The sequence below is a fragment of the Aliishimia ponticola genome (assembly GCF_004803475.1).
GTDB lineage: Bacteria > Pseudomonadota > Alphaproteobacteria > Rhodobacterales > Rhodobacteraceae > Aliishimia > Aliishimia ponticola.
The window spans coordinates 112907-315147 of sequence record NZ_SRKY01000005.1 but is presented as its reverse complement, the minus strand read 5'-3'; the positions used below and the strand labels follow the sequence as shown (position 1 = coordinate 315147).

At 60.5% G+C, this 202241-nt stretch carries 180 protein-coding genes, 2 tRNA genes, 1 pseudogene and 1 riboswitch (1 of these 184 cut by a window edge); of the genes and pseudogenes, 77 read left to right on the top strand and 106 right to left on the bottom strand.

The features are described 5' to 3' along the window. Positions 1 to 592 precede the first annotated feature (592 nt). The 3 genes from E4Z66_RS18085 to msrP all read right to left on the bottom strand — a co-directional run bounded on the left by E4Z66_RS18085 (position 593) and on the right by msrP (position 2877). A complete protein-coding gene (locus E4Z66_RS18085) occupies positions 593 to 1300 on the bottom strand; it encodes a class I SAM-dependent methyltransferase (protein ID WP_136464456.1) in 708 nt (235 codons plus the stop codon). A gap of 63 nt (positions 1301 to 1363) precedes the next feature. Next, positions 1364 to 1978, bottom strand: coding sequence for a protein-methionine-sulfoxide reductase heme-binding subunit MsrQ (gene msrQ, locus E4Z66_RS18080; protein WP_136464455.1), 615 nt, complete (start codon positions 1976 to 1978; stop codon positions 1364 to 1366). After that, a complete protein-coding gene (gene msrP / locus E4Z66_RS18075; RefSeq protein ID WP_136464454.1) occupies positions 1978 to 2877 on the bottom strand; it encodes a protein-methionine-sulfoxide reductase catalytic subunit MsrP in 900 nt (299 codons plus the stop codon). Before msrP ends, msrQ begins: the two co-directional genes overlap by 1 nt. 213 nt (positions 2878 to 3090) lie before the next feature. Between msrP and E4Z66_RS18070 the strand changes: the two genes are divergently transcribed. Then, positions 3091 to 5064: a sensor histidine kinase gene (locus tag E4Z66_RS18070; RefSeq protein ID WP_136464482.1), complete on the top strand. Its 1974-nt coding sequence runs from the start codon at positions 3091 to 3093 to the stop codon at positions 5062 to 5064. Between the two features lie 7 nt (positions 5065 to 5071). Here E4Z66_RS18070 and E4Z66_RS18065 read toward each other — a convergent pair whose 3' ends face one another. The 21 genes from E4Z66_RS18065 to E4Z66_RS17970 form a co-directional block, all read right to left on the bottom strand. Then, positions 5072 to 5950: a transglutaminase domain-containing protein gene (locus E4Z66_RS18065; RefSeq protein ID WP_136464453.1), complete on the bottom strand. Its 879-nt coding sequence runs from the start codon at positions 5948 to 5950 to the stop codon at positions 5072 to 5074. A 4-nt stretch (positions 5951 to 5954) separates the two neighbouring features. Then, positions 5955 to 8348, bottom strand: a complete 2394-nt coding sequence (locus E4Z66_RS18060; protein WP_136464452.1) for a circularly permuted type 2 ATP-grasp protein — start codon at positions 8346 to 8348, stop codon at positions 5955 to 5957. Continuing rightward, on the bottom strand, positions 8349 to 11702 hold the full coding sequence (locus E4Z66_RS18055; protein ID WP_136464451.1) for a transglutaminase family protein: 3354 nt from the start codon (positions 11700 to 11702) through the stop codon (positions 8349 to 8351). A gap of 265 nt (positions 11703 to 11967) precedes the next feature. Next, the gene (locus E4Z66_RS18050) at positions 11968 to 12915 is read right to left on the bottom strand and encodes an ABC transporter substrate-binding protein (protein ID WP_136464450.1); all 948 of its coding nucleotides are present in this window, start codon (positions 12913 to 12915) and stop codon (positions 11968 to 11970) included. Between the two features lie 32 nt (positions 12916 to 12947). After that, positions 12948 to 13946 carry an ABC transporter permease gene (locus E4Z66_RS18045; protein ID WP_136464449.1) on the bottom strand — a complete coding sequence of 333 codons (999 nt, stop codon included), beginning with the start codon at positions 13944 to 13946 and terminating at the stop codon, positions 12948 to 12950. 9 nt (positions 13947 to 13955) lie between these two features. Next, positions 13956 to 15479 (bottom strand): sugar ABC transporter ATP-binding protein, encoded by a 1524-nt coding sequence (locus tag E4Z66_RS18040; RefSeq protein ID WP_136464448.1) that lies wholly within the window; start codon positions 15477 to 15479, stop codon positions 13956 to 13958. Continuing rightward, the gene (locus tag E4Z66_RS18035) at positions 15476 to 16612 is read right to left on the bottom strand and encodes a Gfo/Idh/MocA family protein (RefSeq protein ID WP_211097188.1); all 1137 of its coding nucleotides are present in this window, start codon (positions 16610 to 16612) and stop codon (positions 15476 to 15478) included. The genes E4Z66_RS18040 and E4Z66_RS18035 overlap by 4 nt, the downstream gene beginning before the upstream one ends. Further along, positions 16612 to 17667, bottom strand: a complete 1056-nt coding sequence (locus tag E4Z66_RS18030) for a sugar phosphate isomerase/epimerase family protein (RefSeq protein WP_136464447.1) — start codon at positions 17665 to 17667, stop codon at positions 16612 to 16614. The genes E4Z66_RS18035 and E4Z66_RS18030 overlap by 1 nt, the downstream gene beginning before the upstream one ends. Before the next feature lie 19 nt (positions 17668 to 17686). Next, the gene (xylA, locus tag E4Z66_RS18025; protein ID WP_136464446.1) at positions 17687 to 18982 is read right to left on the bottom strand and encodes a xylose isomerase; all 1296 of its coding nucleotides are present in this window, start codon (positions 18980 to 18982) and stop codon (positions 17687 to 17689) included. Beyond that, on the bottom strand, positions 18975 to 20057 hold the full coding sequence (locus tag E4Z66_RS18020) for a LacI family DNA-binding transcriptional regulator (RefSeq protein ID WP_136464445.1): 1083 nt from the start codon (positions 20055 to 20057) through the stop codon (positions 18975 to 18977). The genes xylA and E4Z66_RS18020 overlap by 8 nt, the downstream gene beginning before the upstream one ends. 191 nt (positions 20058 to 20248) lie before the next feature. Further along, positions 20249 to 20770, bottom strand: a complete 522-nt coding sequence (locus E4Z66_RS18015; RefSeq protein ID WP_136464444.1) for a DUF2478 domain-containing protein — start codon at positions 20768 to 20770, stop codon at positions 20249 to 20251. Positions 20771 to 20803: 33 nt separating this feature from the next. Then, positions 20804 to 22180: a sigma-54-dependent transcriptional regulator gene (locus tag E4Z66_RS18010; RefSeq protein ID WP_136464443.1), complete on the bottom strand. Its 1377-nt coding sequence runs from the start codon at positions 22178 to 22180 to the stop codon at positions 20804 to 20806. Between the two features lie 6 nt (positions 22181 to 22186). Then, on the bottom strand, positions 22187 to 22312 hold the full coding sequence (locus E4Z66_RS19945) for a hypothetical protein (protein ID WP_281276237.1): 126 nt from the start codon (positions 22310 to 22312) through the stop codon (positions 22187 to 22189). Positions 22313 to 22319: 7 nt separating this feature from the next. Then, on the bottom strand, positions 22320 to 23648 hold the full coding sequence (locus E4Z66_RS18005) for a c-type cytochrome (protein WP_136464442.1): 1329 nt from the start codon (positions 23646 to 23648) through the stop codon (positions 22320 to 22322). A 59-nt stretch (positions 23649 to 23707) separates the two neighbouring features. Next, positions 23708 to 24907 carry a formate dehydrogenase subunit gamma gene (locus E4Z66_RS18000; RefSeq protein ID WP_136464441.1) on the bottom strand — a complete coding sequence of 400 codons (1200 nt, stop codon included), beginning with the start codon at positions 24905 to 24907 and terminating at the stop codon, positions 23708 to 23710. Positions 24908 to 25065: 158 nt separating this feature from the next. Beyond that, complete coding sequence (fdh3B, locus tag E4Z66_RS17995) at positions 25066 to 25659, bottom strand: formate dehydrogenase FDH3 subunit beta (protein WP_136464440.1); 594 nt, start codon at positions 25657 to 25659, stop codon at positions 25066 to 25068. Positions 25660 to 25673: 14 nt separating this feature from the next. After that, positions 25674 to 28697: a formate dehydrogenase subunit alpha gene (locus E4Z66_RS17990; protein WP_136464439.1), complete on the bottom strand. Its 3024-nt coding sequence runs from the start codon at positions 28695 to 28697 to the stop codon at positions 25674 to 25676. A gap of 118 nt (positions 28698 to 28815) precedes the next feature. Continuing rightward, a complete protein-coding gene (locus tag E4Z66_RS17985; RefSeq protein ID WP_136464438.1) occupies positions 28816 to 29001 on the bottom strand; it encodes a twin-arginine translocation signal domain-containing protein in 186 nt (61 codons plus the stop codon). A gap of 82 nt (positions 29002 to 29083) precedes the next feature. Further along, entirely contained in the window at positions 29084 to 29698 is a 615-nt protein-coding gene (locus E4Z66_RS17980) for a TorD/DmsD family molecular chaperone (protein ID WP_246036074.1), read from the bottom strand. Positions 29699 to 29702: 4 nt separating this feature from the next. After that, positions 29703 to 30347, bottom strand: a complete 645-nt coding sequence (locus E4Z66_RS17975; protein WP_136464436.1) for a DUF3306 domain-containing protein — start codon at positions 30345 to 30347, stop codon at positions 29703 to 29705. After that, on the bottom strand, positions 30344 to 30907 hold the full coding sequence (locus E4Z66_RS17970) for a DUF3305 domain-containing protein (RefSeq protein WP_136464435.1): 564 nt from the start codon (positions 30905 to 30907) through the stop codon (positions 30344 to 30346). The genes E4Z66_RS17975 and E4Z66_RS17970 overlap by 4 nt, the downstream gene beginning before the upstream one ends. Before the next feature lie 345 nt (positions 30908 to 31252). On the opposite strand from E4Z66_RS17970, the gene E4Z66_RS17965 reads away from it, so the two are divergent. After that, a complete protein-coding gene (locus E4Z66_RS17965; protein ID WP_136464434.1) occupies positions 31253 to 33202 on the top strand; it encodes a 4Fe-4S binding protein in 1950 nt (649 codons plus the stop codon). Here the strand turns inward: E4Z66_RS17965 and E4Z66_RS17960 are convergent. Further along, entirely contained in the window at positions 33196 to 33939 is a 744-nt protein-coding gene (locus E4Z66_RS17960) for a cytochrome c (RefSeq protein ID WP_136464433.1), read from the bottom strand. The two genes, E4Z66_RS17965 and E4Z66_RS17960, sit on opposite strands and share 7 nt — an antisense overlap. A 61-nt stretch (positions 33940 to 34000) precedes the next feature. Here E4Z66_RS17960 and E4Z66_RS17955 point away from each other — a divergent pair, with 61 nt between their 5' ends. From E4Z66_RS17955 to E4Z66_RS17940, 4 genes are read left to right on the top strand one after another with little or no spacing between them, the layout of a single operon-like run. Further along, a complete protein-coding gene (locus E4Z66_RS17955; RefSeq protein WP_136464432.1) occupies positions 34001 to 34192 on the top strand; it encodes a DUF6494 family protein in 192 nt (63 codons plus the stop codon). 5 nt (positions 34193 to 34197) lie between these two features. After that, positions 34198 to 35268, top strand: coding sequence for an Mrp/NBP35 family ATP-binding protein (locus E4Z66_RS17950; RefSeq protein ID WP_136464431.1), 1071 nt, complete (start codon positions 34198 to 34200; stop codon positions 35266 to 35268). Further along, complete coding sequence (locus E4Z66_RS17945) at positions 35268 to 35972, top strand: biotin/lipoate--protein ligase family protein (protein WP_136464430.1); 705 nt, start codon at positions 35268 to 35270, stop codon at positions 35970 to 35972. Before E4Z66_RS17950 ends, E4Z66_RS17945 begins: the two co-directional genes overlap by 1 nt. Beyond that, complete coding sequence (locus E4Z66_RS17940) at positions 35969 to 36448, top strand: DUF6505 family protein (protein ID WP_136464429.1); 480 nt, start codon at positions 35969 to 35971, stop codon at positions 36446 to 36448. The genes E4Z66_RS17945 and E4Z66_RS17940 overlap by 4 nt, the downstream gene beginning before the upstream one ends. Positions 36449 to 36471: 23 nt before the next feature. Here the strand turns inward: E4Z66_RS17940 and E4Z66_RS17935 are convergent, their stop codons facing one another. From E4Z66_RS17935 to clpB, 4 genes are all read right to left on the bottom strand, one after another. After that, positions 36472 to 37284 (bottom strand): ABC transporter substrate-binding protein, encoded by an 813-nt coding sequence (locus E4Z66_RS17935; protein ID WP_136464428.1) that lies wholly within the window; start codon positions 37282 to 37284, stop codon positions 36472 to 36474. Then, complete coding sequence (locus E4Z66_RS17930; protein ID WP_136464427.1) at positions 37278 to 37994, bottom strand: energy-coupling factor ABC transporter ATP-binding protein; 717 nt, start codon at positions 37992 to 37994, stop codon at positions 37278 to 37280. Before E4Z66_RS17930 ends, E4Z66_RS17935 begins: the two co-directional genes overlap by 7 nt. Next, a complete protein-coding gene (locus tag E4Z66_RS17925) occupies positions 37991 to 38695 on the bottom strand; it encodes an ABC transporter permease (protein WP_136464426.1) in 705 nt (234 codons plus the stop codon). Before E4Z66_RS17925 ends, E4Z66_RS17930 begins: the two co-directional genes overlap by 4 nt. 317 nt (positions 38696 to 39012) lie before the next feature. Continuing rightward, positions 39013 to 41628 (bottom strand): ATP-dependent chaperone ClpB, encoded by a 2616-nt coding sequence (gene clpB / locus E4Z66_RS17920; protein ID WP_136464425.1) that lies wholly within the window; start codon positions 41626 to 41628, stop codon positions 39013 to 39015. A gap of 261 nt (positions 41629 to 41889) precedes the next feature. Here clpB and E4Z66_RS17915 point away from each other — a divergent pair, with 261 nt between their 5' ends. Then, complete coding sequence (locus E4Z66_RS17915) at positions 41890 to 42222, top strand: hypothetical protein (protein WP_136464424.1); 333 nt, start codon at positions 41890 to 41892, stop codon at positions 42220 to 42222. Positions 42223 to 42297: 75 nt separating this feature from the next. Further along, a complete protein-coding gene (pyrF, locus tag E4Z66_RS17910; protein WP_136464423.1) occupies positions 42298 to 42987 on the top strand; it encodes an orotidine-5'-phosphate decarboxylase in 690 nt (229 codons plus the stop codon). Positions 42988 to 43146: 159 nt separating this feature from the next. On the opposite strand, the gene E4Z66_RS17905 is transcribed toward pyrF, so the two are convergent. Further along, on the bottom strand, positions 43147 to 43605 hold the full coding sequence (locus tag E4Z66_RS17905) for an NUDIX hydrolase (protein WP_246036073.1): 459 nt from the start codon (positions 43603 to 43605) through the stop codon (positions 43147 to 43149). Positions 43606 to 43726: 121 nt separating this feature from the next. Here E4Z66_RS17905 and E4Z66_RS17900 point away from each other — a divergent pair, with 121 nt between their 5' ends. Then, complete coding sequence (locus E4Z66_RS17900; RefSeq protein WP_136464422.1) at positions 43727 to 44551, top strand: aldo/keto reductase; 825 nt, start codon at positions 43727 to 43729, stop codon at positions 44549 to 44551. A 104-nt stretch (positions 44552 to 44655) separates the two neighbouring features. Further along, a complete protein-coding gene (locus E4Z66_RS17895) occupies positions 44656 to 45909 on the top strand; it encodes a DNA polymerase IV (RefSeq protein ID WP_136464421.1) in 1254 nt (417 codons plus the stop codon). Here the strand turns inward: E4Z66_RS17895 and E4Z66_RS17890 are convergent. After that, positions 45906 to 46481, bottom strand: coding sequence for a TetR/AcrR family transcriptional regulator (locus tag E4Z66_RS17890; RefSeq protein WP_136464420.1), 576 nt, complete (start codon positions 46479 to 46481; stop codon positions 45906 to 45908). The two genes, E4Z66_RS17895 and E4Z66_RS17890, sit on opposite strands and share 4 nt — an antisense overlap. A 104-nt stretch (positions 46482 to 46585) precedes the next feature. Here E4Z66_RS17890 and E4Z66_RS17885 point away from each other — a divergent pair, with 104 nt between their 5' ends. After that, on the top strand, positions 46586 to 47155 hold the full coding sequence (locus E4Z66_RS17885; protein ID WP_136464419.1) for a carboxymuconolactone decarboxylase family protein: 570 nt from the start codon (positions 46586 to 46588) through the stop codon (positions 47153 to 47155). A 72-nt stretch (positions 47156 to 47227) separates the two neighbouring features. Here the strand turns inward: E4Z66_RS17885 and E4Z66_RS17880 are convergent, their stop codons facing one another. Then, positions 47228 to 50128 carry an error-prone DNA polymerase gene (locus E4Z66_RS17880; RefSeq protein WP_136464478.1) on the bottom strand — a complete coding sequence of 967 codons (2901 nt, stop codon included), beginning with the start codon at positions 50126 to 50128 and terminating at the stop codon, positions 47228 to 47230. Between the two features lie 229 nt (positions 50129 to 50357). Here E4Z66_RS17880 and E4Z66_RS17875 point away from each other — a divergent pair, with 229 nt between their 5' ends. After that, on the top strand, positions 50358 to 50540 hold the full coding sequence (locus tag E4Z66_RS17875) for a zinc-finger domain-containing protein (RefSeq protein WP_136464418.1): 183 nt from the start codon (positions 50358 to 50360) through the stop codon (positions 50538 to 50540). Positions 50541 to 50709: 169 nt separating this feature from the next. Continuing rightward, on the top strand, positions 50710 to 53508 hold the full coding sequence (gene polA, locus E4Z66_RS17870) for a DNA polymerase I (RefSeq protein WP_136464417.1): 2799 nt from the start codon (positions 50710 to 50712) through the stop codon (positions 53506 to 53508). Between the two features lie 18 nt (positions 53509 to 53526). On the opposite strand, the gene E4Z66_RS17865 is transcribed toward polA, so the two are convergent. After that, positions 53527 to 54294 carry a hydroxypyruvate isomerase family protein gene (locus E4Z66_RS17865; RefSeq protein WP_136464416.1) on the bottom strand — a complete coding sequence of 256 codons (768 nt, stop codon included), beginning with the start codon at positions 54292 to 54294 and terminating at the stop codon, positions 53527 to 53529. A 198-nt stretch (positions 54295 to 54492) separates the two neighbouring features. After that, the gene (locus E4Z66_RS17860; RefSeq protein WP_136464415.1) at positions 54493 to 55068 is read right to left on the bottom strand and encodes a DUF1285 domain-containing protein; all 576 of its coding nucleotides are present in this window, start codon (positions 55066 to 55068) and stop codon (positions 54493 to 54495) included. Positions 55069 to 55136: 68 nt separating this feature from the next. Here E4Z66_RS17860 and E4Z66_RS17855 point away from each other — a divergent pair, with 68 nt between their 5' ends. The 5 genes from E4Z66_RS17855 to E4Z66_RS17835 all read left to right on the top strand — a co-directional run bounded on the left by E4Z66_RS17855 (position 55137) and on the right by E4Z66_RS17835 (position 64308). Further along, the gene (locus tag E4Z66_RS17855; RefSeq protein ID WP_136464414.1) at positions 55137 to 56144 is read left to right on the top strand and encodes an AAA family ATPase; all 1008 of its coding nucleotides are present in this window, start codon (positions 55137 to 55139) and stop codon (positions 56142 to 56144) included. Next, positions 56141 to 57013, top strand: a complete 873-nt coding sequence (locus E4Z66_RS17850) for a DUF58 domain-containing protein (RefSeq protein WP_136464413.1) — start codon at positions 56141 to 56143, stop codon at positions 57011 to 57013. The genes E4Z66_RS17855 and E4Z66_RS17850 overlap by 4 nt, the downstream gene beginning before the upstream one ends. After that, positions 57010 to 59772, top strand: a complete 2763-nt coding sequence (locus tag E4Z66_RS17845) for a DUF4159 domain-containing protein (RefSeq protein ID WP_136464412.1) — start codon at positions 57010 to 57012, stop codon at positions 59770 to 59772. The genes E4Z66_RS17850 and E4Z66_RS17845 overlap by 4 nt, the downstream gene beginning before the upstream one ends. Continuing rightward, complete coding sequence (locus E4Z66_RS17840; protein ID WP_136464411.1) at positions 59769 to 61808, top strand: hypothetical protein; 2040 nt, start codon at positions 59769 to 59771, stop codon at positions 61806 to 61808. Before E4Z66_RS17845 ends, E4Z66_RS17840 begins: the two co-directional genes overlap by 4 nt. Positions 61809 to 61911: 103 nt before the next feature. Beyond that, on the top strand, positions 61912 to 64308 hold the full coding sequence (locus E4Z66_RS17835; RefSeq protein WP_136464410.1) for a response regulator: 2397 nt from the start codon (positions 61912 to 61914) through the stop codon (positions 64306 to 64308). On the opposite strand, the gene yaaA is transcribed toward E4Z66_RS17835, so the two are convergent. The 3 genes from yaaA to E4Z66_RS17820 all read right to left on the bottom strand — a co-directional run bounded on the left by yaaA (position 64309) and on the right by E4Z66_RS17820 (position 67520). Beyond that, the gene (gene yaaA, locus E4Z66_RS17830; protein ID WP_136464409.1) at positions 64309 to 65079 is read right to left on the bottom strand and encodes a peroxide stress protein YaaA; all 771 of its coding nucleotides are present in this window, start codon (positions 65077 to 65079) and stop codon (positions 64309 to 64311) included. A 32-nt stretch (positions 65080 to 65111) separates the two neighbouring features. Beyond that, positions 65112 to 67148, bottom strand: a complete 2037-nt coding sequence (recQ, locus tag E4Z66_RS17825; RefSeq protein ID WP_136464408.1) for a DNA helicase RecQ — start codon at positions 67146 to 67148, stop codon at positions 65112 to 65114. Positions 67149 to 67223: 75 nt separating this feature from the next. Continuing rightward, a complete protein-coding gene (locus E4Z66_RS17820) occupies positions 67224 to 67520 on the bottom strand; it encodes a YggT family protein (RefSeq protein ID WP_136464407.1) in 297 nt (98 codons plus the stop codon). 137 nt (positions 67521 to 67657) lie between these two features. Between E4Z66_RS17820 and E4Z66_RS17815 the strand changes: the two genes are divergently transcribed. The 6 genes from E4Z66_RS17815 to E4Z66_RS17790 all read left to right on the top strand — a co-directional run bounded on the left by E4Z66_RS17815 (position 67658) and on the right by E4Z66_RS17790 (position 73839). Beyond that, a complete protein-coding gene (locus E4Z66_RS17815; protein ID WP_136464406.1) occupies positions 67658 to 68995 on the top strand; it encodes an MFS transporter in 1338 nt (445 codons plus the stop codon). Continuing rightward, the gene (mepA, locus tag E4Z66_RS17810) at positions 68992 to 69921 is read left to right on the top strand and encodes a penicillin-insensitive murein endopeptidase (protein WP_136464405.1); all 930 of its coding nucleotides are present in this window, start codon (positions 68992 to 68994) and stop codon (positions 69919 to 69921) included. Before E4Z66_RS17815 ends, mepA begins: the two co-directional genes overlap by 4 nt. Continuing rightward, on the top strand, positions 69894 to 70757 hold the full coding sequence (locus tag E4Z66_RS17805; protein WP_136464404.1) for an esterase-like activity of phytase family protein: 864 nt from the start codon (positions 69894 to 69896) through the stop codon (positions 70755 to 70757). The genes mepA and E4Z66_RS17805 overlap by 28 nt, the downstream gene beginning before the upstream one ends. 91 nt (positions 70758 to 70848) lie before the next feature. Next, a complete protein-coding gene (locus E4Z66_RS17800) occupies positions 70849 to 71475 on the top strand; it encodes a queuosine precursor transporter (RefSeq protein ID WP_136464403.1) in 627 nt (208 codons plus the stop codon). A 292-nt stretch (positions 71476 to 71767) separates the two neighbouring features. Further along, positions 71768 to 72190 carry an alternative ribosome rescue aminoacyl-tRNA hydrolase ArfB gene (gene arfB / locus E4Z66_RS17795; protein WP_136464402.1) on the top strand — a complete coding sequence of 141 codons (423 nt, stop codon included), beginning with the start codon at positions 71768 to 71770 and terminating at the stop codon, positions 72188 to 72190. A 287-nt stretch (positions 72191 to 72477) separates the two neighbouring features. Continuing rightward, positions 72478 to 73839, top strand: a complete 1362-nt coding sequence (locus E4Z66_RS17790) for an SIR2 family NAD-dependent protein deacylase (RefSeq protein ID WP_246036072.1) — start codon at positions 72478 to 72480, stop codon at positions 73837 to 73839. A gap of 76 nt (positions 73840 to 73915) precedes the next feature. On the opposite strand, the gene E4Z66_RS17785 is transcribed toward E4Z66_RS17790, so the two are convergent. Both E4Z66_RS17785 and pncB read right to left on the bottom strand, forming a co-directional pair. Next, positions 73916 to 74122: a hypothetical protein gene (locus E4Z66_RS17785; RefSeq protein WP_168797830.1), complete on the bottom strand. Its 207-nt coding sequence runs from the start codon at positions 74120 to 74122 to the stop codon at positions 73916 to 73918. A 205-nt stretch (positions 74123 to 74327) separates the two neighbouring features. Next, complete coding sequence (gene pncB / locus E4Z66_RS17780; protein ID WP_136464400.1) at positions 74328 to 75620, bottom strand: nicotinate phosphoribosyltransferase; 1293 nt, start codon at positions 75618 to 75620, stop codon at positions 74328 to 74330. A gap of 165 nt (positions 75621 to 75785) precedes the next feature. Here pncB and E4Z66_RS17775 point away from each other — a divergent pair, with 165 nt between their 5' ends. Beyond that, the gene (locus E4Z66_RS17775) at positions 75786 to 76439 is read left to right on the top strand and encodes a MarC family protein (RefSeq protein ID WP_136464399.1); all 654 of its coding nucleotides are present in this window, start codon (positions 75786 to 75788) and stop codon (positions 76437 to 76439) included. Between the two features lie 58 nt (positions 76440 to 76497). Here the strand turns inward: E4Z66_RS17775 and pncA are convergent, their stop codons facing one another. Both pncA and E4Z66_RS17765 read right to left on the bottom strand, forming a co-directional pair. Next, positions 76498 to 77097 carry a bifunctional nicotinamidase/pyrazinamidase gene (gene pncA, locus E4Z66_RS17770; protein ID WP_136464398.1) on the bottom strand — a complete coding sequence of 200 codons (600 nt, stop codon included), beginning with the start codon at positions 77095 to 77097 and terminating at the stop codon, positions 76498 to 76500. A gap of 78 nt (positions 77098 to 77175) precedes the next feature. Next, complete coding sequence (locus E4Z66_RS17765) at positions 77176 to 78003, bottom strand: alpha/beta fold hydrolase (RefSeq protein ID WP_136464397.1); 828 nt, start codon at positions 78001 to 78003, stop codon at positions 77176 to 77178. 99 nt (positions 78004 to 78102) lie between these two features. On the opposite strand from E4Z66_RS17765, the gene trhO reads away from it, so the two are divergent. Continuing rightward, entirely contained in the window at positions 78103 to 78999 is an 897-nt protein-coding gene (gene trhO, locus E4Z66_RS17760) for an oxygen-dependent tRNA uridine(34) hydroxylase TrhO (protein WP_136464396.1), read from the top strand. Here the strand turns inward: trhO and E4Z66_RS17755 are convergent. Continuing rightward, entirely contained in the window at positions 78996 to 80228 is a 1233-nt protein-coding gene (locus tag E4Z66_RS17755; RefSeq protein ID WP_246036071.1) for an MFS transporter, read from the bottom strand. The two genes, trhO and E4Z66_RS17755, sit on opposite strands and share 4 nt — an antisense overlap. Positions 80229 to 80330: 102 nt before the next feature. Here E4Z66_RS17755 and E4Z66_RS17750 point away from each other — a divergent pair, with 102 nt between their 5' ends. The 5 genes from E4Z66_RS17750 to E4Z66_RS17730 all read left to right on the top strand — a co-directional run bounded on the left by E4Z66_RS17750 (position 80331) and on the right by E4Z66_RS17730 (position 86177). Beyond that, positions 80331 to 81170 (top strand): flagellar motor protein MotB, encoded by an 840-nt coding sequence (locus E4Z66_RS17750; protein ID WP_136464395.1) that lies wholly within the window; start codon positions 80331 to 80333, stop codon positions 81168 to 81170. 105 nt (positions 81171 to 81275) lie between these two features. Beyond that, positions 81276 to 82586 (top strand): flagellar hook protein FlgE, encoded by a 1311-nt coding sequence (locus E4Z66_RS17745; protein ID WP_136464394.1) that lies wholly within the window; start codon positions 81276 to 81278, stop codon positions 82584 to 82586. A 29-nt stretch (positions 82587 to 82615) separates the two neighbouring features. Further along, complete coding sequence (gene flgK / locus E4Z66_RS17740) at positions 82616 to 84073, top strand: flagellar hook-associated protein FlgK (protein ID WP_136464393.1); 1458 nt, start codon at positions 82616 to 82618, stop codon at positions 84071 to 84073. Further along, entirely contained in the window at positions 84073 to 85080 is a 1008-nt protein-coding gene (locus E4Z66_RS17735; protein ID WP_136464392.1) for a flagellin, read from the top strand. The genes flgK and E4Z66_RS17735 overlap by 1 nt, the downstream gene beginning before the upstream one ends. Positions 85081 to 85109: 29 nt before the next feature. Then, complete coding sequence (locus tag E4Z66_RS17730) at positions 85110 to 86177, top strand: flagellar basal body P-ring protein FlgI (RefSeq protein ID WP_425456163.1); 1068 nt, start codon at positions 85110 to 85112, stop codon at positions 86175 to 86177. Positions 86178 to 86458: 281 nt separating this feature from the next. Here E4Z66_RS17730 and fliP read toward each other — a convergent pair whose 3' ends face one another. The 4 genes from fliP to fliF are packed head-to-tail and all read right to left on the bottom strand — an operon-like array spanning position 86459 to position 89688. Then, entirely contained in the window at positions 86459 to 87187 is a 729-nt protein-coding gene (gene fliP, locus E4Z66_RS17725; RefSeq protein ID WP_136464475.1) for a flagellar type III secretion system pore protein FliP, read from the bottom strand. Between the two features lie 2 nt (positions 87188 to 87189). After that, positions 87190 to 87474, bottom strand: coding sequence for a FliM/FliN family flagellar motor switch protein (locus E4Z66_RS17720; RefSeq protein WP_136464390.1), 285 nt, complete (start codon positions 87472 to 87474; stop codon positions 87190 to 87192). Beyond that, complete coding sequence (locus E4Z66_RS17715; RefSeq protein ID WP_211097187.1) at positions 87467 to 88069, bottom strand: FliH/SctL family protein; 603 nt, start codon at positions 88067 to 88069, stop codon at positions 87467 to 87469. The genes E4Z66_RS17720 and E4Z66_RS17715 overlap by 8 nt, the downstream gene beginning before the upstream one ends. Continuing rightward, on the bottom strand, positions 88066 to 89688 hold the full coding sequence (gene fliF / locus E4Z66_RS17710; RefSeq protein WP_136464388.1) for a flagellar basal-body MS-ring/collar protein FliF: 1623 nt from the start codon (positions 89686 to 89688) through the stop codon (positions 88066 to 88068). Before fliF ends, E4Z66_RS17715 begins: the two co-directional genes overlap by 4 nt. A 123-nt stretch (positions 89689 to 89811) precedes the next feature. Here fliF and E4Z66_RS17705 point away from each other — a divergent pair, with 123 nt between their 5' ends. The 9 genes from E4Z66_RS17705 (at position 89812) to E4Z66_RS17665 (ending at position 99261) form a co-directional block, all read left to right on the top strand. Next, positions 89812 to 90300: a flagellar basal body-associated FliL family protein gene (locus tag E4Z66_RS17705; protein ID WP_136464387.1), complete on the top strand. Its 489-nt coding sequence runs from the start codon at positions 89812 to 89814 to the stop codon at positions 90298 to 90300. Between the two features lie 11 nt (positions 90301 to 90311). Then, positions 90312 to 90704, top strand: coding sequence for a DUF6468 domain-containing protein (locus tag E4Z66_RS17700; protein WP_136464386.1), 393 nt, complete (start codon positions 90312 to 90314; stop codon positions 90702 to 90704). Continuing rightward, positions 90701 to 91309: a MotE family protein gene (locus E4Z66_RS17695; RefSeq protein ID WP_136464385.1), complete on the top strand. Its 609-nt coding sequence runs from the start codon at positions 90701 to 90703 to the stop codon at positions 91307 to 91309. The genes E4Z66_RS17700 and E4Z66_RS17695 overlap by 4 nt, the downstream gene beginning before the upstream one ends. 73 nt (positions 91310 to 91382) lie before the next feature. Next, entirely contained in the window at positions 91383 to 92252 is an 870-nt protein-coding gene (motA, locus tag E4Z66_RS17690) for a flagellar motor stator protein MotA (protein WP_136464384.1), read from the top strand. Continuing rightward, positions 92249 to 94672: a tetratricopeptide repeat protein gene (locus E4Z66_RS17685; protein WP_136464383.1), complete on the top strand. Its 2424-nt coding sequence runs from the start codon at positions 92249 to 92251 to the stop codon at positions 94670 to 94672. Before motA ends, E4Z66_RS17685 begins: the two co-directional genes overlap by 4 nt. 294 nt (positions 94673 to 94966) lie before the next feature. Next, the gene (gene flhA, locus E4Z66_RS17680) at positions 94967 to 96988 is read left to right on the top strand and encodes a flagellar biosynthesis protein FlhA (protein ID WP_246036078.1); all 2022 of its coding nucleotides are present in this window, start codon (positions 94967 to 94969) and stop codon (positions 96986 to 96988) included. After that, positions 96988 to 97749 carry a flagellar biosynthetic protein FliR gene (locus tag E4Z66_RS17675; protein WP_136464381.1) on the top strand — a complete coding sequence of 254 codons (762 nt, stop codon included), beginning with the start codon at positions 96988 to 96990 and terminating at the stop codon, positions 97747 to 97749. The genes flhA and E4Z66_RS17675 overlap by 1 nt, the downstream gene beginning before the upstream one ends. Position 97750: 1 nt before the next feature. Then, positions 97751 to 98839: an EscU/YscU/HrcU family type III secretion system export apparatus switch protein gene (locus tag E4Z66_RS17670; RefSeq protein WP_136464380.1), complete on the top strand. Its 1089-nt coding sequence runs from the start codon at positions 97751 to 97753 to the stop codon at positions 98837 to 98839. Then, a complete protein-coding gene (locus E4Z66_RS17665; protein ID WP_136464379.1) occupies positions 98839 to 99261 on the top strand; it encodes a hypothetical protein in 423 nt (140 codons plus the stop codon). The genes E4Z66_RS17670 and E4Z66_RS17665 overlap by 1 nt, the downstream gene beginning before the upstream one ends. Before the next feature lie 27 nt (positions 99262 to 99288). On the opposite strand, the gene nqrF is transcribed toward E4Z66_RS17665, so the two are convergent. From nqrF to E4Z66_RS17635, 6 genes are read right to left on the bottom strand one after another with little or no spacing between them, the layout of a single operon-like run. Beyond that, the gene (nqrF, locus tag E4Z66_RS17660) at positions 99289 to 100512 is read right to left on the bottom strand and encodes an NADH:ubiquinone reductase (Na(+)-transporting) subunit F (protein ID WP_136464378.1); all 1224 of its coding nucleotides are present in this window, start codon (positions 100510 to 100512) and stop codon (positions 99289 to 99291) included. A 12-nt stretch (positions 100513 to 100524) separates the two neighbouring features. Continuing rightward, entirely contained in the window at positions 100525 to 101133 is a 609-nt protein-coding gene (nqrE, locus tag E4Z66_RS17655; RefSeq protein WP_136464377.1) for an NADH:ubiquinone reductase (Na(+)-transporting) subunit E, read from the bottom strand. Beyond that, on the bottom strand, positions 101133 to 101786 hold the full coding sequence (locus E4Z66_RS17650; protein WP_136464376.1) for an NADH:ubiquinone reductase (Na(+)-transporting) subunit D: 654 nt from the start codon (positions 101784 to 101786) through the stop codon (positions 101133 to 101135). Before E4Z66_RS17650 ends, nqrE begins: the two co-directional genes overlap by 1 nt. Next, on the bottom strand, positions 101786 to 102601 hold the full coding sequence (locus E4Z66_RS17645) for a Na(+)-translocating NADH-quinone reductase subunit C (RefSeq protein ID WP_136464375.1): 816 nt from the start codon (positions 102599 to 102601) through the stop codon (positions 101786 to 101788). Before E4Z66_RS17645 ends, E4Z66_RS17650 begins: the two co-directional genes overlap by 1 nt. Next, positions 102594 to 103793 (bottom strand): NADH:ubiquinone reductase (Na(+)-transporting) subunit B, encoded by a 1200-nt coding sequence (locus E4Z66_RS17640; RefSeq protein ID WP_136464374.1) that lies wholly within the window; start codon positions 103791 to 103793, stop codon positions 102594 to 102596. The genes E4Z66_RS17645 and E4Z66_RS17640 overlap by 8 nt, the downstream gene beginning before the upstream one ends. Before the next feature lie 3 nt (positions 103794 to 103796). Then, positions 103797 to 105140 (bottom strand): Na(+)-translocating NADH-quinone reductase subunit A, encoded by a 1344-nt coding sequence (locus E4Z66_RS17635; RefSeq protein ID WP_136464373.1) that lies wholly within the window; start codon positions 105138 to 105140, stop codon positions 103797 to 103799. A 205-nt stretch (positions 105141 to 105345) separates the two neighbouring features. Between E4Z66_RS17635 and E4Z66_RS17630 the strand changes: the two genes are divergently transcribed. Further along, positions 105346 to 106338 (top strand): FAD:protein FMN transferase, encoded by a 993-nt coding sequence (locus tag E4Z66_RS17630; protein WP_342773464.1) that lies wholly within the window; start codon positions 105346 to 105348, stop codon positions 106336 to 106338. 23 nt (positions 106339 to 106361) lie between these two features. Next, positions 106362 to 106607, top strand: a complete 246-nt coding sequence (nqrM, locus tag E4Z66_RS17625; RefSeq protein WP_136464371.1) for a (Na+)-NQR maturation NqrM — start codon at positions 106362 to 106364, stop codon at positions 106605 to 106607. Here the strand turns inward: nqrM and E4Z66_RS17620 are convergent. The 3 genes from E4Z66_RS17620 to uxuA form a co-directional block, all read right to left on the bottom strand. Beyond that, positions 106604 to 106789 carry a hypothetical protein gene (locus E4Z66_RS17620; RefSeq protein WP_136464370.1) on the bottom strand — a complete coding sequence of 62 codons (186 nt, stop codon included), beginning with the start codon at positions 106787 to 106789 and terminating at the stop codon, positions 106604 to 106606. The genes nqrM and E4Z66_RS17620 overlap by 4 nt on opposite strands. Before the next feature lie 71 nt (positions 106790 to 106860). Continuing rightward, on the bottom strand, positions 106861 to 108336 hold the full coding sequence (locus E4Z66_RS17615; RefSeq protein ID WP_136464369.1) for a mannitol dehydrogenase family protein: 1476 nt from the start codon (positions 108334 to 108336) through the stop codon (positions 106861 to 106863). After that, positions 108333 to 109550, bottom strand: coding sequence for a mannonate dehydratase (uxuA, locus tag E4Z66_RS17610; protein WP_136464368.1), 1218 nt, complete (start codon positions 109548 to 109550; stop codon positions 108333 to 108335). Before uxuA ends, E4Z66_RS17615 begins: the two co-directional genes overlap by 4 nt. A gap of 166 nt (positions 109551 to 109716) precedes the next feature. Between uxuA and uxaC the strand changes: the two genes are divergently transcribed. Beyond that, positions 109717 to 111123 carry a glucuronate isomerase gene (gene uxaC / locus E4Z66_RS17605; protein WP_136464367.1) on the top strand — a complete coding sequence of 469 codons (1407 nt, stop codon included), beginning with the start codon at positions 109717 to 109719 and terminating at the stop codon, positions 111121 to 111123. A 25-nt stretch (positions 111124 to 111148) separates the two neighbouring features. On the opposite strand, the gene E4Z66_RS17600 is transcribed toward uxaC, so the two are convergent. The 7 genes from E4Z66_RS17600 to E4Z66_RS17570 all read right to left on the bottom strand — a co-directional run bounded on the left by E4Z66_RS17600 (position 111149) and on the right by E4Z66_RS17570 (position 119144). Continuing rightward, complete coding sequence (locus E4Z66_RS17600; RefSeq protein WP_246036070.1) at positions 111149 to 112813, bottom strand: amidase; 1665 nt, start codon at positions 112811 to 112813, stop codon at positions 111149 to 111151. A gap of 9 nt (positions 112814 to 112822) precedes the next feature. After that, positions 112823 to 113836: an ABC transporter ATP-binding protein gene (locus tag E4Z66_RS17595; protein ID WP_136464366.1), complete on the bottom strand. Its 1014-nt coding sequence runs from the start codon at positions 113834 to 113836 to the stop codon at positions 112823 to 112825. Continuing rightward, on the bottom strand, positions 113833 to 114873 hold the full coding sequence (locus E4Z66_RS17590) for an ABC transporter ATP-binding protein (RefSeq protein ID WP_136464365.1): 1041 nt from the start codon (positions 114871 to 114873) through the stop codon (positions 113833 to 113835). The genes E4Z66_RS17595 and E4Z66_RS17590 overlap by 4 nt, the downstream gene beginning before the upstream one ends. A gap of 2 nt (positions 114874 to 114875) precedes the next feature. Then, a complete protein-coding gene (locus E4Z66_RS17585; RefSeq protein WP_211097186.1) occupies positions 114876 to 115781 on the bottom strand; it encodes an ABC transporter permease in 906 nt (301 codons plus the stop codon). An 11-nt stretch (positions 115782 to 115792) separates the two neighbouring features. Beyond that, on the bottom strand, positions 115793 to 116740 hold the full coding sequence (locus E4Z66_RS17580; protein WP_136464364.1) for an ABC transporter permease: 948 nt from the start codon (positions 116738 to 116740) through the stop codon (positions 115793 to 115795). Positions 116741 to 116826: 86 nt separating this feature from the next. Further along, a complete protein-coding gene (locus E4Z66_RS17575; RefSeq protein ID WP_136464363.1) occupies positions 116827 to 118398 on the bottom strand; it encodes an ABC transporter substrate-binding protein in 1572 nt (523 codons plus the stop codon). A gap of 506 nt (positions 118399 to 118904) precedes the next feature. Then, a complete protein-coding gene (locus tag E4Z66_RS17570) occupies positions 118905 to 119144 on the bottom strand; it encodes a DUF6356 family protein (protein ID WP_136464362.1) in 240 nt (79 codons plus the stop codon). 113 nt (positions 119145 to 119257) lie between these two features. On the opposite strand from E4Z66_RS17570, the gene E4Z66_RS17565 reads away from it, so the two are divergent. After that, positions 119258 to 119719 (top strand): Lrp/AsnC family transcriptional regulator, encoded by a 462-nt coding sequence (locus tag E4Z66_RS17565; RefSeq protein ID WP_136464361.1) that lies wholly within the window; start codon positions 119258 to 119260, stop codon positions 119717 to 119719. A gap of 59 nt (positions 119720 to 119778) precedes the next feature. On the opposite strand, the gene E4Z66_RS17560 is transcribed toward E4Z66_RS17565, so the two are convergent. Further along, positions 119779 to 119854, bottom strand: a tRNA-Lys gene (locus E4Z66_RS17560). Positions 119855 to 119961: 107 nt separating this feature from the next. On the opposite strand from E4Z66_RS17560, the gene dapF reads away from it, so the two are divergent. Together dapF and mtaB are read left to right on the top strand one after the other, a co-directional pair. Next, positions 119962 to 120786, top strand: a complete 825-nt coding sequence (gene dapF, locus E4Z66_RS17555) for a diaminopimelate epimerase (protein WP_246036069.1) — start codon at positions 119962 to 119964, stop codon at positions 120784 to 120786. Further along, on the top strand, positions 120783 to 122033 hold the full coding sequence (gene mtaB, locus E4Z66_RS17550; protein WP_136464471.1) for a tRNA (N(6)-L-threonylcarbamoyladenosine(37)-C(2))-methylthiotransferase MtaB: 1251 nt from the start codon (positions 120783 to 120785) through the stop codon (positions 122031 to 122033). Before dapF ends, mtaB begins: the two co-directional genes overlap by 4 nt. A gap of 194 nt (positions 122034 to 122227) precedes the next feature. Here mtaB and E4Z66_RS17545 read toward each other — a convergent pair whose 3' ends face one another. The 8 genes from E4Z66_RS17545 to thiB all read right to left on the bottom strand — a co-directional run bounded on the left by E4Z66_RS17545 (position 122228) and on the right by thiB (position 129564). Next, entirely contained in the window at positions 122228 to 123037 is an 810-nt protein-coding gene (locus tag E4Z66_RS17545; RefSeq protein ID WP_136464469.1) for a cytochrome c1, read from the bottom strand. A gap of 16 nt (positions 123038 to 123053) precedes the next feature. Further along, the gene (gene petB, locus E4Z66_RS17540) at positions 123054 to 124391 is read right to left on the bottom strand and encodes a cytochrome b (RefSeq protein ID WP_136464360.1); all 1338 of its coding nucleotides are present in this window, start codon (positions 124389 to 124391) and stop codon (positions 123054 to 123056) included. 15 nt (positions 124392 to 124406) lie between these two features. Beyond that, positions 124407 to 124967: a ubiquinol-cytochrome c reductase iron-sulfur subunit gene (petA, locus tag E4Z66_RS17535; RefSeq protein WP_136464359.1), complete on the bottom strand. Its 561-nt coding sequence runs from the start codon at positions 124965 to 124967 to the stop codon at positions 124407 to 124409. Between the two features lie 159 nt (positions 124968 to 125126). Then, positions 125127 to 125741, bottom strand: coding sequence for a glutathione S-transferase (locus tag E4Z66_RS17530; RefSeq protein WP_136464358.1), 615 nt, complete (start codon positions 125739 to 125741; stop codon positions 125127 to 125129). 24 nt (positions 125742 to 125765) lie between these two features. Beyond that, positions 125766 to 126377 carry an FMN-binding negative transcriptional regulator gene (locus E4Z66_RS17525; RefSeq protein ID WP_136464357.1) on the bottom strand — a complete coding sequence of 204 codons (612 nt, stop codon included), beginning with the start codon at positions 126375 to 126377 and terminating at the stop codon, positions 125766 to 125768. A 25-nt stretch (positions 126378 to 126402) separates the two neighbouring features. Next, positions 126403 to 127092: a thiamine ABC transporter ATP-binding protein gene (locus tag E4Z66_RS17520; protein ID WP_136464356.1), complete on the bottom strand. Its 690-nt coding sequence runs from the start codon at positions 127090 to 127092 to the stop codon at positions 126403 to 126405. Beyond that, positions 127085 to 128614 carry a thiamine/thiamine pyrophosphate ABC transporter permease ThiP gene (locus tag E4Z66_RS17515; RefSeq protein ID WP_136464355.1) on the bottom strand — a complete coding sequence of 510 codons (1530 nt, stop codon included), beginning with the start codon at positions 128612 to 128614 and terminating at the stop codon, positions 127085 to 127087. Before E4Z66_RS17515 ends, E4Z66_RS17520 begins: the two co-directional genes overlap by 8 nt. Beyond that, entirely contained in the window at positions 128590 to 129564 is a 975-nt protein-coding gene (thiB, locus tag E4Z66_RS17510) for a thiamine ABC transporter substrate binding subunit (RefSeq protein ID WP_136464354.1), read from the bottom strand. Before thiB ends, E4Z66_RS17515 begins: the two co-directional genes overlap by 25 nt. A gap of 39 nt (positions 129565 to 129603) precedes the next feature. Continuing rightward, positions 129604 to 129703, bottom strand: a riboswitch (TPP riboswitch). Between the two features lie 113 nt (positions 129704 to 129816). Here thiB and E4Z66_RS17505 point away from each other — a divergent pair. From E4Z66_RS17505 to E4Z66_RS17495, 3 genes are all read left to right on the top strand, one after another. Continuing rightward, complete coding sequence (locus E4Z66_RS17505) at positions 129817 to 130497, top strand: NYN domain-containing protein (RefSeq protein ID WP_136464353.1); 681 nt, start codon at positions 129817 to 129819, stop codon at positions 130495 to 130497. 85 nt (positions 130498 to 130582) lie between these two features. Further along, positions 130583 to 131698, top strand: a complete 1116-nt coding sequence (gene aroC / locus E4Z66_RS17500) for a chorismate synthase (protein WP_136464352.1) — start codon at positions 130583 to 130585, stop codon at positions 131696 to 131698. A gap of 303 nt (positions 131699 to 132001) precedes the next feature. Then, on the top strand, positions 132002 to 132943 hold the full coding sequence (locus tag E4Z66_RS17495; protein ID WP_136464351.1) for a DMT family transporter: 942 nt from the start codon (positions 132002 to 132004) through the stop codon (positions 132941 to 132943). 14 nt (positions 132944 to 132957) lie between these two features. Here the strand turns inward: E4Z66_RS17495 and E4Z66_RS17490 are convergent, their stop codons facing one another. After that, entirely contained in the window at positions 132958 to 134067 is a 1110-nt protein-coding gene (locus E4Z66_RS17490; protein ID WP_136464350.1) for a calcium-binding protein, read from the bottom strand. 208 nt (positions 134068 to 134275) lie between these two features. Further along, positions 134276 to 135145, bottom strand: coding sequence for a branched-chain amino acid aminotransferase (locus E4Z66_RS17485; protein WP_136464349.1), 870 nt, complete (start codon positions 135143 to 135145; stop codon positions 134276 to 134278). Between the two features lie 163 nt (positions 135146 to 135308). Between E4Z66_RS17485 and E4Z66_RS17480 the strand changes: the two genes are divergently transcribed. The 6 genes from E4Z66_RS17480 to dxs are packed head-to-tail and all read left to right on the top strand — an operon-like array spanning position 135309 to position 140521. Then, entirely contained in the window at positions 135309 to 135821 is a 513-nt protein-coding gene (locus tag E4Z66_RS17480) for a MarR family winged helix-turn-helix transcriptional regulator (protein WP_136464348.1), read from the top strand. Then, positions 135818 to 136519: a response regulator gene (locus E4Z66_RS17475; protein WP_136464347.1), complete on the top strand. Its 702-nt coding sequence runs from the start codon at positions 135818 to 135820 to the stop codon at positions 136517 to 136519. The genes E4Z66_RS17480 and E4Z66_RS17475 overlap by 4 nt, the downstream gene beginning before the upstream one ends. 44 nt (positions 136520 to 136563) lie before the next feature. Continuing rightward, positions 136564 to 137487: a histone deacetylase family protein gene (locus E4Z66_RS17470; RefSeq protein WP_136464346.1), complete on the top strand. Its 924-nt coding sequence runs from the start codon at positions 136564 to 136566 to the stop codon at positions 137485 to 137487. Next, positions 137484 to 137726, top strand: coding sequence for an exodeoxyribonuclease VII small subunit (locus E4Z66_RS17465; RefSeq protein WP_136464345.1), 243 nt, complete (start codon positions 137484 to 137486; stop codon positions 137724 to 137726). Before E4Z66_RS17470 ends, E4Z66_RS17465 begins: the two co-directional genes overlap by 4 nt. Further along, on the top strand, positions 137727 to 138593 hold the full coding sequence (locus E4Z66_RS17460; RefSeq protein ID WP_136464344.1) for a polyprenyl synthetase family protein: 867 nt from the start codon (positions 137727 to 137729) through the stop codon (positions 138591 to 138593). A gap of 11 nt (positions 138594 to 138604) precedes the next feature. Continuing rightward, positions 138605 to 140521, top strand: a complete 1917-nt coding sequence (dxs, locus tag E4Z66_RS17455) for a 1-deoxy-D-xylulose-5-phosphate synthase (protein WP_136464343.1) — start codon at positions 138605 to 138607, stop codon at positions 140519 to 140521. Positions 140522 to 140529: 8 nt separating this feature from the next. On the opposite strand, the gene E4Z66_RS17450 is transcribed toward dxs, so the two are convergent. Then, the gene (locus E4Z66_RS17450; protein WP_136464342.1) at positions 140530 to 141114 is read right to left on the bottom strand and encodes an exopolysaccharide biosynthesis protein; all 585 of its coding nucleotides are present in this window, start codon (positions 141112 to 141114) and stop codon (positions 140530 to 140532) included. Further along, the gene (locus E4Z66_RS17445; protein ID WP_136464341.1) at positions 141107 to 141961 is read right to left on the bottom strand and encodes an SDR family oxidoreductase; all 855 of its coding nucleotides are present in this window, start codon (positions 141959 to 141961) and stop codon (positions 141107 to 141109) included. Before E4Z66_RS17445 ends, E4Z66_RS17450 begins: the two co-directional genes overlap by 8 nt. A gap of 75 nt (positions 141962 to 142036) precedes the next feature. Here E4Z66_RS17445 and E4Z66_RS17440 point away from each other — a divergent pair, with 75 nt between their 5' ends. Next, entirely contained in the window at positions 142037 to 142663 is a 627-nt protein-coding gene (locus E4Z66_RS17440) for a class I SAM-dependent DNA methyltransferase (RefSeq protein ID WP_136464340.1), read from the top strand. A gap of 1 nt (position 142664) precedes the next feature. Here the strand turns inward: E4Z66_RS17440 and E4Z66_RS17435 are convergent, their stop codons facing one another. The 5 genes from E4Z66_RS17435 to E4Z66_RS17415 form a co-directional block, all read right to left on the bottom strand. Then, complete coding sequence (locus E4Z66_RS17435) at positions 142665 to 143444, bottom strand: carnitinyl-CoA dehydratase (protein WP_136464339.1); 780 nt, start codon at positions 143442 to 143444, stop codon at positions 142665 to 142667. Between the two features lie 3 nt (positions 143445 to 143447). Continuing rightward, the gene (locus tag E4Z66_RS17430; RefSeq protein ID WP_246036067.1) at positions 143448 to 145469 is read right to left on the bottom strand and encodes an acetate--CoA ligase family protein; all 2022 of its coding nucleotides are present in this window, start codon (positions 145467 to 145469) and stop codon (positions 143448 to 143450) included. Continuing rightward, the gene (locus E4Z66_RS17425; RefSeq protein WP_136464338.1) at positions 145466 to 146629 is read right to left on the bottom strand and encodes an acyl-CoA dehydrogenase family protein; all 1164 of its coding nucleotides are present in this window, start codon (positions 146627 to 146629) and stop codon (positions 145466 to 145468) included. The genes E4Z66_RS17430 and E4Z66_RS17425 overlap by 4 nt, the downstream gene beginning before the upstream one ends. Before the next feature lie 168 nt (positions 146630 to 146797). Continuing rightward, a complete protein-coding gene (locus E4Z66_RS17420) occupies positions 146798 to 147553 on the bottom strand; it encodes a class II aldolase and adducin N-terminal domain-containing protein (RefSeq protein WP_136464337.1) in 756 nt (251 codons plus the stop codon). 78 nt (positions 147554 to 147631) lie between these two features. Then, positions 147632 to 148087, bottom strand: coding sequence for a VOC family protein (locus E4Z66_RS17415; protein ID WP_136464336.1), 456 nt, complete (start codon positions 148085 to 148087; stop codon positions 147632 to 147634). 221 nt (positions 148088 to 148308) lie between these two features. On the opposite strand from E4Z66_RS17415, the gene ade reads away from it, so the two are divergent. From ade to E4Z66_RS17390, 5 genes are all read left to right on the top strand, one after another. After that, the gene (ade, locus tag E4Z66_RS17410; protein ID WP_136464335.1) at positions 148309 to 150105 is read left to right on the top strand and encodes an adenine deaminase; all 1797 of its coding nucleotides are present in this window, start codon (positions 148309 to 148311) and stop codon (positions 150103 to 150105) included. Then, entirely contained in the window at positions 150102 to 151556 is a 1455-nt protein-coding gene (locus E4Z66_RS17405) for an AMP nucleosidase (protein ID WP_136464334.1), read from the top strand. The genes ade and E4Z66_RS17405 overlap by 4 nt, the downstream gene beginning before the upstream one ends. Before the next feature lie 191 nt (positions 151557 to 151747). After that, positions 151748 to 152035 carry an HU family DNA-binding protein gene (locus E4Z66_RS17400; protein WP_136464333.1) on the top strand — a complete coding sequence of 96 codons (288 nt, stop codon included), beginning with the start codon at positions 151748 to 151750 and terminating at the stop codon, positions 152033 to 152035. 63 nt (positions 152036 to 152098) lie between these two features. Continuing rightward, on the top strand, positions 152099 to 152977 hold the full coding sequence (locus tag E4Z66_RS17395) for a DMT family transporter (protein WP_136464332.1): 879 nt from the start codon (positions 152099 to 152101) through the stop codon (positions 152975 to 152977). Positions 152978 to 153029: 52 nt separating this feature from the next. Next, a complete protein-coding gene (locus E4Z66_RS17390) occupies positions 153030 to 153434 on the top strand; it encodes a thioredoxin family protein (protein ID WP_136464331.1) in 405 nt (134 codons plus the stop codon). A 5-nt stretch (positions 153435 to 153439) separates the two neighbouring features. Here the strand turns inward: E4Z66_RS17390 and E4Z66_RS17385 are convergent, their stop codons facing one another. After that, entirely contained in the window at positions 153440 to 153964 is a 525-nt protein-coding gene (locus tag E4Z66_RS17385) for a glutathione peroxidase (protein WP_136464330.1), read from the bottom strand. Between the two features lie 107 nt (positions 153965 to 154071). On the opposite strand from E4Z66_RS17385, the gene msrB reads away from it, so the two are divergent. Both msrB and msrA read left to right on the top strand, forming a co-directional pair. Further along, entirely contained in the window at positions 154072 to 154515 is a 444-nt protein-coding gene (gene msrB / locus E4Z66_RS17380) for a peptide-methionine (R)-S-oxide reductase MsrB (protein ID WP_136464329.1), read from the top strand. Next, on the top strand, positions 154512 to 155015 hold the full coding sequence (msrA, locus tag E4Z66_RS17375) for a peptide-methionine (S)-S-oxide reductase MsrA (protein WP_136464328.1): 504 nt from the start codon (positions 154512 to 154514) through the stop codon (positions 155013 to 155015). Before msrB ends, msrA begins: the two co-directional genes overlap by 4 nt. Before the next feature lie 3 nt (positions 155016 to 155018). Here the strand turns inward: msrA and E4Z66_RS17370 are convergent, their stop codons facing one another. The 8 genes from E4Z66_RS17370 to E4Z66_RS17335 form a co-directional block, all read right to left on the bottom strand. Then, positions 155019 to 157025 carry a hydantoinase/oxoprolinase N-terminal domain-containing protein gene (locus E4Z66_RS17370; protein ID WP_136464327.1) on the bottom strand — a complete coding sequence of 669 codons (2007 nt, stop codon included), beginning with the start codon at positions 157023 to 157025 and terminating at the stop codon, positions 155019 to 155021. Between the two features lie 25 nt (positions 157026 to 157050). Further along, positions 157051 to 158106, bottom strand: a complete 1056-nt coding sequence (gene queG / locus E4Z66_RS17365; RefSeq protein ID WP_136464326.1) for a tRNA epoxyqueuosine(34) reductase QueG — start codon at positions 158104 to 158106, stop codon at positions 157051 to 157053. A 65-nt stretch (positions 158107 to 158171) separates the two neighbouring features. Next, positions 158172 to 158837, bottom strand: a complete 666-nt coding sequence (gene fzlA / locus E4Z66_RS17360; RefSeq protein ID WP_136464325.1) for an FtsZ-binding protein FzlA — start codon at positions 158835 to 158837, stop codon at positions 158172 to 158174. A gap of 125 nt (positions 158838 to 158962) precedes the next feature. Further along, positions 158963 to 159688, bottom strand: coding sequence for a monofunctional biosynthetic peptidoglycan transglycosylase (mtgA, locus tag E4Z66_RS17355; protein ID WP_211097185.1), 726 nt, complete (start codon positions 159686 to 159688; stop codon positions 158963 to 158965). Positions 159689 to 159777: 89 nt separating this feature from the next. Beyond that, a complete protein-coding gene (gene gltB / locus E4Z66_RS17350; RefSeq protein ID WP_136464323.1) occupies positions 159778 to 164316 on the bottom strand; it encodes a glutamate synthase large subunit in 4539 nt (1512 codons plus the stop codon). 10 nt (positions 164317 to 164326) lie between these two features. Further along, a complete protein-coding gene (locus tag E4Z66_RS17345) occupies positions 164327 to 164743 on the bottom strand; it encodes a GFA family protein (protein WP_136464322.1) in 417 nt (138 codons plus the stop codon). Further along, on the bottom strand, positions 164743 to 165513 hold the full coding sequence (locus E4Z66_RS17340) for a hypothetical protein (RefSeq protein WP_136464321.1): 771 nt from the start codon (positions 165511 to 165513) through the stop codon (positions 164743 to 164745). Before E4Z66_RS17340 ends, E4Z66_RS17345 begins: the two co-directional genes overlap by 1 nt. Positions 165514 to 165564: 51 nt before the next feature. After that, complete coding sequence (locus E4Z66_RS17335; RefSeq protein WP_136464320.1) at positions 165565 to 167004, bottom strand: NAD(P)-dependent oxidoreductase; 1440 nt, start codon at positions 167002 to 167004, stop codon at positions 165565 to 165567. 212 nt (positions 167005 to 167216) lie between these two features. Between E4Z66_RS17335 and E4Z66_RS17330 the strand changes: the two genes are divergently transcribed. Then, positions 167217 to 168020: an undecaprenyl-diphosphate phosphatase gene (locus E4Z66_RS17330; RefSeq protein WP_136464319.1), complete on the top strand. Its 804-nt coding sequence runs from the start codon at positions 167217 to 167219 to the stop codon at positions 168018 to 168020. Here E4Z66_RS17330 and E4Z66_RS17325 read toward each other — a convergent pair. After that, positions 168017 to 168997, bottom strand: coding sequence for a complex I NDUFA9 subunit family protein (locus E4Z66_RS17325; protein ID WP_136464318.1), 981 nt, complete (start codon positions 168995 to 168997; stop codon positions 168017 to 168019). The genes E4Z66_RS17330 and E4Z66_RS17325 overlap by 4 nt on opposite strands. Before the next feature lie 128 nt (positions 168998 to 169125). Between E4Z66_RS17325 and E4Z66_RS17320 the strand changes: the two genes are divergently transcribed. Continuing rightward, a tRNA-Leu gene (locus tag E4Z66_RS17320) sits at positions 169126 to 169212 on the top strand. A 482-nt stretch (positions 169213 to 169694) separates the two neighbouring features. Here E4Z66_RS17320 and E4Z66_RS17315 read toward each other — a convergent pair. From E4Z66_RS17315 to ltnD, 9 genes and pseudogenes are all read right to left on the bottom strand, one after another. Beyond that, entirely contained in the window at positions 169695 to 169928 is a 234-nt protein-coding gene (locus E4Z66_RS17315; protein ID WP_136464317.1) for a hypothetical protein, read from the bottom strand. Next, positions 169909 to 172191 (bottom strand): molybdopterin-containing oxidoreductase family protein, encoded by a 2283-nt coding sequence (locus E4Z66_RS17310; protein ID WP_136464316.1) that lies wholly within the window; start codon positions 172189 to 172191, stop codon positions 169909 to 169911. The genes E4Z66_RS17315 and E4Z66_RS17310 overlap by 20 nt, the downstream gene beginning before the upstream one ends. Before the next feature lie 103 nt (positions 172192 to 172294). Continuing rightward, on the bottom strand, positions 172295 to 172936 hold the full coding sequence (locus E4Z66_RS17305; protein ID WP_168797828.1) for a TetR/AcrR family transcriptional regulator: 642 nt from the start codon (positions 172934 to 172936) through the stop codon (positions 172295 to 172297). Between the two features lie 189 nt (positions 172937 to 173125). Next, positions 173126 to 173257: pseudogene (locus E4Z66_RS20025) on the bottom strand (IS5/IS1182 family transposase); the annotation flags it as partial. A gap of 226 nt (positions 173258 to 173483) precedes the next feature. Beyond that, positions 173484 to 174491, bottom strand: coding sequence for a class 1 fructose-bisphosphatase (locus E4Z66_RS17300; protein WP_136464314.1), 1008 nt, complete (start codon positions 174489 to 174491; stop codon positions 173484 to 173486). A gap of 27 nt (positions 174492 to 174518) precedes the next feature. Beyond that, positions 174519 to 175292 carry a hydroxypyruvate isomerase family protein gene (locus E4Z66_RS17295; protein ID WP_136464313.1) on the bottom strand — a complete coding sequence of 258 codons (774 nt, stop codon included), beginning with the start codon at positions 175290 to 175292 and terminating at the stop codon, positions 174519 to 174521. Beyond that, positions 175289 to 175939, bottom strand: a complete 651-nt coding sequence (gene otnC, locus E4Z66_RS17290) for a 3-oxo-tetronate 4-phosphate decarboxylase (protein WP_136464312.1) — start codon at positions 175937 to 175939, stop codon at positions 175289 to 175291. Before otnC ends, E4Z66_RS17295 begins: the two co-directional genes overlap by 4 nt. Next, the gene (otnK, locus tag E4Z66_RS17285; protein WP_136464311.1) at positions 175936 to 177204 is read right to left on the bottom strand and encodes a 3-oxo-tetronate kinase; all 1269 of its coding nucleotides are present in this window, start codon (positions 177202 to 177204) and stop codon (positions 175936 to 175938) included. Before otnK ends, otnC begins: the two co-directional genes overlap by 4 nt. Then, a complete protein-coding gene (ltnD, locus tag E4Z66_RS17280) occupies positions 177201 to 178109 on the bottom strand; it encodes an L-threonate dehydrogenase (protein WP_136464310.1) in 909 nt (302 codons plus the stop codon). The genes otnK and ltnD overlap by 4 nt, the downstream gene beginning before the upstream one ends. 285 nt (positions 178110 to 178394) lie before the next feature. Between ltnD and E4Z66_RS17275 the strand changes: the two genes are divergently transcribed. Further along, positions 178395 to 178628: a hypothetical protein gene (locus E4Z66_RS17275; protein ID WP_136464309.1), complete on the top strand. Its 234-nt coding sequence runs from the start codon at positions 178395 to 178397 to the stop codon at positions 178626 to 178628. Positions 178629 to 178677: 49 nt separating this feature from the next. On the opposite strand, the gene E4Z66_RS17270 is transcribed toward E4Z66_RS17275, so the two are convergent. The 7 genes from E4Z66_RS17270 to E4Z66_RS17240 form a co-directional block, all read right to left on the bottom strand. Beyond that, positions 178678 to 179259: a hypothetical protein gene (locus E4Z66_RS17270; RefSeq protein WP_136464308.1), complete on the bottom strand. Its 582-nt coding sequence runs from the start codon at positions 179257 to 179259 to the stop codon at positions 178678 to 178680. 75 nt (positions 179260 to 179334) lie between these two features. Then, positions 179335 to 179883 carry an RHS repeat-associated core domain-containing protein gene (locus E4Z66_RS20020; RefSeq protein WP_425456162.1) on the bottom strand — a complete coding sequence of 183 codons (549 nt, stop codon included), beginning with the start codon at positions 179881 to 179883 and terminating at the stop codon, positions 179335 to 179337. A 784-nt stretch (positions 179884 to 180667) separates the two neighbouring features. Next, a complete protein-coding gene (locus E4Z66_RS19975; RefSeq protein ID WP_136464307.1) occupies positions 180668 to 181330 on the bottom strand; it encodes an RHS repeat-associated core domain-containing protein in 663 nt (220 codons plus the stop codon). Further along, positions 181314 to 184889 carry a transporter substrate-binding domain-containing protein gene (locus E4Z66_RS17255; RefSeq protein WP_136464306.1) on the bottom strand — a complete coding sequence of 1192 codons (3576 nt, stop codon included), beginning with the start codon at positions 184887 to 184889 and terminating at the stop codon, positions 181314 to 181316. The genes E4Z66_RS19975 and E4Z66_RS17255 overlap by 17 nt, the downstream gene beginning before the upstream one ends. A gap of 424 nt (positions 184890 to 185313) precedes the next feature. Further along, on the bottom strand, positions 185314 to 186858 hold the full coding sequence (locus E4Z66_RS17250) for a peptidoglycan-binding domain-containing protein (RefSeq protein ID WP_136464305.1): 1545 nt from the start codon (positions 186856 to 186858) through the stop codon (positions 185314 to 185316). Further along, a complete protein-coding gene (locus tag E4Z66_RS17245; RefSeq protein ID WP_136464304.1) occupies positions 186843 to 188669 on the bottom strand; it encodes a S1 family peptidase in 1827 nt (608 codons plus the stop codon). Before E4Z66_RS17245 ends, E4Z66_RS17250 begins: the two co-directional genes overlap by 16 nt. A gap of 2 nt (positions 188670 to 188671) precedes the next feature. After that, positions 188672 to 190153, bottom strand: coding sequence for an esterase/lipase family protein (locus tag E4Z66_RS17240; RefSeq protein ID WP_168797827.1), 1482 nt, complete (start codon positions 190151 to 190153; stop codon positions 188672 to 188674). A gap of 604 nt (positions 190154 to 190757) precedes the next feature. On the opposite strand from E4Z66_RS17240, the gene E4Z66_RS17235 reads away from it, so the two are divergent. From E4Z66_RS17235 to E4Z66_RS17185, 11 genes are all read left to right on the top strand, one after another. Then, on the top strand, positions 190758 to 193595 hold the full coding sequence (locus E4Z66_RS17235) for a calcium-binding protein (protein ID WP_136464302.1): 2838 nt from the start codon (positions 190758 to 190760) through the stop codon (positions 193593 to 193595). 181 nt (positions 193596 to 193776) lie between these two features. Beyond that, complete coding sequence (gene pcaF / locus E4Z66_RS17230; protein ID WP_136464301.1) at positions 193777 to 194979, top strand: 3-oxoadipyl-CoA thiolase; 1203 nt, start codon at positions 193777 to 193779, stop codon at positions 194977 to 194979. A 3-nt stretch (positions 194980 to 194982) separates the two neighbouring features. Beyond that, positions 194983 to 195960 carry a 1,2-phenylacetyl-CoA epoxidase subunit PaaA gene (gene paaA, locus E4Z66_RS17225; protein ID WP_136464300.1) on the top strand — a complete coding sequence of 326 codons (978 nt, stop codon included), beginning with the start codon at positions 194983 to 194985 and terminating at the stop codon, positions 195958 to 195960. A 24-nt stretch (positions 195961 to 195984) separates the two neighbouring features. Next, positions 195985 to 196269 carry a 1,2-phenylacetyl-CoA epoxidase subunit PaaB gene (gene paaB / locus E4Z66_RS17220; protein WP_136464299.1) on the top strand — a complete coding sequence of 95 codons (285 nt, stop codon included), beginning with the start codon at positions 195985 to 195987 and terminating at the stop codon, positions 196267 to 196269. Continuing rightward, positions 196269 to 197015 carry a 1,2-phenylacetyl-CoA epoxidase subunit PaaC gene (paaC, locus tag E4Z66_RS17215; RefSeq protein ID WP_136464298.1) on the top strand — a complete coding sequence of 249 codons (747 nt, stop codon included), beginning with the start codon at positions 196269 to 196271 and terminating at the stop codon, positions 197013 to 197015. The genes paaB and paaC overlap by 1 nt, the downstream gene beginning before the upstream one ends. Before the next feature lie 14 nt (positions 197016 to 197029). After that, positions 197030 to 197476 (top strand): 1,2-phenylacetyl-CoA epoxidase subunit PaaD, encoded by a 447-nt coding sequence (gene paaD, locus E4Z66_RS17210; protein ID WP_136464466.1) that lies wholly within the window; start codon positions 197030 to 197032, stop codon positions 197474 to 197476. A gap of 1 nt (position 197477) precedes the next feature. Beyond that, complete coding sequence (locus E4Z66_RS17205; protein ID WP_136464297.1) at positions 197478 to 198542, top strand: 2Fe-2S iron-sulfur cluster-binding protein; 1065 nt, start codon at positions 197478 to 197480, stop codon at positions 198540 to 198542. 25 nt (positions 198543 to 198567) lie between these two features. Continuing rightward, the gene (paaZ, locus tag E4Z66_RS17200) at positions 198568 to 200607 is read left to right on the top strand and encodes a phenylacetic acid degradation bifunctional protein PaaZ (RefSeq protein ID WP_136464296.1); all 2040 of its coding nucleotides are present in this window, start codon (positions 198568 to 198570) and stop codon (positions 200605 to 200607) included. A 52-nt stretch (positions 200608 to 200659) separates the two neighbouring features. Beyond that, entirely contained in the window at positions 200660 to 201376 is a 717-nt protein-coding gene (locus tag E4Z66_RS17195; protein WP_168797826.1) for a PaaX family transcriptional regulator C-terminal domain-containing protein, read from the top strand. Between the two features lie 72 nt (positions 201377 to 201448). Then, positions 201449 to 202063, top strand: coding sequence for a ribonuclease D (locus E4Z66_RS17190; protein ID WP_136464294.1), 615 nt, complete (start codon positions 201449 to 201451; stop codon positions 202061 to 202063). Then, a protein-coding gene (locus tag E4Z66_RS17185; RefSeq protein ID WP_136464293.1) for a KpsF/GutQ family sugar-phosphate isomerase crosses the window boundary here: on the top strand, positions 202060 to 202241 show its 5' end (the start). Its footprint extends 769 nt past the window's final position; 182 of the gene's 951 nt are visible here — the first part of the coding sequence; its start codon is at positions 202060 to 202062; the stop codon falls past the right edge of the window. Before E4Z66_RS17190 ends, E4Z66_RS17185 begins: the two co-directional genes overlap by 4 nt.

The following is a 202241-nucleotide window of genomic DNA, read 5'->3' as shown; positions in this document are numbered from 1 at the left end:
TCGGGCCGAAACCCTAAGAGCGCGATATGCAGTTGTTTGTTCATCGAAATGAACCAAACCGCCCACATATCTCTTCAGATACCATCAATTTCAAATAGCGTAGAGCCAAATAAAGACTGGATGCGCCCTTTACTCTCTGGCGCGCCCCGCCTCAATTGCCTCTGATATCGTTCCGCCTCGTCTGCACCGGCTTGCGCCGCCGCCCCGTCTGGCGTCCCGTCGTGCGCCTCAGCGCCGCCGGTGAAGGGGCTTTTACGGATACCCACCAAAACCCGCAACCCCTTTTTTCATCCAAGAGCGCATTTTTTCGAAAAAATCGCAAAATCATTTAATATCAGTATGTTACGAAGGCGATTTTCGTGAGACCCCAGAAACGCCGTGAACTTACCCCAAGGAAGCTTGGGCCATTTTCAGGGGCTAGAAGACCGCCGTTCGAGTTACCTACAGACTTATCCCCAGAAGAGCGTGGATTTGGCCCTGAATCAGCCCCGACTCGACGTGAATCGGGCCGGAAAAAATCGCGTAGCCAGCTGCGAAGCGCCCGACTCGTCGAATCCTGGCGCGAGTCACGCGGGAAGTGGTGCCGCCTAGCCTAGCACATCACCAAGGCGACCTGTTGGTGCGTGCGATTGTAGGTAAGATAGCGATAGCGCTTGCCCGTCTCGGCGATGAACTCCTGAAACGCGCGGAACTCACCGTCTTCCCAGCCAGTGTAGTTGAAGTATTCATCGAACACGATGACCGCGCCCGGCATTAGCCTGTCCGCCAAGAGGGTCAGAACCGTGCGCGCCGAAGAATACAAATCACTATCTATGTGCAGATAGGCAACCGGCTGACCGGCGGGCACCTGTGTCAGAAACTGGGGAAGCGTGTCGGCAAACCAACCGGTGTGGAGCGTGACCGCCTTGGACACACTGGGCGGTGTCTGCCGTGCAAAGGCGGCAGTGTCGTAGCCATCGCGCCAGGGTTCGGGCAGACCTTCGAAGGAATCGAACCCGTTTACGGTCCAATCGCGCTGCGCTGCGATATAGTTCGCCGTCGTCCCACTATATACGCCGAATTCCAGACACAGTCCGTCCTGGAGAGATACTTCCGCAATCGCCCGATCATGTACCGCGCGCCATGTGTCCACCGATTGAACCTGCGCCATATTCTCACGCACATATGTCGCGGTGCTTTGGGTGGCCTGCGCCTGCAGGGTCAGCCCGACGTCGGAAACGGCGCTTTGGTAATCAGTCAGAAACCGGGCCCGCCGCCGGGCGCTGCGCCACCGACGCAGTCTTTGCAGGATAGAGGCCATCGCACTTACTCATTCGCTTTACCGCAAATGCAGCGTTCCACCGCAATGGGAAAAGAGCAAGCGTCACGGCACCGCCTTGGACACCCGCCGCGACTGTTTGGGAAGGAACCGCAATCCGATCAGCAGCCCGATCACGGCCAGGTAGATCAGCGGTTCAAACTGGAACCCTTTTCGCACCATTACGAAATGAACTCCGGCCAGCAGCACGGCGGCATAGGTCAGACGGTGCAGCTTGACCCATCGTGGACCAAGCTTGCGAACACTCAGATTGTTCGATGTCACCGCCAGCGGGATCATCAACACGAACCCCGCCATGCCGATGGTGATATAGGGCCGTTTCAGGATGTCCGCCCAAATCTGGCTGAGGATCTGCACATCCAGCACCAGCCAGACCAACAGGTGCAGCGCGACATATGTAAAGGCCAGCAAGCCAAGCGCCCGACGAAACCGCAGCAGATTGATTCCGAAAAACCGTCGCAGTGGCGTGATACACAGCCCAAGGATCAACAGCTTCAGCGCGATCTCACCCAGCTCATGCTCCAACGCCTCGATCGGCTCACGCCCCAGACCGCCTGTCGCCGCAAGATACAGCAGCGCCGGAACCGGCAGCAACGCGACCAGCCAAACGGCCCAGACAGGGATATGCCGCATCCATCCGTTCAGCTTGGCCGCAAGCATCAGTAGTTCTCGCGCAGGTCCATCCCGGCATAGAGAGAGGCGACCTCTTCCTCATACCCGTTGAACATGAGCGTCGGCTGCTTGCGCGCGAACAACCCGCCGCCGATGACCCGCTCGCTCGCCTGACTCCAACGGGGGTGGTCAACCTGCGGGTTCACGTTCGAATAAAACCCATACTCGCTTCCCAGCGCGGTATTCCACGCGGTCGGCGGTTGCGTATCAGTCAGCGTGATCCGCACCACGGATTTGATCGACTTGAACCCGTATTTCCACGGCACCACCAGTCGCAGCGGCGCACCATTCTGATTGGGAATGTCCTTGCCGTAGATGCCTGTCGCCATGATCGTCAGCGGGTGCATCGCCTCGTCCAGCCGCAGCCCTTCGACATAGGGCCACTTGAGAACCGGGAAGCGCTGGCCGGGCATTTCTTCGGGACGGTAGAGCGTTTCGAAGGCGACGTATTTCGCGCCGCTTTGCACGCCCGCCATGGCGAGCAGGTCCGCTAGTTCAAAGCCGTTCCACGGAATGACCATCGACCACGCTTCGACACAGCGGAAACGGTAGATCCGTTCCTCGACGGTCATCGCGTTCATGATGTCTTCGAAAGCGTACTCGCCCGGCTTGTCCACCAAGCCGTCGATGCGCACCGTCCAAGGATCGGTCGTCAGCGTGTGCGCATTGCGCGCGGGATCGTCCTTGCCCGTGCCGAATTCATAGAAATTGTTGTATTGCGTGATGTCTTCCCAAGGGTTTGGCTCTAGGGTTTCGCTGCGCGCTGTCCCGGCAAGCCCCATCAGACCCAGACCAATCCCCGCCCCGATAAAGCGCCGCCGGTCGAGATACGCAGCCTCCGGCGTGATGTCCCGTTCGGTCAATGTGTTCTTCCAGCGGTTGGCCATGAAGGTCTCCTTAAGCGTCCGTGATAGGTATATGTCCTGTTTTGATGCTCCGGCAAACGGCCCTCACGCAGAGTTTTGTATCCGTAACATGGCGGTGACCCTGCCTTGGCTATGGTATAGACGTTCTTGAAGGCACCGATCCGCCCGTGGAACGCCCCGGCGGACAACATGGGGGTCGGGCGCTTTCAACGGGTCTGTTTCGGGGGGCAGGTTTTGACGTCGGTTCGTCTTCGGCTTTTGGTGCTGGCGCTGGCCCCCGTGGTGGTTTTGCTACCGCTTGCCCTGTTGATCGCCATCACAAGATGGAGCGCGGATTACGACGAACTTCTGATCTCCAAGGTGGAAAGCGATCTGCGCATCGCCGAACAATATCTGGCGCGGCTGATGGTCGAAACCAGCGACGACTTGCTCGCGGTCGCCGGCTCTGTCGATTTTGCGCTGGCGCTCACCGCCGGTAATGGCGAAGGTCGCGCGTTCTTTGATGCGAAACGCGACGAACTGGGGCTGGATTTTCTGTACTATCTATCCGCCGATGACGCACGCGCCGCAGCCGAACGCTGGCCCGTGATCGCGACCGCGCTGACAGGGCAGTCGGACACGCAGATCGACGTCTTCTCGGCAAAGGACTTGGAGACACTGTCACCCGAGCTCGCCGCCCGCGCCAAGATCCCCCTGATAGAGACACAAGCCGCCGTACCCACAGGCCGCGCCGTCGAGGATCGCGGCATGGTGCTGCACGCGACGAACCCCGTCCGCATCGCCGGGCGTACCGGCGTTCTGGTCGGGGGCGTCCTGCTGAACCGCAACCTGCAATTCATCGATACGATCAACGCATTAGTCTATCTGAACGCGGTCACGGGCGGCGAATTGCAGGGCACCGCGACGCTGTTTCTGGACGATGTGCGCGTTTCGACGAATGTGCGCCTGTTCGAAGAAGTACGCGCCCTTGGCACGCGGGTATCGGCGGTGGTGCGCGGCGCCGTTCTGGACGACGGGAAAACGTGGCTGAACCGCGCATTCGTGGTGAATGACTGGTATATCTCCGGCTATCTTCCCCTCACCGACAGTTTCGGCAAGCGTGTCGGGATGCTGTATGTCGGGTTTCTCGAAGCGCCCTTCGCCGCCGACAAACAGGCGGCGATCTGGTCCGTCGGCGCGGCGCTGGCCGGGGTCCTGGTGCTGACCGTACCCGCTTTTCTATGGCTGGCGCGGGGCGTTTTCACCCCGCTTGAGCGGATGACCGACACGATGCGCAAAGTCGGCCGGGGCGATTTGTCCGCGCGCAATGGCCAAGTGGCCCGGCGCGACGAAATCGGGCAAGTGTCGTCGCATCTCGACGATCTTCTGGATCAGGTGCAAGAGCGGGACGAACGCTTGCGATCCTATGCCGAAGACCTAAACGTCCTTGTCGATCAGCGCACGGCGGAACTGCGCACCGCGAACGAGAAGTTGGAAGAGACCTATCGCCAACTGGTGATGAGCGAAAAGCTCGCCGCGATTGGCGAGATCACCGCCGGTGTCGCGCATGAGATCAACAACCCCGTGGCGGTAATACAGGGCAATATGGACGTGGTGCGCGCCACGCTGGGCGATGATGCCAATCTGGTTGAAACGGAACTCACCTTGGTGGACCGCCAGATCGCACGGATTCAAGCCATTGTCGGCAAGCTACTGAAATTCGCGCGCCCCGGAGATTTCGCGGAATATACCAGCGCGGTATCGCTTGCCGGGGTGGTCGAAGACTGTCTCGTACTGGTGGATCACGTGCTGAGCAAAGGCCATATCGACGTCAAATGCACGCTCGGGGACGCGCCTTTTGTGCAGGCCGATCCGGGCGAGTTGCAACAGGTTGTCGTGAACCTTGTGATGAACGCCGCGCAGGCGATGGGGCATGATGGCACGCTCGAATTGCGGCTGGAGGCGCAGGAAAGGAACGGACAGGCCGGTGTCCGCCTGACCGTTGCGGATACCGGGCCGGGAATCCCCGAGGATAAGATCGGGTCGGTGTTCGATCCGTTCTTCACGACTAAACAGGCCGAAGGCACTGGGCTGGGCCTGTCGATCAGTCAGGCCTTGGTTCAGCGCGCCGGGGGGCTGATCACCGTGCGCAACCGCGACGAGGGCGGGGCCGCCTTCGACATCTGGCTTCCCGCAGCAGACGAGGCGGAGCATGACAGCGCGCTTTAACCGGCTTCTAGTCCACCGGCAAAACGTCAACGTAGTGTTTGGTATCGTGCCCACCTGAAGAGCGCATGACCCCCCGCACAGGCGACACGTCTGAGTAGTCCCGACCATAGGCCACGATGATATGGTCATCTTCGACCATGATCGCATTGGTCGGGTCATACTCGATCCAGCCCATATCCGTGCCGCACCACGCGCGCACCCAGGCATGCATGGCATCAGCCCCTTCCATGCGTTTTTGCCCCGGCGGCGGCACCGTGCGCAGAAACCCGGACACATAGCCCGCGGGAATGCCAATGCCCCGCAGGCAGGCGATCATGATATGGCTGAAGTCCTGGCACACCCCGTGACGATGGGCGAAGGCTTCGGCGGCAGGCGTGTCCACATCCGTGGCTGCCGCATCGAAATCAAGGTAATCATGCAACGCGCGACCAATGGCCTGCACCGCGCTGAGCGTGCTCATTCCTTCGATGATCTGCTGACGCGCGAATTCCGTCATCTCTGCCGCTGGCGCCACGCGCGGCGACCGGCCAAGGAAGTGGTGCGGCGCATCGGGCGCAAGGCTTTGAATGGCGTCGATATCCGAGCCGAGCGTGGCGAGGCCGGCGGAAATATCCATCCCAAGAGGAGAGGACCGCCGATTGACCTTGGTCTTGAGCGACATGGTGATCGCGTCAATCGCTTCCAGATGGGACACCCATGTGGCGATGTTACCGAAGAAATCCGGCCCGTCCCAACGCTCCTGCGGCATCGGGTCCACGGTCAGCAGGCTTGCAGTCACGTCTTGCACGCCGGGGACATGCAGCGGCAACAGATGCAGCAGATTGCGCGCATGATCGGACGCACCGTCATAGCTGTATTCGATCGTCAACGTGATGTCGTACTGCACGGCGCTACCTCAGATAGATCGACCACAGGACATCCGAGGCGCGGGACAGCTCCATGCGCAAGGCTCCAAGGTCATCGGCAGTCAGATACTCCGCATCCGCAACAGCGAACTTGGCTTGCAGCGGCAGGATGATCCGTTCCAATTCGGACGGGCGCCCATCGGTGCCTTTGGGCAAAAAGCGCGCCAGTTCGAGTATCTGGTCCAGTTGAAACAGCGCAGAGCGTGGATTGAACGGATCGCAGATCAACAGATCGCGCACGCTTTGCGGCGATGGCGATCCCCGGAACCGGCGGCGATGGGTCATCGCGTTGTCGCCCAGTTCAATCGCGATTTCGCAGCAGCCTTGCGGCGCGCCGGGATCGGCGAACACGATGGTGCTCATCGCGATACTGTCGCAGCGTTCCAGCGCCCGCCCAAGCGCAAGAAAGCGCCACCCGGCGGAACGGTACATGTTCTCCTGCACCAGACCAGAGAACCCGGTGACCTTGCGCAGCAGGATGCTCATCGCACGGGCGCAATCGTCTCCCGGCGCGGCAGAGCGTTCCAGCCGTTCAATGGATTTTCCGATATCTTGCAGCGCTTCCCACCCGTCCGGGGAAAAGCGGTCGCGCACTTTGCTGGCGCAGTTATGGGCGGAAGACAGCAGGCTCATCAGCGCCGACGGGATCGTCGCGTCCATGGCAATGCCGACATTGCCCATGAACCCGCCAAGGGTGAACAGGCGCGGGTCTTCCGGGTCGCCGGTTTCTGCCAGACGCAGGTGGTAGGCCCGGATCATGCGCAGCGCCGCGTCGATACGTTCGACGTACCGCCCCAGCCAGAACAGGTTCTCTGCGGCGCGGCTGGGCAGGGCTTCGGGCTCGATCCGCGCAGCACTGCTTTCGACAACAGGCTGACTTGCGGGCACTGGCGCGTCGCTGACGACCCAGACATCGGCCACCGAACCGCCATGCTGCATGGCCATGGCCGTGGCCGCGTCCGACAAACCAAACCGGGCATAGCCGCCGGGCATGAAGTTCCAGCCATTCGGCGTGCGCGCCGCGGTGACGCGCACCGTCATCGGGCGCGGCATCAGCTTGCCATCCACATAGGCGGGCGCCGTCGATACGGTCACAAGCTCCTGCCCGACCAGGCCTTTACCCTCGGCATCGATCCACGCCTCCAACTTGTCGGGGCCCGCATCCCGCATCGCCTCGCTTTGTGCCGTGGTGGCCCCGACATCGAAGGGCAGATCAAGATCCCGCGCGCCTCCGATCATCATCCGGTCCAGATTGGTTTTGACGTAATCGCGCGCCGAAGACTGGCCACACCACCACGTTGCAATATTGGGCATCTGCAACGGCGCGCCCGTCAGTTCCTTGCTGATACGCGGCAGGAACGCCATCATCGCCCGCATTTCAAGAATGCCCGAGCCGAGCGCATTGATCATATCGATCGATTCCTGGCGCAGGGCGTTGACCAGCCCCGGCGTGCCAAGCTGCGAATCCTCGCGCAATTCCAGCGGATCGAGATAGTCGGAATCGACCCGCCTCCAGATCGCGCCCAAGGGCTCTGGCCCTTCGACGGTACGCACCATGACCTCGCCATCGCGCACCAGCATGTCCTCGCCCTCCAGCAAGAGCAGGCCGAGATACCGCGCAATATAGGTGTGTTCGAAATAGCCCGCATTGTTCGGACCCGGCGTCAGGATCGCGGCGCGGCGTCCCTGTTTGCCCGGCAGCTGGTCCATCGCGTCGCGGAACGACCGGAAGAAGCCGGAAAGCCGATGCACATTGCTGCGCGGATAGAGATCGTTGAAGATCCGCGTGGTGGCAATCCGGTTCTCAAGCGCGAACCCGGCCCCGGACGGCGCTTGCGTTCGGTCGCCCAATACGAACCACGTCCCATCGGGGTTTCGACTGATCTCGAACGAGACCTGATGCAGAAAGTGCCCCGACGCGGGTTTGACCCCGACAAGCGGGCGCAGCCACTCAGGCGAATGGGCGATCAGTTCGGCAGGCAGGTGCCCGTCGGAAATCAGCCGAGCCGGACCGTAAAGATCGGCCATGACCATCTCCAGCAGGTCGGCGCGCTGGGTCAGGCCGGCGCAAATGGCAGCCCACTCATCTTCATGGATGATCACCGGAACCGGGCTAAGCGGCCATTCACGCTCTGGCGCGGGGATGGTCGAATACTGCCGGAAATAGACGCCCGCATCGCGCAGGTATTTCGGACCACGGGCAAAATGCTCTTCGATCACGTCCGGGGTGCGACATGACAGATGTTCGATCAGCAGGTTCCACACCGGACGGATCGCGCCATTCGTGTCGAAAAGCTCGTCAGCCACGCCGGGCTTGGGCCGGTACTCTGCCAGAATGTCAGGCAGCGCTACCGGAGGGGGCGCGACGTGGCCAGTCATTTAGGTCAGGCCCGGAGAGCGTCTAAGGTCGAGTGTCATCGGGAACTCCGGATGCGGATGCTCCGGCGCGGGCCGGTAGTCGCCCGAACTATGTCCGAAGGGTTCGAACCGCGCAAGCCGCCGCGCTTCGGCCTCGTTTCCGTTGACCGGGAAGGTATCGTAATTCCGCCCGCCCGGATGGGCCACATGATAGGTGCATCCGCCAATCGCACGACCGGTCCAGCTGTCATAGATGTCGAAGGTCAAAGGCGCATTGACCGGCAGCACCGGATGCAGCGCCTCGGGCGGTTGCCACGCCTTGAACCGGACGCCGCCCACGGCCTCACCGGAGGTTTCGGCACGGGTCAGCGGCACGGGCCGCCGATTGCACATCACCTGATACCGGTCGGGGTACAGCGTCGTCAGCTTGACCTGCAACCGCTCCACCGAACTGTCGGTATAACGCACAGTGCCGCCAATTGCGCCCGTTTCGCCCAGCACATGCCAGGGTTCCAACGCCTGTTTCAGTTCCAGCTTGGTGTTCTCGACCTCGACCTCGCCGCAGAACGGGAAGCGGAACTCGGCCTGCGCCTCGTACCAGACCGGATCGAAATCATAGCCGTGCCGGCTGAGATCGGCGAGCAGGTCCAGGAAATCCTGCCACAGGAAATGCGGCAGCATGAACCGGTCATGCAGCACCGTGCCCCACCGGATCGGCGTCCCGTAGATGGGGGCGTTCCAGCAGCGGGCGATGATCGCCCGGATCAGCAACTGCTGGGCAAGGTTCATGCGCGGATGGGGCGGCATCTCGAAGCCGCGGAACTCCACCAGCCCCAACCGCCCGGTTGGACCATCGGGAGAGTAGAGCTTGTCGATGCAGATTTCGGCGCGGTGCGTGTTGCCGGTAACATCCGTCAGCATATTGCGCAGCAGCCGGTCGGTCAGCCAAGGCATCGGGGCCGGACCCTGACCCGGTGCCGGGAACTGGGCCAAAGCCATCTCAAGCTCGTAGAGCGTGTCATGCCGGGCTTCGTCGATCCGCGGGGCCTGACTGGTCGGACCGATGAAAAGCCCCGAAAAGAGATAGGACAAGGACGGGTGCCGCTGCCACATGAGGATCAACGATTTCAGCACATCCGGGCGGCGCAGGAACGGGCTGTCATTGGGCGTCTCGCCGCCCACGACCACGTGATTGCCCCCACCTGTGCCCGTGTGACGGCCATCGATCATGAATTTATCCGCACCCAGCCGACATTCACGCGCCTCGGCATAGATCGCTTCCGTCGTGGCGACGCAGTCATCCCAGCTATGGGCCGGGTGAATGTTCACCTCGATCACGCCGGGATCGGGCGCAACACGGATCACGTTGAGCCGGGGATCATGCGGCGGGGCATACCCTTCGATGTGGATCGGCAGCTTCATTTCCTTTGCCGCCTCCTCTGCCACCGCAAGCAGGTCGAGATAGGCTTCGACATCCTCGACCGGGGGCATGAAGACGCATAGGCGCCCATCGCGCGGCTCGACCGAGATCGCCGTGCGCACCGCGCCGCCGATGGCCGTGTCCTGTTCCACGATGGTCTGACGCGGACCTTCAGCGGCAGGTGCAGAGACCGGCTGCGTATGGCCCTTGGTAGGTTTCGGCAACGCCTCGCCCGCTTCCTCATGGTAATCAGGCAAGGGACCGCGCGGCACGGTCGGATCGGTGACATTGGTGTAGGGAAATTGCGAGGCGGACAGATGCGGCAGCGTGCCCAGAGGCAAACGATAGCCCAGCGCACTGTCGCCCGGGACAAGGAACACCTTTCCGCGCCGCAGCTTCCAGCGTTCGGACAGCCAGCGCGGCCCGGTCGCCTTTGATTGCCAGCGCTGCACCGGCAGGACGTACCCGGCAGGTTCCGTCAGGCCGCGCTCGAACACCTTGGCGATGCGGGCGCGTTCCTCCGGGTCTTTCAACTTGGAATTTTCCGGCGTCACGTTTTCCGGCAGATTGCCTTCCTTGATGATCCACTCGGCCGGGTCCTCATAGGCGGGCACGACGAAATCGGTTTCCAATCCCAGCTTTTCGGCCATCACCGTCAGAAACTTGGCAGAGCTTTCCGCATCCGCGCCCGTTTCGGCATCCTCGGTCGCCACAAGGTCTTCATCGGCCCAGACCGGCTTGCCATCGCGGCGCCAATACAGCGAGAATGTCCAGCGTGGCAGGGTTTCCCCCGGATACCACTTGCCCTGCCCGTAATGCAGGAACCCACCCGGCGCGAACTTGTCACGCAGACGGCGGATCAGCTTGTCCGCAAGGCCACGCTTCGTCGGGCCGACGGCGGCGGTGTTCCATTCATCGCTTTCGAAATCGTCGATGGACACGAAGGTCGGCTCGCCGCCCATCGTCAGACGCACATCGCCTGCCTCCAGATCGGCATCGACCTTGCGCCCCAGCGTATTCAGCCGTTCCCACGCATCGTCGGAGAACGGCTTGGTGATGCGCGGGTGTTCCGAAACGCGCTGCACGGTCATGTCGAAGTCGAAATTCACCTCGGGCGCGCCGTTGCTGGTAAAGCCCCCGGCAATCGGCGCGGCATTGCGGTAATGCGGCGTGGCGGCCAGCGGAATGTGGCTTTCCCCTGTCAGCAGACCGCTTGTCGGGTCCAGGCCGACCCAGCCGGCACCGGGAATGTAAACCTCGACCCAGGCATGAAGATCGGTGAAATCGACCTCAGTTCCCGATGGACCATCCAGCGATTTCACATCCGGTTTAAGCTGGATCAGATACCCTGACACAAAGCGCGCGGCGAACCCCAGATGCCGCAGGGTCTGCACCAGAAGCCAGCTGGAATCCCGGCAAGACCCGCGCTTGACCTGCAGCGTCTCCTCGGGCGTCTGCACGCCCGGCTCCATCCGGATGGTATAGTCGATCTCCTCGGACACACGCTGGTTGAGCGCGACAAGGAAGTCGACCGTTCCGGGAATGTCGAACTTGATGGACCCAAGGAATTGCGCAAGCAGCGGGCCCTCTGGCTCGGGCGTGCGATAGATCACAAGGTCTTCCTTGAGGTCTTCGGGATACTCGAACGGCCAGTCTTTCGCGGTTTCATCGACGAAGAAGTCGAACGGATTATAGACCGTCATATCGGCGACCAGGTCGACCTCGATCTTGAATTCGCGCACGGGCTCCGGAAAAACGAAGCGGCTCAGCCAGTTACCGTAAGGGTCTTGCTGGTGGTTCACGAAATGCCCACCGGGGCTGACCTTCAGCGAATGCGACAGAACGCGCGTGCGGCTGTGCGGCGCTGGACGGAGGCGGATGATCTGCGGCGATAGCGTGACCAACCGGTCATAGGTGTAGTGAGTCAGGTGATGAATACTTGCATGAATAGCCATTTTGGCCGCCACCCCGGGATATTGCGTTCAACCCTTTATGGAAGAACTTCCCCGGATCGGCCAGAAACCATTCACCGGCGCTGGGAAAAGCATCGCGTGACGCAGGTTTTGCCCAACAATCCGTCATGCCATGCAGTCGCTTGGGCTGAGTGCGCACGCCGTTCATGCAAAACGCCGCGCTTCGATGGGCCCGATTGACAAAGACCCCCGAAGGCGCGGCGCGAGACGCCACCGACGCGAAAGCCGGTGACGCTCTGGCCCGAAATCAGAACGGGCTGTCAGGGTAGTAGAAGTCCATGGCGTTCTCCGGCGTGACCAGCACAGAGCCGATGACGAAGGTGCCAGAGACCGGCGCGTTGGAGGTCAGGCCAACCGCCGTCAGTTCGATCGCCGTGGCAATCATCGAGGGCGGGTAGGTCACATTCGCCGGGATCATTTCATCGCCGTCGGCGGTGCGCTTGATCATCTCTTTCATACCCGCGCCGCCCAGAACGAACTGGACATCGTCCCGCCCTGCGGCCTCGATCGCGGCCAGAACGCCAATCGCCATGTCATCGTCCGAGGCCCAGACCGCGTCGATCTTGTCGTATTTCGACAGGAAGTCCTGCATCACGTTGAAGCTGTCATCGCGGTTCCAGTTCCCGTGCTGCATGTCGAGAACATTGATACCCGATCCCTTGATCGCTTCGGAAAAGGCATCGACGCGTTCATTGTCGATGGTGGTCGGGATGCCGCGGAACACGACGATGTCGCCGCCATCTTGCATCTTGGACACCATGTATTCGCCCGACACCCGGCCAAAGCCAGAATTGTCGCCCGCGACATACAGGTCTTCGATACCCGGCACCGACAGCCCCCGGTCAACCACTGTGACCCATGCGCCGCTTTCGGACACGGCCTGCACCGGCGGCGTCAGCGGATCGGATTCGAAGGGCAGCACGACCAGCGCGCTGATGTTGCGCGTCGCCATCATGTCTTCGATATCGTTGACCTGCTTGCCGGGGTCCGACGCGGTGGCCAGCACGAAATCAAGCTGCGGATACACCTCTTCAAGGCGTTCGACCGTCTGCTGCGCATGGAAGTTCATGCCCCCAGCCCAGCCATGGGTGGCCGCCGGGATCGAGACACCAATGACTTTGACGTCCTCGGCAAGGGCGGCTGTGCTGACAGCGGCTGCCATTATGCCCGCCAGTATGGTCCTTGTATGTTTCATTTCTTTTCCTCCCATTGAAATGGATGTGCGGCCTAACTTGCCGACTTTCCTTCGCGCTGCAGAATCACAGCGAGAATGATGATCACGCCCTGAATCGCACCGTTGAGATAGGGCGAAACAAAGTCCGTGAGATTGAGAATGTTGCCGATCAGGGTCAGGATCAGCACGCCGATGACGGTGCCCCAAACACGGCCAAAGCCCCCTTTGAGCGCGGTGCCGCCAATGATCACGGCAGCGATGGCTTCAAGCTCCCACAGCACACCGGTCGAGGACGAGGCCGATCCAAGGCGCGGCACGTACATGATGGTTGCAATGCCGACCAACACGCCCAGCGCCGCATAAGAGATCAGCCGCGTGCGCTTGACGCTGACATTGGAATAGCGCGCGACCTCTTCGTTCGACCCGGTGGCCGCGCAGTGACGCCCATAGACAGAGCGCGACATCACGATCTCACCGATGATCACGACAAGCGCGAACACGATGATCGGCCAGCTGATACCGAGAATACCGTCGAAATAGACCGGGCGGTAAAACGTACGCAGCGAGAAATCGAGCGACAAGGTGCCGCCATCGGCAAGCCATGTCACAAGCGACCGGTAGATGCCCATCGACCCCAATGTGACGATAAAGGCTTCGATCCCCAGCGCCGTGATCAGATATCCGTTCAACAGCCCCGCAAGCAGCCCCGCGACAAGTGCCACCGCCATGCCCAGCAGGATGATTGGCACCCCGACGCCCATGGTCGGCAAAGCCGCGTTCATCACCAGGATCATCAGCCCCGCAATGAAGGCCGCCATCGATCCCACGGACAGATCCAGCCCCCCGGCGGTGATTACGAATGTCATGCCCACGGCGATGATGCCGATAAAGGCGGACCGGGCCAGAACGTTCGTGATGTTGCCCGCGCTTAGAAAATTCGGGTTCAGCAGCGCGCCGATAAGGATCAGCACCACCAGTGCAAGGATCGGGCCGAGCACCGACATCGACGGCATTCGCCGGGTCTTGGAAGAAGGTTGCGTGGCGTCGGTCATCAAATTTCCTCAGGCAAGTTCAGTGTTGGGGGCAGATTGCGGATCAAGCCCCATGGACAGCCGGACAATGGTGTCTTCGTCGATCGCCGCGCCGGAAACCGTGCCGCTTACACGGCCCAGCCGCATGACCATGACCCTGTCCGACAGGCCAATCAGTTCCGGCATCTCTGACGAGATCACGACAATCGCGTGCCCCTCGGCGGCAAGCCGGCGCAGGCACGCGTAAATCTGTTGCTTGGTGCCGATATCGATGCCGCGTGTCGGCTCGTCGATGATAAGCACTCGCGGCTCCGACAGCATGACCTTGGCCAGCAGCAGCTTTTGCTGATTGCCGCCGGACAGGTTGCCCACGGCGATGGCCCGGTCCCCTGCGCGAATGTCGAAGTCGATGATCGCCTTACTCAGCGCGGCGTCTTCGCTTTTCGTATCGACGAAGAACCGCCCGAACTTGTGCAAGGTCTGCAATGTCAGGTTTTCGCGCATCCCGCGTTCCAGCAACAGGCCACGCAGTTTGCGATCCTCGGTCAGATAGCACAGCCCAGCGGCCTGTGCCGCGCCGGGGCTGCGAAAGTTCTGCGGCTGCCCGAACAGCGTGACCGATTTCGCCGTTGCCGGGCGCAGCGCGACGAGTCCTTCCATCGCCTCGGTCCGGCCCGCGCCGATCAGCCCGCCGATACCAAGAATTTCACCCTGTCGCAGCTCGAACGATATGTCCTGCGCATAGCCCGGCACTGTCAGTTCCTCGACCGACAGAACCACCGGCGCCTCTACCGCAACGCCTGACTTCGGCGGATAAAGGTCAGAGACCGGTCGCCCCACCATCGCCGTGGCCATCGCGTCTTCGCTGATGTCCTGGCTGGGCCCCGAATGCACGACGGCACCATCGCGCATGACGGTAACGTGGTCGGAAATCTCGGCCACCTCATCCAGCTTGTGCGACGTGAACAGAACCGCTGTACCCGCCGCACGCAAGGCACGGACCTGATTGAAAAGGATGTCGGTCTCGCGGGTTGTCAGCACAGCGGTCGGCTCATCCATGACCAAAACCTGCGCGTCACGCGACAACGCCTTGGCGATCTCAACCATCTGCTTGTCCGAATTGGACAAACGCGACACCGGCGTATCGGGGTCCACATCGCAGCTGACGCGGGCCAGATGCGCAATCGCCTGACGCCGCATCTCTGCCTTGTCGAGCAACAGACCCCGCCGCAATTCGCGCCCAAGAAAGATGTTCTGCTCGACCGTCAACTGTTCGGCGAGGTTGAACTCCTGATGGATCATCACGATCCCCGCCATCTCGCCGTCATGGAGGCTGGCGAAGTGGACCTTTGCGCCGTCGAGTTCGATCCGCCCACTGCTGGGCGGCTGATAGCCGGCAAGGATTTTCATCGTCGTCGATTTGCCCGCGCCGTTCTCGCCGATCAACGCATGGACCTGCCCCGCAAACAGGGACAGGCTCACGTCGTGCAGGACTTCCGTCGGGCCGAAGCTCTTGCTGACCCCGTGCAAGGCGAGTTTGGCGGGCACGCTCACAGGGGCGTCCACGCGGCGTTATTGTCAGACGAGGTGACGCAGGCATTGATAAACCGCATCCCGTCCATGCCTGCGGCAACCCCCGGCAAGACGCCCATGGCCTCTTCACGTGTGGCCCCGCCCTGAACCGCGCGGATCGCATCGGCGGCTTCATTATACAGCGTGGCAAACCCCTCAAGATATCCTTCGGGATGGCCCGCCGGAATGCGGCTGACCGCCTGCCCGATCGCCGACGCACCGGGACCATTTCGGGTCAGCAGGCGCTTCGGCTCACCATGCGGGGTGAACCAGAGGTAATTGGGGTCTTCCTGACACCACTCAAGCCCGCCTTTTTCACCGTAGACCCGCAATTTCAGGCCGTTTTCATTGCCCGGAGCGACCTGGCTGGACCAAATCATCCCCCGCGCACCACCCGCAAACCGCAGCAGGATATGCGCGTTGTCATCAAGGCTGCGCCCCGCACCAAAACTTTGCAGATCGGCAGCCAGACTATCCACCGACAAACCGGTGACGAAACAGGCAAGGTTATGGGCGTGGGTGCCGATATCGCCAACCGATCCGCCCGCGCCGGACCGCGCCGGGTCCGTGCGCCACTCTGCCTGTTTCACGCCTTCGCTTTCCATCGGTGAGGTCAGCCAGTCCTGCGGATATTCCGCCTGCACGATCCGGATATCGCCCAGATCGCCCGCTGCGACCATCTCGCGGGCCTGCCGGATCATTGGATAGCCGGTATAGTTATGCGTCAGCATGAACAGCGCCGCGCTGTCGGTGACAGCCTGTTCCAGCTTGGCCGCATCTTCCATGGTCGAGGTCAGCGGCTTGTCGCAGATCACGTGGATGCCTTGGCGCAAGAACGCCATCGACGCCGCCGCATGGACGTGGTTGGGGGTGACGATGCTCACCGCCTCAATTCCGTCTTCGCGGGCGGCTTCGGCTGCGGCCATCTCGTCAAAACTGCCGTAAGAGCGCGGGATACCAAGCGCCTCGGCGCTTGCCGCCGATTTCTCCGGGGTGGAGGACAACGCCCCCGCCACCAATTGGAAACGGTCGTCGATGCGCGACGCGATCCGGTGAACCCCACCGATGAAGGCGTCATTGCCGCCGCCCACCATGCCCAGTCTGATACGCGCCATCACGAAATCCCCAGCATCTTGCGATTGGCGGCGTCGTCGGTGCCGCCATCGGCGAAATCGTCGAACGCCTTGTCCGTGACGCGGATGATGTGATCCTTGACGAATTGGGCGCCTTCACGCGCGCCGTCTTCGGGGTGTTTCAGGCAGCATTCCCATTCCACTACGGCCCAGCCATCGAAATCATTGGCCGCCATCTTCGAGAAAACCGCCCCGAAATCGACCTGCCCATCGCCAAGAGAGCGGAAACGCCCTGCCCGGTCGACCCAGCTTTGATAGCCCGAATAAACACCCTGCCGCCCGGTTGGATTGAACTCGGCATCTTTGACGTGGAACATCTTAATGCGGTCTTTGTAGATGTCGATATTATCAATGTAATCAAGACATTGAAGAACATAGTGGCTCGGGTCGTACAGCATGTTGCACCGGCTGTGATTGTCGACCCGTTCGAGGAACATCTCGAACGTCACACCATCATGCAGATCTTCGCCCGGATGGATTTCATAGCAAATATTGACGTCGTTCTCTTCCGCATGATCCAGTATCGGACGCCAGCGCGCGGCGAGCTCGTCAAATGCAGCCTCGATGAGACCGGCGGGGCGCTGCGGCCAAGGATAGACATAGGGCCACGCCAGCGCGCCGGAAAAGCTGACATGGTTCTTGATGCCCATATTGGCCGACGCGGTGATTGCCTTCATCACCTGATCGACCGCCCATTCCTGACGGGCCTTGGGATTGCCATGCACCGATGGATCGGCAAAGCCGTCAAAGCCCGCGTCATAGGCCGGATGCACCGCGACCAACTGGCCTTGCAAGTGGGTGGACAGCTCTGTCACCTCGACGCCGTTCTGGGCGGCCTGCCCCTTGAACTCATCGCAGTAATCCTTGCTCTCCGCCGCTTTGGCGAGGTCGAACAAACGGCCATCCCAGCTTGGCACCTGCACCCCCTTGTAACCGCAATCGGCGGCCCATTTGGTGATGCTGTCCCACGAGTTGAACGGTGCCTCGTCACCTGCGAATTGCGCCAGAAACAGCGCCGGTCCCTTGATGGTCTTCATGTTATCCTCCCTGCCGCGTTCAGACGAAGCGGTTCACGATATTTTCCAGAATTTCCTGCCGGCCAGAGCGCGGCTGCGGATCGAGTCCCTCCGCCTCGACCCGTGCGGCCGCCCCGGCGAGATCGCCCGTTAGCATTGCCTGCGCTTCGGCGCTGTCCCAACCGGCATAGCGTTCGGCGCGCATCGCCTCCAACGTGCCGTCCTCCAGCATCGCCGCTGCCGCTTTCAACCCGCGCGCACAGACGTCCATGGCGCCCGCATGTCCCGCGATCAGGTCCACCGGATCCAAGGATTGCCGCCGCAATTTTGCGTCGAAATTGGTTCCGCCAGTGGTAAACCCGCCCGCCTTGAGCACCTCGTAATAGGTCAGTGCGACCTCTGGGACATTGTTGGGGAACTGGTCCGTATCCCAACCGGACTGATAGTCGTTCCGGTTCATGTCGATCGATCCGAAGATGCCCAGCGATGCCGCCAGCGCCAGCTCATGTTCAAAGGAGTGCCCAGCCAAAATCGCGTGGCCTTGTTCGATATTCATCTGAACCTCACCTTCGAGGCCGAATTCCTTGAGGAACCCGTACACCGTCGCGACGTCGAAATCGTATTGATGCTTGGACGGTTCCTGCGGCTTGGGTTCGACCAGAATAGCGCCCTTGAACCCGATCTTGTGCTTGTACTCGACCACCATCTGCAAGAACCGCCCGGCCTGCTGGCGTTCGCGCTTTAGATCGGTGTTCAAAAGCGTCTCGTAGCCTTCGCGCCCACCCCAAAGCACGTAGTTCTGCCCGCCCATTTTCTGCGTCGCGTCGAGGCAAGATTTCACCGTCGCTGCCGACCACGCGAAAATATCCGGATCGGGGTTCGTTGCAGCGCCGGCCATGAACCGGCGATGGCTGAACAGGTTCGCCGTGCCCCATAGCAGCTTGGTCTTGGACCCTTCCATCTTGCCGATGATATAGTCCACGATCTCTTCGAAATTACGGCGGCTCTCGGCAAAGCTCGCGCCTTCGGGCCGGATATCCGCATCGTGCCAGCAAAAGAACGGCACGTTCAGAATGTCGAACATTTCAAACGCCACATCCGCCTTGAGCCGGGCCAAATCCATGGTGTCCCCAAACCACGGGCGCTCGAATGTCTGGCCCCCGAACGGATCCCCGCCGGGCCACGCAAAGGAATGCCACCAGGCCGCCGCGAAGCGAAGGTGATCCTCCATCCGCTTCCCCAGAACCACCTCATCGGCGTCGTAGTGGCGAAAGGCCAACTCGCTGGATGCCGGATCGAATTGCAGGGGCGCGATGCCTTTGAAGAAGTCAGTCATGGAGGGGAGCTTTTCCTGTGTGGATATCTGTATGGGCGGGGTCGGTATGGGCCGGAAGATTGTCAGGCACGTAGATCATGGGAACGAGCTCTGGCATCGGCGGCTTACTGCGTCCGTCGATAAGCGCGCGCAGGATCGTCACGGCGCGTGCGGCCTCGATATCGGGGCGCTGGTCGATGATGAAATGGATCAAACCGGACTCAAGCGCCGCCCGCGAATGCGCAACCAATTCATGAACAACACAAAGCGGCGCCGGATCGGGCGCGATGGCTTCCAATGCGCGGACCAGACCCTGATTGCCCGCGCCAACGTTATAGACCGCGGTGATTTGGTCATTGGCCTTGAACCGTTCGACCATCCCGTCAAACACGGCGGCTTCGTCATCCTTTGCGAGGATCGGATCAAGGATTGTCAGATGTGGGAAGTCCGCCTTGATCACATCCCGGAACCCGTTCAGCCGTTGAATGTGGTCCTCTGCGTCGAGCGATCCCGCGAGGGTCAGCACTGCCCCGGCCCGCCCGGAATGGGCCATGCCAAGCAGCCGTGCCGCCGTGCGCCCGGCCGCCAGGTTGTTGATCCCCACATAAGCGTCGCGTTCATCCGCGCGCAGGTCCGACACCAGGCTCACCACCGAAACGCCCTTGTCGCGCAGGTCAGCAAGCGGCTGTTGAAGCGATGCGCCGCTCAGCCCCACAATCGCAATCCCGTCGAGGCCCGGCACCTCAATATCCGCGAGCGCGGCGCGCAGGCCTTGATGCGAAAAGGCCGCGATATCGACGATCTGAATATCGACGCGTTCCGCACTGAGATGCGCCGCCAGATTGCTGAGCGCCGCGCGCATCTTGGCAAAGAACGCATTCGGGCCGGATGGCAGAAGAAACGCCAGACGATAAACCCGGCCCCGCGACAAGTTTGCCGCTGCAATGTCACGGACATAACCCAACGCTTCCATCGCCGCCTGCACTTTGCGGATCGACTTGTCAGCGACATTGCCGCGCGAATTTACCACGCGATCAGCGGTCGCGTAACTGACGCCCGCCGCTTTGGCGACGTCACTTAACGTCGGATTTCTCATTCTTCCTCCCCAGGAGCTGATTCTTCGGCTCCGTTGGGTCAACCGTAATTCGTGAAAATGATAGACGTCAATCAAAAATGATAGACGCCTATCAAAAACGTTCACCGACAACGGCAAACGCCGTCAGAAAACCGCGGCCTTACGAAAGAATATACTTTATATTTAGGTATTTGCCGGATTTACGGACGCGTCTATGCCGCTTGGGATCGGCTTTCGATCTGCGCCGTCATCCAATCGACAAGCGTCTCAAGGTCCGGCGGCAATGGCACGCTGGCGTCGCCGACAAACTCTTCGAACGCCTCATCATTCAGACGGTTCAGCCCCACAAGCACCGGGATATCCATGGCCATCGCTTCGGCGATCACGTTTCTAAACCCGCGCCCGCTGGCTTCGTGTTTGCCGAACTTGTTGACGATCAGGCAATCGACACCATCCTGCAAAGAGGCAGAGACTTTGGCGACGGCAGTTTCCAGCGCTTCGGGATCAAGACGGCACCCGCGCGCGTGTTTGCCAAGGCTTTGTGAAATCCGCACAGTTGGACCATCGGGCAGAATGCGCACATCCATGTCGCAAGGACCGTCGCACGGCATTTCAGAGTTGATCTGAACTGTGCCCGCTGCGCGAAACCCTTTGTCGGCCAAGCGCTGCGCCAGAGAGAACAGCAGCAGGTCGGTATCCCCGCGCCCCGGAGCTTTGGTACAAGCGATCTGCATTTCGAACCCTCCTTCAGTGCCCTGCCCCGTGGGTCAGCTATCCTCGGCCCATGTGGCGAGTTTTCGGTCGATCGTCTTGCGCGACACACCCAGACGCCGCGAGGCTTCGGCGCGATTACCGTCGCACAGATCAAGAATGTGCAGAATGTGTCGCTGTGCCACAAGGTCGAGGTTTTCAATCGCCTGTTCGCCGCTGACCTGCCCGCGACCTGCGAACTCTTCGGGGAAGCTGCCAAGGATCACCGACCGTTCGATCAGGTTCTTCAACTCGCGCACATTGCCCGGCCAATGATAGCGCCGCATCTTGAGCAGCGTTTCTTCGTTCAGATCCAGCGCGGGCATTCCGAGAGATCGGGAAAACTGCGCCATGAAAAACGAGGCCAGTTCGACGATATCCTCGGACCTGTCCTCCAACGACGGCATCCGCACGGTGACCACGTTGATGCGGTGATAGAGGTCTGCGCGCATACGCCCTTCGGCCAGCGCACTATCCAGATCGGCATTGGTGGCAAAAAGGAACCGGATGTTCAGCGGCACTTCGCGTTCAGCGCCAACGGGCCGCAATTTCTTGTCTTCGAGCACACGCAGCAGGGCGGCCTGAACCTGATCGGGCATCATGGCCACTTCGTCCAGAAACAACGTGCCCCCGTCGGCCAGCATCAGCAGACCGGGTTTCAGCTGCCGGTCCTCATCTATGGTTCCGAAAAGTTCCGGTGCGATATTGTCTGGTGCAATAGTTGCGCAATTGACGGCAACGAACGGCGCTTCGGCCCGGTCCGACGTCTTATGCAGGTGCCGCGCCGCCAATTCCTTGCCCGTACCGCTGGCCCCGGTAAACAGCACCGGCGTCGGCATCGGGGCCAGCCTGCCAAGGATTTCGCGCACATGTTCCAGCGCCGCCGAATGCCCAAGCAGGGGGCCATGCGCGCGGTCTGCGCCAAGCTCACGCCGCAGCAGCGTATTGTCCCGGCGAAGGAATTTGCGGTCCAGCGTCCGCTCCACCGCGCCAATGATCTGGTTTGCCCGGAACGGCTTGAGGACAAAATCGCTGACCCCTGCCCGCAGGGCCGTGATCGCCGTTTCCAAATCGGCATAGGCCGTGATCAAAATCACGTCCGCAAAGAATCCCTTGTGCCGCTGCTCGGTGATCCATTCCAACCCGGTTTGCCGCGGCATGATATTGTCGAGGATGACCAGATCGAAGAACGCCTCGTCCAGTTTGCGCGTCGCTTCAGCGGGGGAGGCCGCGACCTCAACACGCTTTACACGTGGCCCAATCGTCTTGGCCAGAAAGTTGCGCATCCCCGGCTCGTCATCGACAATCAAGACCGACGCACCAGCGAGCTTGGTACCCTCTTGCCCGGCGGGAAGTTGCGACGACGGTGTATTTGGCACTGGGAGCGCGGCCATGCTCCGTCAGTCCAGTCGGACGTTCTGACTGGAATAGACGTCCTGCGAAGAGAACCCCGCACGTTCCAGCACCAACCACGCACCGACCGAGATAACGACAATGGCGGCGAACCCGGCTAACATTGCTTTCATTTGGAACTCACTCCTGCCTTGTGGCCTGTTTCAGAAAAGCGATCAGATCTGCCCGGTCCTGCGCCTTGGCAATCACCTGCATCGGCATCTTCGAACCCGGAATATAATGGTCCGGGCCAGTGTCGAACAGGGCGTCTATTGTCTCATCCGTCCAGATGATCGACGACCCGTCCAACGTATCGGAATAGCGGTACCCCGCAAGCGTCCCGGCGCGGCGTCCGAATACGCCATGAAGCGACGGACCGGCCTTGCGCGACGGGCCAGGTTGGAGCGCGTGACAGATCGAGCATTTGCGCATGAACTGGCGTTCCCCATTGGGCATGGTCGCCGCGTCCCGCAGAAACGAGCGTTGCCCGTCAATTGCCGGATCGAACTGATCCAGAAACGCCACCGGCCACGAATAGACAGCGTCGTCGAGGCCACCGGCGTGAAGTACCGTGCCATCGTTCGAAAACGCCAGCGCCCAGACGGGCCCGTTGCGCGTGGCGCGAAAATCATGCGTGATCCGCCACTCATGCGCGTCCAGCATCATGATATAGCCATGTCCATCGCCCACCGCGATCTGCCCCGTTTCGGGATGATGCGCCATCGCCAGAATCGGTCGGCGGTCCAGTGTGAAATCCGCGATCTCGCGCCCATCAAGATCGATGACCCGTGTGCCGCCATCCACGGCGCCATAGGCAAGCCATTCGTCGCCCACGACCAGACGGTTCACGCCGAAGCCATGCTTCACCAAGGGCAATTGCGTGTCGGCCTCAAGATCATACCGCCATACGACCCCTTGCGAGGTTGCCGCAAAAAGCGTGCCACCTCCCTTTTCGAAAGCGACCGCGTTCACACCGGCACCGGGGGCCGGCAGCGCGCGAAAATCACCTGCGCTTGACCAAAGCCGGATCGACCCGTCCCAGCTTCCTGTCGCGATCCGGGCACCATCGTCCGAAACCGTGATTGACGTGATCTTGCCGTCGTGCCGGCCAAGTTCCCGCGCGGATGCCCCCCACTGCCGCAGCGCGAAATCATCACCGCCCGTGTAAAGAATCCCACCCGGTCCAAAGGCGATTGCCGTCACCGCCGCCGCATGTCCTTCGAGCCATGTGGGCGTCCGGCCCTGCCACAGGCCAACGGAATTGTCGAAACTGGCGGTCGCCACTTGCCCCTGCGGCGACACCGCAATGCCCATGATCGGTCCCCCATGGCCTTTGAGCGTGGTAAACTCCTGCGCGGCGACCGGCGAGACGATCAGCGCGGCCAAAACCACAGCGCCCCACCAACGCCGGAGGAACGCGCCGCCATTGCTGCCCGCAGCGCGGGTGCTGGTCCATCGCGTCCGTGCCATGTCCTTCCGCAGCACCGGGGGAGTGGCCGGGGGCATCTTTGGCGCGCGGTCGGTCAAGCCTACTCCGCCGGAGTCGCCTTGCCGGAAGTGTCCGCGCGGCCTTCTTCCTTCAACTCCTCGAACCAGATGGAGTGGTGCTGATGCGCCCAGGCTTCGTCGACCTCGCCCGTACCCATCGCGTCGAAGGCCCCCTCCATCCCGACGGTGCCGATATAAATGTGGCCGATGATGATCGCCATCAGGACGAACGCGACAATGGCGTGCCACGCTTGCGCGAACTGCATTTCCTCTTGCGGCGACAGGGATGTCGGGAAGGGCGCCATGCCGATCCATTCATTGACACCCCATCCGTTGAGAATGCCGAAGGTCTTGGCAAAGAGCGGCAACTCAAACGGGAAGAGCAGCGAAATCCCGGAGACGCTGATCGAAGCGCCCAGCAGGATGACCGACCAGAAGATAACCTTTTGCCCTGCGTTGAACTTCTTGGCGGGGGGGTGATTGTTTCCGACGATGCCGCCGGCTTGCGCGATCCATTTCAGGTCGGTCCTGTCGGGAAGATTGTGAATAACCCAGAAGACAAAGACCATGACCAGCGCGATCATGAAGGCCCACGAGACGTTGTTGTGAATGAACTTCGACCCCGCCAACAGGCTGGCATTGAAGCCCGGCCCGAAATGCGGCGCGATGAAGAAGCGGCCCATCAGCACGAACAGCCCGGTGAAGGCGAGCAGCAGGAAAGACCCCGCCAGCAGCCAATGGGCAAAGCGTTCTATGAACTGAAAGCGTGTGACGGTGTGGCCTGACTTGGGCCCGTCGATCGGAACACGGCCCCGCATCGTATAGAATAGGATCAACGCGATCATCGTGCCAAGCAGCAAATACGCGCCATAAGTGATCAGCGGACCGCGGCGGAATTCATACCATGCCATGCCGCCGGACTGGACGAGCACTTTGGCAACGTCTCCACCAGCAGAAACGGAAATATCAGCTTCGTTGTAGCGCAGCGCGCGCCACAATTCGGGGTCAGACGCGCCACCAAGCGTGCCCAATTGCTGCGCAATTCCGGCAGCACTGTCCGGGTCGCCGATATTGTCGCGCCGGAAGCTGTCGTCGATACTCTCGCCCCGCTGGCGTGCGAGGATGTCCTCAAGCGTTTGCGCGCCGCCGGTTGCGGACCGGTCCGGTGCAGGCGGGGCCTCTTGCGCGGTGGCGGTGACCGCCAGAAAAATTGCGACGAACAGGGAGAGAAGGGCTCGCATGGCTATCCTCAGTCTCAATTGATGCGGCCATTTTCCGACACGGAAAATGACACGGAAACTCTGAAAGTTTCCGGCCCGGAATTTTCCAATGAAAATTCCGCCACCGGAGGTGCGGGCGCGCGGAAAAGTTCCGCGCGCCCGGCTATCAGTCACGGCAATCAGCCACCTTTCTGATCATAGGCCGTGCCCCAGCCCCATGCGCCCGAGCCGAAGCCACGGGCAACAACGCGCTCACGGTAGATGGCCGACACCACGTCGCCATCCCCCGCCAGCAGGGCTTTGGTGGAACACATCTCGGCGCAGATGGGCAGCTTGCCCTCGGCGATCCGGTTGCGGCCGTATTTGGCGAACTCGGCGGTGGAGTGGTTCTCCTCCGGTCCGCCAGCGCAGAAGGTGCATTTGTCCATCTTGCCGCGCGATCCGAAATTGCCCGCTTGCGGGAACTGCGGCGCGCCGAAGGGGCATGCATAGAAGCAGTATCCGCAACCGATGCACAGATCCTTGGAGTGCAGCACCACGCCTTCTTCGTTCTGATAGAAGCAGTCGACCGGACACACCGCCATACAGGGCGCGTCCGAACAGTGCATACACGCGACAGAGATCGAGCGTTCGCCGGGGTCGCCGTCTTGGATCGTTACCACCCTACGGCGGTTGATCCCCCACGGAACCTCGTGCTCGTTCTTGCACGCAGTGACACAGGCATTGCACTCGATGCAGCGCTCGGCGTCACAGAGAAATTTTGCTCTAGCCATTCTCTTACTCCTCCTTACGCGGCCCAGATCTTGCAGAGAGTCGCTTTGGTCTCCTGCATCTGCGTTACCGAGTCATAGCCATAGGTTTGGGCGGTGTTGGTCGATTCACCCAGCACATAGGGGTCGGCCCCATCCGGGTATTTGGACCGTAGATCCTCACCCTGATAGTGGCCACCGAAGTGGAAGGGCATGAAGGCCACGCCCTCGCCCACCCGGTTGGTGACCATGGCCATAACCTTGACCTTGCCCCCTTCCGGCCCTTCGACCCAGACTTGCGCGCCGTCCCGCACACCAAGGTTATTGGCGTCACGCGGGTTCATTTCGACGAACATGTCCTGCTGCAATTCTGCAAGCCACGGGTTCGATCGGGTTTCGTCGCCGCCACCCTCGTATTCCACAAGACGACCAGAGGTCAGGATAATCGGGTAATCCTTGCTGAAGTCGTTCTTCTGGATCGAGGCATACATCGTCGGCAGACGATAGAACTTCCGGTCGTCATAGGTCGGATAGTCCTCAACCAGATCACGGCGGTTGGTATAGAGCGGCTCGCGGTGCAGCGGCACCGGATCCGGGAAGGTCCATACCACGGCCCGTGCCTTGGCATTGCCAAAGGGCGCACATTCATGCGCAATCGCAACCCGCTGGATACCGCCTGACAGGTCGGTCTTCCAGTTGACGCCAGAGGCCTTCGCATTGAAGTCGGACGGGAATGGCGACATGGACTGTTCGCCCACCTCCTCATCGGCGCCCTGCGCTCCGTTGCTGGACGACAGACCCTGATGGGTGCCTTCTTCCGAGATATCGATCCCCGCGACCATGGCGATGGAACGACGCTCTTCATCCGTCAGTTCGCCATCCCAGCCAAGATCGACCAGCATCTGATAGGTGAACTCGGGATATCCGTCCTGAATATCCGAGCCCGCCGAATAGACGCCTTCCGCCAGCAGGTTGTCGCCATTCCGTTCAACGCCGAAGCGCGCCCGGAAAGGCAGCCCGCCTTCAGAGACCGGTTTCGACAGGTCATACAGGTTCGGCGTACCGGGATGGTTCATCTCCGGCGTTCCCCAGCAGGGCCAGGGCAGACCGTAGTAATCGCCATCCGCCGGGCCGCCCACTGCCTGAAGCGTCGTGCGGTCGAAGGTGTGCTGGTTTGCCATGTGCAGCTTGATCCGCTCCGGGCTTTGCCCGGTATAGCCGACAGTCCACATGCCGCGATTGAACTCGCGCGTCGTGTCCTCGATGTTTGGCGTGATGCCATCATCTTCCAGCTTGATGTTGCGGAACAAACGGTCGTGGAAACCGAACTTCTGTGCGAAAAGGCCGATGATCTCGTGATCGGGCTTCGACTCGAACAGCGGATCGACCACTTGTTCGCGCCACTGCAGCGACCGGTTCGACGCGGTGACAGAGCCATGCGTTTCGAACTGCGTACAGGCCGGCAGCAGATAAACCCCATCGGTGCGATCATGCAGCACGGCGGAAACGGTCGGATAGGGATCGATCACGACAAGCATGTCGAGCTTTTCCATCGCCGTTTTCATTTCCGTCATCCGGGTTTGCGAGTTCGGCGCGTGCCCCCACAAGACCATCGCCCGAACATTGTTCGGCTGGTCGATGTTGTCGGCATCTTCAAGGATACCATCGATCCAGCGCGACACCGGAATACCGGTGAGGTTCTGAAGGGACTTTTCCTTGCCATCCGCGCCGGTGGTGCTGGCAAACTGGCTTTTCAACCAATCGGCATCTTCACCCCAGACACGGCTCCAATGCGCCCATGCCCCTGCGGACAGGCCGTAATAGCCCGGCAGCGTGTGGCTGAGAACGCCAAGGTCGGTTGCACCTTGCACGTTGTCGTGGCCGCGGAAAATGTTGGTGCCGCCGCCTTCGGTGCCCATGTTGCCCAGCGCAAGCTGAAGCACGCAATAGGCACGCGTGTTGTTGTTGCCATTGGTGTGCTGCGTGCCACCCATGCACCAGATCAAGGTGCCCGGACGGTTGTTCGCCATGGTCCGCGCAACGCGCTTGAGCTGGCTACCGGGCGTGCCGGTGACGCGCTCTACCTCTTCGGGGGTCCATTTGGCGACTTCCTCGCGAATCTGGTCCATCCCCCAAACACGGGTGCGGATGAACTCTTTGTCCTCCCAACCGTTTTCGAAGATGTGCCACAAAATACCCCAGATCAGCGCCACATCGGTGCCGGGGCGGAAGCGGACATATTCATCCGCGTGGGCCGCCGTGCGGGTAAAGCGCGGGTCACACACGATCAGCGGCGCGTTGTTCTGCTCTTTCGCGCGCAAAACGTGCAACAGCGAGACAGGGTGCGCCTCTGCCGGGTTGCCGCCGATGATGAAGATCGCCTTCGACTTGTGAATGTCGTTGTAGCTGTTGGTCATGGCGCCGTAGCCCCATGTATTCGCAACGCCCGCAACCGTGGTCGAATGGCAAATCCGCGCCTGGTGATCCACGTTGTTCGTGCCCCAATAGGCGGCGAACTTGCGGAACAGATAGGCTTGTTCGTTGTTATGCTTGGCCGAACCAAGCCAATAGACGCTGTCAGGGCCGCTTTCGTCGCGGATCGACATCATGCCATTGCCGACTTCGTCGATGGCTTGTTCCCAGCTGATGCGCTTCCACTCACCACCCTCTTTCTTCATCGGGTATTTCAGGCGACGTTCACCATGAGCGTGCTCGCGCACCGATGCGCCTTTCGCGCAGTGGGAACCAAGGTTGAACGGGCTGTCCCAGCCCGGCTCTTGCCCGGTCCAGACACCGTCCTGCACTTCTGCGATGACGGTACACCCGACAGAACAGTGCGTGCATACGGATTTCTTCAACTCGACAGCACCTGTCGCCGCCGCTGTGGCCGCGTTTGCAGGGGCCACCGTGCCACCGGTTCCGGCAATTGCCGCCAGACCGCCGATGGCCAGACCCGATCCGCGCAGGAACGCGCGTCGGTCAACCGAGGTGTTTGCCGCCTCGGACAGGATCGAAGTCCGCTGGGGGCGTCGCGCAACCCCGTTGGTCTTTTTCCTAAGCATGTTTTTCCCTCCTTGCTCGCACGAGCGGCACCGCCCTTGCTAGCTTGGCTATATTCATGATCCTTGACTGTCGGGCGTCACGCAACCAGTCGCCAAGGCTCGCAATGACATGTCCGGCTTAGAACCGGGCGCTGTCGTAATAGGCCCGCGTGTGCAGCGTATCTTGCATCTTGTCGCGGGACAGGTCCGGCTCTGCCGCTTCGGCTTCGCGCGCCCCTGAGGCCACGGCCACAGCCGCTACAGGGGCAGCGGTCCCGGCCAGTTTCAGAAAATCACGGCGGCTTGTGTCATCAGATTTCGACATGAAGCGCCTCCTTCTTTCCTTCGTTATGCGCCGGTCGCCCGCCGCGTGGATGACTGCACCGCAAGGGCGCAGCCGGTGAATGTCACTCTGCGCCCAAACGGAACGCCTCGGCCTCGATCTCCATGAAGATGCGACCAACGGCACCGACCGGCGCGTAAAAGACAGAGTTCTTCGCCGCTTCCAGATCGGTAAAGAAATGCCCCGCCCAAGGACCGATATGCCGGTTGAAGAACGTCTTTTGACGGGCCAGATCCGCCGGCGCACCAAAGCGGCCGACGATCAAAGCGCCCATCATTTCCATCAGGCTGGCGATGTTGTCTTCCGGCTCGAACACGTTTTCAGCCCGCGCCAATCCTTCGGCCCCCATGTCCCGACGCAAACTGGCCAACGGTTTTTCGTTCAGAAACCCGGTCAGGTAATAACTGGCATAGGGCAGCAATTCACCGCGCCCAAGACCGATGAACAGCTTGTTGTATTCACTTTCCACACTGCGCGGCTTGGACAGTTGCGCCACTTTCGCCAAGGCCGAAATCGCCTCGCCCATGGGGCTGTCATCACCGCTCAGCCCGCGTGTCTGGTCCAGCACCATGTCATCGGGGGGCCGCGACAGGATCAAACCCAGAAAGTTGTAAAGGTCGGCGCGCAGCCGATCCTCTTCACTCACGGCTGGGGCAGTCATGGTGGCGTCTTCGTTCATACGCTCAAACCTCGAATTCGAATGTCATGCGGCGACGGGGCGCCGGTTGGTCTGCGGGGACATCGGACATGTCTGCGAAAACCGGCGCAGGGGCCGGGCTGGACCGCGCGACGTCACCCTCCGCGTCTTGTGCTGGATCAACCTGGGCCAGCGCATCCTCGGGACGCTCTTCGGTTACGTCCTCTTCACCTTCGACCAGGGCAAGGTCGGACTCGGGCTCTGCCGCAGATTCAACCGGGGCAGGCTCCGCCGCCGCTTCCAGCTGGGCCTGCACATGAGCCATCATCCCCTTGCCCACCTGATAGGCCGTTTGCAAATTCTCGACCACGGTGGCGCTGTCGGTGAAATCCTCGCCATAATCCACCAGACCGTCCAGATTGGCCAAGGTGGGATTGAGCCGCCACAAGCGCCGCAGTGCACGGGTCTTGAGCCGTTGCGGAAGCTCCTTGGTCAAAAACTCGCGCACGGCATCCGGGGATTCAAGCAATTCCGGCTCGGGCAGATCATGCTCGGCCAGCAGAACCTCATCGCTGCGCGCATCCAGATCCGCCTCTTCCTCGGCACGCAATTCTGCCGCGAGGGCTTCGACCTCCGCCTGCTCTTCGGCAGACACCGCCTGACGGCGCCGAGTCCAGAAATCGCGGCTCAATGGACACGTCTCCTTAGTTGCGCGGGAGAGGCATAGATATCCGCAGCCTTGCCAATCCGCGGATCACCGACGCCATCCTGCACCAGATCCACGCGCTTCTTGTCACGCTTGCGCTTAACAAAAGCTTCCTCTTGGTAAAATTCCGCTACGAAATCCTCGATCAAGCCGCGAAGCTGCGCCGGCATGGGCACCTTTTCGACGATTTCCTCGCCGCTATCGGTGTAGTCCTGCGCCTCATAGGGCGACGCCGTGACCAGCACGATTTCCAGCGGATGTTCCCCTCCGCTTTCGCGCATCACCACATAGACACTGGGCACCTTCGAGCCGAGCCCGTGCTGATACGCCTCCGCCTCCGCGCCATGAAGTTCAAGCTGTACGGTATCCGCGTGGTACTCCACCGCGTCGCCTTCGCGGCGCAATTCGCGCCATTGCGCCGGGGCGGCACCGGGAAGAACCGCACTGGCGGACCAACTCCACTTTCGCCAACGCGTCACGCCGGGCACACGTCGCAACACGACGCCTACCGGAACAGCACGATACGCCTTCGGATTGTGGATCATCCAGAAACCTTTCTCCCTTGAATACAATAGTATGCGAGAACGCGCCGACGAGAACTCTTTTCTGTGTAGAATGCGCGGAAACCGTACAACGGCGGTCAATTTGGCCGAACCAATCGACTCCCCGACACGCTGCTGGACGAATTGTCCAACCCTACAAAAACACTCGGAATCCCTGCCGCGCCGCAGCAAGCGAATCACTCGGCACTCAACCGGCTGCACCGGGTCAGCCGCAGCCACGCACCGCGCCACAAAAGCGATTGCCGCCCCGTCGCCTTTGTGGCTAGCTAGCCCCCGCGCAACCGGTCAGAGACGTCCGGAAACGCCCGCGGAGAGGACAGGAAATCCATGACCAAGACGTTGATAACATGCACTTGTTTAGGCACGCAGACGATCGACACCGAAAGCTTGGCCCACACCACCGGATTGGACGTCCCGCCCCCCTGCGAGGCACTATGTACCCGCCAGATCGACGTCGCGGCCAAGGCCGTTGCAGCCGGTGACACAATTTTCTGCTGCACACAGGAAGCGCGGGTTTTCGAAGATCTGGCAGGCGATCTGGGCCATCCCGCACCGCCACTGCTTGACCTGCGCGATCGGGCCGGTTGGACGCAGGACCAACGCCCGACACTACCCAAAATGTCCGCCCTCGTGGCCGAGGCGCAATTGCCCGCAGAGCCCGGCAAAAGCATCGACGTCCTCTCCGAAGGGCTGTGTCTGATCCTTGGCCCCGCCGACGTGGCCTTGGCTGCGGCTGAGGATCTCAAGGATTATCTGGGCGTTACCGTCCTGCTGTCCGATGCCGCCGATGTGCCAGACACGCGCGCATTCGACGTGGTTCTGGGCAAACTCCGCCGCGCACAGGGCGCGTTCGGCGGTTTCAGCGTGGTTATCGACGCCTTGCAGACCGTCCAACCCGGCGGGCGCGGCGCGCTGACCTTCACGGACCCGCGCGATGGCGGCAAATCCGAATGCGACATCATCCTTGACCTGAGGGGGGAGCAACCGCTCTTTCCTGCGCCGGAAAAGCGCGAAGGCTATCTGCGCGCCGATCCCAGCCACGCGCCTTCTGTCGCCAGGGCGGTCCGCGAGGCGTCGCATATGGTCGGCACCTTCGAAAAGCCGCTTTATGTCCGGGTAGAGCCGACGCTATGCGCCCATTCCCGCGCGGAACAAACCGGCTGTACCCGCTGTCTCGACCTGTGTCCGACTGGGGCGATCGTGCCGAACGGCGACGTTGTCCAGATCGATCCGATGATCTGCGCCGGGTGCGGTGCCTGTTCGGCGGCCTGTCCTTCGGGCGCGGTCAGTTACGACGCGCCGCCGGTCGGCCTGACCTTCCGCCGGGTGCAGACCCTTGCCAAGGCCTATCTCGACGCGGGCGGCACCGCGCCGCGCCTTCTGGTCCATGACAGTTTCGGGGCAGAAATGATCCGCCTTGCAGCCCGCTATGGCAGCGGCCTGCCCGCCGATGTGATCCCGTTGGAAATCGCCGCTCTGGGTGCGTTCGGCCATGCCGAGATCGTCGCCGCACTTGCCGCAGGGTTCGCCGATGTCACGCTTGTGCCCGGCCCTTCCACCGACCGGGCCGCGGTGCAGGCACAGATCGCCCTTGCCCAAGCCATTGGCGGCGAAGGCAGGGTCAGCTTTGCCGACCTGACTGACCCGGACCTCCTGTCGCAATCCCTGTTCGATGCCGCGCCCCCGGCCCCGGTTTCGACCCCCGTGCGCCCGATGGGCACCCGTCGCCAGATCACCCGGCAAGCCGCCCGCGCGCTCCATCCGGATACCGACACCCTGCCGCTGCCCGAGGGCGCGCCCTATGGCGCGGTTCTGGTAGACACCGACGCCTGCACCTTATGCCTGTCCTGCGTTTCGCTTTGCCCGGCCGGTGCGCTTGGTGACAATCCTGACAAGCCGCAGCTGCGTTTTCAGGAAGACGCCTGCCTGCAATGCGGTCTATGCGCGTCGGTCTGCCCGGAGGATGCGATCACCTATGCGCCCCGCCTGGACCTGACCGAAGCTGCGCTGCGCCAAGAGGTTCTGAACGAGGAAGAGCCCTTTGCCTGTGTCGAATGCGGCGCGCTTTTCGGCTCTAAATCGGCGATTGACCGCATTACAGAGAAACTAACCGGCCATTCCATGTTCTCGGACCCGGCCCGCCTTCGGATGATCCAGATGTGCGATGATTGCCGTGTGAATGCGCAATTTCATTCGGACGACAATCCATTCGCCGGGAAAGAACGCCCGCGGCCCCGCACGACCGACGACTACTTCTCGGATCGCAAGGATCACTGATGTTCGAGGGGTTTACCCAAATCGGCAGCGGGCATGGTGGCGACATAGGCCAGCAGGGCGTCCAACTCATCCAACGTCAGTTCGATCGGCGCAATGGGCGACGGGCGCTCGACCGGGAACGGCTCCGTCACGTCGGTGATCTGGGTGAAAGCCCCGTGCGGCTTCAGCACAAAGAAGGCGGCGAACCGCTCCTCCCAGTCGGGCATGGCGCGCAGCACCCCAAAACTGGGCGTAGAGCCTATTCCCCAGCCGCGCGTCGCCTCATCAATCGCATGACAGCGGGTGCATTTGAGGTGGCTGACACGGTGCCCCAGCGCCGCATCGCCATCGACCGTGGCGGCCTCTTCCCGCACGGCGACTTGTTGCGGCGGAGCAAAGAGCGCGGCTCCGCCCGGCGCGAACCCCTGGACGGTGCGCTGCCCGATCTCGGACCGCAGCCAGCGCGCGAATTTATCCGCGCCGACATGGTCCCCGGCCCGCACCTCCAGATGCCAGACCTGCCCCGCGCCTTCGAACACAGGCGTGCCAAGATCCCCGATCGACAGATGCGCATCATCCGGTTGCGCCACCGCGACGACCCTCACACGGGTCTTGAGGGTAAAGCGCGGCAGGATATGTTTAAGCAAGCCAGTTTCGACCAGCACCTGAGGCGCGAACAGCCGGACCTGTGCGGCGTCCTGCGCCAAAAGCGATGCGGGCAGCAGCAGAAAACAAAGGCACAAAGCACGCAGTGTCATGGAGCAAAGCCTAGGCCGCGCCCCGTCCCTGCGTCAATCATGGCAAAGAAAGGCGACCAGAATGAGCGATGATTTCAACATGTCGATGCGCAAGTTTCTCAAGCAGGTGGGCGTGACGTCTCAGCAAGCGATTGAGGACGCCATGCGCGGTGCGGACACCGCCGGCAAATCCTATGCCGTGCGCGCAGTGATCACGATTGAAGAACTGGACATGACCCACGAGGTCACCGGCACCATTCAAGGGCAGGACTGACCACATTGGCCCTTGATAGAGACACAGTTCTAAGCACGCTGAAACAGATCAGCGATCCGGTGGCCGGGGGCGATATCGTCGCCTCCGGCGTTGTCCGGGCGCTGAATGTCGAAGATGACGGCGGCGTGCGCTTCGTGATGGAAATCCCGCCCAGTCAGGCAGAGGCATATACCCGCGTTAAAGACGCCGCCGAAGCAGCGCTCAAGGCGCTCCCCGGTGTCGGGGCGGTCAACATCGTGATGACCGGCCATAGCGAAAAAGCGCCGCCGCCCGATCTGAAACCTTCCCGTCCCGCGCAACCGCAAGGCCCGCAGAAGATTCCCGGCGTTGACCGGATCATCGCCATCGCCAGTGGCAAGGGCGGCGTCGGCAAATCGACCGTGTCCGCCAACCTGGCCTGCGCGCTGGCCCAACAAGGCCGCCGCGTCGGGCTGCTTGATGCGGATGTCTATGGCCCGTCGCAGCCACGCATGTTGGGTGTCTCCGGTCGCCCCGCCAGCCCGGACGGCAAGATCATCCTGCCGATGCGCAATCATGGCGTCACGATGATGTCGATCGGGCTGATGACGAATGAAGATCAAGCCGTCGTCTGGCGTGGTCCGATGTTGATGGGTGCGTTGCAACAAATGATGATGCAGGTGCAATGGGGTGCGCTCGACGTGCTGCTTGTGGACCTGCCGCCCGGCACCGGTGACGTGCAGATGACGCTGGCCCAGAAGGCAGAGGTCGACGGCGCGATTATCGTCTCTACACCGCAGGATGTGGCCCTGTTGGATGCGCGCAAGGGCATCGACATGTTCAATCAGCTCAAGGTGCCGATCCTTGGCATGATCGAGAACATGAGCACGCATATCTGCTCCAATTGCGGGCATGAGGAGCATGTGTTCGGCCATGGCGGAGTCGCGGCAGAGGCGGCGAAACTGGGCGTGCCCTTGCTGGCGGAAGTGCCGCTGCACCTGGAAATTCGAAAGGCGGCGGATGGCGGCGCACCGATCACGGTCAGCCAGCCCGACAGCCCCCAAGCCAAGGCGTTTCAGGATATCGCCGCCGCGCTCGTGGCGAAAGGTGCCGCCTGATGGGCGCGCCGTTGACCTTTCCGCCACTCATGTGGGGCGAGGACGCGGGCGAAGACGCCATGGGCCACGCCGCCCGCCGGGCTGCGCTTGGCTGTGATGCCGGACTGGTGTCTTACGTTCTGGGCGCCTCTCAGATCGAAGCAGCGCTGGTCTTTGCGCCCGAGGTGCCGTTGCGCAAGGCGATGGCCATGTTGCCGCTATGCGGGGTCGGATTTCAAAACGCGCTTGGTGCGCTGGCCCCGCCAGAGGTCGCTGTCCATCTGGAATGGGCCGGAGGTATCCGCATCAACGGGGCATCCTGCGGTCGGTTCCACGTGCTGAGCGCATCGGACACGCCGGATGACGTGCCCGACTGGCTGACGGTCGGCTTTACGCTGCCTTTGCTGCCAAGCAGTGATTCACCCGGCGATACCCCTGACGAAACCGCCCTGTATGCGGAAGGCTGTGCCGAGGTCGATCCGCCCCTGCTGATCGAAGCATGGGCCCGCCACACGCTGAACTGGATCACCCGCTGGGAACAGGACGGCCCCGCGCCGCTGCATGCAGAATGGCGCGGTTTGCTACATGGTGTGGGCGAAATTGCAACTTGGGACGGCGAAACCGGCACGTTTCTGGGCGCGGACGAAGATTTCGGGATGCTCCTGCGGGATGCAGACACCACGCGCCTGATCCCGCTGACAGAATTGCTAAGGAGACAGCCATGAAACTGGCACGCGCGATCCATTTCGATGAAAGCGACATGCGGGTCTTCGCCAATCCTGCGCGAACTGGCGAATGGTGCGTTTCTGGCGGGTTCGAGTTTTCGAACTGGACCGAGGGCGATCTGACCGGCAAGGCCCGGCAAGCGTTTTCAAACGGATGGTTCGGGCTGGAAACCGGTGGTCGCGTGACCTTCGTTGCGGTCACCATGATCGAAGACGCAGAGGTAGAGACCTTGGCCGCGCTGCTGGCAGAGCACTTTGTCACCTATTACGGCGCGCCATCGCGCGAGGCCGCCCTGCCCGTCGCCACTGAAGAAATCGCGCAAATGGCCGAACTTTGCGAAGATCACGCGCCAAACACGCTGCTGACTGTCGCCCGCGAATTGACCGAGGCAGGCGTGCGCGAAGCCTTTAGGGTGATCCAGCCACAAGAAGCCGGGCTGGATCAATTCGCAATTCATGGGGCGCTGGATGAGTGATCCAGCGCTGGCCTATACAGGCCCTAACCGGCCGGTTTTGCGTTGAACACGAAAAGCGTTTCGCCGCCGATCGTATAGCTGTTGATTAACTCCGCCGCCCGAGGACTTGTCAGCCAAGCCTCAAGCTTCGCGACCAAATCCGATTTGACATGGCTGTGCAGCTCCGGGTTCACCGGCAAATATGCGTATTGGTTGAACAACACCGGGTCGCCCGAAAAGAGCAGGGCCAGCCCCCCTTTGTTGCCGAAGTTCAGCCAGCTAGCCCGGTCCGCAAGAATATAGGCATCCATCCCCGACGCAGTGTTCAGCGCCGCGCCCATGCCCGCACCAACCGCGCGGTACCAGTCGCCGAACGCGCCCGCGTCCAACCCGGCCTCGCGCCACAGCGACAGCTCTTTCTTGTGGGTGCCGCTATCATCGCCCCGACTGACAAAGGCCGCCTGCGCCTCGGCAATCGCTTGCAATGCGCCGGTGGCAGTCTGCGCCGAGGCAATCGCTGCCGGGTCGGCAGACGGGCCGATAAAGACGAAATCGTTATACATGATCTCGCGCCGATGCGTGCCATAGCCTTCGGAGACGAACGCCTCTTCCGCTGCGCGCGAATGCACAAGAACCGCATCAACATCCCCGGCCCGGCCTAGCTTCAGCGCCTGTCCCGTGCCGACGACCAGCAATTGAACCTCCAGGTCCAGGTCTTTCTCGATCTCGGGCAGCAGGATGTCTGCCAAACCCGAATTGTGGAACGATGTGGTGACGGCCATTTTCATCACATCGGCAGCCTGCGCCATTCCACCCCATACCGCGAGGCTCGCGGCCAGCATGATTTTCCTTAGCATTCGACAATGTCTCCTTTCAAAAAAGCGGCGGCTTCCTGTGTCTTGGGGCGCGCGAAGAAATCCGTCGCGGTGCCCTCTTCATGCACCTGCCCGCCCAGCAGGAACACGACCCGATCCGCCAGCCGTCGCGCCTGTCCCATGTCATGCGTGGCAAGGATCAGCGCGGTTCCGGCGGACTTCGCGGATTGCAAAATGTCTTCGATCTCGCGCGTGGCACGCCCATCAAGCGACGCGCTGGGTTCATCCAGAAACAGCAGGTCAGGCTTGCATATCAGGGCACGGCCCAGCGACACTTTCTGCCGCTCTCCGCCCGACAAAACACGCGCAGGCCGGTCCAGCATCTGCGACACCCCGATCCGCTCCGCCATTTTGGCGGCCTCCGTCTGAGCCGACTTTCGCGGCACGCCGCGCAGCAAAAGCGGATAAGCCAGATTGTCGAGGACCGACCGGCGCAGCATCACCGGATGCTGAAACACGAAGGCCTGCCTGCGCTGCGCCTCTGCCTTTGGGCAGGACCACGTGATCTGTCCCTTGTTCAATCGCGCGATTCCATGCAGCAGCCGCAGCAAGGTGGTCTTGCCAGACCCGTTCGGCCCCAGAACCACGCAGGCACCCTGCCCGCTCAGATCAAGGTTCACGGGCCCGACAAGCCGCTTGCCTTGGCGCGATGCGACGGCGTCCCGAACGGTCAGCGGAAACAGGTCGCTCACCACGCGCCCTCCCGTTCTGTGCGGCCCAACCAGTGAATGACGAGGTTCACCGCGATGGCCAGCGCAATCAGGACAAAGCCCAGCGCCAGTGCGAGCGCGAATTCGCCTTTGCCAGTCTCAAGCGCGATGGCCGTGGTCAGCACGCGCGTGTAATTGTCGATATTCCCGCCCACGACCATGATCGCACCGACCTCGCCAATGCCACGGCCAAAACCCGCCAGCGCCGCCGTCAGCAACGCCCGCCGCGAATCCCACAGCAAGGTCGCGATTTTCTGCCGCTGGGTGACGTTCAACGAAATGAGCAGGTCGTGATATTCCTGCCAAAGATCCCGAAGCGACTGGTGCGCGATGGAGGCGACAAGCGGCACGATAATGATCATCTGCGCGACGATCATCGCCGTCGGCGTAAACAGCAGCCCCAATGCCCCAAGCGGACCAGATCGGGACAGCAGCACATAGACGATCAGCCCGACAACAACGGGCGGCAACCCCATCAAGGCGTTCAGCGTGGCAATCACCGCGCGGCGCCAGCGGAACCGGCGGACTGCAAGCAAAGCAGCAAGAGGCAGCGCGATCAGGCAGGCCAGAACCAGTGCGGACACCGTGATCCGCAAAGACCGAAAGGCGATTTCGACAAGCTCGGCATCCGCGCTGAGCACCAGCCAGAAAGCCTGACTCAAGCCTTGCCACAGATCGCCCATCCGCCGAATGCCTCCCTCTCTCGAATGGGAAACTGTCAGCTTGCTAAGTGGGAGACCAGCCCCATTCATGCCTCAAAGCGCAATCTGTCCAACTTGTCGCGGCACACCGGCATCGCGGCAGGGCGTTCTGGTCAGATTGTCCACTTGACCCGCGAACAGGTGAAAGGACCGAACAGCCCCATCATTCGGATTGGCATCGGCGGTGCGGGCTTTGAGGGAATACAGGCCCTAAACGAAGAAACTCCGGGCCATCAGGCCCGGAGTTCGGTGTTACGACCATATCGGGTGCCGTCCGGGCCAAGGCCCAGACCACCGTATTAATGCACGACCGCGTCGTCCGGCTTGGGCCGGTTGGACGGCGCCACACGGTCACCGATCAGCAGGCCATCTGCGCCCGCTGTCACACTGACCGAATCGCCATCCTTCAGGTCGCCCGCCAGCAGCATTTCCGCCAACGGATCCTGAAGCGCGCGCTGAATCACCCGCTTGAGAGGACGCGCCCCGAAGACCGGGTCATAGCCCTCATCCGCCAGCCATTGCCGCGCGGCCTCGTCCAGTTCCAGTTCGATCTGCCGCCCGGCAAGCCGTTTGAGCAGACGCGCCATCTGGATATCGACGATCCCGTCCATGTCTTCGCGGCCAAGCCGATCGAAGATCACAGTCTCATCAAGACGGTTCAGGAACTCGGGCCGGAAATGCGCCCGCACCGCATCCATCACGTCGCGTTTGGCCTGCGCACTGTCCGCGCCTTCGGGCAACTGGCTAAGCGCCTGAGACCCAAGGTTCGACGTCAGGATGATCAGCGTCTGCTTGAAGTCGACCGTGCGGCCCTGACCATCTGTCAGGACACCATCGTCAAGAACCTGCAACAGCACGTTGAACACATCCGGGTGCGCTTTTTCGACTTCGTCGAACAGCACGACCTGATAAGGCCTGCGCCGAACGGCTTCGGTCAACACACCGCCTTCGTCATAGCCGACATAGCCCGGAGGCGCGCCGATCAGACGGGCGACCGCGTGTTTTTCCATGAACTCGGACATGTCGATGCGAACCATCGCGTTGTCGTCGTCAAACAGGAACTCCGCCACCGCCTTGGTCAGCTCGGTCTTACCGACACCGGTCGGCCCAAGGAACAGGAACGACCCAAGCGGGCGGTTCTCGTCATTCAGGCCAGCACGGGCACGGCGCACCGCATTGGCGACCGCACGCACGGCCGTGTCCTGACCGATGACCCGCTTGTGCAGACCATCTTCCATGCGCAGCAGCTTCTCACGCTCACCTTCCAGCATCTTCGTTGTCGGAATGCCGGTCCAACGCTCGACCACAGCGGCGATCTGTTCGGGGCGCACGGCCTCGGCCACCATCGCTTCGCTTTCCTGACCTTCGGCCTCGGCGAGTTTCTTTTCAAGCTGCGGGATCACCCCATAGCTCAACTCCCCCGCTTTGCCGAGGTTGCCTTCGCGCTTGGCGATCTCAAGTTCCGCCCGGGCGTGGTCCAACTGCTCCTTGATGTCGCGCGCCGATGCCAGCTTGTCCCGTTCGGACTGCCACTGGGCCGTCATCTGCGCCGACTGATCCTGAAGGTCGGCCAGCTCTTTTTCGAGCTTGGCCAAGCGTTCCTGCGAGGCCGCGTCGTCTTCGAGCTTCAGCGCCTCGACTTCGATCTGCATTTGCAGGATCTGCCGGTCCAATGCGTCCAGTTCTTCGGGCTTGCTGTCCACTTCCATGCGCAAACGGCTTGCCGCTTCGTCAACAAGGTCGATCGCCTTATCCGGCAGGAACCTGTCGGTGATATAGCGATGCGACAGCGTCGCCGCCGCAACCAACGCGGAGTCGCTGACACGCACACCGTGGTGCAGTTCATACTTCTCCTTGATGCCACGAAGGATGGAGATCGTATCCTCTACCGTCGGCTCTTGCACCATCACCGGCTGGAAACGACGGGCCAGCGCCGCGTCCTTCTCAACATATTTGCGGTATTCGTCGAGCGTGGTTGCGCCAACGCAGTGCAGTTCACCCCGCGCAAGCGCCGGCTTGATCAGGTTGGCCGCGTCCATCGCGCCATCCGTTTTGCCTGCGCCAACAAGCGTGTGCATCTCGTCGATGAAAAGAATGATTTCGCCCGCCGCATGGGTGACTTCGTTCAGAACCGCTTTCAGGCGCTCCTCGAATTCACCACGATATTTCGCGCCAGCAATCAGCGCGCCCATATCCAGCGCCAGCAACTTTTTGTTCCGCAGGCTTTCAGGCACGTCGCCATTGACGATCCGCAATGCCAAACCTTCGGCGATAGCGGTCTTACCGACACCGGGTTCACCGATCAGCACCGGGTTGTTTTTCGTCCGACGGCTCAGCACCTGCATCGCGCGGCGAATTTCGTCATCCCGCCCGATAATCGGATCGATCTTGCCTTCGCGGGCACGCTCGGTCAGGTCCTGTGCGTATTTCTTGAGCGCGTCATAGCCTTCTTCGGCACTCGCACTGTCCGCCGTGCGGCCCTTACGAATGTCATTGATGGCAGTGTTCAGCCCCTGCGCGGTGACGTTCCCAGCCTCCAGCGCGGTTTTCGCACCGGATTTCACCATGGCCAAAGCCATCAGGATACGTTCCACTGGAACGAAGCTGTCCCCGGCCTTGTTGGCAATTGTCTCTGCCTCAGTCAGGACCTTCGCGGTCGACTGATCCAGATAGGTCTGCGCCGCATCGCCCGTCACCTTCGGCAGTTTGGCCAGCGCTTGCTCTAGCGCCGTCGTAACACGGGACGCATCCCCGCCAGAGCGGTTGATGAGGTTCGATGCGAGTCCCTGCTCGTCATCCAGCAATGCTTTCAGAATGTGCTCGGGCACCAGCCGTTGGTGGTTTTCCCGCGTGGCGATCGTTTGCGCAGCTTGCACGAATCCGCGCGACCGCTCCGTGAACTTCGACAAGTCCATGGCTCTCTCCTTTTTCAAAGCGCCTCCCTTCCGTCCCGCCCACATTCGCAGCGCAGAACCCTTTCGAGGCCTCGATGACGAAATGGTGATCGGACGTCCTGCGTTCAAGATAGAGCCGGGCTTTTTCAGCGCTTTGACCCGCGTCAATTCGCAGGTTCGTTGACTCAATTGTGAAGCGATCTGGGCTGTTTTCCCCCTCGTAAGGGAACCTTTCGCCCCCATGTTGGTTAACAAAGCATAACAACATGAAGGGAAACCGACATGACTGAGCAGTACAAAACCGAATGTTCGAACGTGATCTACAACGCGGCAGAGCAAGCTTTCGAGGCGCGCGTCACCGTTCACGACGACACCCCGGTCACCTATGCCTGCGCGATTGATGCGCCGATCACGATGGATTTCGAAGATGCCGCCGATGGTCTGGTCACTCAAGCCTTGCGCCGCCACGGTGCTGACCGCGGGCTTTGTTCGTCGCGGGCATCTGATCCCCAAACCTTGCCAGAACAGACACCTGACGCGGATAATGTCAGGCCGCTCTTGCGCCGTGGTCTTCCGCTGGGCCAATACGGTTTCTTCCGGGGCCGCGCAGCATAACGCACAGCCGCCGGGCATAGACAGCCTGATCCGCTTTTCGTAGAGACACCCCAATCACACAGGATTGGGGACACTATGTCAGACGACAGATTGATCGTGGCACTGGACGTGCCGAATGCCGTGGCCGGGCTGGACTTGGCCGAACGCATCGGCGACGCGGTGTCCTTCTATAAGATCGGTCTGGGCATGCTGACCGGCGGTGGCCTCGCCCTTGCCAATGAACTCAAGCAAGAGCACGGCAAGCGCATCTTTCTGGACATGAAGCTGTTCGATATCGGCAACACGGTCGAAAACGCCGTGCGCGGTCTTGCGCAGTTCGATCTCGACTTTCTGACGGTGCATGGCGATCCGCATGTGGTTTCGGCTGCCAAGCAAGGGTCGGCGGGGAAAGACCTGAAGATCCTCGCTGTGACCATTCTCACCTCGCTAGACCGGAGCGATCTTGACGCCGGGCTGATCAAACCGGGAGAGGTTCAGGATCTGGTCGTGGAACGCGCGGGCCGTGCGTTCGACGCGGGCGCTGATGGCGTCATCGCCTCGCCGCTGGAAGCGGCCTTGATCCGCGCCCTGCCCGAATCCAAGGGTCGCCTGATCGTCACGCCCGGTGTGCGCCCTATGGGGTCCGCCAGCGGCGATCAGAAGCGTATCCAGACACCAAAGGACGCAATCGCGTCCGGTTCCGACCATATCGTCGTCGGACGGCCTATTTATCAGGCACCTGATCCGCGCCAAGCTGCCCTAGATGTAGTGGCTGAACTGGGCTGACCTCGCTAAACCTGTGTGAATTTGGGCACAGGCGTCGGGGAATACCCAAAGTCTGGTATTCCATACTTTGCAGGCTGATCAACCACAAGTAGCGTAGATTGCATCAGGTGATACTCCCCGACGGACCGGTTCTTCCTGAGGTTCGTCACCTCCCCCCGCTCAAGACGGCGGGGGGCCTTTCCGAAAAAGAGGGTCCGGCGGCACGCCGCGCAAGTAATCCGCAAGCCGGTTTTTGAACTGCGGCACCACCTTGTCATGCGACATGAAGTGGTCCACGCCGAACAAATCCCATCCCTGCCCTTCATCGCCGAACCGCACCGCGCCGCGCGTCTGTTCGGGCAGCGCCCCGACAAAGAACCAGACCGCCCGTCCAATCGAATTGGTGCTGGCCCGCGCCCAGTGAAAGGCGTTTGGCGCAAGCGTCAGGCCAAATTCCTCCTGCGTTTCACGTTGCGCGGTTTCAAGCGGCGTTTCCGCGCCTTCGCGCCCGCCGCCGGGCAGATCCCAATACCCGGGCCACAGCAGACCGGGTTTGTCATCGCGCTGCAAAACCAGAAGATGCGCGCCGATGAACAGCGCCACCTTCGCCCCCATGAAATCGCTGTAATGGCTGGCCACCGATGCCTCCTGCTGTGTTCGGCCCCCTTTGGGCGACCGAAAAGCGTGAAAAATTCTGTTTGGAACGTCGCAGCGGCACGCCGCGTTGTCTATGTTGAACATCCAACACAAGGACGCAGACATGACTATCAGAAATATCGGCCCCGCCGGCATCCCGAATCTAGGCCTTGGCACCTTCAAAATGTCCCCGGGCGAGGCCCGTGATATCGTGGCCGCCGCGCTGGCCGAGGGGTATCGACATATCGACACCGCCCGCGCCTATGACAACGAAGCCGACGTCGGCGAGGGGATGCGCAACAGCGATGTTCCGCGCGATCAGGTATTCCTGACCACGAAAATTCTGCCCAAGGATTTCGCTGCGGGCGATTTCAGGGCTGCGGCCGAGCAGTCATTGAAGGTTCTTGGCACCGATTACATCGATCTTTTGCTGTTGCACTGGCCTTCGCGCGAGGTGCCATTGGCCGAAACCCTGCCGGTTCTCGATGCGCTGATCGAAGAGGGCAAAGTGCGCTTCGGCGGGGTCTCGAACTTCACCATTGCGCAGACGCAGGAGGCCGAAAGCATCCTGAACGCGCCGGTGGCCGCCAACCAGGTGGAATTGCACCCCTATATCGACCAGTCGAAACTTCTGACCTATCTGGCCTCGCGCAACATACCGGTGGAGGCATATTGCCCGCTCGCACAAGGTAACGTAATGGATGACCCCGTCCTGCATGAGATCGCCGAGGCGCATGGCACCAACGCGGCGGCGATATCCGTGGCCTGGCTGCTGCAAATCCCCAATGGCATTGCGATCCCCAAGACGGCGACCAAAAACAGGTTGGCCGGGAACCTTGCAGCGGCAGAAATAGCTTTGACGCCGGAGGAGGTCGCGCGCATCGATGCGCTTGTCCGTCCCGATGGGCGGATGGTGTCGCCCGATAGCCTGGCACCCGACTGGGACTGACGCGGGCTTGATATGATACGTTGGCGCGTGCGGTGCGATTGCGTGCCGCGCGCGTCCGCTACACCGCCCCCTCCCGCTCCCCTTGGTTTGTGTTACTCTGCCTCATGCCTGCCCTTTGCCGTGACTGCACAACAGCTTTCGATGCCGGTTCGCGCTGCCCGAACTGCGGATCACCGCGCGTTATTTCGCATCCGGAACTGTTCTCGCTGTCCATCGCCCATATGGATTGCGACGCCTTCTATGCGTCGGTGGAAAAGCGCGACAATCCAGAGCTGGAGGACAAGCCCGTCATCATTGGCGGCGGCAGGCGGGGTGTGGTGTCGACGGCCTGTTACATCGCGCGGATTCGCGGAGTCCGGTCGGCGATGCCGACCTATCAGGCTCTCAAATTGTGTCCCGATGCGGTCTTCGTGAAACCGAGGATGGAGGCATATGCCAAGGCGTCCCGCCAGATTCGCGCGATGATGGAGGATCTGACCCCCGCGATCCAACCGCTGTCACTGGACGAGGCGTTTCTTGACCTATCCGGGACAGAACGCCTGCACGGTGCCCCGCCCGCGGTCATGCTGGGACGTCTGGTACGGCGGATGAAGACCGAACTGGGGCTGACCGGGTCCATCGGCCTCAGCCATAACAAGTTTCTGGCCAAGGTCGCCTCCGATCTGGAAAAGCCGCGCGGCTTTTCTGTCATAGGCAAGGCCGAGACCGCCGATTTCCTGCGCGACAAGCCAGTTCGCTTGATCTGGGGTGTTGGCCATGCCGGGCAAGAGGCGCTTGAAAAGGCGGGTATTCGCACATTTTCGGACCTCTTGCGCTGGGATCAGGCCGATTTGACCGCGCGGTTCGGGTCGATGGGAACCCGGCTTTGGCATCTTGCACGGGGTGAGGATCGCCGCCCGGTTTCCGCCCATGAGCCGATCAAGTCGATCTCGAATGAGACGACCTTCAACGAAGATACCGCCAATCCCGACGTATTGGACGGGCACCTGTGGCGCATGGCGGAGAAGGTCGCCGACCGGGCCAAGGCCAAGGATCTTGCCGGGCGGGTCGTGACGCTGAAACTGAAGCGCGCGAACCATAGCCAATTGTCACGGCAGACCGGCCTGCGCGAGCCGACGCAAACTGCCGACACGGTTTACCGCACCGCGCGCGCCTTGTTCGATCAGGTCAGCGGCGAAGGCCCGTTCCGCCTTTTGGGCTGCGGCCTGTCGCATCTGGTCCCGGCACATCAAGCCGGGTCCGCTGGCGATCTGCTAGACCCCGGCGCCGAACAACGCGAACGGGCAGAGCGCGCGACCGACAAGATCCGCGAACGCTTCGGCGCTGATGCCATTTTGAAAGGTCGCGCGCTGCGTTAGCCGAGCCGAGACAGGCTTTCCGCGATTTCATCCGCGATGGCACTGGCGTCGATATCCCCCCGTTCGGCCGAGATTCGCAGCCCCATCAAGTCAGACTGATATCGCCGCGCGAGGATCGCGGGATCATGGTCCGAACTGATTTCACCCAATTGCTGAGCTTGTCGGAACAAATCCGCAAATCGGTCCTCCATCGCGCGCAGATGCTGGTTCGCCTGATCCGCCAACGGATGGCCGCGCGTTTGAAGCTCCAGCACCGTCTTTGCCAGCATACAGGCTTTCGCAGGCGCATCGGCGCTGCCAATCACCAGCTGGGGAAACTGCTGTAACGCCGTCAGTGGCCCCGAATCCTCTGCCAAGTTGCGCAAACGCTCGCGCCCGTCCTTCGCATAGCGATCCATGGCAAGCCCGAACAGCGCATCCTTGGACCCGAACGCCGCGTAGAAGCTGCCCGGATTCATTTTCAGCACCCGCTCAAGGTCTTTCAGGGACGTGCCAGCCCAACCGCGCTGCCAGAACAGGTCACGGGCGCGGCCGATCAGGTCGTCGCGGTTGAATTCAGGTTTGCGCGGCATGGATCACCAATTCTTGAACGATCGCTCAAATATATACTTGAACGATCGCTCAAGAAAGAGCATTTGTGTCGCATCACAGTTTTCTGTCTCGAAAGGACAATCCCATGACCGACTTCCCGTCCCACGATCTCGATTCCGCACCCGAAGCGTCCAAGCCGCTGCTGGAAAACTCGCAAAAGGCGTTCGGCCGCTTGCCGGGTCTGCACAAGGTGCTGGCGGAAAGCCCCCAGGCATTTGAAGGCTACCAAATCCTGCACAAGCTGTTCACCGAATCCGATTTCGACGCGGATGAACTGACCGTGGTCTGGCAGACGATCAACGTCGAGCACGAGTGCCACTACTGCGTTCCGGCGCATACGGGGATCGCGAAGATGATGAAGGTATCCGACGAGATCAGCGAAGCCCTTCGCAACGAAACGCCGCTGCCGAACGCGAAACTGGAAGCGCTGCGGACATTCACCCTGCAAATGGTGCGTGAGCGCGGCAATGTGAGCGAAGCGCAGATGCAGACGTTCTTTGATGCAGGCTACGATCACCGCGCCGTTCTGAACATCATCCTGGGCATCGCCCAAAAGACCATGTCGAACTACACCAACCACGTGGCTCAAACGCCCGTGGACCAAGTGTTCGAAGGGCTCAAGTGGAAGCGCGCTGGCAAGCCGCTGGCCGCCTGATCCGGATCGCCTGAAACTGGCGATGTGACACAACTTGTGCGGCGCGCTGGCGGGTCCGGCGCGCCGCCGCATTCAGGTCTTGGACGGTGGGACAGACGTGACCTCCTCCGCCCCTGGCGTCAGAAGATGGCGCAGCAAGGCCACGGGATGCGCCTTGAGCGTGAGCCGGGTCGCGACGTAATCCTCCACCACCTGTTCGCCCAATGTCATTTCCGGCAAGAGCGCGGCAGGCTCATCCACGATTTCCCCATCCAGATCCCCGGCAAACAGCGGCAATTCCGCACCGGGCGCGAAGCTTTTCGCTTCCCACAGCGCCTCGCGTCGGGACAGCCTCAAAGAAGCGAAGGCATCCGCCTCTGCCAGCCGTTCGATCAGGCCCGGCGCCAGCCCGGCCCGCCGCCACACATCCCGCACCGACTGATAACCATTGCCGCGCGCCTGCGTCAGCCATGTGGCATCCTCTTCGGGCAGGCCCTTGATTTGCCGGAACCCCAGACGCAGGGCCAACCCGCCCTCTCCGTCCGGTTCCATCACATTGTCCCAGAAGCTGGAATTGACGCAGATCGGGCGCACTTCGACCCCGTGTTCACGCGCATCCCGCACGATCTGGGCCGGGGCATAGAACCCCATCGGCTGCGAATTGAGCAGCGCACAGGCAAAGATGCCGGGATGATGGCACTTGATCCACGCGCTGGCATAGACAAGCAGCGCGAAACTGGCCGCGTGGCTTTCGGGGAACCCATAGCTTCCGAAACCTTCGATCTGGGAGAAACAGCGCGCCGCGAAATCCTCGTCATAACCGTTCTTCTTCATCCCGCGCATGAAGAGGCCGCGAAATTCGCTGACATTCCCGTGCTTCTTGAAGGTCGCCAGCGACCGCCGCAGACGGTCGGCCTGATCCGGCGTAAAGCCCGCCCCCACGATGGCAATCTGCATCGCCTGTTCCTGAAACAGCGGCACACCCAGCGTCTTGGACAGTACCGCGCCCAGCGCGTCGGACGGGAAGCTGACCTCCTCCTCTCCGTTTCGGCGACGAATATAGGGGTGTACCATGTCCCCCTGAATCGGCCCCGGCCGGATAATCGCCACCTCGATCACCAGATCGTAGAAACAGCGCGGCCTCATCCGAGGCAGGAAGTTCATCTGTGCCCGGCTTTCCACCTGAAACACGCCGATACTGTCGGCCCGGCACAGCATGTCATACACCGCCGGGTTCTCGGGCGGCAGCGTGGCAAGATCGTAGTCCAGCCGGTGATGCTGTTTCATCAACTCGAACGACTTTCGGATACAGGTCAGCATCCCAAGACTGAGCACATCAACCTTCAGAATGCCCAGCGTTTCGATATCATCCTTGTCCCAGCAGATGACGGTGCGGTCCTCCATCGTCGCGTTTTCGATGGGCACCAGTTCATCAAGCCGCCCCTCGGTCATGATGAACCCACCGACATGCTGGCTGAGATGGCGTGGAAATCCGTTGATCTCATAGACCAGTTCCATGGTCTGGCGCAGGCGCGGGTCGTTATAGTCGAGCCCGATCTCGGCCATCCGCTCTGCCTCCAGCCCCTTGGTCGAGAAGAACCCCCAAAGCTGAGAGGAGAGCGCGCTGATCGTGTCTTCGGTCAGCCCCATGGCACGGCCCACTTCGCGGATCGCCCGCTTGCCACGGTAGTGGATGACAGTGGCGCACAGTCCCGCCCGGTGACGGCCATACCGCGCATAGATGTGTTGAATCACCTCTTCACGCCGCTCATGTTCGAAATCCACGTCGATATCGGGCGGCTCGTCCCGCGCCTCGGACACGAAACGCTCGAACACCATCGTGCCGATCTCGGGCGAGACAGACGTCACGCCAAGACAATAGCAGACCACCGAATTGGCCGCGGATCCACGCCCTTGGCACAAGATTCCGCGTGACCGGGCAAAGGCGACCACATCCCGCACCGTCAGGAAATAGGGTTCGTATTTCAGCTTGCCGATCAGGTCGAGCTCGTGGCGCAGCAGCTTGCGCACCCGGTCAGGCGCCCCGGCAGGGTAGCGCCAGTTCAGCCCCTCCTCCGCCAGCCGCGCCAACCGCTCTGCCGGGCTTTCACCATCGGCGACCTCGCTCGGATATTCATAGCGCAGCACATCAAGGGAGAATTCCAGCCGCCCCGCAAGGTCAATTGCCCGGTCCACCGCTGCTGCATGCGGACCAAGCAAGCGACGCAACTCTGCCTCTGAACGCAGGCGCTGCTCGCCATTGGACATGGCCGCGCGCCCCAGATCATCCACCCGGCAGCCGGTGCGAATGGCAGTCAGCACATCGGCAAGGCGGCGGCGACGCCCGTGATGCATTCGCGGCGCGGCAGAGGCGATGGTGCCCAGCCCCTCATTCGCGGCCGCTTCCGACAGACGGTCGAGTCGCTGCGCATCGCGCCCGTCATAGCGCGGGAACAGCAGCAGGTGCCGCCGCGCCCCGGCCTCGCGCAGTTCCCATGCGGCCTTCTGCCAGCCCCGTCCCGGCCAGATCAGCAACTCCAGCCCCTCGGACAGTTCCACAAGGTCGGACAGATACAGTTCGCACGATCCTTTTTCCGCCCGCAATCGCCCGCGAGAGATCAACCGGCACAGCCGCGCCCAGCCCGGGCGATCCACCGGCAACGCGGTGATCGGAGGCGCATCCCGGCAGCAGATACGCGCCCCGGGAATCAAGCGCGGCGCATTGTAAACCGGGAATCCGCCGGGCGCCGGGATATGATCGGGGCGCGGCGGACCAATCGGGCCATGGGCCACGTCCCAATCGCGCCGCTGCTTGACCAAACGCGCGATATTGCGCGCCTCTGTATGGGCCCGAACGATCCCCGCCACGGAATTGTCATCGGCAATGACAACACCCGACAGACCCAGCGCCGCAGCCCGGCGCAGGTATTCTTCGGGATGCGTGGCCCCGGTCAGGAACGTGAAGTTCGATTGAGCAGACAGTTCAGCGAACATATCCACTTTATATTCACGTTTTGTTCTCATATGGAGTCTTTTCGCAAGACACGGGTCCGTCGCATCCAGCTCGGCCCTGGCAAAGGGCCCCCTGATGCCGCACGCCATCGCACTGCCCACCGACATCGCCCGCACCGGCCCATACAGGATCGGCCGCGACACCTGATCTCTTGCCGCAACCCCTCGCATGACGCATAAGAGCCCCATGTGAAGCGAAGGGACTCCCGCCATGACCATGAAGGCACCGGAAACCAAAATCGTCGACACCTACCGCGTCTCATGCGACGGCGGAGAAGGCGCTCTGGGCCATCCGCGCGTCTGGCTGCATATCCCCGCCGACACCGGTTGGGTCGAATGCCCCTATTGCGATTGCAAATACGTCCACAAAGACCACCAAGACGAAGCCGCCTGATCGGCAGAGTCTGACCGCCACGGATCAGCGGGGGCTCGGGGGCCTCCCCGAAGCCTGCGTGGCTTGAACGCAGATTCATCACATGCGGCACCGCCGTGCCGCCTGATCGCGTCTGGCACCTCGGCATGGCGCGTGGCATGAAGGGCGCAAGCAACCGGGGGAACATGACATGGCATTCGGCAAGGGCCACCACCTGCACCTGATCGACGGATCGGCATTCATCTTCCGCGCCTATCACGCGCTGCCGCCGCTCACGCGGAAATCAGACGGCCTGCCCATTGGCGCGGTCGCCGGTTTCTGCAACATGCTGCACCGCTATGTCGAAGGGAACACGGGCCCCGACGCGCCCACCCATGTGGCGGTGATCTTCGACAAGGGCAGCCACACCTTCCGCAACGAGATTTACGATCAGTACAAAGCCAACCGCGAGGCCATGCCCGAGGATCTGCGCCCGCAGATTCCCCTGACCCGCACCGCGACCGAAGCCTTCAACATCGCCTGCAAGGAAAAGGAAGGCTTTGAAGCGGATGACATCATCGCGACCCTTGCCTGTCAGGCCCGCGACGCGGGTGGGCGCGTCACGATCATCAGCTCCGACAAGGACTTGATGCAGCTTGTGGGCGATGGTGTCGAAATGCTGGACGCGATGAAAAACCGTCGCATCGACCGCGACGGCGTGATCGAAAAATTCGGCGTCGGACCAGAGCGCGTGGTCGATGTGCAGGCTCTTGCGGGCGACAGTGTGGACAACGTGCCCGGTGCGCCCGGCATCGGCATCAAGACCGCTGCGCTACTGATCAATGAGTATGGATCGCTCGAAGAGCTTCTGGACCGCGCCGAAGAGATCAAGCAGCCCAAGCGCCGCCAGACGCTGATCGACATGCGCGATCAGATCGAAATGTCCAAGCGGCTGGTGCAGCTTGACTGTGAGACGCCGCTGGAATTCAACCTCGACGATCTGGAAGTACGCGACGCCGATCCCGACGTGCTGATGCCTTTCCTCGCTGAAATGGAATTCCGCACGCTGACCAAACGGATCGCGGACCAGCTTGGGGTCGAACCGCCAGCCATTCCCGATGCGCCGACCAAGGCCGCCGAAAGCGCCGCCGCGCCGGAAATGCCACCGCTGGACGCGTCGAACTACACCACGGTGCGCGATGCCGAAACGCTCAAATCCTGGGTCGAAAAGGCGCAGGCCCGCGGTTATGTCGCGGTCGATACCGAAACGACCGGTCTGAACGAAATGACCGCCGATCTGGTGGGCGTTTGCCTGTGCGTCGATCCGGGAAAGGCCTGTTACGTCCCGCTCGCACATAAGGCCTCTGCCGGGGATGATCTTTTCGCATCCGACGATCTGGCAGAGGGGCAGATGCCGTTCAACGACGCTCTGGCCATCCTTCAGCCGATGCTGGAAGACCCGAGCATCCTGAAAATCGGCCAGAACATGAAGTACGACGCCAAGATTCTGGCCCGCCTTGGCATTACGGTTGCGCCGTTCGATGACACCATGCTCATGTCCTATGCCATGCATGGCGGAGAGCACGGGCACGGCATGGACACCCTGTCCGAGCGTTATCTCAACCACACGCCGATCCCGATCAAGACCCTGCTGGGCACCGGCAAAAGCCAGATCACCTTCGACAAGGTGCCAATCGACGACGCCGCCAAATACGCGGCCGAGGATGCCGACGTAACCATGCGCCTTTGGACATTGTTCAAACCGCAGCTGCATCAGGCCCAGGTCACACGCGTCTACGAGACGCTGGAACGTCCGATGGTCAAAGTCCTTGCCGATATGGAAATGTCCGGCGTGAAGGTGGACCGGGACGTGCTGTCGCGCATGTCCAATGCCTTCGCTCAGAAAATGGCGGGGCTTGAGGCCGAAATCCATGAACTGGCGGGAGAGACCTTCAATGTCGGCTCGCCCAAGCAGCTTGGCGAAATCCTCTTCGACAAAATGGGCCTCGAAGGTGGGAAGCGCGGCAAGACCGGGGCCTATGCCACGGGCGCGGACGTGCTGGAAGACCTTGCCACCGAACATGAACTGCCCGCGCGGGTGCTGGACTGGCGGCAACTGTCCAAGTTGAAATCGACCTATACCGACGCCCTGCAAGAACATATCCATTCGGAAACCGGCCGCGTTCACACGTCTTACGTGATCACGGGCGCGTCCACGGGGCGGCTCGCCTCGACCGACCCGAACCTGCAGAACATCCCGATCCGGACAGAGGAAGGCCGCCGTATCCGCGAGGCCTTTGTCGCCGAAACCGGCAAGACGCTTGTGTCTCTCGACTATTCCCAGATCGAACTGCGCATTCTTGCCCATATCGCGGATATCCCCGCGCTCAAGCAGGCGTTCCGCGACGGGCTGGACATTCACGCGATGACCGCGTCCGAGATGTTCGACGTGCCGCTTGACGAGATGACGCCCGATATCCGCCGTCAGGCCAAGGCGATCAATTTCGGGGTGATCTATGGCATTTCCGGCTTCGGACTGGCGCGCAATCTGCGTATCCCCCGGGCCGAGGCGCAGGGATTCATCGACCGCTATTTCGAGCGTTTCCCCGGCATCAAGGATTACATGAACGACACCAAGGCCTTCGCCAAGGAACATGGCTACGTCCAAACCCTGTTCGGGCGGAAAATCCACACGCCCGAGATCAACGCCAAAGGCCCCCGCGCCGGGTTCGCCCAGCGCGCCGCGATCAACGCGCCGATTCAAGGCACCGCCGCAGATATCATCCGCCGCGCGATGATCCGCATGCCCGCCGCCATCGAAGGCCAGCCCGCGACGATGCTGCTACAGGTGCATGACGAACTGCTCTTCGAGGTGGAAAACGGGGCCGAAGACGCTTTGATCGACACGGCCCGCGACGTGATGGAAGGGGCCGCCGATCCGGTGGTAAAGCTGGACGTCACCCTCACCGTCGATGCAGGCAAGGGCCAAAACTGGGCGGAGGCGCATTAAAGCGCCCCACCCGCCGCGTCAGGACACCCGCAACTTCTTGAACCAGCCAAGGCTGTCTTCGGTCTGCCGACTCCCCGGCTTATATTCCGCGCTGATCCAGCCGTCATAACCGGTTTCGCGCATCGCGTTGAAAAAGGCGCTGAAATTGATCTGCCCATCGCCCGGCGCGACGCGGCCCGGGGCATCGCCCAACTGCACATGCGCCGCGCGCAGACCATAGCGCTTCCAGATATCGACCGCATCGCCGTGGATGACCTGCGCGTGATAGGTATCGTATTGCAGGCGCACATTGGGTTTCTTCACCGCGTCCAGCACCTTTGCCGCCAACGGGTAGCTGTTCAGAAAATACCCCGGCATATCCTTGCCGTTGAGCGGTTCAATCGTCAGCGTCACCCCCTTGGGCGCTTGGCGCGACGCCCATTTGAGATTGGCGACCATGGTATCGAAAGCGTCCTCGCCTTCGGCCTCTCCCGCCATGACATGTATCAGCCCCGCGCCAAGTGCCTCGGCATAGCGGAACACGCGCTTCATATCGTATCGAAAGCGATCCGTACCATCGGGCCGCGCCGCAAAGCCGCGCAATCCGCCCGTGTAGTTCGGCGGGGGCGCATTGATCAGCACCATCCGCATCGTACTGCGGCGCATGGCAGACAGGATTTCGGGCGCGGCCATATCATACGGGAACAACACTTCGACCGCATCGAAACCAGCGGCCGCAGCCGCATCGAAACGGTCCAGAAATGGCAATTCAGGCCATAACAGACTCAGGTTTGCCGCAAATTTCACGTAGGCGTCCCCCTTGGAGTAATCGCTAAATCAAAATGTCCCGCGCCAAGAATACACTCAATGCGCGTGACACCAACCTGTTATTGAACCGCCAAATGCAAACGCAACGACGATTGGCCGCTGTCACATCGCGCAGACGCCACGGTCAAGGGGGGGGTAAAGAAGCGGTCGCCAATGCCTCGGCGTGACCGATTGCACCTATTCCAATTCGTCCGCAGGCATGAAGGCGAAAAAGACGCCACCGGACCAGACGCCGAACTGGCCTTCGTGAACCTCGCCAATCTCGGCCAGACGGTAAAAGCTTTTCCGGTCGATCAACGCTTCCAGACCCGAGCGCACATGAACGTAAGGCGCAGGTTCGCCGGTTTCCGCGTCCCGCTCCATCCGGATTGGATCATCGGCAGAAGCCTGGACCGTTTCGCCCATATTCGTCTCGAAGGTCAGAACCTGCGCTGGCCCGCTACCGCTGCACTCGAAATCAACGGCGACAAAAGGCGCGTCATCCACGGTGATCCCGACCTTCTCCGCCGGGGTGACAAGAAAGTATTTACCATCCTCCAACAGCAGAATCGTGGAAAACAGCCGCGCGAGTTCGAATCTCTCAATTGGCGAGCCTTCGTAAAACCACGTGCCATCTCGGGCGATCCGCATGTCGATATCGCCGCAAAACGGCGGCGACCACAGGTGCACCGGCGGCAAACCCCGCGATTTGGCCTCAAGAACAGACTGTTCGAGCCCTTTTGGGGTCGGTGTCACGGATTTTTGTGAACTCATGTCGTTACACCTTCTTTAACCACGCTATAGTCCTATGTGCAGGATATAAGCAGCGTGAAGGGGAAGTCATGAGCGACGCGGAAAACCTTGTGGCCGATATCGAACTACTGGGCGACAAACTGGGTCAGGCGAAAGCGTCGATCACAAAGCGGTTCATTGGTCAGGAACGCGTTGTCGAACTGACCCTTACCGCGCTTCTTTGTGGCGGCCACGGGCTGCTGATCGGACTTCCCGGACTGGGCAAAACACGGCTCGTCGAAACGCTGTCGACCGTGATGGGCCTGGACGGAAACCGCATCCAGTTCACACCGGACCTGATGCCTGCGGATATTCTTGGGTCGGAGGTTCTGGAAACCAGTGCCGATGGCAATCGCGGCTTCAAGTTCATTCCCGGCCCGATCTTTTGCCAACTTCTGATGGCGGATGAGATCAACCGCGCCTCGCCCCGGACCCAATCGGCATTGCTTCAGGCGATGCAGGAAAAATCTGTGACCGTCGCAGGGGAAACCCGACCGCTTGGCACACCGTTCCATGTGCTGGCGACGCAGAACCCGATTGAACAGGAAGGCACCTATCCGCTGCCCGAAGCGCAGCTTGACCGGTTCCTTGTACAAATCGACGTGCCCTATCCCGACCGCAGCACAGAACGCGATATTCTGCTGGCGACCACCGGTGTCAGCGAAGAAAAAGCCACGGCGGTCTTCACCGCGGCCGAGGTGCTGGCAGCGCAGACCTTGCTGCGACGGATGCCAGTGGGCGAAAGCGTTGTGGAACTGATCCTCGATCTTGTCCGCGCGTTCCGGCCCAATGACCCGTCGGCCAGCGACAAGGTGCGCGACACCGTTGCCTGGGGGCCCGGCCCGCGTGCGGCGCAGGCCTTTATGATGGCGGTGCGCGCCAAGGCCCTTATTGATGGCCGGCTTGCCCCATCGGCGGAGGACGTGATCGACATGGCCCGCCCGGTACTGAGCCACCGGATGGCGCTTGGATTCGCGGCGCGGGCGCGGGGTGACAGCCTGTCCGACCTGATCCTTGAGACCGCAGAAAGCCTGTCCCGCCACGAGGCCGCCGCGTGAACGATCCGGCCCACCTGCGCGTCAGCGCCGAAGCAGAGGCGGCACAGTTCCCGCCCCTGCTGGCACGGGCCGAACACCTTGCCGGGTCCGTCCTTCTTGGCGAACATGGCAGGCGCCGGGCGGGCTTGGGCGACAATTTCTGGCAATACCGGCCCGCACAGCTTGGCGACAGCCGCCGCATGATCGACCATCGCCGCTCTGCGCGCGGAGACATCGAATATGTCCGCGAACGCGAATGGCAGATCGCGCAATCGGTGATGATCTGGATCGACCGTGGCGCGTCGATGCAATTTCACAGCGACGACAATCTGCCCACCAAGGGCAACCGCGCCCGGCTTTTGGGCCTCGCACTCTCCATTCTGCTGGTGCGCGGCGGGGAACGGGTCGGCTTGACCGGCACCACCCTGCCCCCACGGCGCGGCAATCAACAGATCTTGCGCCTGGCCGAGTATCTCGCGACTCACGACGAGGCGGATTACGCCCCGCCAGAGCACCGCGCTATGATCCCCAGCGCGCGGGCTGTCTTTATCTCTGATTTCCTTGGCCCGCTGGATGAAGTACGCCTTGCCCTGTCCAAAGCTGCCGATCGCGGCGTGCGCGGCTGCATGTATCAGGTTCTTGATCCGACCGAAGAAGCGTTTCCTTTCAAAGGGCGCACCATTTTTGAAAGCATGGGCGGCACGCTTAGCCACGAAACGCTGAAAGCTGGCGACCTGCGGGACCGTTATCTGGAACGTCTCGCCGCGCGCAAAGCCGAACTGACGGAACTATGCGCCTTGGCAGGATGGCAATTTTCGACGCATCACACTGATCATTCAGCGCAGGCCGGACTCTTGTGGCTTTATCGCGCGATGGGAGTATCCGCATGATGGGGCTTGGCAGTATCGGCTTTACCGCCCCGTGGCTGCTTCTGGCGCTGATCGCGCTTCCGATCCTGTGGCTTATCCTGCGCGCCGTGCCCCCGGCCCCGATCCGGCGGCGTTTTCCCGGTGTGGCGCTGCTGCTGGGGCTGGGCGATGATGATACCGTCACGGACCGAACCCCGTGGTGGCTGCTGTTGCTGCGGCTGCTGGCCGTTGCTGCGCTGATCGTCGGGCTGGCAGGGCCGGTCCTGAATTCCCAAGAACGGATGACGCGCAGCGATACACCGATCCTTGTCATCGTAGACGGCAGTTGGGCAGGCGCGCCCGGTTGGCAGCGGGCCCGCGCTGCAATTCTGGGGCGTCTTGACGTGGCCGTGCAGTTGCGCCGCCCCGTGGGCTTGCTGAACCTTTCCGACCCGGCCCCCGTGACCTTCCAACCCGCGCAGCGCGTCGCTGAACGGCTCGCCGCGATGGAACCGAACCCATGGCAGCCCGGCCCGACCATGCTGAATGCCGCGCGGGATCAGCTGCAAGGCCTTCCCGAATTCGACACCGTCTGGCTTAGCGATGGATTGGACTATGCCGGGCGCGGCGAATTGCTCGCACTGGCGCAAGAGCGCGGCACCATCCAAGTGCTGCAAGGCGATACCGCCGTAGTGGGCCTGCGCCCCGCCACTTATGAAGAGGGCGAAGTACGTCTTAGCGCGATCCGCTCGGACGGGGCGGGTGCGACGACGATGAACATCCTTGCGCAGGGCCGCGATCCCGCTGGCAACCCCGCTGTACTAGAGCGCGGAGAGATCACCTTTGGCGCGGGCGACCGCGTCGCATCGCTTTCCCTGACCCTGCCGGACGAGATCCGCGACCGGGTCACGCATTTTTCTGTAGACGGCACGCAAAGCACCGGTGCCACGACGCTTGTCGCGGACTCCCTGCGCCGGGTGGAGGTCGCGTTGATCGCCTCGCAAGGGGACCGCGAGGCGCTGCAACTTCTATCGCCCCTGCACTATGTGGGGGAGGCCCTGTCCGGCAAGGTTGACCTGCTGGATCTGTCCTTGAACGAGGCCCTGCCGGCCAATCCCGATGCGGTGCTGCTTGCGGATGTGGCGATCCTTGCCCCGCAAGAACAGGAGGCGCTGCAGGCATGGGTCGAAGACGGCGGCATGCTGATCCGCTTTGCTGGGCCGCGTGTCGCAGCCAGCGATATCAGCCGCGATACCGAAGACCCCCTTATGCCGGTGCGCCTGCGTCTGGGCGGGCGGTCTGTCGGCGGTGCTATGAGCTGGGGCGAACCCAAAGGCCTTGCCGATTTTGCCGAAGATTCCCCCTTCGTCGGGCTGGACGTGCCCGCAGATGTTACCGTCACAGCGCAGGTCCTGGCGCAGCCCGGTCCCGAACTGTCCGACCGCGTGATCGCACAACTGACCGATGGCACCCCGGTCGTGACCCGCAAACCCGTCGGTCTGGGACAAGTCGTTCTGTTCCACGTGACGGCAAATGCCGAATGGTCGAACCTGCCGCTCTCGGTCCTTTTCATCGATATGCTGGAGCGTTTGATGGGCGTGTCCGATGACAATGCCACCGTGACCGCCACCAGCGGCGACACGTGGCAAGCTGTCCGCGTTCTGGACGGGACGGGCAGTTTCGCGAAAGCCGACGCATTGGCCGGGGTCAGCGATGCAACCATGAGCGCAGGCGAATTCGGCCCCGCCTTTCCCCCCGGCGTCTACCAGCGGGATCGGCAGACCGTGTCGCGCAATGCGCTGGAAAAAGACGACACGCTGGAACCCGCGACATGGCCCGCAACTGTCGCTGTCACGGGGCTGGACGGTCCGGTGCAGCGCCCGCTGGGCGGCCCACTTCTGGCGGCGGCACTGGTCTTGCTGATGGCTGATATTCTCGCATCGCTCGCCCTTTCGGGGCGTTTGACCGGCGCGCGCGCGGCCGCCGGGCTGATCGCTTTGGCGCTGATGCTTCCGCCACTTCCGGCGCAGGCCCAGGACGCGGAGGAGGAATTCGCCCTTAACGCCACATCGGATGTGGTGTTGGCTCATGTCATGACCGGCAATGACACGGTGGACGACATCGCCCAAGCCGGACTGCGCGGACTGTCGGACGCGCTGTTCTTCCGCACGTCGGTCGAACCGGCAGAGCCGATTGGGGTGAACCTCGAAACCGACGAGCTTGCGTTCTTCCCGATGCTCTACTGGCCGATCACGCCGGAACAGCCGCGCCCGTCCGCCGAAGCATATGCCAAACTGAACGAATACCTCAGGTCGGGTGGTTTGATCCTGTTCGACACCCGCGACGCAGATATCACCAGCCTGTCGGCAAGCAGCCCCAACGCGCGCAAGCTGCAACAACTGGCCGCGCCGCTGGATGTGCCCCGACTGGAAAAAGTGCCCAATGACCACGTTCTGACACGCACATTCTACCTGCTTCAGGATTTCCCCGGCCGCCACACGGGCCGGGATGTCTGGGTCGAAGCCGCCCCGCCGGATGTCGAAGCGATCGAAGGCATGCCCTTCCGCAACCTGAACGACAATGTCACGCCCGTGGTTATCGGCAGCAATGATTGGGCCGCCGCATGGGCTGTGAATCAGTCCGGCGCCGCGCTGCTGCCTATCGGGCGCGGCTTTTCCGGCGAACGGCAGCGCGAACTGGCCTACCGCTTTGGGATCAACCTTGTGATGCATGTGCTGACCGGTAACTACAAATCCGATCAGGTCCACGTGCCAGCACTTCTCGACAGGCTCGGCCAATGATCGGAACGGTTCTCTTCTCGCCCCTGCTGCCATGGCCCGTGATTGCGGTTCTGGCCGTGCTGACCCTTGGCTTCGTCGTATTTGCCTTCTGGCGCGGTCTCACCGGATGGGCGCTGCGCGGTATGGCGGGCGTCGTCGTACTGGCCGCGCTTTGCGGCCCGCTTTACCAGCAAGAGGACCGCGCCCCACTGTCCGATATCGTGCTGGTGGTGGAGGACCGGTCCGCCAGTCAAAAGCTTGGCGCACGCGATGCCCAGACCAGTGCCGCGATTGACAATCTGACCAGCACCCTTGCCGCGCGTGAGAATACCGAAATGCGCCTGCTGACCGTCAATGACGGCCCCGACGACGGGGGCACGCTGCTGATGGACACGATTGTCGAGGCGCTGGCGGATGAGCCACTGTCCCGCATCGCCGGGGTGATCGCGGTTTCGGACGGGCGCATTCACGATGCAACTCGCGCGCCGAACCTGCCCGCCCCGCTTCACCTTTTGCAAACCGGCGAAGCGACCGACTGGGATCGCCGCCTTGTGGTGACCGGCGCGCCAGCTTTTGCCATCATCGGCGAACCCGTCACGCTGAAGCTCAAGATCGAAGATCAGGGCGCCGCGCCGGATGCGACCTTGGCGCGGCTGCAAATCTCTGTCGATGGTGCGCCCCCGCAGACCTTTCAGATGCCGATTGGCCAGGAGTTCAACCTGCCTGTGACGCTTCCGCATGGGGGCCGAAACGTCATCGAATTCACCGTCCCGGAAGAAGCGGGCGAATTGACCGCGCGCAACAACACGGCGCTGATCCAGATCAACGGTGTGCGCGACCGTCTGCGCGTGTTGCTGGTGTCGGGCGAGCCTCATGCGGGCGGGCGTACATGGCGTAACCTTCTGAAATCAGATAGTTCTGTCGACCTCGTCCACTTCACCATCCTGCGCCCCCCGGAAAAACAGGATGGCGTGCCCGTGGGCGAACTCAGCCTCATCGCCTTTCCCACCCGCGAACTTTTTCTGGAGAAGATCGACGATTTCGACCTGATTATCTTTGACCGTTACAAGCGGCGCGGAATCTTGCCCGCGATCTATCTTGAGAACGTCGCCAATTACATCGCCAAGGGCGGCGCGGTTCTGGTGGCTGCCGGGCCGGATTTCGCGGGCGCATCCAGCCTGTTCCGCTCCCCGCTTGGGCGCGTACTTCCGGCGGAACCCACCGCGCGCGTTATCGAAGAGCCGTTCCTGCCAACCGTGACGGAACTGGGCGAACGCCATCCGGTCACCGAAAACCTCCCCGGTCGCGGGGATTGGGGGCGGTGGCTGCGTCAGATCGATCTTACCACACGGTCCGGCCACACGGTGATGTCCGGCGATGGCGACCGCCCACTTCTGGTTCTGGATCGGGTCGAAGAGGGGCGCGTGGCGCTTCTGGCATCGGATCATGCGTGGCTTTGGTCGCGCGGGCATGAAGGCGGCGGCCCGCAACTCGAACTGCTACGGCGGCTGGCGCATTGGATGATGGGCGAACCCGAGCTGGAGGAAGAGGCGCTCACCGCGAATGCCACCGGGCAAAGCATGCGTATCACGCGGCGCACGATGTCGGACGATATCGGCACAGTCACCGTGACAGCGCCCGATGGCACCCGGACCGAGGTCGAGATGACGCAAACCCGGCCCGGTCTTTATGAAGGCAATTTCGACGGGCCTGAAATCGGCCTTTACCGGCTTGAAGACGGCGAACTGGAAAGCGTGATCGGCCTTGGTCCCGCAGCCCCGCGCGAGTTTGTCGAAACGATTGCCACGGCGGATGTGATGCAGCCCGCGGTGGATGTGCTGCGCGGTGGCGCGTTGCGGCTCGAAGAGGGGATGCCCCGCTTGCGCGAGGTGCGCATGGGCCGCCCGGCTGCCGGGCGCGGCTGGATCGGGATTACTCCGCGCAATGCCTATCAGACGCTGGACGTGCGCCAGATGTTCCTGCTGCCCCCGTGGCTGGTCTTGCTGTTGTCCGCGGGGTTCATCACCGCCGGATGGCTGCGCGAAGGCCGACGCTGACAGCCGCCTGTTCGCGGGGCAAGTTTTCCCGATCCATTGCCCGCGATTAAGGTGATTTTCACCCTGATCATGGAAAACCACCCCAAGTAATTCGGGGCGATGAATGAGTCTGGCTGAAAAACTCGCTCAGGAACGGCGCGGTCGCCTGGCGGCGGAACGCCTGTTGGAACTGAAACAGGCGGAACTTTATGCCGCGAACCGAAAGCTCGGTTTGCATGCGCGCGCCTTGTCGGAAGAAATCGTCGAAACCCGCGCGAAGGTCGAAACCGTGACCAGCGAATATCAGCGGGTCAAATCGGATCTTTCCGTCGCGCACCAGAAGGTCGAAATCGCCGAACGGCGTCTGTGGCTGTCGATCCAGACGATTCAGGACGGGTTCGCCTTCTTCGACACGGATGACAAGCTGATCGCCGCCAATGACAGTTATCTCGTGGTGTTCGAAGGGTTGGAAGAGGTCAAGCCCGGCATCGCCTATGCCCGCATCCTGCAACTTCTGACCGAAGAAGGCATCGTCGATACCGGCGATTTGTCTGCCGCGGATTGGCGCGCGGATATGCTGCGCCGACGCCAGCACTCAGAGCCGAGCCCGGTTGTCATCCGCCTGTGGAACGGCACCTATATCAAGGTGGTCGACCACCGCGGGGTGGGCGGTGATGTGGTATCGCTGGGCCTGAACATCACGGCGACTGTACGGTATGAACGGGAACTGGAAGAAGCCCGCGAACGGGCAGAGGCTGCCGCGCGCGCCAAGTCTTCCTTCCTGGCAAATATGAGCCACGAGATTCGCACCCCCATGAACGGCGTGGTTGGCATGGCGGAACTCCTTGCCGAATCCGATCTGACGGAAGAACAACGGCTTTATGCCGATACGATCCGCAATTCCGGAGAGGCGCTGCTGGTCATCATCAATGACGTACTCGATTATTCCAAGATCGAGGCCCAGAAGATGGTGCTGCATAACGGACCGTTCGACCTTGAAAAAGCGATCCACGAAGTTCTGATGCTGGTGCAGCCCGCCGCGCGTGAAAAGAACGTCGCGCTGTTGTTGGACTACGACCTGTTCTTGCCGCATCTTTTTATCGGCGATGCTGGCCGCATTCGGCAAATCCTGACGAACCTGATTGGCAATGCGGTGAAATTCACCCCCGAGGGCCACGTGCTTGTGCGCGTCACCGGTGCACCGGACCCGAATAGCGACAGGACGAACGTCCATATCGCGGTTGAGGATACGGGCATTGGTATCTCCGAAGAAAAGCAGGCGCATGTCTTTGGTGAATTCACGCAGGTCGAGGATGAGCGGAACAGGAAGTTCGAGGGGACCGGGCTTGGCCTCGCGATTTCCAAACGGCTGGTACACCTGATGGGCGGTGAGATGTGGGTGACAAGCGAACTTGGGATCGGCTCTTGTTTCGGTTTCAAGCTGCCGCTGGACTTGCAAGCAGACAGATCGCCGCCGCATATGCGCCTGCCCGAGAATATCCAGCGCGTTCTGATCATCGACGACAATTCGACAAACCGTGACATTTTGCGCCGGCAATTGACGTCCATGTCGGCGACCGTGATGGATGTGGAAAGCGCCATACAAGCGCTGGATTTGATGAGCGAAGGCTTTGATTTGGTGCTGGTCGATCACCAAATGCCGGGGATGGACGGGCCGACTTTCATCAAGGAAATTCGGGCGCGCGGCGACACGACCCCGGTGATCATTCTGACGTCGAATCCCGGCGGCCTCACCGATCCGAGTATCGAGGCTGAGGTTTCCGCGATCATCCCGCGTCCGCTGCCCCGGCAACGGCTGTTTTCGATCCTCCGCGATCTGGGGGTTGAATTCACGAACCCGGACGAACCGCAGCAGGACAGCGATTTCCCCATGCCGGTATTCCGGCACCGTGAAGCCCCCACCTCAGATAAAGCGCCGGCCTTGCCCGCCGCGCCTGAACCCCAGGTCGAAGCCACGCCCCCAGTCACGGAAACGAAGGTCGTCGCCGCGCCCGCCCCCCCGCCGGAGCCGCAGCCGATAACAGCCGCCACGCCGTCGCCTTTGGACGCGGCCGCGGCGCCCGAAACTCCGGCATCATCGGCGCCGACAACGCGCCGCATGCGGGTGCTCGCGGCCGAGGACAACAAGACCAATCAGTTGGTTTTCCGCAAGATGATCAAGGCACTCGATATCGAAGTAGAGATCGCGAATAACGGTCGTGAGGCGGTCGAAAAGTTCCGCAGCTTTGCCCCGGACATGATCTTTATGGATATTTCGATGCCGGAAATGGACGGGAAGGAAGCGACGCAGGAAATCCGGCGGATCGAACAGGAAACCGGCGGGCGTGTTCCCATCGTTGCGCTGACCGCCCATGCGATGGATGGCGACGGGATGGGCATCCTCGAAGCCGGTCTGGACCATTATATGACCAAACCGCTGCGCAAACCTGCGATCCATGAGATGATCAATATGTGCCGCCCACAAGACACGCTTGATCCTTTCGCCAGCGCCGCGGCCTGATCACTCAGGATAGGGGCGCATGAACACAGGTTTATCGGCTTCGGACATCGCGGGCTGATAAGCGTAACCGCCCAGATCGAAATCCAAAATCCCCGATGGATCGGTGATCCGCCGCTGGATGATATACCGCGCCATCGCACCGCGTGCCTTCTTGGCGAAGAAGCTGACGATCTTGGGGCCGGTCCCCTTGTCTTCCATGAAGACCGGCGTGACGACGCGCAATTTAAGCGCGTCCAGATCGACGGCACCGAAATATTCCTGACTCGCGCAGTTGATCAGTGTGTCCGCGCCCAACACATCGGCCTGCGCGTTCAGCGCCTTGGACAATTGGTCGCGCCAATACGCATACAGAGTTCCACCGCGCCGGGTTTTCAGCTTGCTCCCCATTTCCAGACGGTAGGGCTGCATCGCATCCAGCGGCCGCAGCACCCCGTAAAGCCCGGAGAGGATACGCAGATGGTCCTGCGCCCAAGCCATTTCGTCGGCATCCAAAGTCGCCGCCTCCAGCCCCTGATAGGTGTCGCCCGCAAAGGCAAGCGCCGCCGGACGGGTCTGGTTCGCTTCGGGCGCATCGGCAAAGTTCTGGAACCGGTCGCGGTTAAGCCGTGCAAGATCGTCCGACAACCCCATCAGCGATTTGAGGTCTTTCAACGTCAGATTCCGCGCTGTCTTGTTCAACCGGATCGCGTCCTGCTGAAAGTCGGGGGACGTCATGTCCACATCCCGCTCTGACCAGTCCAGACGTTTTGCAGGCGATATCACCACGAGCATGGCTGCTTTCCCTTCTACATTCGGGGGAGGACTTAGCTTGCGTGTCGCAGAACGTCCAGAAACGCAGCGCCGAACCGTTCCATACGCCGGTCGCCCAAAACCTGCTCTACCGCGCGCTCATCCGGGCGATGCAGCTTCGCGACCTTCGACAGTTGCGATGCAGAACAACTCAGCGGCTTTTCCGTACCGTCCGAGCCGCGCGACAGTTCCGTCTGCACCTTGAGCAGCGCATCATACACTGCGCCCGCATCCTGCCCCGCCAATTTCATGCGAGAGGGATGAACCCGCGCTTCCGCCCCGGTGATGACCTCAAGAAACGCGGCGCCATAGGTCTGCAGCTTCTTGGTGCCGATACCGTTGATTTGGCTCAACTGGTCCAACGTTTCTGGACGCCGTTCTGCCATTTCAATCAATGTCTTATCGTTGAACACCATATAGGCGGGCATCTTGGCGGCTTCCGACAGCGCCCGCCGTTTGGCCTTGAGCGCAGAAAGCAATGGCGCGTCTTCTTCGGACACCAGCGTTTTGATCGCGGGTCGACGACTGGCCGCGCGGATCGTGTCGCGGCGCAGGGAAATCTGGGCTTCGTCCCGCAGGATCGGCAGTGCCGTATCCGTCATACGCAGCGCCCCGTGACGCTCCGGGTCCGGACGGATCAGATCGTGCCCCATCATCTGGCGAAACACGGCCTGCCATTGACGGCGGTCGTATTCCTTGCCGACACCAAAGGTCTGAAGCTGATCGTGACGGCGCGCGATGACTTTCTCCGTTTCGGTGCCAAGCAAAATGTCGATCAAATGCCCCGCGCCAAAGGATTCCCCGGTACGCAAGATCGCGGAGAGCGCCTTGCGCACCGCCGTTGTCCCGTCGAACACATCTGGCGGCTGATCGCACAGATCGCAGCGACCGCATTTTTCAGGCGTTTCACCGAAGTAACCCAAAAGAGTCTTACGGCGACATTCCAGCGCCTCTGCCAGGCCCAAAAGCGCATTGAGCCGGGCATGATCCGCGCTGCGCCGTTCTGGCGGGGCAAGGCTTTCGTCGATTTGCGACCGGCGCAATCGGATGTCTTCGGGACCGAACAGGGTCAGCGTCTCGGCAGGCGCGCCGTCCCGCCCGGCCCGGCCGATTTCCTGATAATAGGCCTCGATCGATTTTGGCAGATCCGCATGGGCGACCCAGCGGATGTCCGGCTTGTCGACGCCCATGCCAAACGCGACCGTGGCAACGACGATCAAGCCATCCTCGCGCTGAAATTTCTGTTCCGCCTCGCGCCGATCATCGGCATCCATGCCGCCATGATAGTGAATCGCGCTATGGCCATCGTCGCGCAACGCCTTGGCCAGCGTTTCGGTTTTCGCGCGCGTGCCGCAATAGACGATGCCGGATTGGCCTTTGCGCGCAGCGGCGAAGCCAAGGATTTGCTGGCGTGGCTGGTTCTTCGCCCCAAAGGCAAGATGCAGGTTGGGACGATCAAAGCCGCGAAGAAAGCTGCGCGGCTCCGCCCCATCGAAGAGCTTTTGAACAATTTCCGCACGGGTTTCCGCGTCGGCGGTGGCAGTGAACGCCGCAAGGGGCACATCCAAAGCGCGCCGAAGTTCCCCGATCCGAAGGTAATCTGGACGGAAATCATGGCCCCATTGGCTGACGCAATGCGCCTCGTCCACCGCGATGAGGCTGACGCCCACACGGCGCAACATCCCAATGGCAGATCCCGCGCCAAGACGTTCCGGCGCGATATACAGCAGCTTGAGCCGCCGTTCCTCAAGCGCCTGCCACACTTGATCGGTTTCCTCCGGCGTATTGCCAGAGGTCAGTGCACCGGCCTCCACGCCCAGCGCCTGAAGCGCGCGCACCTGGTCGCGCATCAACGCAATCAGCGGCGAGATCACCACCGTGACTCCGTCACGCATCAACGCAGGCAATTGGAAACACAGGGATTTTCCGCCACCAGTCGGCATGATGGCCAGCACGTTCTGCCCATCATTCACGGCATCGACGATTTCCCCCTGACCGGGACGGAATGCGTCGAATCCGAATACATCCTTGAGAAGCGCTTGCGCTGTCATGGGCCCTGTTGTGCGGCGTGTTGTGATCTGCTCGTTGAGCGTCACATTCCCATACTAACAGGCCGTGAACAAGCGTCAGAAACTGGGGCCGAGCCCGAAAATCTGCGGCAGGATATAGGCGCGCAGGGCAATCACCGCGATCAGGGCCACCAAAGGCGCAAGGTCCAGCGGGCGCGTGTCCGGCAAAATCCGGCGGATCGGCGCATAGATCGGTTCCAGCAAGCGGTTCAGGCCCATCCAGATCTGACCGACAACCGGCTGATGCAGGTTGAGCACCTGAAAATTGATCAGCCAACTCATGATCAGGTGAGCGATCATGATGAAATAGACGACCCCAAGTATCAGATCCAGCGTCCCATAGATCGCGTACATGCAAAACTCCACTTACGATTGCGCCAAAGACCTATGCCCGTTGGGGTCTTTACGCAAGGTTTAGACGGACAAAGCTTCGCTTGCCACGCCGCTGCGGACAGGGTTGTATCACTGGAAACAACGGGTGGGCAGGACTTATGGCGGAACCGTCGCTGAGAAAGCGGATTTGGGGCTGGTTTTTCTTTGATTGGGCAAGTCAGCCCTACAACACCCTGCTGATCACTTTCATCTTCGCGCCCTATGTCAAAGACCTGATGGGCGACGGGGCCAAGGCGCAGACCGCCTGGGGGTTCGGGATTGGTGCAGCCGGTTTGGCGATCGCGCTGATGGCCCCCATACTTGGGGCCATTTCCGACACCGCCGGCAATCGGATGCGGTTCATCTGGTTGTTTTCAGGGATGTATGTCGTAGGCAGCTTCGGCCTGTGGTGGGCCGCGCCGGACAATTTCAACCTGTATCTGACATTGCTTCTGTTTGCCGTCGGCATGATCGGCATGGAATTCGCCACGATCTTCACCAACTCGATGCTGCCCGATCTTGGCCCGCGCGAAGAAATCGGCCGCATTTCCGGGAATGGCTGGGCTTTTGGCTATCTTGGCGGCCTCGTTGCCTTGGTGCTGATGCTGACGCTTTTTGCCGAAGGCGCCGATACCGGGACGACGTTGATCGGCATTTCCCCCCTGTTTGGGCTTGATCCCGACGCACGGGAGGGCACGCGCTTTGTCGGGCCATTGGTGGCGATCTGGTATGCCGTGTTCATGATCCCGTTCTTCCTGTGGGTGCGCGATCCGAAACCCGCCAAACCGCCCAAAGGCGCCGTCAAAGAGGCACTTTCCGGCCTCTGGGGCACCATCCGCAACCTGCCGAACACGCCGTCCTGCTTTGCATATCTCGCGTCGTCCATGTTCTACCGGGACGCCCTGAACGGCATGTATACTTTCGGCGGCATCTATGCGGCGGGTGTCTTGGGGTGGTCCGTGGTCGATGTCGGTGTCTTCGGGATCATCGCCATTATCTCGGGGGCGATTTTCGCATGGCTCGGCGGCATGGCCGATATGCGGTTCGGTCCGAAGCCGGTCATCAAGGTGTCGATCTATACGTTGCTGTTCGTCGCGATATCGGTCGTTTTCGTGTCGCGGGACGCGGTCTATGGGATCGCGGTTCCCCCCGGCAGCAACGCGCCCGATATCACCTTCTTTATCCTTGGCGCTTTGATCGGCGCAGCGGGTGGGACGCTCCAGTCAGCGTCGCGCGGCATGATGGTGCGCCAGGCCGACCCACAACGCATGGCAGAGGCCTTTGGCCTTTATGCGCTGGCAGGCAAAGCCACGTCCTTCCTTGCCCCGTTCCTGATCGGCATCGCCACGGCAATCAGCGGTTCCCAGCAAATTGGCGTCAGCCCCCTGATCTTTCTTTTCCTTATCGGGATCGTGCTGCTAGGTTTCGTGAAAACCGAGGGAGACTCGCGCGAATGAACCGGATAACCCGCACGATAGCTGCCATATTCTGCCTTGTGATCGCCGCCTGCGTCGGAGCCGATACCAATATCGACGGCACCCCAGTCGAAACGCCGCAAGCGCCGAAAAGCTATAAGTCCACCAGCGGGCCCGCCAAATTCGCCTTTGGCGCGGTGACCGGTGGATCGACGCAGCCAGCGGCCCCATTCGGCGGATATGCCAAGGGCTGCCTGTCGGGTGGCGTGGCCCTGCCAGAGACCGGGCCGACATGGCAAGCGATGCGCCTGTCGCGCAACCGCAACTGGGGCCATCCGGAGCTGGTCGATTTCGTGCAGGATTTGTCCCGTTCGGCGGCAAAACAGCCGGGCTGGAATGGCCTGTATGTCGGAGACATGAGCCAGCCGCGTGGCGGTCCGATGCTGACGGGACACCGCAGCCACCAAATCGGGCTGGATGTCGATGTCTGGATGTTGCCGGGCACAAATCTGAACCTCAGCGCCGAACAGCGCGAAGCGATCTCCTCCATCTCTCTGCGACGCGCAAGCGGTGCCTATGTCAACGACAAGTGGACGCGCCAGCATCATGAAATCATCAAGGCCGCGGCAAAGGACAAACGCACCGCCCGCATTTTCGTATTCCCCGGCGCCAAGGTCCAGATGTGCAAGGACGAGAAAGGCGACAGAAGCTGGCTGCGCAAAGTGCGCCCATGGTGGGGCCACCATTATCATTTCCACGTTCGCCTGAACTGCCCGCGCGGCGCACGCGGATGCGTGGATCAGAACCCGCCGCCCGCCGGAGATGGCTGCGAGGATGCACAGCAATGGGTGAACAACATCTTGAACCCGCCCCCGCCGCCGAAGACCCCCGCGCCGGTGCGCAAACGCCGCGAAGTCGTGCTCGCTGACCTGCCGAAACAATGCTCCGCCGTCTTACAGTCGCGCTAAGCGTTGCCGCCAGCCTTTGCCTTGCCGAAAACGATGCGCTGACACTGTCCTCGCGCATCGTCTTTGACACACCCATCGAAGAATTCGGTGGTCTGTCGGGCCTGAACATCGGCGCGTCCGGGACGCGGGCCGAAGTGCTCAACGACCGCAACCGCATCTTCAATGTGGCGATGCAGCGCGATGCGGAGGGGACGCTGGAAAAGGTCTTCGTGCTCTCCTCCAAGTATCTCTATCTCTATGAGCCGGAGAACGGCCCCGATACCGAAGGTCTTGCCAAAGCGCCGGACGGGGGCAGCTATGTCTCTGTCGAGGGCCCGACGCCCGCCGTGCTGCACTACCGCAAGGGTCACAGTTGGCCAGAGCATCTGCCGCCGATCCCGCGGCTTGGCATCAAGAACAACAATCGGGGTCTCGAAGCGCTCGCCATCGACCCGAAAGGGCGACTTGTGACCCTGCCGGAAGCCACGCCGCGCGGACGCGACGCATTCCCGATCTACAGGCTGGAAAACGACGCGTGGCATGAACGCGCCGCCTTGCCAGCCGAGGGTGCCTTCCAGGTGGTGGGCGCGGATTTCGGCCCCGATGGACATCTTTATATTCTTGAGCGCGCAGTCTCTTTGCTTGGCTTCCGCAGTCGCATCCGCCGCCTCGCCGCGCCGATCGAAACGGCCCGGCCCGAAACACTGCTGGAAACCGCGCTGAACGCATATGACAACCTTGAGGGCATCGCGCTTTGGCGCGACGCGCAGGGGCAAACGCGCGTCCTGATGGTGTCAGACAACAACTTCCTGAGTGTGCAGCGCACCGAGTTCGTCGAATTCATCCTGACGGAGTGACTTGCGCGAACCGCGAAGCCCCTATATGGCAAGGCGCCCGCGACGCGCGCGGGACAAGTCTCCGACTACCTTGCCAAAACGGACCAGATACATGACCCGATCCCACCTTCCCGGCATTCTTGCCATGGCCGCCATTGTCGTGGCCTCCAACATCCTCGTGCAATTCCTGTTCGGCCAATGGCTGACATGGGGTGCCTTCACCTACCCGCTGGCCTTCCTCGTCACCGATGTGATGAACCGCGTCTATGGCGCAGGGCCGGCGCGCAAAGTCGTCTTCGCGGGCTTCGTCGTCGGCGTCGCCTGCTCGCTCATCGGCACCCAGATCATGGGCGAATTCGGCCCTCTCGTCACCCTGCGCATCGCCATCGGCTCCGGCCTCGCCTTCCTGACGGCGCAATTGCTGGACGTTGGCATCTTTTCTGCCCTGCGCGGCGGGAAATGGTGGCGTGCGCCGCTGGCCTCGACCCTGATCGGCAGCACCGTCGACACCGCGCTGTTCTTCTTCATCGCGTTTTCGCAGACACTGATATGGATCGAACCGGGCAATGACGTGTCCTGGGCCAATGAAACCCTGCCGCTTCTGGGCGCAGGGCCGGCTGCCCCGCTTTGGATGTCACTGGCCGTTGCGGATTGGATGGTAAAGCTGTCCCTCGCGCTGATTGCCCTAATTCCGTTCAAAATGATCACGACCCGGCTGACGACGGCGAAATTAACTTGATTTTCACCACAGCCATGCGACTCTGAAGCTGCGTTTTGTAACAGCTGAAAGGAGGTGATCCAGTGTCGAGAAAGATGTTGGAGAGAGGTGTCGGAACAGCGTGTGAGGTGCGCCTTTAGGGCAATCCCGAGCAGGTAGCTCACGCGTTGGCACGGCCTAACCGGCCTCGCCTCCGAAGCTTTCGAAAGGGCCGCTCCCACATCGGGACGGCCCTTTTTACGTGCCGGGCGTTCGAGTGTGTGGGGCTTTCATCTTGCCGCGCGCGGGCTAGGATACGGGGCAAGGGGGCACCATGGGTTTGCGGGTCAACGACCAGATCGAGATCGAGGATTGGGAACTGACGGAGCAATTCGTGCGGTCCTCCGGTCCGGGCGGGCAGAACGTCAACAAGGTCTCCACCGCGGTCGAACTGCGCTTCGAAGCGGAGCGGAGCCCGAACCTGCCCAGCCCGGTCAAAAACCGGCTGAGACGTCTGGCCGGACGGCGCTGGACTGCGGAAGGGGCCTTGGTGATCTTTGTCCAGGATACCCGAAGCCAAGCCCGCAACCGCGAAATCGCGCGGGAAAGGCTGGCCGAACTGGTGCGCAAAGCCACCGAACGCCCCAAAAAGCGCATCCCCACACGGCCAACGCTAGGGTCGAAGAAACGACGGCTGGAAGCCAAGAAGGCCAGAGGCGAGGTGAAAGCGCTGCGCGGTAAAGTGGATAGGGATTAGGAAGCTACTCCACCGTTGGGCCGTAGTGGATGGGATGGGCGGAGAGCGGTCATTCGCTGCGCCAAGCATAAGTGTCCGTAACACGTAGAGAGCAACCTCAGCACTGCCATTGCCGCTAGGGGTGACGATCTCCCACAGCCTTGCTCTGTGTTTGACAATATAGGGACGTGCTGAAAAAGTCAGATTTGGCGCTGACCAAGTTGCCTCTGCAATGATATTTATCGCTCATTAAACCACAGATATCCTATGCCCATCTGCATCACCTCAAAAAATTGAAGGGCCGAAGTTTGACTGAAGCAAAACCCGCTGCTGTGCCGAGCTACTCTCAGCGCATGGATGCAAAAATTAGAGACGTTCTTCTTGAGTTTGAGTGCCAGCCGATACTGTTTATGGGGAGCGGGATTCCCAAGCGCTACTTTGAGGCACCAAGCTGGCTGGAACTTCTGAAGATAGTTCTGGATGGAATGCCAGTACATCACGGAAAATTCGAATACTACTATCAAAAACACTCTGGCGATCCGATCGCAATAGGATCAGAGTTGTCGGACTTGGTTTTCGAGTGGGCGTGGGGCGCAGGTAAAGCCTCATTTCCAGAGGCACTCTTTGAAGCCGGCATGAGCAAGGACTGTTTTCTGAAAAGCTTGGTTTGCGAGCACCTTTCGAAAGTAACTCCCGGGAATCGGGAAGACTTCAGCACACTTCCAAAAGAGGTGGCTGCGCTGTCAGATATCAGGCCACATGCGATCATCACAACAAATTACGATCACTCTCTTGAAGTGATCTTTGAGGGATACGTCCCAGTGACTGGGCAGACAATAATCCGCTATAACACCAATAGCTTCGGTGAAATATTTCACATCCACGGTGATGTCAGCGAGCCATCCTCTATTGTTTTAACGCGTGAGGATTATGAAGAATGGAAAGACAAGAAAAAGTACATCTCCGCTAAGCTTCTGACCTACTTCGCGGAGCACCCCGTTTTCATTTTCGGTTATGGGCTTGGGGATCCAAACGTCAAAGAAATATTGCGAGACATTGGTGAACTCGTCGCCGACGATACTGGCCTTATCGACAACGTATATCAAGTCATCTGGGTGAAAGATCTTCCCAAGAACCCTCCTGAACAGGCGGTCTTTTCGGTCGATGGCAGGGAGTTTCGCATTAACGCGGTCTACGCGCAAAACTTCCAGTGGGTCTTCGAGGCGCTGAAGAGTCAATCAGCTTTGACATCTGTAAACCCAAAGCTAGTTCGCGCATTGGCCGCAAGAACAATGAAGCTTATTCGTCATGATATTCCAACTGGCAGTGTCGAAGTGGATTACGATGTGCTTGAGAGGGTTGCGGATCAGGATTCCGAGCTTCCTAAACTTCTTGGAATCGCGATAACTAATAATCCAAACCATACGCATCCGCTCACAATCACTCAAGTAGCCAAGCGGCTTGGATTTAATCACTGGTCTGGAGCGAATAAGCTTGTCAACCGGGTCAAGGATGAGACGGGGGTAGACCTTCGGTCATCTGATAACTCATATCATTGCCAAATCAAAACCGGACCCGGGAAGAACAGCAAAGTCCGGAAATGGTCTCTGAAAAGCGTAGATTTACTTCAAAAAGTCAAGTCAGATGAAGAATACGCAATAGAGCTGTGATTGGCGGATTGTGCATTTAAACTACCCCACGCCACCTCGGAGATGAACCGTGCCACAGCAGCATACAAAGAAGGAGTTAGATTTGGCGCCGGCCGTCCACTTCATCGGGGTTGAATGAAATCAACGGGCCATCACTTGCCTCGCCACCGTTGAACTGCGCGCATGACGTCTGGTCCGGCGCTCCATCCCCAGGCGGCACCGACTGCGGTGAAAACCAATACTCCAGCGATCGCTCCGAATACTCCGCCAACGATACCGGTGCCAGCACCAGCAAAGAAGCCAATCACGCCTCCTGTAAGGCTGCCAAATACTCTGCTTTTCATCTTGTGCTTCCGTTTGTGCTCCCGTTTGTTTGTGGCAGCGTTAGCGTAGATGTCCGCTATCGGAAAGCTGCATTGCGGCATTACCGTTCTAACCAAAGGTCCGCAATGGGCCATTCTCACCAAACCGCCCGCCCACCTGACGCGGATCGTCGGTCTAAACCTCGGTTAGACCACAACCTCCATCTCTTCCTGCTCTCCCACCCCGAACACGCGCTTATACCGCGCAACCTCGTCCTCTGGGCCCATAGCTTTCCGGGGATTATCGCTCAGCTTCACGGTCGGGCGTCCGTTTGCGGCCACCGCTTTGCACACCAGTGAGAACGGCGCGAGCGCGTCGTCTTCGGTCAGCCCCCGGAAGTCATTGGTCAGCATCGTGCCCCAGCCGAAGGACACCCGCACGCGGCCGGTGAACTGGGCGTGAAGTTCGCGGATCTTGTCCACGTCCAACCCGTCCGAGAAGATGATCAGCTTCTTCTTTGGATCCTCGCCCCGGTCCTGCCACCACCGGATTGCGATCTCTGCCGCTGTGGCCGGGTCGCCGGAATCGATCCGGATGCCCGTCCAGCCCGCCAGCCAATCGGGCGCGCGTTTCAGGAAGCCTTCGGTTCCGTAAGTGTCAGGCAGGATGATGCGCAGGTTGCCGGAGTGTTCCTCGTGCCAGTCGGACAGCACATCATAGGGCGCGCGCGCGAGGGCGTCGTCATCTTCCGCAAGCGCCGCATAGACCATGGGCAATTCGTGCGCGTTGGTGCCGATCGCCTCAAGGTCGCGGTTCTTGGCGATCAGGCAGTTGGACGTGCCCACAAAGGCCTCCCCCAGCCCTTCATACATCGCCTGCACGCACCAGTCCTGCCACAGGAAGCCATGTCGCCGCCGCGTGCCGAAATCCGCAACGCGCAGCCCCGGCAGCCCCCGCAGCGCTTCGACCTTTTCCCAGATCCGGGTCATGGCGCGGGCATAGAGCACTTGCAGTTCGAACCGGCCCATATCGTGCAGCACGGCGCGCCCCCGCAGTTCCATAAGCACGGCAAGGGCGGGAATTTCCCACAGCATGACCTCGGGCCAGCTGCCCTCGAAGGTCAGCTCGTATTGGTCACCCACCCGTTCAAGGTGGTAGGGCGGCAGGCGGAGTTGTTCGAACCAGTCCATGAAAGCAGGCGTGAACATTTGGCGTTTGCCATAGAACGTGTTGCCGCGCATCCACGTGGATTCGCCCCGGCTGAGCGACAGGGACCGGATATGATCCAGCTGCTCGCGCAATTCACCTTCGTCGATGAGTTTCGCCAGCGGAACATGCTTGGCCCGGTTGATGAGCGAGAACGTGACATGCGTATCCGGCTTGTTGCGAAAGACGGACTGGCACATCAGCAGCTTGTAGAAGTCGGTATCGATCAGGGACCGGACCACGGGGTCGATCTTCCATTTGTGATTCCAGACACGGGTGGCGATATCGACCATAAGCGTTCTCCTTCGTGGCTCACTTAGACCGCATTGCAGCGGGCAAGCGCAAGGGGCCGCATTTGGTGCGATTTGGGGCCCTTTACGGGGCGTGGCGCTTAAATTTGCGTGATTTTCAAGGAAACCCCGTTGACCGAACGGCCCGGACGCCATAGCGCCGGGGGCATGCTGGATTGGACAACACTTCTCAAGGAATTCGTGACTCTGTTCGTGGTCATCGACCCGATCGGATCGCTCCCCGTATTTCTGTATGCGACGGCGCATGTGCCGAAGAAACTGCACAAGCGGTTTGCCATTCGTGCGGTGCTGATCGCGGCGTTCGTGCTGTTGCTGTTTCTCGTCGGCGGCCAGGTTCTGCTGGAAAGCCTTGGGTTGCGGCTTGGCTCGTTCCAAGTGGCCGGCGGGCTGATCCTGTTCCTTTTCGCGCTGACCATGATCTTCGGGCAAAGCAAGGCCGCGCAAGAGATCAGCGAAGCAGAGAGCGACCATCTTGCCGGTGCCGTGTTCCCGCTGGCGATGCCGTCGATTGCGTCGCCCGGCGCGATGCTGGCGATCGTGATCCTGACGGAAAATGACAGCAATCCGATTGAAGAACAGGTGATCACCGCCGGTCTGCTATTGATCGTGCTGGCGATGACACTGGCGCTTCTGCTGATGGCCGGGCGGCTTCAGCGGGCTATTGGCACCACAGGATCAAGCGTCGTCAGCCGCGTGATGGGCCTTATCCTCGCCACCGTCGCCGTGGATGCAACCCTGGGCGGGTTGGAGACGTTGGGCCTTCTGAACCTTGCCGGAGAAGGACCGCTGTCGCTGGAGTAAGACGGGGCGGTGGTGGAAGCGGCCCGCCGCGAAGGTGCCGCCGATGAAGACGCTGCGCCTAACCGTCCAACACCACCCCGGCGTCGCGCATGCCTGTCTGAGCGGCGGACAGTGACCCGTCGATATCGATCGCTCGGCACAGGTCCTCGCGGACGGTCACTTTGAAACCCAGCTTCGCGGCGTCCACGGCGGAATAGTTGACGCAGAAATCGGTCGCCAGCCCCACCAGCGTCAAATCCGTCAACCCGCGCGTCTGAAGGTATCCCGTCAGGCCAGTGGGCGTTGTGTGGTCATTCTCGAAGAATGCGGAATAGCTGTCGATTGCCGGGTTATAGCCCTTGCGGATAATCAAATCGGCGCGGTCAGTGGCAAGGTCCGGGTGGAATTGCGCCCCGGTTGACCCCTGAATGCAGTGGTCGGGCCACAGCACCTGCGGGCCGTATGGCATGTCGATCATGCTCATCGGGGCTGCTCCATCATGCGACGAGGCAAAGGACGAGTGCCCCGCGGGATGCCAATCCTGCGTCAGGATCACGGCCGGAAACTCTGCCATCAGCGCATTGATGCCCGGTACGATCTGGTCGCCTTCGGACACGGCCAGCGCCCCGCCGGGACAGAAGTCGTTTTGTACATCGATCACGATAAGGGCACGGGTCATGGCGGTCTCCGACTGGTCATTTCGCCGGAGACTAGGACGGATCTGCGCGACTGGAAAGGTCCGCGCGGCACAGATGACCTATTGGCGGCCCGCGCCTTCCACTTGGGCGAAAAACCGGGCGAGACGCGGCCACACGCTGCGTTCTGCGGCGCGCGACTTGAACAGGCGCGCATGGGTGAAGTCTTCGCCATCGCTGACCGCATCGCACAGGTGAAACTGCGCCGACGGACCAAAGGCCTGCGCCAAGGTCCGGCATCCGTCGGGACGGGCGATGGTGTGATCGGCAGCCCCGGCAAGGGCAAGGACGGGCAGGTCCAGCATTGCCAGCCCCGGAAAGATATCCGCACCTGTCCGGTCGGTAATCCGCCTTGCCCGGTTGAAGGCAAGCCAATGGGACAGCAGCGCACTGCTTTCGTTGCAGGGGCCAAGCCCCAGACGCCGCGCGGGCCAATACCCGAAAATCCGCCCCCAAAGCGCCCAAAACCTGACGCCCCAATAGTCCACCCGCCGTGCGTCCGTCAGATGCGTAGCTTGCGTCGCAATCAGGCTGAGACTGGCGATGGAAGGGCGCAGAGTCGCCTCCATGCTGGCGAAGGTCAGCGCCAGCCCGCCTCCGGAATGGGCAACAAGATGCAGTGGCCCGATCTGGCGCAGGTGGCGCAACGCGCTTGCGATCTCTCCCTCCGCAAGGTCGTGGAAATCGAAACGTCCCGGCTGCCCGCCCCGTCCGCGCCATTCGGCCACGTAAACGGGATGTCCCCGACCGGCGAGATAGCTGGCGAGCGGCGCACAGGTCGCAGCGTTGGAGAACGTGCCATGGGTCAGCAGGACCGGCAGGCCGACGCCATCGCTTGCCAGCCGCAGCAACCGCCCCGGCCCGGTGTAATCGGTGATCTCCTCCATCATCGCGTAGGACGGTGTCCCGGCGCGCTGCACCCGGTCAAGCGTGACGGTGCGACACGAAACCCGCTTGCGCAGAACGCTCAGCGAAATTATCTGGCCTCAATGTTCACAATCGCCGCGCTATATCACTTCACCCGGTTCGACGATCCGGCTGCCATCAAACCCGCCTTGGCCACGCTGTGCGAGGCTGAAGGGGTCAAGGGCACGCTGCTGCTTGCGCAGGAGGGGATCAATGGCACCATTGCGGGGCCGCGTGCGGGGATCGATGCGGTGCTTGCGCATATCCGGTCCCTGCCCGGTTGTGCGGACCTGGAGTGGAAGGAAAGCACCGCCTCTGACGCGCCGTTCCGCAAGATGAAAGTCCGCCTCAAGCGCGAGATCGTGACCATGGGCCAGCCCGATGTCGATCCCCGCGCTCGGGTCGGACATTACGTGGACCCTGCCGAGTGGAACGCGCTGATCCGCGACCCCGAAGTCGCCGTTATCGATACGCGCAACGATTACGAGGTCGCTATCGGCACATTTGAAGGTGCCATCGACCCGAAAACCGAAAGCTTTGGGGCGTTCCCCGCGTGGTGGGAGGCGAACAAGGCCCGCTTCCACAACAAGAAGATCGCCATGTTCTGTACCGGGGGCATTCGCTGCGAGAAGTCGACCAACTACCTGCTTGGTCAGGGGGTGGAGGACGTCTACCACCTGAAGGGCGGCATCCTGAAATATCTTGAGGATGTGCCCGCAGAGGACAGCACGTGGCAAGGCGAGTGTTTTGTTTTCGACGGGCGCGTCAGTGTCGGCCACGGTCTGGAAGAAGGGCCCCACCTTCTGTGCCATGCGTGCCGCCGTCCGATCCTTCCCGAAGATCAGAAGCGCGCTGAATACGAGCATGGCGTAAGCTGCCACCACTGCATTGATGAGACGTCAGAGGACGACAAGCGCCGCTTTCGTGAACGTCAAAAGCAGATCGAACTGGCCAAGGCCCGCGGGACGGAACATCTTTAAGCCAGTTGCGCCGCCCGAGGCCGCGTGCGCGCCAAAAGCCACAACATGATCGCGATGTTCAGCGCATTCCATGCGATGCCATTGAGAAATGCCGCTTGATACGAGCCGGTCACGTCGAAAATCCAGCCCGACAGCCAACCGCCCAGCGCCATGCCCAGAATGGTCATCATGATGACAAAGCCGACACGCGCGCCTGCTTCCCGCGCGGGCATGTATTCCCGCACCACCAGCGCATAGGACGGTACGATGCCCCCCTGGCTCAGACCAAACACGGCAGAGACGACGTAAAGCGGCACCAGCCCATCATAGGGCAGGTAGAGGAATAGCGCGATGCATTGCAGGACGGACCCGATCAGCAAGGTTCGGACACCGCCGAGCCGATCCGCGACCAACCCGGAAATGATCCGCGACACCACACCGCCGAGCAGCATGATCGCCAGCATTTTCTGACCGGCCGCCGGCCCATAACCAAGCCCCACGCAATAGGCGACGATATGCACCTGCGGCATCGACATGGCGACACAGCACCCGATCCCGGCCAGCCCAAGCAAAAGCGCCAGCATTCGGGGTGTCAGCCCAGTGGTTGCCGCACGCGCTGTCGCGGCGGCTTCGGCGGTCTGATGGGCATTTTCAGGCAATCGGCGCCGAAGGGTCATGGCCAGCGGGATCATCGCCAGTGTGACAAGCGCCATCCACAGGTACACAGCGCGCCAGCCGCCTGTCTCTAGCACGCCGGACATCGCGGTCGGCCAGAACGCGCCGGAAAGGTAATTGCCCGACGCCACAAGCGCCACCGCGATGCCTCTTTGCCGGTAGAACCAATGGGATATATCCGCGATCAAGGGGCCAAAGCCCACCGCTGTTCCCAGCCCAAGCACCAGATGCATGGCCGAAAGCAGCGCAACACTTTGCGCAAACGCGGACAGGACATAGCCTGCGGCGATGACCACCGCCGCGATCTGGATCGACTGGGCAGCCCCCAGACGGTCGACCATGCGCCCGACAAGCAGATTTCCGGCGGCAAATCCGATCATCGTCAAGGTATAAGGCATCGACGCTGCCGCCCGGCTTGCGTCAAAATCGGCCTCGATATCGGGCAGCAGGGCGACGATCATCCAGATCCCGGTATTGGCGATCAGCGCCACGAGCAGCGTCAGGCCGAGCCTGCCCCATGAATAACGGCTGTCGAGTATTTGCTGCGAGCGATCCATGGCACCAATAGCCGCCATGCAGCGGGTCAGGACAACCCTAATACAGACATTTCAAACCATTAAACTCCGAGTAACACCTGTCGCGTATACCCGTCCTCGGGTGAAACATAGGTGGTGGATATGAGCGCGGACAGCAATCTCGCGCCCATTATCATCAAGAAAGTCAAAAAAGGTGGCGGTGACGGGCACCACGGTGGTGCTTGGAAGGTGGCGTATGCCGACTTCGTGACCGCGATGATGGCTTTCTTTTTGTTGATGTGGCTATTGAACGCAACGACGGAAAAACAACGCAAGGGGATCGCGGATTACTTCTCGCCGACGATCGCGATTGCGCGAGTCTCGGGTGGTGGGAATGGCGCCTTGAACGGCGACAGCGTCATGGCCGAAGCGACCTTGTCCAAGAACGGGCGCGGTGCGACGACCCTGAACCCGACAGAGGCGCAGAAAGCCCGCGGGCTTGATGGCCAATCCGGCCGGTCCGAGGCCGAGGACGAAGCCTTCAAGGAGCTGGAAGAACAGCTCATGGGCCATGGCGGGGAATCTCTGGTCGCGGAAAACGCGCTGAAGCACATCATCACGCGCGTTACCGATGAAGGCCTTGTCATCGAACTGTTTTCTCTCAACGGTCGCCCACTGTTTCAGGAAGGCACCGACGCGCCGACGCAGCTTCTGGTCGATCTGGCCCGTCTGGTGCATGGCGTGTCCAAAGCGGTCACGAACGAAGTCGCGGTCGAAGGGCACGTGGCCTCCGAACCGATTGTGAAAGCGCATAGCGAAGTTTGGAAAAAGTCCGCAGCCCGGGCCGATATCATGCGCGAATTGCTGGTCGATAGCGGCATGCGACCGGACCGCTTGCGCCGTGTGACGGGTCACGCCGACCGAGAACCATCGGTGCCTGACCTGATGGCAACGCGGAACGACCGGTTGGAAATCATCTTGCTTCGCGATGTCGGCGGATGAACCGCCGCGGCATTTGCAGACGATTTTATCTGTTAGCGCTGTATTAAGCCGGGCCGCCTATCTGTTGCATCGACTAGGGACGATGCAGCAGAAAGGTGTATCCAGATGACGATTTCTTCTTCCCTCAATGCGGGCGTTATGGCGTTGTCGGCGAATGCGACGAAACTCGCAACGATTTCCGACAACATCGCGAACGCATCCACATACGGGTACAAACGGGTGGAGGCTGAGTTTTCCTCCATGGTAATCGACTCCACCGGGGGCTCTTACTCCGCCGGTGGTGTTCGTGCGACGTCCCACCGCCTCGTCGATGAACGTGGCGCGTTGGTGTCCACCAGCAACGGCACGGATTTGTCGGTGCGCGGGCAAGGCATGCTGCCTGTCGCGCAACTCTCTGAAATCGAGACGGATAATGGCGATCCGCAAATGTACCTGACGACGACCGGGTCTTTCCGGCAGAACCAGGACGGCTACCTGACAACCGAAACCGGTTTGGTTCTCATGGGTTGGCCGGCCGATGCGGATGGCACGGTGCCCAACTTCCCACGGGATTCTTCCGACGGTCTGGAACCGATCCAGATCAACGTGAACCAGTTCACCAGCGATCCCACCACCAGCATCGATCTTGGCGTCAACCTGCCCGCGACATCGACGGAGGTGGATGCCGATATCGAAACCGAAGTTCTGTCGATCGAATATTACGACAACCTTGGCACTTCCGAGAGCCTCAACATCACCTTCACGCCGACCGTGCCCGTTTCCCCGGCGACGGATGCATCGAATGAATGGACCATGGTGCTGACCGATTCCGCTTCTGGCGGTGCGACGATTGGCGAATACACCCTGACCTTCAGCGATGGCTCCACCGATGGCGGCACGCTCGCCTCCGTCGCAACCATTTCGGGCGGGACGTATGACGCAGCTGAAGGAACCATCATCGTCAATGTTGATGGTGGCCCGATCGAAATCGACATCGGCACCATTGGTGACGCGGATGGCCTGTCGCAACTTTCCGATAACTTCGCGCCGGTTTTCATCAACAAGGACGGCACGCCAGTCGGCAACCTTGTTGATATCGAAGTCGATGCGAACGGAACGCTATCCGCCTATTTCGACACCGGGATTACACGAACCATCTATCAAATCCCGCTGGCTGACTTGCCGAACCCGAACGGGATGACCGCGTTGGACTTCCAGACATATCTGCCTTCGGTGGAAAGCGGCAGCTTCTTCCTCTGGGATGCAGGTGACGGGCCGACAGGCGATATCGTCGCCTTCTCTCGCGAGGAAAGCACCACTGACGTCGCCAACGAATTGACCGACATGATCCAGACCCAGCGTGCGTACTCCTCGAACGCGAAGGTCATCCAGACGGTCGACGAGATGTTGCAGGAAACGACGAACATCAAACGCTAACTCTAGCCGCCGACACAGGATAACCTGACATGACACTTTCCTCTGCTTTGAATAACGCGCTGTCCGGGCTGAATGTGGCCAGCCGCGCGACCGATGTAATCGCATCGAACATCTCCAACGCGACGACGCCGGGTTACGCCCGGCGCACGCTGGAAGTGTCAGCCACATCCGGGAACCTGGTCGGCGGCGCAACAGTTACAGGCGTCATTCGCCACAGCGATCCGGCGCTTTTGGCATCACGGCGAGAGGCGGAGGCGGACCTTGGTTACGCCACCGCCATCAACAGCTTCATGACCAACCTCGAATCCGCGCTCGGTACGGCGGACGACCCCGGCGCTATCACGAATTTGATCGCTGACCTCGACGCGCGCCTGCTTGAAGCATCCAGCCGACCCGATGCTACCGAACGGCACGCGGCTGTCGTCAATGCCGCGAACAGCCTGATCACGGCAATCAACACGACCAGCGACGAAATCTCCCAGATGCGCTCCGAAGCGGATGCCAGCATCGACGCACAAGTCACGCGTTTGAACGCGGCGCTGCAAGAGGTCGAAGAGCTTAACGGCAAGATTGCAGGCCTGAATATCAGCAATGAGGACGACAGTTCTCTGATCGACCTGCGGCAACAAGTCATCGACGAGATCAACGAGATCGTGCCCGTGACCGAAGCCCAGCGCGATTATGGCGGCGTGGCACTCTACACCGATGCCGGACTGATCCTCATCGACGGTGCCGCGCGCGAAATCTCCTTTGATTCCGTCAACCTTGTAACGCCCGAAATGACCTTGGAAGACGGCAATCTTTCTGGTCTGACGATGGGCGATCTGACCCTTCGCACCGGCTCTGCCAATTCAAGCGTTCCGGGTGGGACGCTCGCCGCGCAGTTCGAAATTCGCGACGAATTGGGAACCAGCGCACATGAACAATTGGACGCCTTTGCGCGCGACCTGATCGAACGGTTCCAGGACCCGGCTGTCGATCCCACGCTCGCGGCGGGGGATCCCGGCCTTTTCACGGATGGCGGATTTGCATTCGACCCAGCAGATGAGGTCGGTATCGCTTCGCGCATCTCTCTGAACGCGGCGGTCGATCCAGCGCAAGGCGGCGAAAGCTGGCGCCTTCGGGACGGGCTGAATGCAGTCACATCCGGACCGGTTGGCCAAGCCTCGCTGCTGAACACATTGCGTGCCACGCTTTCCGTTGAAAATACGCCCGCTTCCGGCAGCTTTGGCACCGGCGCGTTTTCACTGCCGGAACTGGCGAGCAGCTTGCTGAGTCAAGTTGGCGTTGACCGCCTGTCGTCAGAGCAAAGCCTGAGCTTCGCGTCAGCCACGTATTTCGAAATGTCGCAGGCCGAGAACGCCGCTGGTGTCGATACCGACCAAGAGCTTCAGCAACTGATGCTGATGGAACAAGCCTACTCCGCCAATGCTCGGATGCTGCAGGTGGTTTCTGAGATGATGGATACCTTGATGGAGATTGGATAATGCCAGTAAATTCCTACGGCGACCTCGCACGCGCCTATGCATTGCGAAATCAAAGCACTCTCCTGAAAACGGAGATCGAAAAGCTGAATCTGGAGCTTTCGTCGGGACAAACAGCGGATATTGCGGATCATTTGGGCGGAAGCTATTCACGCCTTACGAGCATCGAACGGGATATGCGTGTTCTCGAAGGGTTCGACGTATCCATCAGCGAGGCGGAACAATACGCCGATCTTGCGCAGGCACAGCTTGAGCAGATCAGCGACGTCTCCGCCACATTCGCTCGCAGTGTGATAGCAGGTGACTCCAGCAACTCGGTCTCCTCGACCGAGGCGCTGGCCAATGAAGCGCGCGTACAATTTTCGACGGTCGTCTCACTTCTTAACTCCGAAGCGGCGGGGCGTAGCCTTTTCGCCGGCGATATGACCGATCAAAACCCGTTGGTAAGCGCGTCCGATATCCTGACGGAGATCGAAGCCGTCGTCGCCGGCGCGACATCCGCCACCGACGTGGAAACCGCGCTGGATACCTGGTTCGCCGACCCGCTGGGGTTTGACGCATTCGCCTATACGGGCAGCGATACCGCGCTCGCGCCTTTCCAGATGTCGGAGTCCGCAGAAGTCAGCGTCGACATCCGTGCAAACGACGACGTTTTCAAGAACACTCTGAAGTCATTGGCGATGGCTGCAATGGCAACCTCAAGCGGGGTCACCCTTTCCGGCACTGACAAGAGCGCTCTTTTCCGTGCGTCCGGAGAAAACCTTCTGACGGCTGAAACCAACATCGTGTCGCGACAGGCAAGTGTTGGCTTGCTTCAAGAGCAGGTCGCAGGCTGGAAAGTTCGGAACCAGACCGAGATGTCGGGACTGGAATACGCCAAGTCAGCGCTTCTGTCGATCGATCCCTACGAAGCGGCAACCGAACTTGAAGCCGCGCAGTTCCAACTCGAAAGCCTCTACACGGTGACCGTGCGGTTGTCACAACTCTCATTGGTGAATTTCCTGAGATGACCTTTTTTCGAATCCTCATCGCGGTCCTGATGATCGCCACCCAAGCCACCGCCGGACCAGTCCGTATCAAGGATCTGGTGAATTTCGACGGCGTCCGCGGGAATGACCTTGTCGGCTACGGACTTGTCGTGGGCCTGAACGGAACCGGCGACGGTCTGCGGAACTCTCCGTTCACCGAAGACATCATGTCGAACATCCTCGAACGGTTGGGCGTGAATGTCACGGGCGAGCAATTCCGCCCCAAGAACGTGGCTGCGGTACTCGTCACTGCGACGCTGCCGCCGTTTTCACGGACTGGCAGCCAGATCGACGTGACGGTGTCTGCCATCGGCGACGCAAGCAGCCTGCTCGGCGGCACTCTTATCATGACACCCTTGAACGCAGCGGACGGAGAGATCTATGCGGTGGCGCAGGGCACGATCATTGCTGGCGGCGCGGTGGCGGAAGGCGACGGCGCCGAAGTTACGCAGGGTGTGCCCACGTCTGGCGTCATCCCATCGGGTGCGCGGATTGAGCGTGAGGTAGACTTCGACCTCGACTCGCTTGGTGACATGCGCCTTGCCTTACGTGAAGCAGACTTCACGACGGCCGCACGGATCGAACGCGCCATCAACGCGGAATTTGGCCGGTCGGTCGCATTAATGTTGGACGGCGGCACGATCCGACTAGATGTGTCTGCCACTCGCGCCCGTTCCGTGGCCCATGCACTGGGGCGAATTGAAAACATCGAAGTAGAACCGGAGCTGCCAGCCAGGGTGATCGTGGATCAACGGTCTGGAACAATCGTCATGGGCGAGGATGTCCGTATTTCGCGCGTCGCCGTATCGCAAGGCAACCTGACGCTACGGATCGCCGAGCGTCCTGTGGCCGTCCAGCCGAACCCGTTTGCGGAGGGGGAGACTGTTGTCCTGCCGCGCACAGAAGCGGAAATCGAGGAAGAACCGGGCATCGGCCTCGCCGAAGTGCCGGAAGGAACCTCGCTGTCCCAAGTGATTGCCGGGCTGAATGCCTTGGGTATCGCGCCTCGCGACATGATCGACATCCTGAAAAGCATCAAGGCGGCTGGCGCGCTCCACGCGGAATTCATCGTCCGCTGAGCGCGCCAACGCGCGACTTTTGATAACGCCCTCGTGCTTCGCACGGGGGCGTTGTCTTGTATGCAGAGCAGCATGTGTTTGTGATGCGCGGGTCCCATAGCCCCCTGACCAACATTTGTGGGTAGCTTGCTATTGGCGTTGGTCCAAACCGTAAAGCGGTCATTGACCTAGCATCGTCCAAGGCCAGCGAGGTGCACGCCACTAAGTGTGGCTGCATTCTGCGTTACGCTCGTGGCAACACACCCTCGAGCGTGCTGCCACGAGCGACCAACCACTCTTTGTCAGGGGAAATAGCTTCGAACGAGGCTTCCTGCGATCAAGCTCCAGCCATCGGCAACAACGAAGAAAGCTAGCTTGAAGGGCAATGAGACGATTGCCGGGGGCACCATCATCATGCCCATGGACATCAGCACTGCGGCGACCACGAGATCGATGATGAGGAAGGGCATGAACACAAGGAACCCAACCTGAAACGCGCGCGAGATCTCGGAGAGAAGGAAGCTCGGTATCAAGACCGACAGCGGCGCATCTGCGGTCGGCGCAAGGCCGACAGTTCCCGGCCTCAAATCAGCCATGGCCGTGAAAGTATCAGCGTCCAAACGATTAACCATAAATCCGCGAAACGGCTCCAACGTGCGGGAAAACGCGGTTTCGATATCGATCTCTTCACGCGTCAACGGTCCAATGCCCGCGTCCCAAGCGGCCATGAAAACAGGCTCCATGATGAAATACGTCATGAAAAGCGCGAGGCTGACGATCAACATGTTTGGCGGGGATTGCTGCAACCCGATTGCCTGGCGAAGGATCGACAACACTGTGATGAGAAACGGAAAGCAGGTGACCATGATCGCGATCCCCGGTGCCAGGCTCAGCACCGTGATCAAGGCGAACAATTGAATTGTCCGCGCAGAAAGAGATTCCCCATCCCCTATTGAGATGGAGATATCTTGCGCGGATGCGACCTCAGGCAGGAACATAACCGCACCTGCGAGAAGCAGTCGTAGCAGCATGTTCAACTCAGCCCACTTTTCAGATCGATGATCTCGGTCAAGCGGACGCTCAGTTCGCCACTACCTTCTTCGCCGGTCTCCTCGAGCGTTCCACGGGCGATAAGTCGATCGCCGACAAAAAGCTCCACCGGATCGTCAACTTTGCGATCCAGCTCGAGCACAGCGTTTTGACCCAGCTTCACCAAGTCGCGGATCATCGGCTTCGCTCTGCCGACGGAGACAGTGACTTCAATCGGAACGGAGGTGAAGGGGTTCGATGTTTCTGCCGATGCCGGTGTCTCAGACATGACTGTTTCCTTCTTCAACTGACTTGTGGAATGCGTCGATTGCGGCGGAAATCTCTGATATCATCGCCGGCAAATCGATCTGCTTTTCAATGCGGCCGAGTTTCAGCTCAGCTTGGCCCGGGGACAGCTGAGGATTTCCGTGCACTTCGATTTGATCTGACCCTTCGCTTTCTAGACGCGAAGTGACAGAGGCGACCTCGCTCGGCGCAACCGTGATCGACACGTCTTGATCTGTGGCCTGGCGCACTGCGTTCGTCAGCACGGACACGACATGATCCACCAAAACGCGGTTCGCTACCTCCGGAAGGACTTTCGCGGCAATCTCTTTGAAGAGGCTCTCCGAAGCCTGCATAAAAGACAGCAACACGTCTTCTCGCGTCACGCTCAACGCGGCCAAATTCTGCTTCAGCGCATCGGACACGTACTTGCCGCTTTGCACCTGTGCCGTAACCGCATCATCCCAACCCGCGCCATATCCCTCTTCAAAAGCTTTGAGCTTCAGGTCTTCGACATCTTCGACTTCGAGCGGTTTGACCTCGACCTCCGGAATGGGATCGCGGCCAAATTCTTCGAATAATTGAGCTACCGCCATCACGCGACCTCTTCCTTATCTTCCAACCAGTTACGCAGAATTTCGACAGTCTCGGTTTGCCGTTCTTCGATCATGTTCCGAAGGCGATCTGCAGGGTTCCCGCTGGCATCACCGCCCATCATCGGAAGTTCGGGCAAGGTTCCTGCGCCGCCACCGAAATCCAGAGGCGGGAGACTGCCGGCGGGTTCATCGATTTGTCCGTCAAGACTGGGCAGGTTAAGGCCTTCATCCGAGCCACCCGCCTCTGCCGGAAGCGCCAGAGTTTCGCTGGTTTCCGCTTGAGCCCCGCCCGAAAGCAGCGGCCGCACCACGAACAATCCAAGGATAAGCGTGACCAGGGCCAGCACTGCCATCTGGATCACGGACATCAGATCAAGCGCCACGCCATCGAACAGTGAACTCGTCGCCTCTGTCCCCATGGGCGCCACGGCGAGCAGCCCCATCGATTTGATCGTAATGACATCGCCCCGCGTTTCATCGAAACCAACGGCCGATTCGACGAGCTCCCGCAACGCCGCCATTTCCTCTTCACTGCGGGGTTCGTTTTCAATTTCCCCGGCAGCGTTTTCGACCTGCGTGCCATTCACCAGGACCGCCACGGTCAGGCGTTTGATCGCCCCCGGCGCACGGACGATTTCGCGTTCTGTTTCAGATACTTCATAGTTCACCCGCTCTCGTGTTTGGCTATTCTGAGAGCTAGAACCGTCACCACCAGCAGCATCACCGTCGGGCAGATTCGACGCGACGGTCACCTGCCCCTGAGCGGCTTGCGAGGATGCGTTGCTGACCTCTTCCGTATCCGTGCTGATCGCGACGCGACCCTCCGGATCAAAGCGGCGTTCGCGAATTTCTTCGCTTTCGGTCACTGTGTCGACACTCACCTCGACGATGGCATTTCCCGGCCCAACGCGCGCTTCCAGAAGGCGTTCCACCTTTTGCTTCAAGCGGTCGGAGCGATCCTCTGCCGTGTCTCCTGGTGCGTCCTCTTCGGTGTTGCCAAAAAGCGCGCCATTCGCACCGATCACCGCAACATCCTCTGGCGACAAACCGGCGACAGCGGAAGCCACCAGAAACTTCAAGGACTTCGCTTGAGCGGCGCTAAGCTCCCCGCCGACGGGGTTCACCGCGACCGAAGCCGTTGGTGTCACGCCCCGCTGGAACGGGTTCGACCCGCCATTGGCGATATGGACACGCGCGGACGAAATATGCGGCGCCGCAACGATCGTACGCGCAAGCTCGCCCTCCTTGGCACGCCAATAAGCCGCATCGAACATCTGAGAGGTCGTGCCGAACCCATTGAGACTGTCGAGCAGTTCATAGCCCCCCGAGCTATTCGCTGGCAGCCCCTCACTCGCAAGTGTCATGCGCAGTTCGTCACGCTGCCGCGTCTCGACGAAAATCGATCCCCCGCGGATGTCGTAGTTCATGCCACGCGCTTCGAGAGACCGAACGACTTCTCCGGCAGCCGACGGCTCCAGACCGGCGTAAAGCAGACTCATCGTTGGCGCCGACACGATCCGCGTCATTGCGAGAATCGCGAAGAAAATACCCAAAGTGGCCCCGACCGTGATCACCCTACGCCCTGGCGAGAGCCCCATCCATACATTCAACAGCTGCTGCACTAGTGCCTCCGTCTGCTCGGGCCTTCTGCCCTGCTTCTGCAACCGTGATAGACTGATCTCGCTTAACAATCGGTTAGTGCCTACAGGTTAATGATGGTCCCGCCAGAAATAGGTGGAAGACCCATGTCCGAAGCAGTTGCCGAAGAAGAAGATATCCCGACGAAATCCTCGAAAATGCCTTTGATCATAGGGCTTTTGCTTGCCATCATTGGTGGCGGCGGCGGCTTCTATGCCACGTGGTCCGGGATGATTCTCGGTCCGGCGGAACACGTTGAACACGCGGAGGAGATCGAAGAGGTCGAAGGGCTTCCGCCGATCGACTTCGTTGAAATCGAACCGCTGACCATTGCGCTATCCAGCGGCCCGCAACGCAGCCATCTGCGCTTCCGCGCGCATCTCGAGGTGCCGACCGCTTACAAGGAAGACGTGCAGCTATTACTGCCGCGCGTCGTCGATGTGCTGAACAGCTACCTACGTGCGCTCAAGGTCTCCGATATTGAAGACCCTTCTGCGCTGGCGCGTCTGAGGGCGCAAATGTTGAGACGTGTTCAGATCGTGACCGGTCAGGGCCGGGTCAAAGACCTTCTCATCATGGAATTCATCGTAAACTGACAGGACCGGACATGAGCTTGATTGCAGATATCCTCCTCGCAGCGGGTGCCTTGGGTGCCGCTTTCTATTGTTATGTTCTTGGCCGCAGGCTGAGAAAGTTCAACGACCTTGAAAATGGAATGGGCGGCGCGGTCGCAGTTCTATCGGCGCAGGTCGACGACCTGGAAAAAAGCCTTGCAGCCGCCCAAGCTACCGCTGCTGGCTCCACCTCGGAATTGGAAGCACTGACGCATCGGGCCGAAGACGTGCGCCGACAACTCGAACTGCAAATCGCAGCGCTTCACGACGTGGTGCCTGAGCCAACGCCACAGCCAGCAGCGTCAGACATAACGCACACCGCTCCGCCGCCAGAAACGAATGAACCCATGTTCGTTCGGCATCGGGCAGCCGGGAGAACCCAATGATGAAGCTGTTCAAACGTAAAAAGACCAGCGGACGGAGCCGGGGCACCGTCGGGATTTTGGCCGGCTTGCTTGTCGCATCTGCCGTGATCCGCATTGCCTCTGATGTTGGTCCCGTAATGGCAGCGGCAGCGCAGAAAACGGAGGCCGTGGAAGAGCCTGTGAAACCGGCACCTGCCAAGTCAGAAGAGCCGTCGCACGAGGAATTAAGTGCGATGCTGCGCGCATTCGAGGCCCGGGAAAAACGTATCAAACAGCAAGAGCTACAGATCGAAAAACGAATGAATGCGTTGGCAGTCGCGGACCGCAAGATTGAGGATCGTCTCGCCGAATTGAAAGCCGCTGAAGCGGAACTGCGGGCCACGCTGGCATTGGCAAGTACCGCCGCCGAAGATGATTTGGCACGGTTGACAGCGGTATACGAAAACATGAAGCCGAAGACCGCAGCCGCCTTATTTCAAGAGATGGCTCCCGAGTTCGCCGCCGGCTTCCTTGGCCGGATGCGCCCGGATTCGGCGGCAGCTGTAATGGCGGGTATGCCGCCCGAGGCCGCTTATCGGGTCAGTGCGATCTTGGCGGGCAGGAACGCGAACGTTCCGAAGAACTGATTTTGGTCGATTGAGAAGTCTTTCTTAAGCCGAATCTGAAACAAGCTTCTTAGTAACCTCGCAGGGGCGTCTCATGATCGGAATCGTTGGTATTATCGTAATTTTTGCCATGGTGTTCGGCGGCTATCTCGCCGCCGGTGGCAAGATGGGCATCATCATCAAAGCCTTGCCGTTTGAGTTCATGATGATTGGTGGCGCCGCAGTCGGGGCGTTCTTGATCAGTAACGACATGTCCGGTGTCAAACACACGCTGAAAGACGTCGGCAAGGTATTCAAAGGCCCAAAGTGGAAACACGATGATTTTAAGGATTTGCTGTGCCTGCTCTTCGAACTGATCCGGCTTGCGCGTCAAAACCCAGTCGGAATTGAAGAACACATCGAGGCACCGGAGGAGTCCTCCATTTTCTCGAAATACACCAAGATTCTTGGCGACAAAGAGGCGATCGCGCTGATCTGCGATACCATGCGATCCGCATCAATGAACTACGACGACCCGCATCAGGTTGAGGAAGTTCTTGAAAAACGCATGGAGGCGAACCTGCATCACGCCATGCATTCAAGCCACGCGCTTCAGACAATGGCGGATGGTCTCCCGGCATTGGGCATTGTTGCCGCCGTTCTGGGCGTGATCAAGACAATGGCCTCCATTGACCAGCCGCCCGAAGTACTCGGCAAACTTATCGGCGGCGCGCTTGTCGGAACGTTCCTGGGTGTGTTCCTGGCTTATGGTCTCGTCGGTCCTTTCGCGGCGAAAGTCAAAACCGTGACAGAAGAAGAAGCCCACTTCTATCAATTGATCAGAGAGGTCTTGGTCGCGAATCTCCATAACCACGCCACGAATATCTGCATTGAGGTCGGCCGCCAAAACACGCCGTCCCATTGCCGCCCGTCCTTTTCTGAACTCGAAGAAAGCCTCAAGGCGGTCAAGCAGGCAGCAGCATGATCCGTCACGTCGCACTCTTGTTGGCTCTCCTGTCAGGTCCTGTTTTTGCAGAAACTGTGTATGTGCGCGCAGGCGACCACGTTGGGTTCACAAGGATCGTGTTGAACGCGGTGCCAAGTTCCAACTTCGACTACGCGCGAACGGGCGGTGGCGCGTCAATCCGGTTTCCGGGTTTTGATGTCGATTATAGAGTGGAAACCGTCTTTGAAAAAATCACGCGGGAACGCTTGAGCGATGTTCGCTCTGAAGCCGACGCGCTGCTACTGGAAATTGCCTGCCAGTGTGACACTCGGATTAGCTATCAAGAACCCAATCTTGTCATTCTGGAGATCTTCGAAAGCGATCAAGTCGAGAATGCTACGTCTGATGCCGGACCTGCGTCCCAAGTAAATTTGGGTTTCCCGGAAGCTGTCTTGGATAGATCCTCAAGACAGACTGGGGGGTTGAATCGTTTTCCTCCAGAGCCTGTCGTTGTGCCAATAGAGCTACCTCAGAGGACAGCGGCAGCACCCGCCACGCCGACTAATGACAATGAGCTTGGCAATCCGGCGGATCAGGCATCCAAGCAGGAAGATCCTGTCGAACTTCCAATTCTTGTCGGTAGACCCGATCGAGGCCAGACTCTTCCCCCATCCTTTTTACCGTTAGACAATCAAGGCGGCGCGGAAACGAGAACACTCGACGCCGCTGTGTTGCCCGAAAGCCTAAACGACCTTCAGCAGCAACTTGCTGAACAAATCGGTCTGGCGGCAACCCAAGGTGTACTCAACCCAAAGGCGGCGAACCCACCGAACGGAAGAAGGGTCTCATCCAGGATTGACCCGAGAGACGGATCGAGTAATGCAAATGGGTCACGGATCGAACCGTTGCTCAACCGCGAAAACCGTCAAGGCGATAATCTATCGTCGACCAGTAGCGTGATACGTTCCAATATATCGATCCAAGGTGAACGATTGACGTCTGAGGGCCTTAGTTGCTTGGATGAGGAACTATTCAACGTTTCAACGTGGGGCGAACCAGGTGCCTTTGATGAGGCGATAAGTTCATATCGCGAGCAGCTCTACGGAGAGTTCGATGCGCTCAATAAGGATGCGCAACAGGCCCTTGCGAAAAGTTACGCATATTACGGATTTGGTGCTGAGGCGCTCCAAACATTGAGTCTGGATGATGGTTGGGGCGAAGAAGAAGCGGCAATCTATGCGGTCGCTACCATTCTGGAAACTGGTGCGGTGCAGGATGTAGCTGACCTCGCTCGGTTTGCAGAATGCGATGATCCCAGCGCTATCTGGTCGATCTTGGCCATGTCTGCGCCGACATCGTCCGACTCCGTCAATGCAAAAGCCGCGCTTAGAGCGTTGAACGAACTACCAATGCATCTGCGCGCAATCGTTGCACCCGAACTAAGCAATCGCTTCCGCGCCTTGGGTGATGTCCGTTCCGCATCCTTGGCGATGCGGACCCTTTCCAGAGCAAAAGATGAACCCTCCGCCGCTGCTCAATTGGAAGCGGCTGAGGTAAGGTTGGAAAAAGGCGACGAAGCCGGCGCGGACGATCAACTGGAAACCGTAGCAGCAAGCGGCACGCTTGAAGCGCCGTTGGCATTGATCCGTCTGATCGAACTGAAAGCCGCGAACCGGGAAAGGGTGTCGCATGACATGGCCGTCCTGGCGTCGGCTTATGCGCAAGAGTTCCGAGATTCGGAAATCGCCGATGACCTGAACAAGGCGCATATCATTGCGCTATCACGGTCCGGCGACTTCTTGGAGGCGTTTCAAGCACTTGAGGAAAGTGCCAAAAGCGTTTCGACGCCTGAACTCATCGCGCAACTCTACAGAACTCTTCAGGAGGACGCGCCCGATGTGACTTTCCTGCAAAAAGCGCTTGGGCTGCCGGAACCCCATAAGGGCCAGATACCAGCGCGAACGAAACTATCGATGTCAGAACGGCTTTTGACGTTAGGCTTTAGCGATGAGGCCGATAGCTTGATCGCCGAGGTCGACCCGTCGATTGCGCCACGCCAACAGCAACTCTTGCGCGGGCAGATACATCTGGCAAAGGGGTTCTATCGGCAAGCTTTGGCGGCGGCGGAAACGTTCTCCGGACCGGAATTCGACCAACTCAAAGCCGACGCCCTATATGCATCCGGCGCGTTCGAAGAGGCCGCTGACCTATACGCCGCTTTGGGCGACGATGCTGCCGCGGAAGAAGCTGAAGGTCGAATCCAATCTGAACTCCAAGAAGCTCTATCAGATCCGTTGACGACTAGCGCCCAATCAGGTGGCGAGAACACTCCGACAGCCGCGGACGATCGTGGACCGCTGTCTCAAGCCGAGTCGTTGATCTCCGGTTCGGAGGATCTGGCAAACGAGCTGAACCAACTTCTTACCGCGCCCGAACTTCAGGTGGATGCAGGCCTTTAGCGCTTACCAATGGTAAAGGAAGATCACTTAGGCTGCTGCTTAGTCGACTGACAGGAGTCTCGACATGCAGAACGCATGCACCACAAATAAAACAATTCTTTCACCGAAACGGCATGACCTTTTCGGCGCGGCTTCCAACATGGGAATCGCGCGCGAAGCTTTCCTTCCTCGTAAACACATCGGTTTGATCTCAGCGCCGCTGCGCTGCAATCACCGTAAGTAAGGATACGAGTAGTGAAGAATTTTTCTCTGAGTTCCCTCTACAATCCCACCGTCCTGCTGGCTTTCGCTCTGATGGCGATCATCGTGATGATGATCCTGCCAGTTCCAGCGTTCTTGCTGGATATCGGATTGGCGACCTCGTTCTCGCTGGCGATCCTGATTTTCACCGTCACGTTGTTCATCGAACGGCCTTTGGACTTTTCCGCATTCCCCACGATCCTACTGGGATCCTTGATGCTGCGATTGTCACTGAACGTATCATCGACAAAGCTGATTATCGGCCAAGGCCACACCGGAACCGGCGCGGCGGGTGACGTCATCGAGGGTTTCGCACAGTTCGTTATGGGCGGAAGCGTCTTTTTAGGGCTCGTGGTCTTCTGCGTTCTGCTTATCGTGAACTTCATGGTGATCACGAAAGGCGCCGCGCGGATGGCGGAAGTGGGCGCGCGGTTCGCATTGGACGGTATGCCCGGCAAACAGCTGGCCATCGACAGCGACGTCGCCGCAGGATCAATCGATCATGAGCAGGCCAAGGCGAGACGCGAACGGGAACAACAGGAAACGACGTTTTTCGGCTCGCTCGACGGTGCGTCGAAATTCGTCAAAGGCGATGCCGTCGCCGGACTGTTGATCACATTGCTGAATCTCGTCGCCGGATTGATCATGGGCACCGTCGTGCATGGCATGCAATTCGGTCAAGCCTTCGAAACATACGCGATCCTTACAGTTGGTGATGGCTTGGTCTCCCAAATCCCCGCGGTGATCATTTCGATCGCATCGGCGCTCTTGCTCGCGCGCGGTGGCACGACCGGGGCAACAGACCTCGCAGTGTTTCACCAATTGGGAAAACACCCTGCTGCGCTGTTCTCGGTCGCCGCTCTTCTCTTCCTGTTCGCGCTCGTCCCCGGCCTCCCATTTGTGCCCTTTGTTGCGGGTAGCATTGGGCTTGCCGCACTGGGATATTGGAAATCCAAACAAATAGAAGCGCGGCCTGAAGAAGAAAAAGCAGAGCCTAAAGACATCATCCCGGCCGAGCGCCCCATCGGCGATTTGCTGGAACTTGATGACATCCACGTGGAATTCGCGCCCGACTTGGTGAACATGGTGCTTGATCCGGGCACCGGCCTTGACGCGCGGATCGTGAATATGCGGCGGCACGTGGCCACCGCGTTTGGCGTCATTCTGCCTGAGATTCGGCTTTCGGATCATGCTGGCTTGCCCTTCGGAACTTACGTCGTTCGTGTTCAGGGCGTGGAACAGGCGCGGGGACATCTGGAAACCGACAAGGTCATGGCCCTGCTCCCGGAAGGCGCGGACAAGGGCGTGCCGAATGTCACGCCAGAACCCGTTTACGGCGCCCCCGCCAAATGGATTTCACAAGATGATCGGGAACGCGCTGCTCTTGAAGGGATGACACTGGTCACACCGACTGAAATCCTTGCAACGCATCTGTTGGAGGTGATCAAACGTAATCTGTCCCGACTGCTGACGCTGAAATCTCTGCGCCGGATTTTGAACGAACTGTCGCGGATCTCTGATCCGGTCCGGGCGGATGCCAACAAAAAGCTGTTGGATGATCTGATCCCCGAAAAAGTTCCGATGGATATCCTGCACGCGGTCCTACGACTTTTGCTGGATGAACAAGTGTCCATTCGCAACTTGCCGCTGATCCTTGAGGCAATTGCCGAAGCGCGCATGTTCCATGCCTCTCCCGAAGCGATCTGCGAACATGTGCGTCACCGCCTTGGCTTCCAACTGATCGCGGAGTTACGCCGTGACGACGGGACCGTTCCATTGGTGCAACTGGCCCCCGAGTGGGAGGATACGTTCGCCAACTATCAACTCGGCGATGGCAAAACCAACGGCGACATTGCGCTGCCGCCCGACCTGTTCAACTCGCTGGCCGATGGCGTGGCCGACAAAATTCGCACGGCGAATGAACGCGGTCTGTTCCCGGCCCTCGTCACAAGCACGCAGCGTCGCAGGTTCCTCAAAACGCTCGTCAAAGCAAAGGGTATTTCTGCGCCCGTCCTGTCGTTCGAAGAGATCGGCACGGATGCGCGCCCGTCGCTTGTTGGCGTGGTGCCCGCCTGATGGAGGTCATCACCGCCCTGATACCTTTGCTCGAAGGGCAAGCGACCACCGCGTTTGCGGTGTTCCTGAGGATGTCGGCGTTCTTCTCGTTGATGCCCGGCTTCGGAGAGAGGTCCGTACCGACGCGCGTCAAACTGATCCTGTCCTTCGCAATGACCATGGTGGTCCTGCCTTCCGTCACGCGGATCGACCCGTCGGATCAGACCACGCTCCTGATCCTGTCTGAGATTACAACCGGGCTTATTTTCGGGCTGGCACTGCGGTTGTTCGTACTGGCCTTGCAAACTGCGGGCGCGATTGCCGCGCAGGCCACGTCCTTGTCGCAACTTCTTGGCGGGAACGGCTCCGATCCGATGCCGGCAATCGGGCATATCCTTGTCGTCGCGGGGCTGGCATTGGCGGTGATGACTGGCCTGCACATCAAGGCCGCGCAATTTTTCATCGTCAGCTACGAATTGGTCCCGGTGGGCACCTTCCCCAACCCCACGCTATTCAGTGAGTGGGGCATTCAGCGGGCGGCCTACGCGTTCACCCTCGCCTTCTCTCTTGCCGCGCCGTTTGTGTTGCTGTCGGTTGTCTATAACCTCGCCATCGGGGCGATAAACCGCGCGATGCCGCAGCTTATGGTGGCGTTTGTCGGCGCCCCTCTCATCACGGCGGGTGGCTTGGTCATGCTTATGCTTGCCGCCCCACTGATGCTCACCGCATGGATCGAAGCGATGGACAGGTTCCTCGCCGCTCCCTTGTCGGGAGCGCCATAAAATGGCCGGGCAGGACGACGATTCAGACAAGCCATTCGAACCGACGGCGCGCAAGCTTCAGGAGGCGCGCAAGAAAGGCGACGTTGCGAAATCTCAGGACCTGAACACGACGGCGTCTTACATCGGCCTTTTCCTCGCGCTGTCGATCGGGGGATCCGGCATCATGATGCACGATGCCACCGGGTTGATGGTCCTTCTCGATCAAGGCGCGCAACTGGCTCCGCTGTTTTTCGACGGACGTGCGGCAGCGCCTATCGGGCAGATGGTGCAGGGCATGACCGGTTTCCTTACGATGTTGCTGCTTATTCCCGCCGCGGCGGTACTGCTGAGCATGGTCGCACAGCGGAGCATCACCTTTGCCCCGTCAAAACTGGCCCCGAAACTGAACCGGATCTCTCCGATCAGTATCGCCAAACAGAAATTCGGCATCACAGGGTTGTTCGAGTTCTTCAAAAGCTTCCTGAAACTGACGATTTTCAGTGTCTGCCTTGGCATTTTCATCAATGCGGAACTGCCGCGCATCGTGCTGACGCCGCGCCTCGAAGCGGCACAGTCGATGACCTACCTTGCGGATATATTCATCCAGTTTCTCAGCATCGTCATCGTCGTTTCGGCTGTCATCGGCGCCGTCGATTACCTGTTTCAGTACAACGACCATCGGCGCAAACTGATGATGAGCCGCAAGGAAATCATGGACGAGATGAAGGACAGTGAAGGCGATCCTCATCTCAAGCAGGAACGGCGTCAGCGGGGCCGAGACCGGGCCTTGAACCAAACGTTGAAAAATGTGGAAACCGCCGATGTGGTCATCACCAACCCGACGCATTACGCAGTCGCGCTGCATTGGTCGCGGTTGCCGGGCGAAGCGCCGAAATGCGTTGCGAAAGGAACCGACGAAACCGCGCGCGCAATCCGTGAACGTGCGATGGAACATGCGGTTCCAATCCATGAAGACCCGCCAACAGCGCGCGCGCTCCATGCCACGGTCGATATTGATCAGGAAATTCCACGGGAATTGTATCAAGCAGTTGCCGCCGCGATCCGCTTCTCCGAATCCATGCGCAATCGCGCCCAGACCCGGCCTTACTGATGTCAGATGAACTTAGAACCTTGCTTCAACTGGAAAAAATCCGAAGCACGAAATCGCAAAAGGCGCTGATGGATCTTCAGGTGGAAGAGAACCGCCTGCGCGGCCAGATCGAAACGCTGAAAGAGCACCGGCGACAAAGCCACACGACTGACACCGCGTTGATGCCGATGCGCGCAATTGGCGCTTTGGTCCAATGGCAGGCGTGGATCGACCGCACGCAGGGAGAGCTTAATATCGACCTAGCCAAAGTGATGGCCCGCAAGGCGCCCGTCCTGCGCAAGGTGCGCATCGATTCCGGCCGGCGGGACGTGGTCGCCTCGCTCGCGGATCGGTCAGATATGGAAGCGCGGGAAGAGGCCCGATCACAGCAGTTGCAAACTGTTCTGGATCAAGCTGCGGTCCGGGCGGCACTTACGAAGTAACGGTGCGCCGCCCGGAAAGATCATTGGTTATCCGCCGAAGTCATCCAGCATGATATCGTCACGGTCCACACCAAGCTCAAGCAGCATGTTGATGACCGATTGGTTCATGATTGGCGGACCACACATGTAGTATTCGCAATCTTCGGGCGCCGGATGGTTTTTGAGGTATTCTTCGTACAGAACATTGTGAATGAAGCCGGTATACCCCGTCCATTCATCCTCCGGCAGCGCGTCCGACAGGGCGACGTGCCAGGTGAAGTTCTCGAACTCCTCGTCAAGCTGGTCGAAATCCTCGACGAAGAACATCTCTTTCTTCGAACGCGCACCGTACCAGAAGGTGATCTTACGATTGCGGTTCTTGAGGCGCTTGAGCTGGTCAAAGATGTGGCTCCGCATCGGGGCCATACCCGCACCGCCACCGATGAAGATCATCTCTTTTTCGGTCTCGCGCGCAAAGAACTCGCCGAACGGACCAGAGATCGTCACCTTGTCGCCCGGCTTCAGGTTGAAGATGTAGGACGACATTTGGCCCGGCGGTATGCCTTCCGTGCCCGGCGGCGGTGATGCCACGCGGACGTTCAGCATGATCACGCCCTTCTCATCCGGATAGTTGGCCATGGAGTAGGCGCGTTCAATCGGCTCGGACACCTCGGAATGGTATTGCCACAAATTAAACTTGTCCCAATCCTCGTGGTATTCCTTGCCTATGTCGAAGTCCTTGTAATCCAGCGAATGCGCCGGGGCTTCGATCTGGATGTAACCACCCGCGCGGAAGTTCACGTCCTCGCCCTCGGGCAATTCCAGCACAAGGTTCTTGATGAATGTCGCCACGTTGTCGTTGGAACGGACGGTGCATTCCCATTTCTTGACGCCGAACACCTCTTCGGGGACTTCGACTTCCATGTCCTGCTTGACGGCGACCTGACACGACAGGCGATCGCCACAGGCTGCTTCACGCTTGGTGATGTGGCTTTCTTCGGTCGGCAGGATCGATCCGCCGCCAGAGTGGATCCGGACGCGGCACTGCGCGCAGGTTCCGCCACCGCCACAGGCCGACGGCACGAACAGTTTCTGTTCCGCCAGCGTCTGCAGCAGCTTGCCCCCCGCCGGAACAGAGATCGTCTTTTCGCCGTTGATGGTGATGTTGACATTGCCGGTCGACACCAGACGCGAGCGCGCCGCAAGGATCACACCGACAAGCGCCAGCACGATCAGGGTGAACAGCAAGATGCCAAGTGCGAAAGTTGTCATCGTCGCGCCCCCTTACAGTTTCACGCCGGAGAACGACATGAAGGCCATCGCCATCAAGCCCGCCGTAATGAAGGTGATGCCAAGCCCCTGCAGCCCATCCGGGATGTCGGAATATTTCAGCTTCTCGCGCACACCCGCCATCGCCGTGATCGCCAGCGCCCAGCCAAAGCCGGAGGACACGCCATAGGTCACGGATTCCGCAAGGTCATAGCCCCGTTCCACCATGAAGAGCGAGCCACCAAGGATCGCGCAGTTCACGGTGATCAGCGGCAGGAACACGCCCAGCGCGTTGTAGAGCGGCGGGAAATACTTATCGAGAACCATCTCGAGGATCTGCACCAGCGCGGCGATCACCCCGATATAGGAGATCAGGCCAAGGAAGGTCAGGTCCACATCCGGGAACCCGGCCCAAGCCAGCGCCCCGGGCGCAAGCAGATAGGTCAGGATCAGGTTGTTCGCCGGCACGGTGATCGACTGGACCACCATGACCGAAATACCAAGGCCGATAGCCGTGGAAATCTTCTTGGACACGGCGATGAAGGTACACATGCCAAGGAAGAAGGACAGGGCCAGGTTCTCGACGAAGATCGCCTTGACCGCGAGGGAAATCAACTCTTCCATCAGTGCGCCTCAACCGCTTGGATCTTGTATTCACGCTCTTCGACCTGGGCCGGTTTCCACGTGCGGAACGCCCAGATGATCAGGCCGATGATGAAGAACGCCGACGGCGGCAGCAGCAGCAGGCCGTTGGGCACGTACCAGCCACCGTTGTTCACCGTCTCAAGGATCGTGATGCCGAACAGGCTGCCAGCGCCGAACAATTCGCGGATGACACCGACCATCATCAGGATCAGGCCGTAGCCAAGCCCGTTGCCGACACCGTCGATAAAGCTGTCCAGCGGCGGGTTCTTCATCGCGAAGGCTTCTGCCCGGCCCATCACGATACAGTTCGTGATGATCAGACCAACAAAGACCGACAGCGTTTTGGAAATCTCGAAGGCGAAGGCCTTGAGAAGCTGATCGACAAGAATCACGAGCGACGCGATCACGACCATCTGCACGATGATCCGGATCGACCCCGGTATCTGGTTGCGGATCATCGAGATGAACATCGACGAGAACCCGGTGACCAGCGTCACCGCGATCGACATGACGAACGCGACCTGCAAGGAGGACGTCACCGCCAACGCCGAACAGATGCCCAGCACCTGAAGCGTGATCGGGTTGTTGTCGACGAGCGGATCGATCAACATTTCTCTGCGTTTATGGGCCATCAGATGTTCCCCGCTTTGAGGTTCTCAAGGAAAGGTTCGTATCCCGCTTCGCCCATCCAGAACGTGACAAGGTTATCGACACCGACGGAGGTCAGGGTCGCCCCGGCCAGCGCGTCGATATGGTATTCCTCGCCCGCGGGAGGCGCGGTCTTGGACACGCTGATTTGCAGCGTGCCGTCGTCATCCCTTAGTTTCTTGCCGTTCCACTGCGCCTTCCAGCGCGGGTTGTCTACCTCGGCCCCAAGGCCGGGCGTTTCGGCATGTTCATAGAACTGGAGGCCGTAAATCTCGTTCCCGTTCTCTTCCAGCGCGATAAAGCCGTACAGCGTGGACCAAAGCCCGTAGCCGTGGATCGGCAGGATCACCTTGTCGATCTCACCCGCTGCGTCGCGCAGCAGATAGACCGTGACATATTCCGCTTTGCGGCCAATGCCCGCCGGGTCGTTCACCAGCGCGACCGACAGCGACGGATCATCCGCAGCGGCACGGTCATCAAACGAAGCCGGATCGAACTGATCCGCGAAGGTGCCTGTCTCAAGCTCCAGCACATGCGGTTCAAACGCCGCGAAGGATTCGATCACGTCGGCGTCCGGGTCGTAGATACCGGCGACCTGCAGAATGTTGATCTGCTTGTCCTTGAGCGCATTGACCGCCTGCAACGGGCGCAACGCCACGGCGGCAGCCGACACGATCATGGATGCAACAAGGCAGACCGCGACCGCGATGAAGATCGTCTTTGGCACCGAGTCGGGCGAAAGAGCGAGGAACCGGCGCAATGCGCCTTTGGGTTGGGATTTATTCTGATCGTCAGGCATTGCGCTTTGCCCTGCGTTTGATGTTGGCCTGAACGACGAAGTGGTCGATCAACGGCGCGAAGACGTTACCGAAGAGAATGGCGAGCATCATGCCCTCGGGGAAGGCCGGGTTGATCACCCGGATCATCACCACCATGAACCCGATGAGCGCACCATAGATATAGCGGCCCATATTGGTGTGCGCGCCCGAAACAGGCTCTGTCACCATGAAGACCAGCCCGAACGCATAGCCACCCACGACAAGGTGCCAATACCACGGCATCGCGAACATCGGGTTACTGTCGGACCCGATCCAGTTCAGCAGCAGCGAGAACCCGATCATCCCCGCCAGACAGCCGACCACCATGCGATAGTTGGCAATCTTCGTGGCCAGCAGGAAGACGAGGCCGATCAGGCAGGCAAGTGTCGATGTTTCACCAAGCGAGCCGGGGATAAAGCCAAGGAAGCTGTCCCACCATGTCATGCCGCGCGCGGCGAGTTCCTGAAACCCGTCAGAGGCAGAAACCGCCAGGGCCGTCGCGCCGGTATACCCGTCCACGGGCACCCAGACGGAATCACCCGACATCTGCGCCGGATAGGCAAAGTACAGGAACGCGCGGCCCGTCAGCGCCGGGTTGAGGAAGTTCTTGCCGGTACCGCCAAAGACTTCCTTGCCGATCACCACCCCAAAGATGATGCCCAGCGCAACCTGCCAAAGCGGCGTCGTCGCCGGAACGATCAGCGCATAAAGCATGGACGACACAAGGAAGCCTTCGTTCACCTCGTGCTTGCGCACCGTGGCGAAAATCACCTCGAAAATGCCGCCGGCGACCAGCGTCGTGATGTAGACCGGAAGGAAATACAGCAGACCATGCGCCATATTCGCCAGCGGGTTCGCGGGGTTGAAACCGATGCCCAGCCCCGAAATGATCGCCGCACGCCAGCCAGTTGCCTCATATTCCGCAAGGGCCAGGTTGGTCTGATACCCGGTGTTGTACAGCGCCATCAGGATACATGGGATCGTCGCGATCACCACATAGGTCATGATCCGCTTCATATCGATGTAAGACCGCGCATGGGGCGCAACGGTCGTGACGGTTTTCGGCGTATAAAGGAAGCTTTCCACCATCTCGTAGATGGGGAAGTACCGCTCCCACTTGCCGCCCTTTTCGAAATGCGGCTCGATCCGATCGAAGAAGTTACGCAGACCCAAGGTTCACCCCTCTTTCTCGATCTTGGTCAGGTTATCGCGCAGTGCGATCCCGTATTCATATTTTGCAGGGCAGGCAAACCCGACGAGGCCAAGGTCTTCCTCGTCCAGTTCCAGCGCCCCAAGCGCTTGCGCCTGATCCGTGTCCATAACCAGCAATGCGCGCAGCAATTGCGTCGGCAGGAAGTCCTGCGGCATCAGCTTTTCGAACGTGCCCAACGGCACCATCGCGCGGCGACCGCCATTCAGGTTCGATGTCAGCGGGAAGGCCCGCTTCGACAGAGCAGACCCAAGGACAGGCTGCACCGCGTATTTCGCGAACATCGGACGAATCCAGCCCATTGGGATTTGCTTGCGATCCTCTTCGATCAGCGTGATCTGGCGCGCGTAGCGACCCAGATAGGCGCTTGGGCCATCGCCCATGCGTCCGCTTAGAACCGAACCGGAGATCACACGCACCGGCACATCCTTTGGCATGTCAGCGGCGGCCAATTCCAGCATCGACGCGCCGGCGATCGTGCGCACCAGACGGGGATTCGCACAGACCGGCCCGGCAAGGGCGATGATGCAGCGCGCATCGTACTTGCCCGTCATCATAAGGCGGCCGATCACGATCACATCCTGATAGCCGATGGTCCAAACGCTTTTTGCGGCGGTCGGCGGCTCAAGGAAATGCATATGCGTGCCTGACAGGCCCGCCGGGTGCGGCCCGGAAAATGCCGCCGATTCGACACCCGCCGTATCAGCGCCGGGAACATTCGCCCCGTCTGCGTGGCACAGATATGTCGTGCCGCCGGACAGTTTCGCCACCGCTGCAAGACCCGCTGCGAAGGCTTCGGCATCCTCGCCAATGGCGACCATCGGGTCGGCGGCCAACGGCTCGGTGTCCATCGCGTTCACATAGATCGCAGCAGGCACGGCATCGGGCGCGGGCACTTTGGAATAGGGCCGCGTGCGGAACGCAGTCCACAGACCAGCCGCGCAAAGCCGTTCGACCAGCCCTTCGCGCGTGGCGGCATCGCCAACCTGCGAGAAATCGATCGGATCACCGCCCTTGGTGTCGACCGCAATTTCGATGCTGATCAGTTTACGGCGTGCCCCGCGGTGGATGGCGGTAACTTCGCCCGCCACCGGAGAGACGATCTGCGCCTCCGGGACATCCTTGTTTATAAGAATGGGTGTACCCGCCACGACCTTGTCGCCTTCGGCAACAAGCAACCGTGGCTTCAGCCCGACATAGTCATCGCCAAGAATGGCGACCGTGCGGACCGGTGCACGTTCTTCGATTTGAGAACTGGGAGCGCCCTGGATCGGCACATTCAAGCCTTTGCGCAGCGAAAAACGCTTCACTGTCGATATCCTCTATCCGGAGTGTTCGCTGGCTTTTGCATCACCCGGGCGCGGGACGAAAGTGGATTTCGGGCGAAAAATGAACTTTTTTGTTGAACTGCCCAGTAATGTCGCGGAAAAGCCGCCAGACTGAATACGCCTACATTCGACCCAGACAAGAGGTCCATTCGTGCCCGACCAGATCAAGCTTTCCCGTCGTACCATCATGCTCATGCCACTCGCGCTTGCTGCCTGCAAATCGGGCACGTCGCTGTTCAAGCTGTCGGGCATGACCATGGGAACCACCTACAATGTCGTCGCTGTCGACGTGCCAAGCGACATCAAAGAGACTCAGGTTCAAGCCGCCATCGATACCGCCTTGGCGCAGGTGAACCGCCAGATGTCGAACTGGGATGCCAGCTCCGAGATTTCCCGCTTCAACGCGGCAAACGGTTCTGCCCCAATGGAAATTTCGCCCGAACTGGCAGAGGTCATGCACGCCGCAGAGACCGTGCACATCGCCAGCGAAGGCCGCTTTGATACAACCATGGGTCCGCTGATCGAGCTGTGGGGCTTTGGTGCGCCGGGTGCGCGTGAGCTGCCCGCCGACGCGCAGATCGAACAGGCACAGGCCCGCTCCGGCCATGGCAACACGTTGAAGGTCGGCTCTCGCCAGCTGCAGAAAACGCAGGACGATGCGCAGGTATACCTGTCCGCAATCGGCAAGGGATTCGGTGCGGACCACGTGGGCCGTGCAATCGAAAAGCTGGGAATCACCGACTACATGGTCGAGATCGGCGGCGATCTTTACGCATCGGGCCGCAACGCAGAAGGTCAGCCGTGGCGAATCGGCGTCGAAACGCCCGAAGCGCATACGCGCGGCGTTCTGGATGTCGTCGGCGTGTCCGGCGTTGGTCTCGCATCCTCCGGTGATTACCGGAACTACTTCGAAGTCGATGGACAGCGATTCTCCCACGTGATCGACCCGGCAACAGGCCGCCCGATCACGCACAAGACCGCGTCGGCCACGGTTGTCGCCCCGAACGCAATGCTGGCGGACGCATGGGCGACCGCGATGCTGATTCTGGGACGCGAGCGCGGCATGGAAATCGCAGCGGCACAAAACCTCGCGGTTTTGTTTGTTGAACGCGACAGCGAGGCGGACCATCTTTCCTTCAAGACAACGGCCAGCCCAAGCTTTGCCAAGCTGACCGCCTGACACTGATCGGAGCCCCCGCCGTCATGACAACCTTCCTCTTCACCTTCGCGCTTCTTCTGCTCGTCGTTCTGGGCATGGCCCTGGGCGTCATGCTGATGGGACGGCGCATTCAGGGAAGCTGTGGCGGGTTGAACGCGGTGGGGGACGCCGATCACTGTCTGGTCTGTCACAAGGAAGTCGATCCCGACAGCCCCCTGCGCGACCGGCTGCAATGCCCACGCGCCAAGAAGATGCTGGAACGCGCCGGCTTGAACGAAGACGCGGTTTAACCCGTCAGATCAAGCGGTACGAAGCCAAGAATCAGCAATCCGGCCGCCGCCAACACGCCCCAAAGCCATAGCTGCCAACGCGGGCCTTCTGCTTTCCATACCCGTCGATACTTGTAGCCACACAGGCACGCGATCACGAACAGGATCGTTGCGAGGGTTGGGGTCAAGGTTACACCGGTCACGCGGCCGCGCTCCTTCCATTGGTTTCCCTCGCCATAGCGGCCCAGCCAGCGCATCGCAATCGCGGCGCGGCTTAGCCGATCTCTATTTCGGCGGTGATTGCCGCGCGAATCCCATCGGTAAGCATCCTGCCCAGCCGCGCGGTCACCGCGTTCCGCCAGCCTTTATCTTGGCTCAGGCCCTGCGGCACGACGCCTTTGATGGCGGATAGGGCGGCGACGATCTCCGGCGCGGATTGTGCAGAGGACAGGCTGTCGCGCAGCACATCCGCCATTGGATCGCGCAGCACCGCCTCCGCGCTGTTTTTGTGCCGCACGACAAAGCACATCCAAGCGGCGGTCGCGAAGGCATAGGGGCCAAGGTCTTGCCCCGCGCGCATGGCGTCCAATGCCGGGGCGAATATCCGTTGCGGCAACTTTTGCGTTCCATCCATCGCGATTTGCACGGTCGCGTGGGCGATGGCGGTATTGCGAAACCGGTCCAGCAGATCGGCACGATACATATCCAGATCCACCGCCTCCACCACCGGCAAGGTGGCTTGCGCGGCACACATCTGCCGTTCCACAAGCAGGCTCAGATCCGGGTCGGTCATCACGTCGCGCACATGGACATGACCGGCAAGATGCCCGGCATAGGCCAACATGCTATGCGCGCCGTTGAGCATACGCAGCTTCATCAACTCATAGGGCCGGACATCGTCGACGAAGACCGCCCCGCCGGCTTCCCAGTCTGGCCGCCCATCCGCGAACCGATCTTCGATGACCCACTGGGTGAAAGGTTCCGTCTCGATCGCGGCGCGATCTGCAAATCCCGTGGCGCGGATTGCATCTTTCAGCGTACTTTCCGTGGCCGCAGGCGTGATGCGGTCCACCATGCAAGACGGGAACGGCACTGTTTCAGCGATCCAATCCGCGAGAGGGCCATCAATGCGGCGGGCAAAGTCGATCACGCCGCCCCGCAGCAATGCGCCGTTCTCCGGCAGGTTATCGCAGCACAAGACCGTAAAAGGCGGCGTTCCTTGCTCTCGCCGCACGCGCAACGCGGCGACCAGCAGTCCCAAGACACCTTTCGGTGCATCCGGATGCGCAAGATCGCCCGCAACGGCAGGGTGAGACACTTCCGCACCGCCGGTTTCCCGGTCGATGCCATAGGCCTTTTCAGTCACCGTCATCGTCACGATTCGGGTCTGAGGCCGCGTCATTTGCGACAAAGCCTGCGCCGCGGCTCCCTCCCCCCCGACAACGTCCGCGATAGAACCGATGATGCGGGCGGATGTCCCGGCGCTGCTCCGTTCCAGCACGGTGAACAGGCCGTTTTGCGGTGCAACCTGGTCCACCGCCGTTCGGCTGCGCAAGCTGACCCCGATAATGCGCCAGTAGCCACCGCCCGATGCCAAGGCCGCGTCGGTATAGACCGCCTGATGCGCTCGGTGGAACGCCCCCATGCCAAGATGAACGATCCCCGCCCCATGTGCCGAAGGATCGTATCCCGGAAGAGTCACACCCTCGTTGATCCCCGCCAGGCTGGACAGTCGCGGCGCGGAGGTCACGCTCCCCCCCCCACGCTGGGATGCTTCAAAGCCGTCTCGATCCCGCGAAGCTCTGCCAGCCCCTTGAGCCGCCCAATCGCCGGATATCCGGGCTGCGCGCGGCGCGCGTGATCGTCCAAAATGTCCTGCCCATGATCGGGCCGCATCGGAATGATCGCATCGGCACGGCCGGCGGCACGGCGCAGCGCCTCTTCGCGTAGCACGGCGGCGATGACCGCCACCATATCCGTGTCCCCTTCCAGATGACGCGCTTCATGGAAGGCACCGCGCGGGGTATTTGATTCGCGCGTCGTGTTGCGAAGGTGCAGGAAATGCACCCGGTCCCCCATCCGCGCCATCATGCCCGGCAAGTCGTTATCTGCCCGGACCCCAAGCGAGCCGGTACAAAGCGTGACGCCATTGGCCACACTGTCCACCGCGTCCAGAATGCGCTGGTAATCGGCCTCTGTCGACATGATGCGCGGCAGTCCAAGCAGATCGAAAGGCGGGTCATCGGGATGGCAGCACATGCGCAGGCCCAGACGTTCGGCAACCGGGATAACCTCGGTCAGGAAATCGATGAAATTCGCGCGCAGGCGATCCGCATCAATATCGCGATAGAGCGCCAACTGGTCGCGCAACTGGTCCAGAGAGAACGATTCCGCCGCACCGGGCAGACCGCATACAATGTTGCGCGCCAGTGCGCTTCGCTGCGGATCACTCATCTGGTCGAACCGGGCGCGTGCGGCGTCGATCTCTGCCTTGGGCAGGCCATGCGGCGCATCCTCACGTTTCAAAATGAACAGATCGAAAGCGGCGAAATCCACGTTGTCGAAACGCATGCAGGTCGCGCCATCGGGGCGCAGCGCCGCCAGATCGGTGCGCGTCCAGTCAAGCACCGGCATGAAGTTATAGCAGATCACCTCGATACCGGCCGCGGCGATATGTTCAAGGCTGGTCTTGTAGGCCGCGATATGGGCGCGCCATTCCCCCGTCTGGCGCTTGATATCTTCGGACACGGGCAGGCTTTCGACCACGTCCCACCCAAGGCCAGAAGGTTCGCCGCCGGGCAGGTGGGCAATCTCTTGCTGGCGCGCGCGGATGTCATCGGGGGTCCAGACCGCGCCCGTCGGCACGTGATGCAGCGCCGAAACGACGCCCTGTACCCCGGCTTGCAGCATATCGGCCACACTCACCGTGTCTTGCGGCCCGAACCACCGCCACGTCTGTTTCATGCAAGCCTCCCTCTCGCCGTCCAGACGGGATAGCAGACCGACCCATTGCTGACTAGTATGTCAGCGGGCGCGCTGGTATCTCACACGACAAGCAAGGGGGGATAGGCGCGGGGCCAGCGAGCCATGGCGCGCGCCCCCCATGCCGCAACGAAGAGTGGAGGACTTCATGCTGCATCCAGACCGATTGTTCCCGGCCGATCCGACGACGCGGCGGATTGCACGTGAGCTTTATGAGGCGATCGCCGATTTGCCCATCGTGTCCCCCCATGGCCATACCGACCCAAGCTGGTTCGCGCAGAACCCGCGTTTCGAGGATGCCGCCTCGCTGTTTCTGACGCCGGATCACTACGTTCTGCGCATGTTGCGATCACGGGGGCTCGACTACGACGATCTGGGCGTACCGCGCCGCGATGGTGCACCCGTGGCGGCCCCGCGCGCAGCGTGGAAGCATTTCGCCGCGCATTACGACCTGTTCCTTGGGACGCCCTCCCGGTTGTGGATAGATCACGCCCTGAACTGGGGGTTCGGGATTGAAGAGCCCCTGAACGAACACACAGCAGATCGGATTTTCGATCAGATCGGCGAGCGGTTGAAAAGCGACGATCTGCGGCCCCGCTCGGTTCTGGACCGGGCCGGGATCGAGGTTATTGCGACCACCGAGTTCGCCTTGGACCCGTTGGAGCCTCAGGCCGAACTCGAAAAGTTGGGGCTGACGCAGCGCGTGCGGACGACCTATCGGCCCGACGACGTTTGCGACCCGGACCGGCCTGACTTCGCGGAGAACCTCGCGCGGCTTGGCGCACTGACCGATTGTGACACACGGCAATGGTCAGGCATGATCGAAGCCCACAGACGCCGCCGCGCCACCTTCCGGCGCTTTGGGGCGACGGCGACCGATCACGGCGTGCCCACCGCCCATACCGCCGATCTGGCAGAGCCAGACAAACAGCCGCTGCTTGACCGCGTTTTGTCACAGAACGCTACGCCGGAAGATGCCCGGTTGTTCCGCGCCCAAATGCTGACCGAAATGGCCGCGCTGAGCGTCGAGGACGGCATGGTCATGCAAATCCATGCCGGTGTGCGCCGCAACACCGACCCCACGCTGATGCGGGAACGCGGCCCGGATCGGGGGGCGGATATTCCGGTCCCGGTCTCTCCGGTGCAGGACCTTGCGCCGTTGCTGACACGGTTTGGCACTGCGCCGGGCTTTCAACTGATTTTCTTCTGTCTCGACGAAACCGCCTATGCGCGCGAGCTCGCCCCGATGGCGGGGTATTGGCCCGCACTTCTTTTGGGGCCGCCGTGGTGGTTCCATGACAGCCCACGGGGGATTGCGCGCTATCTTGATGCCGTTGTGGAAAGCGCAGGTTTCTACAACCTTGCTGGCTTCAACGACGACACACGCGCCTTGCTGTCGATCCCGGTGCGGCACGACGTCTGGCGTCGCGGGGTCGCGAGCTTTCTGGCCGATATGGTGGAACGCAAAACGCTGGGCCAAGCACAGGCACAGGACATCGCCCGCCACCTGTCTACGGACGCTGCGCGCCACGCCTACAAGATGGACAACGCCTGACGGCTGGACGGGCAGCGGCCGGCGATCAGGAAGGGAAAGAAGGCCGCTCAGAATGGCAGGCCAACGCGGCTTCCAGCGCAGCGCCCAGGCGCAGCAAACTGCCTTCGTCAAACAGCTTGCCCCATAGGGAAATACCCTGCGGCACGCGGAACGCTTTCCCATCCGCGCAAGCGGTCGGAATCTGAACACGTCCACCACCGAAACCACCGGGCGCACGGGTTGTGGTCTCGAAGAAGCCGGCGCGCATGTGCAGGCACGGATGCCCGGTGAAATTGCTTGCCACCAGCATGGGACCTGTATTGAACGGCCCGATCAGAATGTCGACCTGAGCGAACAGCGCATCGACCGCGTGCATTACTTTCCAGCGCAGGCGGTCAAGCTGCACATGATCGACCGCTGACAGGAACCGCGCCCGGCGAAACACATTCGGCCACGCGGCAGCGTCCTGCCATGTCAGCAGATCGTCCCGCCCGTCGAGAGTCAGATCCTGAAACGCGGCAGCGCCTTCGGCATAAAGTACATTCATCAGCGCATTATAGGGCAGATCGGGCAAGGACAGTTCGATGACTTCGGCACCCAAACCACGCACGGCGTCCAAGGCCGCATGATCCACCGATGTAGCCCCCGCGCCGAATGCTTCGGGCAGAAAACCGACCCGCAGCCCGTCGATCCCCTTGGACATGTCGCAGTGCAAACCGGCACCGATGGATGAAGGATCCTCTGACGATGCGCCGTTGATCGCGGCCAGAACCAGCCCGGTATCCTCGACCGACCGGCAGATCGGTCCGATCTTGTCCATCGACCAGCACAGCGCCATCGCCCCCGTCCGAGGCACCCGGCCATAGGTTGGCCGCAGCCCCGTCGTGCCGCATCTTTGGCTGGGGGAGGTGATCGAGCCAAGCGTTTCCGTCCCGATGGAAAATCCGCACAACCCCGCCGCGGTGGCCGATGCCGAACCGGCGCTGGAGCCGCTGGAGCCTTCATTCAGGTTCCACGGGTTGCGCGACCGCCCCCCGTACCAAATGTCGTTATAGGCAAGCGCACCAACAGCGGCTTTGCCCAGCAAGACCGCGCCAGCGTCCCGCAGCCGGACAACAACGGTTGCATCGCGATCCGGCACCCGGTCCTGAAACGGCTCTGCCCCCCATCCGGTGGTGATCCCCGCTGTGTCGAACAAATCCTTGACGACATAAGGTATCCCGTGCAGCGGCCCCAGATACTGCCCTTCCGCGATCAGCCGGTCTGCCGCATCTGCCTGGGCCAAGGCAAGTTCCGCGGTCACCGTCGCCATACATTCAAGCTGCGGGCCAAGCCGTTCGATCCGCTCAAGATAGATTTCGCATAGCCGCCGGCTGGTCAAAGCCCCTTGCGCGATCCAGCCGGAAAGCCGCGTGACCTCTGCAAAAGCGATATCTTCGTCGTTGTCCGGCAACGGGTCAACCTTCGCGTCCGACCATCGCAGATCGTCCTTGGCATCCGGCATGACGAAACCCGGCAATCGCGGATCGAAACGACAGGCCATCGGCTCGGCATTGTCGAAATGAACCGCGCGCAGTTGCAGCGCCGCAGCGATCTGCCCTTCGAATGTGTCCACCATCAACGCCCGCTCTTCCGGGGTATAATCGACCCCCATCAAAAGCTCGGCGCTGGCGATGTCTTCTGCTGTGATGTCCTGTGCGATGGTGTCCATCCTGACGATTTACTGGGGCCGCTTGGGCCCGTGGATTTTCTCTAGGTTCCAGCAGCGCACGAAATGCCCGCTGGAGGTTTCTTCCAACTGCGGTTCAGGTGCCATGCGACACTTGTCCGTCACATGTGCGCAGCGGCTTTGAAACCGGCACCCTTCGGGCAGATTGGCCGGGTCCGGCAGGTCGCCCTGCAACAAGATGCGATTGCGGGCGGCATGGGGATCGGGCAGCGGCAAAGCCGACAGCAGCGCCATCGAATACGGGTGTTGCGGGTTGGCGTAGAATTCTTCGTTCTCGGCCAGTTCGACGATCTGCCCCATATACATCACCGCGATCCGGTCCGCCGCGTGCTGAATGACGCTGAGATCGTGGCTGATGAACAGATAGGTCAGGTCCAGACGATCCTGCAATTCGGCCAGCAGGTTGATGATCTGCGCCTGAATAGAGACATCCAGGGCCGATACGGGCTCATCCAGGATCAAAAGCTTGGGATCCAACGCCAAAGCACGCGCAATGCCGATGCGCTGGCGCTGGCCGCCCGAAAATTCATGCGGATACCTGTCGGCGAATTCCGCGCGCAGCCCCACGGTTTGCAGCAGATCCATGACCTTGGCACGCCGGGTGCGGCTGTTTCCGACCTTTTGGATGACCAGCGGCTCTTCGATCAGCGAAAAGGCGGTCATACGCGGGTTCAACGAGGCTGAGGGATCCTGAAAAACGCTTTGAATATCGGCCCGCAAGGCCAGCAGGCGGCGGCGATCCAGATGAAGGATATCGGTGTCCTTAAATAGAACTTCCCCGGACGTGGCGGGCATCAGGCGGGCCAGCACACGGCCAAGCGTTGATTTCCCGCAGCCGCTTTCACCCACCAGGCCCAGCGTTTCACCGGCACGGATGTCAAAGGTAATGCCATCCACGGCGCGCAGCTTGCCCGACTTGCCGGAAAGAAGGCCATCGCTGACGTCGAAATACCGCTTCAGATCCCGGACCTGAAGGATCGGTTTTGCTGTCTGTGTCTGGGTCATTTGGGCGGCTCCGGGTGATGCAGCCAGCAGCGCACCTTCCGGGCGCTGTCGGGCATGCGTTGCAGGGGAGGTTCGGCCTTGCCACAGGGCGCATGGGCCGCAGGGCAGCGGTCGCGGAACCGGCACCCGGTCGGCAGATGAAGCAGGTTCGGTACGATCCCGGGAATCGCTTTCAGCGCGCTGCCGCGCGAATGACCGCGCGGGATGCTGTTCAGCAGGCCTTGGGTATAGGGATGCAGTGGTTCGTCGAAAAGTTCGCCGACGTCTGCCTCTTCCATGACGACACCCGCATACATCACCGCCACTTTCTGCGCCATTTCCGCAATGACGCCCAGATCATGGGTAATCAACATGACCGCCGCGCCATCTTCTTCCTTGAGCTGCACCATCAGATCGAGGATTTGCGCCTGCACCGTCACATCCAGCGCTGTCGTTGGTTCATCCGCCAGCAGCAGTTTCGGCGCACAGGCCATGGCCATCGCGATCATCACGCGCTGCCGCATACCCCCGGAAAGCTGGTGCGGAAACTCGCTCACACGTTTCCGGGGCGAAGCGATCCCGACCCTTTCCAGCAATTCGGCGGCGCGTTCTGTCGCCTCGGCCTTGGACATGTTGCGATGCAGTCTCAGCGCCTCCGCGATTTGCCAACCGACCCGGAACACCGGGTTGAGAGAGGTCATCGGCTCCTGAAAGATCATGGAGATCATGTCACCGCGAATCTTGCGCATTTCGCTTGCGGATTTCGTCAGCAACTCGCCGTGGTTCTGAAACCGGATCGATCCGCCGGACACACGCCCCGGCGCACGGATCAGCCCCAGGATCGACAAGGCTGTCACCGACTTTCCAGAACCGCTTTCGCCGACAATGCCCAGCACCTCACCCGCCGTCATCGACATCGACACCCCGTCGACCGCGCGCAAGGTTCCCGCGTGCGTGGCAAATTCAGTGCTGAGGTTTTCCACCTCTAGAAGCGGGACGGTTTCAGTGCCCGTTTCGGACGCGGAGATGGTTGGTTGTGGTGTGGCAAGAACTGTCATGGTCATTCCCTCATGCGCGGGTCGAGCGCATCGCGCAGCCCGTCGCCCAACAGGTTGAACCCCAATACCGTCAGGAAGATCGCCAGACCCGGCAGGTAAGAGGTATGCGGCGCGGCGGAAAGATACTGCCGCCCACTGGCCAGCATCGTTCCCCAATCAGATGTCGGCGGCTGCACCCCAAGGCCAAGGAAGGACAGCGCCGCCGCGGCAGTGATCATGAAGCCAAGATTGATTGTCGTCGCGACGACCAGCGTGGATAGCGAATTTACAAGGATATGGCGGAACAGGACCCGAAGATGCCCGGCCCCCATCCCCTTCGCCGCCAAGACGAAATCGGACTCGCGCAGCGACAAGGTCGACCCGCGAATGATGCGCGCAAAGAACGGCACGTTCACCAAGGCGATGGCCAACATCCCGTTCAGCAGGCCCGGCCCCAAAATCGCGATTACCGTCAAGGCCAGCAGGAAGTAGGGAAAGGCCATCAAAACGTCGATACCGCGCGAAATGACCGTATCCGTCCAGCCAAGGAAATAGCCGCTGACCAGCCCCAGCACCGTCCCGACCACCATCGCGATCAGTGTCGCCGCAAGCGAAACGGTCAAAGTGATCCGTGCGCCCCAGAACAGCCGGGACAGGATATCGCGCCCCAACTCATCGGCCCCAAGCCACCGCCCCGGCGACCCGATGGGCGCAAGCCGTTGCGAGGTATCGACAGCATCCGGGTCTTGCAAAGGCAGGAACGGTGCGCTGATCGCCATGAACACCGCAATAAGCACCAAGGCGCCCCCGACCAGTGACAGGCGGTTCTTGCTAAGCCGGGCAAGCAGCGACTGGCGGGCGAGCGGTTCGATCACCTCTGGCGTCGCGATAGCATCGTCCATCGGCGTATCCGTCATTGTATCACGCATTACGGGCCCCCTCACGAATAGCGGATGCGGGGATCGATCCACGCATAGATCAGATCGACAGCGAGGTTGATGAACACAAAGCTCATCGCGATCAAAAGCACCCCGCCCTGCACCGTCGGATAGTCCCGCGCCTGAATGGCACGCACCATCATTTGCCCCAATCCGGGCCAGGAGAAGACCGCCTCTGTGATCACGGAACCGCCCAGGAGGTAGCCGATCTGCATCCCCAGAACGGTCACGATGGTGATGGCCGCATTGCGCAAGGCATGGACCCAGACGACACCGCGTTCGCTGACGCCCTTCGCACGGGCGGTTCGGATGAAATCCTGCTGGATCACTTCCAGCATGGCAGAGCGTGTCATGCGCGCGAGGATCGCGGCGGACACGGCCCCCAGGGTAATTGCCGGCATCACAAGGTGCCGCAACAGGTCAAAAAAATCGCCGCCGCGCGCCGGGTACATGCCGGAGGATGGCAGCACCTGCATCCCCATCGCAAAGATCAGAATGCCCGCGATCCCCGTGAAGAAGGTCGGCATACTCAAACCCGCAAGCGCGACCAACATGGCCGTGGAATCGAAAGCGGTCTGATGAAAAACGGCGGCAAGGATACCTATCCCGATCCCGAAGATGACCGCGAATACCAGCGCGCCCGCCGTCAGGATGGCGGTATTCTTGAACCGCTTGAGAATTTCGGGCAGCACCGCGCGGTTCAACACGACAGAGCGGCCAAAATCCCCCTGCAAGATACGTCCGGCCCACGCGCCGTATTGCACAACCAAGGGCCGATCCAACCCCATATCGCTGCGCAGTTCGGCCACGGCCTCTGGCGTTGCGTCAGGCCCAAGCAGCAGATCGGCCGGATCGCCCGGGGCCAAATGCAGCATGGAAAAGACCAGCACCGAAATACCAAACAGCACCGGTATCGTCTGTGCCAACCTTTTCAGCAGATAGTTCCGCATCAGATGTCCTTAATATTTCGGGAAGGGGAAGACGGGCGGCGCGCGGCCGCCCAATCTGTCGCTGATCAAACGATCGGCCTCGCCGATTACTCCTCGAAGGTCGCGTATTCGACGATCAGATCGAAATCCGGCGACACGAGGAAGTTCTTCAGCTTGGCGGTATGCGCGACGATCTGCGAGCCGTGATTCACGAAGATCCAGGGCGCATCTTCCGCGATCAATGTCTGCGCTTCGAGATACATCTCGCGCCGCGCATCCGGGTCACTGATCTTTTGCGCGCCAGACACCAGTTCATCGACCCGCTCGTTCTTGTACGACCCCGCGTTCCAGCCCGGCGGGAAGTTGGACGAGTTCAACAGGTTGTTCAGCACGATATCGGGGTCGCCAATTGGCGGGTTCCAGGACATCTGCGCCATTTGCGGATGTTCCCGATACGCCTTGAGATACGCGCCCCACTCCATCGTCTGGATGCTGCAATTGATTCCGACCGCTGCCAGATTGGCCTGGATCAGCGTGCCCATTTCGATGGGTGCCTGCATCCCGGACCCGCTTTCAGGGACCATGAACTCGCAATTGCCAAACCCATCCGCATGGCCCGCTTCGGCCAGCAAGGCCCGCGCTTTTTCCGGGTCATAGGGGTATTTCTTCACATCCGTGTTCTGTAGCGCCCCATAAGCCGCAGAAAGCGGACCGGACGATACGGATGCGGTGCCCTGAAGGATGTCCTTCACGATCCCTTCTTTATCCACCGCATAGTTCATCGCCTGTCTGACCAGAACGTTGTCGAATGGCGGATCCGACAATTGCGTGTTCAGCGCGACGAACCAGACATGGGCACTGTCGCCCAATTGCAGTTCGACATCCGGGTTTTCCTTGATGGATTCGAGGCTGTCGAAGGGGACATCGACGGTCAAATCAATCTCGCCCGTGGTCAACGCGCTGAGGCGCGCGGCAGGTTCCACAATGGGGATATAGATCAGGTTCTCGATCTCGGGTGTGGCCCCCCAATAATCAGGATTGACGGCCAAAGTCGTGCGAATGCCCGGCTCCCATTCTTCCAGCATGTACGGGCCTGTTCCCGAAGGATACTGCCCCACGTCATCGCCGTATTTCTTCAGGGCCGTCGGGCTGATGATTCGCATCGTCATCCCCACGGTCCGCGCAAGGAACGGGCCGCTGGGATTTTTGAGCGTAATCTTGACCGTCAGATCATCGATCACCTCGATCTTGTCGATCGGCCCCAGATATGACGGCGCGCCACGGTAGGTGAGCGACCCATGCGCCGGGTGATTTTCGTCGATCTGGCGTTCGAAACTGTATTTCACGGCCTCCGCATTGAAATCGGTGCCATCGTGAAATTTCACGCCGGGACGCAGTTTGAATGTATACTCCAACTCGTCTTCGGAAATTTCCCAACTTTCAGCCAATCGCGGCTCAAGATCGTATGTCCCGTATTTCAGGCCGACGAGTCCCTCGTACAGCCTGCGCGCAACACGGGACGTATTCAGGTCACTGATTTGCGTTGGATCGAATGTGACGGGTTCGGCCTGCAAGCCAACGACGATCGTGTCATCATCACTGGCGTATGCGGAATGCGCCAGCCCGATTGCCATCGCGGATGCAAGCAGCGATCCCATGGTAGATTTGCGGAATTTCACTTTGATTTAGCCCCTCTGCGAACATGAGTCTGTCAGGTGAATTAACCGCGCATATCGGGAGGATTGCGCCCGTCACACGGCTAAAGCTGTACAGAAACATTCGGTGCCGCATGGGCTTCTGGTCAATGAAATAACGAATTTTTTCAAATATTTATATGACTTCGCCTGATTTTCGGGCAGTCGGTTGTGTTGGCTGCGAAGACACAATTTATGGGCGAAGTGACGCCTCTGACCAGGGGGGCAGATCCCCGCCAAAGCGAAGGAATTGGCGGGCCGGCCATGGCGGTCGAAGCGGTCGCGGGCCGCGGCTTGCGGCGCAGATTTCAGCGCTTGGGCTGTGTCGCAGCGCTTGCCTGTATCGTCAGAAAACGACGGGCAGGCACATGTGCAAATCGGCCCGTCGCCAACGCACCCGGCGAACCAACGGCAATAGCCCCGCCCGATGCGCACCGCGTCATCGCCAGCGGCGCGTTTGGGTCAACATATGCGGCGGGCCGGAACATGATTTAGTGCCGCGCGGTCAGCATCGCGCGCAGCGCGTGCACCTTGCGGCTCGCGGTTGTCTCGAACAGCGGCGGGATCAACGCATGAATCAGGGCGGCAAATGCGGCCCCGAACAGGCTCATCGAGAAACGGAAGGCAAAGCGCGCGTGCTGCCAGTAGGTCTCATCGACCGAAGCCGGGTGATCCTTGAACGCTTTGAAGAAGCCGGAAAGCGCATCAGATGAATTGGGTTTGGTTGACACGTTCGTCCGCGTGAGTGGTGGAAGCGATATTCGTTCGAAAATCTCACGTGTCTTGGCAAAATTTATCCCAATATTGTTGACGTATCCGAATATTACGGGATTTTATCCCAACCATGGATGTAAAGATTGACGAAATAGACCGCCGCATACTCCGCGCACTTCAGCGCGACGCCAGTCTGGCGATTGATGCCCTAGCGGAGATTGTCCACCTGTCCCGCAATGCTTGTTGGCGCCGGGTGAAAAGGCTGGAATCGGACGGGGTCATTGCCAAACGGGTCGCCCTGCTGAACCCGGAAGCGATCGGCTTGGATCTGGCCGTGTTCGTATTGGTACGCACCAACCGGCACGATGAGGAGTGGCTGAAACTGTTCGACAAGGCGGTGCGCGACTTGCCGGAAATCACCGGCGCACATCGTATGTCCGGCGATCTGGACTATGTGCTGCGCGTCCGGGTGAGTTCGGTCGGCGCATACGACCAGTTCTATAAGCGTCTGATCGCTCGCGTGCCCCTGTCGGACATTTCGGCCTGCTTCGTAATGGATGACATCAAGGATACGACCGAATTCCCGCTTTAGCGTTCCCAGCGACGCCAACGCCACCAACCCCAAGCAGGGAAAGGAAATTCGGTGATCAGTGGTGAGCCGTGCAGGATTCGAACCTGCGACCCACTGATTAAAAGTCAGTTGCTCTACCAACTGAGCTAACGGCCCACTAGGGGGGCTATCTAGAAAGGTCCGCGCCGGGGGTCAAGCGCAAATCTGACTGTTTTTTAGAGTCGTGCTGGATTCATTCCGGGTGCGAGGTTATATGCCCCGCCATGCAGGAAAACTTCACCTCCGGTCTGCCCTTTATGAAGATGCACGGGCTTGGGAACGACTTCGTCGTCATTGACGAGCGTGCTCATGGGCCTGTCGTGTCTGAAACCTTGGCAATTGCCATGGCCGACCGGCACAAGGGAATCGGATTCGACCAGCTTGTTGCGGTGCAGGATGACGTGTCTGCCGACCTTCGGCTGGTGTTTTACAACGCCGATGGCAGCACCGCGGGAGCCTGCGGAAATGCGACGCGTTGTATCGCAGGCTGGGAGATGGCGCGCCGGGGCGACTCGGCCGCGCTGACCATTCGCACTGAACGCGGCGTGCTGGGCGCCGTGGATGCGGGCGCTGGGCTGATCGAGGTCAATATGGGGCACCCCCTGCTGGACTGGGCCGACGTCCCGCTTGCCCGCGAAATGGATACGCTGGAATTGCCGGTCGATGGTGCGCCGACGGCCACAGGCATGGGCAATCCCCATTGCACCTTTTTCGTGCCGGATGCAGAGGCCGTCGACCTTGCCAGTTTTGGCCCCGGTATCGAACACCATCCGCTCTTTCCTGAGCGGACCAATGTGCAGGTCGCGCAAATCATCGGACCTGACCACATCCGCATGCGGGTCTGGGAGCGCGGCGTGGGCGTAACGCTTGCGTCTGGCTCCTCAAGCTGCGCTACAGCCGTTGCAGCCGCGCGGCGCGGGCTTACAGGGCGCGCTGTGACCATCGATCTGGATGGCGGGCAGCTCAAGGTGGATTGGCAGGAGACGGGCGTGCGGATGACGGGCGCATGGGCGCATGTCTTCGACGGCACATGGTACGGCGCGCGATGACGGACGCGCCGAAATTTTCGAACCACGGGTGCCGGCTCAACGCGTACGAGACCGAGGCGATGAAGGATCTTGCCGAACAGGCCGGGCTTGAGAACGCCGTGATCGTGAACACCTGCGCTGTCACATCCGAGGCTGTTCGCAAGGCCCGCAAGGACATCCGCCGCCTGCGGCGTGAGAACCCCAATGCACGTGTGATCGTGACCGGCTGCGCCGCGCAGATCGACCCGGACAGTTTCGCAGCGATGGAGGAAGTCGACGCGGTCATCGGCAATACCGAAAAGATGCAGGCAGGCACGTGGTCCGCGCTGGCAGGCGATTTCGGTACAGAGCCGGTGCGCGTGGATGACATCATGTCCGTCACGGAAACCGCCGGGCATCTGATCGACGGCTTCGGCACCCGCAGCCGTGCCTATGTGCAGGTCCAGAACGGGTGCGATCACCGTTGCACCTTCTGCATCATCCCCTATGGTCGGGGCAATTCGCGCTCTGTCCCTGCGGGGGTCGTTGTGGATCAGATCAAGCGGCTTGTGGACAAAGGTTTTAACGAGGTCGTTCTGACCGGCGTGGACCTGACAAGCTGGGGTGCCGATCTGCCAGGGGAACCAAAGCTTGGCGATCTGGTCATGCGCATCCTGAAGCTGGTGCCAGACCTGCCACGGCTGCGCATTTCATCCATCGACTCGATCGAGGTCGACGAAAACCTCATGCAGGCCATCGCGACGGAATCACGCTTGATGCCGCATCTGCACCTGTCGCTACAACATGGCGACGACCTGATCCTAAAGCGGATGAAGCGTCGCCACCTGCGGGATGATGCGATCCGCTTCGCTGAAGAGGCGCGGCGCGTACGGCCGGAAATGACCTTTGGTGCGGATATCATCGCAGGCTTCCCGACAGAGACGGATGCCCATTTCAAAAACTCGCTGAAGCTTGTGCAGGAATGTGACCTGACATGGTTGCATGTGTTTCCCTACTCCCCGCGTCCCGGCACGCCCGCCGCGCGTATGCCGCAGGTGGACGGGACGCATATCCGCGAACGGGCCGCGCAGTTGCGTCAGATCGGTGATGCGCAGGTGCGCAAGCATCTGAAGGCGCAGATCGGGGCAACGCATCGCGTGTTGATGGAAAACCCGCATATGGGCCGGACAGAGCAGTTCACAGAAGTCACCTTCGATACCGCTGGCCCCGAAGGTCAAATCGTCAGCGCGACCATCTCTGGGATCGACGGCACACGCCTGACTGCGTGACGAGGCCACTGTGCGGGCTAGACCACCCGTGTGCCGGTGAAACGGTACGAGAGGCCGCCGCACGGACCCGATACCACCATCCATTGTCCAACTGCCAAGCAGAAGCGAAACCGCCCGCGCCGAGGCAACGAAAAACCCCCGCAGCTTGCGCCACGGGGGTGTTTTCAGGTCAATCAGATCGCCTGTAAGGCGTATCAGTCTTTGCCTTTGATCGGCGCCCAAAGGCGCTTGTTCACAAGGTACAGCAGAACCGACAGCACTGTCAGGAAGATGACGCCGACGAAGCCAGCTTGCTTGCGCGCCATCATCTTCGGCTCAGCCGTCCACATCAGGAAGGCCGCGACATCGGCAGCTTCGTGGTGCAGGTCGTTCGAGTGGCCATCGGCAAACTCGACATCCTCACCGTAAAGCGGCGGCGCCATCGAAATCCAGCCACCGGGGAATGCGGTGTTCTCATAAAGAACCGTACCCGCTTCTTCCTTTTCTTCACCGGTATAGCCCGTCAGCAGCGACGCGATATATTCCGCGCCACCCATGCCTTTGAACAGCTGGTTGATCCCAAGACCGTAAGGCCCGTGGAACCCGGCACGCCCCTTTGCCATCAGGCTCAGATCCGGCGCACCCGCCGAATTGACCGCCGGGAAGTGATCCGTTTCCGTCACGGCACGCAGTTCGCCGGCTTCCGGGTCATAGAGGTGGTAGTTCGCATCCTCGTCCAGAACCGTGATGTTGGCCGCATAGGCCCGCACCTGATCCTCGGGCAGCGCAGGGCCACCCTCATCGGCCAGTGTCCGGATCGGGACATAGCGCAGACCGTGGCACGCGGAACAAACCTCGGTGTAGATCTGCAGACCGCGCTGAAGCTGGTTCTGGTCATAGGCACCGAACGGACCCTCGAACGAGAACTTGAAATTCTCGATATGGGCCTCTTCCCCTCCGGCGGCATACGCGCCGGAGACCAGACCAAGGGTCAGACCCGCGGCAAGAGCAAGTTTCTTGAACATCATTGTCTCGCTGTCCTTATTCTGCGGGTTGCGTGGCGGCACTGCTATCCGACTTCGGATAGTGCGCGGCGAAATCTTCTTCGATCGTGGCGGGCTGTTGCTCCGGCTTCTCGATCACGCCCAGAAGGGGCAGGATGACCAGGAAGTAGACGAACCAATAAGTCGCACCGATCAGAGAGATCGTGGAATACGGCGGTTCCGCCGGCATTGCGCCTGCCCACATCAGAACGATGAAGTCGACGACCAGCAGGGCAAACCACCATTTGAACATCGGGCGATACCGACCGGAGCGCACGCGGGATGTATCCAGCCAAGGTGCCAGAGCCATCACGATGATCGCGCCGAACATGGCAGCCACACCGAAGAACTTCGCGTCGACGATGCCCCCGGTCAGGAAGCTGACCAGCTGCACGGCCCACACATCAGCGGTGAACGCACGCAGGATCGCGTAGAACGGCAGGAAGTACCATTCCGGAACGATGTGCGCCGGTGTCACCAGCGGGTTCGCTTCGATGTAGTTGTCCGGGTGGCCAAGGTAGTTCGGCATGAAGCCGACGATGGCAAAGAACACCACAAGAATAACCGCCAGTGCGAACAGATCCTTAATCACGAAATACGGCCAGAACGGAACCGTATCCTTCGCTGCGTCTTCCTTGGACGTGCGGCGGACCTCAACCCCGGTGGGGTTGTTGTTGCCTGTCGTGTGGAAGGCCCAGATGTGCAGCGCAACCAGCGCGGCAATCACGAAGGGCAGCAGGTAGTGCAGCGAGAAGAACCGGTTCAGCGTCGCGTTGTCGACAGCCGGTCCACCCAGCAGCCATGTCTGGATGCCTTCCCCGATGAACGGGATCGCACCGAACAGGCCGGTAATCACGGTCGCGCCCCAGAAGGACATCTGACCCCAAGGCAGAACATAGCCCATGAACGCGGTGCCCATCATCATCAGATAGATCAGCATACCGATGATCCATGTCACCTCACGCGGCGCCTTGTACGATCCGTAGTACAGACCACGGAACAGGTGCGCGTAAACGGCGACAAAGAACAACGAAGCGCCGTTCATGTGCAGGTATCGAATGAAGTGACCACCATTCACGTCGCGCATGATGTGTTCGATCGACGCGAAAGCGTAATCCACATGCGGCGTGTAGTGCATCACCAGAACGATGCCGGTGACGATCTGCAACGCAAGGCAGAAGGTCAGGATGATGCCCCAGATCCACATCCAGTTCAGGTTCTTGGGCGTGGGGATCATCAATGTGTCATACAGAAGACCGACAATCGGCAAACGGCTATGCAGCCACTTTTCGCCAGAGCTATTCGGTTCGTAATGGTCGTGCGGAATTCCAGCCATGTCTCTCCGTCTCCCTTAACCGAGCTTGATCGTAGATTCGTCTTCGAAAACCGCGACCGGAACCGGCAGGTTTTCAGGGGCGGGCCCTTTGCGGATACGACCCGAACTGTCGTAGTGCGACCCGTGGCACGGGCAGAACCAGCCGTGGAAGTCACCAGCGCCGTTCCCAAGCGGAACGCAGCCAAGGTGCGTACACACACCCATCATCACCAGCCATTCGCCGGATTCGTCCATCGCGCGGTTCTCGTCCGCCGCCGGAGCGGGGCCGATATTCTCGTTCCGGGCGTCCTGATCGGGCAGTTCGCTCAGATCGACGGCGCGCGCTTCCTCAATCTCGGATTCGGTACGACGACGGATGAAGACCGGCTTACCCAGCCATTTCACCGTAACCTGTGTCCCCGGTGCGATACCCGACGTATCCACGCGAATCGAGCTAAGCGCCCGCACATCCGCAGAGGGGTTCATCTGGTTGACCAAGGGCCATACCGCGGCACCAACGGTTACCGCACCGGCACCTGCGGCCGCGTAATACAGGAAGTCCCTGCGTTCACTGTCGTGATCTTCTGTCTGCGACACGCGAATACTCCATTCAGCTGGCATCTACTGGCCCGAACGGCCTCACAGACCACGCAAAACGCAGTCCGACTCTGCGCGCTTTTAGCGAGGCACGTATCGGACGTCCAGTATTCAACGCGGTCATGAAGTCGCAGGGTTTCCCGCAAGCCACGCAGGCCGTTACATTCCTTCGGGTGGAACCGTCGCTAGCATCGATGGTCGCTGAGCAAATTCGGCGTACCATTTGGCCAGCGCATCGCAGCCTTTACGCCAATTTCGCGCGTCATGGCGGAAGTCCACATAGCCCAGCGCACAGGCCACGGCGATCTGCCCCATATCCAGCGGGCCGTTCAGATGCCCCATCCAGCGCGAATCCAACGCGGCGCAGGCAGACGCGATCTTGGTCCATTGCGCCTCGACCCAGTCATCCCAACGCGCCTCTTCGGGGCGAAGCTTGCCTTCATAGGTCATCAGCAGCGCCGCATCGAGGATTCCGTCCGCCGTCGCCTCCAGCGTCATGATCTCAAAGCGACGACTGCCCGAGGCATACAGCCCGGCCTGCGCACGATCATCGAAGAACGCGCAAATCACCCGGCTGTCATAAAGCGTCGGGCCATCTGCCCGCGTCAAAGCGGGAATTTTCATCAGCGGGTTTTGCGCCGCCAACCCGGACAGGGGATTCGTCGGCTTGGTGGACCCTTCGATCAGGGTGACATCGTCCAGCTGCCCGGTCTCGTGCAGGGTGATCATGACCTTGCGCACATATGGCGATGTCGGCGAGTAATAAAGTTGCATCGATTGGTCCTCCTGCGCGCCACCCTAGGCGTCACGCATCCGCGCGGCAAGTTCCCGCAGCGCCATGCCAATGCCCTGCGTCGCCATACGGTCTGCGGCCCGCAGTCGCGCCGCGTCCGGTTTGTTCTGGTTTAGCTTCCAAGTCCCGTCGATATGTTCGATCCGCATTCGGCAGGGAACGATTGCCCGCATCATCTTGTCCAGAACCTCCGGCGTCATCTTGTCCGACGTCCACGACGTCTTGGGCAGTAGTTTCTGCTCAAAGAACGCGGTTTGGCGATCGATCACACCGCGCAATTCCTCCGCAGCGCGCCGTTCCAGTGTCCCGCGCAGATGCACCGCGACATAGTTCCATGTCGGAACCTGATCGGGCAACTCGTACCAGTCGGGACTGACATAACCATCGGGCCCATTGACCGCGATCACCGCCGGTTGCGGCGCGGACAGCACCCGTGCAATCGGATTGGAACGGACGAGATGCAACCAGACATCCGCACCGTCCACAAGGAACGGCACATGGCTGACCAGCGGCCCGCCCTCCGCGCTGTTCACACAAAGAACGCCAAAGGCGCGATCCGCCGCGAAGGCAAGATTGCCCGCATCATCCTGTGTATGGAACGCTTGATTGGGATGCATGTCCCGCCCTCCCCCGTGGCGCTGCCTAGCCGATATAGTCCCGCAAAGCCTGCGGCGGGCGCGCAAAGAAGTCCTCCACCGGGGCAGGCACGGATGCAACCCCGCCATCGACGAAACTGACCAAGCCTGCAAGCGCCCGTGCCTCTTCGGGGTTATGCGTCACCATGATCACACTGGCCGACACCTTGGCGGCGACCTCTACCACAAGGCGCAGCATATCCGTCCGCTGCGCTGGCCCCAGGGCCGAAAACGGCTCATCCAGCAGCATGACCGGGCGGGCCATCACCAGCAGCCGGGCAATCGCCGCGCGGCTTTGCTGCCCGCCGGACAACTCTGCCGGTTTGCGCGCCTCCAGCCCGGCAAGCCCGACCTGCCCCAGCGCATCCGCGACCCGCGCGCGCTCTGCCGCAGTCAGTTTCAACGAAGGGCGCAGGCCAAGGCCGACATTCTGCGCCACGGTCAGATGCGGAAAAAGGTTATGATCCTGAAACAGCATCGCCACAGGCCGGTGCTGCGGCACGGGGGGCAACGCCTGACCGTCGGCCCGAACCGTTCCTGACACCTGATCGGCGAACCCGGCTATTCCCGCAAGCAGCGTCGATTTCCCGGCACCCGACGGCCCCAACACCGCGCAACGCGCCCCGGCATCAAGTGCCCAATCGGCGGCCAGCCGAAACCCACCATTTCCAAACACACATCCGTCAAGCTCAAGCACCGCGCCGCCCCCAATGATCAAACACCCAGAACAGCGAAAAACTGCACAGCGTCAGCAACAACGACGCGCTTGCCGCCGCCTCCACCCGATAGGCCGCAAGCAGCTGTTCGATCTGCAAGGGCAACGTCCCCCGCGCCGGATCGGCAAACAGCGCGATCACGCCAAGATCGCCCATCGACAACGCAGCGCCAAGGCCCAAGGCAAAGCCCAAGGGCCGCCGCAACCGGGGCAACAGCACGATCCGCCAAAGCCGCGCGCCGCGCAGACCCAGCGAAGCGGCCAAGCGGCCATGCGCATCGACCGCCTGCCGAAGCCCCGGCACCAAAATCCGCAGCGCAAATGGCAGCGCCATCACCGCGTTCACGATAACCGTCACCAGCAACGCCATGGCCTGCGGGTCGGCAATCGGAAAGATGACGATGAACAGACCCGTCCCGATCATCAGCGGCGAGGTCGCAAGCCCCAGAAAGCCAATCGCCTCAACCGCATTATGGCGCAGGCTTAGCGTGGCAATCGGCAGCGCAAGCAGCATCAAAAGCGCCGCGCTGCTTAATGCGACGATCAGCGACCGCAGCGTGGCCCACCAAACGGCGTCCGGCATCGAAAACAAGCCCGACGCGCCCTGCCCCAGAACCGCAAGCATCGGCAGCAAAAGAAACGCCGCACCCAGAAGAATGACTGGCATATCCCATGCCGACCGATCCCAGCGCGCCACGACCCTGTCCAACCCCTGCCCCGGATCGTGCAATGGCAACAGCCGGAACAGCGCCAGACATGCACCCAGCGCGACGACGATTTGCACCAGCGACAACAGCGCCGCACGGCCCAGATCGAATTCGAAGCGGAAGGCCTGATAAATCGCTAATTCGATCGTCGTGGCGCGCGGCCCACCGCCCAGGATCAGCGCCACCGCAAAGGATGTCAGGCAGATCACAAAGACCAGTCCCGCCGCACCGGGCAAAACCCGCGACAGCATCGGCAACTCCAGATGCCGGAACAGATCGCGTTTGGTGAAACGAAGCTGCGCGGCCAAGCGGAACTCTTCCGCCGGAATGTCCTGCCAACCTTGCAGCAAAAGCCGCGTTGCCAGCGGTACGTTGAAGAACACATGCGCCAGAACGACGCCCTGAATGCCGTAGATCGACACTGGCTCCAACCCCGTTGCGGCAAGCGCCGTATTCACCCAGCCATTACGTCCGAAAATCGCCAAAAGGCCCATGACCGCAACGATCACGGGCAGCAGGAACGGCGCACCAAGCAGCGTAATCAGCCAACGCCGCCCCGGAAAATCACGCCGCGCCAGGGCGCGCGCCAACGGCACGGCAAGCCCGGCGGAGATCAGCGCCGACAGCGCGGCCTGCACCACCGTGAACCGGATCGCGGCCCAATCGGCAGGGCCAAGGCCACGCCCCGGCTCTGCCCGCAAGATCACCGCGCCCAGCGCCACCAGCACCAGCGCCAAGGCGGCAATCACCGCCAAGGCACCGGGCCACCGGCTTAGTTGGAGAGCGCGCCAAGCCACTCGGTCAGCGCCTCATCCCGCAGATTGGCCGCGTCCTCGGCGGAAAGCAGCAATGCCTTGCCCGGTTGCACCAGCGTGTCGAACCCTTCTGGCAACCCACCTTCGGGCGTCACAGCGGGGTACATCCAGTTGGTCGTCGGGATCACGCTTTGAAAGGCGTCCGTCACCATGAAGGCAAGGAACTGATCGGCAAGATCGGACTGGTCAGAGGCCGCCAGTTTCGCAGCGACTTCCACTTGCAGGTAATGGCCTTCTTCGAACGCGGCCGCCGCTTTGGACGGGTCTTCTTCGGCAATGAGGTGATAGGCGGGCGAGGTCGTATAGCTCAGCACCATGTCGGCTTCGCCTTCCAGAAACAGCCCATAGGCTTCGGACCAGCCCTTGGTCACGGTCAGCACGTTGTCGGACAGACTGTCCCAGATGCCGGGCGCTTCATCGCCATAGGCCGCCTTGACCCACATCAGCAGCCCCAGACCGGGGGTGGAAGAGCGCGGATCCTGAATCACGACCTTCAGATCGCTTTGCGCCAAGTCCTTGAAGCTGACCGGAGCGTTCAGATCGGCGTTGTGAACAAAGGCGAAATAGCCCCAATCATACGGAACGAACGTGTCATCGGACCATTCGATCGGCAGATCGAAACTGGCGTCGACCGCATGCGGCGCGAACAGGCCGGTTTCCTTTGCCGCTGCCGTCAGATTGGTATCAAGGCCCAGCACGATATCTGCGTCGGACCGCGCGCCTTCCAGGCGCAACCGCGCCAGCAGCGCCGCCCCGTCACCGGCGCCGACGAATTGCAGATCGCAGCCGCAGGTTTCCTCAAACGCTTTCTCGATCGCCGGGCCGGGGCCCCAGTCGGAAACGAAACTGTCATAGGTATAGATCGTCAGCACAGGCGTTTCCGCTGCCGCCGCGCCCGCCAGAAGGGCCGTTCCAATTGCGAGGTATTTCATGTCTCTCTCCATGTCGTATGGCGAGAGGTCAGATATGGATCACATGTCCGATACCTTCCCTCCGCCGGTTCTAACCGGTTCAGGTTCAACGGGTTCGCGCGACGCATCTCAGCCTTGGAAGGCACCCCGAGGTAGCTGCGCTTGTAAGGCGCACCCCAGGCCGTGGCAAGGGCCACCAAACTCCCAAGGAAGGTCATTCTTCCGCCAAGTTTCAGGGCGAAGATTTGGCGGACGTGACACCAAGGTGGTCAAATGACGGCGCGAACAGCACTTTACGTGGATGGGGACAATCTGGGCGCGGGATACGGGCCGCAGATCCTGGAACTGGCGCGCCAAGCGGGCCGGCTGGATATCGCGCGCGTCTATGCGGATTTCGGGAAAACCTGCGGGTGGAACAATGTGCCGGGGGTGCGTACCTGCCATGCCGGAACGGGCAAGAACGCATCTGACCTTCTGCTGGCAGTAGATGCGATGCAGTTCGCGCATACTGCCGGGATCACGACCCATGTCATCGCAACGTCGGATGGGGATTTCTCGCATCTGGCCCTGCGCCTGCGCGAAATCGGTCATACCGTCATCGGCATCGGAGAGGCCAAGGCCCCGGACAAGCTGACTGCAGCCTGTTCGACCTTTCATAAGCTTGCTGCAAAGACGCGGCCCCCCTGCGCCCAAACCCGCACGGGCGAAGACATTACCCAGATGGATCAGCACATCCGCGCGATCATCGCCGCCGGAAGCCAAGAGGGCCGCGGCCTCGAACTTCAGAAAATGGCGCAGAAGATGCAGCGCCAACACGGGATCAAGCTCTCCGACCTGACGGTCCGCACGTGGCGATCCTATCTCAGCGCCCGCCCCACATTATACGAGCTTGATCCTCCCGGACCGGGCGCAAAGGTGCGATTCAAACAGAACGGCTTCAACGGGGCGACGTGATCGGCCCCACCGCGCAACACGCATCACCCTTCACATCGCGCCCGTCCCCGCGTATGTCCTGCGCCGACCTGAACGGAGCCAGCGCATGAGCCTCAACACTTTCGGACATCTCTTCCGCGTTACGACCTGGGGCGAAAGCCACGGTCCGGCTTTGGGTGCGACGGTCGATGGCTGCCCGCCCGGTGTCGCCGTGGATGAGGCCATGCTGCAAACATGGCTCGACAAGCGCAAACCGGGACAGAACAAATACACTACGCAGCGGCGTGAGCCTGATCAGGTGAAAATCCTGTCTGGCGTTTTCGAGGGCCAAACCACCGGCACCTCTGTCCAGTTGATGATCGAAAACACCGATCAGCGGTCCAAGGACTACGGCGACATCATGGACAAGTTCCGTCCCGGTCACGCCGATATCACCTATTGGCAGAAATACGGCATCCGTGACTATCGCGGCGGCGGTCGGTCCTCTGCCCGCGAAACCGCCGCGCGTGTGGCCGCAGGTGGCCTGGCCCGCGCCGTGCTTCATACCCTTGCCCCCCAGATCGAAATCAAGGGCTACATGACCCGTATGGGCGCGCATGAAATCGACCGTAGCCGGTTCGACTGGGATCAGATCGACCAGAATCCGTTCTGGACCCCGGACGCAGAGGCGGCGAATACATGGGCCGACTACCTTGACGGGCTGCGCAAATCCGGATCTTCCGTCGGGGCGATCATCGAAGTCGTTGCGCGCTCTGTCCCTGCAGGGCTGGGCGCGCCGATCTATGGCAAGCTGGACACGGACCTTGCCGCCGCCATGATGTCGATCAATGCGGTGAAGGGGGTCGAAATCGGCGAAGGCATGTCCGCCGCGATGCTGACCGGCGAGGCCAATGCCGACGAAATCTTCATGGGCAACGATGGCAAGCCTGTCTATTCGTCCAACCACGCGGGCGGCATCCTTGGCGGTATATCCACCGGTCAGGACGTTGTGGTGCGTTTTGCGGTAAAGCCCACATCGTCGATCCTGCAAACCCGCAAGACGATCACCAAGACCGGCGAAGCGGCAGAGATCATCACCAAGGGTCGCCATGATCCTTGCGTCGGCATCCGCGCTGTTCCGGTGGGCGAAGCAATGATGGCCTGCGTTCTTCTGGACCACATTCTGCTGCACCGGGGACAGGTCGGCGGCGCGGTTGGTGAAACACGCGGCCATATCGGCTGATCCCGCCACCGGCGGGCGGCTTTGAAACAAGTCGCCGCCAATTATCACGTTCACGTGCCGCCTGAAGATTTCAGCCGCGCCCTGCTGCGGTGCGTGTTAACCTTGGGTCAACGCTGAAAGGAGGCGTATCATGCGACATTACTCTATTCGCCTTGCGGCACTGACTTTGGCAATCGCGGTCGGACTGATGGTTTGCCCCACTTGCGAGAACCCGACGCAAAAGGCCAAAGCGGCTGAAATTTCTGTCGAAATAGGCTGATAGCGCCCTTGCGGCGCGGCGGAAATCACGCAAGTGTCGCCGCGATGGCACAGCCTGCAATCTCCAACAATCCCAGCTTTGCCATTACTCTCAAGTTAATGGCCGTGTTTCTGTTCATGGTGATGGCGGCGATGATCAAGGTCGCCACCCAGAACGTCCCATCGGGCGAGGCTGTGTTCTTCCGCTCTCTCTTTGCGATCCCGGTGATCACCTTCTGGATCTGGCAGCGCGGCGAACTGCGCGAAGGCCTCGTACCGAAGAACCTGATGGGCCATGTCTGGCGTGGGTTGTTCGGAACCTCGGCCATGGCGCTGAACTTCGCCGGGCTGGGCCTGCTGCCGCTGCCTGAAGTCACGGCCATCGGATATGCCACACCGATCTTCACCGTCATTCTGGCGGCGGTAATGCTGAACGAGCGTATTCGCCTTGTCCGTATCTCTGCGGTGGCGCTTGGACTGATCGGCGTGATGATCGTCATGTGGCCCCGTCTTAGCGTGTCGGACCTGACCAATGCCGCGACAATCGGTGCCTTGATGGTTCTGGGGTCATCCATTCTGCGGGCTTTGGTGCAGGTCCATGTTCGGCAGCTTGTCCGAACCGAACACACCGCCGCCATCGTCTTTTGGTTCTCGGTCACGGCCACGGTGCTGTCGCTGCTGACACTCCCCTTCGGCTGGGTCGTGCCCAAAATCAGCGATCTGGCCTTGTTGATTGGTGCCGGGGTGATCGGCGGCGTGGCGCAAATTCTTGTCACCTCGTCCTACCGGTTCGGTGCGGCGTCGATGCTGGCGCCGTTCGACTATGCTTCGATGCTGTTTGCGATTGTGATTGGCTGGGTCGTCTTCGCGGAGCTTCCAACTGCGGCCATGCTGCTGGGTGGTTGCCTTGTCATTGCGGGCGGCGCGCTGATCATCTGGCGTGAACGGCAGCTTGGTCTGAAAGGCGGCCGGGCCAGAGCACGCTCTGTCACCGATCCCAAGGCCTGAGCCACCGCCGCGCGTTAGACAAGGCGCATCCTGATGCCGTCATAGGCCCCGTATCGGTCGAAGCGCAGGTAGAGTTCCGGCGAAATATCCGCCGTCCCCTCAAAGCTGGCCACAAGCGTGTTGTCGACAAAGACGTGGCTGTCGCCATCCGCCGTGACGGTATCCAGCAAAGCGTTCAGCGGCGCGGTCCATTCCTCTGGCGCATCACTATAGGTGTCGTAATCGGGCACTGACGGCAGAACGCTGTTCGGGATCAGGTTTTCGACATCCATGAAAAAGCGGTCTTCCCCCGGCGTGAAGTCGGTAAAGATCACCGGCCCCAATTCCGCAAAGCTGTGATCGTAGATCGCCGTAACAAGATCGTCGCCCGCGCCCAGCGTGACGATATCCCCGTTATCCACATCTTCGACACGGTCGTTACCGTCACCCGCATCGACAATGTCCAAATACCCATCGGCTGCACCCGACTGGTCCCAATGGCCCGAATATTCCAACGGGATCGCATTGGCGTCGATGAAATCGTCACCCGCACCGCCAAGCAGACGCGCCGCGCCATCGACGCTAAGCAGGCTGTCATCGCCATCCCCGCCCGAAACCGACGCGCCGCTGCCGAAGGCCACGATCACTTCGTCGCTGGTGCCGCCTTCGACCTCTCCTGCACCAGTGACCGATATCCCGACGAAACCCGAACGCGCAACATCTGACCCGATCACGGTGTCACCTTCCCCGGCAAAGATCAGCCCGCCTTCAAGGTTGGTCGCATCCACGCTGTCCTGCCCGTCACCCGTATGCAGAATCACCTGCCCGCTGACGATGGTGAAGGCGTCATCCCCCGCGCCGCCATCCACCTGCGCAACCGCGATATCCTCGGTGTAATATCGCAGGTCTTCGCCGTCATAAGCGGCGTAATCGACATCTGCTGCGTTCGGGATCGGGCCGGGATTGATGATGAAGGAATCGTTACCTTCGGTGCCTGCCATCTGCTCCAGATTGCTCAGGACGTTATAATCCTCCCCGACAGGCTCATCGCCGTCGGTGGGAGTCTCGTCGTCATGGTCAGAGGAGTCGGACACCAAAGTCGCCCCCGCCACGGCCATCACGGAAAGAAGCAGCAGTTCCAGCATAATCTCATCAATTCGCTACCTTCGGGTGTATTGTGCCCGTTTTCTGCTGAATGGGAAGAATATGCTTAATTCATTGTTAACGGCGAAGCGGGAATGCCCGGGCGTGGCCGTTTCATCACGGTGCAAAGCGCCCCGCAATAGCGCGTAAAGCGCCTGTCAGATCGGGGGAAGGCCGCCCGCGTGATCCCCACGAAGGCGGCCCGAATTCTTAGCTGCGGACAAGCTTTTCGTAGCTTTCCGACATCTCCCGCGTCAGCGCACCGACTTCGAAGTTATAGTCGCCGATTTGCCCCACCGGAGTCACTTCCGCCGCCGTGCCGGTCAACCAGCACTGTTCGAAGCTTTCCATTTCTTCGGGCATGATGACTCGCTCATGCACCTTCACCTGCCGGTCCTGAAGCATCCCGATCACGGTTTGACGTGTCAGACCATTCAGGAAGCAATCGGGCTTGGGCGTATGCACCTCGCCGTCCTTCACGAAAAAGATGTTGGCCCCGGTCGCCTCGGCAACATAACCGCGATAATCCATGAACAACGCGTCGGAGCATCCCTTCGCCTCTGCCGCGTGCTTGGACGTGGTGCAGATCATGTAAAGGCCGGATGCCTTAGCGTGCACCGGGATCGTTTCCGGGCTGGGGCGCTTCCACTTGGCGATATCCAGCTTGGCGCCTTTGAACTTGGCGTCGCCATAGTAGCTGCCCCATTCCCACGCCGCGATGGCCAGATTGACAGGGTTTCGCGCCGCCGCGACGCCCATATCCTCACCCGCGCCGCGCCATGCCACCGCACGCACATATGCGTCGGTGAAGCCATTGGCGGTCAGCACTTCCTGCTTGGCCGCTTCGATCTCGTCGACGGTCCACGGGATCTGGAAATCCAATTCGCCGGCCGAAAAGTGCAGGCGTTCGGAATGCTGGCGGCTTAGGAAAATCTTGCCGTTATAGGCACGCTCGCCTTCGAATACGGAGGACGCGTAGTGCAAAGCATGGGTCAGGACGTGGACCTGTGCGGAACGCCAGTCCACCATCTGGCCATTCATCCAGATCTTGCCATCGCGGTCATCATATGCGCCTGCCATCAGTCTCTCCTCATCACGGCTTGCTTTTTCAATAATTGCGCAACTACGTCCAGTGTGGACATTATATTACACAAAACCTGCGATTCGATACTGGTTCGGTCTTGGAATGTCAACAAGGCTGACTTATAGTGGCACAAATATTGATCACAAAGGACATGAAACAATGTCTGATGGGGCACGGGCGGGCACCTCTTCCGGAGAGAGTCTTCTTTATCTGACCGACGAACAATTGCGGCAGGGCATCGAGGCGATGTTCTTCGCGTATCGTGGATTCACGGCGGATCCGGACCGTATACTTGGGGATATGTCCTATGGCCGGGCGCATCACCGCGCGATCCACTTCATCAACCGCGCACCGGGCACAACGGTGAACAACTTGCTGAACATCCTTGGCGTTACCAAGCAATCCCTGAACCGGGTGCTGCGCACGCTGATCGCGGATGGTCTGGTTGAAAGCAGGGTCGGCAAGACCGACAAACGCGAACGGCACTTGCACCTGACGGACAAGGGCCGCGCGCTGGAGGGCACCTTGTCCGACGCCCAGCGCGCCCGAATGCGCGCCGCCTTCCGCGAAGCCGGACCCGAGGCGGTCAGCGGATTTCGCACCGTCCTCGAAGCGATGATGGACCCGGAAATGCGACGTGCCTATGCCAAACTCAGGGAGAGCGGAGCATGATCGACCTCGACCCGCATGTGCTGATCATCGACGATGACGAACGCATTCGCGTACTGCTTCAGAAATTTCTCAAGCGGAACGGATTTCTTGTCACGACCGCGCGCGATGCCAGCCACGCCCGACGGATTTTGTCCGGCCTCGATTTCGACATGGTGATTTGCGACGTGATGATGCCGGGCGAAGACGGGATCAGCTTTACCGCCGACTTCCGGAAGACAAAGGAAACGCCGATCCTGTTGCTGACTGCGAAGGGCGAGACCGAAGACCGGATTACCGGGCTAGAGGCCGGGGCCGACGACTATCTGGCCAAGCCGTTCGAGCCGAAGGAACTTCTTTTGCGGATGAATGCCATTCTCCGCCGCGTCCCTGAAACCGTTCCCGAACCGGCAAAGCCGAAGGTGCTATCGCTTGGTCCGATCCAATACGACATGGAACGCGGCGAGATGTGGCAGGGTGAAAATATCGTCCGTCTGACGGCGACCGAAACGCAACTGATGCGCATCTTTTCGCTGCAAGTGGGCGAGGCGTTGTCGCGCAGCGAACTGGTCGAAAAGCTGGGGCGTGATCGCGGGCAGGCGCAGGAACGCGCCGTAGACGTGCAGATCACACGTTTGCGCCGCAAGATAGAAGACAACCCCAAGCAGCCGCGCTATCTGCAAACGGTGCGCGGTGCGGGCTATATGCTGACCGTGGACTAACACCTGACAGGAGGGCCCGGGAGTATTCCGGGGCAAAGACGTGCATGACCACAGCCCTGATTACGCATCCAGATTGCCTTGGCCACGAGAACCCGCCCGGAGCGCCTGAAAAGGTGGCGCGGCTGGAACATCTGCTAAGCGCGCTGGTGCCTTTGGACCTTTTGCGGCTCGAAGCGCCGATGGGCACGCCGGAGCAAGCCGAACTTGTCCACGATGCCGAATACGTCGCGCAAATCCCTGACCGCATCCCCACCAAGGATCACATCTGGCTGGATGGCGACACCTACCTATCCCCCGGCTCGCTCAATGCGATTTATCGCGGTGTTGGCGGCGCTGTGCGGGCAGTGGACGCGGTGCTGGACGGCGAGGCAAAGAACGCATTTTGCGCCACCCGTCCTCCGGGGCACCATGCAGAGCAGGCTCTACCGATGGGGTTTTGCATCTTTGGCAATGTCGCAATCGCAGCGAAACACGCCTTGGAAAATCGCGGCTTGAAACGAGTCGCGGTGCTGGATTTCGACGTGCATCACGGCAACGGCACGCAGGCGCTACTGCAGGACGATCCGCGCGCGTTCTTCGTGTCGTCACATCAATTCCCACTTTGGCCCGGCACTGGCCGGGCGTCGGAAATCGGCCCGCATGGCAATATCATGAACATCCCTCTCGATCCGGCCTCCGGCGGCGCAGAGATGCAGAACGCCTGGGAACCGGTCTGGGACCGCCTCTATGAACAAAAGCCAGAGATGATCCTGATCTCCGCCGGGTTCGATGCCCACACGAACGATCCTCTCGCGGAACTGCGCTGGGAGGTCGAAGATTTCGCATGGCTCACCGCAAAGATCTGCGAAATGGCTGCCGAACTCAGCGAAGGCCGGGTGGTTTCTGTTCTGGAAGGCGGTTATGATCTGCGGGCTTTGGCCATGTCGGCCAAGGCGCATGTGGAAGAACTGATGAAGGCCGCGACATGACCGATACGCCCGTCGAGGAAATGAGCTTTGAGCAGGCAATGGCCGAGCTTGAGCAGGTGTTGAACCAGCTGGAACGCGGCGACGTGGCCCTTGAGGAATCGATCAAGCTGTACGAACGCGGCGACGCCTTGAAAAAGCGGTGCGAAGCGAAGCTCAAAGAAGCCGAAGCAAAGGTGGCCGAAATCACGCTTGATGCGTCTGGCAACCCGACCGGAACCGCGCCTGCCGAAGGGCTGTAAGTGTTTCAAGACAAGCTAAGCGCCTGCGCCGAACTGATTCAGGCGCATTTTGACCATGTGATCGGGGCCCTACCGGATTTACCCGTCACGCAAGCGATGGCACATGCAACGCAGGGCGGAAAGCGCCTGCGCGGGTTTCTGGTTCTGCAAAGCGCGACCCTGCATGACATAGGCTCTGACAAGGCGATTTGGCCCGCGACCGGGATCGAAGCGCTGCACGCCTATTCCCTTGTCCATGATGACCTTCCTTGCATGGATGACGACGACATGCGGCGCGGGCAGCCGACTGTTCACGTCAAATGGGACGAAGCGACCGCCGTGCTTGCAGGTGACGCGCTGCAATCGCTGGCCTTTGAACTTGTCACCCACCCCAATGCCGGAACCGCGCAAACGCGCGCGGACCTCGCACTAAGCCTGGCCATCGCATCTGGCGCGCAAGGGATGGTGTTGGGCCAAGCGCTCGACATCGCGGCAGAGACCGCCGAAGAGCCACTGACATTGGAAGAAATACAGGCTCTGCAAAGGGGAAAAACCGGGGCTTTGATCGAATGGTCCGCCTGCGCCGGGGCCCGTCTGGCCGAAGCCGATACGACTGCATTGCAAGGCTATGCGCGTGACCTTGGGCTGGCGTTTCAGATTGCCGACGACGTGCTGGATGTCGAAGGCGACGCCGCGACTGTCGGCAAGGCTGTGCGCAAGGACGCAACTGCTGGCAAGGCGACCTTCGTTTCCCTTCTGGGGCTGGATGCAGCCAAACGCCGCGCGTCAGACTTGGTGGATTCCGCGATTTCGTACCTAGATATGTACGGAACACCCGCCGACGCGTTGCGCGACACCGCCCGTTTCGTTATCTCGCGCCAGAACTAGGAGACTTTCCGATGTCCGAGCGCCCGCAAACCCCGCTGCTGGATCAAATCCAGCGCCCCTCTGACTTGCACAGCCTGTCGGACGAACAATTGATCCATGTCGCACATGAATTGCGGGCAGAGACGATCTCGGCCGTGTCTGAAACTGGTGGGCATCTGGGTGCGGGTCTGGGGGTCGTTGAACTGACCGTTGCGCTCCATGCGGTGTTCGATACCCCGCGCGACAAGCTGATCTGGGACGTATCCCACCAATGCTACCCCCACAAGATCCTGACCGAACGGCGCGACCGTATTCGCACCCTGCGCCAAAAGGACGGGTTGAGCGGTTTCACCAAACGCAGCGAAAGCCCCTATGATCCGTTCGGGGCTGCGCATAGCTCCACCTCCATCTCTGCCGCGCTGGGTTTCAAGGTTGCCGCCGATCTGGGCGGGGATGCTGGCGATGCGATTGCCGTGATTGGCGACGGCGCAATGAGCGCGGGCATGGCTTATGAGGCGATGAACAACGCCGGCCATTTGGGCAAGCGACTGTTCGTGATCCTCAACGACAATGAAATGTCGATTGCCCCGCCGGTCGGCGCTTTGTCCTCGTACCTGAGCCGCCTTTATGCCGAAGAGCCGTTTCAAGACCTGAAAAGCGCCGCGAAAGGGGCCGTAAGCCTGCTGCCCGAACCCTTCCGTGAAGGGGCGAAGCGGGCGAAAGACTTGCTTAAAGGCATGGCCGTTGGGGGCACCCTGTTCGAGGCGCTGGGGTTCAGTTATCTCGGGCCGATTGACGGGCATGACCTGCACCAGTTGCTGCCCGTTCTGCGCACTGTCAAATCCCGCGCACATGGCCCGGTTCTGATCCACGTTCTGACCAAGAAGGGCAAAGGCTACGCCCCGGCAGAGCAAGCACGTGACAAGGGCCACGCCACGGCCAAATTCGACGTGGTCACCGGCAAGCAAAAGAAGACCCCCTCCAACGCGCCGTCTTATACCTCGGTCTTCGCCAAGGGTCTCTTGGCCGAAGCAGCGGGCGATCCCAAGATCTGCGCCGTGACGGCCGCGATGCCCGATGGCACCGGCCTTAACCTCTTTGCGGAACGCTACCCATCGCGCTGTTTTGATGTCGGCATCGCAGAGCAACATGGCGTTACATTCTCGGCCGCTCTGGCCGCCGGGGGGATGCGCCCCTTCTGCGCGATGTATTCGACCTTCTTGCAACGTGGCTACGATCAGGTGGTCCACGATGTCGCCATACAGGGCCTACCTGTACGTTTTGCCATCGATCGCGCCGGTCTGGTCGGGGCCGATGGGGCCACGCATGCGGGCAGTTTCGACACGGCGTTCCTGTCCAACCTGCCGGGAATGGTGGTGATGGCCGCAGCGGACGAAGCCGAACTGATGCACATGGTCGCCACCGCCGCCGCCCACGATAGCGGCCCGATCGCGTTCCGGTATCCGCGCGGCGAGGGCGTTGGCGTTGAACTGCCCGAACGGGGAACCCCGCTTGAGATCGGTAAGGGACGCATCATTTCCGAAGGTTCAGGCGTTGCGCTGCTTTCCTTCGGCACCCGCATGGAAGAAGTCCGCAAAGCCGCCGAGGCATTGTCCGCCCGCGGCATCACCCCGACAATCGCCGATGCGCGTTTCGCCAAGCCGCTGGACCGTGAAATGATCCTTGATCTGGCCGCCACGCACGAGGCGCTTATCACGATCGAGGAAGGCGCGATTGGTGGCTTCGGCTCTCATGTTGCGCAACTTCTGGCCGAAGAGGGCGTGTTCGACACCGGGTTGAAATACCGATCCATGGTGCTGCCCGATATGTTCATCGACCACAGCGCCCCCAGCGATATGTACGCGACCGCCTGCCTGAACGCGGAACAGATCGAAGCAAAGGTGCTGGACACGCTCGGCGTGTCGTCGATCACGTCCGCGCGCGCCTGATACAGTCCCTAACCGAGCAAAAGCGTCGCGGCGACCGTGGTGCTGATGGCGACGACCGCGAAGCCGAGAAGCACGTAAAGCCCGTCGCGGGTCAGCAACCCGAACGACAAGAGGGAGATCGCCCCGGCACCGAAACTGGTCACAAAGGGCAACAGCTCCAGGAAGGGCCAGAACCACGTGAAGCACACACATGTTGCCATTGTCGCCCAGCGCGCGGGCTTCACAGTGAAAAGCGGCCAGCGCTTATGCGAATGACGGTCGAACCAAGCCGCAGGTCTGCGCAGCCACGCCACCGCCTTTCGAAGCGTTTCCTCCGGCACCGTTCGATTCAAAAGCGCATTGGGCATCCACAGATGCTTACGCCCTATTAGGGCCTGTATACCAATCAAGGAAATGAGCAGGGCCGAGATCGTCGGGGACCCGGGAATTCCTGACAGCGGCGAAACCATCAAAAGACCGATCACCAGGATCAACGGCGCAAAAGACCGTTCGCCCAACTGATCCATGATCGACCGGACATCCACAGGCGGCGCTTGCGTCGCCGCATCCACCTGGTCGAGCAATTCGGTAATCGTGGTTTCCGTGTCAGACATCGCCGTGGGTCAACAGTGCTTTCAAACCAGAACGATAGTCCGGGTAGATCAGTTTGACACCCAATTCCTCTTTGATCCGATCGTTGCGGACTCGCTTGCTTTCTGCGTAGAAGCTGCGCGCCATCGGGCTAAGCTCTGCTTCGTCGAACGGGACTTCCGGCGGGGGGGACATCCCCAAAAGTTCCGCCGCGTGCAGGATTACATCTTGTGGCGGGGCGGGGTCATCATCGCAAAGATTATAGACCCTAACCGGGTTCGGATGCTGAATCGACGCGGCAAGAACTTGGGCAATGTCCTGCACATGTATCCGTGAAAAGACCTGCCCCGGCTTGATGATCCGTCGCGCCTTACCCTGCCGAACCTTGCTGAACGGACCGCGTCCCGGACCGTAAATCCCGGCAAGACGGAAGATATGCAGCGGCAGCCCCTTCACGGACAGCCAATCCTCTTCCGCCGCCTTGCGCGACTGACCGCGCCGCGTGCTGGGCGTCAGCGGCGTGTCTTCGTCCACCCACGCGCCGTTGTGATCGCCATAAACGCCAGTGGTCGAAAGATACCCTGCCCATTCCAAACGCGGCGCAATCTTTGCTATTTCGTCGCGCAGGCTGGACAACACGGGATCGCCATCAGCGCCCGGCCCGGCAGAGATCAGAAGATGCGTCGCCGCTCTAAGCGCCGGACGCAGATCGTCGCCCGGAAAGCACAAAGGTTCCGCACCGGATGCGCGCAGTTCGCCAAACCGTTGGCGTGACCGCGTCGTGCCAATGACCCGCCATTCGCTTTTGGGCAAACGTTCCGAAAGGGCCCGCGCCGAATAACCGTGTCCGAAAGAAAGAAGCGTTTTCATGCCCGTTTATGTGACCCGTCACAGCCGCCAGTACAATGCCTTGCAGAAAATCACGTCAGCGGTTTTGATGACCGTATGACAAAAGACGAAAAGCTCGACACGGCGTACAGCCTCAAGACACCGGATGATTCCCGCAAGCTTTATGGCGACTGGGCAGAAAGCTATGAGGAGGATTTCGTCGAAACCAGCGGCTACATCCTGCATATTCACGTCGCCCGCGCCTTTTCAGAGGCCGGCGGCGAAGGACCGGTTCTGGATGTGGGTGCAGGGACCGGACTGGTTGGCGAAGCTTTGGCCCAGTTCGATCCCGGCGAAATCGACGGCACCGACATCTCGCCCGAAATGCTACAGCAAGCTGCCGAAAAAGGCGTTTATAGAGCCTTGTTTCCCGGTGACATCCTTGCTGGTCTCGGACTGCCCGATGGCGTCTATTCGGGCGTTGTCAGTGCCGGCACCTTTACCCTTGGCCATGTGGGCCCGGACGGGCTGGACGAAGTTGTCCGGCTTCTGACGTCCGGTGGCCTCGCCGTGATCGCGGTGCGCGACGCACATTTCACCGAAAGCGGCTTCGAACAGAAAATCGCCGAACTGGAACCCGTCCTGTCAGAAGTCGGCAAGACGTCGGTGCGCATCTATGCCGAAGGCGCTGACGGCCCGCATGCCGACGATCAAGCGATTTTGCTGCATCTGTGGAAGGCCTGATCTACTTCCCTTTCCAGACCGGATCGCGCTTTTCGGCAAAGGCCCGCGCACCCTCCAACTGGTCTTCGGACCCATAAAGAATATCCACCGTTCGCAACTGTCGCTGCGTGATGCGGTTCATGGCATCCTGAAACTTGCTGTCTTCGGCATCGCGCACGACCTCTTTGATCGCGGCATAGACAAGCGGCGGGCCAGAGGCGATGAGCTCGGCAAGTTCCCAAGCACGGGTCATCAGATCGGCGGCGGGGACGACCTCATTCACCAGCCCCCAACGATGCGCTTCTTCGGCATCAAACCAGCGACCGGTCAGCAAAAGCTCCATCGCGATGTGATAGGGGATGCGCTTCGGCAGTTTGATGGACGCGGCATCCGCCACAGTGCCGGAGCGTATTTCAGGCAAGGCAAATGTCGCGTGGTCCGCAGCCAGGATCATGTCGGAGCTCAGCGCCAGTTCAAGCCCGCCGCCACAGGCGATTCCATTGATCGCCGCGATGACCGGCTTGTTCAGATCGCGCAACTCCTGCAATCCGCCGAACCCACCAACACCGTAATCGCCATCGACCGCGTCGCCCTCAGCCGCCGCTTTCAGATCCCATCCGGGGCAAAAGAACTTCTCCCCCGTTCCGGTCACGATCGCCACACGCAGATCCGGATCATCGCGAAATGCCGCGAACGTGTCGCCCATGATGCGGCTCGTCGCCAGATCAATCGCATTCGCCTTTGGCCGGTCAAGCCGCACCTCAAGGATCGCCCCAACGCGGCGTGTTTTGATGACTTCCATCTTTTATCCTTTCGTAATCAACGCATCGACCGCCACAGCGCGTGTGGGCGTACAGATGAGCGGGTTTATTTCAATTTCGATCACCGACGGATGGTTCTTGAGGACATAGTCCTGCACCGCCATCACAGCAGAAATGATCGCCGGACGGGACGCTGCAGGCTTGCCGCGAAACCCATCAAGTAGTTTTGCAAGTTTCAGCTTGGTTAGAGCCTGCTCTACCTCACGTTCCGTGACCGGCAGGACGAGGCTGGTCCGGTCCTCCAGCAGTTCCGTCAGAACGCCGCCCGCGGCGAGGGTCAGCACCATGCCATGCGCCGGGTCCATCGTGACGCCGATCAGCAATTCCGCCACGGCGTTTTCTATCATCTCTTCGACAAGGAACCTGTCGGCGGGCATCTGTATCGCGGCAGCTTCTAGTTCCTCTGGCGTCAGGCCCAATTTCACCGCGCCGGCTTCCGATTTATGCGCCAATCCGACGCCTTTCAGAACAAGTGGCCCGGTCAGCCCCTGCGCGTCCGTGGCAAGCCCGTCCAAATCCGTTTCGATCCGCCGTGGCAGATCCAGATCATGTGCGGACAGGGCGAACTTCGCCTCAGTCTCTGTCATGGTCTGCCCCGCCGCCATGTCGTGCCCGGTCAACGGCGCGCTTTCGGAAGGTCGGGTACGACAGGACGCGATCTGCGCGGCGGAAATTGCCTCGCGTAGGCCCTGTATAGGAACGACACCATGCGCCATCAGACGCGCCGAAATGTCTTCGGGCATAAGCTCCGGCAGGGTTGCCACAACTGCGACGGGACGGCCCGTTTCGGCGCGTACCCGTATGGCAGCTTGCGTGGCGCATTCCCAATCCGCCGCATCAGTATGCGGATAGTCGACGATCGCCAGAGTCAGGCCAATATTATCCGCCGCCATTGGCCGCCACGCGGCCGTCATCGCATCCACGTCGCGCCAGATATAGGTATGGTAGTCCAGCGGGTTCGCCAAAGCGACCATCGGGCCAAGAGCCGCGCGTAGAGCCTGTTTTTGATCATCATCAAGCGCGGGAAGGGTAAGTTCGGACGCAGCCACAGTGTCGGCGCACAATAGCGCTTCCCCCCCGGAACACGAAATCGAACTGAGCGTCGGCGCATCCAACCGCCCTTCCATATGAAGTAGCTTGAGCGTTTCAAGGAAAGTTGGAACGTCTCCCACACGGCCCATGCCAAATCGGCGCAGCAAGGCGTCCGCCCCGGCATCGCTTCCTGCCAGGGACGCGCTATGCGACACCGCACCGCTGCGCGCCTGATCGGACGCGCCAACCTTGATCGCGACGATCCCAACCCCCCGGTCCCACGCCATTAAGGCGACCTTGTGCCAAGCGGCGGTGTCACCGAAACCTTCGATGTGCAGGCCCAACGCGGTGACGCGCGGATCGTCCAGCAGGGACATCGCGACATCGGCCTGCGATGTCTGCGCCTGATTCCCGCACGCAACAACGTAGGCGATCGGCAGACCGCGCTTTTGCATCGTCATATTGATCGCAATGTTCGAGCTTTGCGTAAGGATCGCGACCCCACGCTCCACCGGCGCCATACCGTGCTGATCGGGCCAGATCGCGACCCGGTCCAGCGCATTGATGAAACCATAGCAGTTCGGCCCAAGGATCGGCATGTCGCCAGCAACCTCAACAAGCGCTGCCTGAAGGTCGCGGCCTTCGGAATCCTCTGCGTCCGCCTCCGAAAAGCCGGACGCGAAACAGACCGCGCCGCCGCTTCCCAACGCTGCCAACTCACGCACGACCTGAACCGTCGCTTTGCGATTCACCCCGATGAAAGCGGCATCAATCCGCCCATCCACATCCGCCACACTGGGCACCGACGCAAGACCGGCGATCTGTTTGCCGGAGGGATGCACTGGCACAATAACCCCGGTAAAGCCGATACGCCGCGCGGCACCGATGATCGACTCGCACCAGGCACCGCCGCCGACCACCACGATCTGCCGCGCCTGCAAGAGCCGTGTCAGGCTCATACTGGTCGTGGTCATGCGCCCAGCGCCCGCAACATATCCCGGCTGATGATATGGCGCTGGATCTCGCTGGTGCCGTCCCAGATACGCTCAACCCGGGCATCGCGCCAGAACCGTTCCAGCGGGTAGTCATCCATCAACCCCATGCCCCCATGAAGCTGGATCGCCGCATCCGTCACGCGCGCCAACATCTCCGACGCGTAAAGCTTGGCACTGGCGATTTCCCTGTTGGCCGGCAAGTCCCGATCCAGCCGATCCGCCGCCGCCAAAGTCAGCAAATCCGCCGCGTCGATCTCTGTCACCATGTCGGCGAGCTGAAAGCTGACGCCCTGGAATTTGCCAATAGGCTGCCCGAACTGTTCGCGCTGCGCGGCATAGTCCAAGGCATAGTCAAAGGCCCGGCGCGCGCGCCCGACGCTCATCGCGGCAACCGTGATTCGCGTCGCGTAGAGCCACGTATTCATCACCTCGAACCCGCTGTCGACCTCGCCCAGAACTTGCGTATCGGGCAAGCGGCAATCATCGAATTCAAGGATCATGTTCTTGTAACCACGGTGACTGACCGACTTGTATCCATCACGAATGGTGAAGCCCGGCGTGCCACGATCCACCAGAAACGCGGTGATGCGCTTCTTCGGACCCTTCGGTGTCTGATCCTCGCCCGTCGCAATGAAGACAATGACGAAATCCGCGTGTTCGGCGCCGGAGATGAAATGCTTTGTCCCGTTAACGACCCAATCGCCGCCATCGCGCATGGCACTACATTTCATGCCCCGCACGTCGGAACCTGCGCCCGGTTCCGTCATCGCCAAAGCGTCCATCTTCTCCCCCCGGACGGCGGGCATCAAATAACGCTCTATCTGCTCCCCCTCGCAGGCCATGAGGATGTTCTGCGGCCGCCCGAAGAAATGGTTCAGCGCCATGGATCCACGGCCCAATTCACGCTCTACCAAGGCGAATTCGACATGACTTAGCCCGGCGCATCCTACGCTTTCCGGGAAGTTGCAGGCGTAGAAGCCAAGCTCGATCGTCTTGCGCTTGATCTCTTGTGCGATCTCTTCCGGCACTTCGCCGGTCCGTTCGACCAGCTCTTCATGCGGATAGATTTCCTTTTCGACAAAGCTGCGGACGGTTTCCGTGATCATCTGATGTTCTTCGGTCAGGCCGTAAGTGGTCATGTGTCGTCTCTACTGTTGGATTTGGAAGGGGAACGGCGCAGGCCGTCACTTCCGAGGCGCCAACCGCCGCGTACTTTTCCAACGCTTCACATCATCGACCACCATTCGACCGTTCATGCGCGTGTCTGACCCTTTCCAACGCCCGCCACATCGACCACGGCGGCAACCTCATTTTGCATAAGGGTCGCCTTCCGCATCCAGGATCGCTTTGAGTTCTGCCAGATGGCGCACATCCTGTTCAGGGTAGGCTTCCAGCTCATCGGCCGTTTTGGCGGCGATGTCATCGGGCAGGATGGAAAGCGGCTGCCCGGTCTGAAGCGCACGGATATAAACCTCGCAGGCGCGTTCGAAGAAATACATGCGGTTGAAGGTTTGCGCGACGGAATCGCCAATCACCATGATCCCGTGATTGCCCATGACCATCACGAATTTCTTGGGATCGCCCAGCAATTGCGAACAACGCTCACCTTCTTCCTCAAAGGCCAGACCGCCGTAATTGTCGTCGAAAACCTGTCTGTCATAGAACATCGCCGCATTCTGATCGAGAGGCGGCAAGGTCTTGTCTTTCATACATGCCAGCACAGTCGCGTGGATCGAATGAACATGCATGGCGCAGCGCGCGTGGGCACAGTTGCGATGGATCGCGCCGTGCAGACCCCAAGCAGTCGGATCGGGCGCATTCGGCCCGGTTAGGGTCTGTGGATCATTCGCATCAATCAGCAGCATATCGGACGCACGAACGCGGGAAAAATGCACCTGATTTGGGTTCATCAGAAACTGTGTGCCGTCATCGTTGACGGAAAGCGAGAAGTGGTTGGATACGCCTTCATGCATGTTCAGACGCGCTGTCCAACGAAACGCCGCGGCAAGATCGACCCGCTCCTGCCAATAGTCCATATTCGGGCGAAGTTCTGTAACGGCCATAGCGGATCTCCTTGAGTTGCGCGAAGCCTGCATGGACGGAAAACGGCATTCAACCCCGATTGCGACAAATCACAGGTCTCAATCCGAATTCTGGACCTCACCGTCAGCCGTATCGTGCAAAGGTCGCGACGGCACCCACGCATATCCGTCATGATCCAGGATATAGGCTTCGCGCAGGCCATGCGGCTTGTCTGTCGGTGCTTGCAGGATCGTGGCGCCCGCCTGCTCGGCACGTTTCACGGCCTTGTCCGGGTCTGTGTCGTAAAGCCTGATCTCAATCCCGGCGCCGCGCGGCGGGGTCTCTGGCAGCAGACCCAAAAGCGGATTGCTGGCATAGGTGCCATCCGAATGCAGCTGAAACACCTGAGAGCCATAGGTCACAATGGCGAAGTCTGCCGATTTTCGATGAGCTTGCATGTCAAAAACAGTCTCTAACAGCTTACATGTACCCAATACATCGCGCACCAACAGGTTCAGCCCCAGCCCCCGCAGGGATGCTCCGAACGCCTCCGCCGATACCGTTTCAAAGTCCATTGCCGCCCCCTTCACATCGGGCGCTTTTCCCCCGCCCGTGAAACTTTCGGGCAAACATGGGACAAGTCAAGAATGGCGCCGGTTTGCCGGGTCGGACTGCACAGGGCCGGGAAAACCCCGTAAGCCGCATCCACCCAGACCGTTCCAACGCCCATATGTTACTTTTGTGATATCGGGCACCGCACCCTTGCGTCGCCCGGCAGTTTCCGAAATATCAGGTCATGGAACGCTTGATGACATGGGCCGAAGCTGCCCCCGACCTTATTGCGACCGCCGCTGGCCGCGTGCCCGCCGATCTGGTGATCCGCCGTGGCACGTGGGTGAACGTACATTCCCGTGAATGCCTGCCCGATCACGATATAGCCATTCGGCATGGGCGTATCGCCTGCGTGGTCCCCGATGCCTCTGCCCAGATCGGACCGGATACAGAGATTATCGAAGCCCACGGGCGCTACATGATTCCGGGCCTGTGCGATGGGCATATGCACATCGAAAGCGGGATGCTCACGCCCGCCGAATTCGCCCGCGCGGTCATTCCCCATGGTACGACGACCATGTTCACAGATCCGCATGAGATCGCGAATGTGCTTGGACTGGCCGGCGTGCGCATGATGCATGACGAGGCTGCGCTGCAACCGATCAACATCTTCACGCAAATGCCGTCCTGCGCACCCTCTGCGCCGGGGCTAGAGACGACCGGCTTCGAAGTCACGCCCGAGGACGTCGCCGAGGCCATGTCCTGGCCCGGGATCATCGGCTTGGGTGAGATGATGAACTTCCCCGGTGTCGCCAATGCAGACCCAAAAATGCTGGCAGAAATCGCCGCAACGCAGGCTGCAGGCAAGACGGTGGGCGGGCATTATGCCTCCCCCGATCTGGGCCCGAACTTCGCCGCCTACGTGGCGGGCGGCCCTGCCGACGATCACGAGGGCACCACGGAGGCGGACGCCATCACACGTGTACGCCAAGGCATGCGTGCGATGCTGCGCTTTGGCTCTGCCTGGTACGACGTGGAACCGCAGATCACCGCCATCACGGAAAAAGGGCTCGATCCGCGCAACTTCATCCTGTGCACTGACGACTGCCATTCCGGCACGCTGGTCAATGACGGACATATGAACCGTGTCGTCCGGCACGCGATTGAGTGTGGCTGCGATCCGCTGGTCGCGCTGCAAATGGCCACTGTGAACACCGCTACGCATTTCGGGTTGGAGCGTGAACTGGGATCGCTGACCCCCGGTCGCCGCGCTGACGTCATCCTGACCTCGGACCTGAAAGCGCTACCGATTGAACAGGTAATCGCGCGGGGCAAAACAGTCTCTATCAACGCCAAGGTGGTGGTGGATTGCCCGCATTACGATTGGCCTGATACAGCCCGCCAGACCGTGCATCTGGGCCATCACCTGTCCGCCAAGGATTTTGAGATCGCGGCGCCCGAAGGCGCCAATGCCGTGCGCGCCAACGTGATCGGCGTGATCGAGAACCAAGCCCCCACCAAGGCGCTGCAAGTCGAATTGCCGGTTCAAGACGGGCTTGTCGAAGGCGAAGGCGACACGTGCCAGATCGCCCTGGTGGAACGGCACCGCGCAACAGGGGGCGTCACCAACGCCTTCGTTTCCGGTTTCGGGTATGAGGGGCGCATGGCCATGGCTTCGACCGTGGCACATGACTCCCATCACATGATCGTTGTCGGAACCGATCGCGACCAGATGGCGCTGGCGGCCAACCAATTGGCCAAGATCGGCGGCGGTATGTGCCTTTATAAGGACGATGAGCTTCTGGCGCAGGTGGAACTGCCCATCGCCGGGCTGATGTCCGACCAACCCGCGACCGAGGTCGCCGCCAAGGCCGATGCGCTGATCGAAGCGATGCGCGCCTGCGGTTGCACCTTGAACAACGCCAATATGCAACATTCCTTGCTGGCGCTTGTGGTGATTCCGGAACTGCGCCTGTCTGACCTTGGCTTGGTCGATGTCCGCACCTTTGATTTCATCCCAGTATTCGAGCCAATGACATGAGCCTGTTCAACACGCCAAAATCCCCCGCCCACGAACTGTTCCACGATGCCGTCGCCGCCGTCGACCGCCTGACAGAACTGTACACCCAGGCCACCAGCTTCCTGCGCGAGAATTTTCTGGACGCGATGGTCAATGGTGCGCCTTCCAGCCGCATTCGGGCCTATTATCCCGAAATTCGCTTCCGTACCGCGTCCTACGCCCAGGTCGATACGCGGCTAAGCTTTGGCCACGTGTCGATGCCCGGAAAATACGTGACGACCGTGACGCGCCCGGACCTGTTCCGGCAGTACCTGATCCAACAGATCGGTCTGCTGATCGAGAACCACGACCAGCCCGTCGAAATCGGCCCTTCGGACACGCCGATGCCGCTGCATTTCGCGATGGGGGCCGATACGTCTGTGCCGCAGGAAGGGGCCGCCGATTTCACATTACGCGATGTGTTCGATGTGCCGGACCTGTCGACGACGAATGATGACATCGTCAACGGCACACAATCCGACGACGAACTCGGCGCGCTGGCCCCGTTTACCGCACAGCGGGTGGACTATTCGCTTGCCCGGCTGGAACACTATACCGCGACCGACCCGGTGCATTTCCAGAACCATGTTCTGTTCACGAACTACCAGTTCTATGTTTCTGAATTCGAAGCCTATGCGCGCCGCCAGATCGACGATCCCGACAGCGGCTACACCGCGTTCGTGTCCACAGGCAATCAGGTCATCACTTCGGGCGATCAACCGCTGGAGACCCCGGTCAAGATGCCGCAAATGCCGACCTATCACCTGAAACGCGCGGATGGAGGCGGGATTACTTTGGTGAATATCGGCGTGGGACCTTCCAACGCGAAAACCGCGACCGATCACATTGCGGTGCTGCGCCCCCATGCGTGGCTGATGGTTGGCCATTGCGCCGGGCTGCGCAACTCTCAGGCCTTGGGTGATTTCGTTCTGGCCCACGCCTATCTGCGCGAAGACCACGTGCTGGACGATGATCTGCCCGTCTGGATTCCGATCCCGGCGCTGGCGGAGATTCAGATCGCGCTGGAACAAGCCGTGGCCGAGGTCACGGAACTGCAAGGCTACGAACTCAAGCGCATCATGCGGACCGGCACCGTCGCCACCATCGATAACCGGAACTGGGAACTGCGCGAACACGAAGGCCCCGTGCAGCGCCTTAGCCAGTCGCGCGCCATCGCCTTGGACATGGAAAGCGCCACGATCGCCGCAAATGGCTATCGCTTTCGGGTGCCCTATGGAACGCTGCTTTGCGTGTCGGACAAACCCCTGCATGGCGAGTTGAAGCTGCCGGGAATGGCCTCTGACTTCTACAAGACGCAAGTGGCGCGACACCTCATGATCGGGATACGCGCGATGGAGCATATCCGCGAAATGCCGCTGGAACGCATCCACAGTCGGAAGCTTCGATCCTTCGACGAAACCGCGTTTTTGTAAGCGCAAAACGGCGCCAATCGGCACTTCCGGCTGGCCCGTCCCGCGTTTTTGGCATATCGGCCCCGAAAAACAGCGAAAAACCGCTATAATTAGGCGTTTTTGGCATCGCAAGTTGTTGTGTGCCGACACTACATTCCGTTACAGTCCGCGAACGAGGCCCAATCAGTCGGGCACATGAAGGAGACCAAAAAATGGCAAAACCCATGACCAAGACCCAACTGGTGGCCGCACTGGCGGACGCTATGGGCTCTGACAAGAAATCCGCAGGGACCGCTCTGGACTCGATCTGCGACATCATCACCAAAGAAGTCAGCGCCGGTGGTGCCGTGACTCTTCCCGGTGTTGGCAAGATCTATTGCCGTGAGCGCCCCGAGCGTATGGTTCGCAACCCCGCAACGGGCGAGCAGTTCCAGAAGCCTGCGGACAAGGTTGTGAAAATGACCATCGCCAAGGCTCTCAAGGACAGCGTGAACGGCTGACCTTGTCACTTGGATGGAATTCGGAAAGGGTCACTTCGGTGACCCTTTTTTCTTGAGAACATCATGACACTTGATCTGCGCGCTATCGGCATGGGCCTCGCCTTTGCCATTATCTGGTCTTCGGCCTTTACTTCGGCGCGCATCATCGTGGCAGATGCTTCGCCTTTGGCGTCGCTTTCCCTGCGGTTTTTCCTTTCCGGCCTGATCGGAGTCGGCATCGCGCGCGCCATGGGTCAGACATGGCGACTGACCCGCGAACAGTGGCGCGCAACGCTCATCTTCGGGCTGTGCCAGAACGCGCTGTATCTTGGTCTGAACTTCGTCGCCATGCAGTGGGTCGAGGCCGGATTCGCCGCAATCATCGCCTCCACCATGCCGCTGATGGTGGCCTTCGCGCTTTGGACCATCTTCCGCGAGAGACTTCCGACCATGGGGATCATCGGCCTTGCCATGGGGTTCATCGGCGTCGTGATCATCATGCAGGCGCGGCTCTCCGCCGGGGTCGATCCGCTTGGCGCACTGCTTTGCATCATCGCCGCCGTGGCGCTTACCGTGGCGACATTGATGGTGCGCGGTGCGTCGGGTGGCGGCAACTTGATGATGATCGTCGGGTTGCAAATGTTCGTGGGCGCGGCCGTGCTGGCCGTTGTATCAACCCTGACAGAGACGATTCACGTCAATCCCAGCCCCGAACTGGTCATCGCCTTTCTTTATACGACGCTGTTCCCTGGTGTTCTGGCCACCTGGATCTGGTTCGCCCTCGTCGCCCGTATCGGCGCGGTCAAAGCTGCGACCTTCCATTTTCTCAACCCGTTTTTCGGCGTCCTGATCGCAGCGATCATCCTGCGTGAGCCGCTGACAAATTCCGACATTCTTGGCGTGGCGATCATCACGGGCGGTATCCTTGCCGTGCAGTTGGCACGTGCCCGCAAATCGTCTTGAAAGCGCCGCTTTGTTCAGTAAAACCACGGGGTATCCTATCGAAAGACCCGTCATGAACCGCCGCCAGTTTTTCCTGACCGCAAGTGCCGCAAGCCTATTGCCCGGATGGGCCGCGGCTTATCCATCGGTGCCTTACGCCCCGACCACATGGCCGGATTTGCGCGACAGCGGGTCCAAGATCATCCTGAACTTCCGCGCCAGCTGGTCGATCACCTGCCAGATCAAGCAGGACATCATCGCGGGCCTGATCGCAGAAAACCCGGCCTATGCCGACTTGACCTTTGTAGATGCGGATTGGGACACGTTCGGGCGCTCTGAATGGGTGCAACGGCGGCTCAAGGTAAAGCGCCGGTCAACCCTGATCGGGTTTCGCGGCAAGTCAGAGCTCGCCCGGCTGGTAAACGCGCCTTATGAACAGCAAATCCGTAGCTTTCTGGATCAGGTCGTCTCGGCATAAGCCGGTCAATTCGCCAGTTCGGCCTCAATCGCTTTGATCAGCGGCGCGCTTAACGGTTTCGTCCCAGAGCCGAACGTCGCCGCAACCGCCCCGTCCCGCCCGATCAACACCTTGTTGAAGTTCCACTTGGGCTGAAACCCTGTCTGCGCCAGAACATCCTTGTAAAACGGATGCGCGTCCGGCCCTTTGACATGGCTGATATCGCTCATCGGAAGGGTGATACCAAAGGTCATCTCGCAGAATTCCTTGACCGCAGCGCCACTGGACAATTCCTGCCGGAAGTCATCGGAGGGCACAGCAAGCACCACCAGACCCTGCGCCGCGTAGCGATCTTGAAGCGCCTGAAGCCCTTCATACTGCCCCGTAAATCCGCAGCGCGACGCTGTGTTCACCACAAGCACCGGGTTGCCTGCCCAGTCAGACAGGTTCAGCACGCCGCCATCGATTGAAGGAAAGGATCGGTCCATCGGGGCAGATGATGCCGCGGAGATCAGACCGCAGATCATCGACAAGGCCAGGAATATGCGCATTCGGAACCCCTTTTCAAAGATTACGCCGAAAGGTCACGATTGGATCACTTTGATTGCATTCGGCGCCGAAAACACCAGATACTAGCCAAGTAATGACGGAGGCTTCCATGAACACGTATCACAAGGATCCCGATGCCCTCGCCGCATTGTCACCGGAGGAGTATCGGGTCACGCAGGAATCCGGCACCGAACGTCCCGGCACAGGCAAGTATCTGGGCAACAAGGAACCCGGTATCTATGTGGATATCGTCAGCGGAGAGCCGCTTTTCGCTTCTGCCGACAAATACGAATCCGGCTGCGGTTGGCCAAGTTTCACCAAGCCGATCGATAACGTGACAGAGCATCGCGATGTGTCGCACGGAATGATCCGCACGGAAGTCCGTTCCAAACATGGGGACAGTCATCTGGGCCACGTGTTTCCCGACGGCCCCCCTGATCGTGGCGGGCTGCGCTACTGCATCAACTCTGCCTCTCTTCGGTTCATCCATCGCGACGATATGGAGGCCGAAGGCTATGGCGCTTATCTGGATCAAGTGGAGGACGTAGCATGACCGAACGTGCAGTTTTGGCAGGTGGATGTTTCTGGGGGATGCAGGATCTGATCCGCAAGTTGCCAGGCGTTGCATCGACGCGCGTCGGTTATACCGGTGGCGACGTGCCTAACGCGACTTATCGCAACCACGGCACCCATGCGGAAGGGATCGAAATCATGTTCGATCCGGCCCGGATCACCTATCGCCAGATTCTGGAATTCTTCTTTCAGATCCACGATCCGACCACGCTGAACCGGCAGGGCAACGATATCGGGATGAGCTATCGGTCCGCGATATATTACACCGACGACATGCAAAAGCAGTGCGCGCTGGATACGATCGCAGATGTTGAGGCCTCCGGCATCTGGCCGGGCCGTGTCGTCACCGAAGTCGAACCCGTGGGCGATTTCTGGGAAGCCGAGCCGGAGCATCAGGATTACCTCGAAAGGTTTCCCAACGGCTATACCTGCCACTTCCCGCGCGCCGATTGGGTCTTGCCGAAACGCGCTGCGGAATAGGCCCTAACCGGCAGCAATCCGGGGGCGACCGCTCGCTTCGACAAAGACGGTCGCCTCCACGAAAACCTCCCGCGCTTCGGCCTGTGCCACGCGAACGTCCCGCGTTGCTGTGATCCGCAAATCCTCCGCCCCGGCCAGAACCGCCGCATCCGTCGCTTCCCGGCGCAGTAGGGCTTCCAACTCGGTCATCGCGATCTCCGCATCCGCGAAATCCTGCGGCCCGGTTGGCAAATGAACGCGGTAGCGTCCCTCACTGGGCGCGGTGACGGTTCCAGACCTGCGCATCGTCACACGCCCCACAACAGCCCCGATCGCATTGGCGACTTCGGCGTGTTCCGGCAAGATCATCTGCGTACCCAAGCTGCGGCCCACCGCGCCGTAATAGCTGGATGCAGAAGCACCAAGCCCAATCACCGGGACATTCAACCCGGCAGACAGACGGACCAGACCGCGATAATCGGACAGCCCGGCCTGCATCAGCGGGTGTGCGGCAAGCGTATCCGGCGACATACCGAAATCGTAGTCGTCCTCATCAAAAGCAGTCTCTAACAGCGCCTGAACCGTCTGCTTGGTGACTTGGTCGATGATGATCCGCGCCATATCCGTGGCTTCTGGCGCCAGTCTGTTGCCATGTCCCGCGCGGCGCCGACCCAACAAAAGCAAAGCCTTCTGCGCCGCCTCGCGGTCCCAAGCGCTCAGCCACCCAAGCTCATGCGCCGCATCGGAGGGAGTAACGCCCGCAAGCTGAAGCAATCCGCGATCCACCAAACGCGCAAGGGCTCCGATCTCAAGCCGCGACTTCAGCGCATCGCCCAGGGGCCAGATATCAGTGCCTATTCGTTGCAAAAGGGTGCTTTCCCGCTCGCCCAGACCCTCTGCCGACAGACCGGGAACAGCCCGAACAAAGCGCCCGTCATGCTCCCCCGGCGTATCGCGTCGCAGTTGGCTATCCAGCGCGGCGTGAACACGCTCCGGCGCGTCCATCGCGATCAACGACACCGGCAGAAGGCGGCGTGGACCCAATGTCACGCCGCCCACGAGCCCCTCTGACAGGAAATGTACCTCACTGTCACCGCCCAGCCCCGTGGTCCGCATCGCGACCGCCTCAACCATCGTCCGAAAGGGCCCGACGCGCGCCCCCATCGGATCAATCGCCGGCACCCCACCGCGCAGCACCGCGACATCCGTGGTCGTGCCGCCGATATCGCTGACCAAAGCGTCCTGCGCCCCGGTCATCCAGCGCGCACCCACGATAGAAGCCGCCGGACCGCTCAGGATCGTCTCAATCGGCTTTTCCCGCGCCTGTGCGGCACTGATCAATGCCCCATCGCCACGCACAACCATCAGCGGCGCGGTGATCTCCATCTTGGCGAGCTGCGCCTCGCTGCGGGAAATCAACCGGTCGATCATTCCGACGAGCCGCGCGTTAAGCAATGCCGTCAACGCGCGCTTTGGACCACCAAGCTTGGCAGACAGCTGGTGCGACGCGCTCACCGGCTGACCTGCCACATCGGCGATCAACTCCATGGCGCGCAACTCATGCGCCGGGTTCCGCACCGCGAACTGGGCCGCAACCGCGAAACCACTTACGGAGTCTTTATGCGTCTCTAAAAAGTCAAGGAGCGCAGCTTCGTCCAGATCAGCGACCGGGTTTCCTGCATGGTTATGCCCGCCTGCGACAACAATATGCGGATCACCTTTGAGCGCATCACGCAAACCATGGGTATCCAGATCACGCTCCTTGAAACCGATCAGGACAAGCGCGACCCGCTCGCCCTGCCCCTCGACCAAGGCATTCGTCGCCAGTGTCGTGGACAGGCAGGCCAGCCCGATCTGGGCCGGATCAACACCAGACGCAGACAGAACGGCCCGCACCGCATCACCAACCCCTTGCGCCAGATCGTGGCGCGTCGTCAGCGCCTTGGCACTTGCGACGATTTCCTTTTCGTCCCGCACCAGAACCGCATCGGTATAGGTGCCGCCCGTATCGACGCCCAGCGCCATAGTCATCTGCAAATCTCCGCTTTTTGGCGGCCTAACCCGCCACGTCTATGCCCCGCGCGCCTAAACGCGACACAGCCCATGTCGCAGCCTCCGCGACGACAGGATTCGGATCGCCCACCAGGGCCGCAGCAGACGGCGCCAATGCCGGATCACCGGAATTGCCAATTGCATAGAGCACGTTGCGCACGAAACGATCCCGCCCGATCCGCTTGATCGGCGAGCCAGAGAACATCGCCCGGAACGCGGCATCGTCCAGCATCGCCAATTCCGCCAGTTTCGGCGCAGTCAGCTCCGCGCGCGCCGCATAACGCAAGTCGGAGGCAGCAACAGCAAACTTGTTCCAAGGGCACGCCGCCAGGCAATCGTCGCAGCCGTATATCCGATTGCCCATCTTCGCACGCAGTTCAGGCGCGACCGGGCCTTTATGCTCGATCGTCAGATAGGAAATGCACCGCCGCGCGTCCAATTGATAAGGGGCCGGAAAGGCATCCGTCGGGCAGATATCAAGGCACGCCCGGCAAGATCCACAATTGTCGACACCCGCGGTATCGGGTGTAAGCTCCAGCGTGGTGAATACAGAGCCTATAAAGGCCCAGTTGCCCCAATCCCGGCTGACAAGGTTGGTGTGCTTGCCCTGCCAGCCAAGACCCGAAGCCGCGCCCAAAGCCTTCTCTGGCACCGGGGCGGTGTCCACGAACACCTTCACCTGACATCCTGTCTCCGCCACCATCCAACGGGCCAGCCGCTTCAACCGTTTCTTGACGACATCGTGGTAATCCCTGTTCTGCGCGTAGACTGAGATCGCGCCTCTGTCCCGACGTTCCAGCACGGAAAGCGGATCATGCTCCGGCGTGTAGCTTTCCGCCAGCATCACCACCGAACGCGCCTCCGGCCAAAGCACATCCGGCGCACCGCGCCATTCCATACGCTCTGCCATCCAGCTCATCTGCCCATGGTAACCGGCATCCACAAAGGCTTTCAGCCGCGCGGCGACCTCTGGCACGGAATCAGGGCGACAGACACGCGCCGATACAAAGCCCTCACCCAGTGCCTGCTGGATGACCCGATCTTTCAAATCATCCGGCATGCTTCGCCTGTTTCAAAATACTTTGGGGGGAGACGCCGAAACGGCGGCGGGGGGCAACGCCCCCCTTAGAAATCCAGATCGGCATAATGCGGCGGCGGTGACATGCCGGGAATCTGGTCCGCAAGAATCGACCGGAACGCGGGCCGGGACTTTATCTTCGCATACCAATCCTTGACGACGGCATGACGGTTCCAATCCACATCCGATGTGTAATCCAACGCGGAAAAATGTGCACCAGCCGCGAAATCCGCCAGTGTCATCACATCGCCGGCCAGCCAACGACGCCGGTCCAGCAACCACGCCATGTAATCAAGATGGAATTTGATCGCCTTGGCCCCGGCTTTCACGTTCAAACTGTCCGGATAGCCCTGCTTCATCACCTTCTTGTTCACCCGCTCATAAAGCAGTTTCGACGTCACCTCGGCGTGGAATTTGTCATCGAACCAGCCCACAAGGCGACGCACTTCCATGCGGCCACCCGGGTCTTTGGGCAAAAGCGGCGGCTCTGGGCGGGTCTCTTCGATGTACTCGCAAATCGCACCGCTTTCCGACATGGTGATGCCATCCAGACGCAGCACCGGCACCTTTCCTGCGGGATTGCGCTTCAGGAAATCGGGATCGCCTTCCCAGTACCGTTCCTCGACGAGTTCCACCTCGATCTTCTTTTCCGCAAGACAAAGTCGCACCTTGCGGCAGAATGGCGATAACGGAACGTGGTAGAGTCGAGCCATGTGCTTCTCCGGCGGGTCGTTACTGACCATCAATAACTGCGAGCGGCGCACCAGTTCAATCTGTTATCCGAACCCCGGCAGGCTTCGGCCTTGGATCGCCATGGGCGACAGGTCGATATCAGGCTCTATTCAAAGCAGTCTGAGCGTCCATCCACCGCAATTGTCGCCGCCCCATCCCGGATAGAAGCCGCGCGCCGACGCAGCCCTGATGACGGATCTGCCGCAGAGCGGTCTTTTGGGTTTGGCAAAACCGCGGCAAGTCGCGCGGCCTGCACCGGGCTTAACGCTTCCGGGCCGACGCGGAAATAATGGCGCGCGGCGGCTTCGACCCCGAACACCCCTTCGTCGAATTCAGCCACATTCAGGTACACTTCCAAGATACGCTCTTTCGACCAAAGCGCTTCGACCAGCGGGGTCAGCCCAGCTTCCAAAGCTTTGCGGGTCCAGTTCCGCCCGTGCCACAGGAATACGTTCTTCACCACCTGCTGCGAGATCGTGGATGCGCCGCGATTGCCGCCCGATTCGATGGCCGACCGGATCGCACCGACATCAAAGCCCCAATGCAGACAGAAATTGGCATCCTCCGCCGCAACTGCGGATCGGGCCATGACCGGCGCGATGGACTCCATCGGCACCCAATGCTGATCCACGCTGCCCAAGCGGCGCTTTTCCGACATCATGTACCATGTGGTCGGCGGATTGATCGTGCCCCACAGAATCACCAGAAAGACGCCGATCAGAAACAGCCCCGACACCACGCGCAGCCCCCAACGCAGCAGCCACCTGCCCGGTCGGACGCGCTTGGCGGGCGCCGCCTTGGACGTCTTCTTTTTGCGTGTTTTCGTTGCCATCAGTGACGGTATAGGCGCAGCGTTGGCCTATGAAAAGCCAGACCCGCGCCCAGAGCGGGTGGGCGAAGACCGCCCACCCCAAGCCAGTGTCATTCCGCCGGGATCGACGCGTCTTCGATGCCAAGCGGCGCAGGCAGCTTGTCCAGCATCTCTTTCGGGCAGACCTGCAAGAAGTGCTTCTGCTCCAGATCCCAGTGCTGAAGGATATCGGCCACTTTACGCGATCCGGTTTCTTCCAGATGCCGTTCCAGCAGCGCTTCCAACTGCTCTTTCCAGTGATCCGTAGTGACAGGGCAGGTGACCAGAGTCTCCAGGTTCATCACCTCATGCGCCGTTCCGTCCGGGTCGTACAGATAGGCCATGCCGCCCGTCATACCGGCCCCGAAATTGGCCCCGATAGAGCCGAGGATCACCGCAACGCCGCCGGTCATGTACTCACACCCGTTGGATCCGCAGCCTTCGACCACGACCTTCGCGCCAGAGTTCCGAACCGCAAAGCGTTCGCCCGCGCGGCCCGCCGCGAACAAGTAGCCATCGGTTGCCCCGTAAAGCACCGTATTGCCGATGATCGTGTTTTCCGACGCCACGATGGGCGACGCCATCGGGGGGCGGACGACAATCGTGCCCCCCGACAGACCCTTGCCAACATAGTCATTGGCATCCCCGGACACTTCGATCTTCAGACCGGGCGCGGCAAAGGCGCCCAGCGATTGCCCGGCCGATCCATTCAGCTTCACGGTCAGATGGTCTGGTTGCAGCGAATTGCGCATCCCGAACTTGCGCACGATATGCGACGACACGCGGGTGCCGACGGTACGATGCGTGTTCTGAACTGCGTATTGCAGCTGCATCTTTTCGCCATCCTCAAGGAAGCGATGCGCGTCACGCACGATTTCCGCATCCAGCGTATCGGGCACCGGATTGCGCGGCTTGTTGCGGTCATACTTGATGTCCTGAGAGCCATCGACCGTGATCAGCATCGGGTTCAGGTCCAGGTCATCCAGATGCGCCGCGCCGCGCGACACCTGTGTCAGCAAATCGGCCCGCCCGATCACCTCGTCCAGTGACCGCGCCCCAAGCGAAGCGAGAAGCTCGCGCACTTCGGTGGCGTAGAAGGTGATCAGGTTCACGACCTTGTCCGCATTGCCGGTGAACTTTCCGCGCAGCGCTTCGTCCTGCGTACACACGCCGACCGGGCATGTGTTGGACTGGCACTGACGCACCATGATGCAGCCCATCGCGATCAGCGCAGCGGTGCCGATGCCGTACTCTTCGGCCCCCATCATCGCCGCCATGACGATGTCACGCCCGGTGCGCAACCCGCCGTCGGTCCGCAGGGTCACACGGCTGCGCAGCTTGTTCATTGCCAGAACCTGATGCGCCTCTGTCAGGCCCATTTCCCACGGCAGACCGGCAAACTTGATCGAGGTGGCGGGCGATGCGCCCGTGCCGCCATTGTGACCCGAAATCAGGATCACATCGGCTTCGGCCTTTGCGACACCCGCGGCAATCGTGCCGACGCCGGAGGACGCCACCAGCTTCACCGTCACCTTGCAACGCGGGTTGATCTGCTTGAGGTCATAGATCAGCTGCGCAAGGTCTTCGATGGAATAGATGTCGTGGTGCGGCGGCGGCGAGATCAGGGTCACGCCCTTGGTCGAATGGCGCAGCCGCGCAATCAGGTCGGTGACCTTCATGCCGGGAAGCTGGCCACCCTCACCGGGTTTCGCGCCTTGTGCCACCTTGATCTCAAGCTCTTCGCACTGGTTCAGATACTCGGCGGTTACGCCAAAGCGGCCAGAGGCGACCTGCTTGATCTTGGCAGAGGGGTTATCGCCATTCGGTTCTGGATGGAAATGGGCCGGATCTTCGCCGCCCTCACCGGAATCCGACTTGGCACCGATGCGGTTCATCGCGACGTTCAGCGTCTTGTGCGCTTCGGGCGACAGCGCGCCCAGCGACATGCCCGGCGTCACGAACCGCTTGCGGATAGAGGTGATGCTTTCCACCTCTTCCAGCGGCACAGGCTTGCCCAGCGGCTTGATGTCCATCAGGTCGCGCAGGTGGATCGGCGGGTTGGCCCGCATCTTTGCGGAATACTGTTTCCACAGCTGATAAGAGGCCTTGTCGCACGCCATCTGCATCATGTGCATGGAAGTCGCTTCCCATGCGTGCGTCTCACCGGATTTGCGCGCCTTGTAGAAGCCGCCGATCGGCAACACGTCCAGCCCACTTGTCCAGCCTTTTGCGTGCACCTCTTCAGCCTTGGACTGAAGCCCCCATGTCCCGATCCCGGAAATACGTGAGATCATGCCGGGGAAATATTCGGCGCACATGGCGCGGGACAGCCCGACAGCCTCGAAGTTGAGACCGCCGCGATAGGACGACACAACCGAAATCCCCATCTTCGCCATGATCTTCAACAGACCTTGGTCGATGGCATTGCGATAGCGCATCATCGCATCGGTTAGATTGCCGTCGATCAGCCCCCGTTCGATCCGGTCCGCGATGGAATCCTCGGCCAGATAGGGGTTCACGATGGTCGCGCCGCAGCCGATCAGCACTGCGAAGTAATGCGGATCGATACACTCGGCAGACCGGACGCAAAGCGAACAGAAGGTCCGCAAGCCTTTGCGCGTCAGGTGGCTGTGCACGGCCGAGGTCGCAAGGATCATCGGCATCGCAACCTTGTTCTCACCTGACATATGGTCCGTCAGAACGATATGCCCTGCACCGGAACGCACGGCATCTTCTGCCTCTTCCCGGATACGGCGCAGACCGTCATTCAAAGACCCGTTGCCCGCGCCCGGTGCAAAGGTGCAGTCGATCTCCTTCACATCGGCGTTGAAGCTGCGCACGACCTCGTCGAACTGCGCATTGCCCACGAACGGGCTGTCGAGCACAAGGATTTCCGTCTGCGAGCTATCCTCATCCAGCACGTTCTTGAGGTTGCCGAACCGCGTTTTCAGGCTCATCACCCGGAATTCGCGCAGACTGTCGATCGGCGGGTTCGTCACCTGGCTGAAGTTCTGGCGGAAGAAATGGCTAAGCGGGCGGTACTTCTTCGACAGAACGGCAGAGGGCGTGTCATCGCCCATCGACGCCAGCGTTTCCTTGCCGTCCTCCGCCATCGGCGCGAGGATCTGTTCCAGTTCTTCGATCGTATAGCCCGCCGCGATCTGGCGCTTGCGAAGCTCTGGCCCGGAAAACAGCGCGGTTTCGGTCACGCGCGCCAGCTTGTCGTCCAGTTCGTTGATCTTACCGACCCACGCGCCAAAGGGTTGGGACGCGGCCAGACTGTCCTTGATCGCCGTGTCATGGAACAGCTTGCCTTCATGCATATCGACCGCAAGAAGCTGGCCCGGACCAAGCGCGCCTTTTTCGATCACGTCGGCTTCATCCAACGGCACCATCCCGGCTTCGGACCCGGCGATTACCATGCCCGAGCGCGTCACGACATAGCGCATCGGACGCAGCCCGTTCCGGTCAAGCCCCGCGCAGACCCAGCGGCCATCGGTCATCGCCAGCGCAGCCGGACCGTCCCACGGTTCCATCACAGAGTTGCAGTAGGAATACATATCGCGCCATGCCTGCGGCAGTTCCTGCGCTTGCTTGGACCAGCTTTCCGGTACCAGCATCGTCTTGGCCATTGGCGCATTGCGCCCGGCACGCACGAGGACCTCGAACACCGCATCAAGCGCCGCCGAATCCGACGATCCATTGGCAATGATCGGTTTGATATCTTCGGCCAGGTCGCCAAAGGTGGACGACGCCATGCGGATTTCATGGCTTTTCATCCAATTGGTATTGCCCTTGAGCGTGTTGATCTCACCGTTATGGGCCAACATGCGGAAGGGCTGCGCCAGCCACCATTGCGGGAAGGTGTTGGTCGAATAGCGCTGGTGATAGATCGCGAAGGCGGATTCAAAGCGCTCATCCATCAGGTCGGGGTAGAACTCTGCCACGTCCTGAGCCAGCATCATGCCCTTGTAGATGATCGACCGGCAGGACAGCGACGCGATGTAAAGCCCGCCGATCCCCGCAGCCGCAGCCGCTTTTTCGATCCGGCGGCGAATGACGTACAGCTCCCGCTCAAAGGTTTCTTCGTCCACGCCCTTGATGTTGGACAGGATGATCTGTTCGATCTCGGGCCGGGTCGCGTTCGCCTTGTCGCCCAGAACTTCGACATTCACCGGCACATGGCGCCAGCCGTAAATGTAATAGCCCATGCGCAGAATTTCAGTCTCTACGATGGTCCGGCAGGCCTCTTGCGCGCCGAAATCCGTGCGGGGCAGGAACACCTGGCCCACCGCCATCAGCATGTCCGTCTTGGGCTGATGACCTGTGCGCCGCACCTGATCGTAAAAGAATTCGACCGGAATCTGCACGTGAATACCCGCACCATCCCCTGTGCGCCCATCGGCATCCACCGCGCCGCGGTGCCAGACAGCCTTCAGCGCCTTGATACCGTTTTCCACAACGGCGCGGGTCGGCTTACCGTCCACATTGACCACAAGGCCAACCCCGCATGAGGAATGCTCTTCGCTTTCGTGGTACATGCCATTCTCGGCCATCCACGCGCGTTTCGTTTCCTCGGACCTCACCCAGTTTTCATCATACTTGGTCATTGGTCTCTCCTTACTTCGGCGCAAAAAGCGCGATTGTCTCGGTCGCGGACAGACGCGAGTGCTGTCCGGCCAGCGCATAGCCCTGCGGGCACATGTCGCTGTAAAATTCGGTTGTCAGGTCGCCGTTTCCGGCGTTGTCGAACAGCCCTGCCGACAGGTTACGCACACCATCGGCAGGCGTGCGGTAGTACAAGGTCGATCCGCAAAGGGAACAGAACCCGCGCTCTGCCCAATCTGAGGATTCGTAGACGCCGACTGGCCCATCAATGCGCAGACCGGCTTGTTCCGTTTCGATGGAAAAGAACCCACCGCTGCAATGACGCTGGCACATGTCGCAATGACAAACGCGCAGACGCGGGGCGTCTTCGGCACGCGCCGACACGGTTACGGCCCCGCACAGACATTGACCTTTGAGGTGCTGCGCCATCAGACCGCTCCCGCCAGGGTGCGGGCGCGCGGCACTGCGCTGATCCGTTGCATCAAGGCGCGAATCTCGTCCGATTTGCCCTGCCAGACGGCCTCGATCAGCGGGTAAAGCGCCCCGGCATTGCGCAAGGGATCGATCACGTCATGGGGCGCGCCATCGGCAAGGTAGTGGTCGATATGCGCCCCTTCCGGGAAAGCGCGCACATGCAGCGCGTCTTCTTCGCTGGCCCGCCCGTGCAACACGGTAAAGGCCGTGCCCGCGCCCATCGCATCCGTCAGATCAGGACGGGTGAAGGCGGCGATCCGCGACCGCGCTTCGATCCAGCGCATATCTGCCGGGAACGCCTGCGGCTTCGGGCTGTATTGCGGCGCAAGCGCCAGCACACTGTCCGCACCAAGATCGCGCGCAAAAGAAAGCGCGCCATAACCGCCCATAGACACGCCCAGCGTCATGAGGCGGGTAATGCCGTGTTGGCGCACGTAGTCCGGGATCACCCGCAGCAAGGCCGCCGCGATACCCGGTGCCTGGAACCACCCTTGCCGCCGGTCGGTGACAAAGATGCAGTGGCGTTCGCCTTTGGCAGAGGCGCTGCCCGCGAATTCCAGAAGCCCGCGCTTGGCCGCGTTGCCATGAAAGCTGGTGAACACCACCATCGCACCCGTGCCACGCCCGGCAATCGCCGACACGTCCACATCGGCGTCACGAAATAACCGCCGGGACGCCAGCCGGAACGCCAATTGGCGCAGCTGTTTCTTCACGCCCATGCGCATCAGACTGCCCCCAAATGCGTCGCTATGCTCCACCCGGCTTCTGCGCGCATGTCATTCAGCCGCGATGGCGGACGCGCCGCTCAGGTCTTTCAGGATCGCTTCGGCACAGTCGCGCCCATCCCGAATGGCCCAGACCACAAGGGACGCACCGCGCACGATGTCACCCACGGCATAGACGCCGTCCAGCGCGGTTTTACCGGTGGTGAACTCTGCCTTGATCGTTCCCCAGCGGGTCACTTCAAGCTCTGGCTGGTCCCAGAGGGTCGGCAGGTCCTCGGGTTCGAAGCCCAGCGCCTTGATGACCAGATCGGCGCCTTCGACATAGTCGGCACCCTCGATCACTTCGGGGGCCTGACGACCGGTTGCGTCCGGCGCGCCAAGGCGCATCTTTTGCACCATCACGCCGGTGACCTTGCCGCCCTCTTCCGTGAAGCCTTTGGGCGCGCTGAGCCATTCAAAGACCACGCCTTCTTCCTCGGCATTCTGCACCTCGCGCTGCGAGCCGGGCATATTCGCGCGGTCACGGCGATACAGGCATTTGACCGAGGACGCGCCCTGACGAATCGACGTGCGCACGCAGTCCATCGCCGTATCGCCGCCGCCGATCACCACGACCCGTTTGCCTTCCGCATTGAGCGAACCGTCCTCAAAGGCTTCGACCTCATCGCCAAAGCTTTTGCGATTGGAAACCGTCAGGAAATCGATCGCCTTGACGACCCCACCCGACGTGGCATTGGGCAGCGTCAGATCCCGGCTTTTGTAGACACCCGTGGCGATGATCACCGCGTCATGCGCTTCGCGCACCTGCTCGAAAGAGATGTCGCGCCCGACTTCGTGGTTCAGCTTGAACGTCACACCGCCATCTTCCAGCTGCTTGTTGCGGCGCATGACCACGTCTTTTTCCAGCTTGAAGCCGGGGATGCCATAGGTCAGCAGGCCGCCCGCGCGATCATAGCGATCATAAATCGTCACCTGCACCCCGGCGCGGCGCAGCATATCCGCCGCCGCAAGCCCACCCGGACCGGCACCGATAATGCCAACGCTTTCCTTGCGTTCCCGAACCGGTTTCGGCGGCACGACCCAACCTTCTTCCCAGGCGGTATCAGTGATGTATTTCTCGACCGACCCGATGGTGACAGTGCCGTGGCCCGACTGTTCGATCACGCAATTGCCTTCGCACAGGCGATCCTGCGGGCAAATCCGGCCACAGATTTCGGGGAACGTGTTCGTCGCCTGCGACACCTCATAGGCTTCGCGCAGGCGGCCTTCCGCCGTCAGCTTCAACCAATCGGGGATATTGTTGTGCAGCGGGCAATGGGATTGGCAATACGGCACACCGCATTGCGAACAGCGAGAGGCCTGCTCCTTCGCCTTCGCATCGGCATACTCGGCATAAATCTCGCGGAAATCTTCCCGCCGTTCAGACGCCTCACGTTTCTGAGGCATGTCGCGCCCAACCGACACAAACTTCAGCATTGGATTCTCAGCCATTCCCATCTCTCCAGTTTGAGACCGCCCTGCTACAACAAGTCGTTACCCAATAAAAGTCAGAAAGACTGACCTAAATACTATTAATATTCAGCGAGGATGCCCTGAATGCGCGAAACTGCCTTAATTTTAGGTCCGATACGTACCTAAATGGCCGATTCCATCTTATTCGCAGCTAGGATACCACGTCAGCGTTCCGGAATCGCAGGTTACTCATGTCGCTGTTACACCTCTTCATCCTTGCCGTCATTCAGGGCCTGACCGAGTTTCTCCCGGTGTCGTCCTCGGGCCATCTGATCTTGCTGCCCGGGCTGACCAGCCTCGACGATCAGGGGCTGGCCATGGATGTCGCGGTGCATGTTGGAACACTCGCCGCCGTCATCGCCTATTTCTGGCAGGACGTCAAAATTGCCCTCGCGGGCACCCTGCGCCTGATGCAAGGCCGTGTCGATACCGATGGCGCCCGGCTGGCATGGCATCTGCTATGGGCAACGATCCCGGTGATCATTGCCGGTCTGATCCTGCATGTCACGGGCTGGGCCGACGCGATGCGATCCATCACCGTGATCGGCTGGACGATGCTGGGTTTCGGACTGGTATTGTACTGGGCGGACATGACCGGCGCGACGGACCGCACCGCAGGCGAATGGACACTGAAACACGCGATCTACATGGGGCTTGCGCAGGCACTGGCCCTGATCCCCGGCACATCGCGATCCGGAATCACCATCACGGCGGGCCGCAAACTGGGCTATGATCGGGAAAGCGCCGCCCGGCTGGCGATGCTGATGTCCATCCCGACGATCCTTGCCTCGGGCGCATTGCTGGCAGGCGACGCCATCGCGGAGGCAGATAGCACCGTGCTGCGCGACGCTTCGATCGGGGCGGCCTTTGCGTTTGCCGCCGCGCTATTGGCGCTGGTCCTGATGATGCGCTTGCTGCGCTCTGTCAGCTTCACGCCATACGTGATCTACCGCGTCATCCTTGGCATCGTGCTGCTGGCAATCGCCTACAGTTAAGCGCGCAGGTTCTTCGCGCTTTCCTTGATGTCTGCGTATTGGCCGGACGGCCGATAGGGCCACAGATATTCCGGCAGAACCGCTTCCATCGCAACGGGCGTGATCCCCAGATCCTGCAGCGTGCGCGCATCACCCGACACCACGTTATCCATGGCAAGGTTCTTAACCTGATCGCGCGTGATCTGCGCAGGAATGAGCCCAAGGCTGATTGCACTGACCATATCCGACAGGAACGCAACAACGCGCGCCACCGGGAACGGCATGTTCAGGATCAAGCGGCGGCGGCGAATGACATGGAGCATGTCTTCCATCAATTCGCGGAAGGTCGCGACCTCCGGCCCACCCAATTCGTAGACACCACCGGGCGCCGCACCTGTGACACCCAGAACCGCCGCCTGTGCGACATCATCCACATAGATCGGCTGGAACCGTTTATTGGCGCCCACCACGGGCAGAACCGGACCCATCCGGGTCATCCCGGCAAAGCGGTTAAAGAACTGGTCTTCGGGGCCAAAGATGATGGAGGGGCGCAGAATCATCGCGTCCGGCATATGCGCCAACACATTTGCCTCGCCCTCGGCCTTGCTGCGCGCGTAATCGCTGTCACTGTCCGCATCGGCCCCAATCGCGGAAAGCTGTACCATCCGCGCCACGCCATGAGCCTTGGCCAGCCGCGCGATCCGCCCGGCCCCTTCTGCCTGAATGGCGTCGAAGGAATTCGCTCCGCTGGGGGCAAGAATCCCGACGCAATTGACCACGGCATCGGCGCCCATCAGCACGGCCTCGACAGAGGCATCGTCCCGAATGTTGCAGAAAACAGGTTCCACCTGCCCGACAGCGCCATAAGGCCGCACGAACATCGCCTCGTTCGGCCGCCGCACGGCAACCCGCACGCGCCAGCCTTCCTTCGCCATACGCCGCGCGATATATCGCCCGACGAACCCCGAACCCCCGAAAATAGTGACCAGCTTGGACATGCGCGACTCCTTCGTCTCGGATGGTTCGGGTGTAGCCTTGGCGGCCATCTCAAACAAGTCGCCAAATCCGCGCAGATTCCGTTTGACACCCCCGCCGCGCCCGTCTAAATGCACGCCTCACGACACCTGCCCAGGTGGCGGAATTGGTAGACGCGCTAGCTTCAGGTGCTAGTGTCCGTATGGACGTGGAGGTTCGAGTCCTCTCCTGGGCACCATTATCCCCCATAAGAAATTGTATTTACAAAGCTTTCTTGGCTGGGATTTTGGCGTACCTGCCGCAAAAACCACGCTAGGACGCGCCGTGACGCGTCAAGCGTCCAGCCATCCGAACCTGCTTTCGACGAATTGGCAGAATTCCGCGCTAGACCGGTACTCCCAGTGCTCTAATTCCGCCGTCAGCCTGTCGGCATTCGCTTGAGTTAATCGTAGTTCTGCTGCGCAAGCCCGTCTTGCCAGCCAAGCCGCGCCCGTATCCGATCTGCGCGGCGCTGGCTGCGCCGGTAGGCGCATTCCCGCGTTGAGGGGTAAGCGAGCCATTTGCGCGAACCGTACAAGTTGCAGGGTCGCGAGAGGAGGCGGACCGGATAGTCCATCTCCTCCCAGTCTTCGTTATGATTGAATGTCCGGTGCAGTCGGATCAGGACCTATTCGATTTACCGCGTCGGCGGCAAAACCGCTTATATGAAAGCCCAGCGCCTTACCCGAAACGCGACGGACGGCTGTTTTGATATTGCCGCAACTCTTCGACGTCATAGCCCAGATCTTCCCGAATAATGTCGTCGGTCATATAGTCGTTCTCCTTGGGCGGTTGCAGCAACCTAGCGAACAGACCGCGATAGAAACGGTCCATCATGGTCTCATTTCGCGCCGCGGCCGTCGCCATGCGGATCATCTGCTTGCCCAGAAAGTCGTCAATGAACCTCGGCAACATCAGCTTGACCCTCCTTCTTGGTCGCATCGGTCGTGATCTTGTTGATCCGGCAGGGGATACCCTTGAGATGCGGAATGCCCTGTTCGATGTCCATATACTCCGGATCATCCCGGCACATGAGCGAATCGGCGTGCAGCATCGCACCAGAGAGTTTTCCGTGACCAATCTCCATCTCCGGCTTCCACCAACCATGGGGCACCCGCACCAGATCGTCCGGCATGCTCGGATTGATTTCTACCTGCATTCTTAGCGTCGCCAGTTCATTGGCCAGTTCAACCCATTCATCGGCCTGAACGTCCCATTCGTCAGCGGTCTTCTGATTGACGAAAATCCGCGGCTCCGGGCAGCGCTTGCGCATATCGGGAACCTGCCGCCCGGCGGTCTGGAAATACGGATCTTCGCGCACGCCGGTGAACATCTTGAGCGGATATTCCTCAGTCAGTTCGGGATCTTCGCGGAAATAGGGCAGACCGTCGAACCCAAGGTCTTCGAGCACGGAAGACCGCAGCTCAACCTTGCCGGATGGCGTGGCAAATCCCTTGGCCTCATATTTGCGGAACTGTGCGGGTTCAAAATAGACATCCGTCTTGGCCACGAACTCTTTGAACGTCATGCCCATGCCCTTGAGGCGGTCATCATAGAAGTCATAGATGTTGTCCCAAGGCACAAGTTCGGGCCGACCGATGGCATTGGCGACCAGCTTCCAGAACTCCCAAGTGCTCTTGGCCTCGCCCATGGGTTCTTGGCTTTGCTCTGATCCGCGCAGAAAGCCACCCCAGCTGAACGCATCAGACAACCAGGGGCGTTCGTGCCAGCTGTCGCCGGGCAGCACATAGTCCGCCAGCTGCGCGGTCGGCGTCATGGCATGTTCCTGCACAACGACCAGCTCCTGGTTCATCATGCCGTCAATGATGCGCTGGCCGTTGGCATAACTGAGGATCGTGTTGTTGCCCAAGGCAAAGAACGCCTTGACCGGGTAGGGACCATCGCCACACATGGCTCTGAACATCTCTGTCGGATTGGCCATGTAGCAGCCGGTGTTCTGGTTTACGTATGCGCGCCCCCAGATGCGTTTAAGCGGTTCGGTAAACGCAGCCTGCCCACGGTAGGTAAAGGCCGGATGCGTGTCAGCGCCCAACTGTTTCATCTTTTGCGCATGGGGCAGGACCTCATGCATCTCAATATCAGCCTCGATCACGAAGTCGGTGATCGGGCCGTTGAAGATTTCACCGCCACGCACATCGATGTGACCGCAGATGGCCCGCAGGATACTTTGCAGTCGAATGCCCGAGGTCGAATTGCGCTGCATGTCGGTGATCGGCGTCCACGGAATCACCGAAGGTCCTTCGGTGGCATACATGCGCGCCGCTTTGGCAATCATCTCAGGATCACATCCGGTCAGCCTGGCGACGCGGTCCAGCGGGTATTCATCCACACGCTTCTTGAGATCATCAAAGCCAATGGTCCAATTTTTGACGAATGCCTTGTCGTAGAGCCCTTCATCGATGATCACCTTCAGGAACCCAAACATCATCGCCGTGTCACTGCCCGCCTTCAGCGGCAGCCAAATGTCGGCCATTTCCGCCCAATGGCTTTTGCGGGGATCCATCACGATCACCTTCGCACCGCGCTGTATCGCGAAACGCAGCATCTGATAGATCATCGTCCAGCTGTGACGGTTGGGGCTATGGCCCATCAGCAGGATGCACTTGGTGTTGTTGAAATCGCCCAGCGGGAACCAGCCATAGGTCATTCGGTTGATTGCTGCGGTGTTGCCCGCGCAATAGGCCACGCCCGAAGTCCAGTTGGGTGTGCCGACATGGTTCATGATGCGCCGCCCAAGCCCATGGTCCGTCGCGGTGTTCCACTGGCTGGTTGAGACGGCCCAGGCTTCGGGTCCGTAAGTCTCGATGATGGCGTTAAGGCGCGTGCCGATATCGGACATCGCCTCTTCCCAACTCACCCGTTCCCACTTGCCCGAACCGCGCTCGCCCACCCGTTTAAGGGGATAAAGAATACGATCCGGGTGAGAAAACGTCTGCGGCGAGGCGATCGCCTTCATGCAGATGTGGTCACGGAACAACGGATTGTCGGACGACCGTACACGCACAACCTGCCCGTCGATTGACTCCGTCACGACCGCGCACTGTTGATCGCAGGTCTGACATAGCGTGCGTTTCGTGACGACGCCCTCACGTTGCTGATGTGGCACCGCTTTGATGTGGCCGTTTTCGTCTTCACTCAGCGGAATAGGTGCTGGCATTTCGTTCCTCCCAATGGTGCGCGCAGTTGCAACTGCGTCACTTGGGGTTGAACGCTAGCAATAATTTGGACACCTGACCAGATTTTTGTTTTTTGGTCGAGATTCAGCCTGTGCCAGCAACCAATAACCGCTCCAACAGCACCCGGAACATCGCCTCGGTTTCCGCAAGCGGTGGCGTCTTATCGGGGTTCTGGGTGATCTGACTAAAAAGACCATCGATAGCAGAATAGACGATGATAACCCGCTGCTTTGCATCATCGTCAGTATCTTTGAAGAAGCGCTGTTCGATCACACTGGCAATCGCCAGGTTCTCTTTTTCGATATCCTCGATGATCGGGCGCAGCGCGTTATCAAACACGGATTGGTTTCGGATATCGAACCAAAGCCTATGGCGAGGGGCATCATGGGCAACCGCGAGGGCCAGCCCACGGCCGAACGCTTCGATCACGTCAGGCAGCGCGCCGGGCGTAAGAGCTGCCCCGCGCATTTGTTCGAAAAACTCCGATTTGTGCTGTCTTATACAGTATTCGATCAGGTCGAACTTACTGCCAAAATAATAGTGCAACGTCGCCAAAGGGTGCCCGGAGGCTTCTGCAATGTCGCGCAGGCTGGTGTTGGCATACCCCTTGGCACAAAGCGTCTCGATGGCGCTTTCCGCCAGGGCCCTGCGCTTTGCCTCGCGCTTTTCAGAAGACTTGCGCGGCCGCGATGGGGCGCCGTCCTTGATTTTGAGCGGTGTCGCCAATGTGGTGTTCCGTCTAAACCCATGGCCTTGAGGCCTGCATTTGTTATTCCGCACCACGGGGCGTGATACAATCGTCAAATTCCCAGGCAGCTACTTGGACAGTTGTTCAACTAAATCCATGCTGATGACGCGGCACACGCCCGTTTGGGGTTTTGGAAGGTTAAATCCAAGGTCGCAAATCATTGAGATTTAAAGCCAGCAGATCACGATGGCCGTGAGGGCGCTGGCCGAAAGGAAGACCTTCGGGCAGCGGTCGTAACTGGCTGCCACACACCGCCAAATGATCTTGATACGATTGCGGCGTCTGCATCGGCGCTTGCCCCTTGCCCGGCAGTGCGTTGCACAGCAATGCCACAAGGGGGTTACTTGACGGGCTTCTTGCGTTGTCTTCGCTCCGGGATACACGCACGTATCCCATTGTCCCGCAGTCACGAACAGGTTCAAAGGGCGGCCCTAGCTGTCTCAGATGGCGCGCAGCTTGGTGTTCATACCGCCTTTAGTCCGCCCGCTCTGGCGTCCACGCGCCCCTTTCCCACGCCCACGCTTGTCAGCCGTCTTTGTGGTATCTCTCCAGCAACTCGACTTCTTCCCTTGAGCCGAGGATCACAGGCACGCGCTGATGGTGCGACGTGGGCTGCAGGTCCAGAATGCGGTCCGTACCGGTCGACGCGGCGCCGCCAGCCTGCTCGACGACCAGCGCCATCGGATTGGCCTCGTACATCAGTCGCAGTTTGCCGCCTGCATCGGCGTTCCCGGCGTCGCGCGGATAGAGGAAGACACCGCCGCGGGTCAGAATTCGGTGCACCTCGGCCACCATGGAGGCCGTCCAGCGCATGTTGAAGGCCTTCCCGCGCGGACCCTCTGTGCCTGCGATGCATTCATCGAAATAGCGCCGCACCGGCGCAGCCCAAAGTCTGTACCGCGAGGCGTTGATCGCGAATTCCTGCGTGCTTTCCGGGATCGTCATATCGGGGAAGGTCAGGCGGAATTCACCCGTGCCCTGCTGGTGGGTAAAGCCGTTGACGCCGGAGCCGGTGGTGACCACCAAAGAGGTCGAAGGGCCATAGACGGAATAGCCTGCGCTAATCTGTTCGGATCCAGCCAACAGCACGGAACGATCATCGGTCGCGTCGATGGATGCGGGCAGCTGCGATATCGAGAAGATCGAGCCGACAGACAGATTGACGTCCAGGTTTGACGAGCCGTCGAGCGGATCGAAATAGACCAGATAGTCACCGGCCTGCGGATTGTCTTTCAGCCAGTAAACATCGTCGACCTCTTCGGACACCAACGCCGCGACCCGACCGCAATTCGAACAATGCCGAACGAAAATCTCGTTGGCGATAACGTCGAGCTTTTTCTGGGTTTCGCCCTGCACATTTGTGGCATCGGTGGCGCCTAGCTTGCCTGCAAAGGCCCCACCACGGATTTGGTGCGAGATGATGCGGCAGGAGGTTGCGATATCCTCCAGCAGAAAGACCAAGTCTTTGTCCAGCTGATGTCGGCTTCGTTCCGACAGTAGAAATTCGCGAAAGGTAAGCTGTTGGGCGGTCATGTCGGGTATCCTTGGATAGAAGGTAATCTAAAGGCCGGCGGCTGATCGATGCTTCAGCCAACCAAGCGTGTCGTCGGTGTTGCCGCCGGGTTTGTATTCCGCGCCAAGCGGGGCGTCATAATCAAGTTGCCGGATCACCTCGAACACGTGGTCAAAGTTGATCTCACCATGATCAGGGGCGCCGCGATCCGGGACAGAGGCGAACTGGATATGGCCGATCGACGGCAGCAGCGCCGCGATCTTGTGGGTCAGGTCGCCCTCCATCAGTTGCACATGGTAGCAGTCGAACATCAGCTTCAGATTTGGCGCGCCGACTGCCTTGATGATCGCAAGCGCCTGATCGGTTGTCGTCAGGAAATAGCCCGGTGCGTCGTATTTGTTCAGCGGTTCGATCAGGATCGTAGTGCCGTGGGGGGCGGCTTGATCACAGGCGTATTTCAGGTTCGCGATAAAGGTCTGAAATGCCTCGTCCCCCGCGGCGAAACCCGCCATGACGTGGATGTTGGCCGCACCGATGGCTACGGCATAGTTGATGGCTTCATCGATGGCGGCCCGCGCTCCGGCCTCGCGTCCGGGGATGGCCGACAGCCCATTGTCCCCCGCGCTGACATCGCCGCGCCGGGTGTTCAGGCCCAGCATCGGCAGACCGGTCTCGCTCAGGGCGGCCTTCACCGCGTCTGCGGGGATGTCGTACGGCCAGTGGCATTCCACCGCGTCGAAGCCTGCGGCCTCGGCGGCGCGAATGGCGTCCGGCAGTGGGCGGTCGTTCCAGAGAAACCCAAGGTTGGCGGAAAACTTCATGTGTCCCACTCCACGTCGAATGTGGTGACCAACGCCTGCACCTGATCGCCGGTCAGCCCGCGCGGTTGCATACCGCGTGTCATCATTGCCAGCCGCGCTGTGTCTTCCAGTTCCTCGATGGCGTTGCAGGCGGCCTCAATGTCCTTGCCAGCCACCACCGGGCCGTGATTGGCCAGCATCACCGCCGTGCGTTTGCCTGCCAGTCCGCGTACAGCCTCACCCATCGCCGGGTCGCCGGGCAGGAAGAACGGCAGAAGCTTCACGCGGCCCAGCTTCATGATGCTATAGGGCGTCAGCGGCGGCAAAAAGTTGTCTTCGTCCACATCTGGCATCATCGACAGCGCGACCGAGTGGCAGGAATGCAGATGCACCACCGCGCCAGCAGTGCTGCGGGTGTCATAGAAGGCGCTGTGCAGGGGCATTTCCTTGGTCGGCTTGTCACCATCGACAAGGGTGCCGGCCGCGTCGAAACGGCTGAGCCTTCCGGGATCGAGTCGGCCAAAGCTGGTGCCGGTAGGGCTGAACAGCAGCCCACCATCCTCGGTCCGGGCCGAAATGTTGCCAGTGCTGCCGCCGGTCAGGCCACGGTCGAACATGGATTTCGCCAGCAGGCAGATCTGTTCGCGCAGGCGGGCCTCGGCGCTCATGATGCCAACCTTTCCTGCGCGTCACTGAAGAAGGTTTCGGAGCCAAAATTACCGGATTTCAGAGTAAGCGCGATCTGATGTCCCCCGGATTGACAATAGGTCCAGGGCACGCCCGGCGCGATCTCGGCACCGATGTCGAGCTGTGTGACGCCAAGCGCCTTGGTGACAGCCCCGGAGGTCTCGCCCCCCGCAACGATCACCCGCCGTGCGCCCCTGTCGCGGGCCGCGACCGCGCAGGCCGACAATGTTGCTTCAACGATCTCCCCCGCGCCCGCAACGCCCAGCTTTTCCTGTGCGGCGCGTACGCTTTCGGGGTTGGCCGTGGCATAGACCAACGGGGCCTTGTCGAAATCTTGCTGCGCCAGCCAGTCCAGCGTCTCTTGCGGGCCGTTTTCGGCCAAGGCGAGAGGATCCAACCGGAAGGCGGGAACGCCCCGGCTGGTATAATCTGCCACCTGTTTGTTGGTCATCGCAGAACAGCTTCCCGACAACACGATGGTGCCTGTACCAAGCGCTGGTGCCTCGGCCTTCGGCGCCTCCGCCGACAGGGTTCCGTCAGCAAGATAAAGCGCGGGCAAAGGCATGGCGACGGCGCTGCCGCCGGTCATCAGCGGCATGTCGCGGCAGGCTTCTGCGATCACTTCAAGATCGGAATTCGCCACCGCATCCACCACCACATGGGCCACGCCCTGCCCTCTTAGCATGTCCAGTTCCGCGCGCAGCACTTGCGGCCCCTGCGCCACGGTCAGCCGATCTGCCAGACCCAATGGCTTGATGACTTGCGGCTCTAACAGGCGCATCAGGTTGCTGTCGCGCATCGGGGTCAGGGGATGATCCTTCATTGAACTTTCCGCCAATGGCTGACGCCCGACAAAGAGATTGCCCATAAAGATCGACCGCCCGTTTTCCGGGAACGCCGGGCAGTAGATCGTCTGATCAGTGCCAAGGTCGGCCATCAGCGCCTCGGCGACGGGGCCGATATTGCCTTCCGCTGTCGAATCGAAGGTAGAGCAGTATTTCCAGAAAAACCTTTGCGCCCCCGCCGCCTGCAACCACCTCAACGCGGCGCGGGTTTCCGCCACGGCCTCCGCCACCGGCGCGGTGCGCGATTTCAGCGCGATCACCTCGAAGGCAGCCGGGTCTGTGGGCGGCTCGGACGGGACCCCGATGCGCAGCGACACGCGAACACCGCTGCGCGCCAAAAGACCGGCCAGATCGGTCGCCCCGGTGAAATCATCCGCGATACAGCCAAGAACGGTGGTCATTTGCCTTCTCCCGGTAATGTCAGCCCGGCATTGCGCGCATAGACTTTGGCCACGGCGGCATCGTCCTCCTGCCCGTACCCCATCCCGGCGGCGGCAAGGAACTGCTGCATCGCGGCGGCTGTGATCGGGGCGCTGAACTGCGCCGATTTGGCAATATCCAGCACGATCCCCAGATCCTTTGGCCAGATATTCACAGAACTGAGCGGCGTGTAATCCCCCGCCACGATATGCGGTGCGCGGTTTTCCAGCATCCAGCTGGTGCCGGCGCATTTGCTGATGACCTCGACGAATTTGTCCGGCGCGACGCCTTGAGTCATGCCGAAGGTCAAGGCTTCGGCCATGGTGGCGATATGTACCCCGGCCAGAAGTTGATTGACCGCCTTCATGGCACTGCCCGCCCCGACTTCATCGCCAAGTTCGAACACGGTCTGGGCGATACTGTCCAACAGCGGACGCGCGGCGAAAAACGCATCGGGCGAACCTGACGCCATGATTGACAACTCACCGCTGGCGGCCTTGGCTGCCCCGCCAGAGATCGGCGCATCAAGGTAGTGGACACCAGCTTTGCCGCAACGCGCCGCCATGTCGCGCGCAAAGGCTGGTGGCACGGTGGCACAGGCAACGACAACCGCTCCGGGCTTCAGCTTTGCCACGATGCCGTCCTCGCCGAACAACACGCTTTCGGTTTGGGCGGCGTTCAGAACGACCACGGCAACGGCGTCCAGGTCTCCGGCGACGTCTGCCAGAGCGCTGCCTTGACCGCCCTCTGCCTGAAACCGGGCCACCTGCTCTGCGTTGACGTCTCCTCCCCAGACCGAATGTCCGCCGCGCAGCGCTGATGCGGCAATTCCGTATCCCATCGAACCCAAGCCGATGACGGCGACGTTGTTACTATTTCTTGTCATATCGTCCTCCTTGTACGCATTCGCGCAGCCACGGGGCAACGTCGGCAAAGAACAGGAGAATGGCAAGCGTAACTGACGTCAGGCAGAAAGCAGCCGGACCGAGCGATCGTCCGCGATGCCACGCCGCCGCGCACCGTTTCCGTCGCGCTTATTTGCGCAGGCTGACGAAGTAATCTTCCCAAGTCTGGTGCGCACGTCCTGCGACCGTTTCGAAATCGCCGGGTCGGTCACAGGCGGATGGTGCGGGTGGAGGATGTTGTCCGCGTCGCTGAGGGGCCTGAGGCGATGACAGACCCATTGCGCCGGGTCGCGACGGTGCATTCCGGGCGCGCGGGTGTTGCTGTGGACGTGGCCCCTGCCGCGCTGGCCGCGCGGGTGTCGGGGCGGGATTTGGGGCGATTCTCCGGCGCTCGCAGTGGGGTGATTTTTCTGGTGGTTCGTGAGGGGACGGCTGGCGCGCCCCTCGGGATCGTGCGTGTGTTGGCCGGTGGCGGGGTGCAGGTTTTGCGGGTTTTGTAGGTAGGGAGCGGGTTACAAGCGCATTTGTCGCGTGGTGGTCAGTCTCAAATTAGTCTGTTGCTTTGCTTAAATCGTAGTTGTTGAAAACTTCAGTTGCGCGAAACACTCTGTGCGGTTCAGAGGAATAAAAAAAAATGTTTCCTTCCCACAATTGTACGTAAGATGTGGGAACTAGGAAAAGTACCTTTGCATGCCAACCGGACAAGAGTGCTAGGCACATCAAAGAAACGAATAAATCCGATTCATACTCCTGTTCACGGCTCATTTCAGCGTAGTCTGGAACAGAAAAACACTCTTTTGGAAAATAATGACCGCGAACATCGTAGGGCGACCTAAGTTCGTTATCTGCTTTTCTCAATGCCTCAAGAGTGGGCACCAAAGACGGCTGGGCGGAAAGAAACCTGTCGATCCAAAGAAAACGACCGGCGTTGTTGGGTAAACATTCCATGAAAGTGTATACGAAAAAGGGTAAGTCGTCGGCAAAAAGTTTTACTTTTGCCGAGACGCACTGCGAAGCACTAAAGCAAATATTTGGCTCAAGCACTTCGTCACCGATTTCGTCAACTGCTGATACAGCGAAGCCAGAAGAATGAATAAAACTGGTAGCTTGGTTACTATCGCAACACTGCATTTGAACACCCAACTTTCGCTTTAAGATTTGATCCAGCTAACACATGGTAGGGGTCAGACGCTGAACATGAAAGTGCTATGTATTCCCCCCGCAAAAACCGCATTGCGGTCCCCATATAGCGGGATCATTAAATATAGTATTCGGGACCAAGATAATTGGCCCAGGTAGTCTGATCCGGGGTCCAGGCGGTTTAGGATGCGCTTGCTCAGCAGTAACCGGATTTCCCAGCCGGTCAAAGCGTTGTATGCTGGATTTAGCGCCGCCTGGAGGTCTCACTTTCCAGTATCCTATCGAGTTGAGTCCGCCACCACCCTTGGGAACCCATTGACAAGTCCATCTTTGACCAGCGAGTTGTTTTGGCCCTAGGAAACTGCCAGGACGGCCTTTTGGATTTGGTGTGTAGGGGCCACCTGGTAGTGAACTTGGAGGTCTAGGAATAGTCTCCTCCCCCCGAGGATCCACATACCGCCCCGGGTTCTGGAGAGCATAGCCATAGACGCTCGCGCCGTCTACCAGTCCGAGGGGGTCGGCCTGGAGATACCGCCCCAGTGTCGGGTCGTAGTCGCGCATCCAGTTTTGGTGCAGGCCGGGCACGGCGTGGAACCATTGGCCCGGGAAGCGCAGGTTCAGTTTGTCAACGTCGAACCACGAATGCCCTCCGCCTCAACAGCCCCCCTGAAACCCTGCGTTACGTCGCTAACGTCCACGCCAGCCGCCCCAGCCTCGCCGCCGACACGACTCCTGACGCGCTGGCCGAGCGGGTGTCGGGGCTGGATTTGGGGAATTTCTCCGGCCCTCGTAGTGGAGTGATTTTTCTGGTGGTTCGTGAGGGGGCGGAGCGCTCGCGCCTCGGGATTGTGTGTGTGTTGCCCAGTGGCGCGGTGTAGGTTTTGCGGGTGTTGTAGGTGTGGAGAGTTTTCGTGGAGCGAATGGTGGGCTGGGCCCAATGGATTCACCCGTTCGGTCGGCAGATGCATGGCTCTCAGTAAAGAGGCAAGTCCGTGCGTAAGAGCAGGGACTTGCAATACACATCAAACACATGCTTGAGTTTTGGTCTACTTACGTCGCTTCCGATTTTTTGTAGCAGTGCCAGATGTGATATGGAGTCAACCTTGAGTATTTTAGTTCCCGACGTTTCCTTAATTTCGGAAAAATATCGAGAAGAACTCCGTTAAATGACAATGAGAACCACCCGGGGTAGTGATTGCTCAAGTCGATCTCAAAAAATCCACCATATTTTTCTTGGATGTCTAACAAGAACTCCGCTAATGTTTCTTCGTCCAATTCGGCACCAAAAACTAAATCGACATACGGAAAGTTTTCGCTACAAATTTCCGGCAAGACTTCCTGAAATTCCTCGTAGAAAGCCGACTCGGTTAACTGAAATTCTCCTAGCATAGGTGAAGCTCTAGAAATAGCCGCGACATCTGGCTAACCTATAACCGTCAAACAATAGAAACCCTGCGCCCAAGTATGGTATTTTCCTCGCTATACTTCGGCCTGCTTGTCTGGCTCCTGTACGATATGCCTTTCCGCTGCGGCCTGGGTGAGTCTTTCCCACGTTCTCGCTATTTCTAGAAGTAAATCCTGATGAACCCTTGATTCTCCTCGAACGTCCATCCGGCTGCACCCAGCCTTTTGGTTTAGATGGACCAAATTCAGCCCAGGCAGCACCAAGGCCAGTCCAGCGTTCAACTGCTCCGAAACTGTTACAACCGCATTCCTCCAATTCATGATCGATATACAGTCCTGCTGCCGCACCGGCAGCAAGAATTAGAAGCGGAACAAATTCACCTGTCGGATCCACATACCGCCCTGGGTTCTGGAGAGCATAACCATAGACGCTCGCGCCGTCTACCAGTCCGAGGGGGTCGGCCTGGATATAGCGGCCCAGTGTCGGGTCGTAGTCGCGCATCCAGTTTTGGTGCAGGCCGGGCTCGGCGTGGAACCATTGACCCGGGAAGCGCAGGTTCAGTTTGCCCGCGTCGTACCAGGCCCAACCGCCGACAAGCGCATGACGCTGGCAAGCGCCACGCCAACCAACGCCGCTGCGTTTATTCAGCCTCGGCAAAGGCTTCGTTGATGGCGCGGGCCAGCGTTTCGGGCGAACAGGGTTTCTTCAGCATCGGGGCAGGGACATCGCCCATGTCATCCTCGGAATAGCCCGAGTAACCCGAGAAATAGAGCACCGGAAGATTGGGGCGCAGCTGGCGCACTTTCTTCGCCAGGGCAAAGCCATTTGGCCCGCCGGGCATGACGATATCGGTCAGAAGCAGATCGAAATCCCGACCCTTTTCAACCAGATTGAGCGCCTCGGTCCCCGAACTCGCAACGATGGCCTCATACCCCATCAGTTCGATCATATCGCTGACGGCCATCAGCAGAATGGCCTCGTCATCGACCAACAGAATACTACGCCCGGCAGAGGCGGGTTCTTCGGTCTCTGCGATCTTCGGTTCGGGCAGCGCTTGCGGTGTGCCACGTGGCAGGGTCAGCCGGATAAACGTGCCGCGGCCCACTTCCGATTCAACCTGCAAACCACCATCCATCTGCTGGACGAAGCCATATACCTGCGACAAGCCAAGCCCGGTCCCGAACTTGTGGCCTTTGGTCGTGAAGAAGGGATCGAAGGCCTTGCGCTGCACCTCGTCGGGCATTCCGGGCCCGTCATCGGACACCGTGATTTCGACAAATCCCGGCGGCGACGAGGCATGATGCATGGGCGCAAGAATCTCGTGCCCATTGTACAGAGAGGGCGCTTCGCCACTGGGGGATTTGTCCTGCCCGACGGCCCGCGCAGTGACCGTGATCTGACTGCCCGTGCCGCTTTCAATGATGGCGTCGCGGCTGTTGAACACAAGGTTGAGCAGCGCGATTTCCAATTGCCCCAGATCGCATTCGATCCACAGATCTTTGGAGTCCTGCACCAGTTTGACGTCGATCTTGGGACTGACCGTCGAGCCCAGAAGAAGCTCGAACCCCTTGAACACATCGTCAATCGACGCGGTTTCTGTCCGTTCGGGCTGGCGCTGCGCAAAGCCAAGCAACCTCTCGGTCAATTCCGCACCGCGATCGACCGACCGCAACGCGCCTTTCAGATATTCTGATGCCTTGTCCCGGTTGGGCGTGCGCAGTGCCAATTCCACGCTGTATTGCAGCGTCGCCAAGAGGTTGTTGAAATCATGCGCGATCCCCCCCGTCAGGTTGCCAAGCGCTTCCAGCCGCCCCTTGCGTTCCAGCACCTCGCGGTTGCTTTCCAGATCGTTCACATCCTCGAAGCCGATTACGGTGGCAACGCCGTGATCCTCTGTGGTGGGCAAGCAGCCGCTGGAGAACCTGAAGTAACGCGGCGGCGCATCCGCACTGCCCGACAGCAGGAACAATTCCCTGTCGATCCGCGATCCAGACAACGCCCGCTGGATCGGATGGTCATCGCCCTCAAGCGGTTGAGACGTTTCGGGATCGAAGAAACAGATGGCTTGCGGCCACTCATGCGGCCCGTCGAGGACATATTGCCCAAGCAGATCGCGCGCCGCGCCATTCACGACCAGCACCTCGCCATTCCGGTTCAAGGCAATCATGCCGTCATGCGAAGCGTCCATGATCGCCTCAAGGCGCGACCGTTCAAGTAACAGCGCATCGCGAATTTGCCGATCCGCGGTAACATCCTCATGAAGCAGCAGCTTCTCCCCGGACGAGAACCGCGCAGCCCGGCGCAACATGGTTTTTCCGTCGGATGTCGTGAATTCGACCTCGGAGCCGTCCTCATCGACCGACCTCAGCATGAAGTCCAAGGCGTCGCCTTCGCTCCGCTCACCGACGCTGACCTCGCCCAGGGCAATCGCTTGCTGCAGGAAGTCCTTGTATTTCATCCCCACGATGTCTTGGCTCAGATAGGTCTCAACCGCGCGCCGCCCCGGTTTGTTGATGTACTGAATAGTCCCATTCTCTGAAATCAGCAGCATCTGATACGGGAAAATCTGTGCGATGTTCGCCATCAGATGCATACGTTCCGCCGCTCGCCGGGACGCTTGATGGGACCGAAACCAAAGCGCCCCGCCTGCCGCAAGGATCAACGCGACGAGGCCTGCCATCATTACGTTCTGGCGGCGTTCCGCTGTCCAGAATGCACGTTCGCCAAACCATTCACGGTTCAGATCCCTGTATTCTTCCGACACCACGTAACCCGTCATCGCCGCGTCAAGGCGTTCGCGGATCTCGGCGAGACCCACACGCAACGCGGGCGCGGCGCTATGCGTCAGCAAAGGATCGCCAACGCGGATCACGGATTGATCCAGATCGTTGTCGGAGATCGCCAAGTCCAACGCGGATGTCCGATCCAACGCCGCGTCGATGCCGCCCTCTGTCAGCGCGTCCAGCAAGGCGGCGCTATCCGCGAAACGTGCCACATTCGAACCGGGTTGCTGGCTGGCAAACAAATCTGCCGGGCTGGACTCGATCACGCCCAGCCTTCGCCCGGCCAGATCGGAGAGCCCTTGCACAAGCTCAGCATCCGCAGCGCGCACATATAATGCGACCGGCGTGACCTTGATCGGATTGGTAAAGTCCAAGCGCCGCGTCCGATCTTCCGTCATCCCCAATTGCGGCAACAGATCATATCCGTCCGAACTTGGCCCCTCTGCCCTCTCTTGCGGCGTGATTTCCCGAAACCGAAGCTGCAGCCCGGCCCGATCCGCAACGCGCCGCAATGCTTCAACGGCGAAGCCGGTAAACCCGTTGTCAGAGATCACCTCATAGGGCGGGTCATTCGAGACACCGACGATCAGCTCGTCCGGCGCAGGCGGCAGCGGATCGATCAACCACGTCTTGCGCATTTCCTGAAGCTCACCCGAAGCGTGAAGCTGATCGATGGCGTCGTTTATCCGGTCCATCAGATGCGCACGGCTTTGATGTACAAAGACAACGCGATCACCCTCGCTTAATGGCGGGCCAATCGCCACGATCCTGTGGTCAAGCCGCATGGTGCGCAGCGCCGTGTTCATCGACGCATCGGTGAAGATCGCAAGATCGGCCTGCTGCGAAATCAAAAGCCCCACCAGCTCGTTCAGTGAATCAACCGGAATCGCTGTGTTCGCCGCAAGGATGTCGGGAAAGTTGTTGCCGCTGCCACCGCCGAAAAAGGTGATGCGCAGACCTTCGGGGGCCGCGTCATCCTGCAGAAGGTTCGCACGCTCCAACCCATAATATCGGGTCCGGTGCTTTCCGACCGAATTGGAAACGATACTCGTCTCTTCCAAAGACCTAAGCTGTGAAATCCCTGCCAGCAACTGGATGTCGCCGCTGCGCTGCGCGCTCAGGACATCTTTCGCAGTGCCCTGTCGAAATTCGATGTCGAACCCGGCGATACGCGCAATGGCGCGGCTGAGATCCGCTGTGAAACCGACATATTCGCCGCTGGAATTTTCCGTGCAAAGCGGGGCGATTTCTGGACAGGCCGCGATCACGACTTCCCGATCCTGCGCCCGCGCGGCGACGGCGCCAACCACGAATACAATGCAAAGAAGCGCAAAACGCAGCGACGCCCCAAACCAGTGGGTCGGTCTGTTCACGCCCGCGCTTAGGTCAACAGACCCGTCGGACGTGTCGTTCGCAAAAGACTGGTCCGACATACCGAGACCACCTTTCTATACGTCACATTACGCACAGTAAGCCGCTCCCGTACTTAATCTGCACTCGTTAAGTTGATCGCGCAACAGGTTGTGACACTTCTGTGCGCATTAAGCCGCCAAAACGGATACCCAACCATGGCACTGGTGTGAAAAACCGGCTGGGGATACCGCGACGATCATTTCGACAAATCTCTTAGCAGTTGCAGCCCTTCGGGCGACCGTTGCTATCCACCTGCCGCGCGCAACATTGGCGACCAGACGCTTCCCGACAGCAGACAAGCTGTTGATAGGAATTGACCGTCACAGGTTCGCAAATCTTGGGTGCGACCTGGACCGGTTGCATCAGGGCGAGTGAAACAAGTACCGTTTTCATCGTTCAAATACTCCTGTTCAGGCATGCCGGGCCAGCTATTCGGGCGCGGCGCTAGTTCTTCTGAAGCGGGAACAGCCCACGAAGGGAATTCCCAATCTGTTGTATCTCGGTATTGGGTTTCAGCGGGCGGGCTGCCGTAGGTGCGGTGAAGATCGGGGACACCGCGCCAAGTGCGCCATTCAGGTCAATCGACGCGGGCTGCGACGGCGCGGGCACCTGCGTCGCTTCCAGATAGGCCTTGATGGCCTTGTCGGTCTGAGGCCCGTAAATCCCGTCTTTCGTCAGTTCGAACCCGCTGTCCAGCAGAAGCTCTTGCATGTGCAAGACGGAATGACGCACGCGGGTCAAAGGCCCACGGTCAGGGATCGCGCGCGGGTTGTGAATGACCAAAAGCTCCTCCGACACGTCGCGCCGTGTATCGCCCAGCGCGATTGCGACGAAATTCCCATCTTCGCTGACACGCAGCATCCGCACCGGCTTGGAGAATTCGAACATACCGGCGTAGTCGATCTCTCCCTCGGTTTGGCGGAACCGATAGACCGCATTCGCACCAAGGAAAGACACAAGGATGATATCGCCGCTCGTATCCGCTGCCAGCAGTCCAAAGCGGCCGTTCCTCGCGGCCAGGCCCGGCGCGCTTTGCTGCATGTCATAGCCAAAGCGCGTACTGCGTGACATCGACAACTTGCCGCGGAATTCACGGATCGGAAACGCCTGAAGCTTGGCCGTATCCGCATCAAAGGTCAGCAGCATCTTTGAGACCAGCAGCGGATCGTCGATCGCATCCGTATTGTCGATCAGCGTGTGTTGAAGTGCATTCTGGTTCAGCGCTTGCGTAGACACTGTTTTTGACAGGGGCGACCCGTTGGGATCGAAGCAGTCGCTTTGGGGCAACTCGCTGTTGTTGTACTCGATCGGACCATACTCGATCAGTTTGGCGCCGGTGACTGAGGCCGTGTAATACACCTGGTCCTTGTTCTCGAAGACGGAAAAGCTGCTGGCGGTCCCGCATTGCAGGAACAGATCATCCAGATAAAACGGTGTGTCCGACGTCCCGGTAAGATAAGACACCATATCGGTCACATCGGTCCGCACGACCGAAGACCATGTCGGGTTGGTCGCAAACAACACACCATCGTCCGTCAGCAGCGATTCCGAGAACGGGGTCGTCGTCAGCGGTATGATGAAGGGGTCGATCTGGGCATTCAGCGATTTGCTGATATTGGGATAGGTCAGGATAACCCCGGTCGTGTACCGTTCGATCCCGCGTTTCAGACCTTCGCGTGGATAGGCACCCTTTGGATCGTCCCCAAGAACGACCAGCGTGTCCTCCTTCGTGACCACCCCGGAAATAGCGTCGATCTTGACCCCGATCTCGGCGTTTACCTCGAGCGGGAAGGTGCCAAACCGCAGCACCCGGTCCGCCATCGTCACCAGCAGCATCCCATCCTCGCCAGTGAACGTGATGTCCCGAACCCGGTCCAGATCGAAAATGCTGTCGACGCTGTAGTCTAGTGCCTGTTCGCCAGACGCAGCCCCGGCAAGCCCTCCGGACAAGGCCGAAACTGCAATCAGGCGTCTTACTGCTGTGAACATCTGTATTGCTCTCTTACCTTTTCGTCGGCGTCCGTGATGAACGCTTTGACCGCCTCGGAAGCAGCGTTGATATCCTCTTGCGGGAAATAATAGCAGTCTACGTCGCTCAAGTCTTGGCTTCCGACCCGGAAAAGAAATCTGTGCAGCATCGGCGCGACCCCAAAGGAATCTGCCTCAGCCGCTTCGATTGCGTCAGGCTCGAACACATAGCCGTAGTAGTAGCGGCCAACCGGATCGCCAAATTCCAGATGCGGGTACAGGGAATCATCCACCCGCTGATTGAACTCCAACGAGAAGGAATAAGACGCCTGCTTGCGCGCCCGAAGCGCATCGTCCACGCCGCTTGGTTTGCAGGTTGTCAGACCGCCCGTGAAGAAGGTGCTTTCGGATTCGATGAAGTAGTAGATGGACCGGAAGTCATCTTCGCGGTGATCCTTGCGGCGCACCCCTTCGGCCAGTTCCAGCATGGGCCGCATGCAAAAGATCAGTTCCGGGTGATCCGGCGGCAATGAAATCCGCCGCGAGAACAGGATATTGAGGCTGGGAATACCCGCGCCGCCGCCGCCCGGCGTTACGCTGAACCGCCAGACTGCGTCCCCAAGATCCTCGCGCATTTGCAACATGACGGGCACAACCGGCGCGCTGTTGCGCAGCTTGTCCATCATGCTTTGCAATTCGTCGTGGTCCATGGATTCGCGGCTGGATCGGAAAGCGAGTTCGTCCAAAACCCTGCGCGACAACGAGCTTGTCTCTTTGATCAGGGAATCGAGCCGTTTGTTCTGCGCCGCCAACCGCGCATGTGCCTCGGCCAGGTTCTTATCCGCCAGCGCCAGCCGGTTCCGGGTCGCTTCCAGTTCTGCGATCAGGTTGGATTCAATCGTCGATAGCCGCGCGCCCATCGCCTCGACATCCCGCTTTACACGGGCCCGCAGATTGATGAGGTCGGTATCCAGCCGCTTGTCGGTGCCAACCATATAGCCCAGCGATCCCTCGACATCCGGGCTACACCGCGCCTGGGCTCGGATTTTCGCCGGGACAAGATCCAGAAAGCTTTCTGTCGGGGTGACCCACAAAAAGACGTCGCCCTGCAATGCCGTCAGCAGACCGACAACGTTACCGTCGCTATCTATGACCGGGCCGCCGCTATCGCCGGGCACCGGCTTTGCCGGGTCGTCCTCCGACATCGCGGATTTCAGCTTGAACCGCCGTAAGTTGCCGCGCCGGGCGGTCACGCCGGAATCAAATTCAAGCGCCACCGCACGCGGACTGCGCTTGTCCTTTGACGCCAGCACCTTGCCCTGCTGGTCCACACCCTGCTGGAACTTCAGCAAGTAGTAATCCTGCCCGGTTTCCAGCTTGCAGATGCTCAGTGGCAAGGGCGCCGTGTTGAACTCATCCGTGTGCAGATCAAGCCGCGCGGCGTCGGTGTTGGTTTGCGGTGACTGGGTCACAGCCACATCGACGAACGGCATGATCGCGGCGCGCAGAGTCTCCTTCTCTGCATAGGTCAGTTCGACATTGCGCCCCGGAATAATCACCCGATCATCGGTCGCGATGTTCTCGAACACCCTGTCTTCGCGCGTCACATGCTTGGCCGTGATCAGAACCCGCGGCGCAACCGCAAATCCGGTCCCGAATTCCTTGATCGGCAGCGCGTTCTCATTGCGCGCCTGCCCCGAGGTGAAGATCGAGAAAAGCTGCCGCGTTTCCAGATCGAAACCCTGCGGCCCCTTGATGTCCCATTGCTGCGCCGACGCAGTGCCCGCAGACAGGGCAAGCACAAGAAATACCGTTGTCAGAGCCTTATGCATCGCTACTTCTCCAGCACATAGACATGGCTTTGCGCCAGTTCGGTTCCGCCGCTATCCAGCACCGACAGCCGGTAAATTCCCGGCGCGTCAATCGCGATCGCGTCGCTGGTATAAACGAGCTTGCCGCTGGTCGGCAGCGACCAGTCCGTATCAAGGGTCAGCGCACCGGCCTGTTCGACCACTTCGCCTGTATCAACCCCTTCAAGCTTGATCCGCAGGACTTCCCCAACCGCTTGCGCCGGGTCGAACGGATCTTCCCGTTGGTCGTCGGCCCGCAGCGTGACCAGGGTTTCATCCCCGACCATCAGGATCGTTTCCGACAGTTCCAGTCCAACCGTATCCACCGTGCCGCCAACGAACAGCAATTTATCACCGCTGACCGCCAGAATGCCCTGCGTCACAGGCTTGATCAGCATGTCATAGACATAGCCCGTGGCGGCCGTATTCCCGATGATGAACGGATGCCCGGCATGACGCACAACGCCCATATTGCTGAACGTCTCTGATTGCTTGTTGTTCGGCAGCAGCGCAGAGATGCGGTGGACCGTGCCATCGCCTTCGGCATTGGTGCGATAGGTCACGCCAGCCCCATTCCCGCCCGCGCCCGGATCGACATAGACCACCTCGCGCGTGTTCTTCACATAGCGCCCGATAATCCCATGGTTGGCCTTCACCGTCGCGGGCAGCCCTGCATCCATGATCTCGTCGATAATCCTACGGTTGGCGATCCCGTTCCGGAACAGCGCCCGCCGCGTTTCACAGCGCGCATAGGGGCAAGGCTCCTCGCCGAAGCCAAGCAGCATATCCAGCCAGAACTCCTCATTATAGGGATCAGCCTGCACATTGCCGGTCTCATAGGCCTCGCCAAAGGCACAGCACTTGTCATAGGTCGGCAGCAACTCGATCGGGGCGGCCATGGACAGGATCGTGTTCTGAATGGCCAGCTTGCCACCCAAAAGCAGTTCGCTCGCCTTGCCCCAGCCTTCCAGTAAGGTCGCGGCAAGATTGACCGACCCGTAATGTGGCACTGCCATTTCGATGAACGTGTGCATCCGCTCTGCTGCGGGACGTGTGGCTGAAAGATGATCCGACGGGTAGGCCCCGGTCGGCGATTGCCCATAAATCGCGATGCATAGAGCCTGATATTCATCGCCCGGCAGACCAATCTCTGCCGCCGTCGCGGTAACGCATGTGTCACTGGGTCCGCGTTGGCTCAACATGATCCGCGTGACCAGTCCACCCATGGAATGCGCAACCAGATCATAGGGCCCTTCGGGAAGGTTCTCGGTTATAAAGCTATTCAGATGAAGGGCATTCGCGAAATTGCTGCGCCGCCAATCATAATGGAAAACGAATAGCGTTTCGCCCTCGACGTAATTGCCTTTGCGCGTATCTCCGGAAATCCGGTCCGCCAGCGTTTCATCGCCTTCGAGGAATTTGAACAGCTTGCCATAAAGCCCGTTTTCGAATGCGCCGAATGGCAAAGGCAGTCCCCGAAGCGCATCGGTCGATCGCACCCGAAGCGGGTCACCGTCGGACGGCAGCAAATCGAGGCGATGAAAATTGCTGCCACGGATAGACCCTAAATCCCCCCAAATCACCTCCCCCCTGCTGGAATCATCTGCCTCGGAAAGAACAGAACCAACGATACCGGGAACGAACACCAAGGGGCGTTCGGGAGGAGCGGCAACACCCGCAGTCACAAGGATAAAAACTGCTGAACACGACACTGTAAACGAGCGGAGCACTAAAAATACCTGACGCCATTCCATCAAGAAACTCCCAAAAAATTCAAATAGTAATGGCTTCAGCCTAACGAACCCAAGGTAGAATTTCAACCATTGGTATACTGCAGGCCGCGTCAGTCGCCTGCCTGTAATGGCAGACGTCATATGGTTCCAAAAAGCCGCCTTAATATTGTCAGAGTCCATCTGCACACAATTCGCGAAGAAGTTAACCAGTTACGAATGTTTAAAATTGACCGATCAGAGCTAACGCATTGTAAACTATGCGGGCCTCTAATTAGTGCACCGCAAATTCTTTGCGCGGGACCGAACAGACGACAGTAAACTCAGGAACTTTCCAAAGATGCCGACAGCAACCGCCACCATCTATACCGGCGAGAACTTCGCCGATTTCACCTTTGACGCGCTTTTCGACGGAGACCTCGAAGTCACCTCCGCCTCCAGCACCGCCATTGAACTCTACAACACGGACTTCCCCGATCGCAGCGGGATCCTCAGGGGGACCGGGTTCAGCCTGAACAGCGATGAAGAGCCGACCGGCGGGACGATGACCAGCATCGAATTTTACGATAATGGCGGCCTCGTCGCGACCCTTTCGGGCATCTCTTTTTCGTTGGTCGCCTTCGCGAACGGGTTGGGAACCGACGACGGGCTCGATCCGCTTTTCGATGGGTATGATCTGATCCAGGACGCCTCGAACGTAGACTTGGCCGAAGCCGATTTTGGCGACTCTGGAATGGACGATACCGCGATTGCTGGCCCCGGCGGTTCATTCATGTCGCTTAACGAAGGTACCGATACCTATGTCGGTGGCGTCGGCTTTGATCAGATCACGTTCCACGAAGAAGACGGCGGCAACGGGGCGAGCGTGGATCTCGCTGCCGGTACAGCGACCGACACCTATGGAAATGTCGAGACAATTTCCGGCACTATCGAAGCGCTGCGCGGCTCTACATGGGACGATACGTTCTACGGCGACAGCAATGACAACATGATGCGCGGCCTTGAGGGGGATGACTACCTCGACGGCCGGGACGGGATCGATCTGCTGCGCTATGACCGTGATGCCAATTACGGCGGCTTCGCAGGCGTGACGGTAAACCTGCTAAGCGGCACCGCAACAGATGGCTTCGGGGACTCCGACACCATTTTGAACTTCGAGAACGTGCGCGGAACCGAGTCCAACGACATCATCACCGGCGATAGTGGCAGCAACGATATCCGCGGCCTTGGCGGCGACGATACGATCAACCCCTATGACAATGACGGTGCGGGCGACCTGATCGTTGCAGGCACCGGCTTTGACACGATCATCTATTCCGACAACGTCTCCGGTTATCAGGAGATCCAGTATCGTGACATTGCCGAAGGTGTCACCATCACCATCGACGGTATCAACAACACCGGCACCGTGGACAAAGGCTCCACCGGGTTTGACACGATCACTGATGTGGAAATGCCGCTTTACGCTGGTGATACGACCGGCGGTCTTGGCATCAACGGGACGAATTATAACGACGTATACAACATCACGCTTGCCTCCGGTCAGTGGATGGAATTCGCAGGCGGCGCAGGCAATGACACGTTCAACCTGCTGAATACGCAGTCTTCCCGGCTGGACTATTCGAACGCCAGTGACAGCGTCACCGTCAATCTGGCGACCGGCATTGCGAGCGATGGCGACGGCGGCACCGATACGATCAACGGCGATCTGTGGGAAGTGCGCGGGTCGGACTACAACGACAACCTCATTGGCTCCTCCAATGATGAATCCTTCATCGCGCGGTCCGGCGATGACAGCATCAATGGCGGCGGCGGCTTTGACCGTCTGCGGTATGACCGGAACGACTACGACATGGTCGATGTCGATCTGACCGCAGGCCTGGCGACAACCATCTGGAACGGAACCGAGTATATCGACACCATCGTCAATATCGAGCACGTGCGCGGATCGCGAACCGGCGACGACATCCTCAAAGGCCTGGAAGGCGCGGAGGACCGGCTTCAAGGTCGCGGCGGCGATGACACCTTCATCGCCACTTCCGGTGCCGACACGATTGAGGGCGAAGACGGGATCGACACGCTCGACTACACGGACGCAGCGCTTGCCTCGTTGAACGTGGACCTCGAAGCGGGAAGCGCCACGGCAAACTGGTCCACGGATGGCTCTTTCACGGACAGTGTCTCCAGCATCGAAATCGTCAAAGGATCGTCCGCGTCGGATACGCTTGCGGCGGCCGCATCGGGCAGTACGCTGTACGGCAATGACGGGAATGACATGCTGGTCAGCCGCGCCGGGGATGACGCGCTGTATGGCGGCGATGGTGTGGACGAAGTCAGCTATGACGGCGCGTCCGGCGGGGTCGAGGTTTATCTGAACTCCGAAATCTCGCGCGGTGCCGATGGCGACGACGAACTTTACGACATCGAGAACGTCCAAGGCTCCGACTTCGATGATCGCCTCGTGGGCACGGCGGAGGATAACCTTCTTGTCGGCGGCACGGGCAATGACATCATCAAAGGCAAGGGCGGCGACGATACGTTCTACGGCAACGCGGGCGACGACACGATCCGTGGCGCCGAAGGCGTGGACATCATGTATGGCCACCGCGACAACGATACCTTGCTGGGCCTTGAGGGCGACGACTTCCTCTATGGCGGCAACGGAACCGATTATCTGTATGGCGGCCTCGACTCAGACTACATCGATGGCGGCGCGAATGACGACTTTCTGCGCGGCAACCGTGGCGGCGACACGATTGACGGCGGCAGCGGGAATGACGACATCCGTGGCGGCGGCAACGGCGATATTCTGGATGGCGGCTACGGCGATGACTTCATCCTCGGCGAAGGCGGCACAGACTATATCGCGGGCGGCGCGGGTGATGACACGCTGTTCGGCGGCGTCGGCGGCGGTGTGTTCGACGGACAACGCGACACCTTCATTTACGCGTCCTCTGCCGATGGGTCCGGCGGGTTCGACCGTATCCGCGACTGGGAAGACGGGATCGATCGGATCGACCTGTCCGCCTATGAGTTCACCGACTTTGCGACCGACGTTCTGTCGCTGGCCTCCAATGCCGGCACGGCCATGCGGATCAACTTCGGTGGCGGCGACGTGATCTATATCGATAGCTTCCAGGTGACTGATTTCGACGCGAGCGATGTGATCCTCGGCTGATCAGGCTCATTCAGAGCCTAACAGCCCTAAACCACCTACTAGCCCCGGTCGAAAGACTGGGGCTTTTGCGTTTCATCAGTCAAAGCGTTACGTCCTGCCGACAAATGAACCTCATTAGTAACATTTTAATTGCACCGAATCACGTCACCGCATAACCTGTGCCCGCGAAGGGGAGGAAAATATGCAGGCTTTCATTTGTGACGCGCAGCGCACACCCATCGGTCGCTATGCCGGGGCCTTATCTGCCGTGCGGGCGGACGACCTCGCGGCAGAGCCGATCAAAGCACTGATGGCGCGCAACCCGCAGGTGGATTGGTCCAGCGTTGACGATGTGATCTATGGCTGCGCCAATCAGGCGGGCGAAGACAACCGCAACGTGGCACGCATGGCTGCTTTGCTGGCCGGGCTGCCCGAAACCGTCCCCGGATCGACGATAAACAGGCTCTGCGCAAGCGGAATGGACGCTGTCGGTTTTGCCGCGCGGGGCATCAAAGCCGGTGATCTGGACCTCGCTATCGCTGGCGGTGTCGAAAGCATGAGCCGCGCGCCCTTCGTCATGCCCAAGGCTGACACAGCATTTTCCCGCGCGAATGCGGTCTATGACACGACGATCGGCTGGCGGTTCGTGAACCCGAAAATGAAAGCGGCCTATGGCATCGATTCCATGCCGCAGACTGCGGATAACGTGGCGCAGGATTGGAGCGTCAGCCGCGAAGATCAGGATGCCTTCGCCGCGCGCAGTCAAGCACGCTGGGCCGCTGCACAGGACGCAGGTCACTTCACGGACGAGATTTGTCCTGTCACCATTCCGCAGCGCAAAGGGGATCCCATCCTCGTCGATACCGACGAACACCCGCGCCCCGGCACGGATGCCGCAAAGCTTGCCAAACTGCGCGGCGTGAACGGGCCGGACCTGACGGTCACGGCTGGGAATGCCTCTGGCGTGAATGACGGTGCGGCCGCTCTTCTGCTGGCGTCGGAAACCGGCGCGGCCCAGCATGGCCTGACACCGATGGCCCGCGTCGTGGCGATGAAAGCCGCCGGGGTCGCGCCACGGGTGATGGGGATTGGCCCGGTTCCAGCCTCGCGCAAGGTGCTGGATCATGCCGGGCTCACCATCGACCAGATGGATGTGATAGAACTGAACGAAGCCTTCGCGTCCCAAGGGCTTGCGACACTGCGTGAGCTTGGGGTGAAGGATGACGACGCACGTGTAAACGCTCAGGGCGGTGCCATTGCGATTGGCCACCCCTTGGGCATGTCAGGCGCGCGGCTTGTACTGACCGCAGCCTATCAACTGAAACGCACCGGCGGGCGCTATGCGCTGTGCACCATGTGCGTGGGCGTCGGGCAAGGCGTGGCGCTTATTCTCGAAAGGGTCTGAACGATGTATGCACAGATGGTCAAATCCGAAGCGACAAAAGACGATCCCGAAAAGCTCGCAGCCTTTCAGGCACGGATCGACGCGGGCGAAAAGATTGAACCGAAGGACTGGATGCCGGAAGGGTATCGCAAAACGCTGATCCGGCAGATCGGCCAGCACGCCCATTCAGAGATCGTCGGCCAACTTCCTGAAGGCAACTGGATTACCCGCGCCCCGACGCTGGAGCGCAAGCAGATCCTGCTTGCCAAGGTGCAGGACGAGGCCGGGCATGGGCTCTACCTTTATTGTGCGGCCGAAACGCTGGGCGTGAGCCGGGATGAGCTGACCGAAATGCTGCTGAGCGGCAAGATGAAATACTCCTCCATCTTCTCCTATCCGACCCTGACATGGGCCGATATGGGCGCTGTTGGATGGCTGGTCGACGGCGCGGCGATCATGAACCAGGTGCCGCTGCAACGCACGTCCTTCGGCCCCTATTCACGCGCGATGATCCGCATCTGCAAGGAAGAGTCGTTCCATCAACGCCAAGGCTACGACATCATGATGAAGATGGCGTCCGGCACGCCAGAGCAGAAACGCATGGCGCAGGATGCCTTGAACCGGTTCTGGTATCCGTCGCTCATGATGTTCGGACCGTCCGACAAGGACAGTGTCCATTCCTCGCAATCAATGGCGTGGAAGATCAAGATGAACACCAATGACGAGCTTCGCCAGAAATTCGTCGACCAGACCGTGCCCCAAGCTGAATATCTGGGCCTGACGGTGCCGGACCCGGACCTGAAATGGAACGATGAGACCGGCCATTACGACTTTTCGGAACCCGACTGGACCGAGTTCTTCGAGGTGCTGTCCGGCAATGGACCCTGTTCGGCTGAACGGCTGGAAGCCCGCAACAAGGCCTGGGACGACGGCGCATGGGTCCGCGAAGGAATGCTGGCCCATGCCGAAAAGAAACGCGCGCTGAAAACCGCCGCCGAATAGGCTCTAACAAAAGGGAATAGGCTCATGTCCAAGGAATGGCCCCTGTGGGAGATTTTCATCCGTGGTCAGCACGGAATGGCGCATCGCCATGTTGGCAGCCTGCACGCGCCTGACGCTGAGATGGCGATTAAGAACGCGCGCGACGTCTATACGCGCCGCAAGGAAGGGCTCAGCATCTGGGTCGTGGAAAGCGCCAAGATCACAGCCGCGGACCCGTCCGACAAGGAAAGCCTGTACGAGCCGTCGGAAAGCAAGGTCTACCGCCACCCGACCTTTTTCGACATCCCCGAAGAAGTGGGCAAGATGTGATGGCGCCGAACGTCGAATTCCTGCTGCGCCTCGGCGACAATGCCTTGGTCCTTGGCCATCGCCTGTCCGAATGGTGCGGCCACGCCCCCGTGTTGGAGGAAGACATCGCACTGGCCAATGTGGCGCTGGACCTGATCGGTCAGACACAGCTGTGGCTGGAACTTGCGGGCGAGGCAGAGGGCGAAGGCCGCTCCGCCGATGATCTGGCCTTCTTGCGGGATGCGTGGGACTTTCGGAACGCCTTGCTGGTCGAACAACCCAATGGCGATTTCGGACAAACGATGATGCGCCAGTTTCTGTTCGATGCGTGGCACAAGCCCTATCTGACCGCCCTGACCGGCGCCAAGGATGACAAGATCGCGGCAATTGCCGACAAGGCGGTCAAGGAAGTGACCTACCACCTTGAACGGTCCTCGGACGTGGTGATCGCGCTGGGCGATGGCACCGATGAAAGCCATGGGCGGATGCAAACGGCACTGGATCGGCTGTGGCCCTATGTGGGCGAATTGTTCATTCCCGATGCCGTGGATGCGGCGCTGCCCGGTATTGCGCCGGATATGGATAAGGTTCGGTCCAGCTTCGACACGACGCTTGCCAGTGTGATGAATGACGCGACCCTCACCGTGCCGGACAGCAACTTTGCCCATAAGGGCGGACGCACCGGGGCCCGCCATTCAGAACATCTCGGTCACATGCTGACACAGATGCAATGGCTCCAACGTGCTTATCCGGGTGCGACGTGGTGACAACCCGCCCCTCCATGGATGACATTCGCGCGTGGCTCGACGCGGTGCCGGACCCAGAGATCCCCGCGATCTCACTCATGGATCTGGGGATCATCCGCGCCTTGGATTGGGATGGCGACACGCTGCAAGTGACCGTGACGCCAACCTATTCCGGTTGCCCGGCGACCTCCGTCATCAACATGGAAATTGAAACGGCGCTGCGCGCTCATGGGATAGAAAAGGTGAGCCTAAAAAGGCAAATCTCGCCCCCATGGACAACGGATTGGCTGTCCGACAAAGGGCGCGCCAAACTGGAAGCCTACGGCATCGCACCGCCGCAGCCCGCTGGCGGCCCATCGCACTGCCCGCATTGCAACTCCACCCAAGTGGAACGGATCAGCCAGTTCGGATCGACCCCGTGCAAGGCGCAATGGCGCTGCACCGACTGTCTGGAACCGTTCGACTATTTCAAGTGTATCTGACATGGCAAAATTTCATCCTCTTACCGTCACCGATGTGAAGAAGACGATCCGCGATGCGGTCATCGTTACGTTGCAACCCGAAAACCCCGCGGACTTCGCCTTTGCACAGGGGCAGTACCTTACGTTCCGCAAGGATTTCGACGGGACCGAAGTACGTCGCAACTATTCCATTTGTAGCGGGCTGGACGATGGCGTTCTGCAAGTCGGGATCAAACGCGTCGACGGCGGGGCCTTCTCGACCTTCGCCAACGAAGAGTTGAAGCCCGGTGATGTTCTGGACGTGATGCCCCCGATGGGGCGCTTTTATACTGAGTTAGAGCCGGAAAAGGCCAAGACCTACCTCGGTTTCGCTGGTGGCTCGGGCATTACCCCGGTTCTGTCCATTTTGAAAACCGTGCTCACACGCGAACCGCTCAGCCAGTTCACGCTGGTCTATGCCAACCGCGCGCCCAACACGATCATGTTCCGTGAGGAGCTGGAGGATCTCAAGAACCGCTTCATGGAACGGTTGACGATCCTGCACATTCTGGAATCGGGCGATCAGGACATTGACCTGTTTTCCGGCCGGATCGACGCCGAGAAATGCGAAGCGCTTTTTGCCCATTGGGTCGACGTCGAAAGCGTGGACCTCGCCCTGATCTGCGGCCCGGAACCGATGATGAAAGCCATCGCCGCGGCGCTGGAAGACAATGGGCTGGCGAAAGAGAACATCAAATACGAGCTTTTTACCGGCTCGCAGGAAGGTCAGCTTGCGGCGGCCAAACGCGCCGAGGTCAGCAAGGATACCGGCACCGAAACGACCGTCATCATGGATGGCACGGCGCATCAATTCACGCTGCCGCCCGGCGTCCCGATCCTGCAAGGTGCGTTGGAAAACGATCTCGACGCGCCACATGCCTGCCGATCTGGCGTGTGTTCGACCTGCAAGGCGAAGGTTATCGAAGGCGAAGCGGAGATGATCGCGAACCACGCGCTTGAGGATTACGAAGTGCGCGCCGGATTTGTTCTGACCTGCCAGTGCTACCCCATCAGCGACAAGATCGTGCTGGATTACGATCAGCACTAACAGGCTCTAACCAAGGGAGGGGACGATGCCGAAGGATACAGCGATCCGCGCGGTTGAAAGTTTTGCAGCAGGCCAATGGCTGCGGCCGGGACCGGGCGCGCGGCCGATCGAATCCGCCATTACTGGCCAGGTCATCGCCGAGGCGGGCAATGACGCGCTGCCATTTGCTGACATGGTGTCTTGGGGTCGGGCAAAGGGCGCGGATCTGCGCGACATGACCTTCCACGACCGGGCGCGGATGCTCAAAGCGCTGGCCTTGCACCTGCAAGCCCATAAACAAACGCTTTACGATCTCAGCTACGACACCGGCGCGACCTTGTCCGATCACCAGATCGACGTGGATGGCGGCATTGGCACGATGCTTGTCTTTGCCGCGAAGGGGCGCCGCGAGATGCCCGATGGCAAAATCTATCTCGATGGCCTGCCGGAGCAGCTCGGTCGCGACGGGCAATTCTTTGGGCAGCATATATATGTCCCTAAACAGGGGATTGTGGTCCACATCAACGCCTTCAACTTTCCGGTCTGGGGGATGCTGGAAAAGCTCGCTCCCACATGGCTGGCGGGGATGCCGGCCATCGTGAAGCCCGCGACGGCGACCTGCTATGTTACCGAAGCCTGCGTGCGGCTGATGTTGGATAGCGGCTTGCTACCCGAAGGCGCGTTGCAGCTGGTGACCGGCGGGATCGGCGACATGCTGGATCATATGGATTGCCAGGATGTCGTGACCTTCACCGGGTCCGCCCAAACTGCGATGCACCTGCGCACGCAGCCCACCCTGCTGCAAAACTCCGTTCCCTTCAGCGCCGAGCAAGACAGCCTCAACGCCTCAATCCTCGGCCCGGATGCGGTGCCCGGAACGCCGGAATTTGACCTGTTCCTGAAGGAAGTGCAGCGCGAAATGACTGCCAAAGCCGGGCAGAAATGCACCGCAATCCGGCGCATCATAGTACCAGAAACCCTGATAGAGCCTGTATGCGAGGGTTTGCGCGCCAAACTGAGCAAGATCGTCGTTGGCGATCCTCGGCAGGACACAACACGAATGGGTGCGCTGGTATCGAACGCGCAAAAGCGTGCCGTGCTGGAAAAGGTCGCCCTGATCGGGGCAGAGGCGGACCGCATCTTTGGCGACCCAGACAGTTTCGACGTCAATGGCGCTGACCCGTCCAAAGGCGCTTTCCTTCCGCCGATGCTGCTTCACTGTTCAGACCCGGATAATGCCCAGCGCGTCCATGACACAGAAGCGTTCGGGCCGGTCTCTACCGTCATGGGGTACCGCGATCTTGAACACGCCGTAACGTTGGCGAACCGTGGGCAAGGCAGCCTTGTCGCCTCTGTCATCACGCGCGACGCGGAGGTTGCGCGCGAAGTGACCCTTGGCGCGGCGGCCTATCATGGGCGCCTCTACTTCAACAATCGCGACTCGATGGCAGAGGCGACCGGCCATGGCGCGCCCCTGCCGCATATGGTGCATGGCGGCCCCGGTCGTGCCGGAGGTGGCGAGGAACTCGGCGGTGTTCGCGGCGTTCTCCACTTCATGCAACGCACGGCAATTCAGGGCAGCCCCGACCTGCTTTCGGCAATCGGAAGTCGGTGGATTCCCGGCGCGCACACAGACACTAACAAGGATCATCCGTTCACCCGGCCCTATGGCGACCTTGCGATCGGCGACACGATTCACACCGGATCGCGCGAAATCACGCTCGACGATATTGAGCATTTTGCCCATTTCACCGGCGATACGTTCTACGCCCATATGGATGACGCCGCCGCGAAGGCAAATCCGTTCTTCCCCGGCCGCGTCGCGCATGGATATCTGCTGCTGAGTTTCGCCGCCGGATTGTTCGTGCAGCCCGACCCCGGACCCGTGCTTGCAAATACCGGTCTGGACGCGCTGCGGTTCATGAAACCGGTCTCTGCCGGGGATAGCATTGCCGTCCGTCTGACAGTGAAGGCCAAGACCCCTCGCAATGATGCCTATGGCGAGGTACGCTGGCACGTGACACTGACCAACCAGGACGGAGATCTCGTGGCGGAGTACGAACTTCTGACGATGAATGCCTTCTGAAAGACCACCGCTTGACGCGCTGACAGCGCTTCCAACGCCGCGCGTGTGGTCCATGCTGGTCACGATCTTTGGCGATCTGGCACGCAACCCCGAGGACCGTATCGAAGGGCCGACCCTGACACGCCTGACCGAAGGCATGGGGCTGAAGCCCGAAGCCGTCCGCGTTGCGCTGCATCGCCTGCGCAACGATGACTGGATCGCATCCGTCAAATCCGGGCGCACGGCAAGCCACGGGCTGACCCCACATGGACGGCGGGAAAGCCTGAGCGCCTCGCGCATCATCTATGCCCGGCAAGAGGAACTGCCCGTCGGATGGCAGCTTGCTCTTCTGGAAAGCAGCGACGCGGATCAAAAACCTTCCCTGCAGGCCGAAGGCTTCGTCCAGCTTCTGCCGCGCGTCTTTGTCGGCAATGGGCAGGCGCGCGTGCCGCAGGGCGTGGCGGTGTTTATGGGGGACACCCCGCCCAACTGGCTTTCCGCACAGATTGTTCCGGCGGATGTGACTGCGGAATATGAAACACTTCTGACCGCGCTCCGGCAGACCTCTGCCCGCGTGGCCGACCTGCAACCGGGTCAGCTGCGCCCGCTTGACGTGGCGCTGACCCGTTGCCTGATCGTCCACCATTGGCGGCGTCTGGTATTGCGCCACCCCTATCTGCCGCCCGCCCTGACCGGTGCGGCGTGGCCCGGCCACCTGTGCCGCGCGGAAGTCACCCATCTTCTGGCACGCTTCCAGCGCCCCGCGCTGCACGAGATACAAGGCACCTGAATCCAAGGCATCTGACCGCCCATTGATCTTTCCCCGCTTTTCCCGCGCGGATTGCGGGGATATAGGGGGCACATGACAAATTACCTCTATCAGAATGATCTGCCTGATGGGCTGGACCTTGGCCCGGTGGTTGCGATTGATTGCGAGACAATGGGGCTGAACCCGAACCGGGATCGCCTGTGCGTCGTTCAAATGTCCGGCGGTGATGGCAATGCGCATATCGTGCAAGTCGCCAAGGACCAGACCGAGGCACCGAACCTCTGCGCCATGTTGGAAAATCCCGACGTGCTGAAGCTGTTCCATTTTGGCCGTTTCGACATCGCCGCGATGCACAACGCTTTCGGGGCGCTGACCGCGCCGGTCTATTGCACCAAGATTGCGAGCCGCCTTGTGCGCACCTACACAGACAGGCACGGGCTGCGGAACCTGCTGATGGAACTGCTCAGCGTCGATATCTCCAAGCAGCAGCAAATGAGCGATTGGGGCAGCGAAAAACTGACAGATGCCCAATTGGACTATGCCGCGTCGGATGTTCTGTATCTGCACCGGCTCCGCGATGCGCTCAACGAAATGCTGGCGCGCGAAGGACGGACCGAACTGGCACAGCGCTGCTTCGACTTCCTGCCCACACGCGCGCTGCTCGATCTTGAAGGCTGGCCCGAAATCGACATCTTCGCCCATTCATGAGCGCGTTCCTCGACACCGCTCGCCGCGTCATCCGCACAGAGACAGAGGCCCTGAGCTTGCTGGAACAGTCGCTTGACGACTCCTTTGCAAAGGCCGTCGATGTGCTTCTGGCCGCCAAAGGCCGGATCATCGTCAGCGGCATGGGCAAATCGGGTCACATCGCGCGGAAAATCGCGGC

Coding starts and splice junctions, on each gene's coding strand:
- E4Z66_RS18085 (WP_136464456.1), bottom strand. CDS start 1,300: ATGGCCTCTATCCTGCAAAGACTGCGTCGGTGGCGCAGCGCCCGGCGG.
- msrQ (WP_136464455.1), bottom strand. CDS start 1,978: ATGCTTGCGGCCAAGCTGAACGGATGGATGCGGCATATCCCTGTCTGG.
- msrP (WP_136464454.1), bottom strand. CDS start 2,877: ATGGCCAACCGCTGGAAGAACACATTGACCGAACGGGACATCACGCCG.
- E4Z66_RS18060 (WP_136464452.1), bottom strand. CDS start 8,348: ATGACTGGCCACGTCGCGCCCCCTCCGGTAGCGCTGCCTGACATTCTG.
- E4Z66_RS18055 (WP_136464451.1), bottom strand. CDS start 11,702: ATGGCTATTCATGCAAGTATTCATCACCTGACTCACTACACCTATGAC.
- E4Z66_RS18050 (WP_136464450.1), bottom strand. CDS start 12,915: ATGAAACATACAAGGACCATACTGGCGGGCATAATGGCAGCCGCTGTC.
- E4Z66_RS18045 (WP_136464449.1), bottom strand. CDS start 13,946: ATGACCGACGCCACGCAACCTTCTTCCAAGACCCGGCGAATGCCGTCG.
- E4Z66_RS18035 (WP_211097188.1), bottom strand. CDS start 16,612: ATGGCGCGTATCAGACTGGGCATGGTGGGCGGCGGCAATGACGCCTTC.
- E4Z66_RS18030 (WP_136464447.1), bottom strand. CDS start 17,667: ATGAAGACCATCAAGGGACCGGCGCTGTTTCTGGCGCAATTCGCAGGT.
- xylA (WP_136464446.1), bottom strand. CDS start 18,982: ATGACTGACTTCTTCAAAGGCATCGCGCCCCTGCAATTCGATCCGGCA.
- E4Z66_RS18020 (WP_136464445.1), bottom strand. CDS start 20,057: ATGAGAAATCCGACGTTAAGTGACGTCGCCAAAGCGGCGGGCGTCAGT.
- E4Z66_RS18015 (WP_136464444.1), bottom strand. CDS start 20,770: ATGCAGATCGCTTGTACCAAAGCTCCGGGGCGCGGGGATACCGACCTG.
- E4Z66_RS18010 (WP_136464443.1), bottom strand. CDS start 22,180: ATGGCCGCGCTCCCAGTGCCAAATACACCGTCGTCGCAACTTCCCGCC.
- E4Z66_RS19945 (WP_281276237.1), bottom strand. CDS start 22,312: ATGAAAGCAATGTTAGCCGGGTTCGCCGCCATTGTCGTTATCTCGGTC.
- E4Z66_RS18005 (WP_136464442.1), bottom strand. CDS start 23,648: ATGGCACGGACGCGATGGACCAGCACCCGCGCTGCGGGCAGCAATGGC.
- E4Z66_RS18000 (WP_136464441.1), bottom strand. CDS start 24,907: ATGCGAGCCCTTCTCTCCCTGTTCGTCGCAATTTTTCTGGCGGTCACC.
- fdh3B (WP_136464440.1), bottom strand. CDS start 25,659: ATGGCTAGAGCAAAATTTCTCTGTGACGCCGAGCGCTGCATCGAGTGC.
- E4Z66_RS17990 (WP_136464439.1), bottom strand. CDS start 28,697: ATGCTTAGGAAAAAGACCAACGGGGTTGCGCGACGCCCCCAGCGGACT.
- E4Z66_RS17985 (WP_136464438.1), bottom strand. CDS start 29,001: ATGTCGAAATCTGATGACACAAGCCGCCGTGATTTTCTGAAACTGGCC.
- E4Z66_RS17980 (WP_246036074.1), bottom strand. CDS start 29,698: ATGAACGAAGACGCCACCATGACTGCCCCAGCCGTGAGTGAAGAGGAT.
- E4Z66_RS17970 (WP_136464435.1), bottom strand. CDS start 30,907: ATGATCCACAATCCGAAGGCGTATCGTGCTGTTCCGGTAGGCGTCGTG.
- E4Z66_RS17965 (WP_136464434.1), top strand. CDS start 31,253: ATGACCAAGACGTTGATAACATGCACTTGTTTAGGCACGCAGACGATC.
- E4Z66_RS17960 (WP_136464433.1), bottom strand. CDS start 33,939: ATGACACTGCGTGCTTTGTGCCTTTGTTTTCTGCTGCTGCCCGCATCG.
- E4Z66_RS17955 (WP_136464432.1), top strand. CDS start 34,001: ATGAGCGATGATTTCAACATGTCGATGCGCAAGTTTCTCAAGCAGGTG.
- E4Z66_RS17945 (WP_136464430.1), top strand. CDS start 35,268: ATGGGCGCGCCGTTGACCTTTCCGCCACTCATGTGGGGCGAGGACGCG.
- E4Z66_RS17940 (WP_136464429.1), top strand. CDS start 35,969: ATGAAACTGGCACGCGCGATCCATTTCGATGAAAGCGACATGCGGGTC.
- E4Z66_RS17935 (WP_136464428.1), bottom strand. CDS start 37,284: ATGCTAAGGAAAATCATGCTGGCCGCGAGCCTCGCGGTATGGGGTGGA.
- E4Z66_RS17925 (WP_136464426.1), bottom strand. CDS start 38,695: ATGGGCGATCTGTGGCAAGGCTTGAGTCAGGCTTTCTGGCTGGTGCTC.
- clpB (WP_136464425.1), bottom strand. CDS start 41,628: ATGGACTTGTCGAAGTTCACGGAGCGGTCGCGCGGATTCGTGCAAGCT.
- E4Z66_RS17915 (WP_136464424.1), top strand. CDS start 41,890: ATGACTGAGCAGTACAAAACCGAATGTTCGAACGTGATCTACAACGCG.
- pyrF (WP_136464423.1), top strand. CDS start 42,298: ATGTCAGACGACAGATTGATCGTGGCACTGGACGTGCCGAATGCCGTG.
- E4Z66_RS17900 (WP_136464422.1), top strand. CDS start 43,727: ATGACTATCAGAAATATCGGCCCCGCCGGCATCCCGAATCTAGGCCTT.
- E4Z66_RS17895 (WP_136464421.1), top strand. CDS start 44,656: ATGCCTGCCCTTTGCCGTGACTGCACAACAGCTTTCGATGCCGGTTCG.
- E4Z66_RS17890 (WP_136464420.1), bottom strand. CDS start 46,481: ATGCCGCGCAAACCTGAATTCAACCGCGACGACCTGATCGGCCGCGCC.
- E4Z66_RS17885 (WP_136464419.1), top strand. CDS start 46,586: ATGACCGACTTCCCGTCCCACGATCTCGATTCCGCACCCGAAGCGTCC.
- E4Z66_RS17880 (WP_136464478.1), bottom strand. CDS start 50,128: ATGTTCGCTGAACTGTCTGCTCAATCGAACTTCACGTTCCTGACCGGG.
- E4Z66_RS17875 (WP_136464418.1), top strand. CDS start 50,358: ATGACCATGAAGGCACCGGAAACCAAAATCGTCGACACCTACCGCGTC.
- polA (WP_136464417.1), top strand. CDS start 50,710: ATGGCATTCGGCAAGGGCCACCACCTGCACCTGATCGACGGATCGGCA.
- E4Z66_RS17860 (WP_136464415.1), bottom strand. CDS start 55,068: ATGAGTTCACAAAAATCCGTGACACCGACCCCAAAAGGGCTCGAACAG.
- E4Z66_RS17855 (WP_136464414.1), top strand. CDS start 55,137: ATGAGCGACGCGGAAAACCTTGTGGCCGATATCGAACTACTGGGCGAC.
- E4Z66_RS17845 (WP_136464412.1), top strand. CDS start 57,010: ATGATGGGGCTTGGCAGTATCGGCTTTACCGCCCCGTGGCTGCTTCTG.
- E4Z66_RS17840 (WP_136464411.1), top strand. CDS start 59,769: ATGATCGGAACGGTTCTCTTCTCGCCCCTGCTGCCATGGCCCGTGATT.
- E4Z66_RS17835 (WP_136464410.1), top strand. CDS start 61,912: ATGAGTCTGGCTGAAAAACTCGCTCAGGAACGGCGCGGTCGCCTGGCG.
- yaaA (WP_136464409.1), bottom strand. CDS start 65,079: ATGCTCGTGGTGATATCGCCTGCAAAACGTCTGGACTGGTCAGAGCGG.
- recQ (WP_136464408.1), bottom strand. CDS start 67,148: ATGACAGCGCAAGCGCTTCTCAAGGATGTATTCGGATTCGACGCATTC.
- E4Z66_RS17820 (WP_136464407.1), bottom strand. CDS start 67,520: ATGTACGCGATCTATGGGACGCTGGATCTGATACTTGGGGTCGTCTAT.
- E4Z66_RS17815 (WP_136464406.1), top strand. CDS start 67,658: ATGGCGGAACCGTCGCTGAGAAAGCGGATTTGGGGCTGGTTTTTCTTT.
- mepA (WP_136464405.1), top strand. CDS start 68,992: ATGAACCGGATAACCCGCACGATAGCTGCCATATTCTGCCTTGTGATC.
- E4Z66_RS17805 (WP_136464404.1), top strand. CDS start 69,894: ATGCTCCGCCGTCTTACAGTCGCGCTAAGCGTTGCCGCCAGCCTTTGC.
- E4Z66_RS17800 (WP_136464403.1), top strand. CDS start 70,849: ATGACCCGATCCCACCTTCCCGGCATTCTTGCCATGGCCGCCATTGTC.
- arfB (WP_136464402.1), top strand. CDS start 71,768: ATGGGTTTGCGGGTCAACGACCAGATCGAGATCGAGGATTGGGAACTG.
- pncB (WP_136464400.1), bottom strand. CDS start 75,620: ATGGTCGATATCGCCACCCGTGTCTGGAATCACAAATGGAAGATCGAC.
- E4Z66_RS17775 (WP_136464399.1), top strand. CDS start 75,786: ATGCTGGATTGGACAACACTTCTCAAGGAATTCGTGACTCTGTTCGTG.
- pncA (WP_136464398.1), bottom strand. CDS start 77,097: ATGACCCGTGCCCTTATCGTGATCGATGTACAAAACGACTTCTGTCCC.
- E4Z66_RS17765 (WP_136464397.1), bottom strand. CDS start 78,003: ATGATGGAGGAGATCACCGATTACACCGGGCCGGGGCGGTTGCTGCGG.
- trhO (WP_136464396.1), top strand. CDS start 78,103: ATGTTCACAATCGCCGCGCTATATCACTTCACCCGGTTCGACGATCCG.
- E4Z66_RS17755 (WP_246036071.1), bottom strand. CDS start 80,228: ATGGCGGCTATTGGTGCCATGGATCGCTCGCAGCAAATACTCGACAGC.
- E4Z66_RS17750 (WP_136464395.1), top strand. CDS start 80,331: ATGAGCGCGGACAGCAATCTCGCGCCCATTATCATCAAGAAAGTCAAA.
- E4Z66_RS17745 (WP_136464394.1), top strand. CDS start 81,276: ATGACGATTTCTTCTTCCCTCAATGCGGGCGTTATGGCGTTGTCGGCG.
- flgK (WP_136464393.1), top strand. CDS start 82,616: ATGACACTTTCCTCTGCTTTGAATAACGCGCTGTCCGGGCTGAATGTG.
- E4Z66_RS17735 (WP_136464392.1), top strand. CDS start 84,073: ATGCCAGTAAATTCCTACGGCGACCTCGCACGCGCCTATGCATTGCGA.
- E4Z66_RS17730 (WP_425456163.1), top strand. CDS start 85,110: ATGATCGCCACCCAAGCCACCGCCGGACCAGTCCGTATCAAGGATCTG.
- fliP (WP_136464475.1), bottom strand. CDS start 87,187: ATGCTGCTACGACTGCTTCTCGCAGGTGCGGTTATGTTCCTGCCTGAG.
- E4Z66_RS17720 (WP_136464390.1), bottom strand. CDS start 87,474: ATGTCTGAGACACCGGCATCGGCAGAAACATCGAACCCCTTCACCTCC.
- E4Z66_RS17705 (WP_136464387.1), top strand. CDS start 89,812: ATGTCCGAAGCAGTTGCCGAAGAAGAAGATATCCCGACGAAATCCTCG.
- E4Z66_RS17700 (WP_136464386.1), top strand. CDS start 90,312: ATGAGCTTGATTGCAGATATCCTCCTCGCAGCGGGTGCCTTGGGTGCC.
- E4Z66_RS17695 (WP_136464385.1), top strand. CDS start 90,701: ATGATGAAGCTGTTCAAACGTAAAAAGACCAGCGGACGGAGCCGGGGC.
- motA (WP_136464384.1), top strand. CDS start 91,383: ATGATCGGAATCGTTGGTATTATCGTAATTTTTGCCATGGTGTTCGGC.
- E4Z66_RS17685 (WP_136464383.1), top strand. CDS start 92,249: ATGATCCGTCACGTCGCACTCTTGTTGGCTCTCCTGTCAGGTCCTGTT.
- flhA (WP_246036078.1), top strand. CDS start 94,967: ATGGCGATCATCGTGATGATGATCCTGCCAGTTCCAGCGTTCTTGCTG.
- E4Z66_RS17675 (WP_136464381.1), top strand. CDS start 96,988: ATGGAGGTCATCACCGCCCTGATACCTTTGCTCGAAGGGCAAGCGACC.
- E4Z66_RS17670 (WP_136464380.1), top strand. CDS start 97,751: ATGGCCGGGCAGGACGACGATTCAGACAAGCCATTCGAACCGACGGCG.
- E4Z66_RS17665 (WP_136464379.1), top strand. CDS start 98,839: ATGTCAGATGAACTTAGAACCTTGCTTCAACTGGAAAAAATCCGAAGC.
- nqrF (WP_136464378.1), bottom strand. CDS start 100,512: ATGACAACTTTCGCACTTGGCATCTTGCTGTTCACCCTGATCGTGCTG.
- nqrE (WP_136464377.1), bottom strand. CDS start 101,133: ATGGAAGAGTTGATTTCCCTCGCGGTCAAGGCGATCTTCGTCGAGAAC.
- E4Z66_RS17650 (WP_136464376.1), bottom strand. CDS start 101,786: ATGGCCCATAAACGCAGAGAAATGTTGATCGATCCGCTCGTCGACAAC.
- E4Z66_RS17645 (WP_136464375.1), bottom strand. CDS start 102,601: ATGCCTGACGATCAGAATAAATCCCAACCCAAAGGCGCATTGCGCCGG.
- E4Z66_RS17630 (WP_342773464.1), top strand. CDS start 105,346: ATGCTCATGCCACTCGCGCTTGCTGCCTGCAAATCGGGCACGTCGCTG.
- nqrM (WP_136464371.1), top strand. CDS start 106,362: ATGACAACCTTCCTCTTCACCTTCGCGCTTCTTCTGCTCGTCGTTCTG.
- uxuA (WP_136464368.1), bottom strand. CDS start 109,550: ATGAAACAGACGTGGCGGTGGTTCGGGCCGCAAGACACGGTGAGTGTG.
- uxaC (WP_136464367.1), top strand. CDS start 109,717: ATGCTGCATCCAGACCGATTGTTCCCGGCCGATCCGACGACGCGGCGG.
- E4Z66_RS17600 (WP_246036070.1), bottom strand. CDS start 112,813: ATGGACACCATCGCACAGGACATCACAGCAGAAGACATCGCCAGCGCC.
- E4Z66_RS17595 (WP_136464366.1), bottom strand. CDS start 113,836: ATGACCCAGACACAGACAGCAAAACCGATCCTTCAGGTCCGGGATCTG.
- E4Z66_RS17590 (WP_136464365.1), bottom strand. CDS start 114,873: ATGACAGTTCTTGCCACACCACAACCAACCATCTCCGCGTCCGAAACG.
- E4Z66_RS17585 (WP_211097186.1), bottom strand. CDS start 115,781: ATGCGTGATACAATGACGGATACGCCGATGGACGATGCTATCGCGACG.
- E4Z66_RS17580 (WP_136464364.1), bottom strand. CDS start 116,740: ATGCGGAACTATCTGCTGAAAAGGTTGGCACAGACGATACCGGTGCTG.
- E4Z66_RS17565 (WP_136464361.1), top strand. CDS start 119,258: ATGGATGTAAAGATTGACGAAATAGACCGCCGCATACTCCGCGCACTT.
- dapF (WP_246036069.1), top strand. CDS start 119,962: ATGCAGGAAAACTTCACCTCCGGTCTGCCCTTTATGAAGATGCACGGG.
- mtaB (WP_136464471.1), top strand. CDS start 120,783: ATGACGGACGCGCCGAAATTTTCGAACCACGGGTGCCGGCTCAACGCG.
- E4Z66_RS17545 (WP_136464469.1), bottom strand. CDS start 123,037: ATGTTCAAGAAACTTGCTCTTGCCGCGGGTCTGACCCTTGGTCTGGTC.
- petB (WP_136464360.1), bottom strand. CDS start 124,391: ATGGCTGGAATTCCGCACGACCATTACGAACCGAATAGCTCTGGCGAA.
- E4Z66_RS17530 (WP_136464358.1), bottom strand. CDS start 125,741: ATGCAACTTTATTACTCGCCGACATCGCCATATGTGCGCAAGGTCATG.
- E4Z66_RS17525 (WP_136464357.1), bottom strand. CDS start 126,377: ATGCATCCCAATCAAGCGTTCCATACACAGGATGATGCGGGCAATCTT.
- thiB (WP_136464354.1), bottom strand. CDS start 129,564: ATGAAATACCTCGCAATTGGAACGGCCCTTCTGGCGGGCGCGGCGGCA.
- E4Z66_RS17505 (WP_136464353.1), top strand. CDS start 129,817: ATGACGGCGCGAACAGCACTTTACGTGGATGGGGACAATCTGGGCGCG.
- aroC (WP_136464352.1), top strand. CDS start 130,583: ATGAGCCTCAACACTTTCGGACATCTCTTCCGCGTTACGACCTGGGGC.
- E4Z66_RS17495 (WP_136464351.1), top strand. CDS start 132,002: ATGGCACAGCCTGCAATCTCCAACAATCCCAGCTTTGCCATTACTCTC.
- E4Z66_RS17490 (WP_136464350.1), bottom strand. CDS start 134,067: ATGCTGGAACTGCTGCTTCTTTCCGTGATGGCCGTGGCGGGGGCGACT.
- E4Z66_RS17485 (WP_136464349.1), bottom strand. CDS start 135,145: ATGGCAGGCGCATATGATGACCGCGATGGCAAGATCTGGATGAATGGC.
- E4Z66_RS17480 (WP_136464348.1), top strand. CDS start 135,309: ATGTCTGATGGGGCACGGGCGGGCACCTCTTCCGGAGAGAGTCTTCTT.
- E4Z66_RS17475 (WP_136464347.1), top strand. CDS start 135,818: ATGATCGACCTCGACCCGCATGTGCTGATCATCGACGATGACGAACGC.
- E4Z66_RS17470 (WP_136464346.1), top strand. CDS start 136,564: ATGACCACAGCCCTGATTACGCATCCAGATTGCCTTGGCCACGAGAAC.
- E4Z66_RS17465 (WP_136464345.1), top strand. CDS start 137,484: ATGACCGATACGCCCGTCGAGGAAATGAGCTTTGAGCAGGCAATGGCC.
- dxs (WP_136464343.1), top strand. CDS start 138,605: ATGTCCGAGCGCCCGCAAACCCCGCTGCTGGATCAAATCCAGCGCCCC.
- E4Z66_RS17450 (WP_136464342.1), bottom strand. CDS start 141,114: ATGTCTGACACGGAAACCACGATTACCGAATTGCTCGACCAGGTGGAT.
- E4Z66_RS17445 (WP_136464341.1), bottom strand. CDS start 141,961: ATGAAAACGCTTCTTTCTTTCGGACACGGTTATTCGGCGCGGGCCCTT.
- E4Z66_RS17440 (WP_136464340.1), top strand. CDS start 142,037: ATGACAAAAGACGAAAAGCTCGACACGGCGTACAGCCTCAAGACACCG.
- E4Z66_RS17435 (WP_136464339.1), bottom strand. CDS start 143,444: ATGGAAGTCATCAAAACACGCCGCGTTGGGGCGATCCTTGAGGTGCGG.
- E4Z66_RS17430 (WP_246036067.1), bottom strand. CDS start 145,469: ATGACCACGACCAGTATGAGCCTGACACGGCTCTTGCAGGCGCGGCAG.
- E4Z66_RS17425 (WP_136464338.1), bottom strand. CDS start 146,629: ATGACCACTTACGGCCTGACCGAAGAACATCAGATGATCACGGAAACC.
- E4Z66_RS17420 (WP_136464337.1), bottom strand. CDS start 147,553: ATGGCCGTTACAGAACTTCGCCCGAATATGGACTATTGGCAGGAGCGG.
- E4Z66_RS17415 (WP_136464336.1), bottom strand. CDS start 148,087: ATGGACTTTGAAACGGTATCGGCGGAGGCGTTCGGAGCATCCCTGCGG.
- ade (WP_136464335.1), top strand. CDS start 148,309: ATGGAACGCTTGATGACATGGGCCGAAGCTGCCCCCGACCTTATTGCG.
- E4Z66_RS17405 (WP_136464334.1), top strand. CDS start 150,102: ATGAGCCTGTTCAACACGCCAAAATCCCCCGCCCACGAACTGTTCCAC.
- E4Z66_RS17400 (WP_136464333.1), top strand. CDS start 151,748: ATGGCAAAACCCATGACCAAGACCCAACTGGTGGCCGCACTGGCGGAC.
- E4Z66_RS17395 (WP_136464332.1), top strand. CDS start 152,099: ATGACACTTGATCTGCGCGCTATCGGCATGGGCCTCGCCTTTGCCATT.
- E4Z66_RS17390 (WP_136464331.1), top strand. CDS start 153,030: ATGAACCGCCGCCAGTTTTTCCTGACCGCAAGTGCCGCAAGCCTATTG.
- E4Z66_RS17385 (WP_136464330.1), bottom strand. CDS start 153,964: ATGCGCATATTCCTGGCCTTGTCGATGATCTGCGGTCTGATCTCCGCG.
- msrB (WP_136464329.1), top strand. CDS start 154,072: ATGAACACGTATCACAAGGATCCCGATGCCCTCGCCGCATTGTCACCG.
- msrA (WP_136464328.1), top strand. CDS start 154,512: ATGACCGAACGTGCAGTTTTGGCAGGTGGATGTTTCTGGGGGATGCAG.
- E4Z66_RS17370 (WP_136464327.1), bottom strand. CDS start 157,025: ATGACTATGGCGCTGGGCGTCGATACGGGCGGCACCTATACCGATGCG.
- queG (WP_136464326.1), bottom strand. CDS start 158,106: ATGCCGGATGATTTGAAAGATCGGGTCATCCAGCAGGCACTGGGTGAG.
- fzlA (WP_136464325.1), bottom strand. CDS start 158,837: ATGGCTCGACTCTACCACGTTCCGTTATCGCCATTCTGCCGCAAGGTG.
- mtgA (WP_211097185.1), bottom strand. CDS start 159,688: ATGGCAACGAAAACACGCAAAAAGAAGACGTCCAAGGCGGCGCCCGCC.
- gltB (WP_136464323.1), bottom strand. CDS start 164,316: ATGACCAAGTATGATGAAAACTGGGTGAGGTCCGAGGAAACGAAACGC.
- E4Z66_RS17345 (WP_136464322.1), bottom strand. CDS start 164,743: ATGGCGCAGCACCTCAAAGGTCAATGTCTGTGCGGGGCCGTAACCGTG.
- E4Z66_RS17340 (WP_136464321.1), bottom strand. CDS start 165,513: ATGCGCATGGGCGTGAAGAAACAGCTGCGCCAATTGGCGTTCCGGCTG.
- E4Z66_RS17335 (WP_136464320.1), bottom strand. CDS start 167,004: ATGGCTGAGAATCCAATGCTGAAGTTTGTGTCGGTTGGGCGCGACATG.
- E4Z66_RS17330 (WP_136464319.1), top strand. CDS start 167,217: ATGTCGCTGTTACACCTCTTCATCCTTGCCGTCATTCAGGGCCTGACC.
- E4Z66_RS17325 (WP_136464318.1), bottom strand. CDS start 168,997: ATGTCCAAGCTGGTCACTATTTTCGGGGGTTCGGGGTTCGTCGGGCGA.
- E4Z66_RS17315 (WP_136464317.1), bottom strand. CDS start 169,928: ATGTTGCCGAGGTTCATTGACGACTTTCTGGGCAAGCAGATGATCCGC.
- E4Z66_RS17310 (WP_136464316.1), bottom strand. CDS start 172,191: ATGCCAGCACCTATTCCGCTGAGTGAAGACGAAAACGGCCACATCAAA.
- E4Z66_RS17300 (WP_136464314.1), bottom strand. CDS start 174,491: ATGACCGCCCAACAGCTTACCTTTCGCGAATTTCTACTGTCGGAACGA.
- E4Z66_RS17295 (WP_136464313.1), bottom strand. CDS start 175,292: ATGAAGTTTTCCGCCAACCTTGGGTTTCTCTGGAACGACCGCCCACTG.
- otnC (WP_136464312.1), bottom strand. CDS start 175,939: ATGAGCGCCGAGGCCCGCCTGCGCGAACAGATCTGCCTGCTGGCGAAA.
- otnK (WP_136464311.1), bottom strand. CDS start 177,204: ATGACCACCGTTCTTGGCTGTATCGCGGATGATTTCACCGGGGCGACC.
- ltnD (WP_136464310.1), bottom strand. CDS start 178,109: ATGACAAGAAATAGTAACAACGTCGCCGTCATCGGCTTGGGTTCGATG.
- E4Z66_RS17275 (WP_136464309.1), top strand. CDS start 178,395: ATGACAGACCCATTGCGCCGGGTCGCGACGGTGCATTCCGGGCGCGCG.
- E4Z66_RS17270 (WP_136464308.1), bottom strand. CDS start 179,259: ATGCAGTGTTGCGATAGTAACCAAGCTACCAGTTTTATTCATTCTTCT.
- E4Z66_RS17255 (WP_136464306.1), bottom strand. CDS start 184,889: ATGTCGGACCAGTCTTTTGCGAACGACACGTCCGACGGGTCTGTTGAC.
- E4Z66_RS17250 (WP_136464305.1), bottom strand. CDS start 186,858: ATGTTCACAGCAGTAAGACGCCTGATTGCAGTTTCGGCCTTGTCCGGA.
- E4Z66_RS17245 (WP_136464304.1), bottom strand. CDS start 188,669: ATGCATAAGGCTCTGACAACGGTATTTCTTGTGCTTGCCCTGTCTGCG.
- E4Z66_RS17235 (WP_136464302.1), top strand. CDS start 190,758: ATGCCGACAGCAACCGCCACCATCTATACCGGCGAGAACTTCGCCGAT.
- pcaF (WP_136464301.1), top strand. CDS start 193,777: ATGCAGGCTTTCATTTGTGACGCGCAGCGCACACCCATCGGTCGCTAT.
- paaA (WP_136464300.1), top strand. CDS start 194,983: ATGTATGCACAGATGGTCAAATCCGAAGCGACAAAAGACGATCCCGAA.
- paaB (WP_136464299.1), top strand. CDS start 195,985: ATGTCCAAGGAATGGCCCCTGTGGGAGATTTTCATCCGTGGTCAGCAC.
- paaC (WP_136464298.1), top strand. CDS start 196,269: ATGGCGCCGAACGTCGAATTCCTGCTGCGCCTCGGCGACAATGCCTTG.
- paaD (WP_136464466.1), top strand. CDS start 197,030: ATGGATGACATTCGCGCGTGGCTCGACGCGGTGCCGGACCCAGAGATC.
- E4Z66_RS17205 (WP_136464297.1), top strand. CDS start 197,478: ATGGCAAAATTTCATCCTCTTACCGTCACCGATGTGAAGAAGACGATC.
- paaZ (WP_136464296.1), top strand. CDS start 198,568: ATGCCGAAGGATACAGCGATCCGCGCGGTTGAAAGTTTTGCAGCAGGC.
- E4Z66_RS17195 (WP_168797826.1), top strand. CDS start 200,660: ATGCTGGTCACGATCTTTGGCGATCTGGCACGCAACCCCGAGGACCGT.
- E4Z66_RS17190 (WP_136464294.1), top strand. CDS start 201,449: ATGACAAATTACCTCTATCAGAATGATCTGCCTGATGGGCTGGACCTT.